Genomic DNA, 230686 nt, shown 5'->3' with positions numbered 1-230686 from the left:
CCTCCCGGTCCCGGAGCGGCGCTGCCGGCAGGCGGGGCGATGGGTGACGAGAAGTGCGAGGCGAAGGGCTGATCAATGGTGCGGACACTTTCAAAAGGTGCAAGGAAGAGGTCTCCTGTACGGTGAAGTTGAAACGACACCACCGAAAGGAGACCTGACCCATGTTACCCCTGCTGCTGCTCTTCCTCGGACTCCCAGCCCACCAGACCCGCTTCTTCGCTCACCTCATTCCCCTCTGGCAAGCCATTCCAGGCCGGGTCAACGCCAGGAACTTCAGCCGCTACAGCGAGTGGGACGAGCGCACCTTCCGCCGATGGATGCACAAGACGCTGCCCTGGGATGAACTCCACTGGGGACTGGTGCGACTCCTGATTCGCTGGGGGGTCCTCGGTTCACGGTTCATCCTGGCCATCGACGCCAGTTTCATCCCCAAGTCAGGCAAGAAGACCGAAGGGCTCGGGGCGTTCTGGAACGGCTCGCAGAGCCGTTCCGACACCGGACTGGAGTTGTCCTGCCTGGCCCTGATCAGCCTCACCGGCCAGCATGCCTTCCCGCTGGACATCCGTCAGACCCGGCCCAAACAGGACCGGGCAGATCGCCTCGAACAGTATCTGGAGCAACTGAAAGACGTCTTCACCCAGCGACGCGCTTGGCTGTCCGGCCATCTGCGCGCGGTCGTGGCTGACGGCCAGTACGCCAAGAAGATGTTCATGGACGCCGTCCATGCCGAGAAGATCGCTTTCGTCACCAAGCTCCAGTCGAATGCCAACCTGCTCTACCCGTTCACTGGCGCGCATCCCACACGCCGGGGTGCCCGGCGGAAGTGGGGTGGCAAGGTCGATTTCAAAGATTGGAGCGGGTGGCAGAGCGTTCCGGGTGACGCTCAGGAGCGGGTGTGGACGCGGGTGGTGTGGGCCCCTCACTTCGGCCGCTTTCTGCGGGTGGTGGTGATCGAGCGTCTTGATCGGAAGGGTCAGGTGAAGGCCCATGTGGTGCTGTGCAGCACGGACACGACCATGCCGGCACAGGAGATCCGGGCGCTGTACAGCGCCCGGTTCCAGCTGGAGTTCGTCTTCCGTGATGCCAAGCAGTTCGCGGGGCTGACGACCTGCCAGCTCCGGTCGACGACGGGGCTGGAGAATCACTGGAACGCCGCGTGTTTTGCGCTTTCGTTGGGTCGTGCGGAGTACCTACTGGAGCGGTCTGCCCGTACGGGCAGACCGGCTGATGTGGTGCCGTTTTCGTACGAGGACGTGAAGCGGCGCGCGTTTAACCGGCTGTTCGCCTCGCGAATTCTGGCCAATCTGGGTCTTTCACGGCGATTCGTTGAATTGGAGGAACATCCGTCCAGGCCGCTGGATCTCGGCGTCAAAGCTGCTTGAACCTGTCCGCACCATTATCATACGGATTCCGTTTGTTTCGCCGACAATCCGGAACTTCACCGGATTGTCGGCTCCACGTCCGGAACCCGTTTTGCTCCCACTCGCTTCGCTCGGATTGAACGGGCTTTGCAGCCCATTCAATCGGAGTCCGTATCAGTTCACCTCCGCTGCCCTGGTGCAGTTCGGTGAAGATCCAGTTCCACTCTTGGAGCGCTTCAAACAAGAGTTTCCACGCCCGCTGGAATCGCGCGCCACACAACGTTGCGATGGCACAGAGGAGGAGAAACGTCGGTCAGCACGGCATTTTCCCTGTTGCGTCCTGGAGGAGATTTTCGGCCGTGATGAGCCTTTCTCAGCCTGAACAGCCCGGATACGAGCATCTGCCGGTCGAAGTACGAAAAGGCGAGAGGCGTCGGATGTCGTGTGGTACGGGGTACAGGGGATCGAGACACGAAGAATGCTGTTCTGACCGATAAAAATCCACATGGGGCTATGCTCGGTAGCGTCCTGGAGGGCATCTCGTGCCGCCTGGAAACTCTTGTCTGAAGGGCCAGTTGCACCCGCCCGTCGCGAAGGCCGTGATGGCGTCCGGGCCGCGGCACCGGCGGTGGTGGGCGCTTCTGCTTCCGGCCGCGACCCTGGTTGGGCGTAGCCGAGGGCGGGCTGCTCACGTCAGCTGTCGGCCGGTTCCCGCCGGGTCTTTCCTGGCCTGGGGTTGCGCTTTCGTGGAGTTGCGCTCGTGGCCTGCTTCGGGGTTGCCGCGCTGACGGCATTCCGCTCGCGTTTCTGCCGGGTCTTCTTTGCCGGTTTCCAGGTGCCCTGTACGATCGTGTCTGCCTGCGCGTCGTCCAGCTCCGCCGGAATGACTTCCGGGGGCAGTGGGACGCTCTGCCCGGCGCGGATCAGGTGCGGTCCGCTGCCTGTGGCGCGCAGTCTCGTACTTTCCAGGTGCGGGAGCGGCAGGCTCGGCGCGTCCCGCGAGGCCCGCCGGATCGTCGGGGCCAGTCCCTCGGTCCAGAAGCGCGTCAGGTACGCCAGGCGCGTCGTTCCCCCGGCGGCCACGTCGTCCAGGCCCGCTTCCATGGTTGCCGTGAAGTCCTTCTGCATGACCTCCGGCACCTGCCGCGCCAGGTACGTCGCCACCAGCAGCCCCACGGCCGTCACGGACAGGTGGCGCCCGGTCACGCGGACGTACTCACGCGTCTGGAGGGTGGCGAGCGTCTGGGCGTACGTGCTCGGCCGCCCGATCCCGGCCTTCTCCATTGCCTGCACCAGCGTGGCCTCGGAGTACCGGGTGGGGGCGGAGGTCTTCTTCCCCTCCGGAGGTCTGGCCTTGAGGGGTAGGCGCTGTCCCGGCTGGAGGGCCGGGAGGCGCTGATCGTCCTTCTCTTCGTCCTCGTCCTGCAGGAGTTGCAGGTAGCCCGCCTCCTTCAGCACCCGTCCCTGGGCGTTCAGGGTGGCTGCGCCGCAGGTCAGGGTCACCACGGTCTTATCGAACACGGCATCGTTCATCTGGGACGCCACGGTGCGCTGGTAGATCAGGGTGTACAGCGCCAGTTCGTTCCCGCCCAGTCCCACGGTGTCCGGGGCGCGCCAGGTCGTCCCGGCCGGGCGGATCGCCTCGTGGGCCTCCTGGGCGTTCCTGTTGCGGGTCGCGTACTGGCGGGGCTGTGCGGGCACGCCCGCCGGGCCGAACAGCCGGGTGGCTTCCCGGCGCGCCTCGGTCAGGGCCTCGTCCGACAGGGCCGGGGAGTCGGTGCGCATGTACGTGATGTACCCGCCCTCGTACAGCCGCTGGGCGGTGTCCATGACCTGTTTCGCGCTGAGGTTCAGCCGCCCGCCTGCCTGCTGCAGGGTGCTCGTGATGAACGGCGGCGCGGGCCGCGAGCGGGTCTCGGTCAGCTCCACCTGCGCCACAGTCGCCTCCTTCCCGTCCAGGTAGGCACTCAGGGCGCGGGCCTGCTCGTCCGTCATCTCCAGCACGCTCACGCCGCCCTTCAGCACGCCGTCCTGGGTGTAGTCGCCTGCCCGCGCGATCGGCAGGCCCTGCGGGTGCTCGTTGCTGCGGACGTGCGTGACGGTCGCCGTGAATTTCGGGCGGGTCAGGACGTCCGCGCGGATCGACCAGAACGTCGCGGGTTTGAAGCGCATGCGGGCCATCTCCCGCTGAGACAGCAGCATCAGCGCCGCGCTCTGCACGCGGCCCGCGCTGAGGTTTCCGCCCACGCTGCCCCACAGCAGCGGGCTGACGCCGTACCCCACCAGCCGGTCGATGACCCGGCGGGCCTCCTGCGCCGCCACGAGGTGCAGGTCCAGTGGCCGGGTGGCCTTCAGCGCGTTCTGAAGGGCCTCCTGGGTGATCTCGGTGAAGACCATGCGGGTGGGCTGCTCGATCTTCAGCAGGTGGCTGAGGTGGTACGAGATCGCCTCGCCCTCGCGGTCCATGTCGGACGCGAACAGCACCCGGTCGGCCTTTGCAGCGAGTTGCTGGAGTTCCCTCACGGTGGCTTTCTTGCTGGCCGGCACGACGTAGATGGGCGCGAAGGTCTCGGGATTCACACCCAGGTTGGCCCAGGGCTCCGCGCGGTACCGTTCTGGAATCTCCGCTTTCGACCCGGGCAGGTCGCGCACATGCCCGAGCGAGGCGCGCACCACGTAGTCGCGCCCGAGGTACCCGGCGATCTTGCGGGCCTTGGCCGGACTTTCGACGATCACGAGGGTGGCCATGCGTACAGGGTAGCGGTCCCGGTGCCGCCGTACCGTGCCGCTACAGGCGAGTGTGAGGAGCGGAGCCGGCCGTCTCGCGCGGGACAGGGGTGCCGTACCCATACCGCCCGCTCCCATTCCGCTTGCCTCCTGGGTGGCCTGTTCGGGTACGCTGCCGGGAATGACTGTTACTGCTGCGCAGCACCGGGACCACACGGCCCTCACTGAGGAGTTCGCGCAGGCACTGGTGGCTCACCTGAACCGCTTGCGGGCCGAATCCCACCCGGACGATCCGCCCGTGGACCCGGCGAACGTGTGGGGGCAGATGCAGCACCTGCCGCCTCACCTGGAACTGGATTTCTGGACGGTGGAGGAGGCCGGGCAGATCGTCGCGCACGCCCGCACACAGTTGTTCAACAGCGGGGAAAACCAGCATCTGGCGGAACTGGAACTGCTGGTCGCTCCTGGTGCGCGGCGGCGCGGCCTGGGCGGTGACCTGCTGCGGCTCGCGGCTCAGAGCATGCAGGCGCGCGGGCGGACGTTGCTGATCGCGCAGACGACGGACCGCGTTCCGGCCGGCGAGGTGTTCGCGCGCCGGTATGGGTTCCAGCCGGGTCTGAGCAATCATGTCAACCGCCTGCTGCTCGCGGACATCCCCGACGGGTTGCTGGAAGCGTGGACGACCCGACCGGACGACGGGTACACGCTGGAGGTCTGGGCGGACGGTGTGCCGGACGCGGATCTGGACGCGTACGCGCAGCTGCTGAACGTGATGAACAGCGCGCCCCGTGACGGGCTGGATGTGGAGGACCAGCGCACCACCCCCGAGGAGGTGCGCTCCATGGAGCGCCTGGCGCGCGCTGGGGGCCGCCAGACCCTGACGGCGGTCATTCGCGCGCCGGACGGAACGCTGGCGGGCCTGACGGACCTGTCGTGGCGGCCAGCGCAGCGGGGCATTGTGGCGCAGGGGAATACCGGGGTGCGGCCGGAACACCGGGGGCACGGGCTGGGCGGATGGTTGAAGGCAGCGAACATCTGCGAGATGCAGCGTCTGAATCCGCACGCCACCGAGATCCGAACGCAGAACGCGGACAGCAACGGCCCGATGCTGAAGATCAACGCGGCGCTGGGCGTCCGGCCGTTCATGGCGTCCACGGTCTGGCGGGCGAATGTGACGCTTGTCCTGGACAGTCCAGAGAGGTCCACCGCCCGGCCGTAACGCCGACCCCGGCGAGGTGGGGGAGAGGCGCTGGCCGATCCGGCCTGTCGGGCCTGACCGGGACTTCCAGTAGTTGACAGAACTGGTCCACTGGTCTAGAGTCGCCTCCGGCTTCACGGAAGCCACCTTTATCCAGAGTGGGCGCGAGGTCACTGGACCGCAGACCGCCACAGCAACCAGCCCTCATTACGGCGGGTGCTTTCCAGCCCTGCGCGCCCCAACGATGATTCCGGGCCGCAGAACGGGTAAAGGAAGGGTGTACCTCACCGCAGGTCAGCGCACGATTGCCGTCCCCTTCCCAAGCGAACAGCCCAGGAAGGGGACGTCTGCCGTTCCTTCCGCCTGCCTCACCGGAGATCACCCGTGCCTGACCCATCCACCCCGGACGTCCTGGACTTCCAGAACGTCTGCAAGACCTATGCGGGCCAGCCCCGTCCCGCCCTGAACGACCTGACCCTGCGCGTCCCGCGCGGCAGCCGCATGGGCGTCATCGGCCGCAGCGGCGCCGGCAAGAGCACCCTGGTGCGCCTGCTCAGCGGCCTGGACACCCCGGACGCCGGGAGGCTGCTCGTGCGGGGCGAGGTGCTCGGCCCCGCCACCCGCGCCGCCCACCAGGCCCGCACCGGACTGGTCTTCCAGCAGTTCAACCTGCTCGCGCAGCGCACGGTGCTGCGCAACGTGACCCTGCCACTGGAACTGCGCGGCGTGCCCCGCGCCCGCCGGGACGCCCTGGCCCGCGAACACCTCGACCTCGTCGGGCTGGGCGAGTACGCCGGACGCTACCCCGCGCAACTCAGCGGCGGCCAGAAGCAGCGCGTCGGGATCGCGCGCGCCCTGGTCACCGCCCCGGACCTGCTGCTGGCCGACGAGGCCACCAGCGCCCTGGACCCGGAAACCAGCGCCGGCATCCTGAGCCTGTTGCTGGACCTGCAACGCGAGCGGGACCTCACCCTGGTGATCGTCACGCACCAGCTGGAAGTCGTGCGGGCCATCACGACCCACGTCGCGGTCCTGGACGGCGGGCAACTGGTCGAGACCGGTGAGACGGCCACCGTGCTGCGCGCCCCCCGGCACGCCGCCACCCGCGCGCTGCTGGACGCGCACCGTCCCCGCGTGCCGCTCGCGCCGGACGAGACGCTGCGCCGCGTGACGCTGCCCGACCTGAACCCGGACACGCTGGCCGCCCTGGCCCGCACCGGCGCCCGCATCGTGCAGGCCGAGCCGCACCCGCAGGGCCTGGACGTCTGGATCGCCGCGCCCGCCGCGTCCCCCGAATGGGCGGTGCCCGCATGACCTGGGACGTGCTGTGGCCGCTGCTGTGGCAGGGCACCCTCGAAACCCTGTGGATGGTCGTCCCGGCGGCGCTGTGCGCGCAACTGCTGGGCACGGCGCTGGGCGTGCTGCTCACCCTCACCCGGCCCGGCGGCCTGCACCCGCAACGCCCGCTGTTCCGCGTGCTGGACGCCGCCGTGAACGTGGGTCGCAGCCTGCCGTTCATCATCCTGCTCGTCCTGCTGATTCCCTTCACGCGCCTGATCACCGGCACCAGCATCGGCTCCACCGCCGCCATCGTGCCCCTGACCGTCGCGGCGATTCCCTTCGTGGCCCGGCTGGTGGACGGCGCGCTGAAAGACGTCCCGCACGGTGTGGTGGACGCCGCGCGCGCCATGGGCGCCACCACCGCCCAGACGGTCTTCAAGGTCCTGCTGCCCGAGGCGCGCCCCGCGCTGATCCACGCGTTCACGGTCATGCTCGTCAGCCTGATCGGCTACAGCGCCATGGCCGGAGCCATCGGCGGCGGCGGCCTGGGCGACCTCGCCATCCGCTACGGCTACCAGCGTTTCGAGACCGGCGTGATGATCGCCACCGTCGCCGCCCTGCTCGTCCTCGTGCAGCTCACGCAGTGGGCCGGGGACCGCGCCGCCGCGCGCAGCGACCACCGCTGACCGCCCGACCCCGCTCCAGTCCCACACGACCCCCAACCACAAGCCCAACCAAAAGATCCCCAAGGAGTCCCTCCATGCGATTCTCTGCCCCCCTGACCGGCCTGCTCGGTACCCTGCTGCTCACCTCCACCGCCGCCGCCGGCACCCTCCGCGTGGGCGCCACCCCCGTTCCCGCCGGGGAACTCCTCACCTTCGTCAAACCCATGCTGGCAAAGCAGGGTGTCACGCTGATCATCCGGGAATTCAGCGACTACGTGCAACCCAACGTCGCCCTGGGAGAGGGCGCGCTGGACGCCAACCTGTTCCAGCACGTCCCGTACCTGAACGCCTTTCAGCAGAACCGCCCGCTGAACATCGTGCCGGTCCGCCGGATCTACCTGCCCCCCCTGGGCCTGTACTCCCGCCGGGTCACGAAGGTCACCGACCTGCGCCAGGGCGCCACCGTCGCCATTCCCAACGACCCCAGCAACGGCGCCCGCGCCCTGCTGCTCCTGGAACGTGCCGGACTGATCCGTCTCAAGGCCGGCGTGGGCGCCCGCGCCGCCGTGACCGACATCACCAGCAACGTCAAACGCCTCAAGTTGCGCGAACTGGACGCCGCGCAACTGCCCCGCAGCCTCGCGGACGTGGACGCCGCCATCGTCAACACCAACTACGCCCTGGAAATCGGCCTGAACCCCGACCGGGACGCCATCTTCCTCGAGGGAAGCAGCAGCCCGTACGTGAACGTGCTGGCCACCACCCGCGACAGGGTGAACAACCCGGACCTCGCGAAACTCGCGGCGGCACTCACCAGCCCCGAGGCGAAAGCGTGGCTGCTGAAGAAGTACGGCGGCAGCATCATCCCCGCCTTCTGACCCGCCTGACCCTCACCCCAAACCTCCCCCTTTTACCCCCACGAGGAGTTCCACCATGCGTACCCTGCTGATCCTGTCCGCCCTGCTCGCCGCCACGACCGCCACCGCCGGCACCCTGCGAGTCGGCGCGAGCCCCGTCCCGCACGCAGACATCCTGAACTTCGTCAAACCCATCCTGGCCAAGCAGGGCGTCACGCTGGTCATCCGCGAATTCAACGACTACGTGCAGCCCAACGTCGCCCTGGCCGACGGCAGCATCGACGTGAACTTCTTCCAGCACACCCCCTACCTCACCGCGTTCCAGAAGGACCGCCCGCTGGGCCTCGTGGCCGGCGCGGCCGTTCACGTCGAACCCATGGGCCTGTACTCCCGGCGCGTGAAGGCCCTGCGTGACCTGAAGACCGGCGCGACCATCGCCATTCCGAACGACCCCAGCAACAGCGGCCGCGCCCTGAAACTCCTGGAACGCGCCGGCCTGATCCGCCTCAAGGCCGGTGCCGGCACGGCGGCCACGACCCTGGACATCACCAGCAACGTCAAACGCCTCAAGTTCCGCGAACTCGACGCGGCCCAACTGCCCCGCGTCCTGGCCGACGTGGACGCCGCCATCATCAACACCAACTACGCCCTGGACGCCGGGCTGAACCCGCTCAGGGACGCCCTGACCCTGGAAGGCTCCAGCAGTCCCTACGCCAACCGCCTGGTCGTTCAGCCCGCCACGCTGAAGAACCCCGACTACCTCAAACTCGTGGCGGCCCTGCGGAGCCCCGCCACCCGCACCTTCATCCTGAACACCTACAAGGGCGCCGTCGTTCCCGCCTTCTGAGGACTGTGCAGGTGGGCGAAGGTGGCCGGTGAACGTACCGGCACCATCCGCCGCCACGCGACTCCCCGGACCGGATGGCTGTCCAGTCTGGGGGTCGCTGTTTGATATGGACAGTCGGCGCGGCTGTCGGATTTTCAGACTGCTGGACATAGATTAGTGTCTCGCAGCTCGAATAGTTGCGCCACAGGGCATGAGTAGAGCGGAGTTCGCACCTCATTACCCGTATCAACAAGGATATCTGCTGAGGTGCCCGAAGGGGAGGATCTTTCGGACATGGGCCTGTATGCTGGACAGTGTGTGATTAGCGGGGGGAGTTAGACAAGTCGCCAGAAGTGCTATTTGACGTCCCAGCGCTAAAATATCTCAGGCAAATCCAAAGAATAGTACCCCAATATACCGATTGTAATCTAGACTATTGTTTCTAAAAACCGCGTCCAGCGCGCTTATGTTTTTAGCTAAAAAGGCAAGTTGCCTTTAATGGGTGGTCATTTCTAGCGTCTTGGACGGCAAATTTAGTGCCGACTTTACAAATGATACCCGCTAATCACAGACAAGTCAAAGATGTCCGGTACTGAAGCTGCTCAGAGATGAGGATAGAAGTGGGCCAGAAGGATACGGTAATATGTACAAAGTCTACTATTGGACGGAGCCGAAAAGAAAATGATGGCAGCTAGATTCTTAATCCCCATATTTATTTTGTCAAGTTGTGCAGGCAGTCCACTACCCACGGCTAAGGAAATTATCGGCTCCTGGAGATATGGAGGCCTCACCTTGATTGTAAAAGAAAATAATGAATACGCATATTCCGGCCCCAATAGTACCTCTGAGGGAAAATATAAATATAACCCTAAAAGTGGCAAGCTGGATCTAATGGACAAAAATGGCATTATTTCAAGTGATTTTCAATTTAAATCTGCATATAGGGATGGTCAGATGACATATGCAATAGAATTTGGGGATAGTTATATGGAAAAAGTAAATAGCGATGGAAAATAAGACTGCTCCACGACAAATTAGACGGCTATGCAATCGCAGCATTAGAGCTTATTTAGAGATTTGGCACCAGTATGCCTCTCTCTGACCGCCTGACAGATTTTATGAGATAAAGTGAAAACTGACGTGCCAGCCATTTTTGAGTGCCTCTAACGAGGACGGCTGGCCACGCTTTCTGGGTTTCGGTGGCTCGGGGTCCGGGCCGCCCCGCAATTTCAGGGTTCTGAAGAACCTCTGACGTCGACTCAGCGCGTAGCTCATCGCTTCATGCCCGATTTTCAGGTCGCTCAGTCCGCGCTGCCAGTGGGGATCGACGCGTCGTCGATCCCCACGTTCCACCACGTCCAGCCCCTCGGAGACTAGTAGCAACGTTGCCACCGAGATCACCATGACCAGCCGTTCCAGGCTGTTCGCATCCCGCAGTTTGGACGCTTCCAGCTCGAACAGGCCGCTCTTCTCATTCAGGAACCCTTCCTCGATCTGGAAGCGCTCGCTGTACTCGCCAAAGGTTTCCACGCTGGTGGGCTCGTTACTCACCCCCTGTCATTGCTCTGGGTCGTCTGATGGACGACCCAGAATGACGTCCACCGGTCCAAATTGTCGTCCGGTCAGACGTACATGGTGGAAGCCCCTCGGTTGGAGCCTCACGTCGCTGATCTTGTTGGGGCGCTGCCCGTCTGGCGTGCTGAGGATCAGGGTGGATTTGACACGGATGCGGCAGGCCCAGCGGCCAAGTGTCCACAGGGCGCTGTTCTGGCCAAAAGGGCGCAGTGCTGGAGCCATGCCATCAGGCGGACCTGACGAATACCCACGAAGTTCAGGAGACCTTCGGCCTCTGCGAGCACCGGGAGCAGTTCGTCCGTATCGACCTGGGCACTGGAATGCTCGATAGGGTTCATGCAGCGCAGTTGGTCACAGATACCTCTGTGTTGGTGCTGTGCATCCGCAAATCACGTCTCAGACGGCCTTTTCCGGGAAGTCTGCAGGAGGCCCAGGAAGGCCATTTGGCAGGCATTCGAGGGCCGTAGAGCCTCGGTTTTTAAATCTAGGTTTTCACACTAATGTCAATTGGTTTGAAAAAGTAGCATTCTGCCCGCTACACTGCCGGACGTGACCCTCCTGCGTACTTCTGGTCGTTTCCCAGCCCGGCGGCCTGCATGACCCTCGTCCAGCTGCGCAACGCCGTGACCATCAGCGGCCTCGACGACCGCGCCCTGCGGGTCCGGGCGGTCGAGGCGGCCAGCACCTACGACGACGACATGCTCACCATGATCACGCACGCGTACATGACGGTCGCCAGTCGCAAGGGTGCGCGCACCAGCCGCCGCACCCTGGAAGCGTACGCCCTGGCCGTCAAGGATTACGTCCGCTGGGCGGAGCGCACGGGCGTGTCCGTCCTGCGGCCGGGCCGGCGTGATGGCGGCCGGTACGTGGCGCACCTGCAGACCCGTCCCAGCCAGGGCCGGGGCCGCAGCGGGCCGCTGTCTGCCGCGACGGCCGCGCAGTACGTGGCCGGGGCGCGCGCCCTGTACCGCGCGCTCAGCTGGGCCGGCGCGACCGACGCCCACCCGTTCCAGGACGCGCACGTCGCGCCGGATCCCACGCCCGGCATCGTGAAGAACCCCCCGTACCTGCATGAGGTCGATCAGGTTCTCCCGCACTGTGACGCGCGCCTCGCGGCCCTGATGCTGCTGTGCGCGCACGCGGGCCTGCGCGTCAGCGAGGCGCTGGCGCTGACGACCGCCGACGTGCACGGCGCGTCCCTGACCGTGCGGGGGAAGGGGGGCCGGGTGCGGCGCGTGCCACTGGGCCGCCGCGTGCGGGAGGCTCTGAACGCCGCGCCGCCGCTGGACGCGGACGGCCGGCTGTTCGACTGGAAGTACGCGCAGGCCACGTACCGGATGCGCAAGGCGTTCCGTGCGGCCGGACTTGGTGAGGCGTGGCGGGGCTTTCACGCGGCCAGGAAACATTCGGGCACGCGGTTGTATCAGGCGACGCGGGATTTCACGCGGGTGGGGTTGTTCCTGGGGCATGCGTCGGTGGACACGACCCGCCGGTATGTGGCCGTGCAGGACAACGATGTGGCCAGTGAGGTCGAGTTCTTCTGAGTGTCGGGGCCTGAAGTGGCCGTTATGGACACCGTTACTTTATTGGAATGTATATGACTGCTTGGGAGAGACATCCAGACTGGTGGAATCGCCTCCCTCCGCGATTGGACGCCTGACATGCCAGGTGTTCGGGCCTGATCGAGTCCAGGGTGGCGGTCAGGCCTCGTGGGGCTGCGCGGGCGAGGCGAATTTGAGAACCACATCCGTGGCCCCGACCGAAAGCTACGGCGTGGGCACACGCTGGCAGGCCCGCAGCGGCGGTGAAGTGATCACCGTCGCCCGGACCAGCCAGACCCCCACCCGCAACAGCAGCGTGATCCTGTACCACCTGAGCAACGGTCAGGAGCTCAAGGCCTTCAAGCTCATGAGCCGCTACGACCAGCTGAAATCCAGCGCGTGATGGTCGGGGTATCTCCCAATCGAACGTCCATCCCGCCTGTCTGTCGTTCTGCCGAGTCACAATCCATCCGCGCAGAACGTCATGGAGCGTCCGTCCGCTGAGGTCGACTGGAACGGGGCCGTCAGCCCTCCGGGTTCGCCTGGGTTTTCTCGGGCGAAGCGAATTTGAGAGCCACGATCGTACCCACCAGGACCGCGAGCAGGCCTAAGCGCAGGGCGCTGGCACTCTCGCCGAACAGCGCGATGCCGGCCAGTGCGGTGCCGAACGCGCCGATGCCCGTCCAGATCGCGTAGGCGGTGCCCAGCGGAATGGATTTGATCGCCTGAGTCAACAGCCCGAAACTCGCGGCGGCGCAGACCACGAACGTCAGTGACGGCAGCAACACGGAGAAGTTCTGAGACAGCTTCAAGCTGATCGTGAATCCGATCTCGAACAGCCCTGCCAGAAATACATAGATCCAGCCCATACCGACCTCCGGAGCCGCTTCGACGAGCGGCGGGTCAAGACACGAATTTCAATCCGACGATGGTCGCGACCAGCAGGGCCAGCAGGCCCAGTCGCAGCGGATTGGCCGACTCGCGGAAGAACAGGATGCCGACGAGTGCGGTGCCCACGGCGCCGATGCCGGTCCAGACGGCGTAGGCGGTCCCCAGGGGGATGACCGTCATGGCGCTGGTCAGCAGCCAGAAGCTCAGTGGTGCCAGTGCGAAGAATGCCAGTGACGGCCACAGTTTCTTGAAGCCCTGCGACAACTTCATTGAGGTCGTGAACCCGACTTCCGCCAGTCCGGCGCCGATCAGAAAGAACCATTCCATAGAGCCTCCTCTCAGGTCACATCCGACGTGAGATCGAGCAGTACCTGCTCGATCTGGATTCGCAGCGCACCCTGTGGAACGGCGGCGCCCATCAGTTCGGCGAAGTACAGGCCTTCCACGGCGAGCCGGGCTACGGTGGCGCGCGCGGGGTCGAGTCCACTCTGCTCCAGTTGCGTCTGCCACCCGTCGGCCGCGTGACGGAAGCGGGTCAACAACTCCGGTTCGTGGGTGACGATGGCCAGGAGTGCGGCGGTCGATGCTTTGACCCGTTCGTCCCGGAGCTCCTCGAGGGTGGCCTGCACGAAGGCGCGGGGGTAGGAGGCGCCGCGTGCCGTGTGCTGCGCGATGCGGTGTTCGAAATCGTCGAGGTAGGCTTGGAGCAGGCCGACGATCAGGTGGTGCTTGCTGGGGTAGTGGTAGAGCAGTCCGCCTTTGCTGACGCCGGCTTCGCGTGCGACGGCGTCAAGGGTGAGGTGGTTGACGCCGTCGCGGTGGATGATCACGGTGGCGGCGGAGAGGAGCAGGGCGCGGGTATCGCCCGCCCGGTTGGTTGGTGGTGGAATCGACTTGGTCATAAGTCAGTGTACCGTCCAGACGGTATAGTAGATGAGAGAGGCATTCACAAAGGCGGAGTGTAAGGGCGCCCTCTCCTCTTCAGTCCATTGCACTACCCAAGAGTGCTGACGGGCACGGGTCAGTATCCGCCCTGCCTGAGCCGGAGCCCCGGCAGGGCGGGGAAGCGGCGTGAAGGTGAGTGTGCGGGAATGGGAACCCCCAGCTCATGCCTGAGCGGAAGCGGACGGTCAGAAAAGGAAGGGTGAGCTGGACAGAGCCTGAAAAACAGAGCCTGAAAAGCCCCGATCATATACAGAGAAATAATCAGAGCTGGCCTCCGCAGGTCACCTTCCCTTCCCCGCCCTTGCGGCAGACTCGGCGCTGATGAACGCACCCTTCCAGGGCGGCCGCCCCTCCCCGGCCCGCCCGCCCAGTCCGGCAACCGATCCGCCCCCCACCCGCCGCGAGCAGTGGCGGGACCTGCGCGCCACTGTTGGACTGGTCTGGCAGGCCAGCCCCCGCCACGCCCTCACGTTCGCCGGGACCAGCCTGCTGGGCAGCGCCCTGCCCGCCGCGAACCTGCTCGTCGGAAAGTACCTGCTGGACGCCGTGGCGCGCGCCGCGCAGGGCGACGTGACGTACGGAACGCTGCTGGGCCTGCTGGCCGCACAGGTGGGACTGGTGATCCTGGGCAGCCTGCTGAGCACCGTGCAGGGCGCCGCGCAGCAACTGCTGGGCGACAGCCTGCAACACACGGTCAGCCGCCGCATCCTGGACAAGGCCACCACCCTGAGCGTCGAGGCGTTCGAGAACGCCGACACGTACGACCGGCTGCAACAGGCATACCGCGAGGTCGGGTCGCGGCCGCTGGGGGTCGCCACGCAACTCGTGTCGCTGGTGGGGGCCGTCATCACGCTGGGGTCGGTGGGGGCGCTCATGGCGCAGCTGGGCGCGTGGGTGCTGCCGCTGGTGATCCTGGCGAGCGTGCCGGGCGTGATCATCAGTAACCGCTTCGGGGTGGAAGGCTACCGGATGCTGCGCCGCCAGACGCACGACGCGCGCGTGCAGAACTACCTGGGCAGCCTGCTGACGTCGGACACGCTGGTCAAGGAGGTGCGGCTGTTCGGGTTCGAGCCGTACCTGCTGCGCCGCTGGCGCGAGTACTACCTGGGGTTCCGCGCGCAGCTGGAGACGCTGGTGCGGCGGCGGTCCGCGTGGAGTTTCGGGGCGTCGCTGCTCTCGGCACTGCTGATCGGACTGGCGAGCGCCCTGATCCTGCGGCGCGCGGCGGCCGGGCAGATCAGCGTGGGGGATTTCAGTGTGTTCGTGCTGGGCATCGCGCAGGTGCAGGCGACCGTGAGCGGGCTGCTCAGCGGCGTGAGCGGCATCTACCAGAACCTGCTGTACATGCGCAACCTGTACGCGTTCCTGGAGTTGCCGGGCCGGGACCTGAACGCGGGGGACATCTGGGAGGGCCGCATCGACACCATCGAGTTCCGGGACGTGTCGTTCCGGTACCCGCTGACGGAGCGGGACGTGCTGCGCGGCGTGAACTTCACGGTGCGGCGCGGCGAGTCGCTGGCGCTCGTCGGGGAGAACGGCGCGGGTAAGACCACGGTCGTGAAACTGATGACGCTGCTGTTCCAGCCGACCGGCGGGCAGATCCTGCTGAACGGCCTGGACGCCGCGCGCTTCAGTCCGCGCAGCGTGCAGCGCGAGATGAGCATCATCTTCCAGGATTTCGGGCAGTACCAGATGACCGCCCGTGACAACGTCGCCCTGGCCGAGAGCGAACGCCTGGGTGACGACGCCGGTGTGCGCCGCGCCCTCGGGAGCGCCGGGGCGGAGTTCGTGGATTCCCTGCCGGCCGGGCTGGACACGCCGCTGGGCCGCCTGTTCCAGGGTGGGCGGCCGCTGTCGGGTGGGCAGTGGCAGCGGCTGGCGCTGGCGCGGCTGTACTTCCGGGACGCGTCGGTGCTGGTGTTCGACGAGCCGACGGCGGCGCTCGACGCGCAGGCGGAATTCGAGACCATCCAGGCGCTGCGGGCCGAGGCGGCGGGGCGGATCACGTTGATCATCTCGCACCGCTTCTCGACGGTGCGGCTGGCGGACACCATCGTGATGCTGGAAGGGGGGCAGATCACTGAGAGCGGCAGTCACGAGGCGCTGCTCGCGCGCGGCGGGCGGTACGCGGAGCTGTACGAGTTGCAGGCGCGTGGCTACGCGGCGGCCGCCCAGACCGGGGACGCCCTTTCCTGACTGGAAGGCCGGTGGCGGCGAGCGGCCCCACAGCACGGTCAGGCGCGGTCAGGTGAGGAGACCGGGCGGGGTGGAGCCACCCGTCCGGGGGCAGTCGGCTTGAGGGGATCTTCACGCTGCGCGGTCATGAAGCGGTTCAGGGCGACCTTTATCACACGGTTCTGTAAGAACTGACAGCGTTGACGCCGTGTCAGCATGAAGGCCGCCGCAGGGCTCACAGGGCGGGGAGGCCACCCCACCCCCCCGGAGCGACGAATAGTTCACATATAGGCCCACCTCAAGTGGGCTTTTTTACATTTCTGGTGTTTAAGACCTTCATGAGATCAGCGGTCGGAAGGGTAAGAGGGGTGAAGTCCCCCCCCCCATAACCTCCATCAAAGAGGACACCCTGGAGCCCGGCGCTCCGTCCCGCCCCCTCACGACCTGGAGGTCACCTCATGAATCACGTTTCCCGCACGCTGCTGCTGTCCACCGCCCTGGCCCTGACCGGAACCGGTCTGGCGGCCGGCACCGCCCCGAACACCGTGATCAACAACAAGGCCGTCCTGACCTACCGCGACGCCCTGAACGCCCCGCGCACCGTCGACTCGAACATCGCGACCGTCACGGTCCGTCAGGTGTTCGCCGTGACCGTCACGCCCGACAGCCCCGAGGCGCCCATCGCCCCGGCCCGCGCGTTCGCCACCTTCGCCGGCGGCACCCGCCAGATTCCCTACACCCTGACCAACCCCGGCAACGGCACCGACACCTACACCCTGAGCGTCACGCAGTCCACCAGTGACGGCTTCGACGCCGGCATCCGCATCCTGCGCGGCGGCGTGGAAGTCACCGGCCCCATCACCCTGACCGCCGACCAGAGTGCCGACCTGATCATCGAGGCGACCGTCCCCGCCGGCACCGCCGACGGACTGGCCTCGCGCTTCGCGCTGGTCGCCACGTCGGGCGGCAACGGAACCGTCGTCGACTCGGACAACTACGCGCAGCTGACCGTCAGCGCCGCCGGCCAGCTGAACCTCGGCCTGAGCGTCTCACCGACCGGCCCCGTCAACCCCGGCAGCACCCTGTCGTACACCTTCAGCGCCACCGTGCCCAGCGGCAACCCGGCGCGCGGCGTGACCGGCGTCGTCACCGTGGACGGCACACCCCGCAGCGGCATCCTGCTGAGCGACCCGCTGAGCGGCCAGACCTTCGCCGCCATGGGCGCCGCCACCTTCACGGTCGGCGCCGGCAACAGCACGCCCGCCCCCACCCTCGTGCGCCTGTACTCCACCGACGGCGGCAGCACCTGGACGGCCACCGCGCCCGCCACCCTGGCGAACGTGAACGCCGTAGCGCTGCTCGTCGAGGGCAGCGGCGACCTGCTCGCCGCCGGCGACAGCGTGAGCCTGACCTTCGACGCCCGCGTGCCGGACGGCGCCCCGGCGAACACCACCATCAGCAACACCGTGAGCGGCGTCTTCGACGGCAACGCCGACGGCGACGGCGCCGACACCGGCGAACGCCCGGTCAGCCCGGCCACCAGCGTGACGGTCGCCACCGTCAGCCGCGCCGCCGTCGGCCCCTTCAGCTTCCCCGAGGCGGGCACGCCCTCCACCGGCACGTACACCTACGGCGGCGTGACCATCGAGCGCAGCGGCGACACGCAGACCACCGTCACGGACGTCGTGGCGGGCAGCACCGTCACCTTCCGCGAGACGCTCAGGAACACCGGGAACGCCACGAACACCTTCACCCTGGCCGTCAGCGGCGCCCCGGCCGGCTGGACCTGCACGGTCCGCAACATCGACAGCAGCGGCACGCTGGGCTCCGTGATCTCCTCGTCCGTGTCGCTGGCGGCCGGCGCCACGCTGGAATTCGCCGTCACCTGCTCGGTGCCGTTCTCGGCCGCCGGCACGACGAACACCGCCCTGACCGTCAGCGCCACCCCCAGCGGCGGCACGGCCGACACGACCACCAGCGTGATCGCCCGCGTCACGGCCGCCGGCCTGCCGGTCCTGGGCAACAGCGACCGCGACAGCGCCACCGCGCCCAGCACCACGCCCGTCACGGTCAGCGCGAACCCCGGTCAGGACGCCGTGTTCCCGCTGGAGCTGCGCAACGGCGGCCCCGTCGAGGAAGCGTTCACCCTGAGCGGCCCCGCCGGCACCCGCTACTACATCGACACGAACAACAACGGCATCCTGGACAGCGGCGACACCGAACTGACCGGCCCGACCGCCCCGGTCGCGCCCGGCGGCACCCTGTTCCTGCTGGCCGTCACGCCCATCCCGGCCGGCGCCGTGGCCGGCGACACCAGCGTCACCGTCACCGCGACCTCCACCACCGACGCGGGCCGCGTGACCAGCGTGACCAACGTGGCGCGCACGAACTCGGTCACCAGCGGCACCTTCGCCCCGAACGGCGCGCAGAGCACCATCAGCGGCGGCAGCGTCGTCTACACGCACACCCTGACGAACACCGGCAACGACAACGCCGACTTCACCGTTCCGGCCGTCACGTCCGCGCAGGGCTTCGCGTACGCCTTCTCGACCAGCGCCTCGGGTCCCTTCACCTCGACCCTGAGCGGCACGGTCGCGCGGGCCGGCACGCAGAACATCTACGTGCAGGTCACGGCGCCCGCCGGACTGCCCGGCAACGCCACGCCCAGCGAGACCGCCACCATCCGCGTCAACCTGACCGCGCAGCGTGACCCGCGCGTCACCGTCGCCCTGAGCGTCGACGACACCACCAGCGTGCAGTCCGTCGTGGCCAGCGTCACCAAGACCGTCGAGCTGTGCAACGACGCCACCTGCACCGCCGTCACGCCCGTCACGGACGGCCGCGTGAACCCCGGCGACTACCTGCGCTACACCCTGGTCGTCCGCAACGACGGCAGCAGCGTCCTGAACAACGCCGTCCTCGAAGACCAGCTGCCGGTCGACGCGAGCAGCAACGTCGTCACCAGCTACGTGAAACTGGGAGCCAGCAGCGCCAGCGTGCTGTTCAGCACGAACGGCGGCACCAACTGGTTCAGCAGCGCTGCCTCGCCCGCCAGCCTGAACGGCACGCGCGGCAGCTTCCTGGCGGCGCTCGACACGAACGGCGACAGCACCATCACCGCTGCGGACGTCCTGAACCCCGGCGCGACCTTCACCGTGACCTTCGTGGTCCGGGTCAACTGAGGCGGACGTGTTCACCCTCTCCTCCACTCCTGTCCGGTCGGCCCTGCTGATCACGCTGACCATGCTCGGCGCTGGAACGGTCCGTGCCGGGGAGATCCGTAACACCGCCGCGCTGCGCGCCACCGTCCCCGGCGGCCCGCAGGTCCTGATTCCGTCGAACACCGTGACGCTGCGGGCGCAGGAGCCCTGCACGCCCAGCGTCACGCCCGACGGGCAGCCCGGCGCGGCGCGGGTGATCAGCAGCGCCGCGCCCGGCACCATCCTCATTCCGTACACGGTCAGCGTGCAGGGCGACCAGGGTGGTCCCGTCACCCTGAACGCCAGCCTGCTCGAGCCCACCGAGGGCGTGCAGGTGCGCGTGCAGGACAGCGCCGCCGCCGACGCCCGCGAACTGACCAGCCTGACCCTGAACCCCGGACAGTCGCGGGAGGTGACGGTCGCCGTGACCGTCACCCGCGCCCTGACCGCCACGCTGAACGTGAACCTCGCCGCGACCTGCGGCGGGCGCAGCGACCGCGTGAACGTCACGCAGGTGCGCCTGCGGCCCGTCGCGGCGCTGCTGCTGAGTCACAGCGTCGCCCCGGTCCTGGCGCAGCCGGGCGACGAACCCACCTTCACCCTGACCCTCCCGGTCAGCGTGCCCGAGGGGGGGTCGGCGTCCCTGACCGTGACGCTGCCCGCCGGCCTGAGCTACGTGCCGAGCAGCGCCCAGCTCGGAGCGAACGGCGCGCCGGTCACGGCGGCCGTCAGTGCCGACGGGCGGCAGGTCACGTTCACGCCCGGCACGGTCAGCGCCGGGCAGACCCTGACCGTCACGTACCGCGCCCGCATCGGCGTGGACGCCGTGGACGGCTCGGGCCGCGAACGGGACCTCAGCGCGACCGGCGTGGCGATCGTCACCGGCCCGGACGGGCAGGTCACGCGCAGCAACGAGGCCAGCGCGACCGTGCGCGTCACGCCCGGCGTGTTCGACCGCCGCGCCACCCTGATCGGCGAGGTCTTCCTGGACGTGAACGGCAACGGCCGCCGCGACCCGCAGGACTCCCCGCTCGCCGGCGCGCGCGTGCTGCTCGCCAGTGGCGTGCAGGCCGTGACCGACGAGATGGGCCGCTACGCCCTGCGCAACCTGACACCCGGCCCCTGGCTGGTCACGCTCGACCGGGACACCGCGCCGTTCGAGCCGGTGCCGGGCTTCGGCCCGCGCGTGGCGGACGTGTTCGCCCTGACCCGCCTGGACTTCGCGCTGCAGCAGCCGAGCGCCGTGACGGGCAGCGGCCTGCCGTCCGGCGCCGGCGCCCCCATGAACACCACCGTCCGTCAGGGACCGCTGCTGATCACGCGCAGCGTCGCCCCCACTGCCGGTGGCGGCAGCGTCGTCACGCTGACCGTCAGCAGCGCCCGCCCGGTGCAGGACGTGACCGTCACGGACCGCGCCACCCCGGACAGCGAGACGCGCACCTTCGTGCTGGGCGTCCTGTACTCCACCATTACACTGCAGTACGTCACCCTCACACCGGCCGGCTCGAACGACCCGGACGTGCTCTGGAGAGAACCATGAAGGTCCCCCTCACGCCTTCTTCCGCCCCTGTCCGCCCCGCCACCTCGTCTTCCCTTCCGCGCCGACTGCCGCGCCTGCTGGCCCTGAGTGCCCTGCTGCTGAGCGGCGCGCAGGCGGCCCCGGTCGCGCTGCGCGCCGTCCTGAACAGCCCGGACGGCGCGGCCGTTCCGGTCAGCGTGGACCTCAGCGGCCCGGCCCTCACGGGCGGGGCGCGCACGGTGCGCATTCCGGTCGGCGGGACGCTGCTGGACCTGCCCGAAGGCCGCTACGACCTGCGCCTGAGCAGCGCCGGCGCCCGCCTGGACCAGACCGAGGTGACGGTCGGAGCCGGCGGCGCCGACGTCACGCTGACCGTGCAGCCGGACGTGACCGTCACGCTGGACGTACCGGCCTCCGCGCCGGTCGGCAGCACCGTCACCGCCCGCGTCACGCTGCGCTCGGCGTACAGCGAGGCGCTGACCCTCACGCCGGACCTGAGCCTGGACGAGGGACTGGTCGCCAGCCCCGTGAACCTCACCCGCACCCTTCCGGCCGGCGGGACCGTCACGGCCGAGGTGCCGGTCCTGATCGGCACGGCCGGCCCGCTGGAACTGCGCCTGACGCTGCCGGGCCTGGACGAGCCGGTCACGGCGCAGGTGCAGGGCACCCAGCCGGGCCGCCTGATCGTGACCGCCACCCGCGATCTGGAAGAGGCGGGCCGCGCGACCCTGACGGTCGAGAATCCGGGCGCGCCGCTGACCGTGCCGGTCACCCTGAGCGGCTTGGGCGTCAGCGGCGCTGGCCTGCGGGACGAGGACGGCCAGCCGGTCACGACCCTCACGCTGGACGAGGGCGAGAGCCGCACCCTGACGCTGGAAGGCACGCCGCAGGGCGCGGACGCCGCCGTGACCGTCACGCTGGGTGCGACCGCGACCCGCGTGCCGTTCGCGGAAGGCCGGCCGGACCTGCGCGCCGCGCTGAGCGTCACGCCGGCCGACCCGCTGCCCGGCGAGACCGTGACCGTCACGCTGGACGCCCGCAACGCGGGCGCGGCCGCGCTGAGCGGCGACCTGACGGTGCAGTGGCCCGCGTGGCTGACCCCGCAGGACACCCCGGCCGGCCCGCTGGTCGTGCCGGCCGGCGGGACCGTGCGGCGCGAGTGGACCGCCCGCGTCGCCTTCGGCGCGCCCGAGAGCGGCGCCGTGCAGGTCAGCGGCGCCGGCGACCTGGCCCCGCTGAACCTGAGCGCCGCGCTGCGCCGCACCCTGCTGGGCCTGCGGGTCCTGCCGGCCGCGCCGCAGGAGGCGGGCTTCGGGGCGGAACTGCCGGTGTTCGTGCAGAACCCCACCGGGCGCCCCGTGACGGTCACGCTGGGCAGCGTCGCCGTGCCGCCCACCGTGGCGGTGCAGGCGCCGCGCGTGCAGATCCGCCCGGAAGCGGACGGCGCGCCCCCCGCCCCGCAGGACGAGACGCTGGCCGAACCGGAGGACACCCGCCCGCAGGTGACGCTCGCGCCGTACGGCAGCGCCGTCGCCCGCCTGCCGTACACGACCGCCGAGGAGGGCGTCACGACCCTGACCGTCACGCCCGAGGTGGACGGCCAGATCGCCGGCGCGCCGCTGAGCGGACCGCTGACCTTCACGGCCCGCCCGCAGGCCACCCGCTCGACCGTGATCACCCTGCCGTTCAGCGTGCGGGGCCTGACCACCGGCTCGCTGCTGGCCGCGCACCTACCGCCCGAGGGCGCGGCGTACCGCTCGGGCAGCAGCGAACTGCGCGTCGGGGACCGCGTCACGGTGCTGCCGGACCCGCGCGTCGGGGAGGGCGGCCGCCTGTACTGGACCCTCCCGGCCGGCACGACCGGCGGGACGCTGGCGTACACGGCCGCGCACGTCGGCGTGATCGGCGCGCCCGAGCCGCTGGGCCTGAGCGCCCGCGTGGGCGAACGCGACCTGATCCTGTCCGGCAGCGTGGACGCCGCCGACGCCGCCCGCGCCACCACCCTGAGCGCCACGGAACGCGACGGCCTGATCCGCTCGCCGCGCGACGGCGTGATCCTCGCCGAGGGCGCCCGCACGAACGTCACGCTGGAAGGCCCGTCGAACGTGCCCGTCACGCTGAAGGTGAACGGGCAGGTCATCCCGGAAGCGCTGCTCGGCGAGGCCGGGCAGGGACAGGGCGTGTCGCGGCTGGTGTACATCGGCCTGCCCCTGAGCGTCGGCGAGAACCTGATCGAGGCGACCTTCGGGCAGCAGAGTGACCGCGTGCGCGTCCGCGTGCCCGGACAGGCCGAGCGGCTGGACCTGGGCCTTGAGGAGGGCGTCACCGCCGACGGCAGCACCCCGGTGGCGCTGCTGGTCCGCACCGTGGACGCCCAGGGGCTGCCCAGCGGCGCCGGGCAGGTCACGCTCTCGACGGACCTCGAACCGCTCGACCCGGACGCCGACCCGCAGACCGCCGGCTACCAGGTCAACCTGACCGGCGGCGTGGCCCGCGTGCGCCTGGAACCCCTCAGCAGCGCCCGCACCGTGAACGTGCAGGCCGCGCTGGGGAACCTGCGCGCGACCCGCGCGCTGTTCGTGGACGTGCCGGACGAGACGGTCGTCACGTACCAGGCGAGCGCCGGGGTGCGGTACTCGCCGGCCAGCGGCCTGAGCTTCGAGGCGCAGGCGCGCGGGTACGCCGAGTTGCCGCTGCTGGGCGGGGCCCTCCAGGCGTCCGCCGACACGGCCGGCCTGCCCGCCCTGACCTCGGCCGCCACCGCCGGGAAACGCTTCGCGCTGACCGGCAGCGGCACCGAGTCCCGCACGAACCTCAGCAGCGACCTGGGCTTCGCGTTCCGCTACGAGCGGCGCGACCTGAGCCTCGGGTACTACGACGGCGCGCTGGCCCTGGCGCCGCTGTCGAGCCTGCCGCGCGCCAGTGCGCTGCGCGGCGAGCTCCGGCGCGGCCCCTGGAGCGTGCGCGCCCTGGCGGCCCGCACGCCCACCGGAAGCGTCACCGAGACCATCCAGCCGGACGGGGGCCGCAGCTACCTGCTGTCCAGCCTGCCGCGCGTGGGCAGCGAACGCGTGACGCTGATCAGCGGCGCGGCCGAGCAGACCCTCCAGGCGGGCCGCGACTACCAGCTCGACGGGCTGACCGGCCGCCTGACCCTGGCGTCCCCGCTGGGCCTGTACGGCCCGGACTTCGAGCCGCAGCGGCTGTCCGTGGCGTACGTGCCGCAGGGCGCCGGCGCCCTGGAACTCACGCTGGGCGCCGGCCTGAGCTACGCGCAGGGTCCCTGGACCCTCGACGGCGGCGTGGCCCGCACCGGGTCCGAATTCCGGTACGGCGCGCAGGTGCAGTACCGCACGCTGCCGCTCACGGTGCTCGCCTCGTACCGGCTGGACCCGGAAGCGCCGCGCGGCCGGTTCGGGATCGACGCGCAGTACCGCGAGGGGCCGGTCACGGCCAGCGCCGCGTACACCGCCGAACCCACCCCGGACGCCGCGACGGTGCGGGGCGTGGGCGAGGTCGCGTACCGGCAGGCGACGTTCGGCGTGAAACTCCAGCACCGCGTGCAGACCGGCGACCAGCGCGTCTCACTGACCGCCGACCGGCCGCTGGACGCCCGCTGGACCGTCGGGGCCGGGGCGGAGGTCGTGTTCCCGACCGCCGAGCACGGCACCGGCCTGAACGGCGTGGTCCTGGCCCGCTACGCCCAGGACCGCACGAGCGCCGAGGTGCAGCACTCGCAGCCGCTGCTGGGCAGCGCCCGGCCGCAGTCGCGCCTGAACGTCAACTACCGCCTGAGTTCCACCGCCAGCCTGCTCGGGCGCCTGCAGCAGACCTGGGGTGAGGAGGGGTCGCTGATCGGCGAGGTGGGCGTGCAGCAGCAGCTGGGCAACGCGAACCTGAACGTGTCGTACCAGCTGCCCGGCGCGAGCGGTCAGAGCAGCCGCGCGCGGTTCGGGGTGGACGTGCCGATCAACGTGACCGAGCGTGTCAAGGCGAACGTCAGCGCGTCGGTCGCGCGGGAACTGTCCACCGGCCTGAACTCCGCGACCGGCGCCCTCGGCGTGCGGTACCTGAGCGAGACCTTCTCGGCGTCGCTGGGCGTGGACGCCGCGCGCGGCACCGACACCCGCCTGACCGTGCGCGGCGGCGCGACCGGCACGCTCGGCCAGCACGTCCTGAGCGTGGACGGCAGCGTGCAGGTGCTGCCCACCACGCAGGCGCAGATGACCCTGAGTCACGCGTGGCGGACCGACCGGGTGGCGCTGCTGCAGTACCACCGCCTGGGCAACACGGATTCCAGCAGTGTCGGCACGGTGCTGGAAGGCGAGGTCGCCCTGGACGCGCAGTTCCCGCTGCGCCGCGTGGCCGACCAGTCCACCCGTGACCAGCCCACCCGTGAACCGGAGCCGAACGAGGCCGGGCCGGACGAACCGGTGGCCGCGCCGGCCGAGGCGACCCCGCCGCAGAACGCCGCCCCGGCGCGCAGCCTGTCGCTGCAACCCAGCTTCGCGTACCGCGTGCCCGTCACCGAACGGGACAAGAGCACCTACCAGGGGGGCCTGAGCGTCACCGTGCCCCTCACCGACCGCCTGAGCGCCGGCCTGAACGGCTACCTGATCTCGCAACCGGGCCTGAACGCCCTGAACCTCACCTACGGCGCGGACCTGCGCTACCGGATCAGCGACGGCCTGCGCCTCGTGGCCGGGTACACCGCAGGCGCGACCGGCACGACCGCCGGCCTGACCACCGGCGCCAACCCCGGCGTGTTCCTCCGCGCCGACCTGTCTGGAGGCCGCTGATGCCCCGAATGAACCGACCGAACCGGGCGCCGCACTGGCTGTCCCGCCTGGCACTGCTGCTGACCCTGCTGATCACCCCCTGGAGCGCCGGCGCGCAGGCCGGGTCCTGCTCGGCCGTCGCGTGCGTCGCGGCCGGACCGCGCCTGCTGAGCGTGGACTCGCAGCGCAGCGTGATCCTGAACGGCCTGTTCCAGGGACTGCTGGGCGGCGGGTCCCTGACCCTGAGCGCCGCCGACTGGAACGCCATCGCGAACGCCGACGTGAACCTGGGCCTGTTTCTGGACGCCCTGACGGCCGAGGCGGGCGTCGGCACGACCGGCGAGGCCCTGAACGCCGACGTGACGCTGCTGCAGGTGCTGGACGTGGCCGCGCAGGCCGCGCAGACCTCCGGGAACACGGCCGCCGTGAACGCCCTGAACCTGCTGCGGCCCGCGCTGTCGGCCCCGAACGGCACCATCCGGCTGGGTGACCTGCTGAAACTGGAGGGGAGCAGCGCCGCGTTCCTGACCTCGCAGGTGAACCTGCTGAACCTGCTGACCGGCAGCGTGCAGCTGTTCAACTACCGCAACGCCGTGACCACCCCCACGCCCGTCACGCTGAATGCCCTGAACGTGAGCCTGTCGGGCCTGGGGCTGGGCGTCAACACGGTCACGCCGACCGTGCGGGTGTACCTGCAGGTCATCGAGCCGCCGGTGTACCGCTGCGGGCCGCAGGGCACGCAGTTCAACACGGCCGCCATCCGCGCCAAGCTGAACGTGGACCTGGGCGGCACGCAACTGAACGTCCTCGGTTTGACCGACGGGAAACTCACGCTGACCACCCTGGACCTGTACCTGGAGGTCGCGAAGGCCAGCGGCACCATCGGCACGGTCGACGCGATCAGCCGCGCGCTGAGCCTGGACGCGCAGCCCGGAGTGGCGCAGCTGGGCCTGGGACAGATCAGCGACAGTGTGTTCTTCAACCGCTCGAACGCCAACCCCTTCGCTTCGCTGACGCAGGCGATCATCGGCACGGTGGACCTGAGCGTGCGGGTCACCCCCCTGCTGGAAGTGCCGATCGTGCTGAACGTCCGCGCCAGGGCCTTCGCGGACGGCACCTACCCGCTGGCGACCGTCACCGCCGCTCCCCCCTACCCGCAGACGTACACGGTCGGCAGCAGCAGCGCCGCCGTCGGCACGCTGGTCGGCACGCTGCTGACCAGCCTGGGCACGCCCGGCAACCTCACCCTGGAACTCCGCGACCCCGCGCCGCTGGTCCCCACGGCGCTCGTGACGAGCACGATCAGCGCGGCGCTGTCCCCGGTCCTGAGCACCCTGGGACTGGTCCTGCGGCCCGTGCTGGAAACCGTGCTGATGGCCACGGTCGATCAGCTGCTGCGCCTGCTGGGCATCGGCATCGGCGAGGCCGTGTTCACGGTCGGCGGCGTCGGGAACGTCTGCACGGTCACCGGCGTGGTGTACCACGACCGCCAACCCGACGGCGCGCGCGACGCCGAGAGCTGGGACGGCCCCACCACCTTCGTGAACGCCGTGACGGGCGGGCGCGTGCAGGCCTCCGCGCAGGTTCCGGCCGGCGCCGGCACCTTCACGCTGGCGCTCGGCGAGGGTACCTACACCCTGCCGGTCGCGCGCACCGCCGCCGCGACCAGCGCCGGGAACCCCAGCGGCTTCGTGTTCGTCAGCCCGCTGAACGGCACGCGCACCGTGACCGTCACGGCCGCGAGCACCTCGGTTCCTGAGCAGGAGTTCGGGCTGTTCCAGGGCGACCGTCTGAGCGGCGTGGTGTTCCGTGACGACGGGCGCGGCGCGAGCGGCGCGGCCCACGACGTGACGCGGCAGGGCGACGAGACGGCCCTGGCCGCCCGCACCCTGACCGTCAGCGGCACCCGGGCGGGCGCAGCCGTGACCCGCAGCGCCGTGACCGCCGCAGACGGCTCGTACACGCTGTACGTGCCGGGCGACTGGACCGGCGTGACCTTCCGGTCCGGCGCGACGGCCACCGAGGTCGTGACCGGCGTGCGCCTGAACGGCGTGGCGGCCCTGACCGGCGACGTGAGCGACCCGGCCCTGCGCGACTACGCGCTGCCCACCCCGAGCGGCGCGGACCAGACCCTGAATGCCGGCCTGACCGGACGGGTCGGCCTGACCCCCGACCGCAGCGGACGGGGCGAGGCGCCGCTGACCGTGCGCTACGCCCACACCTTCACGCCCGGCACGACCGGCACGGTCTCCTTTGCCACCACCGGCGGGTTCAGCGGGCAGGTGTTCCTGGACAGCGACTGCAACGGCGTAGTCAGCGACGCCGAACGGACCGCCGTGAGCAGCGTCACCGTGGACGGCAGCTGGCCGCGCCTGCCGGACGGCCGCCTGCGCAGCTGCGCGCTGGAGGTCGAGGTGACCGTCCCGGCCGGCACGGCGGTCGGCACGACCCGCGCGACCTTCGCGACCGCCAGCCTCGTCTGGGCCGGGCGGCCGGACGTGCAGGACCTCGCCAGCGTGACCGACACGACCACCGTCACGCCCGGCGCGGAACTCGTCAAGACCGTGGAGAACCTCACGCGGGCCGACGGCGTGGTCGCCACCGCCGTGGACGCCCTGCCGAACGAGCGCCTGCGTTACTGCCTGAACGTCCGCAACACCACCCCCGACCTCCTGACGGGCGTGACCGTCTCGGACACGTTGCAGGGCGTCGCGGCGTACGTGCCGGGCAGCCTGACCCTGGAAGGCGCGGCGCTGACCGACGCCGCCGACACCGACGCCGGCGAGATCGTGACCCGGACCGTCACGGTGCGCCTGCCGGATCTGGCCGTCGGGGACACGCGGCGGGTGTGCTTCGAGGTGCTCGTGCCCTGACGCGGCACCCGGCGCCCGGCGGGCAGGGGGAGGAGGGCCGGTGCGGCTCCCTCCCCCTGCCCGCTGCCCACGCGGAAAGAATTTCGTGAGGCGGGGCGCGCCATGCTGCGGGCAGGTAAACCCGGAGGATGATGCGCAGACCGCTCCGCACGCACGTTTCGCCGCGCCGCCCCGCTCCCGCCGGGCGGCTGGCGGCGTGGTGGTCAGGCGGAAGCGGCCGTTCCGGGGACCCGGCCTGGACAGACGCGCCCGAGGTCGTCCGGGTGAAGCTGCGCGGGTACCTGTTCGCGCTGCTGTGCGCCGCGCCGGGTCTGACGCTGCTGCTGCTGGATCTGCTGAGCCGCCGGGCGTGGCTGACGGCCGCGCTGCACCTGGGCGTCATGACCGGGTCGCTGCTGCTGTTCGTCCTGGTGGGCAGACGTCCGGCGCGGCTGCCGCTGGCCGAGCGGGTGTTCGCGGGGCTGCTGACCCTCAGCGGCGCGGGGTTCCTGACGCTGTACGCGCAGCGGCCCGAGCAGGTCCTGAGTTTCGACCTGCTGGGGAACGTGCTGCTGTTCATCGTGACGGGCCTGCTGCTGGTGCTGCCGCCGCGCGCGTCCATTCCGCTGTCGGTGGGGCTGCTGATCGCGTACCGGCTGGAAGTCTCGCTGCTCAGCGGCGTGCCGCCGCAGCAGCTTCGCACGGCGCAGTGGGTGAATACAGGCATGTTCTCGCTGCTGGTGGTGGGCGTGGTGATGCGCAGCACCCTCTCGGAACTGGCGGGGCGCACGCACGCGCTGCGGGAACTGGCGTCACGGGACGCCCTGACCGGCCTGCTCAACCGCCGGGGGTTCGAGGAGCAGACCGGTGACCGGCCGCGCCGGGAGGCCGGGGCGCTGCTGGTCCTGGACGTGGACGCCTTCAAGGCCGTCAACGACCGCCACGGGCACGCGGTGGGAGACGAGGTGCTGGCCGCCGTCGGGCGGGTCCTGGCGGGGCACGTGCCGGGCGGCGCCGTGACGGCCCGCTGGGGCGGCGAGGAGTTCATCGTGTGGGCGCCGCTGGACCTGGGGGGCGCGGCGCGGCTGGCCGAGCGGCTGCGCGCGGCGGTCGAGCGGGCCGTGTGGAACGACCTGCGCGTGACCGTGAGTGTCGGCGTGAGCGACTGGCCGGCCGGGGAGGACCTGCGCGGCGCCTTCCGGCAGGCGGACGACGCCCTGTACGCCGCCAAGCGCGCCGGGCGCAACCGGGTGATGCTGGCCGGCGCGGCCGGGGAGGGCGGGGCCCGCCCAGCGGCGCCCAGCGCGTGATCCCCCGGCGTTCCGCGTCTCCCAGGTCAGGTGGCCGGGAGCCCAGCCTGGGCAGACCCGGCCCTCCTGCTCAGGCCGGCCGGGTCTGGGCAGCGGCCCGATGACCTACCATGCAGGCCATGCCGTCCGATTCCCTTCCGTTTTCTTCAACGGTACCCGGTTCCGCTGCTGGCGCGGCGCGGCGTCCGGCGCTGCTGGAACAGATCCTGCACAGCGACGACCTGACGTACCGCGCGGGGCAGGCGGTGTCGGTGATTCACGCGCACCGGCAACGCGGCCACTGGCTGCGGCTGCTGCTGCTGCCCGGCCCGGCCCCGGAGGTCGCGGCGCTGCTGGGCGAGCGCCTGCAACGGCCGGGAGCCAGCGTGGGGCTGGGGTCGTCGCTGGGGCACGCGCAGCACCTGCTGGGCCGCTGCGGCGCGCCGCTGGGGACCGATCCGGCCCCGCTGCACGCGGTGGTGGCGGCGGGCGGGGTGCTGGAAGTCATTCCCGGCAGCCTGGAGGCGCAGGTGGCGGCCCTCACGCAGACGCTGGCCGGGGCGCTGGACGCGCAGGCACGGGCGACCCAGCCGGTCGCGGCGCGGGGGCTGTTCTCATTCCGGCGGTCACGGGGGCCGGCCCCGGACGTGTCGGTGCAGGCGGAACAGGAGGTGCAGGCGGCGTTGCGGTCGCTGCGCGAGGCGCTGGGGGCGCTGCAGGCCGTGCCGCTGCGGGGAACGGCGCTGGACTGGGACGACGTGCCGCTGCCCTGACCGTCCCGTTCCCCTCCCCGGACGGGCGGTTCTTCCGACCGGGAGGGCGCGCGTCTGGCATGATGGACGCATGAGCCACGGAGCGGAGACTGAACAGCAGAGGCTGGCCGCGCTGGCCCGGTACGCGGTGCTCGACACGCTGCCCGAACGGGCCTTCGACCGGGTCACGCATCTGGCCGCGCGGCTGTTCGGGGCGCCCATCGCGCTGATTTCACTGGTGGATCAGGACCGGCAGTGGTTCAAGGCCTGCCTGGGCCTGGATACCCGGCAGACCGACCGGTCGCTGTCGTTCTGCGCGCACGCGATTCTGGGGGACGGGGTGATGGTCATTCCGGACGCGCGGCAGGACCCGCGCTTCGCCGGGAACGCGCTGGTGACGGGCGAGCCGTTCATCCGCTTCTACGCGGGCGCGCCGCTGGTCACGCCGGACGGGTTCAAGCTGGGCAGCCTGTGCGTGATCGATCCGCAGCCGCGCGCGGCGTTCAGCGCGGAGGATCAGGCGGCCCTGACGGATCTGGCCGGGATGGTCGTCAGCGAACTGGAACTGCGGTTCACGAAACGGGAACTGGAAACCGAGGCGCAGGGGCGCGCGCAGATGGTGAGTTTCCTGCGGGAAACGCAGGCGGTGAACGAGGCGCTGCTGGGGGTCAGCACCCTGACGCAGCTGGACCTGCCGCCGCAGGACACGGCGGCCTTCGCGATCGAGCTGGTCGCGCAGGCCGCGCAGGTGGACTGGGCGGCGCTGGCGGCGGTGGAGGCCGGGGGCAGTTCGGCGCTGAACATGTGGAACGTCACGCCGGCCGGGCAGGCGTTCTCGGATCTGATGCCGCGGGCGCTTCCTCCAGGCGAGGGGATCGTGTGGTCGGTCGCGCAGGGCGTCGAGGCGCGCTACGAGCAGCAGTACGCGGCGCTGCCGGGCGCCTCGGAGGCGGTGGTGCAGGCGGGCGCGCAGGCGATCGCGTGGCTGCCGCTGGGCACGTACGGGGGGCAGGCCTTCGTGATGATCTTCGCGGTCCTGCGCCCGGAGGCGCGCTGGTCGGCGCGGCAGCGGGAGCTGTTCGAGGCGGCGGCGAACGTCATGCGGCAGGCCATGAGCATGCGGGAAATCACGCGGCAGGCCGAAGCCTCGGCGCGCACCGACCTGCTGACGGGGCTGGGGAACCGCCGAGCGTTCCTGGAAGACGCCGAACTGCCGGCCGGGCAGCTGGCCGTGGTGGACGTGGACGGACTGAAAGTCGTGAACGACACGCAGGGCCACGCGGCCGGGGACGAACTGCTGCGGGTGTTCGGTCAGGCTCTGCGGGACGGGTGCCCGCCGGGCGGCGCGGCCTACCGGATCGGCGGGGACGAGTTCGCGCTGCTGCGGCCCGGGACGGATGACGGAACGCTGGGCACCTGGGTGGCGGGTGCGGTCGCGGCCGTGCACCGGGCGGGGTTCCCGGATGCGGGGGCGTCGTTCGGGGTGTCGCAGTGGCCGGGCGGGTCCGAGGACCATGCGGCGGCCCTGCAACAGGCCGATCACCGGCTGTACGAGCAGAAGCGTTCGCGCACCCCCTCCCGCTGAGGCCTATAGCCTCCTTCACGCTGGCCTCCGGGCGGGGCCGGCGGTGATCTTCCATCCGACTCCCGATGTCATCCAGGCTTGACGCCCTGTCAACCCACAGTTAACCTGCGGCATGATTCCCGACCCGCTCCCGACCCTGGAACCACGGGTCCGCGAGCGGCGTCAGGGCCTGGGGGTGGGCGCGTCGGACCTGGCGCGGCAGCTGGGGATCTCCCGGCAGGCGCTGCACAAGATCGAGGTGGGCGACTCGGTGCCCGGTACGCTGCTGGCCTTCCGGCTGGCCGCCGCCCTGCACTGCCGGGTGGACGACCTGTTCACGCTGCGCGGCCCGGCCCGGCCGCCCACGCTGCGGGCGCGCGGAGCTGGATCGCTGACCCCCGGCACCCGCGTCGCGCTGGCCCACCTGCCGGACCCGGCGGGCCGCGAGGACCTGCTGGCCGTGCCACTGCCTGCCGGGGCCTTTCACGTCCCGGCTGACGCGACCGTGATCGTCACCGCGCCGGACGGCACCCTGAGCGCCCAGCCGCTGGCGCCGACCGGTGAGGTCCTGGCGGCGGCCGCGCGCACGGCCGTCCTGACCGGCTGCGACCCGGCGCTGGATCTGCTCGTCACGCACGCCGCCCGCCTGGACCCGTCGGCGCGGGTGATCCTGCGGGCCGCGTCCAGCCTCCCGGCGCTGCGGGCCGTGGCGCAGGGGCAGGCGCACGCGGCGGGCCTGCACCTGTGGGACGCGGCGAGCGGCACCTCGAACCTGCCGTTCACGCGCCGCGCGCTGGGACCCGCCACGCTGTTCACGCTGTGGACCTGGGAGCAGGGCCTGCTGCTGGCCCCCGGCAACCCGCGCGGGATCCGCGGCCCGGCCGACTTGGGCCGCGCGGACGTGCGCCTCGCGACGCGCGAACCCGGTTCCGGCAGTCGCCTGCTGCTGGACGGCTGGCTGCGCGCAGCGGGCCTGCCGCACCCGCCGGCCGTCGCCGTCGCCCGCAGTCCGCTGGAGGCCGCGTCGCTGGTGGCGTCCGGGCAGGCGGACGCCGCGCCGGGACCGCGCTCGGCGGCGCTGGCAGCCGGACTGGCGTTCGTGCCGCTCCAGACCGAACGCTTCGACCTGGCCGTCCCGGACGAGCACGCGCGGCATCCGGGCATCCTGGCGCTGCTGGGCGCGGCCCGCAGCGCCGCGTTCCGCGCGGACCTGCACGCGCTGGGCGGCTACGACGCGGCGCAGGCGGGCGAGGTCTGGCAACGCAGCCTGCCCGATCCCGACCCACCGCTCTCCCTGGAGGTCCACCCGTGAATCACCGCCCGACCCGGCCACTCCCCATCTGGCCACTCCTGACCCGCGCCCCGCGCCCGGCCCGCTCCCGGCCGCTCTCGCTGCTGGCGGGCCTGTTCCTGCCGGCCCTGCTGCTGCTGGGCGGGGGCGCGCAGGCGGCGGCGCTGACCGTGTTCGCCGCGTCGTCCCTGACCGACGCCTTCACCGAGATCGGCCGGGAATTCGACCGGAACACCGGGAACCGCACGACCTTCCAGTTCGCGGGCTCGCAGACCCTGCGCACCCAGCTGGAGAACGGCGCGCGCGCCGACGTGTTCGCCAGCGCCAGCGACACGCAGTTCAGGCCGCTGGTCGGGAAGGTCGTCGCGGCGCGGCAGGTGTTCGCCCGCAACACCCTGACCGTGATCGTGCCGCGCGGCAGCGACCGCGTCAGGACCCTGGCGGACCTGACCCGGCCGGGCCTGCGGATCGTGATCGCCGCGCCGGGCGTGCCGGCCGGCGAGTACACCCGGCAGCTGCTGAGCGCCGTGGACCGCGCCGGCACGTACGGCCGGGACTACGCCGCGCGGTTCATGAAGAACGTGGTCAGCGAGGAACCGAACGTGCGGCAGGTCGCGTTGAAGGTGCAGCTGGGCGAGGCGGACGCCGCCGTCGTGTACAGCAGCGACGTGACGCCCGCCCTGAAGGCCCGCGTGCAGGCCGTGGCGCTGCCCGGCCGGTTCGCGGCGCTGACCCCGTACCCGGTCGGGGTGACGCTGGACTCGCGCAGCGCGCCGCAGGCGCGGGCGTTCGTGGCGTACCTGCTGTCCGCGGACGGGCAGCGCATCCTCCGGAAGTGGGGGTTCCGCTCTGCCCGGTAGGCAACCCGGTCCGTCGGGGCGCCGGCCGCCCGCGCTGCCGCTGCTGCTGGCCGGGCTGATGACCGCGTTCCTGCTGCTGCCGACCCTGACGCTGCTCTCACGCGGCCTGAACGCCTCGTTCCTGCCGACGTTGCTGAGTCCCGCCGTGACCGACACGCTGCGCGTGAGCCTCTGGACGACCGGCCTGAGTGCCCTGCTGACCGTGACGCTGGTCACGCCGGTCGCGTTCCTGCTGGCCCGCTTCGACTTCCGGGGCAAGGCGGTACTGGAGACGCTGCTGGACCTGCCGGTGGTGCTGCCGCCCGTCGTGGCGGGCCTGGGGCTGCTGCTGGTGTTCGGCCGGACCGGGCTGCTGGGCGCGCCGCTAGAACTCGCGGGCGTCAGCCTGGCGTTCACGCCGGCCGCCGTGGTCATGGCGCAGCTGTTCACGTCCGCGCCGTTCTACCTGCGGGCTGCCCGCGCGGGCTTCAGCGCCGTGGACCGCGACGTGGAGCAGGCCGCGCAGATCGACGGGGCCGGGCGCGCGCAGGTGTTCCGTTACGTGACGTGGCCGCTGGCCTTCCCGTTCCTGCTCGAGGGACTGGTGCTCGCCTGGGCGCGCGCGCTGGGCGAGTTCGGCGCGACGATCCTGTTCGCCGGGTCGCTGCAGGGCCGCACGCGCACCGTGACGCTCGCCGTGTACGCCGCGCTGGAAAGCGACCTGGGCCCGGCGCTCGTGCTGTCGGCCGTGATGGTCTGCGTGGCGTTCACGGTGCTGCTGATCGTGCGCAGCCTCGCGGCCCGGCGCGGCTGATACGGACTCCGATTGAAGGGTCTTTGCAGCCCCTTCAATCCGAGCGGATGCGAGTGGGGGTCAAGCGGGTTCCGGACGTGGAGCTGGCAATCCGGTGAAGTTCCGGATTGTTAGCGAAACGAACGGAACCCGCTTGACGCGGCCGGGCGCGACCTCTACCCGCGCGCCGCGAGGTGGCGGGCCAGCAGGGCCAGCGCGTCCTGCACGGCGGCCCGGTCCGGGGCCTGGGGCGGGGCGGTGCTGGCCCGCAGGATCAGTTCCGGGCGGGTCACGACCGGCGTGGGCGGCGGGTCCCCGGAGAGCTGCGTGAGCAGGTGCGTGAACGCCCGCGCGCCCAGCGTGGGGAAGTCCTGCCGGACGGTGCTGAGCGGCGGGATCAGCAACGCGCTCTCCGGGGTGTCGTCGTACCCGATGACCGAGACGTCGGCCGGGACGTTCAGGCCGCGTTCCCACAGGGCGCGCAGCGCGCCGACCGCCATCTGGTCGTTGGCGACGAGCAGCGCCGTGAAGGGCGGCCCGGCCAGCAGGGTCTGCGCGGCGAGGTAGCCGCCGTGCGGGCTCCAGTCGCCGCTGACAGCCGCGACCGGGGTCAGGCCGCGCGCGGCCAGGACATGCCGCCAGCCGTGTTCGCGGGTGTTCTCGACGACCGCCTGTCCGGGCGGCGTGATGAACGCGACGCGGGTGTGGCCCAGGTCCAGCAGGTGCCGGGCGGCGAGGCGGGCGCCGTACTCCTGGTCGAGCAGCGCGGCCGGGACGGGCGTGTCCGGGGTGACGTCCATGAACACGCACGCGAGGTCCGGCAGGCGGCGGCGCAGCGCGGCCGCGTCGGCGGGGGTCATGGAGGCGTTGATGAGCACGCCGTCCACCTGCCGCTCGCGCAGGGCGCGGACGGCGTGCGTGACGGCCGCGAGGCTGTCCTCGGGGACGATGGAGACGATCAGGCTGTACCCGGCGGCGCGGGCGGCGCGTTCGATGCCGGCCGTCAGCTGGGACGGGGCGTGCAGGGACAGGTCGTTCGTGACGAAGCCGACCGTGAAGGTCCGCTGCCGGGCGAGGCTGGTGGCGAGGCGGTTGGGTACGTAGTCGAGCTGCGCGGCCGCCTGCGTGACGCGCGTGCGGGTGCGGGCCGAGACGTTCGGCAGGTTGTTCACGACCCGCGAGACGGTCTGCTGGGACACCCCGGCCAGGGCGGCGACGTCGGCGAGGGTGACGGGAGTACGGGAACGCATATGCCCGGCATGTTAACCCTAACAACCCCTGGGTACCAGCGCGGCAGAGCTCAGGTCAGCCTGCTGTCATGGGGCAGCAACCCGGTCGGCCTCCGCTTCACGAATGCTGGCCTGGAGAGCTCTTATTGGACTTCTCACGACAGGCAGGCTCCCACTCAGGCTCCAACCGTGCCCGAATTACACATGTTAACCTTCACAGTTTCTAGGGTGATCGGTACATCAGAACCCTTTCATGACCACGGGTGCCGCCGGGCACCTGACCACCCTCCGCACGGCCCCTCCCGCCGGTCGGCTGCTGCCCGCACGCCTGCCGTCCGGCGTTCCCGCTGCCGACCCCACGCCCCCTTCCCTCTCTGCCAGCAGGTGACGTATGCGCGACCACACCCATCCCTCCAGCCTCTCCACGCCGCGGCCCGCGCCGCTGACGCTGGGCGTGTGCGACTACCCCGAACACGTGGACCCCGCCACTTGGCCCGGGCACGCCCGGCAGCAACGCCGTCTGGGCCTGAGCTTCGTGCGGCTGGCCGAATTCGCCTGGAGTCGCCTGGAACCCCGCCCCGGCGAGTTCGACTGGGCCTGGCTGGATCAGGCCATCGAGGTCGCAGTCGCAGGAGGGTTGCAGGTGGTGCTGTGCACTCCGACCGCCGCGCCGCCCGCGTGGCTGGTCGAGGCGCACCCGGAGATCCTCCCGGTCGGCCGTGACGGGCGGCGGCGCACGGCCGGATCACGCCGGCACGCGGACCTCAGCAGCCCGGCCTTCCGGGAGGCGTCCGTGCGGGTCACGCAGGCCATGGCCGAGCGGTACGGCACGCACCCGGCCGTGATCGGCTGGCAGACCGACAACGAGTTCGGCTGGGGCGACACCGCCCAGAGCTTCACACCCGCCGCGCAGGCGGCCTTCCAGGCGTGGCTGCACGCCCGTTACGGCACCCTGGACGCCCTGAACGAGGCGTGGGGAAACGTGTTCTGGAGCATGGAGTATGGCGACTGGACGCAGATCCCGCTGCCGGGACAGGCGGTGTCGGCCAGCAACCCGTCGCACCTGCTGGACTTCATGCGCTTCAGCTCCGGGCAGGTCGCGGCGTTCCAGGCCGAGCAGGTCGCACTGCTGCGCCGCTCCTCGCCGGGGCGGTTCGTGACGCACAACTTCATGGGCTTCTTCAGCGCCTTCGACCACTACGAGGTGGCGGCCGGACTGGATTTCGCCGCGTGGGACAACTACCCGACCGGCACGCTGGGCGCCCTGGACGAGTGGAAGCTGCTGGACCCGTCGTTCGCGCTGACGTACGCGCGGACCGGGCACCCGGACGTCACGGCCTTCAACCACGACCTGTACCGGGGCCTGACCGGCGCCGGGCGGGGCCTGTGGATCCTGGAACAGCAGTGCGGGCAGGTGGACTGGGCGCCCAGCAACCCGCTGCCCGCGCCGGGCGCCGTGAACCTGTGGACGGCGCAGGCCTGGGCGCACGGCGCGGACGCCGTGACGTACTTCCGCTGGCAGGCCGCGACGATGGCGCAGGAGATCCTGCACTCGGGCCTGCTGCGCCACGACGGCACGCCCGACCGGGGCGCGGCCGAGGTGGCAGGCATCGACCCGGCCCGCTACCCCTGCGTGCCGGTCCGCAACCGCGTGGCGCTGCTGCACGACTACGAGAGCCTGTGGCTGTACGGCGCGCAGCCGCACGCGCAGGGCCTGAGCTACTGGGCGCAGGTGTTCACGTACTACCGCGAGCTGCGCCGACTGGGCGTGGACGTGGACATCCTGCACCCGGACAGCCCGCTGGACCGTTACGACCTGATCGTCGCGCCGGCCCTGACCCTGATGACCCCGGAACGCGCCCGGCACCTGCGAGCCGCCGCCGGGCACAGCCGCGTGGTGTTCGGGCCGCGCACCGCCTTCCGCACCGCGTCCGGCCGGGCCGCGCAGACCGCGCCGGGCGGCCTCCTGGCGCAGCTGACCGGAACGCGCCTGCTGAACTTCGACTCGCTGCCTGCCGGGATGTCACAGCAGGTCGGGTCGTACCGGGCGGCGCTGTGGGCCGAAAGTTACGCGGCCGAGGACCCCGCGACCGAGATTCTGCACCGGTACGCGGACGGACCCCTGAGCGGCGAGGCGGCCGTCACCCGGCGCGGCCTCGTCACCCTGATCGGCGCGCACAGCCCGGAACTGATCGGCGAGGTGCTGGCCGGGGCGCTGCGGGCCGCGAACATTCCCACCCTGGACCTGCCCGAGGGCGTGCGCCTGTCCCGGCGCGGCGAGGTGACGCTGCTCCAGAACTGGAACGCGCAGCCCGTGGCGTGGTGCGACCTGGAACTCGCGGCCGTCAGCACCACGTTCCTGCGGACCGCCGAGGTGCAGGCCCGCGCCGCGCCGCACCTGCACCCCTCACCCGACACCCCGCCCGCCGCCGCATCTGCCGAGCCCCGCCTCAAGGAGTCCACATGAATTCCAGACTGTTGCCGCTCACCGCCCTGCTGACCCTCGCGCTGCCTGCCTGCTCCGAGGCCACCACCCCCCAGACCGACGCGTTCATGCGCGGCGTGGACGTCTCCGAGGCACGGGACGCCGAGCGCAGCGGCGTGCAGTTCCGCGACCTGGACGGGCAGGTGAAACCGGCGCTGCAGATCATCCGGGATCACCGCTACGACTGGGTGCGGGTGCGCCTGATGATCGACCCGGACGGCCGCTACGGCCTGACCCAGGACCTGCCGTACGTGAAGGCCATGATGCTCGACGCGCAGAAACACAACCTGAAGGTGCTGCTCGACCTGCACTACTCGCACTGGTGGGCCGATCCCGGCGGGCAGTGGCTCCCCGAGCGCTGGAAGGGGCAGGACACGGCCGCACTGAGCGCCTCGGTGTACGACTACACGCGCGGCGTCATGAACGAACTGGCGGCACAGGGCACCCCGCCGGACATGGTGCAGGTCGGAAACGAGATCAACGGCGGCATGCTGTGGGAACCGGGCCGCATCCGTAACGACGACATGACCACCTTCGCGACCCTGGCGAACGCCGGCACACGCGCCGTGCACGACGCCCAGCCCGGCACGCCCGTCATGATCCACATCGCCAAGATCGGTGACGCCGACGACACCGTCGCCTGGTACCGCGCCTTCGCGAAGGCCGGCGGGCAGTTCGACACCATCGGCCTGTCGTACTACCCGATGTGGCACGGCACCTTCGAGGACCTGGGCGACTCCATCCGGAAACTGAAGACGGCGTTCGGGAAACCCGTGATCGTCGCCGAGACGGCGCTGTACTGGGACACCAACGAGAAAGGCTACGACAACGTCCCGTACCCGCAGACCCGTCAGGGACAGCTGGACTACCTGCGGGCCCTCACGCCGGTCGTGCGGCAGGCGGGCGGCAGCGGCCTGTTCTACTGGGGCGCCTTCTGGTCCCAGAGCAGCCGCTGGCTGAAAGCCGACTGGACCGACGACGACGCCTCGCGCCGCTCGCTGTTCGACGACGACGCCCGCGCCACGCCCGCCATCGACGGCCTGAACTGACCGCCCCACCCCGGAGGACTCCATGAAGAAACTGCTTGCCCTGACCGCCCTCGTGCTGACCGCCCAGGCCTCGGCCGCCACCCTGACCGTCTGGAACCACTTCACGGACGCCAGCGAGGTCGCGTGGCTCCAGGCGCAGGTCGCCGCGTACACCAAGGCCAGCGGCCACAAGGTCAGCATCGTGTCCGTGCCGCTCGACCAGATTCCCGACAAGCTGATCCAGGCCGCGCCCAAGGGCCAGGGACCGGACCTGATCGTCACGCTGCCGCAGGACCGCCTGGGGCAACTCGCGGCGGCCGGCGTGGTCGAACCGCTCGACCGCTACCTGACCACCCGCACCGACCTCGATAAGACCGCCCTGAGCGCCATGACCTACGGCGGTAAACTGTTCGGCCTGCCCATGTTCGCCGAGTCGGTCGCGCTGATCTACAACAAGAAACTCGTGCCGAAAGCGCCCACCACCTGGGACGAGTTCATCCGCGCCGCGCAGACGAACACCGCCAACGGCCGCTACGGCTTCCTGATGGACCTCAGCAACGCCTACGCCAACTACGGCGTGTTCAGCGCCTACGGCGGCTACATCTTCAGGAACAACGCCGGCACCCTGAACGTCAAGGACGTCGGCATCGGCAACGCCGGCGCGCAGAAGGCCCTGGGCCTGCTGAACGACCTGCGCTACCGGTACAAACTCGTGCCCGAGGGCGTCAGCGCCGACGCCGCCAAGGGCGCGTTCGTGGACGGCCGCCTCGCCATGTTCATCACGGGCCCGTGGGACATGGGGGACATTCGCAAGGCCGGCATCGACTTCGGCATCACGACGCTGCCCACCCCTCCCGGCGCGACCGGCAAATGGAGCCCGTTCGTGGGCGTGCAGGGCGTGATCCTGAACGCCTACGGCAAGAACAAGGTCGCCTCCAGCGCCCTGGCGCGCAGCCTCGTGAGCCGCGCCTCGCAGACCAGCTTCAATCAGGCGGGCGGCCGCATCCCGGTCAGTCTCGCCGCCCGCACGCAGCTGAAAAGCAATCCGGTCGTGCAGGGCTTCGGGCGGGCCATCTCGGCCGGGACGCCCATGCCGAACGTGCCGCAGATGGGGTCCATCTGGGGACCGTGGGGGAATGCCGTGGCGCAGGCCGTGCAGAAACCCACGCCGGACTACCGGTCCATCCTGGACGCCGCCATGAAGGAGATCAATGGAAGCATAAAATAAGCGCCGATCGCGCAGACCTGGTCGGACGCGCCCCCTGTCACCCGGCAGGGGGCGCGTCCGTGACGCCCCTTCAGCGCTTCAGCGGCGGGGTCGGCCCGCACCCCGCCGGGCAGGCGCGCGGCGCTCCTGGTACGCCTGCACCTGCTCGGCGCTGATCTCGCCGCGCGCGACGGCGCGCTGCACGGCGCAGCCCGGCTCTCCGGTGTGGGTGCATTTGCGGTAGCGGCAGTCGGCGGCGATCTCCTCGATGCGGGCGGGATCGGCGGCCACGCCCTCCGGGTCCCACACGGCGATGTCGCGCAGGCCCGGATTGTCCACCAGCAACCCGCCGCCCGGCACGCGGTACAGGGTGCGGGCGGTGGTGGTGTGGCGGCCCAGGCCCTCGGCCATCAGGCCGCCGGTCTGCGCGGCCTCGCGGCCCAGCAGGGCGTTCGTGAGGGTGCTCTTGCCCACCCCGGACGACCCGATGAGCGCGGCGGTCAGGCCGGGGCTCAGCAGGGCGCGCACGCCGCCCAGGCCATCCCCCGTGCGGGCGTTCACGGCGTGCAGCGGCGCGTCCGGGGCCAGGGCGCCCAGCTCGGTCAGGTACCGCTGCGGGTCGGGGGTCAGGTCGGTCTTGTTCAGGATCAGGGCCGGCTGCGCGCCACTGGCCTGCACGGCCGCCACGTAACGGCCCAGGCGCGGCAGGTCGAAGTCCTGGTCGGGCGCGGTGACGATCAGGACCGTGTCCACGTTCGCGGTGATGACCTGCCGGCCCAGGCCGCCGTTCACGGCCCGCGCGAAGGTGGTGCGGCGCGGCAGCAGCGCCGTGACCCGCCGCTCCGGGGTGTCCGCGAGGGTCTGCGCGATCACCCAGTCGCCCATGACCGGCTGCGTGTCCGGGTCCTGCCGCATCGCGCCGGTCAGCAGGGCGTCGTGTTCGCCGTCGGCGGCCCACAGGCGCAGCGAGGACCGCCCGACGCCCGCCACGCGCGCCGGGTGCAGGCCGGGGCGGTCGTCCGGTGCGGCGGCCTTCAGGGCGGCGTTCAGGGCCTCCTGCAGGTCGTCGGTCCAGCCGAGGGCCAGCAGTTCGGGGGTGGGGGAAGCGGGGGTCAACGGGACCGTCCGGCGGGGCGACGGGGGGCCGGGGCACCCGCGCGGTGGGCGAGGCAGTCGAACTTCATGCCGGCAGGGTAGCGCTGCGGACGGGCAGGACGCTGCGGCCCCGCTCGCCATTCATCATGAACTCCGCAGGTCGGCGCTGTGACAAGCCTGCCAGAGGCCGCGTGGCAGGCTGCGGGTACTCATGCACCCGGACGTGGCAGACACATTGATCGGCGCCTTCTACGTCAACGTGTGTATCCTGACCACCTCGGCGCTGCTGATGGGCCTGACCTTCTCGCGGCGTGGGCGCTGGGTGGCGCCGCTGCGCGCGGCGCTGTACGGCCTGACGAGCGCCGCGCTGCTGCTGTTCACCTTCCCGGCCGGGCCGGAGCTGTTCATCGACCTGCGGCTCGTGCCGCTGGCGCTGGCCGCCTACCGCCTCGGGCCGGGCTGGGCGCTGCTGGCGGCGCTGCCGGTCACGGCGTACCGCGTGTGGGTGGGTGGGCCGGCGCTGGGCGGCACGCTGCTGCACCTGACGCTGGTGCTGCTGCTCGCGTCGCGCCTGCGTCACCGGGGCGCGGCGCCGCACCTGCCGCTGCGCGAGAATGCCCGCCGGTCACTGCTGATCTTCGGCCCGGCGGCCCTGACGGTCTTCCCGACGTTCCTGATGCTGGGGCGGCCCGTGACGGACGCGGCGCTGCCGTACCTGATGGTCGTGACCTTCAGCGTGCTGGGCTTCAGTCTGTGGACCACCGTGGTGGCCACCGTGGCCCGCGCCTTCGAGCGCGCCGCGCCGGACGCCCCCACCACGGACCTGCTGACCGGCCTGCCGGACCGGCGCGCCTTCGAGCTGGCCGCCGCGCAGGCGGGCGGGGACAGGTACCTGCTGCTGCTGGACCTCGACCACTTCCGGGCGCTGAACGAGCAGCACGGGCACGAGGTCGGGGATCAGGTGTTGCAGGCGGCGGCGCAGGTGCTCGAGCGGCAACTGGGCCGCGCCGGGACGGTCTACCGGCTGGGCGGCGAGGAGTTCGCGGCGCTGCTGCGCGCCGAGTCCGTGCAGGACGCCCGGCACCTCGCGGACCGGGCGCGCCGTTCCCTGCCGGCGCAGCTGACCGCGCGGCTGGGCCGGTCCGACCTGCGGGTCACGCTGTCCGGCGGGCTGGTCACGGCCGGCCCGGACGCCCTGCCGCGCGCCGAGCGCCTGCTGTACGCCGCGAAGCAGGCCGGGCGTCACCGCATCCTGGACAGCTGGCAGCGCGCGCCGGAGGGAGCGGCGACCACCCCGCTGAACCGGACCTCGCCGGCCGTGAGTACCCTGCGGACCCTGCTGCAGTTCATCGCCGGGAACGGCAATCCGGGCGACGAGCCGGACCTGCAGGCACTCCTGAACGCCGCCATCGCCTGCGTGCCCGGCGCGGAGGCCGGCAGCATCAGCGTGCGCGGCGCGGAGTGGTCGGAAGTGCGCGTGCAGTCCGGGTACACCGACGACCTGCTCGGCACGCGCCACACGTCCGAGCAGATGCTGTACTGGCACGGACAGCCGGCCGCGTGGCAGGCCGGGCAGCCGCGCGTCCTGACCGGCGAGGAACTGCGCCGCCGCTCGCGGGGCGCGCACGCACCAGACTCGCCGGAACAGCGGACGCTGGAGGAGGCCGGGCGCCAGAACGAGTTGCAGGCGAACATCCTGATCCCCGTGCGGGTGCAGGGCAACGTGTACGCCGAACTGAACCTCGACAGCCTCAGTTCCGAGGACGCCTTCGACGCCGAGTCCCTGAAAGTCGCCGAGGAGTTCGGGCTGTGGGCGGCCGCGATCCTGTCGGCCAGCATCCGCGTGCGGCAGGCGCTCTCGTCGCAGGACGCCGCGCTGCTCACGCTGGGCGTGGCGCTCGAGGCGCGCGACATGGAAACGCAGGGCCACACGCGCCGGGTCGTGGATCTCGCCACCGACCTGGGCCGCGCCCTGAACCTCGGCGCGGGCGAACTGCACATGCTGCGGCAGGGCGCGGCGCTGCACGACCTGGGCAAGCTGCTCATCCCGGACCGCATCCTGCTCAAGGCCGGGCCGCTCACGCCGGACGAGTGGGACACCATGAAGACCCACGCGACCCTCGGCGCGGACCTCGCCGCGCAGCTGACTGACCTGATGCCCGCCGTGCTGGACGTGATCCGCAGCCACCACGAACGCTGGGACGGCAGCGGCTACCCGCAGGGCCTGCGCGGCGACGACATTCCGCTGCTGGCCCGGATCTTCAGCGTCTGCGACGTGTTCGACGCCCTGACCAGCGCCCGCCCGTACAAGGACGCCTGGAGCAGCGAGGCGGCCCTGGCCGAGATCGCCGCGCAGGCCGGGCGGCAGTTCGACCCGCAGGTCGTCCGGGCCTTCCTGACCCTGCAAGGGCGCGAACTCGGCCGCCCGGCCTGAACCGCGCCTCCACAGGAGGTGCGCAGCTGATCCAGCACCCTCACGGAGGTTTATTTTTTCTTAATGAAAAAATCGAATTCGCCACGACTCTTAGCCTGAACACAGACCACTCGCTGCTGCCCGGATGCAACGGCAAGACAGTCAATCGGGATCCATCCGCAGTGAAGCGCTTCGCATGGGCGCGGCGGGCATTGTAAGAGTTGGTTTGTTTCGTTGACAGATCGGAACACCAACGATCTGTCAACTCCACGTCCGGAGGGGCGTTCTGCTCCTACTCGCTCTTGTGCGAAGCTCTGCAAGTCCGCTCGTACCCAGCGGCTTTGCAAGCCATTCAATCGGAGTTCGTATCAGCGTTGAAGCTCCCATTGCGAGATTTCGGGAAAGCGCCACAACCTCTCCATGCCCACTCCAACGCACTGTTTCTACTCCGCGCTCCGCGCGGTTTATCTACAAGATAAACGCAGTGTGCTTAGCGTTTCGCTCGCAGTTACCGGCATGCGCGTCGACCAGAATGACGACTGATACGGATTCCGTTTATGTCGCTAACAAGCCGGAATTTCACCGGATTGCCAGCTCCACGTCCGGAGGGGCGTTTTGCTCCCACTCGCTTCGCTCGGACCCAGCGGGCTTTGCAGCCTATTCAATCGGAGTCCGTGTGATTTCAGATCAGGCATGATACGGATTCCGTTTGTTTCGCTGACAATCCGGAACTTCACCGGATTGCCAGCTCCACGTCCGGAACCCGCCCTGCTCCCACTCGCATCCGCTCGGATTGAATGGTCTTTGCAGTCCATTCAATCGGAGTCCGTATGAGACCTCATATACACTTCTCATACTCTGGCAGTGTCCTCTCCTGTTACGGTGACCTCGGTACCCGCCTCCCATACGGCCTGTCATGCCCAGCCACCTTGAGCTGACATACCGCACCTGTCAATCGCCATGCCGACCTGATCCTCCTGTGAAGTTCCTGGCAAGAAGGGATCGAAGCGCCTCCAGCCGCAGTCGAGCCGCACAGTCACCATGACCGGGTCGACCAGTCTTCTCACAGAGGATCAGGAACGCTGACAGCGGCCTCTCATATTTCAGCCCCGAAGCCGGGTTTGTGCGTCCCTGTCGGATTTTTAACAAGATGAACGGCCGGTCACCCCTAGGCTGACCGTCGATGAAAACCCTCCCCCTGCTCCCCGGCCACTGGCCTTCTGCTCTTCTACTCACCGGCACCCTGCTGGCCTCCTGCGGTTCAACCGGACCCACCGCGTCGGTGTCCCTGACCCCACCCACCTCAGCCCTTGAGGCGGAGGCCGCAGAAGTGGGCGTGGATTCCGGCCTCCAGACCGCCGCTGTCATCGAGCCGGGTGGCCGCGCCGCCACCATCATTAGCGATCCGGCGGCCAGCGGTGGCCGCGCCGCACGGCTCGATGACAGCGGCGCCGCCGTACGCTTCATCCTGCCGGCCGGTACAACCGGCACGAACACCGTGAAGGTGCAGGCGCGCGGCGTGAGCTACCAGGGCGCGCCGGTTGTCGCCCTGCGCGTCAACGGCCGTGAGGTTGCCCGCACCACCCTCAACCGCACCACGTACGGTCCTGTTTCACTCGGCACGTTAACCCTGAATGCCGGCGATACGGTCCGGCTGGTCCTGGTCAACGGCGAGGCGAGTGCCCAGCGTGCCGCGATCATCGACTACCTGACTGTCGACCGCGCCGGTACAGCCGTCCCAACCCCGACCCCTGCGCCAGTCCCCGCGCCGGTCCCGGCCCCCACGCCCACTCCGGTTCCGGCACCTGCCCCGACCCCCACTCCCGGTGTGAAGGCCCCACCGACGGGTAAGGTCAGCTGGGACTGGCAGATCGGCGCGAACAGCGACTCGAATATCATCGTTCCGGCCGGCGTGCAACTGATCGATATCGATGGATTCACCGCGTCGGCCGCAAAAGTCGCGCAGCTCAACCAGCAGGGCCTATACACCGTCTGTTACCTGGACGTCGGCAGCTACGAGCCTGGCCGGCCGGACTCTGCCCAGTACCCCAGCTACCTGAAAATTCAGCAGGACCCCGACTGGCCCTCCGAGTATTTCCTGGACGTGACTGACGTTTTCAAGCCGAACTCCGTACTCGCCAGGATCCTGCAGAACCGTTTCAAGATGTGCCGCGACAAGGGCTTTGCTGCCATCGAACCTGACAACCTCCAGAACGACGAGAATGTCCGCGGCGGCCTGATCACCACGCAGCAGCAGATCGACTTCAACGGCTGGGTTGCCGATCAGGCCCACGCCGTCGGCCTGGCGGTCTTCCAGAAGAACGGCCCAGACAAGATTCTGCTGCGTGACCGCACCGGCCAGATGATGGTCGAGAAGTTCGACGGCATCCTGAACGAGCAGTGTCAGGAGTACAACGAATGCGGCGCCCTCGCCGAGTACACCAAGCGCGGCAAGCTGGCCCTAAACGTCGAGTACAAGCAGGGCCTGAGCCTCAACTGCGCCCAGTTCACCAGCCTGGGTGTCAACTCGTTGAAAAAGGACCTGAATCTCGTGGGCGCCAACATGTCTGGCTACCTACGCCAGACCTGCCCCTGAATCACGCCCGTTACGCCCCGCCCTCCCGCCCCCGGCAACGTTTCTGTAACGGCATCTACCCGCATGAAACGGCTCCGCGCCGCCCCCCTGTGTACTGTCGCGGCTATGTGAGCGGCTTTCAGGCAACCCGTGCCGCCGTGCTCACGCGTGCGGACCGGTCACCGGTTCGGCCCGGGGGGGCGAATGTCCATGAAGATTGCGTTGCTGTGCGAGGGCACCTATCCACACACCCAGGGGGGCGTGAGTGTTTGGTGTGATCAGTTGATCGCTGGTCTGCCAGAACATCAGTTCGAGGTGTACGCCATCAGCGGTCAGCCGCTGCACCGCTCGGATCACGACTTGCCGGTCAACGTCTCCCAGCTGGTCAGCGTGCCCATCTGGGCGGCCGGTCAACCCCGGCGCAGCGCCGGACGTGACCACGACCTGAGAGACGGGTACGCGCAGCTGCTGTACAGCCTGTTCCTACCGGGAGTCGGGCCGGCACAGTTCCTGGCCGCGCTGCGCAAGCTGTTCGAATACGCGCAGCGCTGGGATCTGTCGCGCGCCCTGGATACCGGTGAGCGCGCCACGCAGCTGTACCAAGCGTGGCGCGCCGCTGCCCGCGCGCCGCAGGAACACCAGCCGCGCAGCGGGGACCTGCTGCTGCCACCCACGCTGGCCGACGCGCTGCGGGCGCACTCGTGGCTGGAACATTTCCTGCGGCCCCTGTCGTGCCGGCCGTCACAGGCGCAGGTGTGCCACGCCACCTCGAACGGGCTGAGTCCGCTGCTCGCGTTCGGCTGCAAGTGGACGTACGGCACGCCGGTCATCCTGACCGAGCACGGCATCTACCTGCGCGAACGCTACCTGGAACTGCGGTTCAGTGGGCACAGTCCGGCGTTCAAGTCGTTCCTGCTGCGCTTTTACAGTCAGCTCAGCGCCGCCGCGTACCAGATGGCGGACCTGATCACGCCCGGCTCGCACTACAACGAGCGCTGGGAGCGTCAGCAGGGAGCCGCGCCAGAACGGATTCACGCGGTGTACAACGGCGTGAACCCGGCAGCATTCCCGCAGGCGTTCAGTGAACCGACCGAACCGACGATCAGCTGGGTGGGCCGCATCGATCCTCTCAAAGACCTGGAAACGTTGATCCGGGCGTTCGGCATGGTCCGCGAGCACCTGCCGTCCGCGCGGCTCCGGATGTTCGGCAGCGTCCCGCACGGCAACGAAGGATACGCCCGCTCCTGCCAGGTTCTGATCAATGACCTGAAACTCACGGGGGCGGCTGCCTTCGAGGGTCGCATAGAGAACGTCGTGTCCGGCTACCACGCCGGGCATATGGTCGCGCTGACAAGCATCTCCGAGGGCTTTCCGTACACGTTGATCGAGGCGATGGCGGCCGGGCGCGCCACGGTCGCCACCGACGTGGGCGGCGTGTCCGAGGCCATCGGGGAAACCGGACTGGTCGTGCCGTCCCGCGACCCGGCCGGCGTGGCGCGCGCCAGCCTGCAACTGCTGGGCGACACGCCCCTGCGCACGCGCCTGGGCAACGCGGCGCGCGAACGGGTGCTGAGCGAGTTCACGCTCGACAGTTTCCTGAAGGTGTACCGCCTGATCTACCCGCAGGTGGCGGCGCTGGCACCCGCCAGGAGGTGGAGCGCATGACTCGCGCCGCCGGACCGGAGCAGCGGTCCACCTCACCGCTCGCGCAGCTGTCACGGCAACTGAACAGCGCCTGCACGGCCGCCGTGCAACCACTGGAACTCGCCGCCATCCTGGAAGCCGAGGGGCTGACGGATAGCCTGGCGCAGCAGCGGTACGGAGAGGTCAGCGTGTTCAGCTGCGCCGAACGGCTGTACGGCATGGTGCCGTACCGGGCGCCCGGTATGCCGGTCGTGCGGGCCGCGCCTCGCCCGCTGCCCGTCAGGAGCCTGCTGCGCGGCGGCCTGTACCTGCTGCCAGCCCTCTGGAGTCCGGCGCTGCTGGCCCTGGCGCCGGCTGCGGACGTGTTTCACGGCGCGGGTCTGGGACTGCTGAGTGCCTCTCTGTTCGGTTGGGGCTGGATGCAGGGAGTCGCCTACGTGGGCTTCACGGGACTGGCCTTCGCTCCGGCCGTCGCCGCCCTGCGCCTGCGCCGGGCAGGCATGGCCGCCGCCGCGCTGGGCGGAGGGCTGGCCTTCGCGCTGGCGGCCGCGCTGGGGCAGGATCCCACGCTGGTCACGCTGGCCGCGCTGAGCGTGTCGGTCTACCTGGCCGCTGCGACCGCCCTGCTGGTTCTGGGACAGGAGGTCACGCTTCTGACCGCCAGCCTCCCGGCGCTGCTATGGCTGGGCGTTACGCGGGTCTGGCCAGGAGCGGCAGACCTGTCCTGGGCGGCGCTGCCCCTACCACCCGTGCCGGCAATCACGCTGCTGCTGGCGGTGGGAGGACCGCTCCTGGCCGCCTGGGAGGCCACGCGGCACGCCGGACTGGCCGGCGCTGTCCAGGGATCCTGGCGGCCGGTGCCGTGGACGCAGGCGGGCCTGCACTGCGTGTACGGCTGGCTCTGCGCGGCGGCCATGTCGCTGGTGTTCCTGCTTCCGCTGTCTGGCCTGTCGCCGGACGCCGCGGGCCTGACCGGCCTGTCCTGGAGTCTGGCGCCGCTGGTGCTGACCCTGGGATTCATGGAATTCAGTACCGCGCGGGTGCACCGCAACCTGCGGCTTCAGGCGCAGCGTCCCGATCCGATCGGGAGGATCGTGTGGGGCGCGCTGGGGCAGGTGGGCGCCGGAGCGGGACGGTACCTCGCGCTGCTTGCCGGGACGTACCTCGCGGCCGGCGGCGTGACGGCGGCGCTGAGCATGACGGCCCTGCCGGTCCCGTTACTGGCCGGGCACCTGCTGATGGCACTGTCCCTGCTGCTGAGCAGCCTGCTGAACAACTTTGGCCTGCTGCCCCGCGTGCTGATCGCATGGACAGTGGCAGTGGGGGTGCAGCTGGGCGCGCTGTTCCTGACCGGTCCTGAAACGGCGTACCTGCTGGGCGCGGGGGCGGCCGCCGTCAGCCTGAGCCTGCTGACCGTCCTGGCCGTGCGGGACGTGAGGCACCTCATGTAACGCGGCAGACCTGCCCGGCGCGCAGCGCGCCCAGACCCACCGACCCTCTGGACCGGGGTTCAGCCCGGAAGAACGCGACCTGCGGCGCAGGTCAGGGAGGAGACCGCATGACCCCACTCGTTGCCGTGACCGGTGCAGAAGGTTTCATCGGTTCACATCTGGTCGAGGGTCTGGTGCGCGCCGGGTTCCGGGTGCGGGCCATGGTTCTTTACAACTCGTTCGGATCGCTCGGCTGGCTCGAACGCCTGAACGCCGACGTCAGGGAGCAGGTCGAGGTGACGTTCGGGGATGTCCGCGACCCGCTGTCGGTGCGCGAATGCCTGCGTGACTGCGAGGTCGCGTACCACCTCGCCGCGCTGATTGCCATTCCGTACTCGTACCGGGCACCGCACTCGTACGTTCAGACGAACGTGGTCGGCACCCTGAACGTCCTGGAGGCCGCGCGCGACCTGGGCATCTCCCGCCTGATTCATACGTCCACCAGCGAGGTGTACGGCACGGCCCGCCACGTTCCCATTGCCGAAACGCATCCGTTGCAGGCGCAGTCGCCGTACGCCGCGTCGAAGATCGCGGCGGACAAACTGGTCGAGAGTTACCACCTGAGTTTCGGACTGCCAGTCGTCACCCTGCGGCCCTTCAACACGTACGGCCCGCGTCAGTCGGCGCGCGCGGTCATCCCGACGGTGATCTCGCAGATCGCCGCGCGGCAGGCTGTCATTCGCGTCGGAGCGCTGAAACCCACCCGTGACTTCAACTTCGTGGAGGACACCGTCGCGTCGTTCATCGCGGTCGGAACAGCCCCGGCTGCGGCGGTGGTCGGCCGTACGTTGAACACCGGGACCGGCAGTGAGATCTCAGTCCAGGCTCTCGTGCAGGCCATCGCAGACGTGATGGAACGGCACGTCGAGATCGAGCAGGATCCCCAGCGGCTCCGCCCGGACGCCTCCGAGGTCATGCGGCTGGTCGGAGACAGCTCCGAACTGCGCGCCCTGACCGGCTGGCACCCGCGCCACACCCTGCACGGCGGACTGGCGATCACCAGTCGCTGGTTCCTGGATCCCGCCAACCTCGCCCATTACCGCCCGGACCTGTACGCCGTCTGATACGGACTGCCGTCTGTTTCGCTGACAGATCGGAACACCACCGATCTGCCAGCTCCACGCCCGGAACCCGTTTTTCTCCTACTCGCTTCGCTCGGATTGAACGGTCTTTGCAGTCCATTCAATCGGAGTCCGTATCAGCTTCACTCGGGCCGACCCGTTCGTGGGCGGCCACCCAAGGAGGTCCGTATGCACGCAGTCATTCTGGCAGGCGGTCAAGGCACCCGGCTCCGTCCCTACACCACCTGCGTGCCCAAACCGCTGGTGCCGATCGGGGACCGCTACTCGATCCTGGAAGTAGTGTTCCATCAACTGGCGCACAACGGCTTCACGCGGGTCACGCTGGCCATCGGGCACATGGGGCATCTGATCCGCTCGTTCGTGGGCGACGGCAGCCGCTGGAACCTGAACGTGAATTACCTCGAGGAACACACGCCGCTGGGCACCATCGGTCCGATGCTGGGCGCACTCGATCAGCTACCGGAGCAGTTTCTGGTCATGAATGGCGACGTGTTGACCAACCTGAACTACGCGGCCCTAATGGACACCCACCGCCGGTCGGACGCGCCCGTCACCGTCGCCACCTACGCCCGCGAGGTCCGCAGCGAATTCGGGGTGCTGGACGTGCAGGCCGGCGAGATCATCCGTTTCCGCGAGAAGCCGGTGTTCGATTTCATGGTCAGCATGGGCATCTACGCCTTCCGGCGCGCCACCCTGGAACGCTACGAAGCCGGGCAGCCCTTCGGATTCGACCAGCTGATCCTGGATCTGCTGGCGCGCGGGGAACATCCGGCCAGCTACTCCTTCGGCGGGTACTGGCTGGACATCGGTCGCCCTGACGATTATGACCGCGCCAACCTGGAATTCGAGCAGTACATCGACATCCTGATGCCCGGCCGGGCGGGCGCATCCCCGGTCCTGCCGACCGTCAATCCCGGCACGCTGAACGTGGCGGTCACGCCATGACGCAGGTGCTGCTGCTGGGCGCGGGAGGATTCCTGGGCCGCCCGGTGGCGCGCGCGCTGCAGGACGCGCCGGATTTCACGTTGACGGCCGCGCCGCGCCGGACGGCGCTGGACCTGCTCAGCGCGCACGACGCCGACTGGAACCGCCTGCTGCTCGATCCGGTCCCGGACGTGATCATCAACGCGGCCGGCCGCACCACGGGCACGCTTCAGGAGGTGCATGAGGACAACACGCTGCTCGTACAGACGCTGCTGCGGCACCTGAAACGCCTGCGCCTGAGCCCGTGGCTGGTGCAGTTCGGGTCCGCCGCCGAGTACGGACCGACAGGTGCGGAGCCCGTCACGGAATCCTTTGCAGGCCACCCGGCCAGTTCGTACGCGCAGAGTAAGTTCGACGCGACTGCGCTGCTGCTGCGTCACTTCGGAACCGGCGAGGCGCGCGGAGTCGCGCTGCGGATCTTCAACCCGGTCGGGGCCGGTCAGGGCCCACAGACCCTGCCCGGTCAGGCAGCCCTGAAGTTCCGTCAGGCCCTGCTGGAGGGCACGCAGACAGTCGATTTCGGGCCGCTCGACTCGGCGCGTGATTTCGTGAACCTGCGGGACGTCACAGCTGCCGCTCTGTTCGCCGCGCGGCTGCAGCAGGGACCGCCGGTCCTGAACGTCGGATCTGGTCAGGCGACCCTGTCACGCGATCTGGTCGGCGCATTGGCGCGGCTGGCAGGGTACCGCGGCAAGATCACGGAGCAGGCGCCTCCCTCGGCCCGGTCAGGCGCGGTGCTGTGGCAGCAGGCGGACCTGCAGGCCGCGGCGGCGCTGGGCTGGACGCCCGCATTCACGCTGACCGGCGCGCTTGAAGACCTGTGGCATTCGCTTCCCCGGACCTTCCAGGTCCACAAGGAGACCGCTCATGGCACTGTTCAGCTCTGATCACTTCCGGCGGACCGCACAGCTTAGTTGCCTGCTGCTGGCCGCCTGTTCCTCCGCGCCGCCCTCACAGAATCCGGACGCAGGCGATCACGCCGCTCACGCGCCTGGTTTCGCGCGCCCCGGAGTACCGCTGGCCGCACCGGCCCCGCCGCCCGCCAGCAACCTGAACCCGCTGCCGGACCTGCGCGGACCCACCCGGCCCGCTCCTCTGCGCAGCCTGGGCCTGACCAACCCGGCGGTCGTGGCGCTCAAGGTTCTGATCCTGACCGCCCCGAACGATTATGGCCTGAGCAGCGCCCGCACCATGCTTGATCAGGCGGGCGTGCCGTACGACGTGATTGACCCGACCGTCACGCCCCTCACCACCGATTCGCTGATCGCTCAAGATGGCAGCGGCCGTTACCAAGGTGTCATTCTCACAAGTGGGAATCTCGCCTTCGAGGCCTCCCCTGGCGTTTGGCAAAGCGCGCTGGACTGGGGCGCCTGGAACCTGCTGTGGCAGTACGAGACCACGTACCAGGCGCGGCAGCTGGCGCTGTACACCTATCCTGGCACCTGGCCAGAAGATTACGGCCTGCGGGACGCCGGGGTGGCCAGTCCCAGCGCGGACCTGCGACTCACGGCCGCTGGTCAGTCGGTCTTCCAGGATATCCGGGCGGGCGCGACCCTGCCGGTCCGGTACGCCTACAACTACCCGGCGACGACCGTGGAGGTCAACGGCGTGACGACCACGCCCCTGCTGACCGATCCGGCCGGGCGGGTGCTGGCCGCGCAATCCAACACGGGGGGCCGCGAGCGGCTGGCGCTGACCTTCGCGCAGAACCCCAATCTGCTGCACACCGCGCTGCTGAACGATAGCCTGCTGAGCTGGCTTACTCGCGGCGTGTATATCGGCGAGTACCGCCGTTACAACCAGCTGGACGTGGACGACTGGTTCCTGCCCGGTGACGTGTTCAACGAAACGACCGGTCAGGTACAGCCGGAGGCCTTCCGGCTGCGGCCCAGCGACGCGCTGGCGCTGCCGGCGCAGCAACGGACGCTGCGTACCACCTATCCGGTCACGGCCGGTTTCAAACTGGCCGTCATGTTCAACGGAGGCGGCGCGAACACGGCGGCCCCGGCCAGCTGCAACGCCAGCGTCGTCAGTCCCGACCCGCTGTCCAGCGTCACGCGCTGCCTGACCGGGACGTTCGACTGGGTCAACCATACCCTCGATCACGTGTACATGGATTTCCTGAACCTCACGGATTCAGCGGTGCAGGTGCAGAGCAACCTAAATGTCGGAACGGCCATGGGGCTGTCCATGAGCCGCGCCAGTCTGGTGACCGGGGATATGTCCGGCCTGGGCTACTACAACGCTGCCGGGGACGGACCGAAAACCAATTACGGACTGGGGGCCTCGAACACCGCGTTCCTGCAGGCCGCGCAGAACAGTGGCGTGAAGTACCTCTCGTCGAACCGTTCGGTGGACGGGCAGTGGGACCCGGGCTGCGCCGGCTGCGGCCTGCCTCATCCGCTCAGGCCCTCGGTGTTCCTAGTGCCGCGCTGGCCGACGAACATCTTCTACCACGTCACGACACCCGCACAGGTCGCTGCGGCGTACAACTCCGTCTACGGCCCGGGCGGCACCGCGCCGTTCTGGGACCGCCCGCTGAGCTACCAGGAAATCCTGGATCAGGAAGGGCAGATTGCGCTGACACACGTTCTGAGCGGCGCGGCCTTCCCGCACTACATGCATCAGGGGAACTTGCGGGAGTACACACCTGGACGCAGCCTCGTCTTCGACTGGGAGATGAACCTCGTGGGCCGTTACGCGGCGTACTCGACCATGCCGCTGAAAAACCTGAACTGGGACGCTCTGGGCGCATACGTGAAGAGCCGCACGTCGTTCATGAAAAGCGGCCTGAGCGGCAGCTGGAACCGGCAGACGCGCGTGATTACCGTCCGGTCTGCGAATGGCGGCGCAGGCTACCTGACCGGCGTCACGCTCGGCCGGCCCGAGACGTACGCTGGGCGCATCATCAGCCGCTTCGACCTGACCGCCGGGCAGACGGCGACCGCTCCGGTACCCTGATGAACACCAGTCGGCTGCGTTCCCGCACGCCTAGACCGGCCTCCGGCTGGAGTCAGCCGCTCTGCGCGCCGGAAACCGACCCGCGCGACGATCCGGCTCGTCACCGCGCGCTGGCGGTGTACTACGGTCAGGACGGACTGCGGCAGCTGGCCCGCTACCGGCGGGTGGCGGTGCAGCCGGGGCATTTCCGCGCAACCGAGGTCACCTGGTTGCAACGCCAGGGGGTGAAAGTCCTCGCGTACCTGAGCCTGGGCGAGGACACCGACCCCCAGGCGCCCTGGCGGATGGGCGAGGCGCTGCCCACCTGGCATACCTTTCAGGTGGACCTGCGGCACCCGGCGTGGGCGCAGCGGGTGCGGGCGCAGGTCGAGGCGTCCGCCCGGTTTGACGGTTTTCTGCTCGATACCCTGGAGAGCGCCGGAAACGACGCTCAGCAGAAACGCGCCATGTTGAAACTGATCCGGCAGGTACGCGCCTGGAGCGGCGGCCGTTACCTGATCGCCAATCGCGGCTTCAGTCTGCTGGATCGGTTACGCGGAACCGTGGACGCCGTCCTGATCGAATCGTTCACCACCACGTGGCAGGGCGGGTACCGCGCGTACCGCCAGCACGAACTGGCCTACACCCACGGGCTGCTGACCGCCGCGCGCCGCCTGAACCTGAGCGTCTACGCACTGGATTATGCCGACACGCCCGCACTCAGGAGAACGGCGCTACGACGCGCGGCTGCCCTGGGAGTGCCCACCTTCGTCACCAACCGGACCCTCACGCTGCCCGGTGGGTTCCGCGCCGGGAGCCGCGCGCCACCCCTGACCGACTGATACGGACTCCGATTGAATGGGCTGCAAAGACCGTTCAATCCGAGCGAAGCGAGTAGGAGAAAAACGGGTTCCGGACGTGGAGCTGGCAATCCGGTGAAGTTCCGGATTGTCAGCGAAACAAACGGAATCCGATGATACGGACTGCCGTTTGTTTCGCAGGGGACCCGGATACCGGGTGGCCTACTAAGGGTCCGGAGTTCTCTGCGGTGCGCCCTGATCGGAGGCACCGGCACAGGCGGCCGCACTGGGGCGCCCCCCACCAGTTGGGGGAGGTGATAGGCAGCGAGGCCAGTGGGGCCTATAGTCGGCAGACCTGAGCAGTCGTTCCCGCAGCGTACCCACTGGCCAGCCACCGAGGCTGTCCGTCCTGCCCGGCACCAACTCCGCCTGAACCTGACGGCGCGTGATGAAAGGACGGACCGACGTGTTGACACTTTCGCTGCTTGGCCACCCCTACCTCAGTTCCGACGACCGGTCACTGCGCCTGTCGCAGAAAGCGGTCGCGCTGATCACCCTCCTGGTGCGCGAGGGGCGCCCGCAACACCGCGAACGACTGGCAAACCTGCTGTGGAACACGCCCGGCGCGCTCCGGAATCTGCGGGTGGAACTCAGTCGCTTGAACCAGCGCGGCCTGGACCTGTTTCCCGCGAACCAACCCATGCTGGAACTGAACCTGCCCACCGACCTCGACAGCTGGATCAGCGGCGCGGCCGCCCAACCGAACGACCGCCTGGGCGAGTGGCTCTCAGGTGTCAGCACCCTGCCCCTGAACGGCCTGGATGATCTGGGCAGCCCGGAATTTCAGGAGTGGGTGCAGGCACAGCGGGCCATGGTGGGCGAACAGATCGAGCGAAATCTCTCGCAGGTCTATGACCGTGCGCTGCAGCTGGGCCTGCACGGCGCGGCGCAGACCGTGCGCAGCCAGGTCCGGCAACTGGGCCTGCGAATCGTGCCGTCCACACCGGCTACCGTGCCGGCCGCCGCGCACTTCGAACGACGCGAAACGCGCGCCCGCCTGCAACAGATCCTGTCCAGCGCCGAGCAGCGCCCGCAACTGGTGCTGCTGGGGGGCTCCAGTCACGCGGGCCACCATGACCTGATCGAACGCTGCGCCGAGCAGACAGGCTGGCACGTTCTTCAGCTGGAAGCAGCGGCGCACCCGGACGCGCAGCACGCAGCGCTGCTACACCACGTCCTGCGCATCATGCTGCCCGGTTCGCCGGCCACGCCGCCTGCAGGTGACGTGCGGCCGCCCGAACTGACCGAGGACATGATCCACGTCTGGACGCTGATCGCACAGAGTCGCCAGCGACTGCTGGTCGCCATTCACGACGTCACGCACCTGTCGCCTTCACTGCTCAGCAGCCTGCATTTCGCCATGAATCTGCGCTGCAGCCTCGCGCTGGTCCTCACCGGCACGGCGCTGGGGGGTCCGGTCGCGCTGAGCAGTTCCGAGGGCGCGTTTGACCTGTCACGCGTTCACCAGCTGAACCTGCCGCCACTGAGCGTCAAGGAAATCGCAGAGACCGCCGACCGACTCCGACCGCCAGACACACCGGACGCCAGCCTGCGCCGCGCCGCGCAGATCGCGCAGGAGTCCGAGGGCTGGGACCTGTACGCCCAGACGTTGATCGAGCAGTCCCCAGTCCCGTCGCTGCGCGTGCCGGACGCCGTTCGAGCTGCGCTGGTCAGCAGCATGGACATACCGCCACGGCTGCGGCGCGCCCTGTCCCAGCTGGCCATGGTGCACGGACCGCTAAGCCCGGTCACCGCTGAGCTGGTCGTTGCCCCCCCCTACCCGGACGCCCTTCTTGAAGGCGAGCGGCGCGGTCTGATGGTCACAGCGGCCGCCGAGGAAACCATCTACATGCCCGCCGCCGCCTACCGCCCATCCGATCAGGACAGCGGCCTCACGCTGATCAGTGAGGCGGCGCGCGTCACGCTGGCCGGGTTGCTGACCAGCAGCGAACGCCGGCAGCTGCGCACGGTCCTGGCACAACACCTGCTGCCCACCGACCCGGCCCTGGCGCTGTACTACGCGCGCGGAGCGAAGCTTCCGGACCTCACCCGGCTTGCCCTGGAACGGTTGGGACCAGCCGCAGGAGCGGTTCCCAGCACGCCGCCGTTCACGGTTGTGCCCCCCGCCGAACCGCCCGCCTGCGCCACGAGCAAGTGGCCACGCGTGGAACGCCGTACCGGGAACGCGTACCGCGTGGCGCTGGACGACCAGCAACTGGAAATCATGCGTCGCGGCCAGCACTCCCGCCCTCCGCTGCTCCGCCTGCGCTGGGAACACGTTCCGGCCGGAACGTGGCGGTTGACCGCGCGTCTGGACGTGTTTCAGGCGGCGCCGGAACTGGGTGTTCTGGCCGGGCAGGAGTGTTTTGCACTGGCCGTACGCACGTCCCACTCGCTGGAACTGTACCTGCCGGCGGGCGCGCCGTTCAGTTCACAGGAGCGCCGGCCGGCGCTGCGGCTGCCCATGCACCGCTGGTTTCAGTTGACCGGACACTCGGACGGTGGCCTGTTGGAACTGCAGGTCCGGGCGCTGGATATCGCGCTGATCATCCGGGACCTGAGTTGCGGCGGTTCCCTACTGGACCGTGGCCCGCCCTGGACAGCGGTCCCGGCCTGAACACACCGACGTCTTCAGGGCCGGACACCTCTCCTTATCCTTGGCCGCCCCTCTTGCGCTGACCCCGTGGGGCGTCCGGGGTGCGCTGCTGCGCGGCGCCACGCCAGTCTTCAGAGGTCACGGGGCGGGCCTCCACGCCTCTGACGACTGCCTTCAGAAGTGCAGCGCCTCGCTCTGCGGTTCCGGCAGGGTGCCGTACCGCCCGGCGCGGGTCAGGATGTCGCGTGCCCAGCGGGTGTGGGTGGCGGGTTCGCACATGCGGCCGTTCATGCTGAATACGGCGGGCGCGTCGGGCGCGAGGATCGCCTGGGCCTCCTGCAGGTCGTGGGGGTGGACGGCGTAGCCGCGCAGGACGGTGGGCAGCTGCGCGGGGTGGATGATGGTCTTGCCGCACAGGCCGTATTCGAGGTCCTGCTGCACCTCGCGCGCCAGGGTGGCGGGGTCGCCGTGCACCTCGTAGACGGGGCTGGACAGGGCGAATCCGGCGGGTTTGAAGACGCTGCACAGCAGGCTGATCACGCGTTCCAGCGGGCCTTCGTAGGCGGTGCGGCCGGGGGTGCGGCGCACGCCGAGGGCGTGCATCAGGTCGTTGCCGCCGATGCGCAGGCCGCCCACGCGGGCCTGCACGCCGCTGCCGACGATCTGGTCGCGCAGGGCGGTCATGTGAGTCTCGCTGAGGGCCTCGCGCGTTTCCAGGGTCGGGAAGATCAGCAGGTGCGCGTGCTCAGGTCTGTGCAGTTCGCGCAGGTACTCCGGAAGGTTCCCGGCGTGGATCTTGGGCAGCACGAAGCCGGTCACGGCGCGCAGGTCCATGGTCAGTACCTCGCGCAGCACGTGGGGGCTACGCACGCGGATCAGGCGCAGCGGACCGCGCGGCCCGAGGTGCGGCAGGGCGGCGCGCAGGTTCGAGAGGGCCAGCGGCAGGTCCTCCTCGCGCACGGCGTCCTCGGTGCAGTAGATCAGGCTGGTCAGGTCGGGCCAGCGGCCGTTACCCAGTTCCGCGAGGTCCGGGCGGGTGGCGGGGGCGTACAGGCTCGCGCCGAGGCTCCAGGGGTCGAAGGGCGTGGGGGTGGGGGCGGTCATTCGGCACCTCCGGCGATGGTGGCGACCGCCAGGTAGGGCAGGTCGGCCTGGGTGGTCACGGGGACGCCCGACTGCCGGGCGAGGGTCAGCAGATGCAGCGTATCAGGGTGGTTCTCGCCGCGCAGGATCAGGTGCGCGGGGCGGCGGCGCAGGAACACGCGGGTGGCCTCGCCCACGCCGGGTTTCACGCGGTGCGGGTCATGGAAGCCGTGGGCGGCGGCGGCCTCCAGCGCGGCCCGCACCGGCTCCTGCGGGCGCGGGCCGGGGTGCAGGGGCGTGTCCGGGCCGTGCGGGGCGCTCAGGTCGTCCAGGGCGCTCAGGTAGTGACCGCTGAGGTCGTGGTCGCGCAGGTCATCCTCGGTTCGGGCGGCGTGCCGCTGGCCGGGCGCCGTGACGAAGGTGCGGCTCAGCAGGCCGCAGACGGTGGCGTTCAGCGCGGCGTGCGGCAGCAGCAGGTCGTCGTGCGTGGCGGCGTGCCGGGCGACGCCGGCCGGGTCGCTCAGGACGGCCAGGATGGGCGGCACGTCCGCCGGGAGGCTGGCGCGCAGCGCCGCGTCGATGCTGCCCTTGCCGGTCCAGCCGTCCACGAAGATCAGCTGCGCGCCGGGATGCGCGGCCTGCACCTGCGCCAGCGCGACCCGGTCGATGCCGCCGCCGCGAATGATGGACAGCGTGTGGTGCGGCAGGTCGCGGCCCCAGCGGCGCGCGAGCCGCCGCATGGCGCAGCCGACCGGGGTGCCGGCGCGCGCCAGCGACACCAGCACGGGCCGGGGGTAGCGGCGCAGCAGTTCGGCGCTCAGGGCGGCGAGCAGCTGCCCGGTGCGGGGGCCGTTGCGGGTCAGGGCGCCGTGGTACGCGGCGGTCTGCGCGGGGGCGGGCGGGCGTTCCGGCGTCAGGAGTTCGCCGTACGAGACGCCGCTGCGGATCAGGGCTTCTTTCTCGTCGATGCTGACCAGCCGGGCACGGGCGGCGTCCAGGTGCACGGTGACGTCCCCGGGGGGCAGGGTGTGACGGAGGGTGTCGCTGGGGGTGGGGGTCATGGCGGGCGTCCTCTGGTCGCGGTGGGGGAAGGTGAGGGAATACGGGTGTGGCTGGGCCGCGCCGTCAGGGAAACACGGGAAGGTCAGGGTCGCGTCCCCAGCCGTTCCTGCGCCGGGGGGGGGGTGCGGGGGTCAGCGTTGCGGCAGGGTCAGGGCGGGCGGGGTCAGCGTTGCGGCAGGGTCAGGCCGCGCAGCGTGCGCATCAGCTGGCCGCGCCGGGGCGTGAGCGCGAAATCGCACTCGTCCATGAACGGCAGGTCGCTGACCGAGTCGCCCAGGCCGAGTGTCAGGGCCGCGCCGCTCAGGTGCGTGCCGAGCAGGTAACGCACGGCGGCGGCCTTGCCGAGGTGGCGGGGCAGCAGGCTGACGTTGTTCGCGTTCGCGATCACCCGCAGCGGGTGGTCCGGGCCGTGCGCAGCCTCCAGCCGGTCCTGCAGCTCGGCCAGGACGGCCGGATCGGCGTCCGGGTGTTTCAGGACGGTCATGAACGGCGTGCCGTGTGCGGCGTGCGAGGTCAGGCGCGCCCCGAGCCGCGCGGCGTGCGGGGCGATCGCCTCGGTCCCGGCGCGCAGGGGCTCCTGCAGCGGCGCGAGGTGCGCCCGGACGTGCGCGGCCCATTCCGGGTCGGGCGTGCCGGCGGGCGTCAGGATGGTCAGCCCGTGGTCCAGTACCCGCCAGGACCGCAGCGGCAGGGTCACGCGCGCCATGGCGGCCGCGTCGCGGCCCGTGACGGGCACCAGGGTGACGTGCGGGGCGGCCAGCAGGTCCAGCAGCGCCATCTGCGCGGGCGTGGCGTGAGAGTGCGGCTGCCCGCGCGAGTCCACGGTCATGGGTGTCAGGGTGGCGGGGTCCGCGCCGGGCAGTTTGCGCAGCGTCTGGAACAGCGTGTCGTCCAGGTCCGCGAAGACCACGATGGGGGTGGTGGTGGTGGGCGCGGCGGTCACGAGAGCCTCACGGCCCGCGCGTGCGGCCCGAGCGCCTCCATCAGGGCCGGGTCGGGCTGGCACGCGCCCTCGAAGGTGACGAGGATGCGCGCGTACGCCTCCGGGCGCACGTTGTACAGGTAGTTCGGAATACCGTCCCCGACGTTGTCGGTGAAGGTCAGGGCGCTCCCGATGGCGAGGCCCGGCAGGACCGGGCTGCGGGTCGTGGCGCTCCAGTGGACGTCCAGGCCGCGCGCCTCCAGGGTGCGGGCCAGCGCGAACGCCGGGAACTGGTACTCGCCGGTTCCCAGGACCAGCAGCGGCCCGCCGCGCAGGTCGGCGTCGGAGCCGGGCGTCGTCCAGTCGCTCAGGTCCGGGCCGCCGGGATGCCCCAGCCGGGCGCTGCGGGCGGGCAGCAGGTCGCTGCGGTCGCCGCCGTCGCCGGTCACGGCGGGCAGCGTGGCGGGCGTCCAGGCCGGGTCGGGCGTGAACGTGAACGTGCCGCGCGACAGGCTCACGAACTCCACCGGGACCGGCAGGGCGGCCTGCACGGCGTCGCGGCGCACGCACCAGTCGGTCAGGCTGACCAGCACGACCCGCCGGACGTGCGGGTGCAGCGCCAGCCACTCGCGCGCGAGGTTCTCCAGGGTGGTGCCGGTCGAGAGCTCGTCGTCGATCAGCACGAGTTCCTGCGCGGCGCGGGCCGCCTCGCCCGGATCGTACACGAGGTGCGCCGGTGCGTGAGAGTGCGGCTCGTCGAAGCGCAGCAGCAGCGGCGCCCGCTGGTGGTAGCGGGTGGTGTGCTGGAAGGTGCCGCGCCCGGCGGCGGTCAGCCACGAACCGTCCGCCAGGGTGTCTGCGGCGGGCGTGTGCCGCGCCTGCCACGCGCGGAACACGCCCTCGCCGAGCGCGGTGGCCGTCTCGGCCAGCCCGATGAAGTGCGGGCGGGTCAGCGGCGGGAGGGCCGCCGCGAGCGCCGCGTGCGTACTGGCCGCGACGGACGGGCGCACCGGGATGTGCTTGCCCAGCACGCGGCTGACGAACAGGAAGCCGCGTTTCGGGTTGCGGCGCACCGCGAAGCCCAGCAGGTCGTCCAGCGGCAGCGCCGAGCTTTCCAGGTGCAGGTTCAGTTCCCCGCTGGGCAGCGTCACGCGGCGCCCGGCCGGCTGATCGGCGGCCGGCTGATCGGCGGCCGTCTGATCAGCCGACACGGGTACGGTCGGGGTGCCGGTCACGCAGGCTCCGGGACGGGGCGACTGACGACGCGCACGACCTTGTCCTCGGCCACGTCCAGTCCGGTCTGCACGGGCGGCAGGGCGTCCCAGTCGAGCGCGCCACTCCAGGCGTCGAGCAGCAGGCGCGGGAAGTTCACGCCGGCCGCCATGGAGTACCGCAGGCCGCCGGACGCACGGGCGTTGATCTCCAGCATGTTCGCCACGCGCGTCCCACCGCGCAGGTCGTCTTTCGTCTGGAAGTTGAAGATGCCGCTCAGGCCGTAGTGCCGCGCGATCTGAGCGGCGGCCTGCACGAGGTCCGGGCGGGACTCGATCTGCTGCCCGTCAGGGGACTTGCGGCGCACGACGGCGCGGATCAGGCGGCCCTGCCACGCCACGCAGTCCACGCTGCGCTCGGCTCCTTCCAGGGTGTGCATCAGGAGCATGGTGGGCAGGTCCGGCGCGGCGAACAGCTCGCGTGCGGCCGCGTGACTCATCTGGTACAGCTCGCCCTTCAGGAACGACCCCAGGTCCGGGCGTTCCAGGATCACGCGGAACCCGCTGGCGTAGATGCCACGGGCCGGTTTGACGCACAGGCGGGTGCCGTCCTCGCGCAGGGCGTCCCAGGCGGCGTCGAAGCTGCCGAGCGAATCGAAGGTCGTCCAGCGTGGGATGGGCAGCATGGCCGGGTCCCAGGCGCGCAGGAATTCGTCCTTGCGTTCCAGGTGCCGCTGGGTGTCCTCGGAGGCGGGGGCCAGGACGGCCGTGCCGGACGCCGCGAAGGCCGGGGCGTGCCGCGCCAGCAGCTCACGTTCCTTACCCGGAATCAGGGCGTCGATGCCGCGTTCCTCGCAGGCGCGGCGCAGCCAGTCGGCGTACTCGTCACCGATCAGGCCGCGCGGTTCCAGGAAGGTGTGGGGCGCGGCGGCCAGCATGCCGTGCCCGGCGTCCGTGTGACTGGCCCAGATTTCGTACCCGCTGCCGGTCAGCGCGGTGATCTGCGCGGCCGTGACGCTGAAATTCTTGTTGAACAGAACCTTCTTCATACTTGACCTCGTGGTGCCCGTCCTGCGTGCCGCCGCGGCGGCGGCCTGTCGCGCCCTTCGCACCGGCTCCCTGCGTGGAGCCGCGACGGGCAGCGCCGGTGGCAGGAGCCCCCACTCTGCCGCAAAACCGCCGGGCCTGCCAGTCGGAACGCGGGGCGTGGGGAATTGCAGGTCGGTCGTGTTCCGGATGGGCGGGTTCAGGTCAGTCGCGTTCCTGGCGGGCCAGTGCCTCGCCGTACTCGCGGGCGGCCTGCGCGGCGCGGCGGTCCGCTTCGGGCAGGAAGGTGGCGGTCAGTGCCCGCACCCGCGCGAGCTGCGGGGCGCTCAGGTGGGCGCGCACGCCCCCCTCCGGACCGGGCGGCAGGGTGGGATGCCCGGTCAGGGTCTCGATCAGGCCGCGTACGAACGCCGTCTGGGCAGGCGTTTCGGTGCGGATCAGGCGGGGCGGGTGCGTCTGGAAGTACAGCTGCCGGGCCGCCGCGAACCGCAGGCGGCTGGCCAGCGAGCCCTGGGCGACCAGCACGTCGGCCGGGGTGATCGAGGCGGCCGCCTGCCGCAGCGCGGCCGGGTCCACGCCGTCCAGGGCGGCCCAGCCGTCCACGCGCACCTCGGCCAGTCGGTGCAGGTTCACGGCGTCCAGCAGGCGGCGCATCTCGGGGTCGGTCAGGTCGTCGGCGTCGACCAGGGCGCTCAGGGCGTCGTCCTGCGCGTCGGTGCCCAGCCGGGCGAGCAGCGCGGCCGATTCGCGCCACGAGTCGAGGGCCGCGAGGTCCTGCGTGACGGGCAGGCTGGGGTCCAGGTCGAACAGGGTCAGGTCGTGTTCGCGCAGCAGGGCGCTCAGGCGGCGTCCGGCGTTGCCGCGCTCGCCGCCCACGCCGCCCCGGTACAGGCCCATCAGCTTGCGGGCGCGCGGAAGCAGATCGGGGTCGGTCACGCCGGGCATTCTGCCACGCAGGCATGCAGGAGCGGCGCGCACCTGCCCGTGCGGACTCCGGGCTGTTGCGTGAGCCAACCGGCACGGCAGCGGCTTGCCAACTTCACGCCCGGAGGGCTGCCTCGCTTCAGTCGGAATCCGTCTCATGTCCTCATGCACCCCGGCCCGGCATGAGGCTCTGGAAGCACGCTTACTTTAACGGGCGCTCATTGTATGACGCCGTACGCTGAGGCTTCCGGGCTACTGACTAAGATCACGGTGTCGCGGAAAAATCAATCTCCGCACGCCACAACATTTCAGGGTCACTTCTCTAGTGATTCAAGTCTTTCTCTTTCTCCGGAGGTCCACCATGAAGAACCTGATCCTGACATCTGCCCTGCTTCTGAGCACCACGGCCTTCGCTGGCGGCGGCAGCATGGTTCCCGGCGGCAACACGATCGCCAGCATCGTCGCGAACGACCCGAACTTCAGCACCCTGCTGGCCGCCGTGCAGGCCGCCGGGCTGGTCGACACCCTGAACAGCGCCGGGCCGTTCACGGTGTTCGCTCCCACCAACGCCGCGTTCGCCAAGGTGCCGGAAGCGGACCTGAACGCGCTGCTGAACGATCCCGCCCAGCTCAAGGCGCTGCTGCTGTACCACGTGGTGCCCGGCCGCGTGACCGCCGCGCAGGTCACGAAACTGACCTCCGCCAAGACCGTGAACGGCGCGAACATCCGCATCAGCACCAGCGGCGGGATGGTCATGATCAACGACTCCACCGTCACCAAGGCCGACGTGCGCGCCAGCAACGGCGTCATCCACGTGATCGACACGGTCCTGATGCCCTGATCCACGGTCCGGCAGCGGGGGCGCGGCGCTGGGAGGAATCCCGGCCCCGCGCCCCCGCTGCCGTCGGCCCCCTGTCCCCCCGTCTCCCCCCCTCCGGAGGTCCGCCATCTCTTCCCTGTTCTCCCCTGCTGCCCGACCCCTGATACGGATTCCGTTTGTTTCGCTGACAATCCGGAACTTCACCGGCTTGTCAGCTCCACGTCCGGAACCCGTTTCTCTCCTGCTCGCATCCGCTCGGATTGAACGGTCTTTGCAGCCCATTCAACCGGAGTCCGTATGAGCACGCTGTTCCTGACCCTGCTGTGCGCGCTGCTGGCTGCCCCGGCCGGAGCGCTGAGCCTGCGCTGGAGCGCCCCGGAACCCCGGCTGGTAAGCGGACAGGTGCAGCGGCCCGTCCTTCACCATTCACGGACCCTGACCGTCCCGGACAGCGTGGCCGCGCAGGTGCGCCGCACCGGCCGCCCCACACCGGAACTGCGCCGCGCCCTGGACCTCGCGTACGCCGCCGTGGACGCCCGCACGCCCCGCGACCTGCGCTTCAGCCGCGCGGGGACCGGCTGGACCGCGCAGGCCCGCACCGGCTGGACCGTGGACCGCGCCGCCTCCGACCGCGCCGTGCTGGACGCCCTGACCGACGGACAGAGCAGCGCGCCTCTGCGCGTGAACCTGACCGCGCCCGCCCGAAACGTCGCCTGGGCCGCCACCCGCCGGATCACGCACCTGGGCACCGGCACCTCCAGCTTCAGCGGCAGCCCGGACTTCCGCGTGCAGAACATCCGGGTCGGAGCGTCCCGCGTGCACGGGCAGTGGATCGAGGCGGGCCGCGAACTGAACTTCAACGCCCTGATCGGCCCCGTCACCGCCGCGCGCGGCTTCGTGCCGGGCTACGTGATCACCGGGAACCGCCTGAGTACCGAGGACGGCGGCGGCCTGTGCCAGGTCAGCACCACCGTCTTCCGCGCCGCCTGGACGGCGGGCCTGCCCGTCACGGAACGGCACGCGCACTCCTATCAGGTGGCGTACTACGGCCAGCCGGGTCTGGACGCCGCCGTGTACGCGCCCGCCAAGAACCTCCGCTGGCGTAACGACACGCCCGCGCCGCTGCTGGTGCAGGCCGACTGGGATACCCGCACCAGTCGCCTGAGCGTGCACCTGTTCGGACAGGACGACGGACGCCGCATCTGGACCGCCACCCCGCAGCAGTCGCAGGTGCGGCCCGCTCCCGGCCCGACCTTCGTGAGCGACCCGGCCCTGAACGGCGACGAGGCCCGCCGCATCGACATGCCCGCCCCCGGCGCGCTCGTCAGCGTGGCCCGGCAGGTCCGGCTGCCCGGCGGTCAGGTGCGGCGCGACACGCTCGTCAGCCGCTACCGCCCCTGGGGAGGCGTGTTCGCCGTCGCCCCGGGCGACGACCGCCTGCGCAACTGACCGCTGCGTACCGTTTCACCCTGGTGCCGCACGCACACCCCGGCCACCGCTGTCTCTGCACGCTGTCGCTCTGCATCCTGCTCTGACAGTGGCTCTAGCCGGGCGTACCGGCGCCCCGGGCGGCGTTCAGCGCGTGCGCCCACCAGGACAGGTCGTCCAGCATGGCGTGCACGCTGGAGTCCAGGTACGTGAGGGCACCCAGGGGCTGCTGTCCGGTCACGGCGGCGTAGAAGTCGTTCCCGGCGATGTGCACGGCGTGCCGCACGGGCGCCATCTGCAGTTCGACCAGGATGGTCCGCAGGCCCTCCACGGCCCGTGCGCCGCCGACCCCGCCGTAGCCGACGCAGGCGCCGGGTTTGCGCCTCCACTCCGGGTAGGCGTAGTCCAGCGCGTTTTTCAGGGCAGCGGTGGGGGCGTGGTTGTACTCGGCGACCAGGAAGATGAAGCCGTCGAATCCGGCCAGCGTCTCCTGCCAGCGGCGGCCCTCTGCGTTCTGGGTGGGGGCGTAGGCGTTCGAGGCCCGCTCATCGAAGAACGGCAGGTCGAAGTCACGCAGGTCGAGGGTCTCGAAGCCCAGGTCGCCGCGCCGCTCCAGGAACGGCGTGAGCCACGCCATGACCTGATCCGCGAAGCGGCCCTGGCGGGTACTGCCGATGATGACACCGATGCGCGGCATTCAGCCCTGCGCTTCGCGGGACACGGCTTCCCAGTCCTTCCAGGTCTGCACGCGCTGCGCGGTGATGCCCTGCACGACGTCGTAGGCCTGCGTGCCGAACAGCACGCGCAGGGGCGGGTGTTCGCTGTCCACGACTTTCAGCAGGGCGCGGGCGGCGGCGGCCGGGTCGCCCATCTGGGTGCCGGCGCCGCGCTCCGCCATGGCCTGACGGAAGCCGTCGTAGACGGGGTTGGGCTGCGAGTGGTTGGCGGACGTGCCGGCCCAGTCGGTGCCGTACGCGCCGGGTTCGACCAGCGTGACCCGGATGCCCTGCGCGGCGACTTCCTGCGCGAGCGCCTCGCTCATGCCCTCCAGCGCCCACTTGGACGCGTGGTAGATGCCCAGGCTGGGGAACGCGACCTGCCCGCCCATGCTGGACACCTGAATGATGTGCCCGCCGCCCTGGGCGCGCATGATGGGCAGCGCGGCCTGCGTGATCCACAGGGCGCCGAACACGTTGGTTTCCAGCTGGTCGCGGGCTTCCTGTTCGCTGATCTCCTCGATGAACCCGAAGTGGCCGTACCCGGCGTTGTTCACGACGATGTCGAGCTGCCCGAAGTGCGCGTGGGCCTGCTGCACGGCCGCGAAGTCGGCGGCGCGGTCGGTCACGTCGAGTTCGATGGGCAGGAAGGCGTCCCCGTGGACCTTCAGGTCGTCGAGGGTGCTGAGGGTGCGGGCGGTGGCGGCGACGCGGTCCCCGCGCTCCAGGGCGGCGAGTGTGAATTCCCGGCCGAAGCCGCGTGACGCTCCTGTGATGAACCAGACTCTGGACATGGTGAACCTGCCTTTCCCCGAGATTGGGGTGTGAGAGGGGCGTGGTGCCGTGCGGGACGGAACCTGAGGGGGTCTGTGGGTGAATCAGGTGGGGTGGGTCAGTGTGTGGAGGTCAGAGGGTGGAGGTCAGGCCCTGTCCGGCGCGGTGGAAGGTGCGGCGCAGCAGGTCCTGGAAGACGCTGAACGGCTCGTCGGGTTGCCAGCGGGCGAAGACGACGCCCATGACGGTGAAGGCCAGGGCGCTCAGCAGGGCGGCGTCCTGCGGGTCGCGCCCCTGGGTGTGCAGGCGCGTGCCGAGCCAGTCGGCAAGGAAGGCGCTGAGGCGTTCGCTGACGTCCTGGTTGCCCTGGCGGAGCGCGGCGACCTCAGCCTGCAGCTGCTTTTGCAATCGGAGTTTGGTCTCGTACCCGGCGGTGTAGTCGAGGAAGAAGGCTTCCAGGGTGGTCCAGGGGTGTTCGCCTTTGGGCCGGGCGTCCAGGAAGGCCTGCCAGCGCTGCTGTTCCTCGGGGTCGGGCGCGAAGAGCATGGCTTCCTTGGACGGGAAGTAGTTGAACAGTGTGGCGCGGGAGACGTCGGCGGCCCGCGCGATGTCCTCAAGGCTGACGTTGCTGTAGCCGCGTTCGAGGATCAAGTTCAGGGCGACGTGGCGGATCTTTCGCCAGGTCTCGAGTTTCTTGCGTTCACGGCGTCCGGGTGCTGGGGTGACCTCCACAGGTCAGATCATGCCACAAAACTGGACGGGTGTAAATATAGACCCGTCCAAGATTAAGCTCCCCTGAACACAACAGAGCGGATGACGCTCCGCGGCGCTGTAGGGCGCCTGTCAGAGGGTGTGGTCTTACACTGAAGCGTCGGCGCTTCCCGTTCTCTCTTCTCCTGCCCTGCCAGAGGTCTCCCTGACACCTTCACCCACCCCAGACCGCATCCTGTCCGTGCCGGCGCTGCTGTGCCGCAGCGGTCAGGCGCGTTTTTACCTGCCCTTGACGCAGATCGAGCGGGTGTACCCGATGGTGCATCTGCCGGCCGCGCGTCAGGGTGGGCCGCGCGTGCATCTGCGCGGCGAGACGCTGGACGTGCAGGACACCCGCGGGTGGTGGGGGCAGCCGCCGGCCGAACCGGAGGCCGCGCAGCGCCTGATCGTCGTGACCCGCCCGCGCCGTGAGGCGTGGTGGGTCGATGAGGTCGGCCCGGTCGCGAACGTTCCGGAGGGCGCGGCGCACGCGCTGCTGGACGGTCAGGTGCTGCCGGTGGTGTGGCGCCCATGACGGCCGCCCTTCCGCAACTGCTGGCGGAGGCCGCCGGGCTGCGCTGGACCGAGCAGTTGCACGGACTGGCCCGCCCCCGCCTGGAGGAACTGGCCCGCGCGCATGGCGGCCTGGATGGCCTGCTGCGTGCCGCCGCCACGCGTCCCGAGGTGGCGGCGCAGGTCGCGGCGGCGTTCACGGTCGGGGAGACGTGGTTCCAGCGGATCGGGGCGCAGCTGGAGGCGTTGCCGGAGCTGCTGGCCGGGCGCGCGCACGTGCGCGCCTGGAGTGCCGGTTGCTCGACCGGCGAGGAAGCGTACGCGCTGGCAGCCGCCTTCACGCGGCAGACGGTGGAGGTGCTGGGCACCGACCTGAACCCCGAGTCCGTGCGGCGCGCGCGGGAAGGACGGTACGGCGCGTGGTCGTTCCGGGGCGTGCCGCCCGGTCAGGTCCGGCGGTCGTTCGAGCCGCGCGGCGACCTGTTCGAGGTTCGTGAGGAGCTGCGGCGACGGGTGCGGTTCGCGGTGCATAACCTGATCACGCCCGCACCGCAGCGGGATCTGGATGTGATCGCCTGCCGGAACGTCACGATCTACCTCACGCCGGCCGCCGCCGAGCGGGTGTACACGCACCTGACGCGGGCGCTGGCGCCGGGCGGGGTGCTGCTGCTGGCGCCCAGCGACCCGCGCCCGCCCGCGCAGCTGGGGCTGGTCGTGGAACGCTGCGGGGACACGCAGGTGCTGCGCCGCCCGGCGCGCCCCCCGGCGGCGGTGTCTGTTCCGTCCGGTCGGGTGGCGGGGCGTCCGTTACCGTCTGGCGCGGTCATGGACCGGCCGGTCCCGGCGACCCGCGGGCCGGTGTCCGGTGCGGCGGACGCCGCGCCTGAACCGGAGTTGCCGGAAGCGCGCCGCGCGGCGTACGAGGCACCGCTGGATCCGCAGGCGCAGCTGGCGCTGGCCTGGGCCCTGCGGCGCGCCGGGCAGGACGGGCGGGCCGAACGGCAGGCGCGGCACGCCCTGACGCTGCTGGACGCCCAGGCGGACAGCTGGCTCGCGGCGCGGGTCCGGGCCGGTTGCCTGCACCTGCTGGCCGGGGCGGGTGAGGCGTGATACGGATTCCGTTTGTTTCGCTGACAACCCGGGACAGCACCGGGTTGCCAGCTCCACGTCCGGAACCCGTTTCTCTCCCACTCGCATCCGCTCGGATTGAACGGTCTTTGCAGCCCATTCAATCGGAGTCCGTATGACCCGCCTGGAACGCCGGGCCGCGCGGCTGGCCGCGCCGCTGGACGCGCAACGTCCGCCTGTGAACGCCCTGCTGCTGCGGGTGGCGGGCGAGGAATACGCCGCGCCGCTGGCGCAGCTGCTGGAGATCCTGCCCGCCAACCTGACGGCCCTGCCGCGCACCGCGCCGCACGTGGCGGGCCTGCAGGTCGTGCGCGGCGAACTGCTGGGCGTGCTGCGCGCCGACGTGCTGCTGACCGGCCGGGCGCACCCGCCGCCCCGGCCGGGCAGGGTGCTGGTCACGGCGGCCGGGGCGGGCACCTGCGGCCTGCTCGTAGACGACGCGGCCGATCTGGTGTGGGTGGATGATCAGTTGCAGCCCGCGCCGTTCCACTCGCCGGGCGTGTCGGGCCTGACTGCTGCGGGGCTGGCGGTACTGGACCTTCACCGCCTGCTGCACGCCCTTCCCGCTCCCTGGCGGCCAGCGCCGTGACGCCCGCGCTCTTCCCTCCCGCCGTCCCGCTTCCCCTTCGCCCTGCCGGGCCGGAACACGCTGAACCGGCGTGCCGTCCGGGTGATTTCCAAAGGAACCCCTGATGTCCATTCGTCTGAAATTGCTTGGTGTGCTGCTGCTGCTCGTCGTTCCCCTGGTCGTGACCGGGCTGCTGTCAGTGGCGTCGCTGCGTCATTCCGGCGAGGTGAGTGCCCGGTTGACCGGGGGCCTGCAACAGGCGCGGACCCTGACCAATCTGCGCGGCGCCGTGAACCGCCTCACGCTGGTGGCTTCCGAGGAACTGCTGCTGCGCCCCGGACGGCCGGAACCGGCGAGCCTGGACACCGTGCGGGCCGAGGCGGTCGCGGAGCTGGCGGCCGCGCCGAACAGCCCGGAGCTGAGCGACGTGCGGCGCGACTGGGCGGCGCTGGAAACGCAGCTGGACGCGCTGCTGCGCGTGGCCGAATCGCAGCCGGCGGCGGCCGTGACGTTGTTCGAGGAGCGGCTCCAGCCGGCGCGGGCGCAGCTGGTCCAGAGCATCAACGCCTACCTCGACTCGCGGGAAGCGGCCCTCGCGGCCGAGCAACTGCAGCTCACGGCGGACCTGTCGCGCAGCCAGGGAATCGTGACCTGGACGGCCCTGCTGGGCGGACTGCTGGGCCTGACGTTCGCGTGGCTGGTGCTGGGGCAGATCGTGGGCGCCATGCAGCTCGTGTCACGCGCGTCGCTGCGGCTGGCCGAAGGGTACCTGGACGACCTGCCCGCCGCGCGCAGCCGCGACGAGACCGGGCAGATGCTGGGCGCGCTGGGGCAGCTCGGCGCGCAGCAGCGGCAGCTGGCGCAGGCGCTGGGGCAGCTGAGCCTGGGGTCGTCGCAGGTGGCGTTCCCGGTGCGGCACGGGCAGGACGTGGTCGGGCGCGCCGTGCAGGATCTCACGCGGCACACCGAGGAGGTCGCCGCGTCGGCCCGCGTGGTCGCCAGCGGGGACCTGCGCGCCGAGCTGCCCGTGCGCTCCGGGCAGGACACGCTGGGGCTGGCGCTGCGGGACATGCTCGCGCAGCTGCGGGGCTTCGCGCTGCAGAACCAGCAGTTCAGCGCGCAGCTGGCGCTGTCCAGTCAGAGTCTGGTGACGGCCACGACGCAGCAGGCGACCAGCGTGAACCAGCAGTCGGCCGCGATTGCCGAGACGACCGCCGCCGTCGAGGAGGTCCGCACCAGCAGCCGGCACGCGGTCGAGGTGGCCAGCAGCGTGACCCGGCAGGCCGAGGCCGCCCGCGCGGTCGCCACGCAGGGCGTTCAGGCCGCGCAGGACGCCGAGCAGGGCATGCTGGCGTTGCAGGGCCGCGTGGACGACATCGCGCAGAACATGCTGAACCTGTCGCGGCACTCGCGGCAGATCAGCGAGATCATCGAGACGGTCGCGGACATCGCCGACCAGTCGAACCTGCTGGCCCTGAACGCCGCCATCGAGGCGAACCGCGCCGGCGAGCAGGGCCGGGGCTTCGCGGTCGTCGCGCAGGAGATCCGCACGCTGGCCGAGCAGTCCAAGGGCGCCACGCAGCAGATCCGCCGGATGCTCGAGGACGTGCAGCAGGCCACGAACGCCGCCGTGCTGGCCACCGAGGAGGGCAGCAAGCAGGCGCAGGTCGGCACGGCCCTGATCGGCCGGGCCGGGCAGACCATCCAGGCGCTCGGGGGCGTGAACGACGACGCGGCGCGCATGGCCGGACAGATCTCCGAGTCGGTGCAGCAGCACGCGCTGAGCATGGAGCAGATCGCGATCGCCATGAACGACATCAACGCGGCGACCCTGCAGCACCTGAATGTCACGCAGGACAACCAGCAGGTCGCGCGGCACCTGCAGGAGCTCGTCGAGCAGCTCAACGGCCTGACGGCCCGGTACCACACGTGACCCGGGGTACGCGCCCTTGAACCACCGGGACGCCACGCCCCCTCCTGGCCCCGCTGCGGGTCCCGCCTTCCGCGCCGACCGTGACCTGAGCGGCGCGCTGCGCGGCGAGTGGCTGGCGCTGCGCGCGGACCTGTGCGCCGGGGGGGACGCGGCGGCGCGGGCGCTGCACTCGCTTCGCGCGGCGGCGGCCGTCGAGGACGACCCGGCCCTGGCCGCCGCGACCGACCGGGCCGAGCAGCTGCTGGGCAGCGCCCAGGTCCCGGTCGGCGGGTGGGAGGCGCGGCTGCGGGAGCTGGGACTGCTGGAATCCGCCCGGCCGGAACCCGCCCCTCCGCCTCCCACCACGCTGCCTCCCGTCACTCCGCCTGCCGCCACTCTGCCCTCATCCACGCCGGCCGCGCCTGATCCCGCCGCCTCCGGCTCCCCGGACGACGACGCGCAGTTCGTGCGGATGGACGTGCGCAAGCTGGACGCGCTGCTGGCGCTGGCCGGTGAGCTGACCGGGGCGAGGCTGCAACTGCAGGAGCGGCTCGCGCAGGCCCGCGCCTCGCAGGACGCCGGGGCGTGGCGGTCCGTGCAGGCCTCGCAGCACGCCCTGAAGACCCTGACGGACGACCTGGCGCGCGAGGTGCTCGCCGCGCGGCTGCAACCGGCGCGGCCGTTCCTGCTGGGCTTCGAGCGGGCGCTGCGGGACGCGGCGCGGCAGGCCGGTAAACGCGCCCGGCTGGTGGTGGGGGCCTCGGGGGTGGAACTCGACCGGCACACCATGGACCGCCTGCGCGCGCCGCTGCTGCACCTGATCCGCAACGCCGCCGACCACGGCCTGGAGGACCCGGCGACCCGCGCGGCCGCCGGGAAATCCCCGGTGGGCACCGTGCGCCTGGACGCCTACAACGCGGGCGGGCAGGTCGAGGTGACGGTCACGGACGACGGCAGCGGCGTGAACTTCGCGGCGGTGCGGGACTCGGCGGCGCGGCGGGGCGTGACCCTGCCGGACGGCGCTCCCCTGGACGCGGCCCTGCCGGACAGCGGGCCGGACGGCGGGCTGGACGAGGCCGCCCTGACCGAGCTGCTGTTCACGCCGGGCTTCAGTTCCCGCGAGCAGGTCACGGACCTGTCCGGGCGGGGCGTGGGGCTGGACGTGGTGCGCACGCAGGCGCGGCAGCTGGGCGGCGACGTGACGCTGCGCAGCACGGGGCAGGGCACGACCGTGACGCTGCGGGTGCCGCTGACGCTGGCGACAACGCGCGTGGCGGTGGTGCGCTGCGGCGAGCAGCTGCTGGCCGTGCCGGTCACCTGGGTGGAACGCGCCGGGCGGGCCGGGCCGCTGCGGACCCTGGAGGGCCGGCGGGTCCTGCGGGTCGGGGATCAGACGGTGCCGGCCGCGCCGCTGCTGGCGCTGCTGGACGGGGAGGCGGGCGCGGCGGGCGAGCCGGGAACGTTCCTGCTGGTCCGGCAGGGGCCGCAGCGGCTGGCGCTGCTGGTGGACGCCCTGATGGGCGAGCAGGAGATCGTGATCAAGCCGCTGCGCTGGCCCCTGCAGGGCGCCCCGCACCTGGAGGGGGCCGCGATCCTGCCGTCCGGTCAGGTCGTGCCGGTCCTGAACGTCCTGGCGCTGCACCTGCCGGCCGGCCGGCCACCAGCGGGACGGCCACCGGCGGGCAGCCTGGACGGGACGCCGGTGCCGGCGGCCCCGCCGCGCGTGCTGCTGGCCGAGGACACGGCCGTGACGCGGCAGCTGATCACGCAGATCCTCCAGCAGGGCGGGTTCGAGGTGCTGCCCGTCCCGGACGGCGCGCAGGCGCTCGCGGCCCTGCACGCGCAGCCGCCGGACCTGCTGCTGACCGACGTGGAGATGCCGGAACTCGGGGGGCTGGAGCTGGTGCGCCGGGTCCGGGCCGATCCCCGCACGGCGAACCTGCCGGTGGTGCTGCTCACGTCACTGGACTCGCCGGGTGACCGGGCGGCGGGCGCGGAGGCCGGCGCGGACGCGTACCTCGTGAAGGGTGAATTCAGTCAGGAGGCGCTGCTGCACACCGTCCGGAGGCTGCTGTGACGAACGGGCCGGGGACAAACGGGGCCGGGACGAACGGGCCGGGCCTGACCGTGCTGGTCGCCACCGACCCGCAGCGGCGACTGGAGGGCGCGCGGCTGCTGCCCACGCCCCGGCTGCTGACCGTGTCCGTGATGGGGGCGCTGGCGTACCTGGAACGCGAGGGGCTGCGCGGCGCGACGCTGCTGCTGACGCCGCCGCTACCGGACCTGGATCTCGAGCAGGTGCGCGGGCGGGCGCGGACGCTGGGCGTGCGCCTGATCATGGTGGGCGGCGCGCCGCTGCCGGGCGTGCTGAGCGCCCCGGACCTCGCGGCGGCGGCGGCGCTGTGCCGCGTGCCGGTCCTGATGAGCGCCGCGCCGGTCCCGGCGGCGGTGACTGCTGCGGTGACTGCTGCGACCACCACCGCGCCCGCCCGGACCGGCGCGCGCCTGACGCTGATCGGCGCGAGTACCGGCGGGCCGCGCCTGCTGGCGACGCTGCTGCGGGACCTGAGCCCGGTGGGCGCGGTGGTGGTCGCGCAGCACATCTCGGCGGGGTTCGGGCCGAACCTCACGCAGTGGCTGGGCACCCTGACGGGCGCGCCGGTCGGCACGGCCAGCGACGGCCTGCCACTTCAGGCGGGGCACGTGTACGTCGCGCCGGACGGGCATCACGTCGAGGTCAGTGGCGGGGCGCTGCGCGTCCGGCCGGGCCGTCCCGGTCAGGAGCACCTGCCGTCCATCGACGCGCTGTTCGTGTCGGCCTGCTCACACCGGGGGCCGGTCACGGCGGCGCTGCTGACCGGCATGGGCAGTGACGGCGCGCTGGGGCTGGCGCAGCTGCACCGCGCCGGGGCGACCACGCTGGTGCAGACGCCGCAGAGCGCGACCGTGCCGTCCATGCCGCAGCAGGCACTGGCGCGCGTGCAGCCCAGCGGCGTCCTCGACCCGGACGCCCTGCGCGCCGCGCTGCGGAGGCTGGCGTGACCCTCGACCCACACGACTTCCTGCCGCTGTTCGCGCAGGAGACCGCCTCGCAACTCGGGGCGCTGGAGGCCGCGCTGCACGCCCTGGAGGACCGCCCGGACGACGCCGGGGCGCTGCGCTCAGCGTTCCAGGCGGCGCACTCCATCAAGGGCGGCGCGGCCATGCTGGAACTGCACGCCCTGCACGCCCTGATGGGCGCCTTCGAGGACCTGCTGCACCACCTGCGCGACCAGCCGGGAGGGACCGGGGCGTGGCTGCCGGACGCCTTCACGGCCCGCGACCTGATCCTGGCGCAGCTGGCCGACCTGCGCCCCGGCGCGCCCACCCCGCCGGAGGTCGCGCAGCTGATCCTGAACCTGCGCGGCCACACGCGCCCCGCAGCGGCTCCCACGGCGGACAGCGGGGTCGCCCCCACGGCCGCCCCCACCCCGCTGCCCGGCCCGCTGCCCGGCCCGCTGCCCGGCCCGCTGCCCGCCCCGGCGGCGGAACCCGGCCTCCCGCAGGCGCCGCCCGCAGCGGCCGTGATGGACGTCAGCGTCCTGGCGGCCGACTCGACCGGCGAGCACCTGCGCGCGCTGGGATTCACGGTGCAGGTCGCCACCGGGGTCGTGCCGTTCACCGGGCAGCGGCTGGGCGTGGTGTCGGCGCGGCTGGCGCCGGGGGCGCTGGACGCCGGGTGGCCCGCCGCGCACCTGAGCGTCCTGAGCGAATCGGCCCCCGTACGGGCGGCGTGGGCGGCGCGGGGCCTGCACGTCACGGCGCGTCCGGTCCGCGCGGCGCGTGATACCGTGCCGGACGCCTGGAGGGCCGCCTCCCTTCAGGGGAGGCCGGAATGAACGTACTGATCGTCGACGACAGCGCCCTGATGCGCGCCATGCTCACGCAGGCCCTCGCGCCGACCGGCGCGTCCGTCCGCGCGCCCGGCACGCTGGACGAGGCCCGCGCCGCCCTCGGCATGACCGGCGGCGACCCGGCAGGGGTGGACGTGCTGCTGCTCGACCTGATCATGCCCGGCACGGACGGCCTGACGTTCCTGCGCGAACTGCGCGGCCACCCGCACCTGGAGGACCTGAGCGTGATCATGGTGACGGCCGTGCAGGAAGAGGAGCAGCTGGACGCGGCCTTCCAGGCGGGCGCGACCGATTACGTCACCAAACCGATCCGCCCGGCGGCGCTGTGCGCCCGCACGACCAGCGCCGCCCGCCTGACCCGCGCGCTGCGCTCCCGGCGCGAGCGGGAGGCGGAACTGCTGGTCCTGAACGGCCGCCTGAACGCCCTGAACGATCAGCTGGAACTGCTGTCCCAGACCGACGCCCTGACCGGCATCGCCAACCGCCGCGCCTTCGACGCGCAGTACGGGCACGCGCTGGCGCTGCACGCGCGCAGCCAGCTGCCCGTGACGCTCCTGATGATCGACATCGACCACTTCAAGGGCTTCAACGACGCGCTCGGCCACCCGGCCGGGGACGCCTGCCTGCAACAGGTGGCGCGCACCCTGCGGGCCTGCGCGCCGCGCAGCACGGACCTCGTGGCCCGCTACGGCGGCGAGGAATTCGCGGCGCTGCTGCTCGACACGGACCGCGAGGGCGGCGAGACGGTCGCGGCGCGGATCCAGGAGGCGCTCGCGGCGCTGCGGCTGCCGCACCCGCGTCACCCGCTGGGGTTCGTGACGGTCAGCGTGGGTGTGGCCGAGGCCGCCGACCTGAGCGGCCCCGACATGCAGGCCGGCGTGACCCTCAAGGACGCGGCGGACCGGGCGCTGTACCAAGCCAAGGCGTCCGGCCGGAACCGCGCCGAGACCTGGCCTGCCGGCCGCACGTTGGCCTGACCCGCTGCGCCCCGGCTCAGGCGCCCAGGGTCGCGCCGCCGTCCACGGTGAGGTGCTGCATGGTGATGTGCCGCGCGTCGTCCGAGAGCAGGAACAGCGCGGCGCGGGCAATGTCGTCGGGGTCGGCGATGCGGCCCAGCGGAATGCCGAGCCGGGCCGTGTCGAGGTCACCCCGGATGACGCGCTGCGGGGCGGCGGGGTCGGTCCACAGCTGGCGCTGCATGGCGGTGTCGGTCGAGCCGGGTGACACGACGTTGCAGCGCACGCCGTGCGGCGCGAGTTCCAGCGCGAGGCAGCGCATCAGGTGGGTGGCGGCGGCCTTGCTGGCGGCGTAGGCGCCCATGCCGTGGCGGGGGACGTGCGCGGCGTTCGAGCCGACCGTGACGATCGCGCCGCGCCCGCGCGCCTGCATGGAGCGCGCGGCGGCGCGGGACACCAGGAAGGGGCCGGTGGTGTTCACGGCGAAAGTGCGGTGCCAGTCCTCCAGGCTCAGGTCGCTCAGCAGGCCCGGCCGCAGGATGCCCGCCACGTTCACCAGGAAATCGGTGGGGCCCAGGTCGTGTTCCGTGCGGGCCACGACGCGTTCGACGTCGGCGGGATCGGTCACGTCCAGCGGCGCGGCGTGCACGCCGGGCAGGGCGCGCAGTTCGGGCGGGATAGTCTGGATGTCGGCGGCCATGACCTGCACGCCCCGCGCGGCGAGCAGGCGCGTGACGGCCGCGCCGATGCCCTGCGCGGCTCCGGTGACGAGTGCGACCCGGCCAGTCCAGCCGTCCGGGGGTGTCGGGTCGGCAATCATGCGTGCTCCCGCAGCAGGGGGGGCAGTGGGGCGTCCGGGTCGCGCAGGGCGAGGTCCAGCCCCCGGATCAGCCGGTCGCACAGGCCACCCACCTGCGCGGGGGTGTACAGGTCCGGGTGGCCGTCCACGCTCAGGTGCAGGGTGCCGGCCCAGCCGCTGAAGGTCAGGGCGAGGTCCTCGACCGGCCCGGATGCCAGCGTGCGCGCCGTGACGCGCAGGCCGGGGCCGAGGTCCGGCGGGGCGGCGAAAGGCAGGACGTTGACTTCCGGGCCGAACAGGCGGCGGCCGTTCAGGTCCGCCCACAGGTGCTCGTAGCGGTAGCGGGCGTGCGGTTGCGCCTGGGTGCGGGCCTCGCGGACCTGGGCGGCCAGGACGCGCAGGGAGTCGTTCGGGGTGACGTTCACACGCAGCGGCAGCAGGTTCATGATCATGCAGGGCACGCGGGCGGCGGCGCTGCCCAGGCGCAGCATGACGGGCGCGGCGATCAGCGTGGCGCGCTCGCCGGTGTGGGCGTGCCAGAACGCGGCGCTCAGCGCGAACAGCGCGTCCGGCCAGCCCACGCCCAGCCGGTCGGCCCCGGCGCGCAGGTCGCGGACCAGCGTGGGGGGCAGGTCGTGTCCGGCGCGGTGGCCGCGTTTCAGGCCGCGCGTGAGCAGCGGCGCGGGCTCGAAGGGCAGGTCGGAGTACACGGCGTTCAGGGCGGCGCGGTCGCGGGCGCGGTCCGGGGACGCCTGGTACGCGCCGTCCTCCAGAATGGCGGCGTCCAGCGGGTCGAAGGGCGCGCAGGCCTCCTGCCGGTACCCGGCGGCCAGTCGCTCCAGCAGCAGGTGCATCCCGTAGCCGTCCAGGGCGATGTGGTGCGTGACGAACACCCAGCGCAGGTGGTCCGGCCCGAGGCGCAGCAGCGCGTGACGGTACAGTTCGCCGCCCGGCAGGTCCAGCGGCGCGTCCAGCAGCGCGCCCGTGATGGCCTGCGCCCGGGCGTCCGGGTCGGGGTGGCCGCTCAGGTCGTGTTCCTGCGGCGCGCGGGGCGTGACCGGCCCGAGCAGTTGCCGGACCCGCTGCCCGTCGTCCCGGAAACGGACGTGCAGCGCCGGCACCTCGCGCAGCGTGTCACTCAGCGCCGCGCGCAGCCGCACCGGGTCCAGGGGGCCGCACAGGTCGAGCGTCTCGGCCACGTGGTTCAGGGTGCCGCCGGGCTGCTCGCGTTCCTCGGCCCACAGGCCCAGTTGCGCCTGCGTGAGCGGCAGCGCGCGCGGAACGGGCGGCGCGGGGGGGGCGGTCAGGGTCACACGGACTCCGGGACGGGCGTGGGCTCGGGCATGGGCGCAGCGGCGTTCAGGGCGTCCATGATCGCGTTCAGGGTGGGCCGGGCCGCCACGTCCGCGTACGACACGCGCCGGCCGTCGCGCTGCCAGTCCTCGGTCAGCAGCATCAGGCGCACCGAGTCCAGGCCCAGCATCAGCAGGTCGTCGTCACCGTGCAGGTCCTGCGGATCCACGCCCAGCAGGGCCGCGATCTGCCCGCGCACACGCCCCTCTATCCAGGCCTGGCCGCCCAGGGCGCGCAGGGCGTCGTCCGTGCCGGTCACCTGCGCGCAGCGGTTCGCCGCGTAGGTCAGGGCCTGTCGGTGTTCGGCCTCGCTGAAGTCGGCCACGGCGTCCCCGATCAGGAAGGGCTGCACGTCCAGCATGAACGCCTCGGCCGCCGTGAGCAGGCACCCGATGTGCGCGTACACGCCGCACACCAGCAGTTGATCGCGGCCCCAGGCGCGCAATTGACCCTCCAGCGGCGTGCGCTTGAAGGCGCTGTACCGCCACTTGGTCAGCACCGTGTCGCCGGGTTGCGGCGCGACCTGCGGGTGCACGCGGGTCTGCGCGGGGTCGTCCCGCAGACCCGTGCCCCAGAAGTCGGTCAGGAGGGCGCGGTCCTCGGGGCGCTGATCGCCGGGCTGCGCGGTGTACACGACCGGGATGCCCAGCTCGCGGCAGCGGGCGATCAGGCGCGACACGTTGCGCAGCAACTCCGGCACGGGCGGCAGCGCCGGGTCGTAGAAGTCCAGGAAGTACACCTGGAGGTCGTGGACCAGCAGCGCGGCCCGCGAGGCGTCCGGCGTCCAGGCGACGCGGGTGGCGGGGAAGGAGACGGGGTCGGGCATGGGGTAGCTGGGCAGTCTGGGAATCATGGGCGGCTCCTGTGGGTGGGGGTGGAGGGCGTGGACTGGGCGGCCAGGGCGCGCAGGGCCGGCTTGTCGGTCTTGCCGAGCGGCGTGCGCGGCAGCGCGGGCAGCGGCTCGATGCGGTCCGGGATCTTGAAGGCGGCCAGCCCCAGGTCCCGCAGGTGGCGCCTGAGGGTCAGGGCGAGGTCGGGGGCGCCGGGGGCGGTCTGCATGGGCGCGACCTGCACGAAGGCGACGCTGCGTTCCCCCAGCCACGGGTCGGGCGTGCCGACCACGGCGGCGGCCTGCACGAGCGGGTGGCGCAGCAGGGCGTGCTCGATCTCCTCGGCGGCGATCTTCTCGCCCGCGCGGTTGATCTGGTCCTTGTGGCGGCCCGTGACGACCAGCGCCCCGCCGGGCGTGCGGGTCACGAGGTCGCCCGTGCGGTAGAAGCCGTCCGGGGTGAAGGCGCGGGTGTTGTGGTCCGGCGCGCGGAAGTACCCGCGGATGGTGTACGGGCCGCGCGTGAGCAGGTGGCCGGGCGTGCCGTCCGGGACGGGCCGGTCGTGGTCGTCCACGATGCGGACCTCGTCGTGCGGGCTGATCGGGCGGCCCTGCGTGCCGAGGGCCTCGTCGTCGGGCGCGCCGGGCCGCACGTAGTTCACGAGGCCCTCGGCCATGCCGAACACCTGTTGCAGCGCCGCGCCCAGCCGGGGCCGCACCTGCCGGGCCACGTCGGGGCTCAGGGGTGCGCCGCCCACCTGCACGCAACGCAGAGACGGGAACGGGGGGTGCGGGCGGCCCTCCAGGGCGCGCAGCCACACCTGCAGCAGCGCCGGCACGAGCGCGGTGTGCGTCACGCTGTGCGCGGCGATCAGCGGGAACGCGGTGCCGGGCGCGGCGTCCGGCGCGACCACGACCCGCCCGCCGGCGTGCAGCGCGCCCAGCGTGCCGGGCGACGTGAGCGGGAAGTTGTGCGCCAGCGGCAGCGCCGCGAGGTACACGGTGTCCGCGCCGAGTTCGCACAGGTCGGCGCTGGCGCGGATGGAGTACAGGTAGTCGTCGTGGGTGCGCCCAATCAGTTTCGGCGTGCCGGTGCTGCCGCCGGACAGCTGGTACAGCGCGACCCCCCCGGCGTCCACGGGGGGTGGCGTGAAGTCCGGCGTGGGCGCGGTGGCGGCGCATGGCAGGAAGGACACCGCCTCTCCCTCCCAGGTTCCGGGGCACTCGCCCAGTGCGATGACCGGCAGCGGGCGGTCCAGGCTGGCCTGCACGCGGGCGGCCAGTGCCAGCCGCTCCGGGTCGGCGGCCGTGACGAGCGCGGCGGCCCCGGCGTGCGCGCAGAAGTACCCGAGTTCATGCTCGCGGTGCGCGGGCAGCGCCAGGATGGGCCGCACGCCCAGGCGCAGCAGGCCCAGCAGCACCTCGAAGAACGCCGGGGTGTTTGGCAGGTGCAGCGTCACGCGGTCACCGCTGCGCAGGCCCCGAGCGGCCAGGGCGGCGGCCTGCACGGTCGCGCGGCGGTCCAGTTCGCGGTACGTGACCGGCCCGTCCGGGGTCAGGAGGGCCGGGCGGTCCGCGTAACGCCGCGCGAGGCCACTCAGCCACGCGCCGAACGGTTCGCCCTGCCAGTACCCGGCCTCGCGGTACGTGCGCGCCAGGGCCTCGGGCCAGGGCGTGAACTCGTCCGGTCCGTCGTGCGGGCCGTGGTGTGGGGGCAGGGAGGTGGTCACAGGGCCTCCAGCAGCGCGGCGGGCAGGTCGGTCAGCGTGAAGCCCAGCGCGGCGAGGACCGTGCCGAACTTCGCGGCCGTCTCCTGCCGCTCGCCGGTCGGGTCGGAGTCCGCGACCAGTCCCGCCCCGGCGAACAGGCGCGCGTGCGTTCCGCGCAGCTCGGCGCAGCGGATCGTGACGGCCCACTCGCCGTCGCCGTGTTCATCGGCCCAGCCGACCGCCCCGCCGAACCAGCCCCGGTCGAAGGGTTCGGCCGCTTCCAGGTAGGCCTGGGCCGCGCCGGTCGGGACGCCGCACACCGCCGGGGTCGGATGCACCAGCGGCACGAGGTCCAGCGCGCCGGGCGAGTCGTCACGCAGCTGCGCGTGGATGGGCGTCGCGAGGTGCCAGAGCGTGGCGGTGGACGCCAGTTCCGGCGTGCGCGGCACGCTCAGGGTGCGGCACAGCGGCGCGAGCCGGTCGGCGATGGCCTGCACCATCAGCGCGTGCTCGGCGCGGTCCTTGGCGGAGTGCAGCAGCGCGTGGGCGCGCGCGGCGTCGTCGGCCGGGTCGGCGGCGGGATCGGCGGGGCGGGGGCGGGTCCCGGCCATCGGGCGCAGGTGCACGTCCCGTCCGGCGCGGCGCAGCAGCAGTTCCGGACTGGCCCCGATCAGGGTGGTGGCGTCCGGCAGCGGCAGCGAGAACGCGTACGCGGCGGGGTGCGCGGCGCGCAGGCGGGCCAGCACGGCGTCCGGGTCGGGCGCGGCGTGCAGGTGCAGGTCGAGCAGGCGCCCCAGCACGACCTTGTCGATCTGCCCGGCGCGCAGGGTCTGCACGGCGGCCGCCACCAGCGCCTCGAAACCCGCCGCGTCCGGCACGCTCACGGCGCGCGTCAGTGTGGGAAGCGGCCGCGTGGCGACGGGCAGCGTGGGAACGGGCCGCGCGGGAGTGGACAGCGCGGCCACCGGAGCAGCGAGGTCCACCGGCCGCAGGTGCGGGGCCGCGCCGGGGCGGAAGGGAACGGCTCCGACCACGCCGGGCCGCGCCGCTCCGGCCTGCCCCGCGTGGCGCAGCAGCGTCCGGCCCAGGGCGGGCAGGTCGGCGGAATCCAGGCCCGGCGGGGTGTGTGGTAGCGGCTGGGCGGTGAACGACCCGGTCGGGGCGTGCCACTCGAAGGGCCGCGTGCGCTGAGTGGGGGATGCGGTCAGGGTTGTCATGGGACCTCCGGGGCGGGAGAACGGGGCAAGTAGGTCAGAGAGGCTGGCAGGTCAGGGCGCTGACGTGCGCGCCGTGGCGGATCCAGTGGACCGGGAGGGGCGCGAACCCCGTCAGGTAGACGTGGGCCGGCTGGCCGGGGCGGGGGTCAGGGGCAGACTGAAAGTCGGGTGGGTGGTAGGGCTGGCCGCGTGCGGGGAAGGTCGCCTTGAAGGCGCACTCGCGCAGGACGTGCCTCAGGAGGTCGCGTGCCGTCAGGCCGCTGGCGTGCAGGTCGGGCGTGAGGGCCTCGGTGTCGATGCCCAGCTGATAGCCCTGTGGTCCGGCGACGGCCAGGACCAGTCCGGCGGCGTGCGTGACGCTGCCGGTGAATCCGGCGGGCCAGAGGGGCGCGCGGTGCGGGCCGGGCAGGAGGGGGGCGGGGCCGGTGTGTCCGGCGAGGGCCAGGGCCTGGGCGGCGCAGGTGCGGCCGGCGCGGTACTCGGCGTGGCGGCGCGGCGGGGCATGGGCGGGAACGGGGTGCCGTGGCGTGTGGGGCAGCGGGGGCAGCCGGGTGCCGACGCCGTCCCAGACGGGCGGGTGGGGGTCGTGCGGGTCGTGGGGTCGCAGGGTGCCGGTGAGGGTCACGCCGGGGGGCAGGGACCGGCCCAGGTCGCGCAGCGTGGCGAGGAGGACGGCGTGCAGGGGACTGGGGAGGGTGTGGGGCAGGACGCCCCGCCGCGTCTGGGTGGGCGTGGGTGGGGTCATGGGCGGGGTGGACCGAACGGTGAATGGGTCGGTCCGGCACAATCTTACAAATCCGACCGGAATAGTCAAGTTTGATCTGGGATCTTCCTGGAGACCGGAGGCCGGGTGGTCACAATACTTGACTAAACCAGTCGGATTAATGCACTATCTCCCCGTCGGCCTCCCGCCGCCCCCAGACCTCCGCCCACCTTCTGGCCGTCCAGCACGCGCCAGACGCCCACTCCTCATCCCTTTCGCCGGAGACCCCATGTGTCACTCCTTCAGCCTCCTGAGCAGCGACGGCGAGCAGCGCCGGATCCTGCGCTGCACCTGCGGCAGCCTGCACGTCCTGTGGCACGCCCTGAGCCTGTCGCTGAACCACCAGGAATTCGCGCAGCTCTCGGCCCTGCTCGCCAGCAGCGACCCGCACGGCGACGCCCCCACCGGCCGCTGGCAGCGCGGCGACTGGGAACTGCGCCGCACCGACCACGCCGCCCAGCTGTGGTGCGGCCCGGCCGGCCTGACCTTCACGCACAGCGACTTCCAGGCCTTCCGTGCCCTGATCCACGGCGTCACCCTGCCCCCCACTCCCGCCGCGCCCGGCACGGCCATGCACCTCAACTGAGCCAGGAGGCCCCATGACCACCACCTACCCGGATCTGAGCGCCGAGGAAGCCGCCGCGATCATCGACCACGTCAACGAGGACCACCCGGCCGAACTGCTCCTCCTGGCCCGCGCCTTCACACCCGCCCCGACCCCAGACGCCGCCGCCGTGACCGCTCTCTACCCGGACGGGCTGGACCTGCAGGTCACGCACGCCGCCGGGCAGGACACCTACCGCGTGCCCTTCACGACCACCGACGTGCCGCCCAAGGGGCGACTGCGGGCCACCGTCGCCGCCGCCCGCGAGCAGCTGAACGAACAGCCCCGCACCCGCGAGGTCCGCTGGACCGTGCAGGCCGTCACGTCGCCCGGCGCGGACCTGCGCCGCCTGACCCTGCACGCCGACCCCGCCCCGCTGAGCGGCTGGCGACCCGGTTACGCCGCCCGCTTCCGCACGCCCGCCGGGGAACGCACCTACACCCTGCGCCGCGTTCACCCGCAGGCCGCGCTCGTCGAGGTGGACGTGTACCTGCACGGCGACACGCCCGGCTCGGTGTGGGCGGCGGGACTGCAACCCGGCGACCCGGTGGAGGCCATCCTGGGCCGCCACGAGACCCTGCCGGACCTGCACGGCGGCGCGGCCCTGCTGCTGGGCGACGAGACGGCCCTGCCCACCCTGGCCGCGCTGCTCGAACACTGGCCCGACGCTCCCGGCCCGCGCGTCCTGATCGAGGTCGCCGACCCCGGCGGCGCGCGCTACCTGGACGACGTGCGCCTGCCGCCCGGCACGCACCTGAGCTGGGTGCCGCGCGCCGGACCGCCCGGACAGGCACTCACACGCGCCGCCGCCGCACTCGATACCCCCGTCCGCGCCGCCTGGGGCGCGCTGGGCAGCCACGCGGCCCGCGAGATCCGCACGCTGCTGCGCGCCGCGCACGGCCTCGACCCGGCCCGCTGCCGCGTCGTCGGGTACTGGCAGTCCTGACCTACCCCGTCCACCCTGTCCTCCGACTTCCCACCCCATCCGAGGTTTCCCATGAACGCACGCATCCGCACCTTCCACCTGCGCACCGCCGCCACCCTCCTGCTCCTGAGCGCCGCCCCCGCCCTGTCGTCCGCGAGCGCCGCCACCGTGCGCGGCGCGGACGGCGTGAGCGTCACCGTCACCGCCCCGAAACGCGTCGTGGCGCTGAACGCCACCACCGTCGAACTGATCTACCGCCTCGGCAAGCAGGGCACCATCGTCGGCACCGACGTGACCGGCACGTACCCACCGAACAAGATTCCCAGCGTCGGCCACTGGGCGCAGCTGCCCGCCGAGGGCATCATCGCCCTGAAACCGGACCTGGTGATCGGCACCGCCGACAACTTCGCGACCGGCACGAACCCCGGCGTGGTCGCCAAACTGCGCGGCGCGGGCGTGAAGGTGCTCGTGCTGCCCGCCACCGACACCGGCGGCCTGAACGGCGTGCGCACCCGCCTGGACCTGCTGGGACAGGTGTACGGCGTGCCCGGTGCGGCCGCCGCCCTGAACCGCTCGTTCGACACCACCCTGGCCGCCGTGAAGGCCAACCAGCCCGCCCGCCCACCCCGCGTGATCTTCCTGTACGCCCACGGCCCCAACGACGCGAGCATCTACGGCACCAGCGGCGGCGCCAACGACCTGATCGAACTGGCCGGCGGCGTGAACGCCGCGCCGTTCGCGGACACCCGCACCCTGACCGCCGAGGCGCTCGTCACCATCAACCCCGACGCGATCATCCTGCTCGACCGCGGCCTGGAAGCCGTGGGCGGCGTGGACGGCACCCTGAAACTGCCGGGCGTGGCGCAGACGAACGCCGGCCGCAACCGCCGCATCTACTCGGTAGACAACTCCATCCGCTGGATCGGGCCGCGCCTGCCGGAATTCGCCCTGAAGCTCTCCCGCCAGTGGAAGGCCGACTTCAAGAAGTGACGGTCCTGAGCACCCAGGTGGCCGCACCCAGCCGGCAACGCCGCCGCGCGGCCCTCACGCTCGGCGTCCTGCCGCTCGCGCTGCTGGGCGCGGTCGTGCTGGCCGTCGGGAGCGGCGCGGTCGCTATCTCGCCCGCGCAGGTCCTGAGCATCCTGTACTCGCCGCTGGGCCTGCCGCCCCTGGAAGCCTTCGACCCGCAGCAGGCGGCCGTCCTGAGCGGCATCCGCCTGCCGCGCGTGGTGCTGGGCGCGCTGGTCGGCGCGGGCCTCGCGGTGGCGGGCGCGGCCATGCAGGGCCTGTTCCGGAACCCGCTGGCCGATCCGGGCCTGCTGGGCCTGTCGAGCGGCGCGGGCCTCGCGGCGGCCGCGAGTGTGGTGCTGGGCTTCACGGCCCTCGGCCCGTACTCGCTGCCGGTCGCGGCGTTCACCGGCAGCCTGCTGTGCACCGTGCTGATCAGCGTCCTGGCGCAGAGCCGGGGCCGGGTGGAGGTCAGCACCATGCTGCTGGCCGGCATCGCCGTGAACGCCCTGTGCGGCGCCGGGACCGGCCTGATGACCTTCCTCGCCACCGACGAGCAACTGCGGACCATCACCTTCTGGAGTCTGGGCACGCTGGGCGGCGCCACCTGGCCCGGCGTGCTGAGCGCCGCGCCGCTGATCCTGATGGGCGCGCTGCTGCTGCCGCTGCTGGGCCGCGCCCTGAACGCCCTGACGCTGGGCGAGCACGGCGCGGCCAGCCTCGGCGTGCCGGTCACGGCCGTCAAGTGGGTGACCATCACCCTGATCGCCCTGAGTGTCGGGGCGGGCGTCGCAGTGTCCGGCACCATCGGCTTCGTCGGGCTGGTCGTGCCGCACCTGCTGCGCCTCCTGACCGGCCCGGACCACCGGACGCTGCTGCCCGCCTCGGCGCTGGCGGGCGCCACGCTGCTGGTCCTGGCGGACCTGCTGGCCCGCACGGTCGTCACGCCGGCCGAACTGCCCATCGGGATCATCACGGCCCTGATCGGCGCGCCTTTCTTCCTGCACCTGCTGCGCGCCCGGCGCGGCCAGGAGCGCCCGTGACCGCCCCCATCCCACCGGTCCTGTCCCTGGACGACCTGACCGTCAGTGTGGCCGGACGCACCCTGCTCGGCAGCGTCACCACCAGCCTCACACGCGGCGAGGTGCTGGCCGTGCTGGGCCGCAACGGCGCCGGCAAGAGCACGCTGCTGCGCGCCGTGACCGGCGAACTGCGCGCCGCCGGGGTCACGCTGTTCGGGCAGCCGCTCGCCGCGCACCGCCCCGGCCCGCTTGCCCGCCGCCGGGCCGCCGTCGCCCAGCACACGCCCCTGAACTTCGCGCACGAGGTGCTGGACATCGTGCTGCTGGGCCGCATCCCGCACGGCCGCCACGAGACCGAACGGGACCGCGAGATCGCGCGGGGCGCCCTGCGCCGCGTGGGCCTGGGCGGTTTCGAGACCCGCGACATCCTCACCCTGTCCGGCGGCGAACAGCAACGCGTGCACCTCGCCCGCGCCCTGGCGCAGCTGCATACGGACGACCCCGCCCCCGACCGCGCCCTGCTGCTGGACGAACCCACCGCCAGCCTCGACCTCGCGCAGCAGCACGCTGTCCTGCGCCTCGCCCGCGACCTCGCCGCGCAGGGCGTGGGCGTGCTGGCCGTGCTGCACGACCTGAACCTCGCCGCGCAGTACGCCGACCGCGTCCTGATCCTCGCGGACGGACAGGTGCTGGCCGACGGGCCGCCCGAGCAGGCCCTCACGCCCGCCACCATCCGCGCCGCGTACGGCCACGACGTCCTCGTGACCCGCCACCCCTGCCTCGCCTGCCCGCTGATCGTCAGCGCCAGCTGAGCGCAGGGCTGCCCACCCGGCCTCCGCTCCGACTGTCCGGCAGGACCGTCAGCGCGGGGGCCTGATCAGCTCAGGGCGTTCAGGATGGCGTTCAGGTCGCGGTGCAGCTCCCCGGTCCGTTCGAAGTGACGGTACGGCGTGGGGAAGGTCGCCTGCAGCCACGCGGGACCGCGTTCGGCCAGCGGCGCCCGCAGGTGCGGCACGCCGAGGTCCGTGAACAGCCGCGTCAGGGCCGCCGCGTACGCATCGGGCGTGCGCGGGCCGGGCGGGGTGGTGAACACCTTTTTCGGGGGCGTGCCGGCTCGGGACACGCGGCGGTACACGTCCAGGGCGTGACGGGCAGCGCGCAGCTGCGCGGGGTCGAGGCGGCCGGGCGGCTGGTGAACGGCGCGGCTCACGGCGCGGCGGTACTGGACCGGCACGAGGCTGGACAGCCCGCGCCCCCAGCCTTCCTGCAACGCGGCCCGGTCGGCGGCGAGCGGATCGGCGGCCAGCGGGTCGGGCGCCCCGGTCCCTGTGGCGGCTGCCTTCGCGGGGCTGCTGACGGCCGTCCTGCTGGCCTTCTCCCCCGTGGCCTGTGACGCAGTGGTCTTCTGCACAGCAGTCTTCTGCGTAGTGGTCTTCTGCACAGTGGCCTTCTGCACCGTGGCCTGTGGCGCGGCGGGCTGTGACGCAGCCGCTTTCGGCGCACCGGCTTTCTGCACGGAACTTTTCTGTGCGGCGGCTTTCTGTGCGGGGGCCTTCAGTGAGGCCGCGCCTGCCCGGCCCGGCGCCTTCGCGGGGGCGGGCGCGTCGCGGCGGGTGCCGTTCAGGGCGCGGCCCACCAGTTCGGATTCCTGGATGGGTTTGCCGTCGCGGTACCGCTGCCACAGGCCGTCCAGGACGATCAGACTGGTCGCCTGCCGCCGCATGTGCAGCAGCTCGCGGGCGCGTTCCACCCGTTTCTCGCGGCCCAGCAGCAGCGCCGTGTACGTCAGGAACTGCCGCGCGGTGCGGGGCACGCCCGGTTCGCCCTGGTCCGGCAGGGCCAGCAGCGTCTGGCGCAGCGCGGCGTAGTCGTCGGCACGCAGCGCGCCGGTGTTGATGCCGGCCTCCACGCGCCGCCACTGCGCGGGGCTGAACACGGCCTTCAGGCCCCACAGCCACGCCCGCGCGCCCTGCACGTGCGGGTCGTCCCGGACGTCCAGCAGTTCCAGGCCGCTGCCGGGTTCGATCACGCGTTCCACGCGCGGCGCACGCACGGTGGGCCGCAGCCGTTCCGGCGGCCCGAGTTCCCGCAGCCGCTCCAGCACCCCGGCGTCCCGCGAGAGGCGTTGCAGCAGGGTCAGGTCCTCCAGGCGGAAGGGCCGGCGACCCCGGATGGTCTCCAGCAGGAAGTCGCGGGTGTCCTCGGGCAGGTCCAGGTGCTCCTGCACGGCAGTCCAGTGGCCCACGAGGTTCGTGAGGCGGCTGGCGCGCAGGTACTCCTCCCATTCGAGGTGATCCATGCGGTTGCCCGCCCCGGCGCGGGGCCGCAGGGTCCGCCGGGGCCGCGCCGCCTGCGCCGCCGGGGGCTGGAAGGCGGCCGGGGCGGGCGCGAAGGCGCTGGGGGCCGGTTCCTCGTTCCGGGCACGGGTCAGGACCCGCAGTTCGCTCAGGACGGCCAGCGGCAGGGGTTTCTCGGTGTCCTGAAGGCGCTGGAGTTTCTCGCGCAGGTCGGCGCTCAGGCCGCCGCCACCCGCCATGGCGGTCAGGACCCAGTCGAGGCCCTGGGCACGCAGGTACTCACGCCAGTTCCCGGCGTTCTCCAGCAGGTCCGCCTGCGACTGGGTCTGCGTGCGGCGCACGTGCGCGCCCACCTGATCGGCGAGGTGCGCGCCGACCTGCCGCCCGCGTTCCTCGCCCAGCACCCGCGCGAACACGCAGGAACTCCCGATCGGGCCGATCTGCTCGCCGGTCAGGGTGGTCACGCGGAACTCGTAGCGCAGGTGGTGGCCGGAGCCCGGCGGGCACAGCAGGCATTTCAGGTGCGCCTGCCGCGCGCCGTGATCCACGACGTGCAGGCCCGTGAACAGGTCGAAGGCGGCCGCGTCCTCCCGTCCGGGGACGAGCAGCGTGGCGTGCGTGAGGCCCTGACTGGTCAGGTGCTGGTGAACGTGCTCCAGAACGGCACGCGTGGCGGGAACATGAGCGAGAAGGTACATGCAGGGAGTAGGGGTCCTGGGATGGGGGGGCGCGCCCACGCGCGTCGGCGCGGGCGGCAGGCGAAGACCGGGGTTGAAGATCGGTGCAGGCTGCAGATCCGGTCAGGGGGCCGCTCGGGGTGAAGCCGCCGGGGCCTCACGGAGGCCGCGCACCGGCACGGCCGACAAGGCAGAATAACACCAGCGCCGCCGCTCCCGCCGCGTGGCGGGCCGGGCGAGGTCCGAAGGCGGCGGTCAGGGGGATGCGCTCAGGGACCGGCGACGATCCGGTTGCGGCCCTGCGCCTTGGCGCGGTAGAGGCGTTCGTCGGCCTGCGCGGCGGCGTCCGGGCCGACGGGCACCAGACCGCCGGACACCGTGAAGGTCTCGGAGGGCAGGCCCACCCGCCGCGCCAGCAGGGCGTGAACCTGCGCGCGGACCCGTTCGGCCACGCCCGCCGCGCCGTCCGGACTGCCGAGCAGCACGGCGAATTCCTCGCCGCCCAGCCGGTACAGGTGGTCGCCGCTACGCACATGTTCCTGCACGAGCGCGCAGAAGGTCTGCAGGACCCGGTCGCCGGTCTCGTGCCCGTAGGTGTCGTTGATGCGCTTGAAGTGATCGAGGTCCAGCAGCAGCAGGTGCGTGTCGTCCGGCGCGACCGGCAGATCCAGTTCGAACTGACGGCGGTTCAGGGCGCCGGTCAGGGCGTCCGTGAACGCCAGCGTCCGGTAGTGCCGCTGGCGGGCCAGGGACTGCATGCGGGTGTGCCCGGCCACCTGCCCCAGCAGCAGCCCGGCGGCGCTCAGCGCGACCAGCGCCGCGTAGGCCGCCACCGCCTGGGTCCAGGGTCGCCCACCCAACGCGAACGCCGCGAACAGTGGCAGGTTCGCCAGCGCGAACAGGCGCAGCGCCACCCAGGGCGTGCGCAGCAGGGCGTCGCCCGGTACGGCGCTCAGGTTCAGCCACGAGCCGTTCGGCGCGGCCAGCCACGCCACGAGCAGCAGTTGCGCCAGCGACGGCCCGGCCCCCACGCCGCCCAGCAGGAACCGGAATACTCCGACCGGCAGCGCGACCGCCAGTCCGGCCAGCCGCCCGTGCCGCCGGGCGACCAGCGCGACCGGCACCATCCGGAAGTCGAACAGGATGCCCGGCGCCAGCGGCACCGCGTTGACCAGCGCCAGGAACGACGTGCCGACCAGCGAGAGGTACCGCGCGGTCAGCGCCGCCGGGCGGTCCGGGCGGCCCACCTCGAAAAACGTCAGGCTGACCAGAAAGACCCCGGCGATCAACACGGCGAGATTCAGTACCACGCCGTTCAGCAGGGCCAGGACTTCCACGCGTCCCAGTGTAAGCGCCACTGTGCGCGCTGCGTCAGTTCAGGTTCAGCCCGTCCGGCTCCGGGAAATCGGGGTCAGGCCGCTCCGGGGACGCTCCGTCCGGCCCGGCGGCCCGGGCGGCTGGCAGGCGGGCCAGCAGGGGGGCCAGGGTGCCCAGCAGTTCCGGGTCGAGCGTCTGTCCTGCCTGGGCGGCCATGGCCGTCAGCGCCTGCGCGGGTGTCCGGGCCGGCCTGGGGGACAGGGTGGGCGGGCGGGTCAGCGTGTCGAAGGTGTCGAGAATGGTCAGGACGCGCGCCAGCAGCGGAATCTGGTGACCGCGCAGCCCGTCGGGGCCGCCGTGTCCGTCCCAGCGTTCGTGGTGGTGGCGGATGACGCGCAGGGCCGCGTCGGTCACGCCGGGCAGGTCGCGGGCCAGGGTCTCGCCGGCCAGGACGTGTGCGGTCTGCGGCTCGCCGGCCGGCAGGCCCAGCAGGCCCAGGTCGTGCAGGGCGGCCCCGTCGAGCAGCGCGGCGCGGTCCTGCGGCGTGAGGTTCAGGAGGTCGGCGGCCTGCTGCGCCTGCTGTTGCAGGCGGCGGGCGTGTCCGGGTGTTTCCAGGCCGCGCGTTTCGAGCAGCGTGGCCAGCGAGAGCAGCGCGCGGGTGCGGGACTGCTGCAACTCCGCGAGTTGCGCGGCGCGTTCCAGGGCCGTCACGATGTGCGCGCCGAGCGCGCGGATCAGGCTGACGTCCTCCTCTCCGAAGGTCTCGTCGCGGGTGACGCACAGCGCTCCGAACAGCGTCCCGGCCGTCTGGAGCGGCGCGGCCAGCATCGCGCCGGAGGTCAGGAAGTCGGGGCGGTGCAGGCGCGCGGCGTCCTGCACGCTGGTCACGCGCAGTACCTCGCGCCGTTCGATGGCGGCCCAGGCGATCCCGTACCCGCGCGGCAGTTCCGCGTGCCCGTCGCGTTCCGGGACGCCCTGCATGACCAGCGACACCAGCCGGTCGCGCTCCGGCTCGAAGCGCAGGAAGACCGCCTCGCGCGCCCCGAGGATCGCCATGGACGCGCCCGTGACGGCCTGCGCGACCTGGGCGGTGGTGTGCGCGCCGCGCAGGTCCTCGGTGATGCGGGCCAGCGCCTCCAGTTCCCGCTGCCGGGCGGCGGCGAGCAGGCGGGCGGCGCGGGCGCGCAGCAGCGCGGCGACCTGCTCGGCGAAGGACCGCGCGACCCGGCGGGCGTCCGGGCCGAGGCGCTGGCCGGGGTGCAGCACGTCGAGGTTCAGGAAGGCCAGCACCAGGCCGTCCACGCTGACCGGCACGCCCAGCGTCTCGCGCACCGCGCTGACGTTCAGCATGCTGCCGAACTGGCGCTGGCTGGTCAGCTGCGTTTCGAGATCGGCGGCCGCCACGGCGTTGTGCCGGATGGCGTCGCCACGCAGCACGCGCGGCTCGCCCCCCTGCCACGCGGCGACCGGGTCGGCGTACCAGCGCAGCAGGCTGGCGGGCGAGCGGCGGTGGCCGAGCAGGTCGTCGGTGAAGCCGCGCTGCGCGGTCAGCAGGAAGTCGCCCCGGTCCAGCACGAACAGCGTGCCGGCCTGCACGCCGGGCACGCTGCTGACCGCCGCCCCGAGCAGCGCGCACCAGTCGGCGGCCGTGGGGTCGCGGTCGGCGGCCAGCAGGGCCAGGGTGCGCTGCGCGGCCTGCGCGCCGCTGTCCTGCCCGGCCACGTCCATGACCAGCCGGTCGCGTCCGGCGCTCTTGGCGCGGTACAGCGCGGCGTCCGCGCGGGCCAGGGCGCGCTCGGGCGGCTCGCCGGGCTGCACCTGACTCCAGCCGGCCGAGAGGGTCACGGTCTGCCCGCCGGCCGAGAGGGTCCGCACGCCGTCCAGGCAGCGCTGCGTGACGGCGCGGCCCTGCGTGGCGTCCAGCCCGGTGAGGATCAGCGCGAATTCCTCGCCGCCCACGCGGTACACGTGGTCCTGGGCGCGCAGGCTGTGCGCGAGGGTCCGCGCCACCTCGCGCAGCACCCGGTCGCCCTCGGCGTGCCCGAGTCGGTCGTTCACCTGCTTGAAGTAGTCGATGTCCAGCATGACCAGTTGCGCGCCCGCCTCCAGCCGCGCGAGGTCCAGGTCGAACTGCCGGCGGTTGCTGACGCCGGTCAGGGCGTCCAGGTACGCCTCGCGGCGCAGGGCGCTCGTCTGCGCCAGGTGCCGGGCGCGCATGCCCACCACCACCTGCGCGGCCCACAGGCCCAGGCAGTGCACGATCAGGACCGGCAGGTACACCCGCTGCACCAGCGCGTGCCCGCCGGGAAACAGCAGCAGGCCCAGGCTGTTCAGGCTGAAGATCAGCGGCGCGGCCCACCACCAGCGCCACGACAGGAACACGCCGTGGCCCGCCGTGCGCCACACCACCCCGGCGATCAGGAGGATCGACGCGCCGGCGATCAGGGCGGCCGGCACGCCCACCCCCCCGATCCCGACGCGCCACAGGGCCGGCAGGGCCAGGGCCAGTGCGCCCCAGCCGGGTCCGAACAGCAGGGTCATCAGGGCGCCGGGCACGTACCGGATGTCCACGAACACGCCGGGCGCGACGTTCAGCGGGAACAGCATCAGCGCCACGCCCCACACGCCGGCCAGCAGGGACCGCGCCGCCAGCCAGTGTGGCCCGGCCCTCAGGGGCCAGTGGCGCAGGTCCAGCGCCAGCAGGATCACGCCCACGAGCAGCAGACCCAGGCCGCCGAGCAGGACGTTCAGGTCCGTCCAGAGCATCAGCTGACCCGCCCGCCCGCGCCTGTCCGGTGTCCGCGCATCCCACCCACTGTACCTGCCGGGCCGGGCCGGCGGCCTTCATGCTGGGGTGGGGCCTGCGGGGCGGGGCGCACGGCCCTCCGGAAGGTGGTGTAATGCGGCCTTCCGGTCGCGTTCGGCGCCGGAGATCCGTCCGTGCCGTCCGGCCCGCCGTGACCGCCCGCCTCCTGTTCCGCCCCCTGTTCCGCCCTCTGCGCCGCCCCCGCGCGGCCCTCCCCGGAGGTCAGCATGACCCACACCCAACCTTCCACTCCGCCCGGTCCCGGACCGGCGGGCGCCCTGGACCGCTTCTTCGGTCTGAGTGCGGCGCGCAGTTCGGTGCCGCAGGAACTGCGCGCCGGCCTGACGACCTTCCTGACCATGAGTTACATCCTGTTCGTGAACCCGCAGGTGCTCGGCACGGCCATCGACGTTCCGAACGCGTTCGTGCAGCTGCTCATGACGACCGCCATCGCCGCTGCCTTCGGGTCGCTCGCCATGGGCCTGATCGCCCGCTACCCGTTCGCGCAGGCGCCGGGCATGGGCCTGAACGCCTTTTTCGCGTTCACGGTCGTGCAGGGCATGGGCGTGCCGTGGCAGACGGCGCTGGGCGCGGTGTTCATCTCGGGCGCCCTGTTCGTGATTCTCAGCGCGGTGGGGGCGCGGCAGGCGATCGTGCAGGCCATCCCGCTGAGCCTGAAGTTCGCGATCACCGCCGGGATCGGCGCGTTCCTGGCGTTCCTGGGCCTGCGGAGTGCCGGGCTGGTCGTCAGTAACCCGGCCACGCTGCTGGGCCTGGGGGACGTCACGGCGCCCGGCGCGTGGCTGGCGGCGATCGGGCTGGTCATCACGGCGGCGCTGACGGTGCGGCGCGTGACGGGCGCGATCCTGTACGGCATCCTGATCACCACCTTCGCCGCGATCGTGCTGCGCCTGCCGGTGTATCCGGGCGGCCCGGACGGCGCCATGCAGGCGTTCGGGGGGTTCACGGGCCGCCTGGGCATCCTGGACACCCCGGTCTGGCCGTCGGCGCTGGTGGGTCAACTGGACATCGCCGGGGCGTTCGGGCTGGGCCTGCTGAGCGTGGTGTTCACGTTCTTCTTCGTGGATTTCTTCGACGCGACCGGCACCCTGACCGGTCTGGCGCAGAAGGCCGGGGTGCTCGACGAGCGCGGGGACATGCCGCGCGCGCGGCGCACCTTCGCCATGGACGGCCTGGCCGCCATGTTCGGTGCGTTCATGGGGACGAGCACCACGACCGCGTACGTGGAGAGCGCCAGCGGGATCGGCGCGGGCGGCCGCACCGGCCTGAGCGCCGTCACGGTGGGCGTGCTGTTCCTGCTGAGCATGTTCCTGTGGCCGCTGGCCGCCGCGATTCCCGGCGCGGCCACCGCGCCCGCCCTGATCCTGGTCGGCGCGCTGATGATGGAAGGTGTGAAATTCGTCGACTGGGACGACCTGAGCGAGAGCCTCCCGGCGTTCCTGACGATCATCGCCATGCCGCTGACCTTCTCGATCGCCAACGGCGTGAGCTTCGGGGTGCTGTCCTACTGCGCCCTGAAACTCCTGACGGGCCGCGCCCGCAGCGTCAGCCCGATCCTGTACGGCGTGGCCGCGCTGCTGCTGGCCCGGTACCTGTTCCTGTCCGAAGGCTGACCCACGCCCCCTGCCCCGGAAGCGGCCGCACTCCATTCGCGGGGTGCGGCCGCCCTCATGCGTGACGGCTGGCAGCGGGCGGTCATTGAACAGGTTTGGGGAAACTGAGGTAGAAGGTCGCGCCCTCGCCCGGATGACTCTCGGCCCAGACCTGCCCGCCGTGCCGGGTGACGATGCGTTTCACGTTCGCCAGCCCCATGCCCACGCCCGAGAATTCCTGATCGGAATGTAGCCGCTGGAACGCCCCGAACAGCCGCTCGGTGTAGCGTGGGTCGAAGCCCACGCCGTCGTCCTGCACGAACACCACCCAGTGATCCCCGACGTCGCGGGCGCCCACCTCGATCTTGGCGCGTTCCCGGCCGCTGGTGTACTTCACGGCGTTGCTCAGCAGGTTCTCGAAGGCCAGCGTCAGCAGTTGCGGGTCGCCGCGCACGACGGGCAGGTCGCCGGCCACCCACTCGATCTCGCGGCCCTCGGTTTCCGGCGCGATGTTCACCCAGGCCCGCAGGACGACCTGCGCGAGGTTCAGTTCGCGGATCTGCAGGGCCGTCTGGGTGACGCGGGCCAGTTTCAGCAGTTCGTCGATCATGGAGTTCAGGCGCTGGGTCGCGCCGTCGATGACGGTCAGCAGGCGGCGGTCCTCGTCGCCGAGCCTGGGATCGAGGCGGCGGCGCAGCAGCGTCAGGAACCCCTGGATGTGCCGGACCGGGGCGCGCAGGTCGTGCGAGACCGCGCCGATGAACGAGTCGAGTTCGTTCACCTCGTTGCGCAGCGTGACGGTCCGCAGCGCGACCTCCTGACGGACCTCGGCGTCCAGGTCGGCCTCGCGGATCTCGGCGTGGCGACGTTCCGTGACGTTCTCGTGCGCGACCAGCAGGAAGCGGCGCGGGCCGTCGTCGAAGGGCGTGACGCTCAACCGGAACCAGCGTTCCTCGGTGGGACTGTGGCAGGGGTACTCGATGCTGAAGGTGTCGCGCCTGCCGTGCAGGACCGCGCGCAGGCCCTGCGCCACCTCCTGCCCCTCGTCGGCACACAGGCCGGTGGCGGCCTCGCAGACGCTCAGGTAATTCACGCCGGGGCCGCAGGTGGCAGGGTCGCCGCCGTTGTCACGCATGAAGTCCATCCACGCGCGGTTACACAGCAGGATCGTTCCGTCACCATCAAGGACCGCCGTCTGGTACGGCAGCACGTCCAGCGCCGCCCGCACCGCCGTCGCGGGCAGGGAGGTCACAGCGGTCCGTGTGTCGTCACCTGAAGCCATACCCACAGGGTAGCCCCGTCTTCACCGGGCCAGGATGCGGGTCCGTTCAAGAAGTGCCGGGTGCTTCTTAACCTGTCGGTGGTCCCATCCCCCGGACGGACGCCAGGGTGCGTCATATCCGGCAGCGCCCCGCCGCCCGCCGTGTCACGCTACCTGCATGAACGACCGTCACGAGGCCGCCAATCTGGAGCAGATCCGCCTGCTGCTGGAAGGACTCCAGCCGGCCCCGACATCAGCTGCCGGGTCCGTACCGCAGGAGGCGGCGCCGGAAGCGGCGGCCGCTCCCGCACCGGACACCGGGCCGGACACCACGCCGGGCGACCGCCCTGACCTGCACGCCGACTGATACGAACTCCGATTGAATGGGCGGCAAAGACCATTCAATCCGAGCGGATGCGACTCGTAGAGCTGCCCCGCAGGGTGGGAGAGAAACGCCCCTCCGGACGTGGAGCTGGCAATCCGGTGAAGTTCCGGATTGTCAGCGAAACAAACGGAATCCGTATGACCCCGGCGGGACGCGCGCCGGAAGACTGGGCACGCACGAAACTCCACCTGAAGGAACGGCTCTGAAAGAAGTTCGTGAGGGGGGCTTTCCTATCCTGAAGAGGTCTGGCGCTGGCGGCGCACACGGAGTGCGCCGCAGCGCTCCTGATCCGGCGTCCGCCGGATTCGCGTGCAGACGGACGCAACGTCCGCGACGTCCACTCCGAGGAGGTTTTCATCATGATCCGTTCCCCCCATCTGCTGCTTGCTGCCCTGCTGGGCCTGGCCGTTCCTGCGCAGGCCGTCACGTTTCAGGCGCGGCTGTCGCTGACCGTACGCCCGACCTGTGAGGTCGCACAACTGGGCGTGCAGTCGCTGACGCTGCGCTGCACGCGCGACTACCGCCCGGTCAACCTGCATGCCCTGCCGGAACTCGCGGGGCGCCTGCCAGCCGCCGATCTGCTCCTGATGGTTTCGACTGCCGGGGCGGACGGCGCCACGCTGAACGACTACACGTTCCGCACAGCGGCGCAGGGCTGGAACGGCAGCGTGGATTTCTACTGATACTGGCCGGCACCACGGGACCGCGTGGAATGGTGACTGGGGACGATCACCCCGCTGCGCCGGTCGGGAGTCCGTATCAATTCAATCAGAGCGGAGGCGAGTCAGGGCGGGTTCCCTAGCCTGTCAGCGGCAGGTGACCGTCTCGTCGGAAGGCCGGATCTGGACGGCGCAGCGCCGCTGACGGTCTTCACTGAGCAGTTCGCCGGACAGGTCCACTCCCGCCGGAGTCAGGCCGAAACCCTCGTCGTCCAGCAGGATGCGCTCGGTGCCCAGTTGGACGCTACTGTACCCCGCAGGTTCGGTGGGCGACCAGCGGTACTGCACCCAGCGGTACACCTGAAAGTTTTCGCGCCAGTCGAGGGTGGTCAGTCCGGCGGTGGGCGGCAGCAGTGTCCGGCGGTCTGTTCCGACCGTCACGCCGAACGGGGTGTTGTTCAGGTCCACACGGATCTCGCTCGTCTGACCGGCGGTCAGGTTCGTCAGGACCAGATCGCCGGCGCTGTTCGTCTGCCCGGCAAAAGCCCCGTTCACGAGAATGGGCAGGTTCGGTACGCCGGTGCGGAGCAGGACCGCCCGGCGTTCCAGTGCCGGCTGGAGGGTCAGTCGGCCGTTCACGGTACTGACGGCACCCGTCACCGTGAGGTCAGCTGCCTTCAGGCCCACGCCGATCTGCGCGAGCGCCGCCCCGACGTGGGTGTAGTCGGCGCGCACGTCGTCACGGCGGACTGTCAGGCCCACACGGTTACCCGGATTGATCTGGTAGGCGGCGCTGAATGATCCGCTGCCACTGGCGTTCGCAGGTGCGTTCCGGCTGGCCTGCATCTGCGCTCCCAGGGTCCAGCGCGGCGCAGGAGCGTATCCGCCGCCCAGGCCCACGCGCCAGCCCGAGGGCGTGACGGCGGCGTTCAGGGTCACGGCGCCGGCGGCACCAAAGGTCCGGGCGGCCGTGCCGGACAGTACCCAGGTGTCGGCGCGGAAGCCAGTACTGCCCTGCACCGAGAAACTCCAGGGGGCTAGGTCACGGCTGATCTTCACCCCGACGGTCGAGTCCTGCCAGAACCCGACGGGAACCACGCTGAACACGCTCAGGTTGGTGCCCTGAATGGTCCGGTCGGCCTGGAGACCCAGCGTGGTACGGGTGTCTGGTCCAGTGGCGGTGGGGGTGACGCTGAATTCCACGCTGCCCTGTACGGCGTAGCCAGGACCGGCGTTCACGGCGCGCACGTTGATCTGGGTGGCGCCGCTCTGGTCACTGCTGAGGCGACCAGCGACCCGCCAGCGGCGCGGCAGGCCCATCTCGCCCTGCAGGTGTGTGATCCACTGGCCCTGCTGGACGCCGATCTGCGCGGCCGCCAGGTACGCGCCGGGTGGCAGGGCGCCGTCCAGGGCGGGGTACGTCCAGTCGAGGGTCTGTAGGCCCGTTTCGTCTGTAATGTCAACAGACAGCTCCGTCAGGTTTTCGCTGGTCAGGGGAATGTTCAGCAGCCGCAGTGTGCCGGCGTTCACGCGTGCCGAGGCGACCGAAATGCGGTTGAGGTAGACAACCACGTCGGACTCCAGGGGCAGGTCCACAGTCTGCTCGGGGTGAACGCCCCCAAAACCGCCCTGAAGCGTCACGCCCACCCCACTGAATTCGCTGCTGCTGAATCCGGGACTGCCGCTCAGTGGTGAGGCGTTCAGGGACGCGCCGACACTGACCTGATCACTGAGGCTGTATTCCAGCGTGGCGCGCGGCCGGTATGTGAATGCGCCGCTGTCCTGGCGACCGGCAATCACGCCAAATGTACCGCTGAGCTGATCGGCGGCGCCGCCCACGTCGAGGTACGCGGCGCCGTTCAGCGCCGCAGGTGTGGTCACACCGGGTGTGTCGTAGGCAGCGTTCAGGGAGAGGCCGTAATCGACTCCCCAGCTGGGTTGAGTGGCCATGGAGGGCCTGGGAGCGGCGCCGCTCAGGTCCAGGGTATTCCCGGTCAGCCGCGACAGTACGGGCCGCAATACCAGGCGCTGCCGGACGGCGTCAAAGCTCACGGTCACCTGCCCGGACAGGTAAGTGAACTGCTGGCCGTCGCATTCGACGGTACCGGCCGCGTACCCGGCCTCGCTGGGCCGCAGCGCCTCCGGCGGAATAAGTGCGGCGGTGGGTGGCCCGGGTTGCAGGCGTACCAGCAGCGCGCCGCGGCTGGCGCCCGCCACCATGATCTCCAGTAGCTGTTCGTCGGCGCGGCACAGGTCCTGCGGAGACAGGGGAGATCCGTCCGGCGCAGCGGTCTGGGCCGCAGCGGGCAACAGTGTGGCGGGCAGCGTCATACCGGCTGTCAGGGCCGCGCACAGCGCCACGCCGCGCCAGCCGGCACGCTCAGGGAAGTGGAAGCGTGACACGGCTCGCTTTACCTTCAGCATTCATGAACAGGAGGGTCAGGGGACCGCTGGCTTTCTCCAGCCCCTCCAGGCGTACGGACTGGCGGGCACCACCCAACATCGCGAACGACGGAACATTCACGCTGAGGTCGCCGCGCCGCGCGGTCAGGGCGTTGAATGTCTCGTGGCGGGTGCCGGCGTTTTCCAGGCGCAGGGTCAGGGCGCCGGAGGCGGCCTGCACGTCGTAGGTCATGCGGGGGGCCGTGCCGGGCGGCGCGATGTACACCGGCAGAGAGTAATTCGTGGGCATGTCGAGCTTGATGTCGATCCCGTCGGCGTTCACGACGCTCTGGGGAACGCTCTGTCCGTACGGCTGCTGCTGCACGATCAGGCGGAAGGTGAGTTCCTGCGCGCCGGGCTTCTTGCGCAGGCCGACCCGCACGACCTGTGAGCCGCCGCCGGGCAGCACGAACTCGGTGGGGTTCACCACCAGGTCGCGGGTGTCTTGCAGGACCATCTCGCCGTTCACGACTTTCCAGGCGCGGGCCTCCACCCGGAATTTCGCGGCGGTGCGGCTGGTGTTCAGCATGGTCGTCTGCGTGCTGAGCGTCCGGGTCGGGTCGAGGTTCAGGACGGTCGGCGTGAACCCGAACCCCTGCGCGGCGGCCGGGCCGGCCAGCAACAGCAGCGCGCAGCAAACGTTTCGCAGGGTCCAGCGGTCTGTCTTCTGCACGGTCATCACCTGAATCCTTCGGGTTGGCGGGGGCTGGGGGCTATCACAGAGGCGCGAGAGGTCCGTTCGTCCTGCGTTACGGCCTGCAACTCCAGAACCAACGGCGCGGCGTACGTGCCGGCACGCATCCATTCCTGGGCAGCTGCCGTCAGTATGAAGGCGAACGAGCGGTTGCCGCTCCAGGTCTGCTCGGCCAGTGAAGCGGCGTTCAGGATGCGAATGTTCAGGGCGTGGCCGTCCGGATCAGTCAGGGGAAGTTGCAGGTGCGGCCCGTCGGCGCTCAGGAGGCCGGTACCGGTTACCAGTCGCAGGTCGTAAGCCTCGTCCGGTCGGTCGCAGCGCACCGTGAACCGCAGGGTGCCGCGCCAGGACGAGGCGGCCGTGAAGTCCGGCAGGTCTGCCGCGGCGGCCTGCACGGCGCAGAGGGCGCCCGCCTGCACGTTCAGCAGCAGTGCGGTCAGTACCGGTAGGGCGGTGCGGTTCATGCGGGGTCCTCCTGCGCGTGGGCGCGGGGCCTGTGGCAGGAAATGGCCGGGGTCGCACCACGGCGACCCGGCCATTTCACGGCAGGCTCAGTTGTACGAGATGGTCATGGCGAGTGTGCCGGAGTACGTGCCGGCCGGAACGCCCCACTGGCCGTCGGGCGCGGTAAACTTGACCTTGCCCTTGTACTTGTCGGGTGAGGTGAGAGCACCGCTGGAGGCATTCGGGTTGATGGTGACCCTGTACTTGGCTTTCAACAGGTTCGAACCGGTGCCATTCAGGAAGATGTCACCGCTATAGGTGGTAGTCACAGAGTTGGAGAACGTCATGGCCGCCTGACTGTCGGAGCCGGCACCCGAGGCAGCGATCGCCATGCTCAGGGACGTGCCCGCCGTGCACCAGAATTGGACGAACGGAGTTTCGACGCCTCCGCCGTCACCGTCCAAGGCGTTGTAATCCATGGTGGGGTACCCGGGAATGACCTCGTTGATACCGTTCAGGTCCACCGTGCCGTTCATGGTGGCGCAGACATTCGTTACCGTAGCGGTCGGCGAGAGCGTGACGGAGGCGGACTGACCGGCCGCCAGAGCACTAGAGGCGCCAAGATTAAGAGCGGCCATCATCAACAGGAACTTTTTCATGGTTTCCTTCCTTCTGTCCTGACCGACGCAGCGGGATCAACGGGAACGCCCAACCTCCCCTGGGAAGCTGTTCCGAAAACGTTCTGCGACGCGGCGATCTGAACTGACTGCACTGTAGGACCGGTGAGGCGCGTGGTCAATTTTTACCCACCAGCACAACATAAATCCGGACGTTAACAGGATGTGAAATTCACGTCATCCCGTGCCAGGATGTCTGAATGTCCGTATGAACGCCGCATGAACCGGGATTCATGAACGCCCTGATTAACCGCCCAGAACGTGAAAAAGTTACGATGAACGGGTCGGAGCACATAAATTACGCTCATCCCACTGCTAGCTGCGGAGGTGAGGCACACTGAGGCTCAATCTGCTGGGCACCGTCAACGTCGAACTCGCCGGCCGCACCCTGCACGCCTCCCGCAAGGGGCTGCGGCTGATCGCCTTCCTGGTCCTGAGTGGCCGCCCGCAGCACCGCGAAACCTGCGCCCCCCTGCTGTGGCCGCAGGAGATGGCGTTACAGAACCTGCGCGTGGAACTCTCGAACCTGCGCCGGATGGGGGTGGATCTGGGTCCCAGCCGCGCGCCACTGCTGAGTGCGCAGGCCACCACCGACCTCGACGCCTGGGAACAGCAACTCGATCAGGATCTCTCCACCTGGCTGGGGTCGCTTGGCGAACGTGTCCTCGACGGCCTGGACGAGCCAGGCAACGCCGGCCTGACCCTCTGGCTGGGGCAGCAACGTCAGGAAATCGCCGACCGGATCGAAGCGGCCCTGCAGCGCCGCTTCGACATCGAGTCGGGCCGCGCGCCCAGCAACGCCGCCCTGATCCAGACGCGGGCTGCGCAGCTGGGCCTGAATGTGACCGGCCGGGCCGGAACGGAACGGGCCCTGCCGTGGACAGCGGCAGCCGTGGCCGCTCCGATTCAGATGGCCCTGTCGCTCGCGCAGCGGCAACCGCACCTGCTGATCTACACCGGACGCCACGCCAGCGGACGGCAGGACACAGTCTCGGCGGTGCTGACCGACGCCGGCTGGCGACACCTGGCTGTCACGGCCAGCCGCAGCCCCCGCCACCTGCTGGCCTCGTTACTGCTGCAACTGCGGCTGCAGCTTCCGCCAGACCTGCAGGAGCAGACCGACGCGCTGCTCGGCAGTCTCGGCAACGACGAGTACGATCAGCTGAAACTCTGCCAGCTGCTGATGCGCTGGCGGAATCCGGTCGCGCTGATCCTGACTGGGGCGGAGGCCCTGAACGCCGAGACGGCCCCCATGCTGGAATTCATGCTGAACTGGCCGCTGCAGCTACTGATCGTCGCAGTCGCCCGTCCTTCCGCGGAGGGCAGCATCCGGCAGCTGTTCGGGCAACATGTCGGGATCGGCCGGGTCAGCAGCGTCCCGGCGGCCGAATTGTCCAGTGACGCCGTCGCCTCCATGTGCAGCGCCCCTGACGCCAATCACCTGGAGATCCTGCGGCAATCTGAGGGCTGGTTGCCGGCCATCCCGTTTCTTGCGGCCGAGGCGAGCGGCGTGAGCCGCCGGGTCCGGTTCAGTCCGCCCTTGCTGCACCTGTTGCTCAGTGACGTGCACGCCGCCACCGGGCACGAACCCCGCCATTACGCCCGACTGGCCGGGCTGAGCAGACCATTCACGGAACCGCAGGCGGTGCAGATCCTCGCGGAAGACGGCGTGACCGCCGCCGAGATCCGCACGCTGCTACGCATCGGCCTGAGATCCGGCATTCTGGAAAGGGTCCCTGCCCAGCTGACCGTGGCAGCTAGCGGCGTGATCGTGCGGGCACTCGACGGAGAGCAACCACTGGATTTCAGCAGTGAACAGCAGCGCGCCGCCCTGGCCGGTCTCCTGGACGGTGAGGTGCGCCGACGCCTGCGGACCGCGTTCGGCATACCCATCCGCTACGCTCCGGGCGGACAGCTGTGGCCTGTCCGGATCAGCAGCGGCCCCTGCGCGACGCCCACCGGAGCATGCATCCAGGAGTCCGGCGCTGCGCCGGATAGCCTGCTCGAACCGGAAAGCGCGCACCTGCTCGGCTGCGGATTCCGGCTGCTGCAGCGCGGTCCGCTACTGACCCTCATGCGCCTGGGGCTATCAGACCGCGCCGCGCCCACCGTGGCCCTGACCTTCCCGGCACCCTCCGGACCCCCTGACGGACCGGAGCACTCGATCCCGGATGCCGTGTGGCGCTGGTCACTGGACTTCCGGATCAGTGTCCCCCGTGAACTGGGCAGTGAGGTACCGGTCGCCGTGCGCGTTCATCTGCCGGGACAGTCCGGCCCGGACCTGTTGCGTCCGGGCCTGCTCAGCGACGATCAGAGCCGCGCCGCGCCGCCTCCACCGCTTCAGGCAGGACAGTGGTACCGGATGGAAGGTCCGGGCAGCGGCTCCAGTCTGGAATTCATCTGCACCGCTCCGGACCTGCTGGTGCAGGTGACGGACGTACAGTTGACCTGTTGAGCGCGGCGCTCAGGAGATGATGTCGATCTCGGACATGGACGTGGAGGCGGATTCGATGCGCTGCTGGCGCAGGGTGCCCATCTCGCGTTCGTTCAGGGCGTTCTGGGCCATCACGATGGTCTGGCACAGTAGCAGCAGGGACGCGCTGACGCTGCCGGTCAGGGCGCGGGTGCCGGCGGCGCTGATGACGACGCCGCGCTGTCCGTCTGTCAGGATCAGGACGGTCGGGCCGACGAGCAGCCCGGCCGGGTCGGGTGAGTTCCAGGCGCGGGCGCGGCCGGCCATCAGTTCGGCCCGCCACGCGTCGGTGGTGGGCGCGGCGGAGCCGGCGCTGGGGGCGGCCGCCGTGGCGGTGACCTCAGGAAGAGCCAGGAGGTCCGTGATCGCCTGACGGACCACGTGGCCCTCGTCGCGGGGCAGTGACGTGAAGCGCGTCACGACTTCTTCCTGGGTGAGTTGCGTGGCCTGCCAGGCCTGCACGGCGCTGATCAGGCTGGGTTCGTTCTGGTCGCTCACGCGGGTTCACCTCTGCGCCCACTATAGCCCAGCCGCGCAGACGCAAAAACCGGCACCCACAGGGGAGTGCCGGCCGGGTGGGCGGGGAGGGGTCAGGCGGGCAGGTCGCGTTTGTTCGCGCGGAGGCTGGCAATCACGGCCACCACGATGAAGCCCGCGCCGATCAGGCCCGTGATGACTTCGGGGATGTGCACGTTGCGGTTCATGCTGATCAGCATGATGATCGCCAGCGCGCCGATGCCGTAGTGCGCGCCGTGTTCCAGGAACCGGTAGGCTTCCAGGGTGCCTTTCTTGACCATCATGATGGTCAGCGAACGCACGAAAATCGCGCCGATGGTCAGACCGGCGGCGATCAGCACGATGTCGGTCGTCAGGGCGAACGCGCCGATCACGCCGTCGAGGCTGAAACTGGCGTCCAGGATTTCCAGGTACATGAAGGCGCTGAAGCCCGCCGCGCCGGCCTTGGCGGTCACGTTGTCCGCCTCGAACAGGTTGCCGATGGCGTCCATGACGAGATAGACCAGCAGGCCGATGAACCCGGCGCTCAGGGCCTGGAGTTTCTCCTCGGGGGCCACGAAGTACTGCGTGATGACCAGCAGCAGCGTGCCGACGATCACGGCCTGCACGGTGTCCAGTTTCCCGATGCGGGCCAGGGCACCCTCGGTCCGCTTGAGCCAGTGCTCTTCCTTGTCGGGGTCCATGAAGTACTTCAGGAACACCATCATCAGGAACGCGCCGCCGAAGGCGCTGATGGACACGTGCGCTTTCTCCAGCTGCTGGGCGTAGAATTCGGGCTCACCGAAGGCGGCGCGGACGACCTCGATCATGCCCAGACCCGAGGTCGCGGCCACGATCACGATCGGGAAGATGAAGCGCATGCCGAACACGGCGATCAGGATGCCCCAGGTCAGGAAGCGGCGCTGCCACTTCTCGCTCATGGTGCGCAGGACGCTGGCGTTCACGACGGCGTTGTCGAACGACAGGCTGACTTCAAGGACGCCCAGCAGCACGGCGATGATCAGGGCGTTGGCGAGGGCCGTCCAGGTACTGCCCCCGCGGACGTATCCGTCCCACGCCGCGACCACGAGGCACACGACGGTGACGAGAATGGAGAAACCGAAGAACTCACGAATGGTTTTCATGACCTGTTGAACTCCTGTCGGGGCGCGCACCACGCGGGTGCGGCCCCCGAAAGCGGGCGGAAAGGGCGGATCAGACGATTCCGGCCGGGGTCGTGAGCATTCACGGCCGGCCGGAGGTCAGGTCAGCATACTGCGTGACCGTCAGCGGCAGGGTTCCGGTCTCGTAAGGTTCCGGTGTGTTGCGCGGCAGAGCGGGTGGCGGACGTGGACCGCGTCCGGGTTCAGACGTTCACGCCGTAGTTGCGGGCCATCGGGCCCAGGCCGCCGGCGAAGCCCTGACCGACCGCGCGGAATTTCCATTCGCCGCCGTGGCGGTAGATCTCGCCGAAGATGACGGCGGTCTCGGTGCTGAAGTCCTCGCCGAGGTCGTAGCGGGTGAGTTCCTGGCCGTTGTCCTCGTTCAGGATGCGGATGAACGCGCCGCCCACCTGCCCGAAGTTCTGGCGGCGCGCGTCGGCCTGGTCGATGGTGACGGCCACGGCGATCTTCTCGATCTCGGCCGGGACTTTGGTGAGGTCCACGCGGACGCTCTCGTCGTCACCGTCGCCGACGCCCGTGCGGTTGTCGCCGGTGTGCTCGACGCTGCCCTCGGCGCTGCGCAGCTGGTTGTAGAAGATGAAGTCGTGGTCGCCGCGCACGCGCCCGCCGGCGGTCAGCAGGAAGGCGCTGGCATCCAGGTCGAAGGCCTGTCCGTCGGTGTTGCGCGGGTCCCAGCCGAGGCCCACGAGAATGCGTTGCAGGTTGGCGTCCTGCTTGCTCAGGGAGATGTTGCCGCCTTTCTGAAGGGAAAGAGCCATGAGGGTACCGTCCTTTGCGTGATCTGGGGTCCGTGTGGTACGTGACCGACCCGGACCCCCGTGTGGCTTCTGCGGTGGCGCGACGCGATGCAACTCGCGGCGCCCGGCCAGAAGGAAGCAGGGGTTACAGGTGGGGGCGGATGTCGGGCAGGTTGTCGGTGTACGTGCGCCCGCGCGAGGGGGTGCCGATGGCGGTCATGGTCCAGTCGTTGCCGTTGCGCTTGAGGCTGGCGAGGATCATGGCGGTGTGGTCGCCCTGCACGCTGAGGTTGAAGCGCGCGATTTCCTGGTCGCCCTGGGTGTTCACGAGGCGGCAGTAGGCGTTGTCGACCTGACTGAAGTTCTGGCCAGTGTAGTTGTTGACGCTGAACACCACGGTCTGCACGCTGGCAGGCACGCGGGTCAGATCCACGGTGATGGTCTCGTCGTCGCCGTCACCAGCGCCGGTGCGGTTGTCGCCGCTGTGGCGGACGCTGCCGTCCTTGCTCTGCAACTGGCGGAACCACACGGCGTCGACCAGCTGGCCGGACCCGTCGAACATCAGGGCGTTCGCGTCGAGGTCCACGTCGACGCTGCCGCCGCCGAAGCCCAGGAAGCCCTTCTTCTTGATGGCGTCCCAGCCCAGACCCATGCGGACGGTCTGGAGGCTGGGTCCGGCTTCCTTGGCGAGGCTGATCTGCTGGCCTTTTTGCAGTGAGATGGGCATGTCGGTACTCCTTGATAGGGGGGAATGTGGGAGAGGGGGCGGTCAGGGTGAATCTACCGGATGCGCCGCGTGTCCTGGCGGGCAGGTGCGCCCGGTCCGCACAGGCCCGGTCAGGGCCGGCCGGGTCAGCGCAGGATGCCGGCGGTGCGGGCGGCCCGCTGCCAGCTGTCGAGTTCATTCACCAGCAGGTCGAACAGCTGAGGGTCGGGGGTGGTGATGGGCGCCGGGACGCTGAAGAAGTCGGCGTTGTCGACCGTACGGCCGCGCAGGTCGTCGAGTTTCTCCAGGAAGTCGAAGTTCACGCCGCCCTGGTCGATCCCCATGAACTTCCAGAAGATCGGTTCGCGGGACGAGTCGGTCATCTGGCGGATCACGGCGTCGCGGTTGCTGCTGCCGCCGTCCGTGATGAACAGCACCAGCGTGGGCAGGTCGTGCCCGGCGGCGCGGGCGTCCTCGCGGACGAACTGCATGACCGGACTGTAGTGCGTGCCGGCCTCCAGTTTCACGTTCAGGCGGTCCACGAAGCCGCGCGCGTTGTCCAGTGAGAGGCTCCCGGCGCGGTGGGCCTTGATGCCGAACAGGTACACGTCCACCTGCCCGTCGTCGTCGAGGCGGGCGGCGAGGGCCAGGGCGCGTTCGGCGAGGTCCTGCACGGCCCCGCTGCGGTACTCGCGGCTCATGCTGCCGCTGATGTCCAGCACGAGGTTCACGCGGTACAGCGCCTCGCCCAGCCCGCGTTTTTCCAGGCTGACGTTCGCGGTCTTGATCAGGTTGACCAGGTGCGGCTGCGTGACCGCCGCTTTTTCCAGCAGCACCCGCTGACGCTCCTTGCGGAGATTCACGGGCGCGGCGGGTGCGGGCGGGATCGGGGCGGGGCTGTCGGCGGCCACCTCGCCACCGAAATGCCGGACCAGGGCGTCCAGGCCACCGTCGAAGCCCTGCGCGACCGTCGCCAGCCTCCACGCGCCGCCGTGCCGGTACAGGCGCACCAGCATGACGGCCTTCTCGGCGCGCAGGTGCGGTTTCACGTCGAAGGTCGCGCCACCGGCTCCCGCACCACCCACCGTGACGGCCAGCGTGCCCGCCTGCGCCACCGGTTGAGTGTCGTGTGTGGCGGCCAGCACGACCTCGGTGACACTGGCGGGCAGGGAGTTCAGGTTCAGCGTGAAGGCGGTACGTTCCCCCTGCCCGGTCAGGCGCAGCGCACCCTCGGGGCTGGCGGGCTGGTTGTAGAAGACCATGTAACGGTCGTCGGCCAGTCGCCCGTCCTGAAGGCCGAAGGCGGTCACGTCGGTGCCGGTCAGCGTGCAGTGAACCTGCACGTCCAGCGCCGCCGGGTCCAGGTTCAGGTCTGCCAGGGGCACGCGCTGCCCTGCCTGTAGGGCCGTCATTTGCTGCCCGCCGACCACTGGAAACCGAAGCCGTAGTGCTCATCGCAGTCCTTGTGTCCGGTGAAGTAGCGTTCTTCCTTGGTGATCTGGATTTCGCCTCCGTGATTCTCGATCTGCGCGATGGCGCAGAAGGTGCGGCGGATGTCCGGGTTGCTGAGGTTCACGCTGATCTCGTTCCCGCGCGGGTCTTTCATGGTCAGCCGGCCGCCCACGCGGGTGAAGTCGCTGGTGCCCTCGTAGATGAACGCGAAGATCAGGACCGTGTGAATCAGGTCCGGGCGGTGGATGGTGAGGTTCTCGCCGTCGCTGGCCGCGCCCGTCCGGTCGTCCTTGTCCAGCAGGATGAACGGCTCGAGCCGCTCGGAGCCGAAGCGGTTCCCGAGCGCCTGGATGACCCCGCGCTCGCCGTTGTTCAGCACGTACATGCAGCCCAGGTCCAGGTCGGTGCTGGCCCGCAGGAACCCGCCGCCCCTGTTCCAGTTGAGGTTCACGCGGATGGGGTCGCTGCCGCCGCCCTTGCGCAGGGACAGGCGGGTGCTCTGGCCGGGTTTATCCAGCGTGATCTTCTGCAGGCTGACCGGCGCGGCCGGCGGCGGGGCGGGGGGCGCGGGTTCGGCGCGGGGCCGCTCGCGGTTGAAGTTCAGGCCACCCGGCGCCGGAGTCGGCGCGGCGGCCGGCGTGGGAGCGGGAGCAGGCGTGGGAGCCTGGGCCGGAGCTGGCGTGGGTGGGCGCGCGGCGGGCGTGTCGGCCACCTCGCCGCCGTAGTGCCGGACCAGGGCGTCCAGGCCGCCGTTGAAGCCCTGCCCGACCGCCCAGACGCGCCAGACGTCCTTGTGGTACACGTCGAGCAGCATCACGGCCCGCTGCGCCTGGAAGTCCCGGCCGGTCACGCGGTACGTGGCGACCGGCGCGCCGCCCAGGTGCAGCGTCACCTCGGCGTGGTCGATCTGCGCGAAGGTCGCGCCGCCGTCCACCGTGGCGGCCAGACTCAGGCGGCGGACGCTGGCGGGCAGCGCGCCCAGGTCGGCCGTGAAGGTCTTCTCGCCGCGCGCGCCGCTCTGCACGCTCAGCGCGCCCTCGGGCGAGCGGGGCTGGTTGTAGAAGATCATGTACCGGTCGTCGCTCAGGCGGTCCTGGGCGTCCAGGCCGAACAGGATCAGGTCGTATTCCGGGGCGGGGCCGGTCACGCGGGCCGTGACGCTCAGCGTGGTCGCGGTGCCCAGGTCGGCGAGGCGGGCTTTCTGGCCCGTCTGGAAGGTCAGCATCGGCGGGTCTCCGGGGGCAAGGAAAGGAGGGCGGGCCAGCGGGTGCGGCCCTCCCTCCGGGGGTGGTGTGGATGGACGGCGCGGGCCGGTGCCTGAACGGGCCGGGGCGTGCCTGCTTGCCAGGGTGCGCCCCGCCCGGCGTTCAGGTGGGCTTCAGACGTTCACGCCGAAGTTGCGTGCCAGCGGCGCGAGGCCCCCGGCGTAGCCCTGACCGACCGCGCGGAACTTCCAGTCGGCGCCGTTGCGGTAGACCTCGCCGAAGATCATGGCGGTGTCGGTGCTGGCGTCCTCGGACAGGTCGTAGCGGGCGATCTCGGCGCCGCCGGCCTTGTTCATGATGCGGATGTACGCCTTGCTGACCTGACCGAAGTTCTGGCCGCGCGTCTCGGCCTCGTGGATGGTGACGCACACGGCGATCTTATCCACGTCGGCGGGCACGCCCGCGAGGTTCACTTCGACGGTCTCGTCGTCGCCGTCGCCCTGGCCGGTGGTGTTGTCACCGGCGTGCGTGACGCTGCCGTCGCTGCTGGTCTTGTTGTTGTAGAAGATGAAGTCGCTGTCGCTGCGGACCTTGCCGCTGGCGTTCAGCAGGAACACCGTGCCGTCGAGGTCGAAGGCCTGACCATCGGTGGCGCGGGGATCCCAGCCCAGGCCGATGGTGATGGCGGTGAGGCCCGGAGCTTCCTTGGAAAGTGAAACGTTACCGCCTTTGGAAAGTGATACGGCCATGCTGTCCTCCTGGGTGCGGCCCGCGTCGGCGGGCGCGTGAATGGGAATGGGGTGTTCGCGGACTGTTGCCTGGGGAGCGGGATGCCTCCCGAGTGTACAGGGCCGCGCTCCGGATGAAGCGGGCAGGCGCGGCACATGTCCGGCCGGACCGTGCGGTGCCTCTTCGTGCTGGCACCACCGATCCTTACGGGATTCTGATGCCCGGAGTTCCCGACTGTTGGGCGACAGGCCAGAACCTGAATTTCCGCTCAAGGTCAGGTGTGAAAGACCTGAGAATCAGCGTGGACCGTCAGTTCCGCTCAGGCGTACAGGGTTTCCAGACGCGTGGCAACGTTCTTTAGGTGGTCGCCCAGCCGCTCGGCGCTGCGCCACCACGCGGCCGCAGCCAGCGCGCCGGGACCGCCGGGCCGGGCGATCAGGTCGGCGGTCGCCGCCTCGAAGCGGGCGTCCACGCGGGCGTCGAGTTCCCGCACCTGCGCGGCCAGCGCGGCGTCGCCGGGCAGGCTGGCCGCGCGCAGCGTGGCGGCCATCAGGGTCAGGTCGCCCAGGACGAGGCGGCCCTCGGTGCCGGTCACGTCCGGGGTGCGTGACAGGTGCCGGGCGTAGTCGCCGGCGCGTTCCAGGTCCGGGGTGCTCTGGAGGATCAGCACGGTCAGGCGCAGGTCCCGCGCGACCGGCGCCTGCAGGGCCAGCAGCCGCAGGACGCCCTGCACGGCGGCGCGTTCGGCCTCGTCGATCTGACGGTCCAGGGCCTGCACGTCCTGGATCAGCTGCGCGGGGTCCCGGCCGGGGTCGCCCAGTCGCCGCAACTGGGCGACGAGGTGGTCCTGCATGCTCAGGAAGTGGCCGCGCACGGCTCCCAGTTGCTCGTCGAGGCGGACGGTCACGGCGCTCAGCCGAAGCGGCCGGTGACGTACGCCTCGGTGCGTTCGTCGCGCGGGCTGGTGAAGATCTGGTCGGTCACGCCGTGCTCGACGAGGTCGCCGTTCAGGAAGAAGCTGGTGGTGTCGCTCACGCGGGCCGCCTGGTGCATGTTGTGCGTGACGATCACGATGGTCGTGACCTTCTTCAGGTCGCTCATCAGGTCCTCGATCTTGGCGGTGCTGGCGGGGTCCAGGGCGCTGGTGGGTTCGTCCATCAGCAGGATTTCCGGTTCGACGGCCAGCGCGCGGGCGATGCACAGGCGCTGCTGTTGCCCGCCGGACAGGCCGGTCGCGGGGGTCTTGAGGCGGTCCTTGACTTCCTCCCAGAGGGCCGCGCCGCGCAGGGAGCGTTCGGCGATTTCCATCAGGCGTTTCTGGTCGCGGATGCCGGCGAGTTTCAGGCCGGACACGACGTTGTCGAACACGCTCATGGTGGGGAAGGGGTTGGGTTTCTGGAAGACCATCCCGACGCGGCGGCGCATGTTCACGGGGTCCACACCGCTGCCGTACACGTCCTGCCCGTCGAGCAGGATGGTGCCCTCGACGCGCGCGCCGGGCGTGAGGTCATGCATGCGGTTGATGGCGCGCAGGAAGGTGGTCTTGCCGCAGCCGCTGGGGCCGATCAGGGCGTTGACGGTGCCGCGCTGCACGTCGAGATCGACGGCCCGGACGGCCTGCTTGTCGCCGTAGTAGATGTTGACGTTCTTGGCACTGAGGATGGGGGTCATGGACAGGGCTCCTTGGGTTGTCGGGCTGGGGAGGTTACTTGCGGCGGCTGGCGCGGCGGGCCAGCAGGCTGGTCAGGAAGATCAGGGTGATCAGCAGCAGCGCGCCGGCCTTGGCGAGGCGCTGGTTCTCGTCGTAGGCGCTGGTGGCGCCGCGGTAGATCTCGAGCGGCAGGGCGCTCATGGGTTTGCTGGGGTCGAGGTTGATCGCGCTGTTCCCGAAGGCCGTGAACAGCAGCGGCGCGGCTTCACCGGCCACGCGGGCCAGGGCCAGCATCACGCCGGTCACGATGCCCCCGGCGGCGGCCGGCAGGACGATGCGCAGCGTGACCAGCCACTTGGGCAGGCCCAGCGCCAGTCCGGCCTCGCGGACGGTCAGCGGCACGAGTTTCAGGACTTCCTCGGTGGTGCGGACCACGATGGGCATCATCAGGAAGCCCAGGGCCAGCGATCCGGCCAGGCCCGAGAAGCCGAACTGCAGCACGATCAGGCTGTACACGACCAGACCCATCACGATGGCGGGAATCCCGGCCAGCACGTCGCTGATCATGCGCACGGTCGGCATCAGCGGGTGGCGGGGGTACTCGGAGAGGAAGATCCCGCCGGACACGCCGACGAGCACGCCGATCACGCTGGCCATGGCGAGCATCTGGACGCTGCCCAGGATGGCGTTGGCGAGGCCGCCGCCCGTCTCCCCTTCCGGGGCGGGCACCTTGGTGAAGAAGTCCACGTTGATGGCGCCCAGACCCTCGCGGATCAGGTAGAAGAAGATCAGGATCAGGGGTGCGACGACCAGCAGGGTCGCGAGCAGGATCAGGCCGCCCATCACCATGTTCTGGATGCGCCGGGCGGGGCTCAGGGTGCGTCCGGCCGGGACGGCCGCGCGGGTGGGGGCCGAGGTCACTGGATCCCCTTGGGCGTCAGGCGGCCGATGATCAGGCGCGCGACGTAGTTCACGATGACACTCAGGAAGAACAGCGTCAGGCCCAGCGTGACGACCGAGGAGCGGTGCAGGGCTTCCTGCGCGTCACCGAACTGGTTGGCAATCACGGAGGCCATGGTGCTGGCCCCGCCGAAGAGGCTCTTGAGGACGTCCTGGCTGTCCCCGATGACCATGGCGACGGCCAGCGTCTCGCCGAGCGCGCGGCCGAGCGCGAGGATCACGCCGCCCATGATGCCGGCGCGGGCGTACGGCAGGATGGCGCGCGAGATGACTTCCCACTTGGTGGCGCCCAGCGCGTACATGGCCTCGCGCTGCTCCTGCGGGACGAGGCGGATCACGTCACGCGCGACCGACGCGGTGTACGGCAGGATCATGACGGTCAGGATGATGATTGCCAGCGCCAGCCCGCGCCCGTCGAAGGTGCTGGGCACGAAGAAGCACTGCAGGGTCGTCGAGCCGCTGTCCCAGAGGTTCTTGCAGGAGGTGTACAGCGCCAGCCGGGCCGGGTCCTGGAAGAAGCCCTGTTCCCAGCGGCTCAGGATCGGGGCGATCACGAACAGCGCCCACAGGCCGTACACGACGCTAGGCACGGCGGCCAGCAGTTCGATCAGGTACCCGACCGGGTTGGCCAGCCATTTCGGGGCGTACTCGGCAACGAACAGGGCGCTAGCAATGGCGAGCGGCACGCTGATGGCGAGCGCCACGAGGCTGGTGACCAGGGTGCCGGTGATCATGGCGACCGCGCCGAACACACCCTCGACGGGGTTCCAGGTGCGCTGCGTGAAGAACTCCAGTCCGAAGCGTTGCAGGGCGGGCCAGGATTCGCTGCCCAGCAGGTAGATGCTGAGCACGAACACGAGCACGATGACCGAGGCGAGCGCCAGGATCAGGATCTCGAACTGCCGGTCACTGCGACTGGACAGTGAGGCCGGCGTGGGCGGTCGGGTGGGGCGGGACTGGGTTGGTTCGCTCATGGTTTCGTGACCCCTCCGGGGCGTTTGCCGATCAGTTCACACGGCGTTCGTCAGCCCCGCGTCAGGCGTGTCGGCTGGGCCAGCCGCCTGGTGGGCCTGATGGCCTGGGGGCGCGACAGCACGCGGCGGCCTCCCCCGGTCAGGGAGGGCCGCCGCGTGCAGGGTTCAGGTGCGGTCCGGCCGGGGCCGGACAGGCACCCCCCGGATCAGAATTTCTTGCCGTCGAAGGTCATGCTGGCGATGATGGTCTTCGCCTTGCTGGCCGCGTTGCTGGGCAGCTGCGAGTAGTCCAGCGGCTCGTTGTACTTCTGGCCGGTCGTGACCATCCACGTCAGCAGTTTCTTCAGGGCCTGAGCCTGCGCCAGGGTGCGGTTCCCGTACTTCTGCTCCTGGTAGAAGATCACGTACGTGAAGCTGGCAATCGGGTACGAATCAGGGTTCGCGCTGTTCGTGATGCTCACGCGGGTGTCGGCAGGCATGACCACGCCCTTGGCGGCCAGCGCGGCGGGGCCGTTGTCGGCCGTCACGAACTTCCCGGCGCGGTTCTGCACGCTGCCGAAGGGCAGTTTGTTCTGCTTGGCGTACACCAGTTCCACGTACCCGATCGCGCCGGGCGTGCTCTTGACCACGCCGGCCACGCCGTCGTTGCCGCGCGCCCCGGTCCCGACCGGCCAGTTCAGGCTGTTGCCGGTGCCGACCTTGCTCTTCCACTCGGTGCTGACCTTGCTCAGGTAGTCGCTGAACACGAAGGTCGTGCCGGACCCGTCGCTGCGGCGCGCGACCGTGATGGGCAGCGGGGGAATGCTGACGCCGGGGTTCAGGGCGGCGATGGCCTTGTCGTTCCAGGTCTTGATCTTGCCGAGGTAGATGTCGGCCAGGACCTTACCGGTGAACTTCAGGGGCGTGGTGACGCCGGGGAGGTTGTAGGAAGGGACGACGGCGCCGATGGCGGTGGGGATGTGCAGGAGTTTGGCGGGGGCGGCCTTCATGGACTCGTCGCTCATGGGGTTGTCGCTGCCGGCGAAGTCGACGGTGCGTTCGGTGATCTGTTTCTGGCCGGCGCCGCTGCCGACGCTCTGGTAGTTGACGGTGACGCCGGTGTCGCCCTTGTACTCGGCGAACATCTTGCTGTACAGCGGGAAGGGGAAGCTCGCGCCGGCACCCGTCACGCTGCCCTGGGCGGAGGCGGAGGTCATGGCAAGAGCGGCTGCGATGGTCAGAAGCTTCTTCATGTCGCCGAGTCTGCCAGCGGTTTGTCAGCGCCCCGTCACGTCCCTGCCGTGGGTGCGCCGCGTCACCGCAGCGCGGCGAACAGCCCGATCAGGCGGCCGGTCGCGGACGGCAGCAGTGCGGCGGGCGGCGTGACCAGGACGTGCAGGACCGTCACAGAGGGGGCTTCCAGGCCCAGCGAGCGCACGTGGCCGTCCTGAACGTCGCGCGCCATGAACGAGGCGGGCAGGACGGCCACGCCGTCGCCGCGCCGCACGCCCTCCAGCGCCGCCCAGAGGCTCCCGACTTCCAGACCGTGGGCGGGCACGACGCCCTGCAGGATGCGTTCAGTCTGCAATCGGACGCCGGAGCCGCGCGCGGGCCACAGCAGCGTCTCGCCGCGCAGGGCGTGCGGGGCGACGTAACCCTGCCGGGCGAGCGGGTGGCCGGGGGCCACGGCCAGCCGCAGCTGATCCTCGCCGACACGGTGCAAGTCGAGGTCCGGCAGGGTGCGCTGCGGCGAGGTCACGAGCAGCGCGGCGGCCAGGGTGCCGTCCCGGACGCCCTGGGCGAGGTCGGCGGCGGGGCGGGTGTCGGCCTGCAGGTGCAGTCCGAGGTCCAGGGCGCGGCGCGCGGCGGCGCTGGCCAGTCCGGTCAGGGCGAATGAGAAGCCCACGCGCAGGGGGGTCAAGGGGCGGCGGCGCAGGTCCGTGATCTGCTCGCCCACTTCGTGCAGGGTTCGGGCGATGGCCTGCGCGTGCGGCAGCAGCCGTTCGCCGTCCTCGGTGAGGGTCACGCCCCGGCCCCGGCGGACGTACAGGGGGCGGCCGATCTGATCCTGAAGGGCGCGCAGCTGACCGCTGACAGCCGGCTGACTGAGGTTCAGGGCCTGCGCGGCGCGGCTCACGCTGCCCAGTTGTGCCACGACGCTGAAGGTGACGAGCTGTTCCGGGTTCACGCGCATGTGGGGTGGCCTCCTGCCTGACCATGGGAATGGCCGCAGACATGATATCGGCTGGGCTGATAACGCACCCCGGATACCGCGATAAGAGCTGATAGAATCCTTGAAATATACCCTACGGGGGTATACCTTCAGGTCAGTTTCAGCCCAAGGAGGGTCCCCCATGTTCTTCGAACGCTTCTACAACACCGACCTCGCGCAGGCGTCCTACATGATCGGCTGCCAGAAAACCGGCGAATGCCTCGTGATCGACCCCATCCGCGACGTCCAGCCGTACCTCGACCGCGCCGCCCGCGAGAAACTGCGCGTCACGCACGTCACCGAAACCCACATCCACGCCGATTACCTCTCGGGCAGCCGCGAACTCGCCGCCCGCACCGGCGCCCGACTGCTGCTCTCCGCCGAGGGTGGCCCCGACTGGACCTACGGCTTCCAGGCCGAGCCGCTCCGGCACGGCGACACCTTCATGGTCGGCAACCTGCGACTCGAGGTCCGGCACACGCCCGGCCACACCCCGGAAAGCCTCTCGTTCCTCGTGACCGACACCCCGCGCGGCGACACGCCCGTCATGTACTTCACGGGTGACTTCACGTTCGTGGGCGACATCGGCCGCCCCGACCTGCTCGACGAGGCCGCTGGCGGCGAGGACACCCGCTTTACCGGCGCGCGCCAGATGTTCGCCAGCCTGCGCGACCAGTTCCTGACCCTGCCCGACGGCGTGCAGGTCTGGCCCGGCCACGGCGCCGGCAGCGCCTGCGGCAAGGCGCTGGGGGCCGTGCCCACCACCACCGTCGGCTACGAGCGCGCCATGGCCTGGTGGGCGCCCCACGTGGCGGCCGGCGACGAGCAGGGCTTCACGGCCGAGCTGCTCAGCGGCCAGCCCGACGCGCCGCTGTACTACGGCCGCATGAAAACCCAGAACCGGGCCGGCCCAGCCCTGCTGGGCGAGGTCACACCGCTGGCGCCTCTCGGCCCGGACGAACTGCGCGCCCTCGTGACGGCCGGCGCCGTCCTGATCGACACCCGCTCCAGGGAGGAGCATCAGGCCGCCGCGCCGCAGGGCAGCGTGAACATCCCGGACGGCAACACCTTCGAGACCTGGGCCGGCTGGCTGCTGCGCCCCGAACACACCCCCTACGTCCTGCTGGCCCGCGACGCCGCGCACGCCGACACACTGCGCCGCCGCCTGTGGATGGTCGGCCTGGACGACGTGACCGGCTACGTGACCAGCCCCGACGGTCTGGACACCACGCCCGCCCGGCCCTTCCCAGCCGCCGAACTGCCCCGCCACGCCGGCGCCCTGATCCTCGACGTGCGCAACAGGACCGAACATCAGGCCGGCGCCATTCCCGGCGCGCAGCAGCTGCACGCCGGACGGCTTGCCTGGAACCTGGGCACCCTGCCGCGCGACCGCGAGATCATCGTGCACTGCCAGGGCGGAGCGCGCAGCGCCGCCGCCGCCAGCCTCCTGCGCGCCCAGGGCTTCCGGGTCAGCGAACTGGCCGGCGGCTACGAGGCCTACGCCCGCGAGCAGCAGGCGCCGCCCGTCTCCCCGGTCTGATACGGATTCCGTTTGTTTCGCCGACAATCCGGAACTTCACCGGATTGCCAGCTCCACGTCCGGAACCCGTATTGCTCCCACTCGCTCCGCTCGGATTGAACGGGCTTTGCAGCCCATTCAATCGGAGTCCGTATGAACCGGATTCCGCCTGAACCCTCCGCTCTCGCAGCCGTCCGGGTTGAACGGGTGCCCGCCCGTTCGACCGGCGTCGGCACGGCCCCTTTCTCCGGGCCGTGCGCCGACACCCCCGCCTCACCCCCCAAGGAACCAACTGATGACCTACACCGACCTCTTCCCGAACGAGCTGGACAGCCGCCGCCGCGCGGGCGCCGCCCTGATCGACGTGCGCGAAGCCGACGAGTACCGCGCCGGGCACATTCCGGGCGCCGTGAATCTTCCTCTCTCCGAGCTGCCGGGCCGTGAGGCCGAGGTGCCTGGCGGCGCGGTCCTGATCTGCGCCAGCGGCAACCGCTCCTCGCAGGCGGCCGGGTACCTGAGCGCGCTGGGCCACCCCGGCCTGATGAACCTGATGGGCGGCACCGCCGGCTGGCAGCGTGAGGGCCGGACCCTGACGACCGGCGACCGCCCGTGATTCTCGCGTGGATCGGCGCGGCCCTGATCGGCCTGAGCCTGGGGCTGCTCGGCTCGGGCGGCAGCATCCTGACCGTGCCGGTCCTGGTGTATCTGGTGGGCGAACCCGAGAAGCTCGCCATTGCCGAGAGCCTCGCCATCGTGGGCGGCATCAGCCTGTTCGGGGCCATTCCCTACGCCCTGAAACGCCAGATCGACTGGCGCAGCGTGGGGTACTTCGGGGTGCCCGGCGTGACCGGCACGTACCTGGGCGCGGCCCTGAGCGTGCACCTGAGCGGCGTCGTGCAGCTGCTGCTGTTCGCGGGCGTGATGCTGCTGGCGTCGGTCATGATGTTCCGCCCGGCCAGGGCCAGTGAAGGGCCGGCGCACGCCCGCTCACCACTGAAGATCGCCGCCGAGGGCCTGGGCGTGGGCGTCCTGACCGGACTGGTCGGCGTGGGCGGCGGGTTCCTGATCATCCCGGCGCTGGTGCTGCTGGGCGGCCTGCCCATGAGCCTCGCGGTGGGTACCAGCCTGCTGATCATCGCCGCCAAGAGTTTCGCCGGGTTCTACAAGTACGTGCAGGTGCTGCAGGAACAGAACCTCGCGGTGCACTGGAACCTGATCCTGATCTTCACCGTCATCGGCGTCGCCGGGAGTTTCCTGGGCGCCCGCCTGGGCAAGAGCGTCTCGAACGACGCCCTGAAACGCGGCTTCGCGTCCTTCCTGGTCGTGATGGGCCTGTACGTCCTGGCCACGAACGTTCCCAGGGTCCTGAATCCCCCCGCGCCCGTGGAAAGCCGCGCGCACTGATTTCCGCCCGTCGGCCCCTCTGTCCCGCCCCTCTCCCCCGCCCGGCCAGACTCCCCCGTGGTCTCGCCGGGCACCCTTCCGAGGTTGCCCCCATGACTGAACTGCTCGACCTGTTCCGCTCTCCCTGGCCCTGGTGGGTCGGTGGCCCCCTGATCGGTCTGACCGTGCCGCTGCTGCTGCTCATCGGCAACCGCGCCTTCGGGATCTCCTCGAACCTGCGCCACGCCTGCGCGATCCTGCTGCCCGACGCGGCCAAACCCGGCTTCTTCCGCTACGACTGGCGGGCCGAACGCTGGAACCTGCTGTTCGCCGCCGGATTGATCCTGGGCGGCGTCCTGGCCGGAATGATTCTCGCCAACCCGGAACCCACCCGCCTGAGCGCGGCCGGCGCGGCGTCCGTGCAGGAACTCGGCGTGCAGGTCCGCCCCGGACTGGTCCCGGCCGAACTGACCGACCTGAGTAATCCCGGCGTGTGGCTGCTGCTGGGCGTCTCGGGCCTGCTGGTGGGGTTCGGCACCCGCTACGGCGGCGGCTGCACCAGCGGTCACGCCATCACGGGCCTGAGTACCCTGCAACTCCCCAGCCTGATCGCCACCGTGTCCTTCTTCGCGGGCGGGATCCTGAGCGCCAACCTGCTGCTCCCGCTGTTCATGGCGGTGATCCGGTGAGCGCCGGCACCCGCATTCCCGGCGTGCACGGGCACTCCGCCGCCCGCACAGCGGCCCTCCCGGCATACCTGCTGATGGGCGTGTACTTCGGCGTGATCCTCGTGAAGTCCGAGGCGGCCAGCTGGTACCGCATCCAGGAGATGTTCCGCTTCGAGGCTTTCCACATGTACGGCCTGATCGGCTCTGCCGTCCTGACCGGCATGCTGACCACGTGGCTGCTGCGCCGCAGCGGCGCGCGCAGCCTGGACGGGCAGACCATCACGGTCGCACCCAAGGAACGCGGCTGGACCCGCTACGTGCTGGGCGGCGCGACCTTCGGCGTCGGCTGGGGACTGGCGGGCGTCTGCCCGGGGCCGGTGTTCACGCTGCTGGGCGCGGGCGTGTGGCCCATGCTGGTCGTGCTGGGCTTCGCGCTGATCGGGACGTGGCTGTACGGGGCGGTCCGCGAGCACCTGCCGCACTAATACGAACTGCCGTTTGTTTCGCTGACTCCGGAACTTCACCGGATTGCCAACTCCACGTCCGGAACCCGCCCCGCTCCCACTCTGCGGGGCAGCTCTACGAGTCGCATCCGCTCCGATTGAATGGCTTGTAAAGCCGTTCAATCGGAGTCCGTATCACAGGGTCTGCGCGGCCCGTTGATGCGCGGCCGGCAGCGTGGGAGGCATGAAAGCCCTTCTGGGCCTCACGGTCCTGCTGAGCCCCACCCGGTCGGAGGCAGGCAGATTCCGTCCACTCCGCTCAGGCATCGTCGGGCTCGTAGCCCCACTCGAGGAGTTCCTGCCCGGTGGGCGCGCGTTCCTCCGAGTGCTGCACGCGCCCGTTCAGGATCCGGACGTGCACGTACAGTTCGTTGCCCGGCTCGATGCCGCGCAGCTCGAACCCGAGTGCCGGCCAGGCCGTGGCGACCGCCTGAAGCCACGCCAGCGGCGGCCCCCACGGGGTCAGAAACTCAAGCGTGAGCCGCTCCGGGAGGGAGGTCAGAGTCACGTGGGCGGCGTCACCTGAGCAGCCCCAGTGCAGGATCCGCCACGACACGCTGTCCAGCGGGAGGTCGGGGGTCGGGTCGGCGTGGCCGGTCAGCAGCAGGCCGAGTCGCTGCGTTTCGTCGGACGAGCGCCTCGCCCGGTGCGGGCCGGGTGCGTCCGGGGGCGCAGGCAGCTGCGCGTGGAAACTCAGAGCCTGACTCCGGCCCCCGACCTGCCCGGGTGAGGCACCCTGCTGGGCCGCACGCCAGGCGCCGAGCAGGGGTGTGGGGCCGCTGACTTCAAGTCGGTTCTGGCACCAGTTGGTCATGGGGGATCCTCCAGACCGACCTTACTGCGTGCCGGGGGGCCCGGATACCCCCGAGGTGAGAACCCCGGTTCGGCCTCCTGAGGACACTGCATTTATCCTGTCGGTAAACCGCGCGGGGCGCGGGGCAGGAAAGGTACGTCGGGGCGGGAATGAAGAGGTTCCGGCGTGTTCCCGGAGTCTCGCACTGGTGGCTTCAACGTCCTTAGCGTTCGCCTGCGCCTCGACGGGGCCGAGCCGGGCGGCTCCGGGGGGCGCAAAGGCCAGCGCCCCAGCTGCTGAGCCTGGGGCGCTGATCTGTGGTGGAGATGGGCGGAGTCGAACCGCCGTCCGAAGACCCATTGCGTTGGTCTCTACGAGCGTAGTCCATGATTTAGATCTCAGGTATCAGTCGCGCAGGGACACGCTGCTTTCTACCCCAGCTTCTTAAATTTCGCCCGCGCTTAGAAGCGTCGGCTCAGGCTAGCCATCTTTTGGAAGTTCGCAGGACGCCAATGGCCGGGCTTCCTGGTCACTGCTTCGCTTAAGCAGCGAAGGCGTAGGTGGTGCTGTTGTTGTTGCCAGTTAAAGGCTTTGACCGATGATTAACGAGGCCCACGATCATCCTCGGCTCGCAACGTCCCGCTCAGCGATCCCCGTCGAAACCGGGTCATCCCCAAATGGGACGTTCAGTCTACCACGGACGCGCAGAAACGTCCACGGGCGCGGCGTGTATTCACCCGCGCCCTCCGGTCTGAACCTCGGGTGCCGCTGTGCCGCTCAGTGTGCGGCGGCCTTGCGGCCCGGCAGCAGGTGCAGCAGCGCCACGATCAGGCCGCCCACGACCAGTCCCACGACGGCCGAGCCGAGCGTCTCGACCAGCCACTCGATCAGGCTGTGCAGGGCGGGCAGGGCGTTCCCGGCCGCCACCGCCCAGTCGTGCAGCAGGTGCGCGGGGCCGCCCACGCCCAGTTTGTCCAGGCCGTCGATCAGGATGTGGCCGCCGACCCACAGCATCGCGGCCGTTCCCACGACCGAGAGCGCGCCCATCACGACCGGCATGCCCTTCACGAGGCCCCGGCCGAAGGTGCGCGCCGCGCCGGACCCGCTGCGGGCCAGTCGCAGTCCCAGGTCGTCCATCTTCACGATGATGCCCACCACGCCGTACACCAGCGCCGTGATGACCAGCGCAACGACCACCAGGATCAGGGCGCGCGACACGAACGGTTCGTTCGCCACCTCGGCCAGCGAGATCGCCATGATCTCGGCCGACAGGATGAAATCCGTGCGGATCGCGCCGGACACCATCTTCTGCTCGTGTTCGGCGCCACTCAGGACCGCTTCCTCGGCCGCCGCTCCGTGATCGTGGTGGGTGAGGGCCTCGTAGACCTTCTCGGCCCCCTCGAAGCACAGGTACGCGCCGCCGACCATCAGAATCGGCGTCAGGGACCACGGCAGGAACTGACTGAGCAGCAGCGCCGCCGGCAGGATGAACACGACCTTGTTGCGCAGCGAGCCGCGCGCGATCCGCCAGATGATCGGCAACTCGCGGTCCGGCGTGAAACCGGTAACGTACCGGGGCGTGACGGCCGCGTCGTCCACGACCACCCCGATGGCCTTCACGCCGGCCCGGCTGGCGGCCGCGCCGATGTCGTCGATGGACGCCGCCGCGAGGCGCGCGATGGCGGCCACGTCGTCGAGCAGGGCAACCAGACCGCCGCTCATGCGGACGTCCGGCGGGGAGAGTGATGGTCAGGGCAGGCAGGGTAACGGGCAGGCATCTGTCACGCAGGGTATCAACCGCGCCGGTTCCCCGTCACCGGGGGATCCATGGGTTTTCTTGAGACCTGCCGCCCGGCGCCCGCACAGCAGCCCAAAAGTCTGCATGAACCTGTTGAAGCCCGCAGCCGGCAGCGTATGGTACGGGCGAACGCCCTGCCGGCGCGGGCCTGCCCGTCCCGGCTTCAATCTCACTGCCGGCCTGACTTTCCTTTCCGGCCTGACCTTCACTGGAGGACCCCATGAACGCACTCGAACAGCTCAAGCAGATGACCGTCGTCGTCGCCGATACCGGCGACCTGGAAGCCATCCGTCAGTACCAGCCGCAGGACTGCACCACCAACCCCTCGCTGATCCTGAAGGCGGCGGGCCTGAGCGGCTACGCGCACCTGCTCGACGAGGCCCGCGCGCTGGGCGACGTGGAAGCCGCCATCGACCAGCTGACCGTGCGGATCGGCACGGAGCTGACCCGGCTGGTACCCGGTTACGTCAGCACCGAGGTGGACGCCCGCCTGTCCTTCGACGCGGACGCCATGGTCGAGAAGGCCCGGCACCTGATCGCGCTGTACGCCGAGCAGGGCGTGGGCCGCGAGCGCATCCTGATCAAACTGGCGACCACCTGGGAGGGCGTGGAAGCCGCGCGCACCCTGGAAGCCGAGGGCATCCGCTGCAACCTGACGCTGGTGTTCTCGCAGGAGCAGGCCGTGGCCGCCGCGCAGGCCGGCGCGTACCTGATCTCGCCGTTCGTGGGCCGCATCACCGACTGGTACAAGAAGCACACCGGCACCGCCGAGTACACCCCCGAGCAGGACCCCGGCGTGCAGAGCGTGCGCGGCATCTACCGTCACTTCAAGACGCACGGCTACCCCACCGTGGTGATGGGCGCGTCGTTCCGCAGCGCCGCGCAGGTCCGCGCGCTGGCCGGCTGCGACCGCCTGACCGTCAGCCCCGCCCTGCTGGGCGAACTGGCCGCCGACACTGACCCGCTGGAGCAGGCCCTGACGCCCGTTCCCGCCACCGCCACCGAGCCCACCCTGACCGAGGCCGACTTCCGCTGGGCGCTGGCTGCCAACCCCATGGCGAACGAGAAGCTCGCCGAGGGCATCCGGGGCTTCCACGAGGACACCGAGAAACTGCGCGCCCTGCTGCGTACCCAGGCCTGAGGGCCCAGCACGGCGGCCCAGACGTGACGGCCCGGCACGGAAGGCCCAGCAGGCGCTGAGGCTGGTAGCTCAGGGGTCACTCTCATCTCTCGACGTGAGTGGCCCCTGCCCGCCTTGAGGTTCGGCGTCACAGAAGTCCCCACCCGTGACAGACCGCTGCCGCTGGACACGCAGAACCTCTTGTGGCCCTCTCTGGGAAGACCCGCCCAGAGAGGGAAAGGGGCCTGTGCTACCTGCTCAGCAGCGTGGCGGCCTGCTCCAGGGCGCTGTCGCGGCCAGTTCGGGCGAGTCCGGCGAGGTCCACGCTGGCTCCCACCTGCGGCGTGATACGGGCTCCCAGCGGTTGCTCTGCGGCGTCCAGCATCCGGGCGAAGGTCAGTTGCAACCCCGAGCCATCGGTCAGGGGAATGAAGCGGGTCGCGGTGTCGCCCACGCCGGCGGTGGCCTCCCCGATCACCTGGGTGGAGGGGCGGCCCAGCAGGGTCCGGGTGAGGAACTCGGCGGAACTGGCCGTGCCCTCGTCTACCAGCACCGCCAGCGGCCCCGTGTACCGGACCGGCGTCTTGATGCTGGGCTGTTCCTGCGCCTTGTCGTTCACCAGGTAGCGGCCCGCGCCGTACCCGATCTTCGCCGTATCCACGCGGGTCTTCAGGAACAGCGGCGCGGGGTCGGTGAACGCCCCGGCACTCAGCATGAACTCGTCGACGCGTCCGCCACTGTTCCAGCGCAGGTCCAGGATGACACCCTTCATTCCCGCCGCCTGCACTTTCCGCAGGGCGTCGTGGACCTGCTGCCCCACGCCCGGCGAGTTGAAGTGTCGCAGACGCAGCACCGCCAGACCATCGGCGCGCAGGCTCAGGCTGACCGGCGTCACCTGAAGGGGAGCCGCCGTGAGCGTCGTCTTCACCGTTGTTCCCTGCCGCGTTCCCTCGAAGCGGGCGGGTGTCCCCCGGGCCGACGCCCGGCCCAGGGCGGCCTGTCCGGCCTGACCGTCCAGCACCACGCCATTCACCCGCCGCAGCACGTCCCCGGCCTTCCACCCGGCCCGCTCGGCGGCCGAGCCGGGCAGCACCTCCAGCACCACGCGCCCACCCGTGCCTATAGCCTCGGTGACGGCCCCGAAGGTCCGGCGCTGTCCCTGTTCACCCAGCAGGAGCCTGCCGACCTCCTCCAACTGGGACGGCGTGTAGAGGTTGGTGTGCGCGTCCTTCAGGTCGCCCAGCAACCGCCCCAGCAGGGGGTACGCCTGCGCCGCCGCACAGTCGGGCTGGCCGCCGCAGAGCTTCTGCACCTCCGGCAGGTATTTGCGGCGCAGGTCGCTGGCCCGCACATCGGACGGCCCGTTGTAGAAGGAGGCGAGCTGGTAGATCACCTCGTCGAACAGGTCCTGGGCGGTGACGGTGGGCGCCGGAGCGGCCTGCACGCTGGTGGTCAGCGCGAGGGCCAGGACCAGGGCCGCTCTCTTCACTCCGGGACCTTGAAGGTGTCCGCGGGCAGCGTCACGTTGAGCTTGGTCTCCAGGTCCTTGGCAACGAAAAGCAGGACACCGTTTGGCGCGAAGCCCAGCGTCGTCCCTGGCACCTGCACGCCGCCGATGGTCCGGAAGTCGCCGTAGACCGAGATGACCTCACCCAGCCCCGCGACCGGATACCGCTCGGCCACGATCAATCCCTGCGAGTTCAGCAGGTAAGTTGCCTTCACGCCCCTGGTCACGACTTCCAGCACGGTGCCCTTGATCTCGCGGCCTTCCACTTGAAGCCAGGTCTGTTCGCCCAGGTTCTTCACCGAATCGCGGCCCTCGCCTCCCAGTCGCAGGCCGGGCGCGCCGTAGAAGAAGGCGTCGGTGAGGCTCCGGGCCTCCTGGCGGGGCAGCGGCACCGTGCCCGACTGGGGGGTGGACGCGAACGCTCCCTCGGGCGTGAGGAACTGCTCGTTGACGACCTGCTCTCCCTGAAGGGTGGTGGCCCGCATCCAGCCGTTGGCGTAATCCACGCTGACCAGTACCAGCACCGGCTGGCCCTGCGCGTCCACGAAGGTCATCTCGGAGCGCTGCTGCATGGTGCGCAGCCCCCGGAGAGAGTCGCCGCCATTGGCCTTCAGCGCCCTGTCCAGCAGAGCGCGGCCAGCCTGGGCCTGACTCTGGGCAGGTTGTACAGCGGGGACAGCGGGGCGGGCCACGGGCGGCGCACCGGCTCCCCCGGCCTGCACGGCGCCGGAAAGCAGCAGGGCGGAGAGGGTAGCGACGGACAGCCATTGACGGGGGACAATCTTCATCCCCTGACGCTACCGGGCCATGCACGCCCCGCCTATGCACCAACGGCCTATATCGAAAGACATAGGCCGTATGCAGGTGCAGTGGAAATGAGCCGACCTCAGGGGCGGTAGAGGTACGTCACGCTCAGGCCGGTGGTCGTGCGGCCCCCGGTGACATTCAGGGTTGTGCGGGCCTGGAGGCTGTTCTGCTCGTCGATCTTGTACGCCCCGCCCAGTCCCAGGGTGGTCGAGGGAACAGTCAGGGTGCCGAAGGTCAGACTCTGAACGGCGTCGGTCCGTAGCGTCACGGCCTCGTTCACCACGAAGCTCACACCCGCACCGGCGCTGACGGACGCGGCGCCTTCCGGGCGCCAGGTCGCGGCCAGCGTGCCGTCCAGAATGACCGGGTCGCGCAGCACAGAGGCAGAGGCGCTGCCCGTCACAGCCCAGCCGCCGCCCGCCACTGGGAGAGACACGTCCAGTCCCAGCGCCGGAGCGTAACGCCCCTCGAAGGTGTACTGCGCGCCCACGTCCAGGCCATTCCAGTTCAGGCGGGAAGCCGCGTCCACGGTGTCACCGTTCAGGGTCTCGGTTCTTGCCCCGCCGATGCCGGTGGAGGCCGTCACCACGAAGCGTTCCGTCACGTTGTAGCTGGCGCTGAGTCCCAGCCCGCCCGAGACGTTGGAAGTCAGGCCCTCCGGTGTCTGCCGGAGGTCAGGGGCGTATCCGGCACTGACGCTGAAACTGGCGCTGCCCGCGCCCGTCCGGGGCCGCTGGAGGGGGTCAATGGGTTGCAGGTTCTGAGCGCCCGCTCCACTGAAACTGACGAGCGAGGCCAGTAGCCCCGCCCGCCATCGGTTGTTCTTGAACATGGTCAGGCTCCTGTCTTGAGGCGTTCGAGGCGTTCTCTGTACTTACTGAGTTGCAGTGCCACCTGGGTCCGGGCCTGAGTGACTTCGGATTCCGAGGGTTCTGGAATCAGGACGACGCCGTTCCAGGCGTTCAGGAAGTTGCGGATGGGTTGCGACCGCACGCCCCAACTGGGGTCGGCCAGCAGCACGTTCTGGTCGTCCACCGCCAGCACGAGGTAGTAGTGCCCCTTCGGATAGACGACGTTTGCTACCACCGGCAGCCCTTGCGCCAGCACGACGCGCAGTTGCTCCAGCGTGAGCTTGTAGCCCGCTGAGGAAATGGATTCCGACCCCAGGGCGTTTCGTAGTGAGAGCAGGGTGATGCCTTCCACCACTTCTTTTCCGCGTGCCTGCATATCGGCCACCGAACGCTCTGTGAGGGTCTGCTCGGCCACGGGTCGCCCGTAGTAGTGGGTCAGCAGGGTAGCGAGGGCCGCCGGGCCGCAGGTAAAGTCGGAGGTCTGGCCAACGACGGAAGCGTAGCGGAGGGTGCGGTAGTCGGCGGAAGCAGAGGAGAAAAGGATCATCAGCGCGACCACAAAACGCTTACGGAGCAAGCTTATCCCTCCCGATGAAGGCGACTAGGGCTGCGAACATGGAAGGCATCACGCCATAGCTCAGTACGCTGCGAATGACTTCGGAAGCGCTGAGCGCCGTTGGGAGGACCAAGATCAAGGTAATGAAGGCGGCCAGAGCGAGCTTTCGGGCACGTGTATGGGCCCGCAGATGATAGGGAGCCTGCTGGGGGTGGATACGGTGCGCGAACAACTGATAGCTGAGTGCCATAGAAGTCGTGAGAATGAGCGCCTGAGCAATGTTCTCCATGTATTCACCGGGAGAAACTCGCTGCGCCAAAAGAAAGATCACAGGAAGGAAGATAACTCTGCCAATGGCGACAGGAAGAAAGCGACGAGGGTTCACATAGTAGACATTGTTGTATGACTCCCAAAGAATGAGCATAGGGGTCACAAACAGAGATACGATGATAAAGACGAGCAACTCCACAAGATCCTCCGAGGGCAGCGGACACTATCGTGCAGACGCCGGAGTACAGCACATGGCGGTATGGCTGTATTCCGGCTTCAGAACTCACCTCCGAGATATATCAGCACTTCCATATTATAAAGTATTCACTTTATGATAATGTTCGGCGGCAGATAACGCAGTCGCTGCCGACCTTATAGAGACGATAAGGCCTGCTAATTCTATTTACTCTTCCTTTAAATCTCGACCTATAGAAATACTATCTTCCCTCATAAGTCCCTCTATGAGATAGCCAACAATGTAATCAATGTTAGTAAATAGTTTTACGTCCTGATTGTTAATGAGTTTTTCCAATCTATGTTCTATTATATCCCATTCCGGCAATTCTCTATATTTCTCGTAAGGCGTCATTTGTTTTTGTTCTTTGGGCCGCCAGGCCAGATTTGATTGCCATTAAAATCTACCTCTTTCACCTTCTCTCCCTTACGATCAGAATATCCCAGTGATCTTTGTGAAGCTGGTCCTTCTTCCATGTCAAGCCAGTATCATTTTCCTTATAACCCTGTCCTCCACGAAGTTTTGTGAAGTCGCTGGGATCGCTATTGGGAGTGGGCTGAGGAGCAGGCTTAGGCGCTTCAGAATCCGATTTTAATACATTGCCCAACCAGCTTCCCACCGCTGCCCCTGCTGCCACAGCCGCTGCACCCGCAGCCACTGCCCCTGCTGAAATAGGTCCCGCCGCCGCCGGAGCAGCAGGGAGAAGCACCACAAATTCTCCCTTCACCTCATCCAGTTCCTCATCGCTAAGCGCCTGGGGCAGGTTGGACTTGACGAAGATGGCAGGCGTGGTGCTCAGCGCCGCGTTGCCATAGCTCACGCGGAGGTCCTGGGCAGGAGCCGCCAGAGCCTTATTGGTCTGCCCCCGGAACTCCTGTGCGGGAGCGGACTGGACAGCGGCAGCGCCAGCAGAGGGAGCGAGGATCAGGGCCGACAGGAGCAGGGCTTTCGTTTTCATACGTGAGCAATCTACTCATCTTCTCCCCATCTGCCATCTCCCAGAAGATATAGTCAGCCTATATCTTTCGACATACGCCCCTGGCAGAGGCGCGGCCTCATCCTGCCCCCCTACACTGTCCTTCATGCTGTCTCTTCACCTCTCTGAAACACCATGACGGCGCGTGCGTATCTGAACCGACCAGAGGTCCGGGCGTTTCTCTATCGGCCCCGCGTGACACCCATCGTGCTGTTCGCGGGGCTGGGCGTCCTGACCACCTTCCTGCGCAGTCTGGTCATCAGTCCAGTGGACACCAGCACGCTGCCCCTGCTGGACGCCGGACATGTGCTGCTACGCCTGCTGGTCGCCGGACTGGGATTCGTGGCGGTCCTGTGGGCCATCCGGCCCGGTCAGCGGGGACGACCCGAGATCGTCCTGCTGCTCCTGGCGACCCTGGTGTTCTCCGTCCTCGTGGTCTGGGCCGACCGTCCGGCGGCGGTCCTGATGGTCACGCCCATCGTGGCGCGTTACTGGCTGACCCTGCGGCAGACCCTCGGTCTGTTCGCGGCGCTGTTCGTGGGCAGTCTGCTGACCTACATCCTGATTCCCCCGCTGCCCACCTTCACCAGTCCGGACGAATGGTCTGGGCTGCTGGGATTGGTGGTCGTCACCCTGACCCAGGGCGGCTTCACCTACGCGGCCTTCGAGTTCATGCTCCAGAACGAGGAGAAGCAGGAGGCCCTGCGCCGGGCCTACCGCGAGTTGCACGCCTACCAGGCGCTGGAGTTGCAGCACGCGGCCCTGGAAGAACGTGCCCACCTCTCACGCGAACTGCACGACACGCTGGGTCATCAACTGACGGCCCTGCGGCTCGAAGCCCAGCGTGTCCGCAAGCTGCAGCAGAGGGCAGGCGGCACCGACCCCCGGATCACGGTGTCCCTCGACAACGTGATGGCACGCAGCGGCGAGGCCCTGGAGCAGCTTCAGGAGGTGGTGTCTACCCTGAAAGCACCGCAACTTGACGGGACGCTGTACCAGGCCCTGCGTGACCTGGGCCAGACCTGGCCTGACCCGGTGACGCTGACCCTGGAAGGTGAGGAACCCGCCCTGCCGTCCTCGCACAAACTCGCCCTGTACCGGGGGTTGCAGGAAGCCCTGACGAATGCCCACAAGCACGCGCCCGCTCAGCCTGTGGCTGCCCGGCTGTCCCACGACAGGCGAGACCTCCGCCTTTCGGTCCGCAATCCGCGCTGCCCCGCCCACGCCGGCTGGACGGCGTACCCACGTGGGGGCGCGGGGCTGGCCGGGTTGCGTTCGCGCCTGGAGGCGCTCGGCGGTTCGCTCCAAGTGACTCAAGACGAGGAGGTCTTCGAGCTATGTCTGACCCTACCCCTTCCCACCCGACCGTGACGCCGCTGCGGGTCCTGATCGTGGACGACCAGCCCCTCGTGCGGCAGGGTCTGGCCTCGCTGCTCGACCTGGAAGACGACGTTCGGGTACTGGCCCAGGCCGAGAACGGACGGCAGGCGCTGGACCTCGCGGACGAGTTGCGTCCCGACGTGGTGCTGATGGACGTGCGCATGCCGGTGATGGATGGCATTCAGGCCACAGCGGAATTCCGCCGGAGGAATGGTCCCCCGGTGGTGCTGCTGACCACCTTCGAGGAGGTGGAGGACATGACGGGCGGTCTGAACGCCGGGGCGGCGGGTTACCTGTTCAAGAGCGCGGAGATTGACGAGATTCTGGATGCACTGTGGCGCGTCCACCGGGGCGAGAAGGTCATTCACGCCAGGGTCGCGCAGGCACTCGCGCAGCAGTTGCGGCTGCCGGCCCACCTGGAACCCAGCGGCGCCCTGACCGGGCGCGAGGTGCAGGTGATCCGGGCCCTGGCCGCCGGGCAGCCCAACAAACGCATCGGGCAGCAGATGGGCATCAGCGAGGGAACCGTGAAGGTCCACGTGAGCAACATCCTGGCGAAGCTGGGCGCAGGCAACCGCACCGAGGCGGTGCGGCGAGCGATCGATCTGGGGCTGCTGGGTGAGGACACTGGAGGCTGAAGCAACAGGTGGGCCGTTGCTCGTCCGCACGAGGAGAGCGGCGGGTGGTGCGGATGAGACCTCGATGGTTCCGTCAGCGAACCGGACGCCCCTACCCATCCTGTGGCGGATACAATCAAGTCCCGTTCCGATCTGCAGGGCGGAGCAAGAGGGTCGCGCCACCGCCACATCCATGCCGTGCCGGTCACGGAACTCACGCGCTGGGGACGGGCGATCATACCGGGAGATTGCCCGGGAATTGAGTCTGAGCCACAACACCGTCATGGACATCGTGAACCGCACTTCACTCCCTCCAGATCAGGTCAGGGCTGCGTAGCTTCCCGTGTACGCGCCTTTAAGTACACTGCGTTGATCTTGTAGATCAACCGCGCGGAGCGCATAGCAGGAAAAGTACGTTGGAGCGGGAATGGGGAGGTTCCGGCGCTTTCCCGGAAACTCGTCATGTTGGCTTCAACGTGCTCAGGACTGTCGGCAGCGTCTTCATGAAGTCGGGATACAGCCCCTCGCTGCGCCGCTTAACGTCAGGTATGAATTCCCTGAATTACCTGGCCCTGGGGTCAATCGACATGTATCAGCGCTGGCTCTCCCCCCTCAAAGGATTCCGTTGTGCGCACGCCGCGCTGTTCGGAGGCGAGTCGTGTTCAGCCGCCGTTCGGCGGCTGGTGAGTGAGCAGGGACTGCTGGGAGGCCGTGGGGAAATAGCCGCGCGGTTCCAGACATGCCGGCAGGCGTACGGTCACCTGGCTGCTGCCAGGACGGCAGGGGGAGGCGTGCAGGGCGTGTGCTGCTGCGGTCCTGTGCCCATTCCGTTCCGCTGCGGCTAACGCGAGTTGAATCCGCTGCGCTTCAGCAGGGCAGTCCGAAGTCTGGCCACCAGATGGTCGCAACGTGGTATCAGGATGCGCTTGAGTCTGTGCCCGACCCTCTCTCATACGGACTCCGATTGAATGGGTTGCAAAACCCGTTCAATCCGAGCGGAGCGAGTAGGAGCAAAACGGGTTCCGGGCGTGGAGCTGGCAACCCGGCGATGTTCCGGGTTGTCGGCGAAACAAACGGAATCCGTATCAGTCGGCGCTGGCCAGTCCTGCGAGGGCGCGGGCGTGCAGGCGGGCCAGGTCAGCCCGGTCCGTCCAGCCCAGCGTCTGCAGGCCCAGGAACGTCGCGTACTCCAGTTCCGCCAGTTCCCTGGCGTGCGCGTGGCCCAGCCGGACGTGCACCTGCCGCAGGTGCTCGGTTCGCCGGGCGTCCACGCGGTTCAGGGCGGCCCGCACCTGCCTGTCACGCACGGCCCAGGCGCGCATGGCCAGTTCCAGCGGGTGATCCAGTGGGCCGATCGCCGCCCGGAGTGCGTGCAGGGGATCGGCGGCTCCCTCGCTCTGCTGGATGGGCGCGTTGGTCTGGGTCTCCTCCCAGCAACTCAGGAGGGCCGCGCGGTAGGCCTCGACATGCTGGAAGTGATGGTAGAACGACCCCTTGCTCAGGCCGACGGCGCGGCACAGGCGTTCGATGGTCAGGGTGTGTTCGCCCTCGTCGCGCAGCAGGGTCAGGCCGGCGGTGAGCCAGTCGGTGCGGGTCCGGCGCATGGTCAGGCAGTGTAGAGCATCACGCGGGCTGCCCGGTCAACGGAGGCTCAGGAGGACGGCGGTGCCCAGCAGCAGGCACAGCGGGGAGTACAGGCGGGCGTTCAGGCGGACGAACGGCGTGCCCTGCATGGAGGGGACGAGGGTCGGCAGGGCGTACCCGGCTGATCCTCGCAGCAGCAGCACACCGGCAACCGTCTGTGCTCCGGTGCGGATCAGGGAACTGCCGGGAGTCGCGGGAGCGGTGAGGACCAGCGCCGAGGCGGTCAGGAGCGCGGCGGCCACGACCAGACAGGCGGTGGGGGGCGGCAGGTCGCGGGCACCGTGGCCGCCGATGACCTGGGCGCTGAGTTGAGCGGCGTTGCGGGCCGGCCAGGGGTTCCCGGTGGCCCACAGGGCGTGCAGGGCCGCCAGTCCGCTCAGGGTGAGGGCGGCACCGATGGACCAGCCGTTCAGGTTTTCCATACCAGACAGTATGGTATGTTTTATGCAGCTGGTCTACTCCCCCAACCACCGGACCGTGTGAAGGAGACGGTGACGCATCAGCCGCGCCGGCCGGAACGGCCTTCTCTCTCCGCCGTGCCGGACTGTGGCCAGGATGCAGTCGATTTCCAGGGACGCGTCAGACTGTCTGTCATGCCCGCCTCCCCGTTCCAGTTCGACAACTCCTACGCGCGGGACCTGCCCGGCTTCTCCGTCCCCTGGCAGCCCGCCACCGTCCCCGCGCCGGACCTGCTGTACTTCAACCGCGCCCTGGCCCTCGAACTGGGCCTGGACCCTGACATGCTGGATGGCCCTGACGGCGCCGCGATCTTCGCCGGCAACCGGGTCCCCGAGGGCGCCGAGCCGCTCGCGCAGGCGTACGCCGGCCACCAGTTCGGGGGCTTCTCCCCACAACTCGGCGACGGCCGCGCCCTGCTGCTCGGCGAGGTCATCAATCAGTGCGGTCAGCGCCGCGACCTGATGCTCAAAGGGTCCGGCCGCACGCCCTTCTCCAGACGGGGCGACGGTAAGGCCGCCGTCGGACCCATGCTGCGCGAAGTCCTGATCGGTGAGGCCATGCACGCCCTCGGCCTCCCCACCACCCGCGCCCTCGCCGTGACCGCCACCGGCGAGACCGTCTACCGGGAGCGTCCCCTGCCCGGCGCAGTCCTGACCCGCGTGGCCGCCAGTCACCTGCGGGTCGGCACCTTCGAGTTCTTCAGCGCCCGCCGCGAGCCCGACCGCGTGCGGCAACTCGCCGATTACGCCATCGCCCGGCATGACCCCGACCTCGTCGGCACGGACGACCGCTACCTCGGTCTGCTGCGCCGGGTCGCGCAGCGGCAGGCGACGCTGGTGGCGGGATGGATGAACGTCGGGTTCATCCACGGCGTGATGAACACCGACAACGTCGCCATTTCCGGAGAGACGATCGACTATGGCCCGTGCGCGTTCCTGGAGGCGTACGACCCGGATGCGGTGTTCAGCTCCATCGACCACGGTGGCCGCTACGCCTACCGCAACCAGCCGTCCGTGACGCGCTGGAACCTGGCCCGGCTGGCCGAAACGCTGCTGCCGCTCATCGCCGGACAGGACAGCAAGGAGGCCATGTCGGAAGCCATCGGGCAGGCGACCGGGGTGATCGACGCGTTCCCGGAGTGGTACGAGGGGGCGCTGCTGACCGGCCAGCGGGCGAAACTGGGCCTGCACGGCGGGGACGACGCGACCGACCGCGCGCTCGCCGGGGACTGGCTGACCCTGCTGCACGACCACCGGGTGGATTTCACGCTCGGGTGGCGCCGGCTGGCCGAAGCGGCGGACGGGGACGAGGGGCCGCTGCGGGCGCTGTTCACCGACGCGCAGGCACCGGATGCCTGGCTGGCCCGCTGGCGGGCACGGGCGGGAAGTGAGGGCAATGCCACCGCAGACTGGAGCGAACGGGCCAACCTCATGCGCCGGGTGAACCCGGCCGTCATTCCGCGCAACCACCGCGTGGAGGAGGCCCTGGCGGCGGCGTCGGACCACGGGGATCTCGGGCCGTTCAGGCGGCTGCTGGCAGCCGTTCAGCGCCCCTACGACGAGACGCCGGAACAGGCGGAGTATCTCGAACCAGCCCGCGCGGAGGTGACGGCCTGTTACCGCACCTTCTGCGGCACCTGACCGGGGCTGTTCGCTCCCTCGTCCTGACAGCGGGAACCACACCATGGACCGCGATGGTGGTGGCGACATGAGCGGGCCAGAGAGGTGGGCACCGCGGCCCCATCGGGCGGCCGCGGCGCCGATGCGTTCACTGCCCGAGGACGGCTGCAGTGGCGTCCAGGCCACATTTCTCGTCGATCATCCCGCTGGGGGCGCCGCCGACGCCGACGGCACCGACCACGGCGCCGTTCACGCGGATGGGCGCTCCGCCCGCCAGGATGAGGTAGCCGGGAATGTCCGCCAGGCCGGGGTTGCCGGGCAGGTTCCTGGCGATCTCACTCGTCAGGTTGCGGGCGCTGGCACTGGTGAACGCCTTGCCGAGGCTGGCGCCGAGGGTGTGCGGCCCCGCGCTCTCCGAGCGGGCCACAGCCAGGGTCACGCCGCTGCGGTCGACCACGGTGACGCTCACGTGGTACCCGAGTTGCGCGCAGTTATTCACGGCCAGCGTGGCGATGCGGGTGGCGGCACTGAGGCTCAGGCTGGCCGGTGAGACGGTCGGGGTGGTGGCCAGGGTGACCGGCGCGGGAGTCGCCGGTGCAGCGGTCGCGGGGGCAGGGGTCGTCTGAGCTGGTGTCGTCTGAGTTGGTGTCGTCTGAGTTGGTGTCGTCTGGGCGGCGGCGAGCGAGAGGGCAGAGACGGTCAGCAGGGCAGTGAGACGTTTCATGCCCCCATGGTGCGCCGGCCGCGCCAGCCGTGGTATCCGGGCAGTACGCACGCGACCTCCGTAGTTTCACGGAGGCCCGGCGCGGGTCGCCGGGCGGGTCAGACGGACTCCGGTTGAAAGGATTGCAAAAGCTTTCAGCCGAAGCGGGCTCGTAGAGCCGCGCCGCGGAGCGAGCAGGAGAGGCACGCTCCTCCGGGCGTGGAGTTGGCAACTCGGCTCGTTGGTGGGTTGTCGACGGGACAGACGGCAGTCCGGATCAGCCGTCTTCCCCCGCCAGCGCGATGCGGATCACGCCGGCGAGCGAGTCGGCTTCCAGTTTCGTGAAGAGGCTGGCCCGGTGGGTTTCCACCGTCCGTGCCGAGATGCCGAGCGTGCGGGCGGCCTGCTTGCTCGTCTGCCCGTCGAGCAGGCTGCGCAGCACGTCGTGCTCCCGGGCAGTGAGGCGGCCGAGCCGCTCGCGCGCCTGCTGGCTGGCGGCGTGACGCGCCCGGCCGCGCAGGTGCTGCCGCACGGCCCGCTGGACCGCTTCGAGGAGTTCAGTCTCGTCGACGGGTTTACTGAGGAAATCGGCGGCGCCCTGCCGGAACGCGCGGCGGCACAGGTCCACGTCGGCGTGGCCGGTGAGCAGGATGACGGGAAGGTCCACCCCGCGGGCCTGCAGGCGAGCCTGGAGGTGCAGGCCGCTGATGTGAGGCATGCGGATGTCGAGCAGCAGACAGCCGACGTCCGGCGGGCCCTCGGCGTCCAGGGCACGTTCCAGGGCGAGTCCGTCAGGGAAGGTTCGGACGGTCAGGCCGACGGTGCTCAGCAGGAACGCCAGGGCGTCACGGACCGCGTCGTCGTCGTCCACGAGGTACACGGCGGGTTCAAGGTTCGGTGTGGGCACGCCCGTCATGGGTGGCCTCCAGGGTGGGCGGCACCAGCGCCGGCGGGTTGCGGTTCAGCCCGGGGGATCCTCAACTGGAAGGCCGCGCCCGTCGTGGTGTTCGCGCCGTGCAGGTCGCCGCCCATTCCCTGCGCGAGCGTCTGGGACAGGCTCAGGCCCAGACCAAGACCGCCGTCCTTGCTGGTCGTGAACGGCGTGAACAGGCGCCCGAGCACCTCGGGGGCGACGCCGGGGCCGTTGTCGCGCACGGTGAGCGTCCACTCGCCGCCCTCGGGCTCGACGACGAGGGTGACCTGTGCGTCCGGGGTCCGTTCGAGCGCGTCGATGGCGTTGCGCAGCAGGTTGAGGATGATCTGTTCGAGGTGAACCGGGTCCGCCTGCACGGATGCGACCGGCGGGACGTGGGTGACGACCCGGATGTCCAGTCGCCGGAGGTCGGCGTGGCAGAGTGTCAGGACATTCTGCGCGGCCTGCACGAGGTCGGTGGCGCGCACCTGGCTGGGCGCACGCCGCACCCACTCGCGCAGCCGCGTGATGATCTGCGCCGCGCGGCCCGCCTGGTGGACCGAGGCGTTCACGGCGTGCCGGACCCGGCCGAGGTCCGGTTCAGGCTCGTCGAGGAGTCGCGCGGCCGCCTGGCTGTAACTGACGATGGCAGTGAGCGGCTGGTTGAGTTCGTGGGCGAGGCCCGCGCCCATCTCGCTCAGGGTGGAGAGGCGGGAGACGTGAGCGAGGGTTTCCTGGTGTTCCCGGACGCGGCGTTCGCCCGCCTCGAGCTGCTCGAGCATCCGGCGGTGCAGGGCCCCGACTTCCCGCAGGATCAGGACCCGGCCGCGCGGTTCGCCCCGGGCGCCGCGCAGGGGCGCGAGTGACCCTTCGACCGGCGTGGCCTGCGCGCCCTGCACGAGTGTCAGGCCGTCCGGGAGGGGCGTGGGGTCACCGTTCGCCCAGAACGCGTCCGCGTCAAACGGCGCGGGTGAGAGGGTCGCGCGGAAGGTCGTCACGGCCCGCAGGTCGGTGCCGGGCGTCAGCGGATGCGCGAGCGCCACGCGGGCCGCCGGGTTCGCGAGGGTCACGCGGTGCTGGTCGTCCACGGCCACGATGGCTTCCGTGGCGGCCTGCACGACTCCCGCCGCGAGGGCCCGCTCGTCGAGCAGGGCGCGCTGCGCGGCCCGGCGGCTGCGCAGCAGGCCGGTGATCAGCGCGGTCAGGCCGCCGGTCAGCACGGTCCAGACGGCGGCGCCCAGCCAGGGCCACGCGCGCCACGGCGCGGCACGGGTCACCTCCAGCGGAAAGGCTTGCAGGTCGGTCCCCAGGAGCTTCTGCACGCGGAACGTCCGCAGCGCCGCGCCCGGCGGAGTCGCCCGCGAGACGAGCACCGCCCCGGTGTCCGGGCGGATGACGGTAAAGGCCAGGGGCGCGGATCCCTCGACGAGCCGGTCGGTGAGGCGCCGGGCGTCCACCCAGACGCGGACGGACCCACGCGACAGCGCGTAGAGGGGCCCGCCTCCGGCCGGCCAGCGGACCGCGGCCTGGGGCGCGGTCACGGCGGGCAGGTCGGGCAGCGGCACGTCCGCCGGGCCCAGCGTGCGGCAGCCGCCGGAGGAGCAGCGCTGCGCCGCCACCACCTGCGGGTACTGCCGGCGCAGGGTGGTCAGGGCAGTCGTCAGGGCGGCCTCATCCACCCCCTGTGAGGCGAGGGCGTGGGCGGCGTTCAGTACCGCTTCCTGCTGCTCCATCCGCTGCGAGAGCACCCGGTGCAGGATCCGCGCGTCCGTGCCGAACGCCTCGTTAAGGCGCGCACTGGCCGAGGCGAACAGTGCCGTGACGCCCGCACCGGCCAGCAACAGCCAGAGCAGTGCGGCGGACAGGGAGGGGGTCATGCCGTCATTGTGGCGGGTTTACAGATAAAACGCCCGTCAGCGGACGCCACTGGGCCGGCGCCGGGGAGCACGCTTCATACGGACTCCGATTGAATGGCTTACAAAGCCGCTGGGTCCGAGCGGATGCAACTCGTAGAGCTGCCCCGCGGAGTGGAAGAGAAACGCCCCTCCGGGCGTGGAGTTGGCAACCCAGTGCGGTTCCGGGGTGTCAGCGAAACAGACGGAATCCGTCAGACGGGCCAGTGGGTGGCCGCGCGCGGCGAGACGGCGCCATGTTCCGCACCGTGCCCTGGCGCTGCCCATCGACACGTGACCGGCACGGCTGTCCAGTCGCGCGTCAGAGTCAACATCTGCGCCCCGACGCGGCGGACGCCCCGTGGCTTCCTCAGCTCGACTTCGGCTATTGAGGATGCGCCCACGGGGGTCAGCCGGACACGGGGCCCGCGGTGCCCTCCGGCCGTGCCAGGCAGGTCCGGTTCCGCCCCTGCTGCTTGGCGCGGTACAGCGCCTGATCGGCGCGTTCCAGGGCGCCCGGGTCGTTCACGCCGTTCAGCAGGGCCGCGCCGATACTGACCGTGACGGTCACGCCGGGACCCGGCACCGGCCCGGCCACCACCGCCTGCCGGATGCGTTCGCTGACCTCCAGCAGGAAAGGCTCGCCCACACCGCGCAGCAGCACCGTGAATTCCTCGCCCCCGTAGCGGTAGGCGCGGTCGCTGCGGCGCAGCACACCCCGGACCCGGGCGGCCACGACCTGCAATGTCACGTCGCCTGCCGCGTGCCCGAAGGTGTCGTTCACTCGCTTGAAGTGGTCGATGTCGATCAGCAGCACGGCGTCACCGGGCTCCAGCTGCGCGCGGTGCTGCTCGAACTGCCGGCGGTTGCCCAGTCCGGTCAGGTCGTCGGTGCTGCTGAGTTTCTCCAGTTCCCCGCGCAGCACCTGCAGTTCACGCAGGTGTTCGCGCAGGTGCTGCGCCGCCCGCTGCGCCTCGCGGGTCTGCTGCACGGCCAGTTCCGTGCGGTGCAGCACTTCCAGCTGTTTGACCTGCGTGTCGCGTTCGGCGGCGTGCCGGGCCTCCGTGACGGCCAGCAGTTGCCGCGCCGTGCGGTACGCGGCGGCGTGGTCCCCGCCCGCCGCCTCGATCCGGGCGCGCAGATCCAGGAATTCCGGCACCAGTTCGGGCCGGACGTTCGGCCAGTCCTCCAGCCCGGCCAGCCATTCCAGCGCCCGCTGCGGGTCGCCCGCCTCGAATTCCAGGTGCGCGGCCGCGGCGTACAGCAGCTGCGCCGGCTCGGTGAGCGGCGGGCCGCGCGGGTCAAGCCGCTCGCCCAGCCGGGCGAAGGCGTCCCGGATGAGCTGCCGGGCGTCGTCCAGGTGGCCCTGGCGGCTCAGGAGTTTCACGCGCAGGGTCACGTAGCCCGGCCAGAACGTCCAGGCGCGCGCCTGCTCCAGCAGTTCGCCGCCGCGTCCGGTCATGGCCTCGCCCTCCGCGTCGCGGCCGCGCAACAGGTGGATTTCCGCGATGTTCAGCGCCGCGATCCCGTGAATGCCCGGATGTGGCGACGCGCCGCCGGACAGCGCCCGCTCTTCCAGCAGGTCGAAGGCCCGCTGGTAGTAGGTCAGGGCGCGTTCCGGGTCGTCCCAGCCGATCTGCACGCCAAAATCGTTGTACGCCGAGGCCTGCATCTCCACGTCCCCGAGGCGGCGCACCAGTTCCAGCTGCTCCTGCAGCAGGCGCAGCGCCCGTTCCGCCTGCCCGCTCTCGCCGGCCAGCACAGCCAGCATGCTCAGGGCGCGGGCCAGCCAGCGCTCGTCTCCGCGTTCCCGCAGCGTGACCTCGGCCTGCATGACCTGATCGAGCGCGCCCACCAGTTCACCGGCCCGCCAGCGCAGGAAGCCCAGCACGACCTGCGCGCAGGGCCGCAGGGTCGGGTCCGGCAGCGACGCCTGCACCCACGCGTCCGCACCGGCCGGGTCCGTGAACCGGGCCGCCCAGGCCTGCTCGGCCTGCCGGTCAGAGTCGGTCCGCCTGTCAGAGAACGTCATACGGACTCCGATTGAATGGGCTCCAAAGCCCATTCAATCCGAGCGGATGCGAGTAGGAGAAAAACGGGTTCCGGGCGTGGAGTTGGCAACCCGGCGACGTTCCGGGTTGTCAGCGAAACAGACGGAATCCATATCACACCTGCAGTATGGTCAGCGGGTCATACAGTCGCCTCACAGCGCGCGAGGTTCAGAAAAGGGCCGCAGCCGTCAGGCGGCGCGGCGGGCATTGTGCGCCCGGCATGATTTGACGGGAGCGGGCGGCCGTAGCCTTCCGGGCATCGCCGGAATCGTCCCTCCCCCCACCCCCCAGCCAGGAGTTCCCCATGACCACTGTTCACGCCTACGCCGCCCCCGACGCCACCTCGCCCCTGCAGCCGCACACCATCGAGCGGCGGGAACTGCGCCCCACCGACGTCATGATCGAGATCCTGTACAGCGGCGTGTGCCACTCCGACCTGCATCAGGCGCGCAGCGAGTGGGGACCCAGCCTCTACCCGCTGGTGCCGGGCCACGAGATCGTCGGGCGGGTCACGGCGGTCGGTGAGCAGGTCACGCGCCTGCGCGTCGGGGACCTCGCCGGGGTGGGCTGCATGGTGGACTCCTGCCAGCACTGCGAGTCCTGCGCCGAGGGCCTGGAGCAGTACTGCGAGAACGGCGCGACCTGGACGTACAACTCCCGTGAACGCGACACGCAGGCTCCCACGCACGGCGGGTACTCCACCGCCATCGTCGTGACCGAGGGCTTCGTCGTGCGCGTCCCCGAGAGCCTCGACCTGCGGGGGGTGGCGCCGCTGCTGTGCGCCGGGATCACCATGTTCTCGCCGCTGAACCACTGGAAGATCGGCCGGGGTCACCGGGTCGCCATTGTCGGCCTGGGCGGGCTGGGCCACATGGGCATCAAGCTGGCGGTCGCCATGGGCGCGGACGTGACGCTGTTCACGACCTCGCAGGGCAAGGCCGACGACGCCCTGCGTCTCGGCGCGCACCACGTGATCCTCAGCGGCGACCGCGCCGCCATGAAGGCCGCGCGCAGCAGTTTCGACTTCATCATCAGCACCGTTCCCAGTGGGCATGACCTGAACCCGTACCTCGCCACCCTGAAACGCGACGGTCAGCTGGTCATCGTGGGCGCCCTGGAACCCGTGGGCCTCAGCGGCGTGCCGCTGGTCGTGCAGCGCCGCAGCGTGGCCGGCAGCAACATCGGCGGGATCGCCGAGACCCAGCAGATGCTGGACTTCTGCGCCGAGCACGGCATCACCGCCGACGTCGAGATGATCCGCATGCAGGACATCAACAGCGCCTACGAGCGCATGCTGAAGAACGACGTGAAGTACCGCTTCGTGATCGACATGGCCGCCTTCCGCGCCGAGCAGGAACAGGCCGCCGACTGATCCAGGGGCCCGTGACGAGGCAGACAGAGCGGAAGCTCAGGTAGGCCTACCAACGGGCTTCCGCCGCACCAGTCTGCTGTGACGGACCTCGTCACGATCATCTGCGTCCACGTCAATGACCTCAAGGCCCCTACTCGCAGCGGCCTGTTCACGTTGCCTGACGAACCCGACCAGAAGGCCAGTGACGCCGGGCTCATGACCACTGCACTCGTCGGTGAACTCCTCCACCAGCCCTCGGCACAGCAATGGTTCATTGACCGCCACAGCGCGCTCTTACGATGAACCCCCGACCCGGCGACTGAACGCCGCCCTTGTATGGCCGGTGGGCAGGCCACCTCTGTGGTCGCCCTGACGCGCTTGATGGGGGTTCTGGAAACGGTGGAGAGTCGCTGGGCACGACACCGTGGGGCCAGGCATCCGGCTGGCCCCGGTGACCGTGCTGGTCAGGGTTGTTGCGCCCAGGCCTGGACGGAGACCCCGCCGAAGACGGCGCGTTGCAGGCCGGGCGAGAAGAAGTCGGGGCCGGGCGAACTGACCCGGTTCAGCGTGTCCAGGTGCTCTGGCGTGAGCTGCACCTCCAGCGAGGCGAGGTTCGCCGCGAGCTGCCCGGGTGTGCTGGCCCCGATCAGGGTGGACGTCACGCCCGGTTGCGCCGCCGCCCAGGCGAGGGCCACCTGCGCGGGCGTGTGGCCGGTCTGCGCGGCGACTTCCCGCAAGGTGTCCAGGATGACCCAGTTGCGGTCCGTGAATTTCGTGAACGGACCCTGGAACGGGTTGCTGCCGCTCAGGCGGCCCTGGCCGGCCGTATCGGCGCGGGTGTACTTGCCGGTCAGGAACCCGCCGGCCAGCGGACTCCAGGGCACGAGCCCCATGCCGCTGTCGGCGGCGGCGGGGCGGTGCTCGGCTTCCAGTTGCCGGGCCACCAGCGAGTACTCCAGCTGACTGGCGACCGGCCCCGGCACGTGGTGCGCCTGCGCCAGCGTGGCCATCTTCGTGGCGTACCAGGCGGGGATGTCCGACAGCCCGAAATACCGGATCTGCCCCGAGCGCACCAGATCACCCATGGTCTGCAGGACTTCCTCTGCGGGCGTGACCATGTCGTACACGTGCAGCCAGTACAGGTCGACGTAGTCGGTTCCCAGGCGCCGCAGGGACGCATTCAGGGCGGCGTGAATGTGCTTGCGGCCGTTCCCGCCGGCGTGCGGGTTGCCCGGCTGGACGTTGAAGCCGAACTTGGTCGCCAGGACCACCTGATCGCGGACGCCGCGCTCGGCGATGAACCGGCCCACGAGTTCCTCGCTGCGCCCGCCGGAGTACACGTCGGCCGTGTCGATGAAGTTCCCGCCGCCCTGCAGGTAGGTGTCGAACACCTGCCCGGATACGTCGTCCGGGGAGCCCCAGGCGGCGTTCCCGAAGGTCATGGTGCCCAGCGCCAGTGGGCTGACGATCAGGCCGGAGCGGCCCAGCGTGCGGCCGTAACGCAGCTTCACGCGCGCCGCCTGCGAACCGTGGTGAAGGCGCGCATCAGAAGCGCAGCCGGGTGTGGCTGATGCCGCCGTCCACGTCCAGAACGCTGCCGTGGATGAAGGCCGCCTCGTCCGTGAGCAGGAAGCGCACGGCGTGGGCGACATCGACCGGGCGCACGGGCCGGCCGGCGACCGTGGCGGCTGTCATGGCGTCCAGGACCGCGCCGTGCGCGGCGTTGCCGGGGGTCAGGGTGACGCCGGGCGCGACCGTGTTCACGCGCACGCCGCGCGGCCCGTACTCGGCGGCCCAGTTGCGCCCGAGCTGTTCGGCAGCGGCTTTAGAGGCGGTGTACAGCGCGCCGCTGGCCGTGCCGGTCCGGGCCATCCACGACCCGATGTTGACGATGTGACCACTGCCGCGCGCGGCCATGCCCGGCGCGATGGCCGCCACCAGCACGTGCGGAGCGCGGATATTGACGTTCAGGATCGCTTCGAGGTCGTCGTCGGTCAGGTCCTCGGTGGCGGTGACAGGGTACACACCGGCGTTGTTGACCAGGATGTCCACCTGCCCGCCGAGGGCGTCGGTGGCGTGGCGCGCGAAGGTGCGCACGTCGTCGGGCGTGCCGGACAGGTCGGCGGTGACGGCGGTCGCCTGCCCGCCAGCCTGCACGATCCGGGCGGCGACGTGCCGGGCGCGGGCAGCGTCCCGGCCGCTGACGATCACGTGCGCGCCCGAGGCGGCCAGGACGCGCGCGGTGGCCTCGCCGATGCCACCCGTGGACCCGGTGACGATGGCGGTGCGCCCGGCGAGGCGGGTGTCGGTGGGAAGGCTGGAGAGCAGGTCGTCGTTGGTGGGTAGGGTCTGCATGGGGGCGCCTCCTGAGGCAGTTGCCAGAGCGGTTGTATTGTGCAACTGGTTGCACGCTACCCTAACTGGTGCGATCATGCAAGCAGTGAAACCGGCTGCCCCCCCACCCCCCACCGGAACGCCCCGGTCAGGCTGCCCCGTCAGCCTCGGCCTGGACATCTTCGGAGACCGTTGGACCCTGCTGATCGTGCGCGACCTGATGTTCAGCGGCAAACGCCACTACCGCGAGATGCTCGCCTCCGACGAGCACATCTCCTCGAACATCCTCGCCGACCGCCTCAAGACCCTGCTCGGCGAGGGCATCATCACCAAAACCGCCGACCCCACCCACCAGCAGAAAGTCATCTACAGCCTCACGGAAAAGGGCGTCGCACTGCTGCCGGTCCTGATGGCCATCAGCGACTGGAGCCACGCCCACCGCCCCGTCAGCGACGCGTACCTTCCCGCGCCCGCCCCGGCCGCCCTGCCCCCCACCTGGCAGCAGGAACTGGAAAAAGTCCGGCGCGCACATCAGCTCACCGGCCGCCCCTGATCAGGAAATGTCCTGCCTGGGCACCGCGCTGCGCGGGCAGTTGAGGCGGCGGTCAGGCCTGGCATCCGTCAAAACTGGTCAGCTGGTGCGTATGCGCCCGGCACCTTCCTGCCAGCGCCAGTTCCTGACTTCGGGCAGGTCGTCCCCGGTGGCGCGCACGTGGGCGTGGTGGGCGGCGAGCCTTTCCAGCAGGAAGCGCGTGGCGGCCGCGCCCGCCTCGGCCAGCCGGGGTAGGCGCGCGATCACGTCCAGCGCCAGATGGAAACGGTCGATCTCGTTGAGGACCGTCATGTCGAAGGGCGTGGTGGTCGTGCCCTGCTCCTTGAAGCCGCGCACGTGCAGGTGGGCGTGCCCGGCGCGGCGGTACGTGAGGCGGTGAATCAGCCACGGGTAGCCGTGGTACGCGAAGATGATGGGCGTGTCGGCCGTGAAGATCCCGTCGAAGGCGGCGTCCGTCAGGCCGTGCGGGTGCTCGCTCGGGGGTTGCAGGGTCATCAGGTCGACGACGTTCACCACCCGGATCTTCAGGTCGGGGAAGAAGCCGTGCAGCAGACTCACGGCCGCCAGGGTCTCCAGGGTGGGCACGTCGCCCGCGCAGGCCATGACGACGTCCGGCGTCTCGCCGTGATCGCTGCCCGCCCACGCCCAGATGCCCAGGCCGGCCGCGCAGTGCGCCGCAGCCTCCGGCATGGTCAGCCACTGCGCCTCCGGCTGCTTGCCGGCCACGATCACGTTCACGTAGTCGCGGCTGCGCAGGCAGTGGTCGGCGACCGACAGCAGCGTGTTCGCGTCGGGCGGCAGGTACACGCGCACCACGGCGGGGGCCTTGTTCACCATCAGGTCGATGAACCCCGGATCCTGGTGGGACGAGCCGTTGTGATCCTGCCGCCACACGTGCGACGTGAGCAGGATGTTCAGCGACGACACGGAGCGGCGCCACGGAATCTCCCGGCACGTCGCGAGCCACTTGGCGTGCTGCCCGACCATGGAATCCACGACGTGCATGAACGCCTCGTAGCACGAGAACAGGCCGTGGCGGCCGCTCAGGGTGTAACCCTCCAGCCAGCCCTCGCACAGGTGCTCGCTCAGCACCTCCATGACCCGGCCGTCCGGGGACAGGTGCTCGTCGGTGGGCCGCTGCGGCTCCAGCCAGGTCTTGCCGGTCGCGGCGTACACGGCGTCCAGCCGGTTCGAGGCCGTCTCGTCCGGGCCGAACAGGCGGAAGGTGTTCGTGTTGCGGGCCAGCACGTCCCGCAGGAAGGTGCCCAGCACGCGGGTGGCCTCGCCGTCCACCGCGCCGGGCCGGGGCACGTCCAGGGCGTACGCGCGGAAGTCCGGCAGGTCGAGGTCGCGGCGCAGCAGGCCGCCGTTGGCCACCGGGTTCATGCCCATGCGCCGGTTCCCGGTGGGGGCGAGCGCGGCCAGTTCCGGGCGCAGCACGCCGGCCGCGTCGAACAGTTCCTCGGGTCGGTAGCTCCGCAGCCACTCCTCCAGCTGGTGCAGGTGCTGCGGGTGGTCGGCCAGTCCGGCCAGCGGCACCTGATGGGCGCGCCACGTGCCCTCGACCGGGAGGCCGTCCACGACCTTCGGGCCCGTCCAGCCCTTGGGGCTGCGCAGGACGATCATCGGCCACGCGGGGCGCTCCACCACACCCTCCGCCCGGGCGCGGCGCTGGATGGCGGCGATGTCGGCGTGAACCTGCTCCAGCGTGCCGGCCATCCGCTCGTGCATAACTTGCGGGTCGTCGCCCTCAACGTAGTACGGCGTGTGGCCGTAGCCGCGCAGCAGGGCGTCCAGTTCCGCATGATCCAGGCGGGCCAGCACGGTCGGGCTGGCGATCTTGTAGCCGTTGAGGTGCAGGATCGGCAGCACCGCGCCGTCCGTGCAGGCGTTCAGGAACTTGTTGCCGTGCCAGCTCGCGGCCAGCGGCCCGGTCTCGGCCTCGCCGTCGCCGATCACGCAGGCGACCAGCAGCTCCGGGTGATCGAAGGCCGCGCCGTACGCGTGCGCGAGGCTGTAACCCAGCTCGCCGCCCTCGTGGACCGAACCCGGCGTCTGCGGCGCGGCGTGACTGGGAATTCCGCCGGGAAACGAGAACTGCCGCATCAGTTTTCGCAGGCCGTCCTCGCCGGGCCCGATATCCGGGTACAGCTCGGAGTAGCTGCCCTCCAGGTACGTGTTCGCCACCAGCCCCGGGCCGCCGTGACCGGGCCCGGCGACGTACAGCACGCTCAGGTCGTGCTCTCGGATCAGGCGGTTCAGGTGCACGTAGACGAAGTTCAGACCCGGCGTGGTGCCCCAGTGGCCCAGCAGGCGCGGTTTGACGTGCGCCAGCGTCAGCGGCTCCCGCAGCAGAGGATTGGCGAGCAGGTAGATCTGCCCGGCCGACAGGTAGTTGGCGGCGCGCCAGTAGGCGTCCAGCAGCCCGAGTTCAGTCGGCTTGAGTGTGGCGGGGGCGGTGGTGGGTGCTGTCATGGGGAACCTCCAGGGATGGGGCAGGATGCGCGTCGGAGTCATGCGGATTCCGTCTGTTTCGTTAACAACCCGGAACTGCGCCGGGTTGCCAACTCCACGCCCGGAATCCGCTCTGCTCTCACTCGCTCCGCTCGGATTGAATGGTTTTTGCAAACCATTCAATCGGAGTTCGTATCAGGTAGGCCGGGAACGCCCGATCACGCGCCGGGTGCAGGTTCCTGAGTGATCGGGGGGCGGGGCCACGCGCGGCCGGCGGCCTTGAAGCCCTCGATCCAGCCGACGCCGAGCAGCGCGGCCAGGGCGCACCAGCCCAGCGAGGCGGCAGGCACGGGCGCGAAGCCGAAGAGCCGCTGGGCGGGGCCGAAGAAGAGCGTGGTCAGCAGCAGCGCGAGCGTCAGTCCCAGCAGGAGCCACAGCACCCGGTTGGGCGTCCGCAGCGTCCGCACCGCCGAGAGGGTGAACGAGCGGCTCACCAGCACGAGCAGGATGTTGCTCAGAACCAGGGTCGTGAAGACCAGGGTGCGCACCACGGGCGCGTCCTGCCCCTGGGTCATGGCGGCGAGGTAGATCCCCAGGACGGCCAGCGTGATGCCCAGGCCCTGCGCCACGCTGCGGCCCAGCTCGCGTCCGGCGAGGAAACTGGCGTTCAGCCGGCGCGGCGGGCGGCGCATCTGCCCGGGCTCGGCGGGTTCGTTCTCGAAGGCGACCGAGCAGGTCGGCCCCATCACCAGTTCCAGCACGATGATATGGATGGGACTCAGCAGGTTCTCCAGCCGCCAGCCCAGCAGGAGTGGCGCGGCCACCGTCAGGATGATCGGAATGTGAATGGCGACGATGTACGCGACGGCCTTCTGCAGGTTCGAGTAGATGCGGCGGCCCTGCGCCACGGCGTCCACCATGCCGCCCAGGTCGTCGCGCACCAGCACCAGGGACGCGGCCTGCCGGGCGACCTCACTGCCGCGCTGTCCCATCGCCACGCCGATATGGGCCGCCTTGAGGGCCGGGGCGTCGTTCACGCCGTCGCCGGTCATGGCGACCACCTCGCCCGCAGCCTTCAGGGCCTCCACGACGCGCAGTTTCGCTTCCGGGAACATCCGGGCGAACACGGCGGTGGCGCCCGCCTGCCCCCGCAGGGTGTCCGGCTTCATGGCCATGACCTGCTCGCCGGTCAGGACGGTGCCGGCCGCCGGAATCCCGACCTGCCGGGCGATGGCCTGCGCCGTCTCGGGCGAGTCGCCGGTGATCAGTTTGACCACGATCCCGGCCTCCCCGAACGCGCGGATCACGGCGCCGGCATTGGCCTTGGGCGGGTTCTCCAGCGCGATCAGGCCGGACAGCGTCCACGCGAAGTCGTCCTGCCGCTCCGGGAAGCCGCCCGGCGTGGGCGTGGCCTGCGCGACGCCCAGCACGCGGTACCCCTGCGCCGAGAGTTCCCGGGCCACCTCACGGACGCGCGCCGACGTGGCGGTGTCCGCGCGGCACACCCCCAGGATGCGCTCGACCGCGCCCTTGGCCGTCACGGTCATGGCCTGACCGGCCGCCTGCCGGACGTGGGTCATCATCGGGGGCACGCCGCCCAGCGGGTACTCATGGATCATGGGCGCCAGCGTCTGCGCGCCGGCCGGACCGGCGGCCACGTACGCCACGGCGATGGCCCGCTCCATCGGGTCGAACGGCGCGGTCTCGCTCGCCAGTCGCGCCGAGACGAGCACCGCACTCGCGGCGCCCGCACCGGGTACGGGTAGCAGGGTCTGCGTGGCCGCGTCGTAGACCTGCCGCAGGGTCATGCCCTCCTGGGTCAGGGTGCCGGTCTTGTCCGTGCAGATCACGGTGGCCGAGCCGAGGCTCTCGACCGTCTGCGGCTGCCGGGTCAGCACGCCCAGCCGGCCGAGGCGGGCGGCGCCCAGCGCCATGAAGGAACTGAACGCCACCGGGATCTCCTCGGGCAGCACAGCCATGGCCAGGGTCAGCCCGAACAGCAGGGCGCTCACCCAGTCCCCGGAGCGGGCGTAATTGACCCCGCAGACCAGCACGAAGGCCCCCACCCCGATCCACGCCATGCGCAGCACGAAGGTGTTGATCTGCACCTGCAGGGGCGTCTTCACGGTCTGGATGGTCTCCAGGCTGCGCCCGATCCGGCCCAGTTCGGTCTGCGCGCCCACGGCCGTCACGGTCATCCACGCGCGGCCGGTCGCGGCGCCCGTCCCGGCGAACACCGCGTCGCCGGCCGCCTTGCTGACCGTTACCGATTCGCCGGTCAGGACTGCCTCGTCCACCGTGAAGTCGTTGGGGTCGTGCACGGTGCCGTCGGCCGGCAGGCGGCTCCCCTCGGTGACCAGCAGCACGTCCCCCACCACCAGATCGGCGATGGCGAGGGTCACGGGCGCGCCGTCCCGCCACACCTGCGCGGTGGGCTGCGTCAGGTCTCGCAGCGCTCCCAGGGCCCGGTCGCTGCGACGCTGCTGGTACACCGAGATCCCGCCCACCGCCACCAGCGCCGCCCCCAGCGTCGCCCCCTCCGTCGTCTGGCCCAGCCCGAGGTACACCGCGCAGGTCAGCAGCAGCAGCAGAAACATCGGTTCCGTGAACACCTGCCGCAGCGTCACCAGCACGCCAGTTCGGTGACCGGCACTGAACACGTTGCGCCCGTGCGCGGTCCGCGACTCCGTGGCCGCCGCTGTGGTGAGGCCGCGCATGGTCCCGGCCGTGCCGTCCTGCGGCGGGTTCATTCGGCCGCGCCCGGCCTGAAACTGTGGCAGGTCAACCGCGCCGTGCGGGAATGGAGGGCCGTGCCCCCTCATGCCCGTAGCCTCCGCCTGATGGACTCAAATTCCTCGGCGGTGATCTCGCCCCGCGCGAAACGTTCCGCAGCGACGCTCAGCGCGCTCCGCTGTGAGTTCTGACCGACGTCGTGGTCTACGCTGTTCGAGAACCAGCGGGAGAACACCACCACGCCCACGCTCAGAAGGATCAGAAACAGCACGGTCAGGACAGGCCAGAACCAGCTTTGATACGTGTTCCACATCATGGGGACCTCCAGTCGGGTCGTGCCTGCGGGGCGGGTCGCGGCGTGCTCGGGGAAACCCTTGTCTGGGATAAGACCGGACTTCATGGGATTGCCAGGGTGACCGGACGCTGCCTGCCCCGCATCAGGAACAGGCCGTAGAACGCGAAAGCCACGGTGAGGCCGATACCGGCGGCGGCGTCCCACGCGGGCGCGGCCCCGTCGCGTCCAGCGAAACTGGCGAAGTCGATCAGGGCGTGCACGGGCACCAGCGGCCAGATCACTGCGGTCCGGACGGCGACGGCGGCGAAGCAGAAGCCCACGGCCAGCGCGTAGGCGACCTGAACCAGGATCTGTGAGCCACTCTGTCCCGAGAGCAGGTTCAGCACGTGCGACCCCCCGAACAGCACGGAGGTGACGATTACCGCCGTCCACACTCCCCGGCCCCGCAGGGCGGTGAGCATCAGGCCCCGGAAGATGGTTTCCTCCGTGAAACCGATCAGCAGGGCCGAAACCAGCAGTCCCGCCGTGCTGGTCAGGCCCCGGAACTCCGTGCCTGCCGCGACGCTGAAGGCGACGGGCAGCAGCAGGGGCAGGAACCACAGCAGGTCACGTGACCGGACCGGGCGCGTGTATCCGGCCGCGCCCCACCAGCCCAGTCGGCCCAGCAACCCGGCCGCCAGCAGTCCCAGGACCACGTTGGCAGTGACGCTCACGAACCCTTCCGGCAGACTGGCGATCTGCGCGGCGGCGCCGGTCAGTCCGTACACCACCGTCACGGCGAGTTGCAGTAGCGCCACGAACCATAGCGGGTGCCGCTCGGCGAACGGGCGCCGTTTCATGGGGACTTCCCCCGTGGAATGCCGGGAGTCCGGGGCAAGGCAAGGGCCGCCCGCACGTCCGGCCGGAAGGCCAGCACCACGATCAGCACGCCGAGCGAACCGTATCCCACCTGCAGCCCGTCCACGCCGCGCACCATCACGACCTGCGTGACGATCCACACGAGCTGTCCCAGACCAAGCGCGACCGCGGCGCTCCAGGACCAGTGCTCACCTGTGAAGCGCGTGAGGCGTGTGCCCGCCGGCCAGACCGGACGCTGCCGCAGCGCCAGCACCGCGCCGAGCGAGCCGAGCCCGAAGACCGATCCGAGGAGCGCGCCGGGAATCAGGAAGTCACGGAACGGCGAGTATTGCAGCACTGACAGCGGGATGTGCAGCCACGCGCCCGACGGACGGCCGACCAGCCCGACCCCACCGATCAGTGCGCTGACGCCCAGGAAGAGCAGGCAGCCGAGAAGCCAGCGCAGGCTACGGGGTTGGGGAAGCTGTGTCTCTCCGGCTCGCTCTGCTGGGCCCTTCTCCGAGTCCGCCCGGGTTGAATGCTCCTGCAGACGGTTCAACCGGAGTCCGCCTGACAGCTCCAGCACCGATCCCACGAGCGTTCCGGCCGCGGCGCCACACAGCAACCCGAACACGAGGTCGCCGAGCAAGATCCCGGCTGTCATGCCCACGCCCGCGCCGAGGCCGATCAGGGTTCCCAGCGACAGGAAGCGCTGGGCCCGAACCGGCTGTGACGGCGGGCCAGACTGGGCAGGGGAACGCTGGCCTGAGGCCTGATCCCGGCCATTCATCCGGGCTCCTGAAGGCCGCACGTGGAAGCCTGTACCCGGTGTGGAAGAGCCGGCACCGCCGCGCGGGGCGCCCGGAAGGCGATCACGCGACCTGCGGCGCGCCGACCCGCGGAACGCCCGGCCGCCGGGGAGGGCCACTCAGCGTCAGCCAGAACGCCCCCAGGCTCAGAAGCAGGGCGCCCAGAGTCAGGAGCGCGCCCAGCACCGGAATCTGAAGCAGCAGGGCGACCAGGACCGCGCCGATGAGCGTGGCGGGGACCGGCGTCGCGGCCGCCTGGGGCCGCAGGGCATGCATGAGCCACGTGCCCATCAGGTACGCCGCGAACCCCTGCGCGCCCAGCAGTGAAGCCCAGGCGATCAGGGCGGCGCCGCCCAGCACCACGGGTGTCCCGAACAGCGCCAGCGGCACGCCCAGGCCACCCAGGCGCAGCAGGGTCAACGCGCCGGCCACCAACCCGAGGACCAGCAGGGCCAGGAAAGCCCCGACCGGCAGGCCGATCACGCCCAGCGTCCCGAACCCGAGGCTCGCCCCGGGAGCAGCGCGCAACCGGTCCCACACGACCTGCAGCCGGGGCCGGGCCAGCCAGAGCAGCAGCAGTCCAGCAAGCACAACGCCGGCAAGGGTGCTCAGGAACCCGGCGAACACGCCCGGGCGGGCCTGAACGGTCACGCCTTGCACCGGGGCGTACACGACCTGCCCGCCCACCACCCCGGCAGGCAGGGCCTCTGCGTTCGCCCCGGCACGCTGGAGGGTCAGGTCACCCGCGATCTTCCCGGCCCCCGTGAAACGCAGGCCGGGACTGCCGGACGCCATCCACCGGCCTGGATTGACGACCGTGTTCCCGACGGCCATCCTCGCGTTGCCGCCGATCACGCCTCCGACCTCGATTCCGTTCGCCCCGACGTACGCGTTGCGGGTCACGCGGCCGTCCAGCCGGGCCTGCGAGGCGCCCACGGCCACGTCCCGTCCGATCACGGCCCCCGGAGCCGTCACGACCTCGGAGCCGGCAGCGAGCAGGTCCCGCCCGATCCTGGCGCCCTCCCGAATACGGACGGTCGAACCCGCGAAGCGCGCCGACTGCGACACCCTGCCCGACAGGCTCAGCGTCTCGCCGGCACCAGACACGTTGCCGCGCACCTCGCCGGTGATGGTGACGGTGCGGCCACTGACGAACAGGTCGCCGTTGACGGTGCCGTCGATCCGCACGTCGTTCCCGGCCACGTACAGGTCGTCCTGAATGGTCTCGGACCGGGCCACAGTGACGGTGTCGCCGCTCCGCCCCTCGACAGCCGACGCGCCGCCGCCGAGGGTCAGAGCGATCAGACCGGTCGCGGCACTTCTGAACAGATCACTGGTTTGCATGGTGGACCTCCCGGTGGTTCTGGTGCGGCGCCGTCCGGTGAATGGTTCGCAGAATCCATTCAATCCGGACGGCGCGAGTGGAAGACGGGCGGGTTCAGAGCGTGGAGTTGACCACCCGGCGTTCTTGCGGGTGGTGAACGAAACAGACGGCAGTGCATATTGGCCGTGAACTCTGGACGCAGCCGTCAGCGCTCGGGCCGCGTGACGGTGACCGGCCCGACGCCACCCTGGACCCGCAGATCAATGCGGCTCCGGCCCTCCGCGTAACCGGGCGACGTGTAGGTGTCGCCGCTGCGCCGGAAATCGCCCAGTACCGTCACGGCCCCCACGCCAGGCGTGACCTGCACGTGGGCTTCCGTTCCGGCGGGCACCGTGACGCTCAACGGGCCCACGCCGCTGCGCAGGGTCGCTGAGAAGATCCCCCGCCCCGGGAGACTGATAGCGGCGCGTCCAACCCCACCCGCAAACGTGAAGTCAGTGACCTTCAGGCTGGAGAGGTCAAGTGTGGTGTCTCCAACGCCGCCCGTGACCCTCAGCACCAGTGGCACGTCCGGTGCGAGCGTCAGAAGCCAGCGCGCGGTGTCCTGGCCGAGACGACCGAAGAAGACAACATTCGCCCCGGCCCGGCGGACACCCAGGCGCACCATCTGTGCGTCACCGCTGACCGTGACGCTGCGCTCCAGCCGCTCGCCACGGTTGAGTTCCAGCGTGCCGGCGATCAGGGTGCCAGGCTGGCCGGCGCCCACATCCAGGCGCCCCACGGAAGGAGACAGATCGATCTCGGCCAGAGTCGCCGTGACCGGCAGATCGAGGGTTTCGGTCACCGCGACGCCGCCGACTGCCGGGCGAACGACGTACCAGGCCCCCGCCACCAGCAGCGTCGCACCGACCAGCCCGAGGGCCAGTTGCCTGCCCCAGGGGTAAGGGCGCGTGATGAGGGCCACGCCGATCACGATCATCACCAGCGGCGTGCCCCAGCTGTCAAGGCCGAGCACGTCGAACAGGGACAGCGTGCCGATGACGAGCAGGACGTAAGCCCAGCGACTGACGTTCGGTGGCTTGCCCACCCCGGCCAGTGGAGCCGTGATTCCCGGTGGAGGCGGTCCGGCGGCGCTCACTGGACTTCCCTGGAGCAGGCTCGTCCGCTGGAACGGGGCGTTCGTGGGTTGTTCCTGTCTGTTCTCGCGCCTGAATCCAGCAGGGCGCCCAGGAACACGATGAGGAGGGCGGAAACGAGCGCTGTGTCCATGGGGGGCCTTCAGTGCCGGGAACGTGTGCCTGACGGGGTCGTGCGGAGCGCCGCTTCAGAGGACGGCCCTTGCGCGGAAGATCGGACCGCTCCCCTTTCCGGAACGTCTGGTGAGGTCACTCCGGCCCCCACGTCTACATGCCCCCGTGTTCGCCTGCGGGTAGCTTCGCCAGACGCCCGGATGCCAGATGCCCGGCTGCCAGACACCCGGATCGCAACTGCGACGGCGACCGCCAGGATAAAAATGACCGCGACGCTCACGGGCTCTTTCTCTGTTCGTTGAAATCAGCGGGGCAGGTGGGACTGGCCGTCACGCCGAAACGGGCCAGCACCCAGCGGTCCAGACCCCACCAGAATGATTTGCAAAAACCGTTCAATCCGAGCGGACTCGCAGAGCTTCGCAGAAGAGCGAGTAGGAGCAGAGCGGATGCCGGGCGTGGAGTGGGCAACCCGGTGGTGTTCCGGGTTGTTAACGAAACAGACGGCATTCCGTATTAGCCCGGCGCAGAGGTCTGAAGGGGCCGCGCGGCAGGGGCAACTCACGTCGGGATTTCAGATTCCAAATGACAACATGGAGCCAAGAAGGCAAGAGAAATCTCCGCGATTTCTGGATGTTGCTGCCTGTCTCCCGATCGATCTGCCTTACGTTTGAGAAATCCTGCTCTCATTTTTGGGCGACGTGAGTTGCCCCTGGGCCGCGCGTTCACGCGCTGACCTCTGACAGGACGGCTTTCTGTGATGTGACGTGCCGCTCTGCCGGGGAGGTTGCGGGTCTCGGTGCGCGTACCAGCAGCACCGGCACCCCGACCCGGCGCATGACACCCTCGGCCACGCTGCCCAGGAAAAAATGATCCAGGCCGCTGCGGCCGTGGGTGCCCATGACGACCAGCGAGCTCCTTTGCTGCTCAGCCACATCGGCGATTGCCTGCGCGATGCGCGGATCGCCGCCCTCCACGCACAGCAGGCGGATGTTGGGAGAGCCCAGCGACCTGCGGGCATCCTCCAGCAGGCCCTGACCCTCGGCTTTTGCGCTGCTGCGGGCAGCGGCCGGGTCGAAGGTGACGGCCGGTTCGCCGTAGATCACGGGGACGGGAGGCACGACGTACAGCACGGTCAGGGTGCCGTGGTGGCAGCGGGCCATCTCGGCGGCGACCGGCAGAGCGAGCGCGCTGAGGGGGCTGCCATCAATGGGAACGAGAATCTGATCGAACATGGGGATCTCCTGATGGCTCCGGTTGAATGGTTCGCAACAACCGTTCAAGCTGCCCGGCCGGCGACTGGTTGAACCCCGTCACACTAGGCGCCTGGCGCTTGAAATCGTCATCGTGAACCGGCATGTTCTCGCCGGGGCGTGCGCCCCGCATGTGCAGAGTCGCGGTTGCCTGCCAGCCTGGCACCGTGCCCTCATACGGACTGCCGTCTGTATCGTTGACAGATCGGAACATCGCCGGGTTGCCAGCTCCACGTCCGGAACCCGCCCTACTCCCACTCTGCGGGGCTGCTCTACGAGTCGCATCCGCTCGGACCCATCGGCTTTACAAACCATTCAATCGGAGTCCGTATCAATGGCCCGGCACAGGCGCGGGGCGTCTGCCGGTCGGGGCAGCGCATGAAGACCGGCTCTGGTCACCAACGCCGGGCTTGGCGACAGCGGCCAGGGCTGGTGAAGCCGGCCAATACGGACTGCCGTCTGTTTCGTCGACAACCTGGAACGGCACCGGCTTGCCCACTCCACGCCCGGCATCCGCTTTGCTCCCACTCGCGCTGCGGCGCAGGTCTACGAGGCCACTCGGCTTGAGCGAAGTTTGCAAACTATTCAACCGGAGTCATCGCGGACATCCACTGCCCCGGGAGCGGCGCCGGAAGGTGGGATGCGCCGGCTCAGTTTCCGTCCTCGCGGAAGCGGTAGCCGACGCCCCGCACCGTCTCGATGAAGCGGGGCGTGTCCAGCGTGTCGCGCAACTTGCGGCGCAGACTGGTGATGTGCACGTCCACGACCCGCTCGGTGCCGGGAAAGTCGCTGCCCCACACGCGCTCCAGCAGGCGCTCGCGGGACCAGGCCATGCCTGCGTGCTGCGCCATGGTGGTCAGCAGGTCGAACTCCAGTTTCGACAGTTCCACCCGCGCGCCGGCCAGCCGCACCTCGCGGGCCCGGAGGTCCACGTGCAGCTCTCCGACCCGGAAGGCGGTCTGCACCCCGGCCCGGCGCAGCAGCGCACGGACGCGGGCCGTGACCTCACGCGGGCTGAAGGGCTTGACCACGTAATCGTCCACGCCGCCGTCCAGGCCGCGCAGTTTGTCTTCCTCCTCGCCGCGCCCCGTGAGCATCAGCAGCGGCACGGTCAGACCGGCGCGGCGGGCGTCGCGGGCGAGCTGCACACCGGACAGGCCGGGCAGCATCCAGTCGATGACCGCCACGTCCGCGCGGGCCAGCAGGTCGCGGGCGTCCGGTCCGGTCCGCGCCTCCAGGACCGTGTGGCCCTCAGCACTCAGGTAGGTGCGCAGGATTTCCAGGATGGCAGGGTCGTCGTCGACGATCAGGACCGTGGGCATGGAGTCACTCCGGGCCGGGGTGGAGCGGGCCGCGCCTGGACTCTACCGTGCGGGCGGGCGTTCATGGCGCCGGCTTACAGGCCCCGTTTGCTGAGCCAGGTGCGGTAGTCGAGCATCTCGGCGGCCTGCGCGGTGATGATGGCCTTCGAGAGACTCAGGATGCGGGTGTCCTGTCCGCGTTGCAGGGCGAGGTTGGCCATGTCGATGGCGGACGCGTGGTGCGGCAGCATGCCCTGCACGAACGCCACGTCCGGGTTCCGGGCCTTGCGGACCAGATCACCCATGCCGCCCATGCTGCGTTTCATGGTGGCGGCCATGTCGGTGTCCGTGCCGCCCAGTCCCTTCAGGAGCGTGTTCATCTGGTTGATCTCACGCTGCTGGTCGCGGATCACGGCGTTCGCCCAGGCTTTCACGGTCGCGTCGCGGCTGACAGGCAGCGCGGCGCGGGCCATCTCGACGGCCGCCTGGTGGTGCGGGATCATCATGCTCAGGTACGCGCGGTCGAAGGCGCGGCCCCGCAGGGCGCCCAGTTCGCTCAGGCCGGTCATGGCGTGACCCGCGTGGGCCGCGCCGGACTGGGCCGCGCCAGACTGGGAGGGCATCGTGTGACCCGCGTGACCCGGCATGGACTGCGAGGAAGCGGGGCCGGACAGCGACAGGGCCACGAGGGTCAGCGGAATCAGGGAGGTGCGGAGCGTCACGTTCATGCTCCTACCCTAGAGAGCGCGTGTTCAGCTTGTGTAAAGCTGCGCGCCACCTGCCAAGCCCTCCCCTGTTCGCCCCTCTCCCGTTCGACAGGGCCGGGCCGCTGGAGTAGCGTGGCGGCATGCGCCTGTTTCCCCGTCTGCTGCTCAGTCACCTCGCGGTGATCACCGCCATGGGGGCCGTGCTGGTCCTGACGGCAGAACTGGCGGCCCACCCGTTCATTCAGCGGCACGTGGACGAGATGGTCCGGCAGATGGGCGGGGCCGGCGCGGGCATGCGTGACGACCTGAGCCACGGCATGCGCGAGACCCTGACGCGGGCGCTGCTGACCGCGCTGCCGCTGGCGCTGCTGGTCGCGACGGCCACCGCCTGGATCGCCGCGCGCCGCGTGACCGACTCGGTCAGGACCTTGCAGGCGGGCAGCGCCGCGCTGGCCAGCGGCGATTACGGGCGGCAACTGCCGGAAGGCGGACAGGACGAACTGGCGGAACTGGCGCACAGTTTCAACGTCATGGCCGGCACGCTGGCGCAGGTCGAGCAGGGCCGCGTGGAACTGATCGGGAACGTCGCCCACGAGCTGCGCGCGCCCGTATCCGCCGTGCGCGGCTACGTGGAAGCCGCGCAGGACGGCCTGATGGACAGCCAGGATGCTATGGGTGCCGTCCACCGGGAGCTGGGCAGCCTGGAACGCCTGGCGCGCGACCTGAGTCTGGTCAGCCGCGTGGAGGCCGGGCAGGTGGACCTGCGGCCACAGGTAACGGACGCGCGGACCCTGCTGGAGCACGCGCAGCAGCGCTTCGCCCTGCCCTTCGAGGAGCGGGGCGTGACGCTGCGGGTCGGGCCGCTCTCCTCCCCCATCCCAGTCTGGACGGACCCGGAACGCGCCGCGCAGATCCTCGGCAACCTGCTGGGCAACGCCCTGCGGCACACGCCGCAGGGCGGCCGAGTGCAGGTCACCGCGCACGCCCACGCGGGCCGGGTACAGATCACGGTGCAGGACACGGGGTCCGGGATCGCCCCGGATCACCTGGAGCGCGTGTTCGAGCGGTTCTTCCGGGCCGACGCGGCCCGCACGCGCGGCGAGGGCAGCGGCGTGGGCCTGACCGTGGCGCGCGGACTGGCCCGCGCCCTGGGCGGCGACCTGACCGTGCAGTCCACCGTGGGCGAAGGCAGCACGTTCAGCTGGACCCTGCCCGCGCTCCCGCCGGGCGAACGCGATCCCGGCTGAACGGTTCTCCCGGCGTCATACGGACTGCCGTTTGTTTCGCCGACAATCCGGGACTTCACCGGCTTGTCAGCTTCACGTCCGGAACCCGTGTTGCTCCCACTCGCATCGCTCGGACCCAGCGGGCTTTGCAGCCCATTCAATCGGAGTCCGTATCAGGCCGGGTCGGGACCGAGCAGGCCAGGGTCGTCGAGGAGGGTCTGCACCCGGCCGAAGTACTCGGCGACGTGGCGGCCGTCCATCAGGGCGTGGTGCACCTGCACGGACAGCGGCATGGTCAGCCGCCCGTTCTGCGGCGTGAAGCGCCCGGTCGTGAGGCGCGGAATGGAGTCCGGCGGCGTCAGGGACTGCGCGTGGGTGATGCCGGTGAAGGCCAGCCAGGGCAGGCTGGACAGGTACAGCAGTTCGTCCTGGCCGGGCGTGACGCTGACGTGCGGCTGTTCGCGGCTGGCGCGCAGGGCGTCGGCCGCGCCGCTCAGGAAGGTGGGGGCGTGCGGGCTGTACGGCAGGGCGCAGAAGCGGAACAGGTCGTCGTGTTCCTCGGCGGCGGTGACGGAGGGATGCACGACGTCGTGCTCGACCACCTGCTCGCCACGGATGCGCCAGCGGAACGGCTGGAACTCGTTCGCGGCGCGCGCCAGGACGTAGGTGGTGGCGACCATGAAAGGCGCGCCGCGCTCCCGGACGTGGGCGTGGAAGGCCGTCACGTCGACCGGGGCGGTCACGTTGAAGTCCGGCTGGGTGTAGGTCCTGAACAGGTTGAAGTGATGACGGCGGGGCCAGGTATCCAGTTCCAGAATGCGCACGGGGCGTAGCGTAGCGCGCCTGCGGGCGTGCGGGCCCGGTTGAGCAGGTGTGTACACATGTGTACACTTCAGGCATGACGTCGAAACGGGTGGGTGTGCGGTCCCTGCGGGAGGAACTGCCGGAGGTGCTGCGTGAGGTCAGCGAGACGGGTCAGCCGGTCACCGTGACCCGGCATGGGCAGCCGATGGCGACCATCGTGCCGGGCGTCCCGGCGCAGCTGTCGGCGCGGCCGCGCATCATCGCGCTGACCTCGCTCAAGGGCGGGGTGGGCAAGACGACGCTGACCATGCACCTCGCGGCGGCCATCGCGCAGACCGGCGAGTCGGTGGTCGTGCTGGACGCCGACGAGGAGGTCAGTGCGCTGCGCTGGCAGCAGCACGCACAGGCCGAGGGGGTCACGCTGCCGTTCCGGGTGCAGGCCGCCGACCGCAACAGCCTGATGCGGCAGGCGCGGCAGCTGGCGCAGGCGGGGCAGACGGTGGTGATCGACACGCCCCCGAACAACCGCGAGGTGCTCAAGAGTGCGGCGACGGTCGCGGACGTGGTGCTCGTGCCGGTCCTGCCGACCGGGATGGACATCGACCGGCTGGCGACCACGCTGGAACTGCTGGCCGACCTGGAGGCCGCGCTCCCGCGCTTCAACTACGCGATCGTCCTGAACCGCTTCGACGCCCGCAAGGGCATGGCGCACGAGGCGAACGCCGCCCTGAACAGCCACCCGCGCCTGGACACGGTCGTCCGGTCCCTCAGCGCCTACGAGAAGGTGTTCGGCGGATCACCCACCGAGCTGGCGCAGTTCCGGGAGATCTGGGACGAGATCCTGGGCGCCATGGGCGGTCCGGCGTGAACGCCTTCGGGCGCAAGGGCCCGCGCCTCACGAACCTGCTGGAGCGCGCGCAGTCGTTCACAGCGCAGGACGGGGCCGGCGCCGCCCCGGCAGCCCCGCAGACGCTACCGCTGGACCTGATCGTGCCCAACCCGCGCCAGCCGCGCCGGCACTTCGATCCGCAGCAGCTTCAGGATCTGGCGGTCAGCATCGCCGAGCGGGGCGTGCTGCAGCCGATCATGGTGCGGCCCTCCGGGGAGCGGTTCGAGATCGTGTTCGGCGAGCGGCGTTACCGTGCGTCCCGGCTGGCCGGGCGGCGCGAGATCCCGGTGATCGTGCAGGCCGTCTCGGACGAGGAGTTCGAGGTGATCGCCACGCTGGAGAACCTGCAACGCGCCGACCTCAACCGCTTCGAGGAGGTGACGGGCAAGCTGACGCTGCTGGCCCGCACGCTGAGCTTGGACGTGCAGGACGTGCCCGCGCACCTCAAGCAGATGCGCGCCAACCCGCAGGCCCACCCAGAGGACGTGCAGGTCGCCGAGCAGCTGTTCGCGCAGCTGGGGGGCGAGCAGTGGGTGTCGTTCGTGGTGAACGGCCTGCCGGTCCTGTCCCTGAAAGAACCGATGCGCGCGGCCGTCGAGCGCGGCGAACTGGCGTATTCCAAGGCGCTGCTGATCGCCCGCGCGCCCGCCGCCCTGCACGCGGAACTCGTGGCGGAGGCGATCGCGCAGGGCTGGACCCAGGCGGAGGTCCGGGCGCAGATCCGCGCGCGGCAGAGCTCCAGCCCAGCGGCTTCCGGCCCGGCCACTTCCGGCGATACCCTGCGGGAGCTGCGGCGTCAGCTGTCGCCGGCCCGGCTCGCGGCCCTGCCGGAGAAGCAGCGCGCGCGGGCCGAGCGCCTGATGGCCGAACTCGGTCAGCTGCTGTCCTGAATATCGATATTCAGGGAGGCGGGCCGGGCGGGCGGTTCTGTCATGCCGGCAACACACCCGCCCGGCCCGCTGCGGCATCCTGACGGCACCCATGCCGACTGAACCGGGCGTAACCCGCGCCGCCGCCTCCCCGCCAGCTGGCCCCGTGACGCTGCGCGCCGCGCCGCAGGGCCAGCTGGCCGCGCTGCGCTACGCCCTGCGCGGCCAGGGGCTGCTGTGGTGGGAACTGAACCGGCTGGCGCGGTTGCCGCCGGACCTGTCGCCCACGCGCCGTTACGGCGTCCAGCGGGCGTTCAGCGCGCGGATCCTGCGGCACCTGCGGGTCCGGGCGGAGGTGCGCGGGCCGGTTCCGGCAGGCGGGCCGTTCCTGATCGTCGCGCTGCACGAGAGCGTCACCGATCCGCTGTGTCTGGTGCGGGCGCTGCCGCTCCCGCTGCGCTTCGTGGCGCGCGACGAGATCTTCGGCTGGCCGGGCGTCGGACCGGCCGTGACACGCCTGGGGCACGTCGCCATTCACCCGGAAGCGCAGCTGGGTGGGTACCGGACCCTGCTGCGGGCCGCGCGGGACATCCTGGCGGGCGGCGAGAGCCTCGTGGTGTTCGCGCAGGGCACCGTGGCCGGTATCGAGAGCGACTTTCAACGCGGCGCCTTCGAACTGGCGCGGCGGCTGGCCGTGCCGGTCCTGCCGGTCGCGCTGAGCGGCACGCACCGCATCTGGGAGCATCCCTTCACGCCGGCGCTACGGTACGGGCAGCGGGTCACGGTGCAGCTCCTGCCGGTGGTGGGCGTCCCGGAGATCCTGTCCACCGACCCGGACGTGCTGCGCGTGCGGGTGAGGCGCGCCCTGAAAGCCGCCGCGACCCGCCCGGACGCCGCCCCGCCCCGCCATTACCGCCCGGAGCGGGACGGCTACTGGGACGGGTACCGGCTGGACATCGATCCCGACTACCCTGAACTCGCACGGCACATGGCCGATCACCGCGCGGCGCGCGCCGCACAGCCCCCCTCTTCTTCCCCCCTTCCGGAGTGACCATGACCCGAATTCGCCCGACCACCTCTTCCTCTACGATCATGGCGCCGCTGCTCACGGCGCTGCTGTTCACGGCGACCCCACAGGCGGCGGCCCAGGCAGCCGCCCCGGCGAAACCGTCGGCGGCGTGGACGGCCACCGAGCGGGCCGCGCGCGGGCAGACCGTGAACTTCTACATGTGGGGCGGGTCGGACAACATCAACCGCTACGTGGACACGGTCGTGGCGCCCGCCGCGAGGAAGCTGGGCGTGACGGTGCGGCGCGTGCCGGTCACGGACACCGCGCAGGCCGTGAACAAGGTGCTGGGCGAGAAACGGGCCGGGAAGGTCCGGGGCGGCAGCGTGGACCTGATCTGGATCAACGGCGAGAACTTCCGCACGGCGCAGCAGGCGGGCCTCCTGAAGACCGGCTGGGCCGAGTCGCTCCCGAACGCGCGGTACGTGAACTGGAAGAGTCCGGCAATCCGCACGGACTTCGGGTTTCCCGTGAACGGCAGCGAGTCCCCGTGGGGCAGCGCGCAGTGGCAGTACGTGTACGACAGCGCCCGCGTGAGCCCCTCGGAGTTGCCGCGCTCGTTCGCGGCGCTCGCCGCGTGGGCGCAGCGCCACCCGGGCCGCTTCACGTTCCCGGCCCCGCCGAACTTCTACGGTAACCGCTTCCTGCGGCAGGCGATGTTCGAACTCGGCGGCGGGCCGCAGGCGTTCGCCGGGCCGTTCCGCGAGGCGACGTGGCAGCGGGCCTCCCCGAAACTCTGGTCGTACCTGGACGGCCTGCGCCCGAACCTGTGGCGCGGCGGGCGGACCTTCCCGGCGGACCTGCCGCAGCTGTACACGCTGTTCGCCAACGGCGAGGTGGATTTCGCGTTCGTGCAGAACATCGGCGGCGTCGCGGCCGAGGTGCAGCGCGGCCTGCTGCCGAAGACGGCGCGGGTGTACCTGTTCGACGCGGGCACCGTCTCGGATACGCATTTCGTGGCGATTCCCTTCAACGCGGCGCACGCGGCGGGCGCGCAGGTCCTCGCGAACCTGCTGCTGCGCCCGGACCTGCAACTCGCCAAGCTGTCCGGCGACACCTGGGGCGACGGCCTGGGCATCGATCCGGGCCGGGTGGGTCCGGCGTTCAGCGCGCAGGTGAAGGCCGCCCTGAAGGTCGGGCCATACACGCTGGACCCGGCGCTGCTGGCCCGCCGGTCCTTCAGCGACGTGGACGCCACGTACGACCGCCGCGTGCAGGACGGCTTCCGCGCGTGGCTGAAGTAGACCGGAGCGGCGGGACGGGGCGCCGGGCGTTGATGGTCGCCCCGGCGCTGCTCGTCACGGCCGGGCTGTTCGGGGGCGGCCTGATCCTGACCGTCCTTCAGAGCGTGGGCGTGGACCCCGTGCTGGGCGGGCAGGAGGTGAATTTCGCGGCGTACCGGACGCTCATGGCGGACCCGGCGGTGCGGGCCTCGCTGCTGCTGACGCTGGGCGTGGCGACCCTGAGCACTGGCCTGTCGGCGGCGCTGGGCACGGCGCTGGCCCTGCTGCTGAGGCGCGCGGGCCGGGCGCGGCTGCGCTTCCTGGCGGGCCTGACCCTGCCGGTCCCGCACGTGCTGGCCGCCACGCTGGTCCTGCTGACCCTCTCGCAGAGCGGCCTGCTGTCACGCGTGACGGCCGCGCTGGGCCTGACGCGCGGCCCGCAGGACTTCCCGGCGCTGCTGTTCGACCCGCTCGGCGTGGGCGTCGTGCTGGAACTCGTGTGGAAGGAGACGCCGTTCGTGGCGCTGCTGGTCCTCGCGGCCCTGACCCGCCTGGACGGGCGGCTGCACGACGTGGCCCGCAGCCTCGGGGCCGGGCGGGCCGCGCGGTTCCGGCAGGTGACGTGGCCCGCGATCCGCCCGGCCCTGCTGACGGCCTGCGTGCTGGTGTTCGCGTTCGCGCTCGGGACCGTCGAGGTGCCGCTGCTGCTGGGCGCGACCAGTCCGACTACCCTGAGCGTCCTGGCATACCAGGCGTTCACGGACACCGACCTGGGCCGCCGCCCGCTCGCCATGGCCCTGAGCACCGTCCTGGCGGCGCTGGGCGCGCTGCTGCTGTGGTCGTACGTGCGGACAGGGCCGTCCCGGTGAGCGGTCTGAGCCGCCCCGTGCCGCGCCGCTGGACGCCGGGCAGCGTCCTGCTGGGCGCGCTGCTGCTGGCCGGGGCGGTGGGACCACTGCTGCTGCTGGGCGTGTGGTCCCTCGCGGGCGCGTGGTTCTACCCGGCGCTGCTGCCCGGCGAGTGGAGCCTGCGGGCCTGGGCCTCGGCGCTGTCCCCCGACACGCCGCTGTGGGCGTCGCTGTGGGGCAGCGTGTGGGTGGGAACCGTGACCGCCGTGACCGCCACCGCCCTGGCCCTGCCGGCCGCCCGCGCGCTGAACGGCTGGCCGGGCCGGTCGCGGGCGTGGGTGCACTCAGCGCTGCTCGCGCCGCTGATCCTGCCGGCCTTCGCGGGCGTCATGGGCATTCAGGTCGTGTTCATCCGCCTGGGACTGGCCGACACGCCGGCCGGCGTGGTCGCCGCGCACCTGATCGTCGCGGTGCCGTACGCGGTGGCCGTGCTGAGCGCCACCTTCGCCGGGTACGACGCCCGCCTGGAGGACGCGGCCCGCACGCTCGGCGCGTCCCGCGCGGCGGTGTGGTGGCAGGTGACGCTGCCCGCCGTGCGCTCCGGCGTGCTCGTGGCGCTGCTGATGGCGTTCCTGGTGTCCTGGAGCGAGTACCTGCTGACCCTGATCGTGGGCGGCGCGCAGGTCCGGACACTGCCGCTGCTGCTGTTCAGCGCCGTGCAGGGCGGTGACTACGCCCTGAGCGGCGCGCTGGGACTGGTGTACCTGCTGCCGCCGCTGCTGGGCTTCGCGCTGCTCGCGCCGCGCCTGAGGAGCGCCGCGTGACCCGCCTGGAACTCGACGGGATCAGCGCCGCGCACGGCGGCCACCCGGTCCTGCGCGGCGTGTCCCTGAGCGTCGGCAGCGGCGAACGCTTCGCGCTGCTCGGCGCGTCCGGCAGCGGCAAGAGCACCCTGCTGCGCGTCGTGGCGGGCCTGCACCCACCCACGCAGGGCGACGTGCGCCTCGGGGGCCGCAGCGTCCTGAGCGTGCCGCCCGAGGCGCGGGACGTGGGACTGGTGTTTCAGGACCCGCTGCTGTTCCCGCACCTGAGCGTGGCCGGGAACCTCGCCTTCGGCCTGCGGCAGCGCCGGGTACCGCGCGCCGAGACCGACGCGCGCGTCGCGGACATGCTGACCCGCACCGGCCTCCAGGACCTCGGGCCGCGCCGCGCGGGGGCGCTGTCCGGCGGGCAGGCCGGCCGCGCCGCGCTGGGGCGGGCGCTGATCACCCGCCCTCCCCTGCTCCTGCTGGACGAACCCCTCAGCGCCCTCGACGCCCCGCTGCGCCGTGACCTGCGCGAGTGGCTGGTGCGCGAGGCGCAGGAACGCGGCACGACGCTGCTGCTCGTCACGCACGACCAGGAGGAGGCGCTGGCGACCGCGCAGCGCATCGGGTTCCTGGACGGCGGGCGGCTGGCGCAGGTGGGCGAACCCGCCGAACTGTACGCGCGGCCCGCCACGCTGAACGCCGCACGGTTCTTCGGCATCCGGAACTTCCTGCCGGGCGTGCAGGACAGCGCGGACGTCATGACGGCGCTGGGGCGGCTGCGGGTCGCCCGGCCCGGCCACGGCCCGGTGACGGTCACCGTGCGGCCCGAGGCGATCCGGCCCGGACCGGCCGCCGTGAACACCCTGCGCGCCCAGGTGCGGCAGGTGTCGTTCGCGGGAGCGTTCTGGCGCTGCGAGCTGACCGTGCCGGCGCCGGACATGGAGGGACCGGGCATGGGTGGACTGGGGGGCCAGGAAACAGGGCTGGTCTGGCACGCCCCGCCGGACGCCCCGCCCCGCGCCGGGGAGACCGTCACGCTGCACCTGCCGCCCGCCGCCTGCTGGACCGTCCCGGAACACCCTGAGGACCGCCCCGGCGCGTGACGTTCAGCGTGGGTCGGCTCTACCGTCCGGCCGGAAAGTCGGTGGGGTCACGGCGCAGGAACCGGCGCAGGGCCACCGTCACGGCCCGCGCGTCCGGACCGGCGGCGCGGACCGTACCGGACGCAATGGTCCGCGCGCCGGGCAGGCCCACGAAGTACAGGCCTGGCACGCCCAGGCTGACGCCCAGCCGCTGCCGGGGTTCCCCCGCCCGGTCGAGGGCCGACTCCGGCAGGAACGGCGCCCCGAAGCGGTAGCCGGTCGCGAGAATTACGGTGTCCACCTGCTCCTCCTGACCGCCGGGCCAGCGCACGCCGCGCGGCGTGAACGCCGTGAACACCTGCCTGACGGGCACGCCCCGCAGCGCGGCGCGCAGGCCCGGCACGGCGATCACGGGCTGCGCGTCCGGCACGCGCCCCAGTGCGCCCAGCGGCAGGCGTTCCAACCCCGACCACGCCAGCCAGTCGGTCAGGTCATGGCCCAGCGGGCGCTGCGGGATCAGGTGCGGCACCCGGCGTACTGCGAGCGTCACGTCCGCCACGCGCGCGAGGTCCGCCGCGATCTGCACGGCGGAGTTTCCCGCGCCGACCACCACGACCCGCTGCCCCGCGAACGGTTCCGGGTGCCGGTACGTGGCGGCGTGCCGGATCTCCACCGCCGTGCCCGCCTGACCGGGAAAGTAGGGCGTGACCGGCGTGCGGAAGGTGCCGGTCGCCACGACCACCGTCCGCGCCGCCCAGGTGCGGCCGTCGCGCGCCGTGACCTCGAAGCCGCCCGGCTGGCCCCTACCCAGCTCGTCCGGTCGCGGCGTGACGCGCGTGACGTCCGCGCCCGTCTCGACCGGCAGGGCGTGCGCGTGGGCGTAGGCGCGCAGGTACGCGGCCATCCCGTCACGGGTGGGCGCGCGGTCCGACTCGCCCGGAAAGAGCAGGCCGGGCAGCGCCGAGTGCCGCGCCGGCGTGAACAGCGTCAGGCTGGCGTAGTACGCGGGCCAGGACCCCTGCGGCGCTGGCCCGGCCTCCAGCACCCGGAAGCTCAGGCCGGCGCGGGCCAGCCAGTACCCGGTGGCCAGTCCGGCCTGCCCGGCCCCGATCACCAGCGTGTCCAGCAGGGTCGGGGCGGGTGTCACCCGGCGTCCGGTCGGGCCGGGCGGGACCGGCCGAAATGCTCGCCCTGCGTGAACAGCCCCAGGTAAGTCTGCCGGACGGCCTCCGCGAAGGTGGGGTACGGCGCGGGCAGCAGCGCCGTCCGCAGCGGGTGGATGCCCAGCCGGGGCGTGACGCTCAGCAGCTGGATCAGTTCCCCGGCGCGGCGTCCGACGACCTGCGCGCCCACGACCTGCAGGCCCAGCGGCGAGCCGAGCCGGTCACGGACCGCCACCAGTTTCACGAACCCCTCCCCGGCGTTCTCGGTGGCGGCGCGGTCCAGGTGCGAGAAGTCGTACTCGACGACCACGGCGCGCCCCCCGTGGGTCTGCGCGGCCTGCGCCTCGGTCAGACCCCACTGCGCGGCCTCCGGGTCGGTGAACGTGACGTGCGGAATGCGCTCGGCGCGTCCGGCGGGGGCGCGAAGCCGCGCCGCGACCCGCCCCAGCGGTCCCAGGCTGCCCAGCCCGGCGAGCGTGCCGCGTTCGGTGGCACCATGCGTGAACATCGGGCCGCCAACCACGTCCCCGGCGCCCCACAGGTACGCGCAGCCGACCGACTGCATGCTGGGCCGGACGGTCAGGCCGTCCTCGGTGAAGGGCGCGCCGATCACCTCCAGGCCCAGGCCCTGCACGCGGGGCCGTTTGCCGGTGGCGAGCAACAGGTGGGTGCCGAGCACCGCTTGGCCCGGCAGTTCGACCTGCACGCCGTCCGCCTGCCCCAGAACCCGCCGCGTCTGGACCTGCCGCGCGTGCGCGTTCAGGTGCACGGTCACGCCGTCCGCCCGCAGCGCCTCCAGCACCGCCGCCGACGCTTCGGGCTCGTCGCGCGGCAGCAGGCGGGCGCCGGTGTGCAGCAGCGTGACCCGGCTGCCCAGCCGCGCGAACGCCTGCGACAGCTCACACCCGACCGCGCCGCCACCCATCACGATCAGGTGCTCGGGGCGTTCAGGCAGCTCGAAGACCGTCTCGTGCGTCAGGAACGGCACGCCCCGCAGGCCCGGCACGTCCGGCACGCGCACCTGCGAACCGGTCGCCAGGATGAACTCGGCGGCCGTCACGGTCCGCTGCCCGCGCGCGTGCGTGACCTCCAGTACGTGCGGCGACACGAACACCGCCTCGCCCGCGATCACATGCACGCCCGTCGCCGCCAGGGCGGCCGGGGCGTCCACCCGCTCGAAGGAGTCGATCACGCGCCGCACCTCGGCCCGCACCGCCGCCCAGTCCGGCTGGCCCGTCACGCTCAGGCCCAGTGCCTGCGCCCCGCGCGCCGCGTGTACCCGGCCCGCCAGGGACAGCAGCGTCTTGGACGGCACGCATCCCGTGAACAGGCACTCGCCGCCCGTCCGGTCCCGCTCGACCATCACGACCCGCCGCCCCTGCGAGGCCGCCACACCCACCGCCGTCAGGCCCGCCGATCCGCCGCCGATCACGACCACGTCCGCCGTCAGGGGGGTCAGGTCCAGATCCGTGGGTCTTGCCCAGTCGTGCCCGCCCGCGCTGCGTTCCGTCATGCTGCCCTCCCGTGGCGCCCCCACCTGCGGGCCGCGTAGACCGGCAGTGTAGGGGCAGCGGGGGCCTTTGGGGTGTCGTTCAGCACACGGACTGTGGATCAGTGGATCAGGTGTGGGCGCGGCGCCGGGCCCACCACGAGCCGGCCATGAGCAGCGCGGCCGCGCCGAGCAGTCCGGCTGATGCCAGCACGGTCACGAGGCGCACGGTCTTCTCCTGCAGTGGGTGCAGTCAACGCATGGTGGAACCTCCGGATGAATGAGGGCGTCGGGAGGCGGGGCAGGGAAGAGGGCGGGACTCTGAATATCGATATTCACAGGAATGTCCGGACAGGCGTTGCGGCGGGGTGTCCTCGGTCCGTGCAGATCCTGGTGTCGTCTGAATATCGATCAAGAGTTTCCATTTCACTGCCGATGACGTGTCACGCGGCCTCAGGCAGGGGTCCATCCTGCTCAAGGCCGGTCAGGACGTACTTTTCTGCATTCAGAGCCGCCTGCTGTTGTGCGGCCCTCCACGTCACTCCTGGTACTTCCCGACGCACCCGTAACACCGCGTGAAAGGCCTCCACCACGCACCACACCCAGTTCTCCTGCGCCTGGATCGTCCGGCAATGACAACGTCCCAGCCCCAGGTTCTGCTTGAAGAACCGGTGAATCACCTCGATTCCCCAGCGGGCCTTCCAGGCCCGCAGCAGCGAGCGAACCGTGACGTCACCACCAAACGTGCTGAACAGGAAAAAGCGCGTCCACTCACCGTGCACTTTGCGCCACACGATCAGGACATCGAACCCACCGACCTCACGGGCGACCGGCAAGCGGCGGACACGCCATCCGAACTCCGCGTACAGGTGGCAGCGGTCCGGAGGGAATTGTTTGCTCAGCGCATTGAGGGTGAGGGACTCACCCTCGAACTGCACCGTCATATTGGCTTTGGCACGGATCAGGACCGGAATCTGATGCTGGCGACTGAAGGTCATGGCTGCATCCCTCCCGAACTCTCCATCCAACAGAAGACCCGCCATGGGGATGCCGGCCGTGAGGCAATCCTGGACGACGTGGATCATTTCCTGAGTCGCTGTACGGTACGGATAGCGCTCTGTATGCAGGGCCTGTGACACTTTGAATCGCTCCAGGAGTGGAACTGGATCTTCACCGAACCTGACCAGAGCAGCGGAGGTGAACTGATGACCGAGACGGGTCTGGGCCTGACCACTGTAGTGGTAGTTGACGCCTTCCATCGTCCGTCCAGCGTGGGGCACCATGACGAAATCAATGGCCAGGAACGCGCCGTCCGGCGCGTTCCTGGCGCGGCGCTGGAGGTCTTCTGTCGATTCGAAGGAGTTCCGCGCCATCTCCTGGGAGATGGCGCTTTTGCGCAAGGTGCTGTAGGGAACGAGACCGCTGAGGCTGGTGACTCGGTTCAGCTGAGCGGTGATGATGCTTTGCGGTAGGCTGGGTGTGCGAGGCATAGTCACTTCGCATAAAGGCCCATGAGACCGGGGAATTTCAAGCCCCTGCCTCCTGGGCCTTCGTGCTGGTCGCTATTCCCTCGCCTGTGGAAACTCTTGATCGATATTCAGCCCTGGCAGGGGAAGCGATAGGCAGGGTGATCAGGTTGAGCGGGCGGCCTGAATATTGATATTCAGAACCCTTCCGGTACTGGAACGGTCGATCGGGCTCAGGGAAGCTGCTGGCGCTGCAGCTGCTGCTGCACGGCGTCCGATTCTTCGAGGAAGGTCAGTTGCTGCAGGGCTGGCAGACGCTCGACCAGCAGGGTCTGCACCTGACGGTCCACGCCGAACACCATGCCCACGGCGAACACCACGAGCACCGCGCCGAATACCTGTTGCAGCTGCCCCAGGCGGCCCAGCAGCGCCGGGCGGTGCAGCAGCCGGCGGCCACCCAGCATGACGCCCAGCATGGGTACGGCCACGCCCAGCGCGTAGGCCAGGGTCGCGGCGAAGGCGAAGCCCGTCACCTGACCGCTCAGGGCCAGGGTGGTCACGCTCGCCAGGATCGGGCCGACGCAGGGCGTCCAGACGACCCCCAGGGTCACGCCGACCAGCACGCCCCCCAGGAACCCGTCACGGTCGCCGGGACGGCGCTGCGGCAGCGAGCGGCTCATGGCCAGCTCGAAGCGGTGCTGCAGCGCCGGGACGGCCAGGGTCAGACCGAAGCCCAGCAGCAGAAAGGTGGCCACCCAGCGGATCAGGTCGGGGCTGAGGTTCAGGGCACTGACCACGCTCGCCAGGAACAGCGTGAGCAGCACGAACGACCCGATGAATCCGGCGATGATCCCCAGCGGCCGCCCGCGCCCGCCGACCGTACCGGACAGCAGGACCGGCAGGACCGGCAGGACGCAGGGCGACAGGACCGTCAGGACGCCCCCCAGGAAGGCCACGAGCAGCAGCAGCACGCCTTACTTCCGGGTGTTCGTGAGAATCTGGTCGAGTTTGCCGCCGGCCCACTTCTTCAGGGCCTTGCCGTCCTTATCGACCAGGACGAAGGTGTGCTGGTACGTGATGCCGTACTGCTTCTTCAGGGCGCCTTCCTTGTCGTAGTCGGTCTTGAAGATGGTCACGCCGGCCGGCACACGCGCGATGTTCTTGACGATGTCCGCGTCGGCGGCGCGGCAGTTCGGGCACCACGAGGCCGCGAAGAACAGCACGCGCTGCGTTCCCCGGGCGGCGTCGAAGGCGGCCTTGGTGTACGGCTGGTACCGGGTCGCTTCCGGGGTCGCCTTGGCGGTAGCGGCGGCGGCAGGAGCGGTCAGGGTGGCGAACAGGGCGGCGCTGAGCAGGGTAACAATACGGTTCATGTTGGACCTCCACTGCTGATACGGACGGCAGGCTCCGGAGGTTCAATGGGCGTGACGCGGCTTTGTGAACGGCCCGGAGGATGGGGGACGCCAGCCGGCCGGAGTCCGTCAGGGACGCGCCGGAAGAAGCTGACCCTGCTGCCCGAGATGCACGGTGGTATGCAGGTCGGAGTCCAGGACGCGCAGGCCCCGGCTGCCCTCGGCCACGGCGAAGGCGCCGCCGGGCAGGGCCAGGACGTCCATCGGGTGGTCCAGGGTCATCTGCGTGACGGCCCCGCCCCCCAGCGGCACGCGCGTGACGGTCCCGGCGCGGTCGCTCAGGAGGGCCGTCCCGCCGCTCACGCTGAACTTGTCCGGGTGGCCCAGCACCTCCCAGCGTTGCAGGATCTCGCCGGCCGTGCTGACGCGCAGCAGGCGGCCCGTCACGTCCAGGACCAGCAGGTCGCCCTCGTAGGGGGCCAGGGCGACCGGCATGCCGCCCAGCAGCAGGCGGCGCTGCACGGCCAGGGTGTCCGGGTCGAGCGCGCACACCTCGCCGGACAGGTGATGCGTGACGAACAGCTGCCCGCCGAACAGCAGGACGCCGTCCATCACGTCCGCCAGGGGCTGCCCGGTCTCCTCGGCCAGCGTGACCTGCGGGCCGCCCAGCACGCCCACCTCGCCGCGCACGCCCTTGAAGTACACGCGCGCGCCGTCCAGTCCGCTGACGGCACTCAGGCCGGCCACGCCGTCCGGAACCCGGTACTGGCGCAGCACCTGTAACGGCCAGGCGCGGACCTCCAGCACGCGGTCGTTCGCGGCGTCGGCCAGGAAGACCCGGTCGCCCAGGCGCACGCCCTCGGTGAACCACGGCGTCTGGCGGCCGCCGACGGTCAGGCTGGCCCGCACGCGGTCGCCGCGCAGCACGGTCAGCGTGCCGCTGCGGTCGTTGCTGGCGACCAGCATCTCCGCGCCGGTACTGACGACCACTGCCGGGTCCGGCAGGACGCTCGCCACGCCGCCCGACTGGTTCAGGAAGGCCGTGAAGGTCAGCGCGCCCGTGAGCATCGCGGCGGCACTCAGCGCGGCCGGCCACCAGCGGCGACGCGGGGCGGTTCCGGCAGGCCGAGCCGGGGCGGCGCGGGCCGCTGCCAGCACCGCTCCGCGCAGTTCCGGTGGGGGCGCAGCGGCGGGGACGTCTTCCAGCAGCGCGAGTTGCAGGTCACGCAGCAGCTGCAGGTCCGCGCGGCAGGACTCGCAGCCGCGCAGGTGTGCCTGCTCGTCGGCGGTGAGCGGAACGCCCTGCTCGACGTGCGTTTCGAGGCGCGCGGCCAGGGGTGTGCAGTCGGTCAGTCCAGCCATGCGCCGCCCTCCTGTCCCAGGTGAATTTTCAGGTGTTTCAGGGCGTAACTCAGGCGGCTCTTGACGGTTCCGACCGGCACGCCCATCGCCTGCGCGATCTCCTCGCGGGACTGCCCGCGCAGGTAGGCGCGCTCCACCGTCTCCCGGTGCGTGTCCGACAGGCCCGCCAGGGCCGCGCGCAGGCGGTCGCGGCGCGCGCCGTCCTCGCTGAGCTGCGCCGGGCCGGGCCGCCCGTCCGGGAGGGGCAGGTCCACGCCGTCCTCGCTGTGCAGCGGCACGGTCGTCCGGGCCGCCCGCAGCCGGTCCAGCGCCCGCGAGCGAGCCATGACCAGCAGGTAGGCGCGCAGTCCGGCCCGCGCCGGATCGAAGGCCGCCGGCCGCTCCCAGAGCCGCAGGAACACGTCCTGCAGAACCTCCTGCGCGGTCGCGTGATCCAGCAGCCGCGACAGCAGTCCGAACACCGCGCCCGCGTGGGTGTCGTACGCCTCGGCCAGGGCCACCTCGTCCCGCCGGACCAGCCGCGCCGCCAGCGCCGCGTCGGACGGCGGCGCAGACAACGACTCCTCCTCCGCAGGGGAGGTGGAACGCAGGGAGAGGAGGGGGAGTCGGGCCATGACCGTGGTCATACCTACCATACGCGGCGCGGGGCGCGGCGGTTCAATGCGGGGCGGGTAGGTGGCGCCGGTCACCAGTTGTGCAGCGACTCCCGGAAGATCCGACCCAAATCCTCGCGGCTGGGCGCGCGCGGCGCGACCGCCAGCAGACGCTGCTGTTGCAGCGCGCCGTCGGTCAGGGCCGGGATGTCAGCCTCGCCGTACCCCAGCGCCGCCACGCCGCTGGGCGCCCCCACGTCCCGCATCAGGTCCAGCAGCGCCTGCGGGAGCGCCTCCCGGTCGTCCGGGGCGTAGGTGCGGCCGGTCAGGAGACTGGCGGCCTGCACGTGCCGCTGCGGCGCGGCGTCGAAGGTGAAGCGGAACGCGGCGGCCGAGGTGACGATCACGGAGAACCCGTGCGGCACGAAGGGCTTCTCGCCGGGGTAACCGGGATCGCGGTAGGTGTGCCGCAACCCCGCGATGGGGTACGCGCAGGCGTGCGGGATGTGTACACCGGCCGACCCGAAGCCCACACCGGCCATGGTGGCGCTCAGCATCATGAACCCGCGCGCCTCGGTGTCGCCCTGCACGGCGCGGCGCAGGAACTCCCCGCCGTACCGCAGCGCCTGCGCCGACCAGAGGTCCGCCACCGGGTTGCTGCCCTGGTAGGGAGGCCGCTCGTCGGGTGTGGCGGGGCGCGGGCGGCTGGTGTACGGGCGGCTCAGGAAACTCTCGGCCGCGTGACACACGACGTCCAGTCCGGCGGCGGCGATCACGGCGGGTGGCGCGCTGCGGCTCAGTTCCGGGTCCACGAGCGCCTGCGACGGCCGCAGCAGGCGGTGGCTGATGCCGGTCTTGATGTGCCGTTCCGGCAGATCCAGGATCGCGACGGTCGTCGCCTCGGACCCGCTGCCGGCCGTGGTCGGCACCGCCAGGAACGGCCGCAGCGGTGACGGTGGCCGCCGGCCCGCGCCGACCGGGGGGTTCACGTAGTCCATGATCTGACCGCCGTGCGTGCACAGCAGGTTGGCGACCTTGGCGGTATCGATGGCGCTGCCGCCCCCGATGGCGGCGAAACTGTCGGCCCCGGCCGCCCGGGCGGCCTGCACGGCCCGCTCGACCGCCGCGATGGACGGCTCGGTCTCCACGTCACTGAACAGCGTCACCTGCAACCCGGCGGCGTCCAGGGACGCCAGGGACGGTCCCGCCACGCCCAGCGCCAGCACAGCCGGGTCCACGACCACGAACACGTGCCGCGCCCCCAGCCGTTTCAGTTCCCAGCCGGCGTCCAGCGCCGCGCCGGGGCCGAACTTCACGGGGGTGGCCTCGATGGTGAACAGGCGTTCGTGCGCCTCAGGCACGTCACCGGGAGCGGCGGGCAGGGAAGGGTGCGTCATGGAACCTCCGGGAAAGGGCCGTGGGGGGCCGGGCAGGGGCGGGCAACGGTTCTGGGTGTCCGTACCGTAGCGCACTAGGCGGGGCGGGCGCGAGCGGGGCGTGCCGGAACCCGCCGCGCAGTAAGATCAGCGTCCGTGGGGGCCGTGACGGCCCCGGACGAGTTCCTGCCTGTCCCCTTCACCCTTTTTCCGCCGGAGGTCTTCATGCGTTCGATTCCCCTTGGTAACAGCACCCTTCAGGTTCCCGTGGTCGCGGTGGGCTGCATGCGTCTGAACTCGCTGGACGCCGCCCAGGCGCAGCGCTTCGTCCAGGGCGCCCTGGACCTGGGCGCCAACTTCTTCGACCACGCCGACATCTACGGCGGCGGCGAGTGCGAGTCCGTCTTCGCGGACGCCGTGGGCATGAGTTCCAGCGTGCGCGAACGCCTGATCCTGCAGAGCAAGTGCGGCATCCGGCCCGGCATGTTCGACTTCAGCCGCGAGCACATCCTGGCGTCCGTGGACGCCATCCTGGGCCGCCTGCGCACCGAGTACCTGGACGTGCTGCTGCTGCACCGCCCGGACGCGCTGGTGGAACCCGACGAGGTCGCCGCCGCCTTCGACCAGCTGGAACGCGAGGGCAAGGTCCGGCACTTCGGGGTGTCCAACCAGAACCCCCGACAGATCGAACTGCTGAAAAAGAGCGTCCGGCAGCCGCTCGTCGCCAACCAGTTGCAGCTGAGCATCACGAACGCCACCATGATCACCGCCGGATTCAACGTGAACATGGAAAACGACGCGGCCGTGAACCGCGACGGGGGCGTCCTCGACTACTGCCGCCTGCACGACATCACCGTGCAGCCCTGGTCGCCGTTCCAGTTCGGATTCTTCGAGGGCGTGTTCCTGGACCACCCGAAATTCCCGGAACTGAACGCGACCCTCGCCGGAATCGCCGAGCGGTACGGCGTGAATACCACGACGGTCGCCATGGCGTGGCTGCTGCGCCACCCGGCCCACATGCAGCCCGTGACCGGCACCACCAACCTGGAACGACTGGGCGACTGCGTGCGGGCCGCCGACGTGCACCTGACCCGCGAGGACTGGTACGCCATCCTGCTGGCCGCCGGCAACACCCTGCCCTGAACAGGGACGCGCCGCCCGGCGCGGCGACCACACCCGGGCGTCCGTGGATGCGTTCGCCTGGGGGATCGGCGACACTGGAGGGGTATGGTCCGGTTACGCACTCCCGACGGACGGTCCCTGCCCGGCCCGGCATCCACGCTGCGCGTGCAGGCACCGGAGACGTTCGCGCCGGACCCGCCGGGCGGACTGTGCGCGCACCCGGCGCTGCTGCGCGGCGCGCTGGGCACCCTCACGGCGCGGCTGGACGCCATGATGGACCGTGCCGAGCAGGACGAGTCGCTCAGCGTGGACGCGCAGGCCGACCTGATCCGGGCCGTGGCGCTGGGGCAGGCGCTCGTGACGGGCCTGGAAGGGTACGCGGCCGCGCCGGACCGGACGCTGCTCGAACGCCTGAGCGACCTGGCGCAGACGCTGACGCTGGTATGCCCGGACGAGGCGCGCTGGGCCGACCGGATCGCCGCCATCGCCGGCCCGGCCGGGTACGCGTGGCTGGAGGGCGTGCCGCTGCTGGCCGACGAGGACGCCGCCATGATCACCCTGACGCTGGACGCCGCGCTCGCCGCCGGCGTGACGGTCGGCGAGCGCGGCGAGGCCCGCCTGACCTGGGCGGGCGTGCGCCGCCCGGCGCCGCTGCGCGACCCGCTGACGCCGCTGCGCGCGGCGCTGACTCCGCCCGCCACCCTGGTCCCCAGTCGCCACGGGACGGGGCAGGCACTGCAACAGCTGGCGCTGGGTGAACGTGAAGGTGAACGTAACGCCGCGCTGCTGATGCTGTTCGTGTGCGGCCGCGACCGGCTCGAGGACCTGCCGCTGATCCCAGCACTCGACCGGGCGCTGGTGCTGCTGCGCGCCCTGCACGCGCAGGAACCCACGCCCGCCACCGCGCACCTGCTGGAACTGCACGCCGCGCTGCACGCGGAACTGGGCCGCCCGGACCTGCTGCTCGCGCAGCGGGAACGTCGGCAGGCGAGCGGCGACCTGAGCGGTCAGGTGCTCGCGGCGCGGCGCACGCTGCGCGCCCTGCGTTTCGGTCGCCTGCGGCCGGTCACGCCCGGCGCTCAGGAGCACCTGAACGCCCTGTGGGACGCCCTGAACGACCTGGACGATGACCTGTCGCGCGGCGTGACGCCCGACCGGGACCCGGACCTGCGCGCCCGGCTGCTGCTGCTGAGCCTGCAGGGCCTGACGAGTACCGCGCGCGCGCCGGGCCTGCGCCTCCCGCCGATGGTGCAGCTGGCCGCGCAGGTGTCGGGCGTGGACCCGCTGTGGGGCTGGGAACGCACGCAGCCGGAACGGTTCACGTCCGTGCCGCTGCACGGGCACCTGGGACGCGCCGCCCTGCCGCTGGAGTTGCTGGCGCTGCGCGGCACGCCCTTCTGGGACACCTGGGGGCCCGAGGTCCGTCGCCTGATCGCGCTGGCCGGCGGGAACCTGCTCGCCAGCGTGCGCCGCGCGGGCCTGCGCCTGCCGGATCAGGCGTTCCTGGAAGGCTACCTGGGTGAGTTCGGGCCGCTGCGCGCCCTGCCGATGGACCCGGCCGCCCTGAACGCCTTTCACGGGGCGCTGCTGCGGCTCCTGCCGGACGCCCGCGCGCAGGCGCAGGCCCTGGCCGCGCCACCGGCGCCGAAGACGGCAGACCTGGAGGAAGGGGTGGCAGACCTCCCGGCGGCCAGACCAGCCTCTGTCTCCAGTTCCGGCGCCGCGACCGCTCCCCCGGACGGACCGGACTGGCCCGCGCACGTCCTGAGCGTCCGGGAGCACCTGCGCGGACGGCGGGTGGTGCTGCTGGGCGGGGTTCCCAGCGCACCGCACCGCGCCGCCCTGTGCGCCGCCTTCGAGCTGAGCGACCTGGACTGGATCGGCAGCGCCGAGTACGCGCACGGCACGCACGCGCAGGCGCACGTGACGCCGGACACCGCCGTCGTGATCCTGGCGATCCGCTGGATGGCGCACGCCCACAACACCCTGCGGGACGTGGCCCGCGCGCGCGGCGTGCCGTACGTGATGCACCCCGGCGGCCTGTCGCCCAGCAGCGTGGCGTGGCAGATCGGGCAGCAGGTCAGTCAGCAGCTCGGGCGGCCGTCCGACCGGGCACTACCGGACAACACAGGCGATTGACCGGCCCGCTCGGGCGCCTCAGCGGCCTGCTACGGTGGGCGGCATGCGCGCCCTGATGTACGAAGAATTCGGAGTGCTTCCCACCATCCAGACGGTTCCCGACCCGGAACCCACGCCCGACGGGGTGGTCGTCCAGGTCGGCGCGAGCGGCGTGTGCCGCAGCGACTGGCACGGCTGGATGGGCCACGATCCGGACATCCGCCTGCCGCACGTCCCGGGCCACGAACTGGCCGGCACGGTCGTCGCGGTGGGGCGGAACGTTACGGCCTTCCGGGTGGGGGAGAGGGTCACGGTGCCGTTCGTGGCCGGCTGCGGCCGCTGCGGCCCCTGCCGCGCCGGGGATCAGCAGGTATGCCACGCGCAGTTCCAGCCGGGCTTCACGCACTGGGGATCGTTCGCGCCGCTGGTGGCTCTGGGGTACGCCGACCAGAACCTCGTGCGCCTGCCGGACCGCCTGGATTTCGTCACGGCCGCCAGCCTCGGATGCCGGTACTCCACGGCCTTCCGCGCCGTGTCGCAACAGGGCCGCGTGCGCGGCGGGGAATGGGTGGCCGTGCACGGCTGCGGCGGCGTGGGTCTGTCCGCCGTGCAGATCGCGCTCAGCCTGGGCGCACGCGTGATCGCCATCGACATCGACGATTCGAAACTGGCCCTGGCTGCCCGCCTCGGCGCCGAACACACCCTGAACGCCACGCGCACCCCGGACGTGCCGGTCGCAGTGGCGGACCTGACCGGCGGCGGCGCGCACCTTTCCCTGGACGCCCTGGGGCACCCGCAGACGCTGGTCAACTCGGTGCTGTGCCTGCGGACGCGCGGCCGGCACGTGCAGGTGGGCCTGCTGCTGGCCGGTCAGTCCCGGCCCGCCGTCCCGATGGACCGCGTGATCGCGCGGGAACTGGAACTGCTCGGCAGCCACGGCATGGCCGCCCACACCTACCCGCAGATGCTGGGCCTGATCGAGCGGGGTCAGCTGAACCCGGCGGCGCTGATCGGGGCGCGCATCGACCTCGCCGGGGCCGCGCAGGCACTGGCGGGCATGGACACCTTCACGGGCGTCGGCGTGACCGTCATCGACCGCTTCTGACGGCGGAGATCACAGCGGTTGGCAGATGATCGCTCTACGTCTGAATGCTGCCGTCAAACCTGGGCGCGCAGTTCGCCCAGCAGGAGCAGCAGGTCGGCCGTGTAGGCGTCCAGGGTGCCGTCCACCTTGGCTTTCGAGGCGGCGCGGGTCGCCTCGAGCGGGTCGGGACGGCCCACGATCAGGCCCATGCGCAGCAGGGCGTACTCGCTGACGCTCAGGCGTTCGCGCAGCAGGAACTGCAGGGTCTTCAGGGCCGAATCCACCTGCGCCTCCAAGGGCTGCGGTCCGTCCACGGCCTCGGCCAGGGTGGGCATGTACGAGGCGCGCCCGGCGCCTTTCGCGTCGCCCACAGGGGCGTTCGCGGCCGGGGTGGTGACCGCGCCGCCCGGGTACGGACCGTCGGGGTACTTGCCTTCCTGATCGCGGATGACGTCTACCAGCAGCGCCGAGCGGCTGCGCACGCGGTACCCGGCGCTGACCAGCCGCTGGAACTTCTCCAGACGCGCCTGCACGTGCGCCTCCCCGAACTCCTCGATCAGGCGCTGCGCGACCGCCAGCGACACCCGGTGGCGCCGCAGTTCCTCGGTGAGGGCCAGCGCGGCTGCCGGCTGGTCCGGCTGGGCTTCACCCGTTCCTGCGAACCGGTACGTGAGTTTCTGGGTGCGGCCCCGGCCCTCGTACTCCACGCCGCTCAGGTACCGCCGTTCCATCAGTTCCTCGTGGGCTCCCTGCAGGGTCGCGCGGATCTTGTTGCTGCGCTGATCGACGATCTTGCAGGCCTCGGCCCAGTCCATCAGGTTCACCGTGAAGCTCGGCAGTGGCACGGTGGGGTCCTCCGGCGGGTACCGGCGGGCGTCCAGCAGGCGGTACAGCGCGCGGGTCAGGGGCCGGTCGAGGCTGGTCAGGAATTCCAGGTCGAGGGGCTTGGTGTACTGCGAGCGGATGGACCGCACGATGGGTTCGGCCAGCCGGATCTTGAGGGTGCTGCTGCGGCTCAGGCCCAGGTCCTCGTCTCCGCTGGTGAATTCCAGACCCTCGAGGTAGTTGAAGGTGACGGTCGTCCAGTTCCCGCGCCGGTGGTCCCGCCACGCTTCCGAGGCGGTGTAGGTGGCGGTTCGCAGCCGGAACAGCGTCTGGCGCAGGTTCTGGTAGTAGCGGCCCGAGTCGTCCAGGCCGGCGCGTTTGAGAATCTGGTAGGCGCTGGTGTTCAGCAGGCCGTCGGCGGGGCAGCCGGTCTCGACGTACAGGTCGATCAGGGCGGTGGCGATGTCGCCGTCCAGCCCGTGCGGGACGCCGCCGTACTTGGGCATGGCGTCGCAGGTGAGCCGGGCGGGACGTCCGTCCACCTTGAAATCCACCGTCCAGGAGGAGAAGGAGTCCGGCACCCGTTCCTGAATGCTGATCAGGCCCAGGCGACTGACGTTCGCTTCCTCGATCCGGCTGACATCGGGCAGGGGAGTGGGGGCTGGTTTCTCCGGGCGCTTTTTTCGCGTCAACCCTCGGTCCTCCTGTGGGTAATACCCTTCATCATACGCCCACAGCTGTCCTGGACGCTATACCGGACAACTCAGGCGATTCGGGACAAGCACTACCGGACAACTCAGGCGATTGAATCGGCTCCAGAAGCGTTTGGCGACGTCCCGGACGAGGAATATCACCCCTTGCAGAATGTCGCGGCAGACTACCGGACATCTCAGGCGATTGGGGCAGAAAGTACCGGACAACTCAGGCGATTTGAAGAGGAGACTACCGGACAACTCAGGCGATTCGGCTATCTCGACTACCGGACAACTCAGGCGATTCGGGCAGAAAGTACCGGACAACTCAGGCGATTTGACCGTTCCAACTACCGGACAACTCAGGCGATTTGCACCCCGAACTACCGGACAACTCAGGCGATTCGGGCAGAAAGTACCGGACAACTCAGGCGATTTGCACTCCAAACTACCGGACAACTCAGGCGAAAAAACCCAAAAACGCCGTGTTTGTCGCTCCTGGCCGCCCGCCCTTGATGATGATCATCAAATATCTTTTAAAATCTTTTCTCAAAGAAAAAGATCATCATCAGCGTCCGCAGTCCGCAGATGAACGGCGAAGTCATCCACCTGGCCTGTCCATCCGATCAGAATGCCCCCGGACGCACCCTTCGGGCCCTTATGGTGAAGACACTGCGAGGTCGATATCCTTTCCGGGCTCCCTAAGGGGTCTACAAGGCCCCACGGTGTCTTTTCTCGACTCCCACTCCGGAGAACGGTCCAGAGGCCCTTTCTGGAACCTCTCAGGCCAAAGTTGGGGAGTCGGATTTTCTGCGCCTTTTGTCTAGACAGATGTGTGATTCGGGATGGTGTCCCAGATGCCTCACCCTCCTGTGGGTCTCCCTGGCATCATGGAGTCCGCAAGAGGGAGGGCCACCGATGCATCAACTCATCTCAGGGGAACGCCTGGATATCCGCCGACAGTTCGGACCCACCGGACTGGAATCCCTGAACCTGCACCTGGGACGCGCGCCCAGTGGCACGCACCTGTGGATCATGGCCGCTGGCCCTTCCGGCTCCCGGCCGGCTCCTACCCAACTGGCCCGCACCGGCCCTGGCACCGCCGAGATCCGGCTCGGCCACGCCCCGGTGGCCGACGTGACCCGCCTGGTGGTCGGCTGCTCGTGGCGTGGCCGAGCCGGCTGGACCGGCACGCTGACCCTCGCCAGCCTGAACGCGTCCCCGGCCGCAGCTGACCTGACTGTTCCGGCCGCCAGCGGTCCCGCCGACCGGGAGCGCACCCTGCTGCTGTGCGAGCTGTACCTGCACGACCGCCGCTGGCGGATGCGCGTGCAGGGCGAGGAAACCCGCGGCGGCCCGGAGGGCGCGGCCACCCTGCTCGGTGTTCCTGCCGCGTCCCTGCGCCCCCCGCCCGTCCCGGTATCACCGCCCGCCGTATCCCCCGACCAGTCGCGACCCGGCCCGGCCGCAGGGGCAGTGCCCCCGGTCGCTGCGGGAACGAACCCTGCACCTCCGCCCGCTGCACAGCCAGCCGCACCGCCCCCGCCTCCCACTTCCGTCACGCGGCCGACGGGGGCCGCCACCCCGCCCGGCAGCCCACCGCCCGCCGCACCCTCCCCGACCGCAGAAGCGACGCAGGATTCCGTCCTGACACGCTTCCAGCGGGCGTGGCAGGCGCTGCTGGGACCAGCCGAGCCCGCGCCACCGACGATCCGCGCCACGCCAGACACTCCGGCCAGTCCGGCGCAACCGGGCGCGGTGACGGCACGCATGCTTCAGGACCTGCGTCGCCGCCTCGACCTGATCGCCCAGGACCTGCGCCCCGCCGCGCCACTGGATGTGACGGCCACGCGCCTGCGCGTCCGGCACGGCCAGCTGCTCGAGACGCACGCCCGCATCCTGAAGGAGGCCCGGGATCTGGAAGAGCAGCGCGGCCGCCTGAGTGCCCTGAATCTGCTGGCCGCGCAGGAACCGTCCCTGCGGGCCGTCGAGAACGAGATCGAGCGGGCCGTACGGGCGCTGCAGGAAGCCGTGGACGCACTGGCGACCGAACTCGTGACCGGACGCCTGGAAGACAGCCGTGCCCGCCTGGGGGCCGAGGACCGTTACCTGCGCAGCCTGCGTCCCGGTGGGGACCGCTCGCTGACGGACCGGTCCCCCGCGCCCGCCACACCGCCCGCCGTGCCGGGGGCCACGCCGCTGCAACCTCCCGCCGCCCGGAAGGCCCCCGCCCCGGACCGGCCGGACCCGGCGGACGACGGGCTGGTCATTCCCTGGTTGAACCGCGACAGCTGAACCGCGCCAGCCGGGTCGGGCCAGCCGGGGCGCGGGTCACGCGGGTTCAGATGGTCACGGTGAGCGTTTCTGCCTTTCCGGCGGCGGTGCTCATGTACCGTGCGTCGGGCTGCATGCCCACGCGCGTCAGTTCCAGGCGGTCGGCGTCCCAGCACGCGCCGATGGTGGGGTCTCGGCTGACCTCACCCAGCTCGTGGCGTTCGCAGGTGCGCGCCAGCAGGTCCACCTGCGCGTCCGAGAGGGGCAGGCGGCCGCGCCACGCCCGGACGAGGGCCGCCGCGCGCGCTCCGTGACCGAGGTCGTAGGACTCGTCGAGGCGCTCGGCGTCATGGAACCAGGCAAAATAACGCGCCACCGTCACGTCCCCGCCGGACGCCAGTGCCAGCCGCTCCGCGTGCGCCTGCACCCGCGCCCAGTGCGCGGGGCCGTGCAGGGAATGCTTCCCCAGTCGGAAGTGGCGGATCAGGTCGGTGCGCAGCGGGGCGTCAGGCATCCGGCCCAGCATAGAGGCCACGGGCGGCGCCGGAGGCCGCAGGTGCCGCCCTGGCAGGCGCCGGACCGCGTGGTCAGGCCGGGCGGGGCGAGCCGCGCAGTGTCAACCCCACGCCGTCCACCATGAAACGCATGCCCTGCGGGGTGCTGCGGAAGCCCAGGAACGCCCCGGCCGGGAATTCCAGCGCCATCACCCCGTAGCGGTCGAACAGGTCGCCGGTCGCGCGGGCGAACTGCGCGGCGTCCTCCTGGTCGCGCCGGCCGGCGGTCGCCTGGAAGGCGGAGGCGTCCACCCGGTACGCCTCGGCGGCCGCGCGGTGGTCCGCCCCACCCATGAACGCGAAGGCGAGGTCCTGGGTCGTGAACACGTCCTGTTCGGTCAGGCCCAGCAGGGCCGTCTGACCGGCCGGGAGGTCCGGACGGGCGGCCACGGACGTCACTCCGCGCTGCGCCATCAGGCGCGTCAGGTCGTCCGTGAACGCCGGCAGGGGAAAGTCGGACAGGGGGTCGGCAGGGGAACGGGTCATGCGTTCAGGGTAGAGCAGTCGGCAGCCTGCCGCCCCGGCTGGCAGTCCCGTCGGTCAGTCCTCCCTGACCGTCACCTCGAACTCGACGGTCGTGTCGCCGGTCGGGGGGAGCGCGCCGCGGAACGCCACGGTATCCGTCTGACGCTCGAACTGATCCCCGGCTGGTCCGCTCACGTTGAGGAGGGTCAGGTAACCCGTCCGCTCGGTCACCTCGAACTCGACCGGTCGCCGGCCGGCGTTGCGCAGCCGGTACGTCACCCGGTACTCCTGTACGGTGCGCGTGACCGCTTTGCCGTGGCGGTCCACGTCCTGCGTGAGCGCGCTGCTCAGGAGCGTCACGGTCCGGTGGTAGGTCACGTTCGGGTCCTGGCCCAGCGTGAATTCCACCTCCTGTCCGGCCGCCGTTTCCCCGACCCGCCGCTGCCCGACCAGGTACCCCTGGTCCCGGACCGTGACCCTGGCCTCCAGCAGCGGCCGTTCCGGCACCAGGCTGTAGCGCCGCTGGAAGACGCCCCGCTGCTCGCTGGCGAACGACATGCCGAGCGACGCGACGTTCGTCAGGCGGGTGCGGCGCAGCGGCACATCCTCGAACGGCACCGTGACGTCCGACCCGCCGGCCAGCCGGGGCGGGTTCAGCAGTTGATACCGGTACAGACCCGCGATCTCCGGGGCGTCCTCCGGATCCTCCCAGGTGGGTGAGGCGTGCTGGGCGAAGTGCATGACTCCGTCACCCAGGGACCTGAATCCGCGCGTGGACCGGTGGCGGCGCACCTCTCCGGCCACGAGCGTCAGGACTTCCGGTTCCAGCGGCAGGTCCCCGCGGTTGTGCAGGGTCGCGTCGGCGCGCAGGACGCCGCCCCCCTGTCCGTCGATGTCCAGCTGGTACTGCGCGGACCAGGTCAGGGACCGGGTCAGGTAGGTCAGGACGCCCTCGCCCGGCCCGCGCAGGGCGAAACTCAGGCTCACCACGCCCCGCTGCCCCTGCGGTGGCGGCGCCTCGGGCAGGAGCAGGTCCTGCTGCGACGCGTGAAAGTACGCGCCGTTCGCGTTCTGCACGACCAGATCGTCGGCGCGGATCAGCGTGACCTCCTCGGTGCCGTGCGGGGTGCGCAGCCCGACGCGCCGCCCCTCGAAGGCGGTCAGCCAGCTCTCGCGGGCCACCACGGTCTTGCTGGCGTACGGCAGGCCGATCAGGGTGATGGACTCGGTATCCACCGACGCCCAGGTGGTCGCCGGGAACGTCAGTTCCAGCCGGTCGGCCTCACTCTGGACGAGGGTGCGGACCTCACTGAAGTCCGGGTAGATGCGTAGTTCGACGGCAGGCGGGCGGGACTCGGTCATGAACGGACTCCGGTGGGGCGCGCAGGAAGAGGCCGGGACTGGCCGGGCCGGGCGGCGCGGCGGCAGTCACGGCAGGAAAGGGCCCCACGGACAGCGTGGCAGAAACGCCGCCGCCGTGGGATGGCAGGTGACGTTACGGCGCCTGCCGGTCGGGCAGCTGCCAGACCCGCCCGTCCTGCGTGCCCAGGAAGGCGCCCCGCGCCGAGGCCAGGACTGCCGAGGACGGAGCGGCCGGGAGCGTCAGCCCGTCCGGCCCGAGGGTGCGCGTCTGCTCCTGCGTGCCGAGCCACACGCCTCCCTGCCAGACGCCCCCGGTGACCAGACGCTCGCCCAGCCGGTGGTTGCTGACCAGGGGCGCCCCGGCCACGGGCGTGGCCGTCAGGCGCGTGCCGGTCAGCGCGTAGCGGTGCAGCGCGCCGCCCAGGTGGGGGGTATGCACGGCGTACAGGTCGGCGCCGTCCGTCAGGGGGGCCAGCCAGCGGCCACCGCGTCCGAAATCCGGCCCGGCCGCCAGTACCCGCAGCGTCCCGCCCTGAAGGCCGACGACTGTCAGCGCCCCGCCTCCCTGCGGGGAGGCGCGCACCACCGCCAGCACGTCCCGCCCCGCCACGCGCAGTGGGCGCGCCTCCCAGTCCTCGAACACCAGCGGGGCGGGCAGGGTCAGGGTGGCCCGCACGGCCAGCGAGACGGGATCCAGCGCGACGAGTCCGGCCGCTTCCACGGCGTCACCCAGCACCCCGTGCGCGTAGCGGGTGGTCGGACGGGTCAGCAGTACCACCCAGGGCCGACCGTCGCCGTTCAGGTCCGCCAGGTGAGGGCGGGCGTCCGGCAGGCCCGCGACCGGTACGCGCCGCGACACGGTTCCGGCGCGGCTGATCAGCAGGGCCTCGCCCGCGCGGCTGATCGCCAGCAACTCGCCTGACGGCGTGCAGAGCGTCCCGGCGCTGACACTCAGGTTCCCGGCGGCCCGGCGCTGGCCCCACCACAGCTGCCCGCCACGCAGCGTGGCAGCCACCTGCCCCGCGCAGCTGGTCAGGGGCGCGTCGGTGGACAGCCCGGCCGCGAGGCGGACCGGTGTGCCCGCCAGATTCCACAGCTCGCCCGCGCGGGTCAGGGCGTGAAGGTCGCCGGTCATGGTCAGCGAGACCGCCGGGTCCGGCAGATGCGCCACCACGCGCTGCGCCCCGGCCAGACCCGCCCCGGCCCACAGGATCACGCACAGCAGCAGGGGACGCAGGAACAGAAAGCGTGAGGAGTGTCGGACCATCCACCCAGTCTGCACGGAACGGAAGCGGCAGGTCTGTCGCGCGGCTCAGCTTGCTAGGCTGGGCGGGGGCCACTGCACACGGAAGCTGGCCCCAACCGGAGGTCTGTGTGATTCTCGTTGCCGGCAGTGCCAACCTGGACTTCATCACCCGCGTCTCCCACCTGCCCCGCCCCGGCGAGACGGTCCTCGGCCCGGCCTTCACCACCGCCCCCGGCGGGAAGGGCGCCAATCAGGCGGTCGCCTGCGGCCGCAGCGGCCATCCCACCCGCTTCTTCGGCGCCCTCGGTGACGATCCCTACGCCGCGCCGCTCCGGGAGTCCCTGCGTGCCAGCGGCGTGCAGGACACCTCCCTGACCCTGGACGCCCCCACCGGTGCGGCGTTCATCACGGTCGCTGACAGCGGCGAGAACGTGATCGCCGTGGCGTCCGGCGCGAACGCCCTCCTGACCCCGCAGCGGGGGCCGGATTTCACGGACGTCACGCACCTGATCCTGCAACTGGAACTGCCGCTGGCGACCGTGCAGGCGTACGCGCGCTCGGCGCGGGAACGGGGGGTGACGGTCGTCCTCAACGCCGCGCCCGCCCCGCAGGAACCCCTTCCGGCGGACCTGCTGGCGAACGTGAACGTGCTGGTGGTGAACGAGGGTGAATTGACGGGGCTGGTGGGACCGGGTGAGCGGATGGAACAGCTGCGGGCGGCGCAGGCACTGGGGCCGGGGACGGTGATCGTGACGCTGGGCGGGGCGGGGAGTGTGGCGGTCAGTGGCGATCAGCGGATCGAGGTGGCGGCGCATCCGGTCACGGTGCGGGACACGACGGGAGCGGGGGATACCTTCGTGGGGGTGCTGACGGGGGGACTGGGGGCGGGGCAATCGCTGGAACGGGCCATGCGCCGCGCGGCTCTGGCGGCCTCGCTGGCGTGCACGCGGGACGGCGCGCAGCCCAGCATGCCCACCCGCCACGAACTCGACCGCGCCCTCGCGCAGGCCGGGCGCGTGGACTGATACGGACTCCGATTGAATGGGCTGCAAAGACCCTTCAATCCGAGCGGATGCGACTCGTAGAGCTGCCCCGCAGAGTAGGAGCGAAGCGGGTTCCGGACGTGGAGTTGGCAGATCGGTGGGGTTCCGATCTGTCAACGAAACAAACGGAAGCCGCATGACGCCGCACTGAACGGCTTCGGCAGGCCGGTATCCTGCGGGCATGCGTTTGCTTTTCTACCGTGATCTGGATGTCAGCCGGGTCCGCCGGCAGCTCGGGAAGGTTCAGGAGGCCATCGAGCGGGACGACTTCCGGACGCCGGACGTCAAGAAGCTCTCTCAGGGACCGTACTACCGCGCGAAACTGGACGACACCAACCGCCTGCTGCTGACCTTCGTGCGCAGCGGGCAGGAAACGGTGTGTCTGGCGCTGGAAGTCATTCACCAGCATGCCTACGAGAAGTCCCGGTTCCTGCGGGGCGCGGTGATCGACGAGGCGAAACTGCCGGATTTCTCGGTCGCCGGAGCGGCGCAGGAGGCGGCGCCCGTGCGGTACCTGCACCCGACGCGCCGTGAATTTCACCTGCTGGATAAGGTCATCTCGTTCGACGACACGCAGGACGTGGTGTACCGCACGCCCGCCCCGGTGATTCTGGTCGGGTCGGCCGGAAGCGGGAAGACGGCGCTGACGCTGCAGAAACTGCGGGACGTGCCGGGGCGGGTGCTGTACGTGACGCTCTCGGCGTACCTGGCGCAGGGGGCGCGCGAACTGTACGGCGCGCACGGCTTCGAGAACGAGGCGCAGGAGGTGGATTTCCTGTCGTTCGCGGATTTCCTGCGGACCATGCGCGTCCCGTCCGGGCGGGAAGTCTCGTTCGGGGACGTCCGGGACTGGGCGGCGCGCCAGCCGGGCCTGAAGTTCACGGACGCGCACCAGCTGTTCGAGGAGTTCCGGGGGGTGCTGAGCAGCGCTCCGGGTGGCCCGCTGTCCCGCGAGGCGTACCTGCAACTGGGCGTGCGTCAGAGCATCTACGCCGCCGAGCAGCGGCCCGCCGTGTACGACCTGTTCAGCAAGTACCTGACCTGGATGGAAGGCGCGGGGCTGTTCGACGCGTCGCTGCTCGCCTCGGCGTACCTGCCGGACGCGGCGCCGACCTACGATTTTGTGGTGGTCGACGAGGTGCAGGACCTGACGGCGGCGCAACTGGCGCTGATCCTGCGAACCCTGCGGACGCCGGGGCAGTTTCTGCTGTGCGGCGACTCGAACCAGATTGTCCACCCGAACTTCTTCTCCTGGGCGGCGGTCAAGACGCTGCTGTACCGCGATCCGGAACTGGCGGAACGCCAGAAGATCAGCGTGCTGCAGGCGAACTTCCGGAATTCCGGTCAGGTGACGCGGGTCGCCAACGACCTGCTGAAGATCAAGCACGCCCGGTTCGGCAGCGTCGACCGGGAAAGCAACTTCCTGGTGCGGGCGGTGGCGCAGGAGCCCGGCAGCGTGACGTTCCTGCCGGACGACCCGCGCGTGAAACGGCACCTCGACGATCAGATTCGCGGGAGTACCGAGTACGCCGTGCTGGTGCTGCGCGACGAAGACAAGGCGGCGGCCCGTAAGGCGTTCGGGACGCCCCTGATCTTCAGTGTGCATGAGGCCAAGGGGCTGGAGTACCCGAACATCATCCTGCACAACTTCATCAGCGGCGCGCGGCAGACCTTCCGGGAGATCACGGAGGGCGTCACGCCGGTCGACCTGGACCGGGACGAGTTGAACTACGCGCGCGCGCGGGACAAGACCGACAAGTCGCTGGAAATCTACAAGTTCTACGTGAACGCCCTGTACGTGGCGGTCACGCGCGCGGTGAACCGCGTCACCCTGATCGAGTCGGATACCGGCCACCCGCTGCTGTCCCTGCTGGGCGTCGGGGTGGGCGACGAGGCCGAGCAGTTACGGGCCAGCCGCGCCAGCCGGGACGACTGGGAGCGCGAGGCCCGCAAGCTGGAATTGCAGGGCAAGAAGGAGCAGGCCAGCGACATCCGCCGCCGGATCCTGCAGCGGAAACCGGTGCCGTGGGAGGTCTGGACCCCGCCGGTGCTGGCGCGGATGCAGGCGGAGGTCCATCAGCATCCCGGTGACGCCAAAAAGGCGCGTGACCTCACGGATTACGCGCTGCTGAACCTGGACGCGGAACTGCTGGGCGAGCTGCGGGACCTGAAGATCAAGCCGGCCCAGTCGTACCTGCGCAATGCCGTCAAGGACCGCCGGTTGCAGCGTCAGGCCGTGCTGGACAAGTACCGGCGGCCCTACCAGACGGGTCAGCTGAAAGCGGTGCTGGCCGACACGGAACGTTACGGCGTCGATCACCGCACGCAGGAGAACCTGACGCCGCTGGCACTGGCCACCCTGCACGGGCAACTGCCGCTGGTGGATGCCCTGCTGGAGCGCGGCGCGGACCTGAACCAGACGGACCTGTTCGGGCGCACGCCGCACATGCTGGCGCTGGAGCAGGCCATGCAGGACCCGGAGTACGCCCGGACGCAGCTGGGACCGCTGTGGGAACGGGTGCGTCCCTCGCATCTGGACGTACTGGTCGGTGACCGCCTGACGCGGCTGCCGTCCGGCGGCGCGGAATTCTACTTCCTGAGCGTCATGCTGGCGCAGTGGCCGCACTACACCTCGCCGCTGGTGCATCCGGATCTCGGGCCGCGTGAGTTGCGTCAGCGGCAGACGGGTTTTTTCGTGGACACCCTGCAACTGAACCTGGCGTTCTTTCCGTTCAACGTGTGGCGCGAGGCCCGCCGCAAGCGCACGTACTTCAATCATGTGCTGGCGCGCGCCGAGGTGAACAGCAGTTACGTCCCGGCCCGCCGGCTCTGGCAGCGTGCCGCCCACGGACTGTACGAACTGAACCCCGAGCTGCGCGTGAAACTGCTGCTCGCGCCGGGCGCCGAGGGCGAGTGGGTGGATCCTGCTCGGCTGCGGGCTCCCCTGGAGCGCGGCCGGGTGGTCTAGGATGGCGGCGTGATCTCCACTGCCACACCGACTGTACTTGATCAGCTCAAGGCCCTGGCCCAGGACACCCGCTTCGAGTTGTTACGGCACCTGGCGGCCGGTGAGCGCTGCGTGTGCGACCTCGAGGACCTGCTGCAACTGCCGCAGTCGAAGGTGTCGTATCACCTCGGCGTGCTGCGCGAGGCGGGACTGGTGGAGTCCGAGCAGCGCGGGAAGAACACCTACTACGCCCTGAACCGCGAGCCGCTGTTCCGGCTGGGCGGCGACCTGCTGGTCAGTCTGATGCCGGATCACACAGCCCTGACAGATCAATCCAAATCGGTATGTTAACGTGACCGTGTGACCCGTGTCCTGATCCTGTGTACCCACAACTCCGCCCGCTCGCAGATGGCCGAGGCCCTGACCCGCGACGCCGCCCGCCGCCTCGGCGTGAACCTGGAGGTCCACTCGGCCGGGACCGAGGCCACCCGCGTCAAGGACGACGCGATCACCGTGATGAACGAACTGGGCCTGGACCTGAGCACCCACACCAGCAAGACCCTCTGGGACGTGCCGGACGCGCAGAACTTCGATTACGTGGTGACCGTGTGCGACAGCGCCGCCGAGGCCTGCCCCGTGTACCCCGGTCAGACCACCCGCCGCCACTACCCCTTCGTGGACCCGTCGGGCGGCAGCCTGGACCGCTGGCGGGCCGTGCGCGATCAGCTGCGGGTCCAGTTCGAGGCGTTCGTGCAGGCCCTGAAAGACGGCCGGGACGCGCCGCCCACCTACGAGGACAGCCCCGCCGTCACGGTGGCCTGACGTGAGCGTTCCCCTCGTGCGCGCCGTCACGGCAGAAGGACTGGGCACCTTCGCCCTGGTGTTCTTCGGGCCCGGCGCCGCCGTCGTGCAGGCTCAGACAGGTGCCCTGGGCCACCTCGGGGTCGCGGCCGTGTTCGGTCTGACCGTCACGGCCGTGATCGCGGCGCTGGCCCCGATCAGCGGCGCACACATCAACCCGGCCGCGACCTTCGCCCTGACGCTCGCCCGGCAGTTCCCGAGAGAGCGGGTGCTGCCGTACGTCGCGGCGCAGCTGACCGGGGCGGCGCTGGCCGCATACGCACTGCTGGCCCTGTTCGGCCTGAAAGGCAACCTGGGCGTGACGCTCCCGGCCGGCAGCCTTCCCCAGGCGTTCATCCTCGAACTGATCCTGACCTTCTTCCTGCTTCTGGTCGCGCTGCGCTCCGGGCTGCCCTGGGTGGTGGGCGGCGTGGTCGCGCTGGAAGCCGCGATGGGCGGACCGATCACCGGGGCGAGCATGAACCCCGCCCGCTCCTTCGGCCCGGCGCTGGCCAGCGGGATCTGGACGGCCCACTGGCTGTACTGGGTCGCCCCGCTGCTCGGCGCGGCCCTCGCCGTCGCCGTCAACCACCTTCTCGCGCCCGCCACGCCCGTCGAACCCCAACCGCAGCAGGCCCAGAAATTCGTGCCTGAAGGAGACCCCGTATGACCGACACGTCCCGCCTGCCCCGCGTGCTGTTCCTGTGCACCGGCAACACTGCCCGTTCCCAGCTGGCCCAGGTGCTGCTTGAACACCACGGCGGCGGCCGTTACGCGGTCACGTCGGCCGGGCTGGAGCCGGGCAGCGTCAACCCGTTGACCGTGCAGGTGTTGCAGGAGTCCGGTCTGCCCACCGGGCACCTGCAGGCCAAGGGCGTCAGACCCCTGATCGCGGAGCACTTCACGTACGTCATCACGGTGTGTGACCGCGCGGAGGCGAACTGCCCGATCTTCCCGAACGCCACGTACCGGCTGCACTGGCCTTTCGAGGATCCGGCCGCCGCCACCGGCAGCGACGAGGAACGCCTCGCGGTGTTCCGGCGCGTGCGGGACGAGATCGAAGCCCGCATTCAGGCCTGGGTGGCGCCGCGCGCATGAGGGTCGCGGTCTTCGGGGACGTGCACGGCAACCGCTTCGCGCTGGAGGCGGTGGCCAGGGATATCGAAACCCACCGGCCGGACGCCTGGGTCAACCTGGGTGACGGCCTGTTCGGCGGCGCGGACCCGGCCGGCGCGTGGGCGCTGCAGCGGTCACTGCGCGAGGAGTTCGGGGTGCTGGAGGTGCGCGGCAACACCGACGAGCGCCTGGGTGAGCCGCTGACGGACACCACCGAGAAACGCGGGATGCTGGCGTGGCTGCATGAGCAGCTGCCCGCAGGCGCAGGAGCGGAGGTCGCGGCCCTGCCCACCTCGGTCACGCTGGCCGGTGGCGAGATCCTGGCGGCGCACGGCAAACCGGACTCCGCCTGGACGTACCTGCTGCGCGACGGGGGGGCCTGGGCCGGTGACGACCTCGTGCAGGAACGCCTGGGGGACGTCGGGAATGCCCGCGTGGTCATCGTGGGCCACTCCCACCTGGAGCACGTGCGCCAGATCGGTCCCGTGACTGTCGTGAACGCCGGAGCAGTCTCCAGACAGAAAGACGGCTCTCCGCTGGCGCGCTGGGTGCTGCTCGAGGGCGGGGACGGGATCTGGAACGTCACGTTCCGGCGGGTGCCCTACAACATCGAGGCGGCGGCCCGGTGGGCGGAGGCGCACGCGTACCACGGTGTCAAGGAGGCGGCGCAGCTGCGCACAGGGCGCGGGTAGGCCCGGCGGTGGGGGAGGGGTGGCCGGACACACTGCCCCCTTCCCCTGAACGCATTGACATTCTTCGATGAATCGGCGACCATACATCCATGGATTTCGATGGAACGGCCGCCGTGTTCCGGGCGCTGGGTGACGTGCACCGCCTGCGGGCCCTGCACTTCCTGGCGACCGCCGACGCCACCTGCTGCTCGACCGGGCAGGGCGTGTGCACCTGCGACGTCCAGGCCATGCTGGGCCTCAGCCAGCCCACCACCAGCCACCACATGAAACTGCTGGTCGAGGCCGGACTGGTCACCGCGCAGAAACGCGGCCGCTGGACCTACTACGCCCTCAGCGCCCACGGACTGCACCTGGCCCGCACCGCCATCGGCGCGCTGCTGGCCGCCGCGCCACACCAGGACGCCGCCTGAACCCCCAGCCGCCCCCACCCCCCAGGAGAACGCCATGACCCAGACCACCCAGCCCCAGCCCACCGACCAGTCGATCCCTGGCCTGACCGGAACGACCACCGCCGCCCTGATCGGCGACCTGCGCGCCCAGCCCCAGCGCCCACTGGAATTCTGGCTGAACGGCGAGGTGCTCGTGCCCGCCGGGTACCACGTCACCGAGGTCAAGGCCGTCACCATCGAGGCGATGGACTGCGGCGGACAGGCCAACCTCTGGCGGGAAACCGTCATCCAGCTGATGGACGGCACCGCGGCCGAGGCGCAGGCCGGATTCATGACCAACCGCAAGTTCCTGGCCATCTACGACCGCGTGGTCCGGCACATCCCCGTGCGCGACGGGGCCGAGCTGCGCTTCGAGTACGGCAACGACCGCGCGCCCGCCCTGCAGTACCACGTCAGTCACCTCGAAAGCCGACCGGAACGGCTGATCATGCACCTGCGCACCCCCGGCGTGCAGTGCAAGGCCGGTGAACTCTGCGGCCTGCCCGCCCCGGACAGCACCGACAGCACCGACAGCACCGACGCTTGCGAGCCCGGCAGCGGCTGCTGCGGCCCGCAGGCCCCCATCTCGCTCGGCTGAAGCCCGAACTGAACGCCGCAACAAAACAGTGACCGCCGGGACGGGTTGAGTTCCCGGCGGTCACTGCCCGGCCTCTGCTGCCCGGGCACACGGACTCTGATTGATACCGACTCCGATTGAAGGGTCGTTGCAGCCCCTTCAATCGGAGTCCGTATCACTCATCCCGCCAGGCGATCACCACCCGGCGGGCCGTGCACAACAGACCCGGAATCCGCGTCAGTCGCGGCGGGTTTGCAGGAGTCCGGCCAGTGCGAGTGGAATGGCGGCGTCCCAGCCCTGCGGGTGGCACGCGGCGGGGTACGGGACGGGCGGGGTGCCGTCCTCGCGGGGGAAGCCGGCGAACAGTTCGCTCAGGCGGCCGTCCGGGGCGGCGCGGGCCGCGTCGAACAGCGCGCGGGTCACCTGCGCCGCCTCGGCGTGCAGGCCCAGGCGGGCCATGCCCAGCGCGGCCAGGGCGGTGTCGTGAGGCCAGACGCTGCCGTTGTGGTACGACACCGGATTGAACCGTGGTTCCCCCGTGCCCAGCGTGCGGATGCCCCAGCCGCTCCAGAGTTCCGCGCCCAGTGCGGTGCGGGCGACCTGCGCGGCGAATTCGGGGGCGATGATGCCGGTACACAGGGTGTGCGCGGCGTTGCTGACCAGCACCCGCAGGGGCCGCTTGTCGCCGTTCAGGCCGTGCACGTAGTACCCGCGTTCCGGCCACCAGAAGGCCCGCTGGAAAGCCCGCTGAAGCTGCGCGGCGCGGTCCTCCCACTCGGGGGCGCGCTCCGCTTCGCCCAGCGTGCGGTACAGGCGGGCGGCGGCGCGGTAGGCGGCGTACGCGTAGCCCTGCACCTCGATGACGGCCACGTGCCCACTGACGTCCTGGCCGTCCTCGGTGAAGGTGCTGTCGCCGCTGTCCTTCCACACGGCGTTCGTGATGCCGCCGGGGTCCGGGGTGTACTCGATGAAACCGTCCCCGTCCGGGTCGCCGTCGGTCAGCAGCCAGTTCAGGGCCGCCTCCCAGTGGGGCCTCAGTTCCCGCGCGAGGTCCGGGTGCGCCTCCGCAAGTTCCCCGACCAGCCACACGAACAGCGGCGTGGCGTCGGCGGTCGCGTAGTACGGCCGGTGCGGCGTGCGGCCCAGCCGCGTCAGTTCCCCGACGCGCATCTCGTGCAGGATCTTGCCCGGCTGCTCCAGCGTGACCGGGTCGTGCCGCTGCCCCTGGTGCGCCGCGAGAAAGCGCGCGACGGTCAGCGCCAGCTGCGGCAGGTGCCGGTGGACCATCAGGGCGATCAGCATGGAGTCCCGCCCGAACGGCGCGACGAACCACGGCAGGCCCGCCGCCGGGAACGCCCCGAAAGCGGTCTCGAAGCTCAGGCTGCGCAGGTCCGCGACGCTGCGCTCCAGGATCCGCTGGTCCTGCGGGTCCGGCAGGGTGAGGTCCGCGCGGACCTGGGCGGTCAGGCGGGCGTACTCGGCGTGCAGGGCGTCCGGGTCGCCGGGGGTGGGCGTCTCGTCACCCTGCAGGGGGTACACGCTGACGCGCACGTCCGTCTGCGCGTCCGTGAGGGTCCAGACGAGCGCCCCGTCCTCCCAGCGGGCGGGCGGGCTGGTCTGAACGCGGGTGCGGCTGTGCAGGCCGTCCAGGGCGGTATGCTCGAAGTCCACGCCATCCGGGCCGGGGCGTACCTGCACGTCCCGCGCGCCCAGTTCGCCGGGCCAGCCGCGCACCTCGAACATGTCCAGGTAGTCGGCGTTCAGGTGCAGCCGCAGTTCGTGCGGGCCGTCTCCCAGGTAGCGGGTGACGCGCAGCGTGTCGCGCAGTTCGGTGGCGGTCAGTTGCAGGTCGCGGCGCAGGCCGACGCGCATGGTGTAGCCCACGTTCGCGTTCGCGCTCTGCTGGTGCAGCCAGTACGGGCCGTGTTCGTGCTGCGCGAGCGTCTGGGGCGTCTCGCCGTCCAGTCGCCACTCGTAGCGGGACAGGACGCGGGTGTCGCGGCGGTACAGGCCGCTCTCGCCGTCCGCGACGCGGTAGTGGGCGTCCCCGACGAGGTACAGGTCATTTTCTTTCAGGACGGTGCGGGTGTTCAGCATGGTGGGAATCCTTCGGTGAAGAGTCGGAGCGGGGAGGAACAGGTGCAGGAGGAATGGGGGAGTGGTGGGCCGGTCAGCCCTTGACGGCGCTGTCGGCCCCGGTGTCCACGAAGTACCGCTGGAACACCACGAACAGCACGATCACCGGAATGGCGCTCAGGACCGCGCCGGCCAGGATCAGGCCGTAATCGCCCTGCCCGCCGTACAGTTCCCGGAAGTTCGACAGGCCCACCGTCAGCGTGAAGCTGGCGTTGTCCCGCAGGATCACCAGCGGCCAGAAAAAATCGTTCCAGGCGCCCTGAAACTGCGTGATGGACAGCGCGATCAGGGCCGGCCCGGCCTGCGGCAGCATCACCCGGAAGAAGGTCGTGAGCGGCCCCGCGCCGTCGATGGCGGCGGATTCCTCCAGTTCGCGCGGCATGCCCTCGAAGAACTGCTTCATCAGGAACACGCCGCCCGCCGCGACCAGCCCGTTGAGCCACAGCCCCCACAGGTTCAGCAGGCCCAGGTCCTTGAGCAGCACGTAATTGCTGACCAGGTTCACCTGACTGGGCACCATCTGCACGAACAGCACGGCCACCAGGAAGATCAGGTTGCGGCCCGGGAAGGTCATGCGGGCCAGGGCGTACCCGGCCAGCGAGCAGAACACCACGGCCGCCGCGACCCGCAGGAACGCGTACAGGAACGAGTTCAGCACCCACGAGAAGAACAGGCTGCGGCCCGAGGCGGGGTCCGCCGTCTCCCGGAACGCCCGGCGGTAGTTGTTGAAGGTGTACCCCAGCACGCCCGGCGTGACGTTCCGGAACGCGAAGGACCGCCCGAAGTCCTGCCGGTCGCTGGGTGGCAGGGTGCTGCCCACGATGCTCTGGCCGCGCTGCACGTCCACCTGCAGCGGCGTGCGCTCGAACACCGGGCCGCGCAGGGTGTACCCGGCGGGGCCGCGCGTGAGTTCCACGGTCTGCCCGGCGTTCAGTTCGTACTGCCGTTCCTGCGCCTGCGGGGTGTCCAGGCGCACGGGAACGGTCTGCCCGTTGCCCAGGCGGGCGCGCAGGTCCGTGTCGGGTTCGGTCAGGGTGGCGCGGACGGTCTCGCCGGTCTGGCGGGTCAGCAGCGGGCTGCGGACGGTCACGCGGTACGTGCGGGTGTCGCCGCGGCGGGCCACCTCGCGGGTGTCCAGGGTGGCGTAGTCGCGCGCCTGCGCCTGCCGGGCCACGGCGACCAGACTGACCGGCTGGTACGGGAACAGCGTGACGGCGGGGGGGGCCTGCGGCGCGCCGGGCGGGGACTGCACCTGCACCTCGAAGGTGACGGTCCGGCCCGGGTGCAGGCCGCCCTGCCAGCCGTCGCCGCTGCCCTGCACGCCCTGCGCCCAGGCGCGCCCGATCACGGCGGGCGTCAGCTGCGGGATGTTCAGGGTGGGCGGGTACTCGTTGGGGTTGTCCTTGAGGCTGCTGAGCAGGCCGGTCACGAACGGCCCCAGGAAGAAGAAGCTCATGACCAGCATGAACGCGTACAGCCACGCGGCGCGCGCCCAGCGGCGGCGGGCCAGCCAGCGTTCCCGCACGGCGGGCGTGACGGGAGGCGGGGGAGCGGCGGTCATGGGGCCTCCGACGGGAAGAAGCGGCGCTGCGCGGCCACCATCACCAGGATGATCAGCGCCAGGATGATCGCCCCGGCCGACGCCATGTTCACGGGCGCGGCCCCGGCCTTGAAGGTGTTCGAGTACACGTAGTACGCCAGGGTGATCAGCGTGTCGCCCGGCGCGGCGCTGCCGATCACGGCCACCTGATCGAACATCTGCATGGTCCCGATCAGTCCGACCGTGATCACGTAGAACGTCACGGGCCGCAGCATCGGCACCGTCACCCGCGTCAGTTTCTGCCAGGGGGTCGCGCCGTCGATGTCGGCCGCCTCGTACAGCGCGCCGGGAATGTTCTGCAACCCCGCCAGGAAGAACAGCATCAGGGTGGGAATGGTCGTGAAGGTGTTCTGGATGATCACGACCAGCATCGGCACGCTCAGCACGCGCACGCCGCCCACGCTGATCCAGCGATCCGCGAAGTACTGGTAGTCGAAGGGCGGCACCTCACGCGCCGTGACCACGCCCGTCCAGGCGAGCGCGGCCGTCACGGCCACCGCCAGCAGCGCACTCGTGGCGGCCAGCGCCGGGTCCAGCCAGCCGGCCGGCAGTCGCCGCGAACGTTCCCACAGCACCTGCGCGACCTGCGCGGCGGCCAGCACGCCCAGAAAGGTCAGGATCAGCGGCTGGAACGCCTGCCACTGCGTGATCAGGTAGTTCGCCACGCCGCGCCGCTGGAACAGCCACAGGAAGATCAGCGTGATCACCACGCTGCTCGTGATGGACGGCATGTACCACGCCGAACGGAAAAAGCCCATGCCGCGGATGCGGGTGTTCAGCGCCACGGCCATCAGCAGCGCGCCCACGGTCTGCAGGGTCGTGGTGATGACCGCGAACACCAGACTGTTCGCCAGCGCCCGCCGGAACGACGGGTCGCCCAGCACGTCCGCGTACGGTTTCACGCCGATCAGGCGCGGATCGTTGAACAGGTTGAAGTCCGTGAACGAGTAGTAGATGGCCCGCCCGAACGCGTAGAAGAAGAAGACGGCGGTGGTGATCAGGAACGGCGCGAGAAACAGCAGCGCGGCGGGCGTCTGGCCTCGTCGGAGCATGGCAGGCCCTCCAGGGGGGGACCGGCACCCGGCAGAGAAAGGCCGGGACCGGACAGGAAGAAGAACGGGCGGGGCGCGGCAAGCAGGGCGCGGCGGGCAGGGGAGAGCCCTCCCGCCGCGCCGGATCATTGCCCCGGAGGTCAGCGTTTCTGGAAGGTGTTCATGTCCGCCTGCGCCTTCTTCAGGGCGTCGGACGCACTCTTCTGGCCGCTCAGGACGGCGGCGAGCGCCTCGTTGATGGGTTTGCTCCAGTCGGCACCCTGCGGGCCGAACGTGAAGGCGCGGACGTTGCCGTCGTCGGCTCCGTCGAACACGAGGCGGCTGTTCTGCGCGCCGGGGTCGGTCTTCCTGAAGTACGCGTTGCTGGTCAGCGCGGTGCGGCTGGGAATGGCGAGGCCCTGCTCCAGGACGTACTGCTGCACCTGCGGGCTGGTCAGGATGTTCAGGACTTTCAGGGACGCCGCGCGGTTCTTCGTGCCGCTGTTGATGGCCCAGCCGACGGTGTACAGGAAGTTGCCGCGCTGGCCGGTCTTCGTGTTCTTCGGCATCAGGGCCGTGCCGAACTTCAGGTTGGGGGCGTTGTCGCGCAGGAAGTTCACGACCCAGTTGCCCTCGATCCCCACGGCGACCTTCCCGGTCTTCAGGCAGCCGCCGGTCCAGCCTTCGCTGACCTCGCTGGGCTGGATGCCGACCTTGTTGCGCGCCAGTCCGGTGTAGAAATTGAACGCTTCCGCGAAGCGCGGGTCGGCGAGGTTGGTCCGGCCCTTGCTGTCGAACTGCGTCCAGCCGGTCGCGAACGCGAAGGCCCCGAAGCGGTCCCAGTTGGGTTGCAGGCAGATCCCGGCGTAGTCCGGCCCGAGTTTCTGCTTCAGGGTGGTCAGTTTGGTCTGCAGGGTCGCCCACGTGTCGGTGCCGTCGGGGTACTTCACGCCGGCCTCGTCGAACAGCGAGCGGTTGTACACCAGGGTCAGGGTGTTGAAGTCCTTGGCGACGCCGTACAGGCGTCCGCCGCGCGTGAAGGCCGCGTTCAGGCTCTTGATGAACGGACTGGTGTTCACGAGGCCGTTCAGCGGCAGGACCTTGCCGGTGGCGACGAACCCGTCGAGCGTCTCGGCCGGCAGGTAGAACACGTCCCCGGCGTTCCCGGCGGCCAGCAGGGTGGTCAGGGACTTGTTGTAGTCGCCCTGCAGGGGTTCGTACACGACCGTGATGCGGTCCTTGGCGAGGGCGGGTTTCACGAAGCGGTTGATCAGGTCGCCGACCACGGCGGGGTCGGTGCCGCCGTACCCGTTGATCTTGATGGTCGTCTGCGCGTGGGCGCTGCCCAGGGCGGCGCAGGCGGCGAGGGTCAGGCCGAGCAGGGTGAGTCGGGGTGCGTTCATGGGGTGCCTCCGGGGGGCGGCGCGACGGTCGCGCCGGGAAGAAGCTGCACGGGAATGAATTCGCCCCTGGCGGGCTGGCCGCTGATGGCGTCCTGCACGAGGGCCAGGGCGGTGGCGGCGATGCGGGGGATGTCCTGCGCGACGGTGGTGAGCGTCTGGCGGATCGGCAGTTCCGGCAGGCCGTCGAAGCCCACCACGCTGACCTGACCGGGGACGTTCACGCCCAGGTCTTCGAGGGCGGCCACGGCTCCGGCGGCGCTCTCGTCGCTCTGGGCGAACAGGCCGGTGAAGCGCGTGCCGGTCTCCCAGGCGCGGCGGACGGCGCGGTACCCGCCGAGAACCGTGAAGTCGCTGGCGATGGCCTGCACGTCCAGTCCGGCGGCGCGGGCGCTGTCGCGGCAGCCGCGCTCGCGGTCCTGGGCGACCTGACTGTCGCCGCGGCCCAGGAAGGCCAGCTGGTGGTGTCCGGCGCGGATCAGGTGTTCGGTGGCGAGGCGGGCGCCGCCCACGTCCTCCGGCGCGACCCAGAACTCGCCGGGCTGATGCCCGATCAGGACGCAGGGCACGCCGCGTGAACGCAGGTACGCGGGTCGGGGGTCGCCCTCGACGGCGTGCATGACCAGGACGGCGCTGGGCAGCCGGGCCATGCGGGTCAGGTCGGCGCGCAGGTCCACGAGCTGCACGCCCTGCGGGGCGGTCTGGCTTTCCAGGGCGCGGCGCAGCAGGACGTGGTAGGGGTGCAGGATGGGGTCGTCGCGGTCGAGGGACAGGCCGAGGGTCTGGCCGGTGCGCCAGCTGAGGTGGCGGGCAGCGGGGTCGGGGGCGTAGTCCAGGCGGGCCATGACGGCCTGCACGCGGGCGCGGGTGCGGTCGGCGACGGTCGGGTGACCGTTCAGGACGCGGCTGACCGTGCCCTTGCTGACGCCGGCTTCGCGGGCGATGTCGTCGATGGTGGTGCGGGTGCCTGGATTCATGAAGTGATTGTGCCGACCTTTGCCGCCTGGCGGGGAGGGGAGTGTGGATGGGTGGACTCGATTCTTTTGTAACCGGTTACAAAGACAGTGCGAACAACATCGCCTTCCGGAACCCGGTGCACCAGATCGGAAGGACATCCGGGCCCGGCGGCCCGAAGAATGTAAGCGGTTACAAAACCACTGTGGCACCCACCCCGCCCTGTGTCAATCCCCACTCACAGCCAGCCGGTTCGAGTCAGACGAACGCTGTTCCAGGCATGGATTTCAGTAACAAGCAGGGGAGAGGTTGAGGCCTCATTGGCAAGAGGGATGAGATGGTCGCAGCCGACACACGTGAATTCATATCCACCCTCAGTTCACCAGAGCGGCGCTGTAAGGCCCGTTAAAGCCCCTGCAAATCCCCATCCCGACAACCCTGTCGAACCTGGGCCCCGGAAGACCCTCCAGTGGCCTGACAGCGCCGCACAGACCCTAACAGGGCCAGCGTACGCTCAGGAATCCGCGACTATCCGTTCCCAGGCTCGTGCGTTTCGCGGAGCCGCTGGGCGAATTCCGGCAGGCGCAGTTCACTGGCCGCGCGGATCACTTCCCGCTGCACCTCCAGCGGGTCGGCCTCACCGGACAGCATGGCGGCCATCAGGCCCCGCAGGTGATGTTCGCGCAGCTCACGGCCCACGAACATCCGCACCTGCGTCAGGGCGCGCGCCGCCTGCTCGTCGCGCGGCAGGGCACTGAACTCTGAATTCATCCGCTCGGTCAACTCGTCGAGTTCCGTGGACTGCGCACCTGCCGCCTTCCTCGTCCGACTGGCCCGCTCTCCCACCGGCGTCTGCGTTTCCAGTTTCCCGGTCAGGGCAGGCAGACCCTGCACCACCGCCGTGTACTTGCCGTCCTCATCCTTGATCACGTCGACCAGCAGCGCCGAGCGTTTCTTGGGGGAGTACCCGCTACTCAGCAGCGACTGGAAGGCCTCCAGGCGGGTCGTGACGTGCAGTTCGCCGTACTGGTGCACCAGCTTGCGCGCCACGGGTAACACCACACCCTCGCGGCACAGCGCCTCGACCAGCGGCGAGTCCGCGATCACCTGCAGGCTCGGTTCGGGGGCCGGCGGATTGACCTGCACGTCACCGAATTCGTACACGATGGCGGTGCTCAGTCGCGTGCCCTCGTACGTGACGCTGCGCAGGTACCCCCGGTCGATCAGTTCCTGATGCGCGCCGTCCAGGTTGCGTTTGATGCGGGCAGGCATGGTCTCCAGCAGCTTGCACTCCCGCGCCCACTGCTGAAGCGGAATGTGCAGGACTGTCACCGGTTCGCTCAGGTGCACCGGATCGTACCGGCGGGCGTCCAGGATGCGGTACAGGCTACGAGTCAGGGACCGGTTGAGGCTCTGCACGAAGGTCATGTCCAGCGGCTTGACGTACTGCGCCCGCAGGCTCTGCACCACCGGCCGCGCCAGCCGGATGCGCAGCAGCGTGCCCGACCCGAACGTCAGACCGCCCGCCGTGTCCGCGTCGATCTGTTCGATGATGTTGAACTTGACGGTCGTCCAGCGGTCGTAGCGTTTGTCGCGCCAGGATTCACTGGCGGCGTACGTGGCGCCCTTGAGACGGTCCAGAGATTCCTGAAGTGCCTGGTAGTACTGGCCGCTGTCCGGGAAACCGGACTTGCTGAGCAGCTGGTACGCAGTGGTGTTCACTTCGCCGGAATCCGGTGAGCCCTGCTCGAGGTACATCAGATTCAGGGTAGTCGCGAAATCGCCGTCCAGACCGTGCGGAACGCCCCCGTACTCGCTGGGCGAGATGCAGGTCAGGCGGGCGGTGCGGTCCTCGACCGTCCACTCGTGGTCCCAGCGGGTGTAATCGCTGGGAATGCGTTCCTGCACGCAGATCAGACCCAGGCGCGCGGAGTTCGCCTCGTCGAAGCGCGTGATCTCAGCGGGACGCTGGGGCGGGACCGTCACTTTCTTGCGGGGGCGTGGCATATCGGGAAGTCCTCAGTCCGCACTCTACCAGCCAGTCACACCCGATTCAGGAACCCAGGTCGCGCCGGCAAGAAGCAACAGATCAGGGCGGTTTCGAGTCCCCTTGTTGTTGGTTGTTTTTGTTTGTTTTTAAAAGATTAAAAAAATGTTGTTAACAACAACAACAAGGGAGCGGGGGCAACCTGCGTGCCAGACGACGTTCTTCAATCGAACCTGCCGAGTAAATCGGGCTTTTTCTGTGGATAACTCTACCGAACCTGCCGAGTAAATCGGTAGTTCTGCCGAGTAAATCGGGCTTTTGGCAGACGAACCTGCCGAGTAAATCGGGCTCTGACCCGGTTCACCAACCACTGAACCTGCCGAGTAAATCGGGCTTTGCCTGTGGATAACCTGCCCAAAAAGCCGAGTAAATCGGGGGTCTCGCACGCCTTCCAAATGCCAACCTGCCGAGTAAATCGGGCTTTGCCTGTGGATAACCTGCCCAAAAAGCCGAGTAAATCGGGCCTGCTACTGCCACGACTACCGATTTACTCGGCAGGTTCAAAAAAGGCGAAAATGTCCCTCTAGAGCGGTATTTGCGCTCGATTCGCCCCGAACAGTCAAAAACAAACTACCGAGTAAATCGGTAGTGTTCCTTTCAGTCTTTTACCTGCTCTGCTCCGCCAAAGCTGCCGAGTAAATCGGGCGAGCCCGGCCGGTCGCCGCGCAGATGTATGGATAGAGTGGCTCCCGTCAAACACGATAGGCGGACCTGTGAATGGGTCCGCCTATCGTGTTTGACAGTTCTGTGGAGGCCAGACTCAGTGGCTGGGCAGGTTCTCCATGGCCGAGGCTTCCTCGTACGGTTGCACGACCACGAACCCGTCTCCCTGGAAGGCCATCTGGAGGGTTTCGCCGCCGCCCCGTCCGAACATGGAGCGCAGATCCTGGTTGACGCGCAGGTCCGGGCGCAGATGTTCACTCCAGGCGATGGTGGCGTTCGGGTCCGTGAAGATCGGTTCGTTCGGCGTGACACGCAGGGTCAGGGGCTTGCCGTGGCTCAGGATGGCGACCAGACCGTGCCCGCGTACCTGCACGCTGAACATCCCGCCGGCCACCATGCCCGCCACCGAGCGCTGCATGGTGATCTCGTGCGTGATGGTGTCCTCGAAGGCCAGCAGGTCCTTGCCGTTCACGTTCAGGGCGTCGCCCTGCAGGCGGATGATCGAGATCTCCTTGCCCTGATCGGCGAGGTAACACACGCCCTGCCCCTCGATGCTGACCAGGGGGCCCATCTCGCCGCTGCCCATGCGCATGGCCGCGCCCAGCAGCGCGCCCATCCCGCCGCCCGACCGCAGGCCCCCCACGAGGTCACGCAGGGTGCTCGACCGTTTGAATTCCAGGCGGCCCCGGTACGCAACCATCGCGCCGATCTTGCTCCAGACGCGGCCGTTGACCTTGACTTCCAGCATCTTGCTGCTTTCCAGTTCGAACACGTCGCCCGGCCGGTCCTGCTCGGCGCTGCGGCGCAGGAAGTCCGCGACGCTGCTGCCCTGCCCGGTGTCTGCCGGGGGCGCAGGCGGGGTGGGCGGCACCGGGGCCGGAGCAGGTGTGGGGGCCGGCGCGGGCGTGGGGGCCGGAGCAGGCGTCGGGACGAAAGGCGCCGCCGGTGGTGGAACGACGGGCGGGCTGGCCGGTGCGGGCGCCGGCTCGCCGGCCACCTGCCCGCCGAAGTACCCCAGCAGCGAGTCCAGTCCGCCCTGGAAGCCCTGCGCGACGCTGCCCAGTCGCCACCCGCTGGTGTGCCGGTACAGTTCCGCGATCATCACGGCCCGCTCCGCCGTGAACTGGGCGCCGCCGAGAACCACGGTGGCCCGCTCCGCGCCCTGCGGGTCCTGCACGCTCAGGCGCAGCTGCCCCAGGCGGCTCATGGGGGCGCTGTCGTGCGAGATCACGAACACCAGCCGCTCTATCCCGGGCGGCAGGGCGGCGAGGTCCAGGTCGAAGGTGGCGCGGCCCCCGTCCAGGTGCAGGGTCACCTCGCGGCCGGGGCTGACGAGCTGGTTGTAGAACACGAAGTACCGGTCGTCACGCAGCTGACGGTCGCCGTCCAGGCCGAACACACTCACGTCGGCCTGCGGCAGGTCGTGCGTGACCTGCACCCGCAGGCGCATACCGGAAATGAAGTCGGACAGGGGGCGTTTCTCGCCGGGCTGAAGTTGCGTCATAAATCACCTCGCAGGAGGAAACAGAGGAAGGAACCGGGGGCAGTCGCGTACGAAGACGTTTCCCAGTGTACGTGGCTCCGGCGCGCCCAACCCTGGCCGGGCGCGCCGTCAGGGCGACGGCTGGAAGGCGAGGTACAGCCGCGCGACGAAGGCCGGGTCAATCAACTGTCCGCCCAGCAGCTCCTCGGCGCGGCGCAGGCGGTACCGCAGGGTGTTCACGTGCACGTTCAGGTTCCGGGCAAGGTCGCCCAGTGACCCCTGGTGCGTCAGGTAGGCGCGCAGGGTATCGGCCAGTTTCCCGTCCGGATCCCCGGCGCGCAGGCGGGCCTGCCAGTCGGCGGCGTGCGCGGCGCGTTCCGGGCTGTCCAGCAGGGGCCGCAGCGGGTCCGGCTGCGTGAACGTGGCGGCCCCGCGCGGCCCGGCGTGCGCGAGGGCCTGCGCCGCCTCGCGCAGCGCGTCCGGTGCGCTCGCCGCCCCCACGTGCGCCCGGCTGACGCCCAGCCGGAAGGAGGCGGTGGTGGCGTTCACCAGCGCCTCGTGTAGACCGGCCGCCCCGGCAGGATCGGCCGTGGGCCACAGCCACACGGCCACGTCACTGTCCCCCTGGGCGCGCACGGCGGTCAGGCAGGTCAGGCCCCTCCGGTAGAAGAAGCCCTCGCCGACGCTGCACAGCACGTCCAGCTGCGCCGTGCGGGCCTCCCGCGTGCGTGCGGAACGGGGTGGCGGGCCGTCCAGGCGCAGCGCGGCGACCGTGAAGCCCTCGCCGGGCGGTAATGGTGAGGCGTCCCCCGCGAGGAGCGCCTCGAACTGCCGCTCACCGACTCGCCGCCGCGCTGCGCCCGCCGCCGCCGCCTGAAGCCGCGCGAGGCGCAGCAACTCCGCGATCAGGGCCGCCAGATCCGCCCAGCCGGGCGCGGCCCGCAACTGCAGCGTCCCGACCGGGCGCCGCTCGAATGCGAGGGGCACCTCGGTCAGTTCCGCGCCGTCCGGGACGTGACCGGCGTGCGCGACGACATCCCCCCAGCTGGCGCGGACCGTGACCTCGCCGCCCGTCACGCCCGCCAGCCAGCGGGCCAGGGTCACCTCCGGTTGCGGGTGGGTCAGGGCGCGCTGCGCGTCGTCCAGCAGGGCGCGCAGGCCCGGCAGGTGTGGCCTGAGCGAGTCCGCCTGGAGGCGCGCGAACGCGGCGCGGACGTCCACTGCGGGAACGTCAGGCAGCGCCCGCACGGCGGCCTCTGCGTCCGGTAGCAGTTCATCGCCTGCGGTGGAGGAGAGGTTCAGCGCCCCGCGCAGCGCCGCCAGGGTCACGCGCATCCGTCCACCATGCGATTGATCATTGTCGGATCATACAAAAGCCCTTGTGATTTCTGTGCATCACGCCGTTGAGTCGCCTCCCCGCGCGGGCCTACGCTGCGGGGAAGCTCAATTCACGACAGTTCCATTCACGACTGGGGCGCATTCCGACGCGCCCTCCCGGAGGGTTCATGACCACCATTCCGTCCCTGTCCCCACAAGGCGCCCTGCACGACCGTCTGCGCGAGCCGCTGCTCCACTTCATCGGCGGCGAATGGGTAGCCGCACAGTCCGGCGAGACCTTCGACTTTCACGCGCCCACGGACAACCGCCTGCTGGGCCGCGCGGCCAGCGGCGACGCCCGTGACATCGACCGCGCCGCGCAGGCCGCGCACGCCGCCTTCCCCGCCTGGAAAGCCCTGAGCGGCAAGAAACGCCGCGCGCTGCTCTACCGCGTGGCCGACCTGATCGAGGCCCGCACGCACGACATCGCCGTGGCCGAGAGCACCGACACCGGGCAGCCCATCCGCTTCATGAAGTCGGCCGCCGTGCGCGCCGCCGAGAACTTCCGCTTCTTCGCCGATCGCGCCGAGGGCGCCCAGGACGGCCTGAGTCTCCCCACCGACGGCTTCCTGAACTACACCGTCCGGCAGCCCATCGGGCCGGTCGGCGTGATCACCCCCTGGAACACGCCGTTCATGCTGAGTTCCTGGAAGATCGCGCCCGCCCTGGCCGCCGGGTGCACGGTCGTGCACAAGCCCGCCGAGTGGAGCCCCGTGACCGCCACAATCCTCGCGGAGATCCTGCATGAGGCGGGCATTCCCGCCGGGGTGGTGAACCTCGTGCACGGCTTCGGCGAGACCGCCGGGAAGGCCCTGACCGAGCACCCGCTGATTAAAGCCATCGCGTTCATCGGCGAGAGCCGCACCGGGAGCCTGATCCAGAAGCAGGGCGCGGACACCCTCAAGCGCGTGCACCTCGAACTGGGCGGGAAGAACCCGGTCGTGGTGTTCGACGACGCTGACCTGAGCCGCGCGCTGGACGCCGCGATCTTCATGATCTACTCGCTGAACGGTCAGCGCTGCACGAGTTCCAGCCGCCTGCTCGTGCAGCGCGGCGTGCATGACCAGTTTGTCGAGGGGCTGGCCGCGCGCGTGGCGAACATCCGCGTCGGCGATCCCCTCGACCCTGCCACCGAGGTCGGCCCACTGATCCACCCCGCGCAGCTGGAGAAGGTCTGCTCGTACTTCGACGCGGCCCGCGCGGACGGCGCGACCATCAAAGTCGGCGGCGAGCGGATCGGGGAGACCGGGAACTACGTGCGCCCCACCCTCTTCACGGACGCCCGCAACGACATGCGCATCAGCCAGGAGGAGATCTTCGGCCCCGTGCTGACTGTTATCCCCTTCGATACGGACGGGGACGCCCTGCGCCTCGCCAACGATGTCCCGTACGGCCTCGCGGCGTACCTGTGGACGAACGACCTGACCCGCGCGCACACCTTCGCGCACGGCCTGGACAGCGGCATGGTCTGGGTGAACAGCGAGAACGTCCGCCACCTGCCCACCCCCTTCGGCGGCATGAAGGCCAGCGGCATCGGCCGCGACGGCGGCGACTACTCCTTCGACTTCTACATGGAAACGAAGAACGTCGCCATCAACCTCAGTGGGCACCGCGCCCAGCAGCTCGGGATGCCGGGACCGGGGGAGCCGTGAGCGAGATCGCGCGCGCCTGGGAGCGCATCGAGGCGTGGTACGCCGCGCAGGACGCCGCCGACCGGCTGCTTCCCGGGGCCACTCCGGAACAGATCACCGCGCTCGAAGGGTTCCTGGGATTTGCGCTGCCCGCCGAACTGAGCGAGTCCCTGCTGCGCCACGACGGTAGCGAAGACACGGAGTGGCCGACCGGCACGCTGCTCGGCACGGCCGGTATCCAGTCCGAGGCGGGCATGTGGCGCGACCTGCTGGGCAGAGGTGCGTTTGCCGAGAACGCCGACCACGACGCCTCGGAGGGCCGGGACGAGATCCGGCGCGGCTGGTGGGCGCACGGCTGGATTCCCCTGGACGCCGACGGCGCGGGCAACGGCGCGGTGATCGACACCACCCCGGGTCCCGCCGGACGGGCCGGGCAGGTCATCGACATGGACCACGAGGCCGGCCCCAGCGGCCCGCAGCACCCCACCCTGGCCGCGTACCTGCACGCCCTCGCCGACCGGCTGGACGCCGGTGAATTCGTCATGGACGCGGGCGACCTGACCGAAGCCCCCGGCACCTGAACGCACACCCCACGCACCCCAAGGAGCACCGACATGGCCCGTACCGGACAGCAGTTCCTCGACCGCCTGCGCCTGAACCCGCCCAACCTGTACATCGACGGGCAGCGGGTGGAGGACGCCACCACGCACCCCGCCACGCGCAACATCGCCCGTTCGCTGGCCGGGCTGTACGACCTGCAACATGACCCGCGCTACCGTGACGTTCTGACCTTCGAGGAGGGGGGCGAGCGGCACGCGACCGCGTTCATGGTGCCCCGCACCAGGGACGACCTGCGCCGGATCGGCGAGGCGCACCGCCTCCGCGCGAACTACTCGCTGGGCACGCTGGGCCGCGCGCCGGACTACATGAACACGAACGTCATGGCCGCCGGGATGGCGAGCGCTTACTTCGACCAGTGCGAGTCCAGCGGCGAGCCGGGATCGGGCCGGAACTTCAGCGAGAACATGCGCCGCTACTTCGAGTACGTGCGCGACCACGACCTGTGCCTCACGCACGCCCTGACGAACCCGCAGGTGAACCGCAGCAAGCAGGCGTCCGAACTGCCCGATCCGTACATCGCCATGGGCATCGTCGAGGAGACCGACGCCGGTGTGATCGTGCGCGGCGCGCGCATGCTCGCCACCCTCCCGATTGCCGACGAGATCCTGATCTTCCCGTCCACCGTCATCAAGGAAAACGGCGACCGCAGCCGCTACGCCATCGGCTTCGGGCTGCCCACGAACACCCCGGGCCTGTACTTCCAGTGCCGCGAGCCCTTCGACCTGGGTCGCGACGTCGAAGACCACCCGCTGTCCAGTCGCTTCGACGAGCAGGACGCCTTCGTGATCTTCGACGATGTGCTGGTGCCGTGGGAGCGCGTGTTCCTGATGTACGACATGACCCTCGCCAACCAGGCCTACGCGAAGACCGACGCCGTGCTGCACATGGCGTACCAGGTCGTGAACCAGAAGGTCAGCAAGACCGAGGCGTTCCTGGGCCTCGCGCAGAGCATCGTGGACACCGTCGGCAGCGGGCAGTTCCAGCACGTGCAGAGCAAGGTCAGCGAGATCATCGTGACGCTGGAGATCATGAAGGCGCTGCAGGTGGCGGCCGTGGAAGGCGCTCAGCTCAACGCGTACGGGGTCATGACGCCCGCGCGCGGCCCGCTGGACGCCGCGCGGAACTACTACCCGGCGATCTACCCGCGCCTGAACGAGATCATCCAGCTCCTCGGCGCATCCGGGATCATCATGATGCCCGGCAAGGCCGACCGCGAGGGGCCGCTGGGGCACTTCATCGAGAAGCACCTGCAGGCCACGAACGCCAGCGCCGAGGAGCGGTTGAAACTCTTCCGTCTCGCGTGGGATCTGACCCTGAGCAGCTTCGGCGCGCGGCAGAACCTGTACGAGAAGCACTTCTTCGGCGACCCGGTCCGCATGCACAGCGCCCTGTACGAGGTGTACGACAAGGGGCCGTACGTGCAGCGTATCCGTGACTTCATCCACCAGCCTCAGCTGGTCGGGGCGGACTGACATGCCGACCCCGAACACCATCCGCATCGCGCACGGCATCTTCTATGTCACGGACCTCGCCGCCTCCCGCCACTTCTACGTGGACCTGCTCGGCCTGAACGTCCTGCACGAGACCGACGGCGCGCTGTACCTGCGCGCCAACGAGGACCGCGAGTGGACCCTGAAACTCGAACTCGCGCCCGAGGCGGGCGTGAAGCACCTCGCCTATCGCGTCGGCACGGACGCCGATCTGGACGCCCTGGCCGCCTTCCTCGACACGCAGGGCATCCCCTGGCGCTGGGAGACCGAACTGGACCGCCCGCGCCTGCTGCGCTTCCAGGACCCGTACGGCGTGCCCGTCGCGTTCTACGCGCAGTCCGTCAGGTACCCCTGGCTGCTGCAGGATTATCACCTGCACCGCGGCGCGGGCCTGCAGCGCATCGACCACATCAACGTCATGACGCCCGACGTGGAGGGCGTGATGCGCTGGTACATGGACCACCTGGGCTTCCGCCTCAGCGAATACACAGAGGACGACCACGGACGCATCTGGGCCGCGTGGATCCAGCGCCGGGGCAGCGTCCACGACCTCGCCCTGACGAACGGCATGGGCCCCAGGCTGCATCACTTCGCGTACTGGATGCCGGACATGGGGAGCATCATCCGCACCTGCGACATCCTCGCGGGCGCCCGCATGCCCGAACACATCGAACGCGGCCCAGGGCGCCACGGCGTCAGCAACGCGTTCTTCCTGTACATCCGCGACCCCGACGGGCACCGCATCGAGCTGTACACCTGCGACTACCTGACCGTCGACCCGGACTTCGAACCGATCCGCTGGTCGCTGAACGACCCCCGCCGCCAGACCCTCTGGGGCGCCAAAACCCCGAAAAGCTGGTTCGAGGAGGGCTCCCTGCTCGAAGCCTTCGACGGCGGCTGGGTGCAGCCCCGCGAGAGCGACCTGAAAGGCCTGCCCGTCCACGTGATTTAAGTTGAGTGGGAAGAACCCCTCCGCCCCCTGAAGGGGGCACCTCTGCTCCGCAGCTCTACGAGTCCCCTTAAAGGGGAGGCTTCAAGAATGTCCGTGCGCCGTTCAGGCTCCCCTCTGAGGGGAGCTGGCCGCGCAGCGGACTGAGGGGTCCGCCCGCGACTCCGTTCCCAACCGAGGTTTCCAATGAAAACTGCGAATTTTATGGCCCGAGGCCGTCAGCACCGTGGCGTGCTGCGAGATGGAATGCTGATCGATGCGGCGGGTGAGGCGCACCACCCGGACGGGGTGCAGTTCCTGCTGCCGGTCAATCCCGGCAAGGTGATCGCGCTGGCGCTGAACTACGCGGATCACAACGCGGAACTGGGTTTCAAGACGCCGGAGGAGCCGGTGATGTTCCTCAAGCCGAACACCAGTCTGTTGCCGCACGGTGGGACGGTGGAGTACCCGCGTGGGGCGCAGTTCATGCATTACGAGGTGGAGCTGGGCATCGTGATCGGGCGGGATGCGCGGCGCGTGAAGGCGAAGGACGCGGAAGCGTACATCGGCGGGTACACCATTGCGAACGATCTGGTGGTGCGCGATTACGTCAGCAACTACTACCGCCCGCCCATGCGCGCCAAGGGCTGGGATACCTTTGGGCCGCTGGGGCCGTACCTCGTGTCGGCGGACGAGGTGCCTGACCCGTACAACCTGGGCCTGCGGGCGTTCGTGAACGGGGAGCTGCGCCAGGAGGGCAACACGCGCGACATGATCCTGCGCGGGCCGGAGCTGATCGAGTTCATGAGCCGCTTCATGACGTTGCAGGCGGGCGACGTGATCCTGACCGGCACACCGAAGGGCGTGTCGCACGTGAAGCCGGGCGACGTGATGCGCCTGGAAATCGACGGGCTGGGCGCGCTGGAGAACCCGGTGGCCTGGGAGTCGGAGGACGCCGAGCCGCTGATCGCGCAGGAAGGGCAGCGGATCTGATGCCGCACCTGACCGTGGAGTACACCGACAACCTGACCGCGCCGCGCGTGCCGGAGCTGCTGCGCGCCCTGAACGGGGTACTGCTGGCCCGTCCGGACGTGTACCCGCCGGGCGGCATCCGCGCGCGGGCGCACCGCCTGACGGAGTACGTGGTGGCCGAGGGCGCGCATGACGACGCGTTCGTGCATGTGACCCTGAAGATCGCCGCCGGGCGCAGCGAGGCCGTGAAGGCCGAGACGGGCGCGGCGCTGTTCGAGGTGCTGAAAGCTCATTTTGCCAGCGACTTCGAATCCCGCTTTCTGGCGCTGTCGCTGGAGATCGCGGAGTTCAGCGAGGCGGGCACCTTCAAGCACAACAACATCCACGCCCGCTACCGGCCGGTGACCTCGTGAGCGGTCTCAGTGACGCGCAGGTCCAGGACGCCGCACGCCGCCTGCACGCCGCCGAGCAGACCCGCACGCCCATGCGCCAGCTGTCCGGCCAGTACCCCGGCCTGACCATCGCCGACGCTTACCGCGTGCAGGACGCCTGGGTGAGCCACAAGCTCGCGCAGGGCCGCCGCGTGATCGGGCACAAGATCGGCCTGACGTCGCGCGCCATGCAGCAGGCCGTGAACATCGACGAACCCGACTACGGCACCCTGCTCGACGACATGGTGTTCAGCGAGCTGCAACCCATCCCGTCCGGGCGTTTCATCGTGCCGCGCGTGGAGGTGGAACTGGCGTTCATCCTCGGCAGGGACCTACGCGGGCCGAACGTGACGGTCATGGACGTGCTGGACGCCACGCGCTGGGTGGTGCCCGCGGCCGAGATCATCGACGCGCGCATCGAACGCGTGGACCGCGAGACCGGCGCGACCCGCCGGGTCACGGACACCATCAGCGACAACGCCGCGAACGCGGGGATCGTGCTGGGTGGGCGTCCCGTGCGGCCTACCGACGTGGACCTGCGCTGGGTGGGCGCGCTGCTGTTCCGCAACGGCGTGATCGAGGAGACCGGCGTGGCGGCCGGCGTGCTGAACCACCCGGCCGAGGGCGTGGCGTGGCTGGCCAACCGTCTCTCTCCGCACGGCGTGACCCTGCGGGCGGGGGAGACGGTGCTGGCCGGGTCGTTCGTGCGCCCCGTGGACGCCTCGCCCGGCGACATCTTCCACGCGGATTACGGCCCGCTGGGCAGCGTGACCCTGAGGTTCGCGCGGTGAGCGGCCCGGACCTGCACAACCCCTTCAAGGCCGCCCTGGCGCGCGGGGAGTTCCAGCTGGGCCTGTGGCTGGCGCTGGCCGACTCCTACAGCGCCGAGATCATCGCCGGGGCGGGCTTCGACTGGCTGCTGATCGACGGGGAGCACGCCCCGAACGACGTGCGCAGCACCCTGTCCGTGCTGCAGGCGCTCGCGGCGTACCCGGTGACCCCCATCGTGCGGCCACCCGTCGGGCAGACTCACCTGATCAAGCAGTACCTCGACCTGGGCGTGCAGACCCTGCTGATTCCCATGGTGGAAAGCGGCGCGCAGGCCCGCGACCTCGTCGCCGCGACCCGCTACCCGCCGCGCGGCGTGCGGGGCGTGGGCAGCGCGATTGCCCGTGCGTCTCGCTGGAATGCCGTGCCCGACTACCTGCACCGCGCCGACGATCAGGTGTGCCTGCTCGTGCAGGTCGAGAGTGCCGCCGGACTGGACGCGCTGGACGACATCCTGGCCGTTGAGGGCGTGGACGGCGTGTTCATCGGCCCCGCTGACCTGAGCGCCAGCCTGGGCCACCTCGGGAATCCCGCGCATCCGGACGTGCAGGCCGCGATCCTGGACGCGGTCAGGCGCACCCGCGCGGCCGGGAAGGCAGCGGGCATCCTCTGCACCGAGGCTCAGGTGCCGCACTACCGCGCGGCGGGCTGCACGTTCATCGCGGCGGGCGTGGATACCACCCTGCTCGCCCGCGCCGCGCGTGACCTCGCCGGGCGATTCCAGCCGGACGCCGGCCAGGACGTGTACTGACCGCGACCCGTGGCTGAAGGGAGGGGAGGAGTGCCGATTCAGGTCACTCCTCCCCTCCCTCATTCTTCGTGCGCCGTGTTCAGAGTTCGGGTTTGCTGCGGCGGACGTTGTAGCTCTGGCTGGCGGCGCGTTTGCGGGCCAGGATCTCGTCGGTGGCGAAGTCCTGGTCGAGGCTCAGGAGTTCGTCCACGTCGCTCTGCAACCCGTGGATGTGCAGGGCACTCAGGCGCCGGCTCTCGCGGGTCAGGGCGGCGCGGGACATGCGGATGTCCCCGGCGGCGGCGTACGCGACGGCCTGTTCGCGCACGCGGGCGGCGCGCAGGCGTTCGGCGGCCAGGGTGACGCGGGGATCGTCGGGCAGCGCGGCGTACGAATCGGCGTCCAGGACCGGGAGGGTCAGCTGCGCGCGGAGGGTCTGCCGGACGCCCTGCCGGTCGTTCCAGGCGAGGCGCACGCGGGTCACGCCGGTGGCGGGGGCGGCGCCCTGCGCGGGGACGTGCAGGGTCAGGACCACGTCGAGCGGCTGCCCGGCTTTCAGGTTCGGGAGTTGCCAGCGGCCGTACGAATTGCGCGGCAGGTCGTTCAGCACGTCGCAGCGCAGGCTGCCGAGCGCCGGGTTGGGTTCTACGCCCAGGCTGACGGTCTGCCCGGTGGTGCGGGTCAGGCCCTGCAACTCGGCGCTGAAGAACGCGGGAAGGCCTTCCTCGTTCTCGATGTGTTCGTAGTTGCCGTCCCCGGCGTCCGCCATGGCCTGCAGCAGCGTCTCGTCGTAGTCGCGGCCCAGGCCGACGGTGCTGGTGCTGACGCCGCGCGCGGTGAGGCCCCGGACGTGCTGCGCGATCACGTCGGCGCGGGTCTCGCCGGCGTTGGCCTGCCCGTCGCTGAGGATCAGGACGCGGTTGAGGGCCTGCGGGTCGAGGTGCTGCGCAGTCAGCATGGCGCCTTCCAGCCAGCCGCCGTAGAGGTTGGTGCTGCCCCGGTCCGTGACGCCTTCCACGGCGCGGCACAGGGCTTCGGGGTCCGTGACGTGCTGCGGGGCGATCACGGTGTCGATGGAGTTGTCGAACGCGACGACGCTGACGCGGTCGTGGGGTTGCATCTGCCGGATGGCGGCCTGGGTGGCGCGGCGGGCCATCACGATCGGCTGGCCGCTCATGGAGCCGCTGCGGTCGATGACGAACGACAGGTTCAGCGGGGGCCGCGCGCCGCTGCCGCTGGGGGCCGGGGCGGGGTGGACGCGCAGCAGGACGGTCAGTTCGCTGTCCTGCCCGGCGGGGAGGGCGGCGCGCAGGGGCAGCAGTTCGAGGGTCGGCGTCTGGGAGGAATAGGTCATGGCGGGCTCCTGTGGGGCGCAGAGGGGTGGACCGGCCGGTCAGGGTCGGGTGGCGGGTCGGACTGGGTGGAACTGATACGGACTCCGATTGAATGGGCTGCAAAGCCCATTCAATCCGAGCGAAGCGAGTGGGAGCAAAACGGGTTCCGGACGTGGAGCTGGCAATTCGGTGAAGTTCCGGATTGTCGGCGAAACAAACGGAATCCGTATGAATCCAGTTTGACTCTGACAACCGTAATTGTCAACAGTCTGGACTGATTACGTTCCGATTCCTGTTCCTGACCTCAGTGTCACCCGCCTACGCGTCATCCCCTGACGCGCCGCGCTGCCGCTCCTGCACGTCACGCAGTGACTCACGCACCTCGTCCAGCAACTCCTCCCACGCCGCCTCATCACGCGGCCAGCGGAACTGCTCTCCCACCAGCACCTCCAGCCCACGGCGCACCAGCACCTGCGAGCGCATCTGCACCGACCGCGCCGCCCGCCGGTCCGGGACCGCCCGCGCCGTCAACGCCGGTGATGACAGGCCCATGCCCTCACCCGTCACGCCGGCCCGCAACCTCCTGAGGTAATCCATCGCCGACCCTCCCTGAACAGAGCCGGACGCATGACTCCCCACCACCACGGCCTCGTGCTGCGCCGCCTCCGCGCCCCACTGCGCCAGCTGCTCCAGGTCCGCCTCCGACCGCCCCGAGAGCGTCCCGAACAGCACCTTCCCACTCAGACCGTCCGCCATCAGCCGCCGCAACGCCAGCAGGTGCAGCAGGTGCAGGCGGTCATACCGCGCCTCACGGCCCTCCCGGCGCGGCGCCGGAATCAGGCCCGACGTGGTGTAATGCCGCACCAGCCGCGCATTCACCTCATCCTTCGGACGCCCCGCCCGGTCCTCCGGCAGCAGGCGGGCCAGCCATCCGTTCGCCTCTGCGACGAACTCATCGATCCCGCCCACCCAGTCCTGCGCAATCGCCAGCATCCCCCCACACTACCAGCGGCCACACATCACTGACAACGCAGGGTGACAACGTCGCCAGCCCTTCGGGCAGAAGGCTGCGCCGATGAGGCGAAAGGGGCACCCCCCGACCTTAGCCTCATTTCTGGTATCGCAGTGGTGGGCCTGCCTGACCCTGGCCCGACTGAAGGTCGCTGAGAAGTTTCTCCCGTTTTCAGTCTAGTAGAATGGACTACTTCACAGAAAATCGGCCGGAATAGATATCTTCTCACCTATTTCCACAAATGAGGCAACGCGCCTGCGTTTTCCAGTCCATACTCCGCGTCATGTGGGCACACACTTCTAATTTTCTCTGTCTGGTCGGGAGGCTGCCGTGAAGCTGGTGCAGGCTGCCGTTCTGTCGGCGGCGTTACTGACCGGCGCGTCGGCCCAGGGGTCCGGGAAGGCGGAACTGGACCGCAACAGCGTCACCCCAGGCGCCGAACGTCTGTTGCAACAGGTTCAGGAGGCCGTCACGACCGCGGGTGGCGACCTGGAACGCTCCCAGGTGAACTGGGTGATCGCCTTCAGCACCGGACACTACAAGGCCGATCCGCTGGGCGCACAGGCGGCGCGGGAACTCGCCACGCAGTTCGTGCAGCGCGTCGCTGTACAGGGCGATCAGGTCACCGCCCGCGCCTGGGAAATGGACATCTGGGAGTACCGCAATCCCAGTGGTCTGACCCAGGTCATCGGGAACGACGCCCAGGCTGACCTGGAACGTACCGCCAAGCTGTGGCCCACCACGCCGTCCGTGGGCAGCGTGGGGGGACACGATACCGAACGCGTGGCCGCAACCCTGACCCGCGAGTTCGCGGGCACGCCGGGAACCGTGCTGATTCTGCTGACCAATACGGCAGCCAGTGTCGGCGCCGCCGGTATCCGTGTGATGGGCACCAACGCCCCGGAATACCAGGAAGTACTGACGGGCTGGACCCGCGTGGCCGGCACACAGGACGGCGCGAGCCTGAATCTGCCGTACGTGATCAGTACGCCCTCCCGCCAGATCCAGGGGCAGATGCAGGCCGTGGTGTTCGTGCCCAAGACGTTCACCGGAGCCCCCCTGACGGCCGGGACCCGCACGGAGCAACGCGCTGGTGCTCAGGCCCCCGCACAATCCTCTGGCGACGGCGGAGCCAACCCGGCGGGACTGCTGGTGGCCCTGCTGGTTCTGGGCGGCGCGGGATTTGCGGCCTGGAAGCTGATAGGGAAGGGTGGCGGCGCGGGGCGCGGCTCGGTGCGGATCGGAGACACCAGTTTCAGCGTGCGGGACATGCCTGCTGGTCGTCCCTTCTGCGTGATTGCCGGGGCCGGGTACGCCGAGGACGGCACGCCGGTCGTGCCAGTCGCCGGACTGCCACCCCTGCCAGTCGCGCAGATCACCCGGGTCGGCAAGGACTACCGCGTGCGCGGCGTGCATGACGAGATCCGCCTGAGCAGCGTTTCCGGGCGGGTCGTGGCGGGAGACAGCGCCACCGTCACGCTGCGCCCGGAAACACCGGACGCCCCGCTGGAATTCACGGGCGAGGTCCGAGGTCCCGGCGGCGTCCCCAAGGAAATTACCCGCAGCGTCGTCATGTCGCTGGATGGAGACAACTGATGAACCTAGCAACTATCTTCGGGCCGGTCGTTCCGCTCTTCACGCAGGTGAACTTCTGGATCACGGTCGCCGTGACCATGCTGCTGTGGTACGGCGTGGCTGTGGGACTGGCCCACATTCTGTTCGGCGCGGGGGGCCGCACGCCCGTCGATTCGGCCAGGCAGGGCATGGGGTTCTCGCTCCTGCTGCTGTTCGCGGGTCTGGCCTGCGCCGTGTACTTCCTGTTCAAACCGGCGGACCTGATGTACATGATCGCCGTCAGCGTGACGTTCCTGCTGCTCACGCTGCTCGTCTCGGCCGTCTTTACCCGCATGGGAGTGGAACGCTAAATGGCAGACAACATGAGAGTCTTCAAGACCCTGGTCATCGGACTGGGCAGCACCGGCACGGAAATCCTCGAGGCCCTGGCCGACCGCATCGACTGGGAAGTCGGCGGTCTGGGCCGCGCCCCCTGGGTGGAATTCCTGGCGGTCGAAACCGACGTGGCCAAACCCAACCGCTTCAACGGCACCGACGACTTCAAGACGCTGGGCGTTCCGGCCACCTCGTGGCGGGACATGCTCGAGCGTCCGGAACTGTACGACAGCAGCATCGCCCTGCGGACCTGGGCGGACCTGGAAACCCTCAAGCAGCTGCCGGCGCAGAGCATCGACTCCGGCGCGGGGCACATCCGCATGGTGGGCCGACTGGCGCTGCTGTACCCGCCGAACTACAACGAGATGAAAAACGCTATCTCGCAGCGGGTCGCGCGCCTGCGCAGCCTGACCGAGGCGCAGGCCAAATCCGCGCTGAACGCCAACAATGCCGGGCTGGAATCGAACGTGCAGTTCGCCGTGAACGCCGCGAGCGGACAGACCGGCGTGCGCGTGATCGTGGTCGGCACCCTGTGCGGCGGCACCTGCAGCGGCACCGCCAGTGACATGGGCATCCTGCTGCGCACCATCCTCGACGACGAGGAAAAGACGCTGGGCATGTTCACGCTGCCGCACCCGGACCTGGGCATCGCGCAGAAACCCGACGCGGAAATCTGGAAGACCAACGCCTACCACGCGCTGGCCGAACTGAACCAGTACCACCTGCACACCGATACCGAGCGCTACAGGAGCATCAAGTTCCCGGACAAGCCTGAGGGCACCCAGGTCGTGCCGAACGACGCCATGCCGTACGACCTCGTGTACCTGCTGCGTCCCAGCAGCACGGAAGGTAACGACCTGGGCCGCCTGTCGAACGCCATCGCGGACCGCATGTTCCTGAACGTGTTCGTTCCGGAAACCGATCCCATGGCGTACATGGTGAACGCTGGGCCGGTCACGGTGCAGCAGGGCCGTGCCTTTGCGTTCTCGACGTTTGGCCTGTCGACCATTGAGTACCCCATGCGCCGCATCCTGGAGGCTCTGAAGTACCGCACGCTGGTGCACGCCGTGGACCGCTGGAAGGACCGCAAGTACGAGGGGAACGTCAGTGACGACCTCGACGCGCTGGGCCTGACCATCCCGGCGCTGACCGAGACGCTGCTGCTGGACGAATCCGGGGCCAGCATCCGTGCCAGCCTGGACGCCAAGAAGAACGAGATCATGCGTGCCGTGCGTACCGGCAAGCCCGAAGCGGCCCGCCGCGCCCTGGACGAACTGCGTTCCGCCTTCGGGAAGGACCGCGGTGACGGCCTGCGCGGACTGGTCCACGAGACCGTGAACGACAACCGCCGCCGCGCTGCCGACAGCATCATGGGGAACGTGCGCGGCATGGTCGGCTCACGCCTGCTGGACTATGACAGCGGCCCGAACGTGCTGCTGGAAATCATGCAGGCCGCGCAACCCCGCCTGGGCGAACTGCGCGGCTGGGAACCCGGCGAGGGCAAGACCGGCGCCGCCAACGGCGTCCTCGACCAGCTGGACGCCATCCGCACGAATACCCTGCTGGGCATGTTCTTCCTGAAGGGCAAGGCCAGCAAGCAGTTGCTGCCCGCCCTGAGCCGCGCGCTGGACGACGAACTGAAATCCCGCGTGAACCAGAAGGTCCGTGAAGCCCTGCAGGACCGTGGCAGCGGTCAGAGGGCCGAAGCCGGCACGCTCACGCTGATCGACGAGGAGACGCAGAAGATCGCCCGCCGCCTGATGAGCCTGCGCAAACGCCTGACCAACCAGGCGGACCGCTGGCGCGAGGCGCGCGCGAAACTGGAGAACGACACGCCCAACGTGAACGGCCTGTCGCTGTTCGAGCCGTCCCCGCACGGCACGGTCGACAAGGAAGAGGAACTCGCCACCGACGAGCGGGGCAAGGAAACGCACGCCTCGCGCCTGATCCAGTCGTGGCAGGCCCTGACACGCGGCGTCATGCCCGGCGTGAACGACCCGGACTGGCTGCTGGGCCCCTGGGCCATCGGACAGGACAATTTCGAACGGGCTCAGCTGAACGCGCTCGAGCAGATGGCGCTCGAACCCTTCGAGGCCTCGCTGCGCAGCGGCGGCAAGGACGTCGTGAAACGCCTGTACGATCAGCGCAGCCCCAGCTTCGACCCGAACAGTCAGGCCATGCACGCCGCCACGCAGGCGCAACTGTTCCTGCAGCTGAACCAGCCGCTCGGACAGGTCGATCCCATGAGCCCGCTGCCCCGGCGCAAGCTGCTGGTCGGGATGAACATGACCGACGAGTTCCGCCGTTCCGTGCAGCCCTGGGTGAACAAGGCGCCAGCTGCCAAGGAAGTCACGGGGGTCGATCCGTACCGCGTGGTCATGCTCGAGGAGTGGTACCGCTTCGCGCTGCGCGGCGCGGACGACGTGCGCACCCTGTCGTTCAGCCAGCCCAAGCGCTTCAGCAACTACTTCACCCGCAAGCGCAGCGACATCGACTGGACGCCCATCAACGACCGCGAGATCAAGCAACTCGAGGACGCCGAGCAACTGGTCTTCCTGTCGGCGCTGCACGGCGTGACCCGCCTGGAAGCCGGGCACCTCGTCATGGACTGGCCGATGCAGCCCGGTGAGGCCGACGAACCCGAACGCCGGGTGCGCCGCCTGCCCGGCAAGTTCGGGAAGGCCGCCCGCAAGCTCGCGTTCGAGTCGAAGGACAGCTCCAGGCCGCCCCTGAGTCTCACGAACGCTTCCTCGCTGATGCACAGCGAGATCACGGCGCGCATGAAACATATCGTCGGTACGGCCGACTCGCAGGCCGAGGGCCGCAAGGCCTACGTGAAGTGGCTGCACCAGCAGCTCAAGCAGGGGCAGGCACGCGCGGTCGACGACTGGAACGACGCGACGGCCCGGGCCGCGCTGATGCGGCACCTGACCGCCGACGACGGTCTGCGTCAGGCGCTGCTGGAAACCTTCCCTCCCGACAACAACATGATCAACGGTCTGTACATGAACAAGGGCGAGGCGCTGCCGCGTGGGCTCAGCGCGCCGGACGACGGGTTCTACTGTCAGGTGTGCGGCGGCCCCGTCGGTGCCACGCGCGAGGAAGTCATCCAGAACGGCCTGCTGTGCAGTTACCACCCGGAAGGCGAGAATCACCCCTTCGGCCGGCCGTACAGCCCGCTGGGAGTCTGAACCGTGGAACTGATTGCCGTTCTGTTCAAGTTACGCCCGGAAGGGTGGATCACCCTGCTGGTGTTCATGCTGCCCATGCTGGCTTACTTTGTCCTTGCGCTGAACCGCGCCGCCACCACCCGCCGGGCCGAACTGATCCGCCTGAATCTGGTGCGGCAGAAGATCAGCGGGGCGCTGGACAACGAGGATCCCCCGGAGTCCGACGAGGTCGCCGAGGACGCCCTGGCGGCCGTGAAGGACTTCCCGGCGGGCAGCGCGGTGCGGCAGGCGGTCGTGGCGGTGACCCGCGCGCGCGGGCTGGCCACGCCGGACGTGCAGGCCGCGTCGGCAGCGGTCGTGACGGTCAGTCAGGCGGACCTCGCCGCCGCCCGGAACATTCCCAACCTGCTGATGCTGGCCGGGTTGCTGGGCACGGTGTTCGGGCTGGCCGGATCGATCAGCAGCCTGAGTGGCCCGATCCGCAACGCGGCGCGGGCCACCGAGCCGGGTGAACTGGCGAACGCGCTGGGGAACACCATGAGTGTCATGCAGGGCGCGTTCGGCGCGAGCCTGTGGGGCATCCTGCTGAGCCTGGGCACCGGGATCGTGTACACCCTGGCGTCCCGCACACAGGAAGCCTTCCAGGATCAACTGACCGCGTTCGTGCACGCCGAACTGGTCCCCGCCACCTTCCCGAAGGCGATCACCTCGCAGATGGAACGCATGGGCCGCTACCTGCGGGATGCCGGGAACAGCTTCCAGGACATCCACAAACGCCTTCAGGACGTGGCCGGCCAACTGGAAACCGTGCTGGGGCAGGCCGGCGACACGCTGGGTCAGAGCCTGACGCAACTGGCGCAGACCAGCACGCAGATCGAGACGGTGTTCGGCAGCATGGACGAGTCCGTGCGGCAGCTCACGGCCGGACTGAATCAGGGCGTCAGTGATCTGGTGCAGGCGCAGGAGAGCGCGGCCACGTCGCTGCGCAGCAGCAGCCATGAGATCACGGGACAGCTCAGCGCCCAGGCGACCAGCATCACGCGCCTTCAGGAGACCGTCACCACCGAGACCACCCGCCTGCTGGAACGGGTCAGTACCGTCGGGGACGCCCTGAGCCGTGCGAGTGGGAAGTTCGAGAAGGCCGGAGAGGTCTTCCAGACCGAGCAGAGCAACTACGCCGCCCGCCTGGACAGCAATTTCGAGCAGTTGACGCGCACGCTGGGCCGCGCGCCCGTCAGTGGGGACTGACTGTGACCTCCCGATTACAGGCCGACACCAACCCGTACATCGCGTTCAGTGACCTGACCCTGAATCTGGTGTTCGTGCTTATCTTCTTCCTGGGCGGCATCCTGGCCGTCGGGCAGGCCGGGTGGGAACAGGTGCGTTACCGCAATGCCCAGGAGAAGGTCGTGCAGGCTGTTCGCGCCGCTCCGCTGAAGGTGCGCCCGCTGCTCCTGTCGCCCGCGCAGCGCAACGACCCGCCGGGCGCGCAGCGCTGGGTGTTCCGATCGCAGGGCATGTTCCAGGGCGACACCGCGAAGCTCAGTCTGGCCGGACAGACGGCGCTGGTGGCGTTCGCGCGGGTCCTGCGGGCCGAGCAGGTCAGCTGGAAACGCGTGCGGATCGAGGGGCACACCCAGACCTCCAGGCCCAACACACCGGAACGCTGGGACCTGTCGGCCGTCCGGGCCAGCGCCGTCGCCGAGGCCTTCTACCTGCGCGGCGGCATCAGCCCCAACCGGCTGGCCATCGCCGCGCGTGGCGGGCAGACCTCCTACGCCGGCGTGAAATTCGACCCGCGTAACGAACGCGTCGAGATCGTCGTCGAGTACGCGCAGCAGAGTGCGCCCTGACCATGTCGACCCAGACCCTTCTGGAGGAGGCGGCGCTCCCGACGACCAGCCCGCAGCGGCTGAGCCTGCTGGCCTCCGACAGCGATCCGAGTGTGCGCGCCCAGGCGCGCCTACACCCACAGTGCCCGCCCCAGGTTCTGAGCCTGCTGGAACTGGCCGAGTCGAGCCCCGAACTGTTGACGCCCGGCCACCTAGAGGTGCTGGCCACCCTGGGACCGTCCGCGCAGGAACTGGCGGCGCGGCATCCGCACACACCGGACCAGACGCTGGTGGCGCTGGGCATGCGGGGGCTGATGCCCGTCATTCTGAACACGCAGGTGAGCCGCGCCGAGCAGTGGTTCATGCAGCGTGCGCAGCAGGACTTCACGCTGGCGCAGTACCTCGCACAGAACCGGTCGGTGCCGTGGAATCTGCGGCGATCGGCGCGCCGCACGTACCGGGTCGCCGCAGCCACGCCCCTGAAAGCCGTCGCTCCGGCAGACGGTTTCACTCCGGCCGGGGCGGTCGTCTCGGCGGACTCGGTACGCGAGAAACTCAGGCGCCGCCGGGAACCCATCGAGTTGACGCTGGAGGAATCGCTGCTGATCGAGAACGACGTGCGCCTGCAGCGGCTCGCGGCGCGGCATCCGCTCCTTCCGGTTGAACTGCTGGTGTGGCTCGATCAGCGTTTTCCTCACGGGCAGGCCCGCGAGACGCTGCTGACCCGCCTGGCGACCCACGCCCTGCCGGCGAAGACGCTGCTGCAGTTCTCGCGGGAAGGGGACTGGGAGGAGCGGGCGGCCGTGGCGCGCAATCCGGCGCTCCCCGAACCGGGCCGCGAGCGTCTGCGGGACGACGCGGACTGGTGGGTCCGGGCCGCCGTGACCGAGAATCCCCACGCGACTCCCCAGGATCTGCAGCGGCTGGCGCAGGACACCGAACATGTCACGATTCGCGAGGGCGTCGCCGGGCATCCGAACACGCCGGGTGAAATCCTGACCCGGCTGGCCACCGACGGTGAACGCGCCGTGCGCCTCCAGGTGGCGCGCAATCCCAGCGCGCCACCTGAAGCGCTGGAGTACCTGGCCGGCGACGGGGGATTCATGGTCCGCGAGGCAGTCGCCGCGCACGCCCTGTGTCCTCCGGCCATCCTGGCCATCCTGGCGGCCGACCCGAACGAGCGGGTCCGGTTCGTGGCCCGCCTCCGCACCGGACCGATCTCCGAGAACGCGGCCACAGCGGCGCTGGCGACCCGGCGCCGGCAGGTGAAACTGGCTCTCAGCGCCACACCCGGAACGCCGCGCCCGGCGGTGGAGCAGCTGGCGCGTGACCGTAACCCGCAGGTGCGGGCGCAGGTCGCGCTGCATCCGCAGTTGCCGGACGGTACGCGGCGGTACCTGATCAGCGATCCGGCTCCGGCGGTCAGTCTGATCGCGCGGGCGCTGGACGACGAGACGCCGCCGGACCAGCTGGCGTTCCTGCCCCGTCACGACGCACGGGTCCGGCAGGCCCTGAGCCGGAACCCGCAGGCGCCGGAACCTGTGCTGGACGACCTGAGCGAGGACCCACTGCTGGACGTGCGCCTGAACGTGATCCTGAATCCGGCGGCCCCCGGAACGGCCCTGAAACGCCGGCTGGTGGATCAGCCGCTGCGGCCTGACATTCGCCGCCACCCGCGTTACCAGGGTGAGGTGCAAGATCACCTGCATCAGCTGGAATACGACGAGGCTGGGCAGTCCGACGCCACGCCAGACGCGCTGCGTCTGCTGGCCCAGAGTGACGCCGGGAAGGTGCGCCGCCGGGTGGCCCGCCACGCGAACACCCCCGACGATACGCTGCTGCTGCTCGCTCAGGACAGCGATACCGATATCCGCCGGGCGATCCTGAAGCGAAGTCAGGAATTGCCCTACAGCCTGCAACGCCTGCTGGCCGACGATGCCTTGCCGGACATCCGCTCGCAGCTGATCCTGCGCCCGGGACTGCTCCCGTCTGTCATGCTGCAACTGGCCGCCCGCGCTGACGAGGACGAGGGGCAACTGGTGGCGGTCGCCCAGCATGCAAACGTGACCCCCGAGGTCCTGACGGCCCTGGCCCGCCACGCCCAGAGCGGAGCGCGCCGCGCCGCCGCCGAGCATCCCCTGACCCCTGCGCCTCTGCTGGTGCAGCTCGTGAACGACCCGCAGGATCATGTGCAGCGCGGCGTGCTGCGCAATCCCGTCTGCCCGCCGGAAGCATTGATGGCCCTGATCCGTCACCCCCGACTGCACCTCGACATCGCGCAGCATCCGCTGGCCGACGGCCGCGTTCTCGAATCCCTCGTCTATGACGGGTCGTACGACCGGTACATTCGCGTGGAGCGGTGGGTGAAAACCACGCCACTGTGGAAGACAGCCCCGGTGGAACGCTGGCGACGTTGGATGACCAGCCGGGCGTCCCAGCGGGCTTTCGCACAGCGGAACGTCTTCATGGCCGTCATTGAACACGAACGGGTCACCCTCCGGGCGCTGCGGTTCATCGGTCGGCTGAATCACCCGGACATCAGCCCGGCCATTTACAGGCGCCGCCAGCAACTGTCGGGCGGGCCTTCCAGCGAGGTTTCATCATGATCGATCCACCCACTGCCGGGGACCGTGTGGCCGGGCAGTACTCGGTGCAGTTCCTGCTACGCGAATCGCCGCACGAGCGGCTGTACCGCGCCGTGACCGACTGGGACGAGTCGGTCCTGTTGACCGTGTTCGACCCGCCGCACGCCGACTCCCCGACGGGAGCGCGGGTGCGGCAGGCATTCATGCGGCACGCGCGGCTGATGGCGCAGGTGCAGCACCCGGCGGCGCCGCGCGTGATGGACCTGCAGGACACACCGGAACGGCAGGTCGTGGTGGTCAGCGACCGTCTGCACCGCACGCTGCGTTCCCTGATGCAGCCCCGGCCGCTTCAGCCGGGCACGGTCAGGGAGCTGGCGGTCACGCTATTCCAGGCGCTGGCGGCCGCGCACACGCAGGCGCTGCTGCATGCCCGGCTCTCGCCCGACAGTGTCTGGTTCGACGCTCAGGGACAGGTGCTGCTGGGGGATTTCGCGCTGGCTGCCCGCGCCCTGCAGGAATTGCAGCAGGAGGCCGGGCCCGACCCGCGCTACGCCGCGCCGGAACTGCTGGCGGGCGCGGCCTTCAGTCCGCAGTCGGATGTGTACGCCCTGGCAGCCACGCTTCATGAGGCCCTGAGCGGCGTGGCCTGCCCGCCCGCTTCGGCGCGGGCGCAGGGCGTTCCTCTGCCACCCCTGCCAGCCAGCACGCCGGCTGAGCTGCGGGCCGCGCTGGTCGAGGCGCTGCAACTGGACGCCTCACAGCGCTGCGTGAGTGCCAGCGAGGTGCTGGAAATCCTGGGCCGGCCCGCCCCTGCGCAGGCGGAGCCCGTCCCGTCCGAACCCCTGCCGGCTGTGCAGGCCGGTCCGCCAGCGGCACCTGTTGCCCGGAGGGATTCACCGGACGGACCCCAGAGGACGGCCTCTCACTCCGCAGGGGTTGGCCGGAGCTCCGTGCACCGCAACCGCACGCCCATGATCGCTGGGCTGGTTGTGACTGCGTTGCTGCTGGGTGCGGCACTGAGACTCGTCCTGCCGTCCGCTGGGCAGTCGGTCACGACTCCAGAGGGTGGCAGCGCCGCTGTCCCTCAATCGACAGCCTCGTCCGCATCGGGAGCGGAAGCGGGCGCACTTACCGGGGCCGTACAGGCCGTCTCTGCCGGGGCGGGGACCTCGGCCATGGACCGCGAGGTGGCCGCGCCCGTACCGGAACAGAACGTCAACGTGGTCAATACGACCGTTCTGAACGTCCGGGCCTCGGCGGACAGCACCGGGCAGATCATCACGAAGCTCTCGCGGGGAGACGCTGTGGCAGTGCTGGAAGATCAGGGCGAGTGGCTGCGCATTCTCGAGGTTCAGAGCGGGCAGAGTGGCTGGGTGAAAGCTTCCCTGACGTTGCCGCTGCGGAGTGAGGACGAAACCCGCGCTCTCGTGGCGGCCCTGGAAGCGGGTGGGGAGGTTGTGCTGCCTGCCGGCGCGTACCGACTGGAGCGTCCAGTCACGATT

Annotated in this window: 194 protein-coding genes and 1 other RNA gene (1 of these 195 cut by a window edge); 101 read left to right on the top strand and 94 right to left on the bottom strand. The window is 70.4% G+C overall.

What is annotated here, in order from left to right:
• Positions 1–161: 161 nt before the first annotated feature.
• Positions 162–1382 carry a transposase gene (locus tag BXU09_RS17100; RefSeq protein ID WP_144011945.1) on the top strand — a complete coding sequence of 407 codons (1221 nt, stop codon included), beginning with the start codon at positions 162–164 and terminating at the stop codon, positions 1380–1382.
• Positions 1383–2054: 672 nt separating this feature from the next.
• On the opposite strand, the gene topA is transcribed toward BXU09_RS17100, so the two are convergent.
• Positions 2055–4109, bottom strand: coding sequence for a type I DNA topoisomerase (gene topA, locus BXU09_RS17095; RefSeq protein ID WP_078305544.1), 2055 nt, complete (start codon positions 4107–4109; stop codon positions 2055–2057).
• A 160-nt stretch (positions 4110–4269) separates the two neighbouring features.
• On the opposite strand from topA, the gene BXU09_RS17090 reads away from it, so the two are divergent.
• The 6 genes from BXU09_RS17090 (at position 4270) to BXU09_RS20430 (ending at position 9932) form a co-directional block, all read left to right on the top strand.
• Positions 4270–5307, top strand: coding sequence for a GNAT family N-acetyltransferase (locus BXU09_RS17090; protein WP_078305543.1), 1038 nt, complete (start codon positions 4270–4272; stop codon positions 5305–5307).
• Positions 5308–5670: 363 nt separating this feature from the next.
• Positions 5671–6600 carry an ATP-binding cassette domain-containing protein gene (locus BXU09_RS17085; RefSeq protein WP_078305542.1) on the top strand — a complete coding sequence of 310 codons (930 nt, stop codon included), beginning with the start codon at positions 5671–5673 and terminating at the stop codon, positions 6598–6600.
• A complete protein-coding gene (locus tag BXU09_RS17080) occupies positions 6597–7253 on the top strand; it encodes a methionine ABC transporter permease (RefSeq protein WP_078305577.1) in 657 nt (218 codons plus the stop codon). Before BXU09_RS17085 ends, BXU09_RS17080 begins: the two co-directional genes overlap by 4 nt.
• A gap of 74 nt (positions 7254–7327) precedes the next feature.
• Positions 7328–8110 (top strand): MetQ/NlpA family ABC transporter substrate-binding protein, encoded by a 783-nt coding sequence (locus BXU09_RS17075; RefSeq protein WP_078305541.1) that lies wholly within the window; start codon positions 7328–7330, stop codon positions 8108–8110.
• Positions 8111–8165: 55 nt separating this feature from the next.
• Positions 8166–8936: a MetQ/NlpA family ABC transporter substrate-binding protein gene (locus tag BXU09_RS17070; protein WP_078305540.1), complete on the top strand. Its 771-nt coding sequence runs from the start codon at positions 8166–8168 to the stop codon at positions 8934–8936.
• 639 nt (positions 8937–9575) lie between these two features.
• Positions 9576–9932: a hypothetical protein gene (locus tag BXU09_RS20430; RefSeq protein WP_144012321.1), complete on the top strand. Its 357-nt coding sequence runs from the start codon at positions 9576–9578 to the stop codon at positions 9930–9932.
• A gap of 99 nt (positions 9933–10031) precedes the next feature.
• Here the strand turns inward: BXU09_RS20430 and BXU09_RS20425 are convergent, their stop codons facing one another.
• A complete protein-coding gene (locus tag BXU09_RS20425) occupies positions 10032–10466 on the bottom strand; it encodes a hypothetical protein (RefSeq protein ID WP_144012320.1) in 435 nt (144 codons plus the stop codon).
• Positions 10467–11086: 620 nt separating this feature from the next.
• On the opposite strand from BXU09_RS20425, the gene BXU09_RS17060 reads away from it, so the two are divergent.
• Together BXU09_RS17060 and BXU09_RS17055 are read left to right on the top strand one after the other, a co-directional pair.
• The gene (locus BXU09_RS17060) at positions 11087–12037 is read left to right on the top strand and encodes a tyrosine-type recombinase/integrase (RefSeq protein ID WP_078305539.1); all 951 of its coding nucleotides are present in this window, start codon (positions 11087–11089) and stop codon (positions 12035–12037) included.
• 205 nt (positions 12038–12242) lie between these two features.
• Complete coding sequence (locus BXU09_RS17055; protein ID WP_078305538.1) at positions 12243–12437, top strand: hypothetical protein; 195 nt, start codon at positions 12243–12245, stop codon at positions 12435–12437.
• A 121-nt stretch (positions 12438–12558) separates the two neighbouring features.
• Here the strand turns inward: BXU09_RS17055 and BXU09_RS17050 are convergent, their stop codons facing one another.
• The 3 genes from BXU09_RS17050 to BXU09_RS17040 are packed head-to-tail and all read right to left on the bottom strand — an operon-like array spanning position 12559 to position 13827.
• A complete protein-coding gene (locus tag BXU09_RS17050; protein ID WP_078305537.1) occupies positions 12559–12903 on the bottom strand; it encodes a multidrug efflux SMR transporter in 345 nt (114 codons plus the stop codon).
• Positions 12904–12937: 34 nt separating this feature from the next.
• On the bottom strand, positions 12938–13252 hold the full coding sequence (locus BXU09_RS17045) for a multidrug efflux SMR transporter (RefSeq protein ID WP_078305536.1): 315 nt from the start codon (positions 13250–13252) through the stop codon (positions 12938–12940).
• Between the two features lie 11 nt (positions 13253–13263).
• A complete protein-coding gene (locus BXU09_RS17040) occupies positions 13264–13827 on the bottom strand; it encodes a TetR family transcriptional regulator (RefSeq protein ID WP_078305535.1) in 564 nt (187 codons plus the stop codon).
• A 364-nt stretch (positions 13828–14191) separates the two neighbouring features.
• Here BXU09_RS17040 and BXU09_RS17035 point away from each other — a divergent pair, with 364 nt between their 5' ends.
• The 11 genes from BXU09_RS17035 (at position 14192) to BXU09_RS16985 (ending at position 34943) form a co-directional block, all read left to right on the top strand.
• Positions 14192–16066, top strand: a complete 1875-nt coding sequence (locus tag BXU09_RS17035) for an ABC transporter ATP-binding protein (protein WP_078305534.1) — start codon at positions 14192–14194, stop codon at positions 16064–16066.
• 437 nt (positions 16067–16503) lie between these two features.
• Entirely contained in the window at positions 16504–19227 is a 2724-nt protein-coding gene (locus BXU09_RS17030; protein WP_078305533.1) for a DUF11 domain-containing protein, read from the top strand.
• 7 nt (positions 19228–19234) lie between these two features.
• Positions 19235–20785, top strand: a complete 1551-nt coding sequence (locus BXU09_RS17025) for a hypothetical protein (RefSeq protein ID WP_078305532.1) — start codon at positions 19235–19237, stop codon at positions 20783–20785.
• Complete coding sequence (locus tag BXU09_RS17020; protein WP_078305531.1) at positions 20782–25563, top strand: hypothetical protein; 4782 nt, start codon at positions 20782–20784, stop codon at positions 25561–25563. Before BXU09_RS17025 ends, BXU09_RS17020 begins: the two co-directional genes overlap by 4 nt.
• Before the next feature lie 8 nt (positions 25564–25571).
• Positions 25572–28415, top strand: coding sequence for a hypothetical protein (locus tag BXU09_RS17015; RefSeq protein ID WP_078305530.1), 2844 nt, complete (start codon positions 25572–25574; stop codon positions 28413–28415).
• Between the two features lie 131 nt (positions 28416–28546).
• Positions 28547–29704, top strand: a complete 1158-nt coding sequence (locus BXU09_RS17010; protein ID WP_168174655.1) for a GGDEF domain-containing protein — start codon at positions 28547–28549, stop codon at positions 29702–29704.
• Positions 29705–29823: 119 nt separating this feature from the next.
• Positions 29824–30456: a hypothetical protein gene (locus BXU09_RS17005; RefSeq protein WP_144012317.1), complete on the top strand. Its 633-nt coding sequence runs from the start codon at positions 29824–29826 to the stop codon at positions 30454–30456.
• Positions 30457–30526: 70 nt separating this feature from the next.
• Positions 30527–32020 (top strand): sensor domain-containing diguanylate cyclase, encoded by a 1494-nt coding sequence (locus BXU09_RS22000; protein WP_078305527.1) that lies wholly within the window; start codon positions 30527–30529, stop codon positions 32018–32020.
• A gap of 112 nt (positions 32021–32132) precedes the next feature.
• Entirely contained in the window at positions 32133–33311 is a 1179-nt protein-coding gene (locus BXU09_RS16995; protein WP_078305526.1) for a substrate-binding domain-containing protein, read from the top strand.
• Entirely contained in the window at positions 33308–34150 is an 843-nt protein-coding gene (gene modA / locus BXU09_RS16990) for a molybdate ABC transporter substrate-binding protein (RefSeq protein WP_346417596.1), read from the top strand. The genes BXU09_RS16995 and modA overlap by 4 nt, the downstream gene beginning before the upstream one ends.
• 58 nt (positions 34151–34208) lie before the next feature.
• Positions 34209–34943, top strand: a complete 735-nt coding sequence (locus tag BXU09_RS16985; protein WP_078305525.1) for an ABC transporter permease — start codon at positions 34209–34211, stop codon at positions 34941–34943.
• A 155-nt stretch (positions 34944–35098) separates the two neighbouring features.
• Here BXU09_RS16985 and BXU09_RS16980 read toward each other — a convergent pair whose 3' ends face one another.
• Positions 35099–36172, bottom strand: a complete 1074-nt coding sequence (locus tag BXU09_RS16980) for a LacI family DNA-binding transcriptional regulator (RefSeq protein ID WP_078305524.1) — start codon at positions 36170–36172, stop codon at positions 35099–35101.
• A gap of 370 nt (positions 36173–36542) precedes the next feature.
• On the opposite strand from BXU09_RS16980, the gene BXU09_RS16975 reads away from it, so the two are divergent.
• Genes BXU09_RS16975 through BXU09_RS16965 form a run of 3 tightly spaced genes read left to right on the top strand, consistent with a single transcriptional unit; the run spans position 36543 to position 40892 of the window.
• The gene (locus BXU09_RS16975) at positions 36543–38618 is read left to right on the top strand and encodes a beta-galactosidase (RefSeq protein WP_078305523.1); all 2076 of its coding nucleotides are present in this window, start codon (positions 36543–36545) and stop codon (positions 38616–38618) included.
• The gene (locus BXU09_RS16970; protein ID WP_078305522.1) at positions 38615–39685 is read left to right on the top strand and encodes a glycosyl hydrolase 53 family protein; all 1071 of its coding nucleotides are present in this window, start codon (positions 38615–38617) and stop codon (positions 39683–39685) included. The genes BXU09_RS16975 and BXU09_RS16970 overlap by 4 nt, the downstream gene beginning before the upstream one ends.
• A gap of 22 nt (positions 39686–39707) precedes the next feature.
• The gene (locus tag BXU09_RS16965) at positions 39708–40892 is read left to right on the top strand and encodes a maltose ABC transporter substrate-binding protein (RefSeq protein ID WP_078305521.1); all 1185 of its coding nucleotides are present in this window, start codon (positions 39708–39710) and stop codon (positions 40890–40892) included.
• A 78-nt stretch (positions 40893–40970) separates the two neighbouring features.
• On the opposite strand, the gene rsgA is transcribed toward BXU09_RS16965, so the two are convergent.
• Positions 40971–41987 carry a ribosome small subunit-dependent GTPase A gene (gene rsgA, locus BXU09_RS16960; RefSeq protein ID WP_168174654.1) on the bottom strand — a complete coding sequence of 339 codons (1017 nt, stop codon included), beginning with the start codon at positions 41985–41987 and terminating at the stop codon, positions 40971–40973.
• 202 nt (positions 41988–42189) lie between these two features.
• Here rsgA and BXU09_RS16955 point away from each other — a divergent pair, with 202 nt between their 5' ends.
• The 10 genes from BXU09_RS16955 (at position 42190) to BXU09_RS16910 (ending at position 58571) form a co-directional block, all read left to right on the top strand.
• The gene (locus BXU09_RS16955; RefSeq protein WP_168174653.1) at positions 42190–44400 is read left to right on the top strand and encodes an HD domain-containing phosphohydrolase; all 2211 of its coding nucleotides are present in this window, start codon (positions 42190–42192) and stop codon (positions 44398–44400) included.
• A gap of 1162 nt (positions 44401–45562) precedes the next feature.
• Entirely contained in the window at positions 45563–46975 is a 1413-nt protein-coding gene (locus BXU09_RS16950) for an endo alpha-1,4 polygalactosaminidase (protein WP_078305518.1), read from the top strand.
• A 189-nt stretch (positions 46976–47164) separates the two neighbouring features.
• Positions 47165–48619, top strand: coding sequence for a GT4 family glycosyltransferase PelF (pelF, locus tag BXU09_RS16945; RefSeq protein ID WP_240501460.1), 1455 nt, complete (start codon positions 47165–47167; stop codon positions 48617–48619).
• On the top strand, positions 48616–50049 hold the full coding sequence (locus tag BXU09_RS16940) for a hypothetical protein (RefSeq protein WP_078305516.1): 1434 nt from the start codon (positions 48616–48618) through the stop codon (positions 50047–50049). Before pelF ends, BXU09_RS16940 begins: the two co-directional genes overlap by 4 nt.
• 107 nt (positions 50050–50156) lie before the next feature.
• Positions 50157–51152: a GDP-mannose 4,6-dehydratase gene (locus BXU09_RS16935; RefSeq protein ID WP_078305515.1), complete on the top strand. Its 996-nt coding sequence runs from the start codon at positions 50157–50159 to the stop codon at positions 51150–51152.
• A 186-nt stretch (positions 51153–51338) separates the two neighbouring features.
• Positions 51339–52115 carry a sugar phosphate nucleotidyltransferase gene (locus tag BXU09_RS16930; RefSeq protein ID WP_078305514.1) on the top strand — a complete coding sequence of 259 codons (777 nt, stop codon included), beginning with the start codon at positions 51339–51341 and terminating at the stop codon, positions 52113–52115.
• A complete protein-coding gene (locus BXU09_RS16925; protein WP_078305513.1) occupies positions 52112–53041 on the top strand; it encodes an NAD(P)-dependent oxidoreductase in 930 nt (309 codons plus the stop codon). Before BXU09_RS16930 ends, BXU09_RS16925 begins: the two co-directional genes overlap by 4 nt.
• Positions 53022–55115 (top strand): hypothetical protein, encoded by a 2094-nt coding sequence (locus BXU09_RS16920; RefSeq protein WP_078305512.1) that lies wholly within the window; start codon positions 53022–53024, stop codon positions 55113–55115. The genes BXU09_RS16925 and BXU09_RS16920 overlap by 20 nt, the downstream gene beginning before the upstream one ends.
• A complete protein-coding gene (locus BXU09_RS16915; protein WP_078305511.1) occupies positions 55115–55936 on the top strand; it encodes an endo alpha-1,4 polygalactosaminidase in 822 nt (273 codons plus the stop codon). The genes BXU09_RS16920 and BXU09_RS16915 overlap by 1 nt, the downstream gene beginning before the upstream one ends.
• Before the next feature lie 406 nt (positions 55937–56342).
• Complete coding sequence (locus BXU09_RS16910) at positions 56343–58571, top strand: hypothetical protein (protein WP_078305510.1); 2229 nt, start codon at positions 56343–56345, stop codon at positions 58569–58571.
• A gap of 153 nt (positions 58572–58724) precedes the next feature.
• On the opposite strand, the gene BXU09_RS16905 is transcribed toward BXU09_RS16910, so the two are convergent.
• The 6 genes from BXU09_RS16905 to BXU09_RS16880 all read right to left on the bottom strand — a co-directional run bounded on the left by BXU09_RS16905 (position 58725) and on the right by BXU09_RS16880 (position 64811).
• Complete coding sequence (locus BXU09_RS16905; RefSeq protein WP_078305509.1) at positions 58725–59654, bottom strand: HpcH/HpaI aldolase/citrate lyase family protein; 930 nt, start codon at positions 59652–59654, stop codon at positions 58725–58727.
• Positions 59651–60694, bottom strand: coding sequence for a cysteine protease StiP domain-containing protein (locus BXU09_RS16900; protein WP_078305508.1), 1044 nt, complete (start codon positions 60692–60694; stop codon positions 59651–59653). Before BXU09_RS16900 ends, BXU09_RS16905 begins: the two co-directional genes overlap by 4 nt.
• Before the next feature lie 164 nt (positions 60695–60858).
• Positions 60859–61638, bottom strand: coding sequence for an HAD family hydrolase (locus tag BXU09_RS16895; RefSeq protein ID WP_078305507.1), 780 nt, complete (start codon positions 61636–61638; stop codon positions 60859–60861).
• Complete coding sequence (locus BXU09_RS16890; RefSeq protein ID WP_240501457.1) at positions 61635–62852, bottom strand: phosphoribosyltransferase domain-containing protein; 1218 nt, start codon at positions 62850–62852, stop codon at positions 61635–61637. Before BXU09_RS16890 ends, BXU09_RS16895 begins: the two co-directional genes overlap by 4 nt.
• Positions 62849–63877 (bottom strand): ATP-grasp domain-containing protein, encoded by a 1029-nt coding sequence (locus BXU09_RS16885; protein WP_078305506.1) that lies wholly within the window; start codon positions 63875–63877, stop codon positions 62849–62851. The genes BXU09_RS16890 and BXU09_RS16885 overlap by 4 nt, the downstream gene beginning before the upstream one ends.
• A 202-nt stretch (positions 63878–64079) precedes the next feature.
• A complete protein-coding gene (locus BXU09_RS16880; RefSeq protein ID WP_240501455.1) occupies positions 64080–64811 on the bottom strand; it encodes a hypothetical protein in 732 nt (243 codons plus the stop codon).
• 349 nt (positions 64812–65160) lie between these two features.
• Here BXU09_RS16880 and BXU09_RS16875 point away from each other — a divergent pair, with 349 nt between their 5' ends.
• Positions 65161–65640 (top strand): fasciclin domain-containing protein, encoded by a 480-nt coding sequence (locus BXU09_RS16875; protein WP_078305504.1) that lies wholly within the window; start codon positions 65161–65163, stop codon positions 65638–65640.
• A gap of 276 nt (positions 65641–65916) precedes the next feature.
• Complete coding sequence (locus tag BXU09_RS16870) at positions 65917–67068, top strand: VanW family protein (RefSeq protein ID WP_078305503.1); 1152 nt, start codon at positions 65917–65919, stop codon at positions 67066–67068.
• 94 nt (positions 67069–67162) lie between these two features.
• Here BXU09_RS16870 and BXU09_RS16865 read toward each other — a convergent pair whose 3' ends face one another.
• The 3 genes from BXU09_RS16865 to BXU09_RS16855 form a co-directional block, all read right to left on the bottom strand.
• The gene (locus BXU09_RS16865; RefSeq protein ID WP_078305502.1) at positions 67163–67744 is read right to left on the bottom strand and encodes an NADPH-dependent FMN reductase; all 582 of its coding nucleotides are present in this window, start codon (positions 67742–67744) and stop codon (positions 67163–67165) included.
• Positions 67745–68557 carry an SDR family oxidoreductase gene (locus BXU09_RS16860; protein WP_078305501.1) on the bottom strand — a complete coding sequence of 271 codons (813 nt, stop codon included), beginning with the start codon at positions 68555–68557 and terminating at the stop codon, positions 67745–67747.
• Between the two features lie 112 nt (positions 68558–68669).
• Positions 68670–69269: a TetR/AcrR family transcriptional regulator gene (locus tag BXU09_RS16855; RefSeq protein ID WP_078305500.1), complete on the bottom strand. Its 600-nt coding sequence runs from the start codon at positions 69267–69269 to the stop codon at positions 68670–68672.
• Between the two features lie 220 nt (positions 69270–69489).
• Between BXU09_RS16855 and BXU09_RS16850 the strand changes: the two genes are divergently transcribed.
• The 8 genes from BXU09_RS16850 to BXU09_RS16815 all read left to right on the top strand — a co-directional run bounded on the left by BXU09_RS16850 (position 69490) and on the right by BXU09_RS16815 (position 78278).
• On the top strand, positions 69490–69822 hold the full coding sequence (locus BXU09_RS16850; RefSeq protein WP_168174652.1) for a chemotaxis protein CheW: 333 nt from the start codon (positions 69490–69492) through the stop codon (positions 69820–69822).
• Positions 69819–70910: a CheR family methyltransferase gene (locus BXU09_RS16845; protein ID WP_144012315.1), complete on the top strand. Its 1092-nt coding sequence runs from the start codon at positions 69819–69821 to the stop codon at positions 70908–70910. The genes BXU09_RS16850 and BXU09_RS16845 overlap by 4 nt, the downstream gene beginning before the upstream one ends.
• A gap of 133 nt (positions 70911–71043) precedes the next feature.
• Complete coding sequence (locus BXU09_RS16840; RefSeq protein WP_078305497.1) at positions 71044–71517, top strand: CheW domain-containing protein; 474 nt, start codon at positions 71044–71046, stop codon at positions 71515–71517.
• Positions 71518–71620: 103 nt separating this feature from the next.
• Positions 71621–73429: a methyl-accepting chemotaxis protein gene (locus BXU09_RS21995; RefSeq protein WP_144012314.1), complete on the top strand. Its 1809-nt coding sequence runs from the start codon at positions 71621–71623 to the stop codon at positions 73427–73429.
• A gap of 16 nt (positions 73430–73445) precedes the next feature.
• Entirely contained in the window at positions 73446–75485 is a 2040-nt protein-coding gene (locus BXU09_RS16830; RefSeq protein WP_078305495.1) for a response regulator, read from the top strand.
• The gene (locus BXU09_RS16825) at positions 75482–76450 is read left to right on the top strand and encodes a chemotaxis protein CheB (protein WP_078305494.1); all 969 of its coding nucleotides are present in this window, start codon (positions 75482–75484) and stop codon (positions 76448–76450) included. The genes BXU09_RS16830 and BXU09_RS16825 overlap by 4 nt, the downstream gene beginning before the upstream one ends.
• The gene (locus tag BXU09_RS16820) at positions 76447–77286 is read left to right on the top strand and encodes an Hpt domain-containing protein (RefSeq protein ID WP_078305493.1); all 840 of its coding nucleotides are present in this window, start codon (positions 76447–76449) and stop codon (positions 77284–77286) included. Before BXU09_RS16825 ends, BXU09_RS16820 begins: the two co-directional genes overlap by 4 nt.
• Entirely contained in the window at positions 77283–78278 is a 996-nt protein-coding gene (locus BXU09_RS16815; RefSeq protein ID WP_078305492.1) for a diguanylate cyclase, read from the top strand. The genes BXU09_RS16820 and BXU09_RS16815 overlap by 4 nt, the downstream gene beginning before the upstream one ends.
• A gap of 16 nt (positions 78279–78294) precedes the next feature.
• Here BXU09_RS16815 and dhbA read toward each other — a convergent pair whose 3' ends face one another.
• Genes dhbA through BXU09_RS21990 form a run of 6 tightly spaced genes read right to left on the bottom strand, consistent with a single transcriptional unit; the run spans position 78295 to position 84909 of the window.
• On the bottom strand, positions 78295–79077 hold the full coding sequence (gene dhbA / locus BXU09_RS16810; protein WP_078305491.1) for a 2,3-dihydro-2,3-dihydroxybenzoate dehydrogenase: 783 nt from the start codon (positions 79075–79077) through the stop codon (positions 78295–78297).
• Complete coding sequence (locus BXU09_RS16805) at positions 79074–80369, bottom strand: condensation domain-containing protein (RefSeq protein ID WP_078305490.1); 1296 nt, start codon at positions 80367–80369, stop codon at positions 79074–79076. The genes dhbA and BXU09_RS16805 overlap by 4 nt, the downstream gene beginning before the upstream one ends.
• On the bottom strand, positions 80366–81262 hold the full coding sequence (locus BXU09_RS16800; RefSeq protein ID WP_078305489.1) for an isochorismatase family protein: 897 nt from the start codon (positions 81260–81262) through the stop codon (positions 80366–80368). Before BXU09_RS16800 ends, BXU09_RS16805 begins: the two co-directional genes overlap by 4 nt.
• The gene (locus tag BXU09_RS16795; RefSeq protein ID WP_240501454.1) at positions 81259–82968 is read right to left on the bottom strand and encodes an AMP-binding protein; all 1710 of its coding nucleotides are present in this window, start codon (positions 82966–82968) and stop codon (positions 81259–81261) included. Before BXU09_RS16795 ends, BXU09_RS16800 begins: the two co-directional genes overlap by 4 nt.
• Positions 82965–84164 carry an isochorismate synthase gene (locus tag BXU09_RS16790; RefSeq protein WP_078305488.1) on the bottom strand — a complete coding sequence of 400 codons (1200 nt, stop codon included), beginning with the start codon at positions 84162–84164 and terminating at the stop codon, positions 82965–82967. Before BXU09_RS16790 ends, BXU09_RS16795 begins: the two co-directional genes overlap by 4 nt.
• Positions 84165–84198: 34 nt before the next feature.
• Entirely contained in the window at positions 84199–84909 is a 711-nt protein-coding gene (locus BXU09_RS21990; RefSeq protein ID WP_078305487.1) for a hypothetical protein, read from the bottom strand.
• Positions 84910–85156: 247 nt separating this feature from the next.
• Here BXU09_RS21990 and BXU09_RS16780 point away from each other — a divergent pair, with 247 nt between their 5' ends.
• Genes BXU09_RS16780 through BXU09_RS16760 form a run of 5 tightly spaced genes read left to right on the top strand, consistent with a single transcriptional unit; the run spans position 85157 to position 89298 of the window.
• The gene (locus BXU09_RS16780; RefSeq protein ID WP_078305486.1) at positions 85157–85513 is read left to right on the top strand and encodes a hypothetical protein; all 357 of its coding nucleotides are present in this window, start codon (positions 85157–85159) and stop codon (positions 85511–85513) included.
• Positions 85514–85526: 13 nt separating this feature from the next.
• Positions 85527–86477, top strand: a complete 951-nt coding sequence (locus BXU09_RS16775) for an SIP domain-containing protein (protein WP_078305485.1) — start codon at positions 85527–85529, stop codon at positions 86475–86477.
• A gap of 51 nt (positions 86478–86528) precedes the next feature.
• Entirely contained in the window at positions 86529–87446 is a 918-nt protein-coding gene (locus tag BXU09_RS21215; RefSeq protein ID WP_078305484.1) for an ABC transporter substrate-binding protein, read from the top strand.
• Entirely contained in the window at positions 87443–88507 is a 1065-nt protein-coding gene (locus BXU09_RS21210) for an iron ABC transporter permease (protein WP_078305483.1), read from the top strand. The genes BXU09_RS21215 and BXU09_RS21210 overlap by 4 nt, the downstream gene beginning before the upstream one ends.
• Positions 88504–89298 (top strand): heme ABC transporter ATP-binding protein, encoded by a 795-nt coding sequence (locus BXU09_RS16760; RefSeq protein WP_078305482.1) that lies wholly within the window; start codon positions 88504–88506, stop codon positions 89296–89298. The genes BXU09_RS21210 and BXU09_RS16760 overlap by 4 nt, the downstream gene beginning before the upstream one ends.
• Positions 89299–89363: 65 nt before the next feature.
• On the opposite strand, the gene BXU09_RS16755 is transcribed toward BXU09_RS16760, so the two are convergent.
• The 3 genes from BXU09_RS16755 to BXU09_RS16745 form a co-directional block, all read right to left on the bottom strand.
• Positions 89364–91481, bottom strand: a complete 2118-nt coding sequence (locus BXU09_RS16755; protein WP_078305481.1) for a hypothetical protein — start codon at positions 91479–91481, stop codon at positions 89364–89366.
• Between the two features lie 248 nt (positions 91482–91729).
• On the bottom strand, positions 91730–92797 hold the full coding sequence (locus BXU09_RS16750) for a diguanylate cyclase (RefSeq protein WP_240501452.1): 1068 nt from the start codon (positions 92795–92797) through the stop codon (positions 91730–91732).
• Positions 92798–92831: 34 nt separating this feature from the next.
• A complete protein-coding gene (locus BXU09_RS16745) occupies positions 92832–95543 on the bottom strand; it encodes a diguanylate cyclase (RefSeq protein ID WP_078305480.1) in 2712 nt (903 codons plus the stop codon).
• A 267-nt stretch (positions 95544–95810) separates the two neighbouring features.
• Between BXU09_RS16745 and BXU09_RS16740 the strand changes: the two genes are divergently transcribed.
• Positions 95811–97217, top strand: coding sequence for an NCS2 family permease (locus tag BXU09_RS16740; RefSeq protein WP_078305479.1), 1407 nt, complete (start codon positions 95811–95813; stop codon positions 97215–97217).
• 82 nt (positions 97218–97299) lie between these two features.
• On the opposite strand, the gene BXU09_RS16735 is transcribed toward BXU09_RS16740, so the two are convergent.
• Positions 97300–98448, bottom strand: a complete 1149-nt coding sequence (locus BXU09_RS16735) for an ATP-binding protein (protein WP_168174651.1) — start codon at positions 98446–98448, stop codon at positions 97300–97302.
• 187 nt (positions 98449–98635) lie between these two features.
• On the opposite strand from BXU09_RS16735, the gene BXU09_RS16730 reads away from it, so the two are divergent.
• Positions 98636–98824 (top strand): hypothetical protein, encoded by a 189-nt coding sequence (locus BXU09_RS16730; RefSeq protein WP_078305477.1) that lies wholly within the window; start codon positions 98636–98638, stop codon positions 98822–98824.
• A 377-nt stretch (positions 98825–99201) separates the two neighbouring features.
• Positions 99202–99525, top strand: a complete 324-nt coding sequence (locus BXU09_RS16725; RefSeq protein WP_078305476.1) for a hypothetical protein — start codon at positions 99202–99204, stop codon at positions 99523–99525.
• Positions 99526–99648: 123 nt separating this feature from the next.
• Here BXU09_RS16725 and BXU09_RS16720 read toward each other — a convergent pair whose 3' ends face one another.
• The 4 genes from BXU09_RS16720 to BXU09_RS16705 form a co-directional block, all read right to left on the bottom strand.
• Positions 99649–101904, bottom strand: a complete 2256-nt coding sequence (locus BXU09_RS16720; protein WP_144012312.1) for a hypothetical protein — start codon at positions 101902–101904, stop codon at positions 99649–99651.
• Positions 101882–102616, bottom strand: a complete 735-nt coding sequence (locus BXU09_RS16715; RefSeq protein WP_168174650.1) for a fimbria/pilus periplasmic chaperone — start codon at positions 102614–102616, stop codon at positions 101882–101884. The genes BXU09_RS16720 and BXU09_RS16715 overlap by 23 nt, the downstream gene beginning before the upstream one ends.
• 5 nt (positions 102617–102621) lie before the next feature.
• Positions 102622–103101, bottom strand: coding sequence for a hypothetical protein (locus BXU09_RS21030; RefSeq protein ID WP_078305473.1), 480 nt, complete (start codon positions 103099–103101; stop codon positions 102622–102624).
• 87 nt (positions 103102–103188) lie between these two features.
• On the bottom strand, positions 103189–103740 hold the full coding sequence (locus BXU09_RS16705; RefSeq protein ID WP_078305472.1) for a hypothetical protein: 552 nt from the start codon (positions 103738–103740) through the stop codon (positions 103189–103191).
• A 508-nt stretch (positions 103741–104248) separates the two neighbouring features.
• Here BXU09_RS16705 and BXU09_RS16700 point away from each other — a divergent pair.
• Positions 104249–106213 (top strand): hypothetical protein, encoded by a 1965-nt coding sequence (locus tag BXU09_RS16700; RefSeq protein ID WP_078305471.1) that lies wholly within the window; start codon positions 104249–104251, stop codon positions 106211–106213.
• 9 nt (positions 106214–106222) lie between these two features.
• Here the strand turns inward: BXU09_RS16700 and BXU09_RS16695 are convergent, their stop codons facing one another.
• The 13 genes from BXU09_RS16695 to BXU09_RS16635 form a co-directional block, all read right to left on the bottom strand.
• Positions 106223–106729, bottom strand: coding sequence for a hypothetical protein (locus tag BXU09_RS16695; RefSeq protein ID WP_078305470.1), 507 nt, complete (start codon positions 106727–106729; stop codon positions 106223–106225).
• A gap of 92 nt (positions 106730–106821) precedes the next feature.
• A complete protein-coding gene (locus BXU09_RS16690; protein WP_078305469.1) occupies positions 106822–107871 on the bottom strand; it encodes a DUF475 domain-containing protein in 1050 nt (349 codons plus the stop codon).
• 221 nt (positions 107872–108092) lie between these two features.
• Positions 108093–108668 carry a TerD family protein gene (locus BXU09_RS16685; protein ID WP_078305468.1) on the bottom strand — a complete coding sequence of 192 codons (576 nt, stop codon included), beginning with the start codon at positions 108666–108668 and terminating at the stop codon, positions 108093–108095.
• A 124-nt stretch (positions 108669–108792) separates the two neighbouring features.
• On the bottom strand, positions 108793–109374 hold the full coding sequence (locus BXU09_RS16680; RefSeq protein WP_078305467.1) for a TerD family protein: 582 nt from the start codon (positions 109372–109374) through the stop codon (positions 108793–108795).
• A 125-nt stretch (positions 109375–109499) separates the two neighbouring features.
• Positions 109500–110765 (bottom strand): VWA domain-containing protein, encoded by a 1266-nt coding sequence (locus tag BXU09_RS16675; protein WP_078305572.1) that lies wholly within the window; start codon positions 110763–110765, stop codon positions 109500–109502.
• Positions 110762–112030, bottom strand: a complete 1269-nt coding sequence (locus tag BXU09_RS16670; protein ID WP_078305466.1) for a TerD family protein — start codon at positions 112028–112030, stop codon at positions 110762–110764. Before BXU09_RS16670 ends, BXU09_RS16675 begins: the two co-directional genes overlap by 4 nt.
• Before the next feature lie 153 nt (positions 112031–112183).
• On the bottom strand, positions 112184–112759 hold the full coding sequence (locus tag BXU09_RS16665; protein WP_078305465.1) for a TerD family protein: 576 nt from the start codon (positions 112757–112759) through the stop codon (positions 112184–112186).
• A gap of 299 nt (positions 112760–113058) precedes the next feature.
• Entirely contained in the window at positions 113059–113646 is a 588-nt protein-coding gene (locus BXU09_RS16660) for a PhoU domain-containing protein (protein WP_230284942.1), read from the bottom strand.
• 5 nt (positions 113647–113651) lie between these two features.
• The gene (gene pstB / locus BXU09_RS16655) at positions 113652–114410 is read right to left on the bottom strand and encodes a phosphate ABC transporter ATP-binding protein PstB (protein ID WP_088249445.1); all 759 of its coding nucleotides are present in this window, start codon (positions 114408–114410) and stop codon (positions 113652–113654) included.
• Positions 114411–114444: 34 nt separating this feature from the next.
• Positions 114445–115239, bottom strand: coding sequence for a phosphate ABC transporter permease PstA (pstA, locus tag BXU09_RS16650; RefSeq protein ID WP_078305570.1), 795 nt, complete (start codon positions 115237–115239; stop codon positions 114445–114447).
• Positions 115240–115307: 68 nt separating this feature from the next.
• Complete coding sequence (pstC, locus tag BXU09_RS16645) at positions 115308–116324, bottom strand: phosphate ABC transporter permease subunit PstC (protein ID WP_055363658.1); 1017 nt, start codon at positions 116322–116324, stop codon at positions 115308–115310.
• A 206-nt stretch (positions 116325–116530) separates the two neighbouring features.
• Complete coding sequence (gene pstS / locus BXU09_RS16640) at positions 116531–117556, bottom strand: phosphate ABC transporter substrate-binding protein PstS (protein ID WP_078305464.1); 1026 nt, start codon at positions 117554–117556, stop codon at positions 116531–116533.
• A 62-nt stretch (positions 117557–117618) separates the two neighbouring features.
• The gene (locus BXU09_RS16635) at positions 117619–118497 is read right to left on the bottom strand and encodes a LysR family transcriptional regulator (protein WP_168174649.1); all 879 of its coding nucleotides are present in this window, start codon (positions 118495–118497) and stop codon (positions 117619–117621) included.
• Positions 118498–118657: 160 nt separating this feature from the next.
• On the opposite strand from BXU09_RS16635, the gene BXU09_RS16630 reads away from it, so the two are divergent.
• The 5 genes from BXU09_RS16630 (at position 118658) to BXU09_RS16610 (ending at position 122570) form a co-directional block, all read left to right on the top strand.
• Positions 118658–120055 (top strand): MBL fold metallo-hydrolase, encoded by a 1398-nt coding sequence (locus BXU09_RS16630; protein ID WP_078305462.1) that lies wholly within the window; start codon positions 118658–118660, stop codon positions 120053–120055.
• Between the two features lie 274 nt (positions 120056–120329).
• A complete protein-coding gene (locus BXU09_RS16625) occupies positions 120330–120647 on the top strand; it encodes a rhodanese-like domain-containing protein (RefSeq protein ID WP_078305461.1) in 318 nt (105 codons plus the stop codon).
• Positions 120644–121438: a sulfite exporter TauE/SafE family protein gene (locus BXU09_RS16620; protein WP_078305460.1), complete on the top strand. Its 795-nt coding sequence runs from the start codon at positions 120644–120646 to the stop codon at positions 121436–121438. The genes BXU09_RS16625 and BXU09_RS16620 overlap by 4 nt, the downstream gene beginning before the upstream one ends.
• A gap of 92 nt (positions 121439–121530) precedes the next feature.
• The gene (locus BXU09_RS16615; RefSeq protein ID WP_078305459.1) at positions 121531–122106 is read left to right on the top strand and encodes a YeeE/YedE thiosulfate transporter family protein; all 576 of its coding nucleotides are present in this window, start codon (positions 121531–121533) and stop codon (positions 122104–122106) included.
• A gap of 14 nt (positions 122107–122120) precedes the next feature.
• Complete coding sequence (locus BXU09_RS16610; protein ID WP_240501473.1) at positions 122121–122570, top strand: DUF6691 family protein; 450 nt, start codon at positions 122121–122123, stop codon at positions 122568–122570.
• A 277-nt stretch (positions 122571–122847) separates the two neighbouring features.
• Here the strand turns inward: BXU09_RS16610 and BXU09_RS16605 are convergent, their stop codons facing one another.
• From BXU09_RS16605 to BXU09_RS16595, 3 genes are all read right to left on the bottom strand, one after another.
• Positions 122848–123402, bottom strand: coding sequence for a hypothetical protein (locus BXU09_RS16605; protein ID WP_078305458.1), 555 nt, complete (start codon positions 123400–123402; stop codon positions 122848–122850).
• A gap of 297 nt (positions 123403–123699) precedes the next feature.
• Positions 123700–124056, bottom strand: a transfer-messenger RNA (tmRNA) gene (gene ssrA, locus BXU09_RS16600).
• 102 nt (positions 124057–124158) lie between these two features.
• Positions 124159–125103: a DUF808 domain-containing protein gene (locus tag BXU09_RS16595; RefSeq protein ID WP_078305457.1), complete on the bottom strand. Its 945-nt coding sequence runs from the start codon at positions 125101–125103 to the stop codon at positions 124159–124161.
• 296 nt (positions 125104–125399) lie between these two features.
• Between BXU09_RS16595 and tal the strand changes: the two genes are divergently transcribed.
• A complete protein-coding gene (tal, locus tag BXU09_RS16590; RefSeq protein WP_078305456.1) occupies positions 125400–126320 on the top strand; it encodes a transaldolase in 921 nt (306 codons plus the stop codon).
• A 229-nt stretch (positions 126321–126549) separates the two neighbouring features.
• Here tal and BXU09_RS16585 read toward each other — a convergent pair whose 3' ends face one another.
• The 6 genes from BXU09_RS16585 to BXU09_RS20415 form a co-directional block, all read right to left on the bottom strand.
• Positions 126550–127788 (bottom strand): S41 family peptidase, encoded by a 1239-nt coding sequence (locus BXU09_RS16585; protein ID WP_078305455.1) that lies wholly within the window; start codon positions 127786–127788, stop codon positions 126550–126552.
• Positions 127785–128594, bottom strand: a complete 810-nt coding sequence (locus BXU09_RS16580) for a hypothetical protein (RefSeq protein WP_144012310.1) — start codon at positions 128592–128594, stop codon at positions 127785–127787. The genes BXU09_RS16585 and BXU09_RS16580 overlap by 4 nt, the downstream gene beginning before the upstream one ends.
• A 98-nt stretch (positions 128595–128692) precedes the next feature.
• A complete protein-coding gene (locus BXU09_RS16575) occupies positions 128693–129445 on the bottom strand; it encodes a hypothetical protein (protein ID WP_078305453.1) in 753 nt (250 codons plus the stop codon).
• Between the two features lie 2 nt (positions 129446–129447).
• Positions 129448–130041: a cysteine peptidase family C39 domain-containing protein gene (locus BXU09_RS16570; RefSeq protein ID WP_144012309.1), complete on the bottom strand. Its 594-nt coding sequence runs from the start codon at positions 130039–130041 to the stop codon at positions 129448–129450.
• Positions 130031–130489: a hypothetical protein gene (locus BXU09_RS16565; protein WP_078305451.1), complete on the bottom strand. Its 459-nt coding sequence runs from the start codon at positions 130487–130489 to the stop codon at positions 130031–130033. Before BXU09_RS16565 ends, BXU09_RS16570 begins: the two co-directional genes overlap by 11 nt.
• A 448-nt stretch (positions 130490–130937) precedes the next feature.
• Positions 130938–131483: a hypothetical protein gene (locus BXU09_RS20415; RefSeq protein WP_144012307.1), complete on the bottom strand. Its 546-nt coding sequence runs from the start codon at positions 131481–131483 to the stop codon at positions 130938–130940.
• A 213-nt stretch (positions 131484–131696) separates the two neighbouring features.
• On the opposite strand from BXU09_RS20415, the gene BXU09_RS16560 reads away from it, so the two are divergent.
• The 3 genes from BXU09_RS16560 to yidD all read left to right on the top strand — a co-directional run bounded on the left by BXU09_RS16560 (position 131697) and on the right by yidD (position 134343).
• Positions 131697–132872 (top strand): histidine kinase, encoded by a 1176-nt coding sequence (locus BXU09_RS16560; protein WP_144012306.1) that lies wholly within the window; start codon positions 131697–131699, stop codon positions 132870–132872.
• The gene (locus BXU09_RS16555) at positions 132839–133519 is read left to right on the top strand and encodes a response regulator transcription factor (protein WP_078305449.1); all 681 of its coding nucleotides are present in this window, start codon (positions 132839–132841) and stop codon (positions 133517–133519) included. Before BXU09_RS16560 ends, BXU09_RS16555 begins: the two co-directional genes overlap by 34 nt.
• Positions 133520–134001: 482 nt before the next feature.
• A complete protein-coding gene (gene yidD / locus BXU09_RS16550; protein ID WP_346417598.1) occupies positions 134002–134343 on the top strand; it encodes a membrane protein insertion efficiency factor YidD in 342 nt (113 codons plus the stop codon).
• Between the two features lie 240 nt (positions 134344–134583).
• On the opposite strand, the gene BXU09_RS16545 is transcribed toward yidD, so the two are convergent.
• Complete coding sequence (locus BXU09_RS16545) at positions 134584–135102, bottom strand: TetR/AcrR family transcriptional regulator (protein ID WP_078305448.1); 519 nt, start codon at positions 135100–135102, stop codon at positions 134584–134586.
• Between the two features lie 36 nt (positions 135103–135138).
• Positions 135139–135564, bottom strand: coding sequence for a DUF3995 domain-containing protein (locus BXU09_RS16540; RefSeq protein ID WP_078305447.1), 426 nt, complete (start codon positions 135562–135564; stop codon positions 135139–135141).
• Between the two features lie 171 nt (positions 135565–135735).
• Between BXU09_RS16540 and BXU09_RS16535 the strand changes: the two genes are divergently transcribed.
• Positions 135736–137241: a protein adenylyltransferase SelO gene (locus BXU09_RS16535; protein WP_078305446.1), complete on the top strand. Its 1506-nt coding sequence runs from the start codon at positions 135736–135738 to the stop codon at positions 137239–137241.
• A 127-nt stretch (positions 137242–137368) separates the two neighbouring features.
• Here BXU09_RS16535 and BXU09_RS16530 read toward each other — a convergent pair whose 3' ends face one another.
• The 4 genes from BXU09_RS16530 to BXU09_RS16515 form a co-directional block, all read right to left on the bottom strand.
• Positions 137369–137944, bottom strand: coding sequence for a heme-binding protein (locus tag BXU09_RS16530; protein ID WP_078305445.1), 576 nt, complete (start codon positions 137942–137944; stop codon positions 137369–137371).
• Positions 137945–138200: 256 nt separating this feature from the next.
• A complete protein-coding gene (locus tag BXU09_RS16525) occupies positions 138201–138839 on the bottom strand; it encodes a response regulator (protein ID WP_078305444.1) in 639 nt (212 codons plus the stop codon).
• Positions 138836–140713 (bottom strand): ATP-binding protein, encoded by a 1878-nt coding sequence (locus BXU09_RS16520; RefSeq protein ID WP_078305443.1) that lies wholly within the window; start codon positions 140711–140713, stop codon positions 138836–138838. The genes BXU09_RS16525 and BXU09_RS16520 overlap by 4 nt, the downstream gene beginning before the upstream one ends.
• 424 nt (positions 140714–141137) lie before the next feature.
• Positions 141138–142760, bottom strand: a complete 1623-nt coding sequence (locus tag BXU09_RS16515) for a GGDEF domain-containing protein (RefSeq protein WP_078305442.1) — start codon at positions 142758–142760, stop codon at positions 141138–141140.
• A 323-nt stretch (positions 142761–143083) separates the two neighbouring features.
• On the opposite strand from BXU09_RS16515, the gene BXU09_RS16510 reads away from it, so the two are divergent.
• Together BXU09_RS16510 and BXU09_RS16505 are read left to right on the top strand one after the other, a co-directional pair.
• Positions 143084–144151: an NAD(P)-dependent alcohol dehydrogenase gene (locus tag BXU09_RS16510; RefSeq protein ID WP_078305441.1), complete on the top strand. Its 1068-nt coding sequence runs from the start codon at positions 143084–143086 to the stop codon at positions 144149–144151.
• A 78-nt stretch (positions 144152–144229) separates the two neighbouring features.
• On the top strand, positions 144230–144433 hold the full coding sequence (locus BXU09_RS16505; RefSeq protein ID WP_078305440.1) for a hypothetical protein: 204 nt from the start codon (positions 144230–144232) through the stop codon (positions 144431–144433).
• 161 nt (positions 144434–144594) lie between these two features.
• On the opposite strand, the gene BXU09_RS16500 is transcribed toward BXU09_RS16505, so the two are convergent.
• The gene (locus BXU09_RS16500; protein ID WP_240501449.1) at positions 144595–145641 is read right to left on the bottom strand and encodes an aldo/keto reductase; all 1047 of its coding nucleotides are present in this window, start codon (positions 145639–145641) and stop codon (positions 144595–144597) included.
• A gap of 34 nt (positions 145642–145675) precedes the next feature.
• Entirely contained in the window at positions 145676–146485 is an 810-nt protein-coding gene (locus BXU09_RS16495; RefSeq protein WP_078305438.1) for an SDR family oxidoreductase, read from the bottom strand.
• Positions 146486–146561: 76 nt separating this feature from the next.
• Here BXU09_RS16495 and BXU09_RS16490 point away from each other — a divergent pair, with 76 nt between their 5' ends.
• Complete coding sequence (locus BXU09_RS16490; protein ID WP_078305437.1) at positions 146562–147017, top strand: helix-turn-helix domain-containing protein; 456 nt, start codon at positions 146562–146564, stop codon at positions 147015–147017.
• A 78-nt stretch (positions 147018–147095) separates the two neighbouring features.
• Here the strand turns inward: BXU09_RS16490 and BXU09_RS16485 are convergent, their stop codons facing one another.
• From BXU09_RS16485 to BXU09_RS16440, 10 genes are all read right to left on the bottom strand, one after another.
• Positions 147096–149492: a phosphoketolase family protein gene (locus BXU09_RS16485; RefSeq protein ID WP_078305436.1), complete on the bottom strand. Its 2397-nt coding sequence runs from the start codon at positions 149490–149492 to the stop codon at positions 147096–147098.
• Positions 149493–149689: 197 nt separating this feature from the next.
• The gene (locus BXU09_RS16480) at positions 149690–152221 is read right to left on the bottom strand and encodes a cation-translocating P-type ATPase (RefSeq protein ID WP_205684177.1); all 2532 of its coding nucleotides are present in this window, start codon (positions 152219–152221) and stop codon (positions 149690–149692) included.
• A 68-nt stretch (positions 152222–152289) separates the two neighbouring features.
• Complete coding sequence (locus BXU09_RS16475; protein WP_078305435.1) at positions 152290–152604, bottom strand: SHOCT domain-containing protein; 315 nt, start codon at positions 152602–152604, stop codon at positions 152290–152292.
• Entirely contained in the window at positions 152601–153338 is a 738-nt protein-coding gene (locus BXU09_RS16470; protein WP_078305434.1) for a CPBP family intramembrane glutamic endopeptidase, read from the bottom strand. Before BXU09_RS16470 ends, BXU09_RS16475 begins: the two co-directional genes overlap by 4 nt.
• Positions 153335–154126: a hypothetical protein gene (locus tag BXU09_RS16465; protein ID WP_078305433.1), complete on the bottom strand. Its 792-nt coding sequence runs from the start codon at positions 154124–154126 to the stop codon at positions 153335–153337. The genes BXU09_RS16470 and BXU09_RS16465 overlap by 4 nt, the downstream gene beginning before the upstream one ends.
• A gap of 82 nt (positions 154127–154208) precedes the next feature.
• Entirely contained in the window at positions 154209–155489 is a 1281-nt protein-coding gene (locus BXU09_RS16460) for a polymer-forming cytoskeletal protein (RefSeq protein ID WP_078305432.1), read from the bottom strand.
• 185 nt (positions 155490–155674) lie between these two features.
• Positions 155675–156556: a hypothetical protein gene (locus BXU09_RS16455; protein ID WP_078305431.1), complete on the bottom strand. Its 882-nt coding sequence runs from the start codon at positions 156554–156556 to the stop codon at positions 155675–155677.
• 885 nt (positions 156557–157441) lie between these two features.
• Positions 157442–157951 carry a universal stress protein gene (locus BXU09_RS16450; protein ID WP_078305430.1) on the bottom strand — a complete coding sequence of 170 codons (510 nt, stop codon included), beginning with the start codon at positions 157949–157951 and terminating at the stop codon, positions 157442–157444.
• Positions 157952–158619: 668 nt separating this feature from the next.
• Entirely contained in the window at positions 158620–159291 is a 672-nt protein-coding gene (locus BXU09_RS16445) for a response regulator transcription factor (RefSeq protein WP_078305429.1), read from the bottom strand.
• Between the two features lie 74 nt (positions 159292–159365).
• Positions 159366–159998: a DUF305 domain-containing protein gene (locus BXU09_RS16440; RefSeq protein WP_078305428.1), complete on the bottom strand. Its 633-nt coding sequence runs from the start codon at positions 159996–159998 to the stop codon at positions 159366–159368.
• Between the two features lie 119 nt (positions 159999–160117).
• On the opposite strand from BXU09_RS16440, the gene BXU09_RS16435 reads away from it, so the two are divergent.
• Entirely contained in the window at positions 160118–161224 is a 1107-nt protein-coding gene (locus BXU09_RS16435) for a HAMP domain-containing sensor histidine kinase (RefSeq protein WP_078305427.1), read from the top strand.
• Between the two features lie 152 nt (positions 161225–161376).
• Here BXU09_RS16435 and BXU09_RS16430 read toward each other — a convergent pair whose 3' ends face one another.
• Positions 161377–162027: a chloramphenicol acetyltransferase gene (locus BXU09_RS16430; protein WP_055363068.1), complete on the bottom strand. Its 651-nt coding sequence runs from the start codon at positions 162025–162027 to the stop codon at positions 161377–161379.
• Positions 162028–162101: 74 nt separating this feature from the next.
• Here BXU09_RS16430 and BXU09_RS16425 point away from each other — a divergent pair, with 74 nt between their 5' ends.
• From BXU09_RS16425 to BXU09_RS16395, 7 genes are all read left to right on the top strand, one after another.
• Positions 162102–162875 carry a type II toxin-antitoxin system prevent-host-death family antitoxin gene (locus tag BXU09_RS16425; protein WP_078305425.1) on the top strand — a complete coding sequence of 258 codons (774 nt, stop codon included), beginning with the start codon at positions 162102–162104 and terminating at the stop codon, positions 162873–162875.
• The gene (locus tag BXU09_RS16420; protein WP_168174648.1) at positions 162872–163786 is read left to right on the top strand and encodes a ParB/RepB/Spo0J family partition protein; all 915 of its coding nucleotides are present in this window, start codon (positions 162872–162874) and stop codon (positions 163784–163786) included. Before BXU09_RS16425 ends, BXU09_RS16420 begins: the two co-directional genes overlap by 4 nt.
• Positions 163787–163877: 91 nt before the next feature.
• Entirely contained in the window at positions 163878–164816 is a 939-nt protein-coding gene (locus BXU09_RS16415; RefSeq protein WP_078305423.1) for a lysophospholipid acyltransferase family protein, read from the top strand.
• 2 nt (positions 164817–164818) lie between these two features.
• On the top strand, positions 164819–166075 hold the full coding sequence (locus BXU09_RS16410) for an ABC transporter substrate-binding protein (protein ID WP_078305422.1): 1257 nt from the start codon (positions 164819–164821) through the stop codon (positions 166073–166075).
• Positions 166063–166923 carry an ABC transporter permease subunit gene (locus BXU09_RS16405; RefSeq protein ID WP_144012304.1) on the top strand — a complete coding sequence of 287 codons (861 nt, stop codon included), beginning with the start codon at positions 166063–166065 and terminating at the stop codon, positions 166921–166923. Before BXU09_RS16410 ends, BXU09_RS16405 begins: the two co-directional genes overlap by 13 nt.
• Positions 166920–167726 (top strand): ABC transporter permease subunit, encoded by an 807-nt coding sequence (locus tag BXU09_RS16400; RefSeq protein ID WP_168174647.1) that lies wholly within the window; start codon positions 166920–166922, stop codon positions 167724–167726. Before BXU09_RS16405 ends, BXU09_RS16400 begins: the two co-directional genes overlap by 4 nt.
• Complete coding sequence (locus BXU09_RS16395) at positions 167723–168814, top strand: ABC transporter ATP-binding protein (protein WP_078305419.1); 1092 nt, start codon at positions 167723–167725, stop codon at positions 168812–168814. The genes BXU09_RS16400 and BXU09_RS16395 overlap by 4 nt, the downstream gene beginning before the upstream one ends.
• Positions 168815–168833: 19 nt before the next feature.
• On the opposite strand, the gene BXU09_RS16390 is transcribed toward BXU09_RS16395, so the two are convergent.
• The 8 genes from BXU09_RS16390 to BXU09_RS16355 form a co-directional block, all read right to left on the bottom strand.
• Positions 168834–169940 (bottom strand): NAD(P)/FAD-dependent oxidoreductase, encoded by a 1107-nt coding sequence (locus tag BXU09_RS16390; protein ID WP_205684176.1) that lies wholly within the window; start codon positions 169938–169940, stop codon positions 168834–168836.
• The gene (locus tag BXU09_RS16385) at positions 169937–171469 is read right to left on the bottom strand and encodes an NAD(P)/FAD-dependent oxidoreductase (RefSeq protein WP_078305418.1); all 1533 of its coding nucleotides are present in this window, start codon (positions 171467–171469) and stop codon (positions 169937–169939) included. The genes BXU09_RS16390 and BXU09_RS16385 overlap by 4 nt, the downstream gene beginning before the upstream one ends.
• Before the next feature lie 419 nt (positions 171470–171888).
• Positions 171889–172935 (bottom strand): transposase, encoded by a 1047-nt coding sequence (locus BXU09_RS16380; protein ID WP_144012034.1) that lies wholly within the window; start codon positions 172933–172935, stop codon positions 171889–171891.
• A 209-nt stretch (positions 172936–173144) separates the two neighbouring features.
• A complete protein-coding gene (locus BXU09_RS16375) occupies positions 173145–173882 on the bottom strand; it encodes a cytochrome c biogenesis CcdA family protein (protein ID WP_078305417.1) in 738 nt (245 codons plus the stop codon).
• Positions 173883–173885: 3 nt separating this feature from the next.
• On the bottom strand, positions 173886–174284 hold the full coding sequence (locus tag BXU09_RS16370) for a thioredoxin family protein (protein WP_078305416.1): 399 nt from the start codon (positions 174282–174284) through the stop codon (positions 173886–173888).
• Between the two features lie 108 nt (positions 174285–174392).
• Entirely contained in the window at positions 174393–175625 is a 1233-nt protein-coding gene (locus BXU09_RS16365) for a hypothetical protein (protein WP_078305415.1), read from the bottom strand.
• The gene (locus BXU09_RS16360; protein WP_168174646.1) at positions 175613–176239 is read right to left on the bottom strand and encodes a sigma-70 family RNA polymerase sigma factor; all 627 of its coding nucleotides are present in this window, start codon (positions 176237–176239) and stop codon (positions 175613–175615) included. The genes BXU09_RS16365 and BXU09_RS16360 overlap by 13 nt, the downstream gene beginning before the upstream one ends.
• Positions 176240–176310: 71 nt before the next feature.
• Complete coding sequence (locus BXU09_RS16355) at positions 176311–177615, bottom strand: hydroxyacid-oxoacid transhydrogenase (RefSeq protein WP_078305413.1); 1305 nt, start codon at positions 177613–177615, stop codon at positions 176311–176313.
• A gap of 204 nt (positions 177616–177819) precedes the next feature.
• On the opposite strand from BXU09_RS16355, the gene BXU09_RS16350 reads away from it, so the two are divergent.
• The 3 genes from BXU09_RS16350 to BXU09_RS16340 all read left to right on the top strand — a co-directional run bounded on the left by BXU09_RS16350 (position 177820) and on the right by BXU09_RS16340 (position 181939).
• Positions 177820–178737, top strand: coding sequence for an aldo/keto reductase (locus BXU09_RS16350; RefSeq protein ID WP_078305565.1), 918 nt, complete (start codon positions 177820–177822; stop codon positions 178735–178737).
• Between the two features lie 84 nt (positions 178738–178821).
• The gene (locus BXU09_RS16345) at positions 178822–180855 is read left to right on the top strand and encodes a hypothetical protein (RefSeq protein WP_144012302.1); all 2034 of its coding nucleotides are present in this window, start codon (positions 178822–178824) and stop codon (positions 180853–180855) included.
• Positions 180856–180898: 43 nt separating this feature from the next.
• Positions 180899–181939, top strand: a complete 1041-nt coding sequence (locus BXU09_RS16340) for a zinc-dependent alcohol dehydrogenase family protein (protein ID WP_078305564.1) — start codon at positions 180899–180901, stop codon at positions 181937–181939.
• Positions 181940–181992: 53 nt separating this feature from the next.
• Here the strand turns inward: BXU09_RS16340 and BXU09_RS16335 are convergent, their stop codons facing one another.
• A complete protein-coding gene (locus tag BXU09_RS16335; RefSeq protein ID WP_168174645.1) occupies positions 181993–183435 on the bottom strand; it encodes a replication initiator protein A in 1443 nt (480 codons plus the stop codon).
• Positions 183436–184353: 918 nt separating this feature from the next.
• On the opposite strand from BXU09_RS16335, the gene BXU09_RS20405 reads away from it, so the two are divergent.
• Positions 184354–185730 carry a hypothetical protein gene (locus tag BXU09_RS20405; protein WP_144012301.1) on the top strand — a complete coding sequence of 459 codons (1377 nt, stop codon included), beginning with the start codon at positions 184354–184356 and terminating at the stop codon, positions 185728–185730.
• Positions 185731–185776: 46 nt separating this feature from the next.
• Here the strand turns inward: BXU09_RS20405 and BXU09_RS16320 are convergent, their stop codons facing one another.
• The 4 genes from BXU09_RS16320 to BXU09_RS16305 all read right to left on the bottom strand — a co-directional run bounded on the left by BXU09_RS16320 (position 185777) and on the right by BXU09_RS16305 (position 189357).
• Positions 185777–186223 (bottom strand): hypothetical protein, encoded by a 447-nt coding sequence (locus BXU09_RS16320; RefSeq protein ID WP_144012300.1) that lies wholly within the window; start codon positions 186221–186223, stop codon positions 185777–185779.
• A gap of 73 nt (positions 186224–186296) precedes the next feature.
• Positions 186297–186749, bottom strand: coding sequence for a hypothetical protein (locus BXU09_RS16315; RefSeq protein ID WP_078305408.1), 453 nt, complete (start codon positions 186747–186749; stop codon positions 186297–186299).
• 54 nt (positions 186750–186803) lie between these two features.
• On the bottom strand, positions 186804–188090 hold the full coding sequence (locus tag BXU09_RS16310) for a hypothetical protein (protein WP_078305407.1): 1287 nt from the start codon (positions 188088–188090) through the stop codon (positions 186804–186806).
• Positions 188091–188223: 133 nt separating this feature from the next.
• Positions 188224–189357 carry a hypothetical protein gene (locus BXU09_RS16305; protein ID WP_078305406.1) on the bottom strand — a complete coding sequence of 378 codons (1134 nt, stop codon included), beginning with the start codon at positions 189355–189357 and terminating at the stop codon, positions 188224–188226.
• A gap of 107 nt (positions 189358–189464) precedes the next feature.
• On the opposite strand from BXU09_RS16305, the gene BXU09_RS16300 reads away from it, so the two are divergent.
• From BXU09_RS16300 to BXU09_RS16260, 9 genes are all read left to right on the top strand, one after another.
• On the top strand, positions 189465–190361 hold the full coding sequence (locus BXU09_RS16300; protein WP_078305405.1) for a ribokinase: 897 nt from the start codon (positions 189465–189467) through the stop codon (positions 190359–190361).
• 199 nt (positions 190362–190560) lie between these two features.
• Positions 190561–193347: an AAA family ATPase gene (locus BXU09_RS16295; RefSeq protein ID WP_078305404.1), complete on the top strand. Its 2787-nt coding sequence runs from the start codon at positions 190561–190563 to the stop codon at positions 193345–193347.
• Between the two features lie 9 nt (positions 193348–193356).
• Positions 193357–193677 carry a metalloregulator ArsR/SmtB family transcription factor gene (locus BXU09_RS16290; RefSeq protein WP_055364057.1) on the top strand — a complete coding sequence of 107 codons (321 nt, stop codon included), beginning with the start codon at positions 193357–193359 and terminating at the stop codon, positions 193675–193677.
• A gap of 9 nt (positions 193678–193686) precedes the next feature.
• A complete protein-coding gene (locus BXU09_RS16285; protein ID WP_078305403.1) occupies positions 193687–194148 on the top strand; it encodes an arsenate reductase ArsC in 462 nt (153 codons plus the stop codon).
• Between the two features lies 1 nt (position 194149).
• Entirely contained in the window at positions 194150–194836 is a 687-nt protein-coding gene (locus tag BXU09_RS16280) for an aquaporin (RefSeq protein WP_078305402.1), read from the top strand.
• On the top strand, positions 194833–195264 hold the full coding sequence (locus BXU09_RS16275; protein ID WP_078305401.1) for an arsenate reductase ArsC: 432 nt from the start codon (positions 194833–194835) through the stop codon (positions 195262–195264). The genes BXU09_RS16280 and BXU09_RS16275 overlap by 4 nt, the downstream gene beginning before the upstream one ends.
• Positions 195261–195974: a metallophosphoesterase family protein gene (locus BXU09_RS16270; RefSeq protein WP_078305400.1), complete on the top strand. Its 714-nt coding sequence runs from the start codon at positions 195261–195263 to the stop codon at positions 195972–195974. The genes BXU09_RS16275 and BXU09_RS16270 overlap by 4 nt, the downstream gene beginning before the upstream one ends.
• Before the next feature lie 89 nt (positions 195975–196063).
• The gene (locus tag BXU09_RS16265; RefSeq protein WP_078305399.1) at positions 196064–196384 is read left to right on the top strand and encodes a metalloregulator ArsR/SmtB family transcription factor; all 321 of its coding nucleotides are present in this window, start codon (positions 196064–196066) and stop codon (positions 196382–196384) included.
• A gap of 34 nt (positions 196385–196418) precedes the next feature.
• Positions 196419–197000, top strand: a complete 582-nt coding sequence (locus tag BXU09_RS16260; RefSeq protein WP_078305398.1) for a DUF6428 family protein — start codon at positions 196419–196421, stop codon at positions 196998–197000.
• A 216-nt stretch (positions 197001–197216) separates the two neighbouring features.
• Here BXU09_RS16260 and BXU09_RS16255 read toward each other — a convergent pair whose 3' ends face one another.
• The 8 genes from BXU09_RS16255 to BXU09_RS16220 all read right to left on the bottom strand — a co-directional run bounded on the left by BXU09_RS16255 (position 197217) and on the right by BXU09_RS16220 (position 209628).
• Positions 197217–199076 carry a glycogen debranching N-terminal domain-containing protein gene (locus BXU09_RS16255; protein ID WP_078305397.1) on the bottom strand — a complete coding sequence of 620 codons (1860 nt, stop codon included), beginning with the start codon at positions 199074–199076 and terminating at the stop codon, positions 197217–197219.
• Positions 199077–199149: 73 nt separating this feature from the next.
• Complete coding sequence (locus BXU09_RS16250) at positions 199150–200676, bottom strand: carbohydrate ABC transporter permease (protein ID WP_078305396.1); 1527 nt, start codon at positions 200674–200676, stop codon at positions 199150–199152.
• A complete protein-coding gene (locus BXU09_RS16245) occupies positions 200673–201767 on the bottom strand; it encodes a sugar ABC transporter permease (protein WP_078305395.1) in 1095 nt (364 codons plus the stop codon). The genes BXU09_RS16250 and BXU09_RS16245 overlap by 4 nt, the downstream gene beginning before the upstream one ends.
• Before the next feature lie 140 nt (positions 201768–201907).
• A complete protein-coding gene (locus BXU09_RS16240) occupies positions 201908–203149 on the bottom strand; it encodes an extracellular solute-binding protein (RefSeq protein WP_078305394.1) in 1242 nt (413 codons plus the stop codon).
• Positions 203146–204123, bottom strand: a complete 978-nt coding sequence (locus tag BXU09_RS16235) for a LacI family DNA-binding transcriptional regulator (protein ID WP_078305393.1) — start codon at positions 204121–204123, stop codon at positions 203146–203148. The genes BXU09_RS16240 and BXU09_RS16235 overlap by 4 nt, the downstream gene beginning before the upstream one ends.
• 505 nt (positions 204124–204628) lie before the next feature.
• The gene (locus BXU09_RS16230; protein WP_078305392.1) at positions 204629–206107 is read right to left on the bottom strand and encodes a replication initiator protein A; all 1479 of its coding nucleotides are present in this window, start codon (positions 206105–206107) and stop codon (positions 204629–204631) included.
• Between the two features lie 800 nt (positions 206108–206907).
• Positions 206908–208314, bottom strand: a complete 1407-nt coding sequence (locus tag BXU09_RS22130; protein WP_078305391.1) for an AIM24 family protein — start codon at positions 208312–208314, stop codon at positions 206908–206910.
• Between the two features lie 108 nt (positions 208315–208422).
• On the bottom strand, positions 208423–209628 hold the full coding sequence (locus BXU09_RS16220; RefSeq protein WP_078305390.1) for a helix-turn-helix domain-containing protein: 1206 nt from the start codon (positions 209626–209628) through the stop codon (positions 208423–208425).
• Between the two features lie 170 nt (positions 209629–209798).
• Between BXU09_RS16220 and hpaE the strand changes: the two genes are divergently transcribed.
• The 8 genes from hpaE (at position 209799) to hpaI (ending at position 217322) form a co-directional block, all read left to right on the top strand.
• Entirely contained in the window at positions 209799–211322 is a 1524-nt protein-coding gene (hpaE, locus tag BXU09_RS16215; protein WP_078305389.1) for a 5-carboxymethyl-2-hydroxymuconate semialdehyde dehydrogenase, read from the top strand.
• Positions 211319–211882: an SMI1/KNR4 family protein gene (locus BXU09_RS16210; RefSeq protein ID WP_078305388.1), complete on the top strand. Its 564-nt coding sequence runs from the start codon at positions 211319–211321 to the stop codon at positions 211880–211882. Before hpaE ends, BXU09_RS16210 begins: the two co-directional genes overlap by 4 nt.
• A 33-nt stretch (positions 211883–211915) precedes the next feature.
• Positions 211916–213394 carry a 4-hydroxyphenylacetate 3-monooxygenase, oxygenase component gene (hpaB, locus tag BXU09_RS16205; RefSeq protein WP_078305387.1) on the top strand — a complete coding sequence of 493 codons (1479 nt, stop codon included), beginning with the start codon at positions 211916–211918 and terminating at the stop codon, positions 213392–213394.
• 1 nt (position 213395) lies between these two features.
• A complete protein-coding gene (gene hpaD / locus BXU09_RS16200) occupies positions 213396–214364 on the top strand; it encodes a 3,4-dihydroxyphenylacetate 2,3-dioxygenase (protein WP_078305386.1) in 969 nt (322 codons plus the stop codon).
• 183 nt (positions 214365–214547) lie between these two features.
• Positions 214548–215333: a fumarylacetoacetate hydrolase family protein gene (locus BXU09_RS16195; RefSeq protein ID WP_078305385.1), complete on the top strand. Its 786-nt coding sequence runs from the start codon at positions 214548–214550 to the stop codon at positions 215331–215333.
• Complete coding sequence (locus BXU09_RS16190; RefSeq protein ID WP_078305384.1) at positions 215333–215725, top strand: 5-carboxymethyl-2-hydroxymuconate Delta-isomerase; 393 nt, start codon at positions 215333–215335, stop codon at positions 215723–215725. Before BXU09_RS16195 ends, BXU09_RS16190 begins: the two co-directional genes overlap by 1 nt.
• A 41-nt stretch (positions 215726–215766) precedes the next feature.
• Entirely contained in the window at positions 215767–216534 is a 768-nt protein-coding gene (gene hpaH / locus BXU09_RS16185; RefSeq protein WP_230289010.1) for a 2-oxo-hept-4-ene-1,7-dioate hydratase, read from the top strand.
• Positions 216531–217322: a 4-hydroxy-2-oxoheptanedioate aldolase gene (gene hpaI / locus BXU09_RS16180; RefSeq protein WP_078305382.1), complete on the top strand. Its 792-nt coding sequence runs from the start codon at positions 216531–216533 to the stop codon at positions 217320–217322. The genes hpaH and hpaI overlap by 4 nt, the downstream gene beginning before the upstream one ends.
• 79 nt (positions 217323–217401) lie before the next feature.
• Here hpaI and BXU09_RS16175 read toward each other — a convergent pair whose 3' ends face one another.
• Complete coding sequence (locus tag BXU09_RS16175; RefSeq protein WP_078305381.1) at positions 217402–218655, bottom strand: VWA domain-containing protein; 1254 nt, start codon at positions 218653–218655, stop codon at positions 217402–217404.
• Positions 218656–218953: 298 nt separating this feature from the next.
• Positions 218954–219628, bottom strand: a complete 675-nt coding sequence (locus BXU09_RS16170) for a MerR family transcriptional regulator (protein ID WP_078305380.1) — start codon at positions 219626–219628, stop codon at positions 218954–218956.
• Positions 219629–219977: 349 nt separating this feature from the next.
• Between BXU09_RS16170 and BXU09_RS16165 the strand changes: the two genes are divergently transcribed.
• The 7 genes in view from BXU09_RS16165 to BXU09_RS16135 are tightly spaced (at most 12 nt apart) and all read left to right on the top strand, a layout consistent with a single transcriptional unit that may run on beyond the window.
• On the top strand, positions 219978–221243 hold the full coding sequence (locus BXU09_RS16165; RefSeq protein WP_078305379.1) for a hypothetical protein: 1266 nt from the start codon (positions 219978–219980) through the stop codon (positions 221241–221243).
• Positions 221243–221572, top strand: coding sequence for a hypothetical protein (locus BXU09_RS16160; protein ID WP_078305378.1), 330 nt, complete (start codon positions 221243–221245; stop codon positions 221570–221572). Before BXU09_RS16165 ends, BXU09_RS16160 begins: the two co-directional genes overlap by 1 nt.
• Before the next feature lie 12 nt (positions 221573–221584).
• The gene (locus BXU09_RS16155; protein ID WP_240501447.1) at positions 221585–224788 is read left to right on the top strand and encodes a tubulin-like doman-containing protein; all 3204 of its coding nucleotides are present in this window, start codon (positions 221585–221587) and stop codon (positions 224786–224788) included.
• A gap of 3 nt (positions 224789–224791) precedes the next feature.
• The gene (locus BXU09_RS16150; protein WP_078305376.1) at positions 224792–226015 is read left to right on the top strand and encodes a hypothetical protein; all 1224 of its coding nucleotides are present in this window, start codon (positions 224792–224794) and stop codon (positions 226013–226015) included.
• Between the two features lie 2 nt (positions 226016–226017).
• Entirely contained in the window at positions 226018–226620 is a 603-nt protein-coding gene (locus BXU09_RS16145; RefSeq protein ID WP_078305375.1) for an OmpA family protein, read from the top strand.
• A gap of 2 nt (positions 226621–226622) precedes the next feature.
• On the top strand, positions 226623–229205 hold the full coding sequence (locus BXU09_RS16140) for a hypothetical protein (RefSeq protein ID WP_078305374.1): 2583 nt from the start codon (positions 226623–226625) through the stop codon (positions 229203–229205).
• A protein-coding gene (locus BXU09_RS16135; RefSeq protein WP_078305373.1) for a right-handed parallel beta-helix repeat-containing protein crosses the window boundary here: on the top strand, positions 229202–230686 show its 5' portion. 1200 nt of this gene lie beyond the right edge of the window; 1485 of the gene's 2685 nt are visible here — the first part of the coding sequence; it begins with the start codon at positions 229202–229204; its stop codon lies beyond the right edge, outside the window. Before BXU09_RS16140 ends, BXU09_RS16135 begins: the two co-directional genes overlap by 4 nt.

Origin of the sequence: Deinococcus sp. LM3 (genome assembly GCF_002017875.1) — a bacterium.
Taxonomy (GTDB): domain Bacteria; phylum Deinococcota; class Deinococci; order Deinococcales; family Deinococcaceae; genus Deinococcus.
The sequence above is the reverse complement of the archived record's forward strand: the minus strand, read 5'-3'. Positions and strand labels throughout refer to the sequence as shown.

What these genes read in the sequence shown, in the direction of transcription:
- BXU09_RS16245 (WP_078305395.1), bottom strand. Translation starts at nt 201,767, where the DNA reads ATGCTCCGACGAGGCCAGACGCCCGCCGCGCTGCTGTTTCTCGCGCCG.
- BXU09_RS16865 (WP_078305502.1), bottom strand. Translation starts at nt 67,744, where the DNA reads ATGCCGCGCATCGGTGTCATCATCGGCAGTACCCGCCAGGGCCGCTTC.
- BXU09_RS16940 (WP_078305516.1), top strand. Translation starts at nt 48,616, where the DNA reads ATGACTCGCGCCGCCGGACCGGAGCAGCGGTCCACCTCACCGCTCGCG.
- BXU09_RS16475 (WP_078305435.1), bottom strand. Translation starts at nt 152,604, where the DNA reads ATGAAGTCCGGTCTTATCCCAGACAAGGGTTTCCCCGAGCACGCCGCG.
- BXU09_RS16985 (WP_078305525.1), top strand. Translation starts at nt 34,209, where the DNA reads ATGACCGCGTTCCTGCTGCTGCCGACCCTGACGCTGCTCTCACGCGGC.
- BXU09_RS17030 (WP_078305533.1), top strand. Translation starts at nt 16,504, where the DNA reads ATGAATCACGTTTCCCGCACGCTGCTGCTGTCCACCGCCCTGGCCCTG.
- BXU09_RS16975 (WP_078305523.1), top strand. Translation starts at nt 36,543, where the DNA reads ATGCGCGACCACACCCATCCCTCCAGCCTCTCCACGCCGCGGCCCGCG.
- BXU09_RS16780 (WP_078305486.1), top strand. Translation starts at nt 85,157, where the DNA reads ATGTGTCACTCCTTCAGCCTCCTGAGCAGCGACGGCGAGCAGCGCCGG.
- BXU09_RS16175 (WP_078305381.1), bottom strand. Translation starts at nt 218,655, where the DNA reads ATGACCTATTCCTCCCAGACGCCGACCCTCGAACTGCTGCCCCTGCGC.
- BXU09_RS16220 (WP_078305390.1), bottom strand. Translation starts at nt 209,628, where the DNA reads ATGCGCGTGACCCTGGCGGCGCTGCGCGGGGCGCTGAACCTCTCCTCC.
- BXU09_RS16460 (WP_078305432.1), bottom strand. Translation starts at nt 155,489, where the DNA reads ATGCAAACCAGTGATCTGTTCAGAAGTGCCGCGACCGGTCTGATCGCT.
- BXU09_RS16910 (WP_078305510.1), top strand. Translation starts at nt 56,343, where the DNA reads ATGAAAGGACGGACCGACGTGTTGACACTTTCGCTGCTTGGCCACCCC.
- BXU09_RS16315 (WP_078305408.1), bottom strand. Translation starts at nt 186,749, where the DNA reads ATGACCCGTTCCCCTGCCGACCCCCTGTCCGACTTTCCCCTGCCGGCG.
- BXU09_RS16385 (WP_078305418.1), bottom strand. Translation starts at nt 171,469, where the DNA reads ATGACGGAACGCAGCGCGGGCGGGCACGACTGGGCAAGACCCACGGAT.
- BXU09_RS16730 (WP_078305477.1), top strand. Translation starts at nt 98,636, where the DNA reads ATGAACGACCGTCACGAGGCCGCCAATCTGGAGCAGATCCGCCTGCTG.
- BXU09_RS16615 (WP_078305459.1), top strand. Translation starts at nt 121,531, where the DNA reads ATGACTGAACTGCTCGACCTGTTCCGCTCTCCCTGGCCCTGGTGGGTC.
- BXU09_RS16160 (WP_078305378.1), top strand. Translation starts at nt 221,243, where the DNA reads ATGAACCTAGCAACTATCTTCGGGCCGGTCGTTCCGCTCTTCACGCAG.
- BXU09_RS16435 (WP_078305427.1), top strand. Translation starts at nt 160,118, where the DNA reads ATGCGCCTGTTTCCCCGTCTGCTGCTCAGTCACCTCGCGGTGATCACC.
- BXU09_RS17080 (WP_078305577.1), top strand. Translation starts at nt 6,597, where the DNA reads ATGACCTGGGACGTGCTGTGGCCGCTGCTGTGGCAGGGCACCCTCGAA.
- BXU09_RS16465 (WP_078305433.1), bottom strand. Translation starts at nt 154,126, where the DNA reads ATGAATGGCCGGGATCAGGCCTCAGGCCAGCGTTCCCCTGCCCAGTCT.
- BXU09_RS16450 (WP_078305430.1), bottom strand. Translation starts at nt 157,951, where the DNA reads ATGTTCGATCAGATTCTCGTTCCCATTGATGGCAGCCCCCTCAGCGCG.
- BXU09_RS17045 (WP_078305536.1), bottom strand. Translation starts at nt 13,252, where the DNA reads ATGGAATGGTTCTTTCTGATCGGCGCCGGACTGGCGGAAGTCGGGTTC.
- BXU09_RS16965 (WP_078305521.1), top strand. Translation starts at nt 39,708, where the DNA reads ATGAAGAAACTGCTTGCCCTGACCGCCCTCGTGCTGACCGCCCAGGCC.
- BXU09_RS16510 (WP_078305441.1), top strand. Translation starts at nt 143,084, where the DNA reads ATGACCACTGTTCACGCCTACGCCGCCCCCGACGCCACCTCGCCCCTG.
- BXU09_RS16155 (WP_240501447.1), top strand. Translation starts at nt 221,585, where the DNA reads ATGAGAGTCTTCAAGACCCTGGTCATCGGACTGGGCAGCACCGGCACG.
- BXU09_RS16915 (WP_078305511.1), top strand. Translation starts at nt 55,115, where the DNA reads ATGAACACCAGTCGGCTGCGTTCCCGCACGCCTAGACCGGCCTCCGGC.
- BXU09_RS16935 (WP_078305515.1), top strand. Translation starts at nt 50,157, where the DNA reads ATGACCCCACTCGTTGCCGTGACCGGTGCAGAAGGTTTCATCGGTTCA.
- BXU09_RS16950 (WP_078305518.1), top strand. Translation starts at nt 45,563, where the DNA reads ATGAAAACCCTCCCCCTGCTCCCCGGCCACTGGCCTTCTGCTCTTCTA.
- BXU09_RS17035 (WP_078305534.1), top strand. Translation starts at nt 14,192, where the DNA reads ATGAACGCACCCTTCCAGGGCGGCCGCCCCTCCCCGGCCCGCCCGCCC.
- BXU09_RS16170 (WP_078305380.1), bottom strand. Translation starts at nt 219,628, where the DNA reads ATGCTGGCGATTGCGCAGGACTGGGTGGGCGGGATCGATGAGTTCGTC.
- BXU09_RS16295 (WP_078305404.1), top strand. Translation starts at nt 190,561, where the DNA reads ATGCGTTTGCTTTTCTACCGTGATCTGGATGTCAGCCGGGTCCGCCGG.
- BXU09_RS16665 (WP_078305465.1), bottom strand. Translation starts at nt 112,759, where the DNA reads ATGGCCGTATCACTTTCCAAAGGCGGTAACGTTTCACTTTCCAAGGAA.
- BXU09_RS16885 (WP_078305506.1), bottom strand. Translation starts at nt 63,877, where the DNA reads ATGAAGAAGGTTCTGTTCAACAAGAATTTCAGCGTCACGGCCGCGCAG.
- BXU09_RS20415 (WP_144012307.1), bottom strand. Translation starts at nt 131,483, where the DNA reads ATGAAAACGAAAGCCCTGCTCCTGTCGGCCCTGATCCTCGCTCCCTCT.
- BXU09_RS20405 (WP_144012301.1), top strand. Translation starts at nt 184,354, where the DNA reads ATGCATCAACTCATCTCAGGGGAACGCCTGGATATCCGCCGACAGTTC.
- BXU09_RS17010 (WP_168174655.1), top strand. Translation starts at nt 28,547, where the DNA reads ATGCGCAGACCGCTCCGCACGCACGTTTCGCCGCGCCGCCCCGCTCCC.
- BXU09_RS16255 (WP_078305397.1), bottom strand. Translation starts at nt 199,076, where the DNA reads ATGCTGAACACCCGCACCGTCCTGAAAGAAAATGACCTGTACCTCGTC.
- BXU09_RS16540 (WP_078305447.1), bottom strand. Translation starts at nt 135,564, where the DNA reads ATGGAAAACCTGAACGGCTGGTCCATCGGTGCCGCCCTCACCCTGAGC.
- BXU09_RS16775 (WP_078305485.1), top strand. Translation starts at nt 85,527, where the DNA reads ATGACCACCACCTACCCGGATCTGAGCGCCGAGGAAGCCGCCGCGATC.
- BXU09_RS16350 (WP_078305565.1), top strand. Translation starts at nt 177,820, where the DNA reads ATGCGTTCGATTCCCCTTGGTAACAGCACCCTTCAGGTTCCCGTGGTC.
- BXU09_RS17050 (WP_078305537.1), bottom strand. Translation starts at nt 12,903, where the DNA reads ATGGGCTGGATCTATGTATTTCTGGCAGGGCTGTTCGAGATCGGATTC.
- BXU09_RS16310 (WP_078305407.1), bottom strand. Translation starts at nt 188,090, where the DNA reads ATGACCGAGTCCCGCCCGCCTGCCGTCGAACTACGCATCTACCCGGAC.
- BXU09_RS16410 (WP_078305422.1), top strand. Translation starts at nt 164,819, where the DNA reads ATGACCCGAATTCGCCCGACCACCTCTTCCTCTACGATCATGGCGCCG.
- BXU09_RS17060 (WP_078305539.1), top strand. Translation starts at nt 11,087, where the DNA reads ATGACCCTCGTCCAGCTGCGCAACGCCGTGACCATCAGCGGCCTCGAC.
- BXU09_RS16485 (WP_078305436.1), bottom strand. Translation starts at nt 149,492, where the DNA reads ATGACAGCACCCACCACCGCCCCCGCCACACTCAAGCCGACTGAACTC.
- BXU09_RS16875 (WP_078305504.1), top strand. Translation starts at nt 65,161, where the DNA reads ATGAAGAACCTGATCCTGACATCTGCCCTGCTTCTGAGCACCACGGCC.
- pstB (WP_088249445.1), bottom strand. Translation starts at nt 114,410, where the DNA reads ATGACCCCCATCCTCAGTGCCAAGAACGTCAACATCTACTACGGCGAC.
- yidD (WP_346417598.1), top strand. Translation starts at nt 134,002, where the DNA reads ATGAAGTCGGGATACAGCCCCTCGCTGCGCCGCTTAACGTCAGGTATG.
- BXU09_RS16675 (WP_078305572.1), bottom strand. Translation starts at nt 110,765, where the DNA reads ATGACGGCCCTACAGGCAGGGCAGCGCGTGCCCCTGGCAGACCTGAAC.
- BXU09_RS16670 (WP_078305466.1), bottom strand. Translation starts at nt 112,030, where the DNA reads ATGCTGACCTTCCAGACGGGCCAGAAAGCCCGCCTCGCCGACCTGGGC.
- BXU09_RS16685 (WP_078305468.1), bottom strand. Translation starts at nt 108,668, where the DNA reads ATGGCTCTTTCCCTTCAGAAAGGCGGCAACATCTCCCTGAGCAAGCAG.
- BXU09_RS16970 (WP_078305522.1), top strand. Translation starts at nt 38,615, where the DNA reads ATGAATTCCAGACTGTTGCCGCTCACCGCCCTGCTGACCCTCGCGCTG.
- BXU09_RS16490 (WP_078305437.1), top strand. Translation starts at nt 146,562, where the DNA reads ATGCAAGCAGTGAAACCGGCTGCCCCCCCACCCCCCACCGGAACGCCC.
- BXU09_RS16870 (WP_078305503.1), top strand. Translation starts at nt 65,917, where the DNA reads ATGAGCACGCTGTTCCTGACCCTGCTGTGCGCGCTGCTGGCTGCCCCG.
- BXU09_RS16140 (WP_078305374.1), top strand. Translation starts at nt 226,623, where the DNA reads ATGTCGACCCAGACCCTTCTGGAGGAGGCGGCGCTCCCGACGACCAGC.
- BXU09_RS16740 (WP_078305479.1), top strand. Translation starts at nt 95,811, where the DNA reads ATGACCCACACCCAACCTTCCACTCCGCCCGGTCCCGGACCGGCGGGC.
- BXU09_RS17020 (WP_078305531.1), top strand. Translation starts at nt 20,782, where the DNA reads ATGAAGGTCCCCCTCACGCCTTCTTCCGCCCCTGTCCGCCCCGCCACC.
- BXU09_RS21030 (WP_078305473.1), bottom strand. Translation starts at nt 103,101, where the DNA reads ATGAACCGCACCGCCCTACCGGTACTGACCGCACTGCTGCTGAACGTG.
- BXU09_RS16495 (WP_078305438.1), bottom strand. Translation starts at nt 146,485, where the DNA reads ATGCAGACCCTACCCACCAACGACGACCTGCTCTCCAGCCTTCCCACC.
- BXU09_RS16260 (WP_078305398.1), top strand. Translation starts at nt 196,419, where the DNA reads ATGACCCAGACCACCCAGCCCCAGCCCACCGACCAGTCGATCCCTGGC.
- BXU09_RS16745 (WP_078305480.1), bottom strand. Translation starts at nt 95,543, where the DNA reads ATGCTCTGGACGGACCTGAACGTCCTGCTCGGCGGCCTGGGTCTGCTG.
- BXU09_RS16790 (WP_078305488.1), bottom strand. Translation starts at nt 84,164, where the DNA reads ATGACAACCCTGACCGCATCCCCCACTCAGCGCACGCGGCCCTTCGAG.
- BXU09_RS16690 (WP_078305469.1), bottom strand. Translation starts at nt 107,871, where the DNA reads ATGAAAACCATTCGTGAGTTCTTCGGTTTCTCCATTCTCGTCACCGTC.
- BXU09_RS16340 (WP_078305564.1), top strand. Translation starts at nt 180,899, where the DNA reads ATGCGCGCCCTGATGTACGAAGAATTCGGAGTGCTTCCCACCATCCAG.
- BXU09_RS16530 (WP_078305445.1), bottom strand. Translation starts at nt 137,944, where the DNA reads ATGAAACGTCTCACTGCCCTGCTGACCGTCTCTGCCCTCTCGCTCGCC.
- BXU09_RS16845 (WP_144012315.1), top strand. Translation starts at nt 69,819, where the DNA reads ATGACGGCCGCCCTTCCGCAACTGCTGGCGGAGGCCGCCGGGCTGCGC.
- topA (WP_078305544.1), bottom strand. Translation starts at nt 4,109, where the DNA reads ATGGCCACCCTCGTGATCGTCGAAAGTCCGGCCAAGGCCCGCAAGATC.
- BXU09_RS16445 (WP_078305429.1), bottom strand. Translation starts at nt 159,291, where the DNA reads ATGCCCACGGTCCTGATCGTCGACGACGACCCTGCCATCCTGGAAATC.
- BXU09_RS16925 (WP_078305513.1), top strand. Translation starts at nt 52,112, where the DNA reads ATGACGCAGGTGCTGCTGCTGGGCGCGGGAGGATTCCTGGGCCGCCCG.
- BXU09_RS16525 (WP_078305444.1), bottom strand. Translation starts at nt 138,839, where the DNA reads ATGACGGGCGTGCCCACACCGAACCTTGAACCCGCCGTGTACCTCGTG.
- BXU09_RS16580 (WP_144012310.1), bottom strand. Translation starts at nt 128,594, where the DNA reads ATGAAGATTGTCCCCCGTCAATGGCTGTCCGTCGCTACCCTCTCCGCC.
- BXU09_RS22130 (WP_078305391.1), bottom strand. Translation starts at nt 208,314, where the DNA reads ATGACGCAACTTCAGCCCGGCGAGAAACGCCCCCTGTCCGACTTCATT.
- BXU09_RS16555 (WP_078305449.1), top strand. Translation starts at nt 132,839, where the DNA reads ATGTCTGACCCTACCCCTTCCCACCCGACCGTGACGCCGCTGCGGGTC.
- hpaB (WP_078305387.1), top strand. Translation starts at nt 211,916, where the DNA reads ATGGCCCGTACCGGACAGCAGTTCCTCGACCGCCTGCGCCTGAACCCG.
- BXU09_RS16980 (WP_078305524.1), bottom strand. Translation starts at nt 36,172, where the DNA reads ATGCGTTCCCGTACTCCCGTCACCCTCGCCGACGTCGCCGCCCTGGCC.
- BXU09_RS16725 (WP_078305476.1), top strand. Translation starts at nt 99,202, where the DNA reads ATGATCCGTTCCCCCCATCTGCTGCTTGCTGCCCTGCTGGGCCTGGCC.
- BXU09_RS17100 (WP_144011945.1), top strand. Translation starts at nt 162, where the DNA reads ATGTTACCCCTGCTGCTGCTCTTCCTCGGACTCCCAGCCCACCAGACC.
- BXU09_RS16305 (WP_078305406.1), bottom strand. Translation starts at nt 189,357, where the DNA reads ATGGTCCGACACTCCTCACGCTTTCTGTTCCTGCGTCCCCTGCTGCTG.
- BXU09_RS16605 (WP_078305458.1), bottom strand. Translation starts at nt 123,402, where the DNA reads ATGACCAACTGGTGCCAGAACCGACTTGAAGTCAGCGGCCCCACACCC.
- BXU09_RS16680 (WP_078305467.1), bottom strand. Translation starts at nt 109,374, where the DNA reads ATGCCCATCTCACTGCAAAAAGGCCAGCAGATCAGCCTCGCCAAGGAA.
- BXU09_RS16515 (WP_078305442.1), bottom strand. Translation starts at nt 142,760, where the DNA reads ATGACGTTCTCTGACAGGCGGACCGACTCTGACCGGCAGGCCGAGCAG.
- BXU09_RS17075 (WP_078305541.1), top strand. Translation starts at nt 7,328, where the DNA reads ATGCGATTCTCTGCCCCCCTGACCGGCCTGCTCGGTACCCTGCTGCTC.
- BXU09_RS16700 (WP_078305471.1), top strand. Translation starts at nt 104,249, where the DNA reads ATGGCGTTACAGAACCTGCGCGTGGAACTCTCGAACCTGCGCCGGATG.
- BXU09_RS16240 (WP_078305394.1), bottom strand. Translation starts at nt 203,149, where the DNA reads ATGAACGCACCCCGACTCACCCTGCTCGGCCTGACCCTCGCCGCCTGC.
- BXU09_RS17070 (WP_078305540.1), top strand. Translation starts at nt 8,166, where the DNA reads ATGCGTACCCTGCTGATCCTGTCCGCCCTGCTCGCCGCCACGACCGCC.
- BXU09_RS16635 (WP_168174649.1), bottom strand. Translation starts at nt 118,497, where the DNA reads ATGCGCGTGAACCCGGAACAGCTCGTCACCTTCAGCGTCGTGGCACAA.
- BXU09_RS16545 (WP_078305448.1), bottom strand. Translation starts at nt 135,102, where the DNA reads ATGCGCCGGACCCGCACCGACTGGCTCACCGCCGGCCTGACCCTGCTG.
- BXU09_RS16440 (WP_078305428.1), bottom strand. Translation starts at nt 159,998, where the DNA reads ATGAACGTGACGCTCCGCACCTCCCTGATTCCGCTGACCCTCGTGGCC.
- BXU09_RS16575 (WP_078305453.1), bottom strand. Translation starts at nt 129,445, where the DNA reads ATGTTCAAGAACAACCGATGGCGGGCGGGGCTACTGGCCTCGCTCGTC.
- BXU09_RS16520 (WP_078305443.1), bottom strand. Translation starts at nt 140,713, where the DNA reads ATGACCCCCTCCCTGTCCGCCGCACTGCTCTGGCTGTTGCTGGCCGGT.
- BXU09_RS16840 (WP_078305497.1), top strand. Translation starts at nt 71,044, where the DNA reads ATGACCCGCCTGGAACGCCGGGCCGCGCGGCTGGCCGCGCCGCTGGAC.
- BXU09_RS16190 (WP_078305384.1), top strand. Translation starts at nt 215,333, where the DNA reads ATGCCGCACCTGACCGTGGAGTACACCGACAACCTGACCGCGCCGCGC.
- BXU09_RS16900 (WP_078305508.1), bottom strand. Translation starts at nt 60,694, where the DNA reads ATGACCCCCACCCCCAGCGACACCCTCCGTCACACCCTGCCCCCCGGG.
- pelF (WP_240501460.1), top strand. Translation starts at nt 47,165, where the DNA reads ATGAAGATTGCGTTGCTGTGCGAGGGCACCTATCCACACACCCAGGGG.
- BXU09_RS16860 (WP_078305501.1), bottom strand. Translation starts at nt 68,557, where the DNA reads ATGTCCAGAGTCTGGTTCATCACAGGAGCGTCACGCGGCTTCGGCCGG.
- pstS (WP_078305464.1), bottom strand. Translation starts at nt 117,556, where the DNA reads ATGAAGAAGCTTCTGACCATCGCAGCCGCTCTTGCCATGACCTCCGCC.
- BXU09_RS22000 (WP_078305527.1), top strand. Translation starts at nt 30,527, where the DNA reads ATGAGCCACGGAGCGGAGACTGAACAGCAGAGGCTGGCCGCGCTGGCC.
- BXU09_RS16815 (WP_078305492.1), top strand. Translation starts at nt 77,283, where the DNA reads ATGAACGTACTGATCGTCGACGACAGCGCCCTGATGCGCGCCATGCTC.
- BXU09_RS17015 (WP_078305530.1), top strand. Translation starts at nt 25,572, where the DNA reads ATGAACCGACCGAACCGGGCGCCGCACTGGCTGTCCCGCCTGGCACTG.
- BXU09_RS16930 (WP_078305514.1), top strand. Translation starts at nt 51,339, where the DNA reads ATGCACGCAGTCATTCTGGCAGGCGGTCAAGGCACCCGGCTCCGTCCC.
- BXU09_RS16470 (WP_078305434.1), bottom strand. Translation starts at nt 153,338, where the DNA reads ATGAAACGGCGCCCGTTCGCCGAGCGGCACCCGCTATGGTTCGTGGCG.
- BXU09_RS16905 (WP_078305509.1), bottom strand. Translation starts at nt 59,654, where the DNA reads ATGACCGCCCCCACCCCCACGCCCTTCGACCCCTGGAGCCTCGGCGCG.
- BXU09_RS16630 (WP_078305462.1), top strand. Translation starts at nt 118,658, where the DNA reads ATGTTCTTCGAACGCTTCTACAACACCGACCTCGCGCAGGCGTCCTAC.
- BXU09_RS17090 (WP_078305543.1), top strand. Translation starts at nt 4,270, where the DNA reads ATGACTGTTACTGCTGCGCAGCACCGGGACCACACGGCCCTCACTGAG.
- hpaD (WP_078305386.1), top strand. Translation starts at nt 213,396, where the DNA reads ATGCCGACCCCGAACACCATCCGCATCGCGCACGGCATCTTCTATGTC.
- pstA (WP_078305570.1), bottom strand. Translation starts at nt 115,239, where the DNA reads ATGGTGATGGGCGGCCTGATCCTGCTCGCGACCCTGCTGGTCGTCGCA.
- BXU09_RS16995 (WP_078305526.1), top strand. Translation starts at nt 32,133, where the DNA reads ATGATTCCCGACCCGCTCCCGACCCTGGAACCACGGGTCCGCGAGCGG.
- BXU09_RS16195 (WP_078305385.1), top strand. Translation starts at nt 214,548, where the DNA reads ATGAAAACTGCGAATTTTATGGCCCGAGGCCGTCAGCACCGTGGCGTG.
- BXU09_RS16320 (WP_144012300.1), bottom strand. Translation starts at nt 186,223, where the DNA reads ATGCCTGACGCCCCGCTGCGCACCGACCTGATCCGCCACTTCCGACTG.
- BXU09_RS16920 (WP_078305512.1), top strand. Translation starts at nt 53,022, where the DNA reads ATGGCACTGTTCAGCTCTGATCACTTCCGGCGGACCGCACAGCTTAGT.
- BXU09_RS16250 (WP_078305396.1), bottom strand. Translation starts at nt 200,676, where the DNA reads ATGACCGCCGCTCCCCCGCCTCCCGTCACGCCCGCCGTGCGGGAACGC.
- dhbA (WP_078305491.1), bottom strand. Translation starts at nt 79,077, where the DNA reads ATGATTGCCGACCCGACACCCCCGGACGGCTGGACTGGCCGGGTCGCA.
- BXU09_RS16275 (WP_078305401.1), top strand. Translation starts at nt 194,833, where the DNA reads ATGACCGACACGTCCCGCCTGCCCCGCGTGCTGTTCCTGTGCACCGGC.
- BXU09_RS16415 (WP_078305423.1), top strand. Translation starts at nt 163,878, where the DNA reads ATGCCGACTGAACCGGGCGTAACCCGCGCCGCCGCCTCCCCGCCAGCT.
- BXU09_RS16265 (WP_078305399.1), top strand. Translation starts at nt 196,064, where the DNA reads ATGGATTTCGATGGAACGGCCGCCGTGTTCCGGGCGCTGGGTGACGTG.
- BXU09_RS16345 (WP_144012302.1), top strand. Translation starts at nt 178,822, where the DNA reads ATGGTCCGGTTACGCACTCCCGACGGACGGTCCCTGCCCGGCCCGGCA.
- BXU09_RS16380 (WP_144012034.1), bottom strand. Translation starts at nt 172,935, where the DNA reads ATGCCTCGCACACCCAGCCTACCGCAAAGCATCATCACCGCTCAGCTG.
- BXU09_RS16355 (WP_078305413.1), bottom strand. Translation starts at nt 177,615, where the DNA reads ATGACGCACCCTTCCCTGCCCGCCGCTCCCGGTGACGTGCCTGAGGCG.
- BXU09_RS16370 (WP_078305416.1), bottom strand. Translation starts at nt 174,284, where the DNA reads ATGAACCGTATTGTTACCCTGCTCAGCGCCGCCCTGTTCGCCACCCTG.
- BXU09_RS17005 (WP_144012317.1), top strand. Translation starts at nt 29,824, where the DNA reads ATGCCGTCCGATTCCCTTCCGTTTTCTTCAACGGTACCCGGTTCCGCT.
- BXU09_RS21215 (WP_078305484.1), top strand. Translation starts at nt 86,529, where the DNA reads ATGAACGCACGCATCCGCACCTTCCACCTGCGCACCGCCGCCACCCTC.
- BXU09_RS16535 (WP_078305446.1), top strand. Translation starts at nt 135,736, where the DNA reads ATGCCCGCCTCCCCGTTCCAGTTCGACAACTCCTACGCGCGGGACCTG.
- BXU09_RS16595 (WP_078305457.1), bottom strand. Translation starts at nt 125,103, where the DNA reads ATGAGCGGCGGTCTGGTTGCCCTGCTCGACGACGTGGCCGCCATCGCG.
- BXU09_RS21995 (WP_144012314.1), top strand. Translation starts at nt 71,621, where the DNA reads ATGTCCATTCGTCTGAAATTGCTTGGTGTGCTGCTGCTGCTCGTCGTT.
- BXU09_RS21990 (WP_078305487.1), bottom strand. Translation starts at nt 84,909, where the DNA reads ATGACCCCACCCACGCCCACCCAGACGCGGCGGGGCGTCCTGCCCCAC.
- BXU09_RS16360 (WP_168174646.1), bottom strand. Translation starts at nt 176,239, where the DNA reads ATGGCCCGACTCCCCCTCCTCTCCCTGCGTTCCACCTCCCCTGCGGAG.
- BXU09_RS16230 (WP_078305392.1), bottom strand. Translation starts at nt 206,107, where the DNA reads ATGCCACGCCCCCGCAAGAAAGTGACGGTCCCGCCCCAGCGTCCCGCT.
- BXU09_RS16800 (WP_078305489.1), bottom strand. Translation starts at nt 81,262, where the DNA reads ATGATTCCCAGACTGCCCAGCTACCCCATGCCCGACCCCGTCTCCTTC.
- tal (WP_078305456.1), top strand. Translation starts at nt 125,400, where the DNA reads ATGAACGCACTCGAACAGCTCAAGCAGATGACCGTCGTCGTCGCCGAT.
- BXU09_RS17040 (WP_078305535.1), bottom strand. Translation starts at nt 13,827, where the DNA reads ATGACCAAGTCGATTCCACCACCAACCAACCGGGCGGGCGATACCCGC.
- BXU09_RS16705 (WP_078305472.1), bottom strand. Translation starts at nt 103,740, where the DNA reads ATGAAAAAGTTCCTGTTGATGATGGCCGCTCTTAATCTTGGCGCCTCT.
- pstC (WP_055363658.1), bottom strand. Translation starts at nt 116,324, where the DNA reads ATGAGCGAACCAACCCAGTCCCGCCCCACCCGACCGCCCACGCCGGCC.
- BXU09_RS16235 (WP_078305393.1), bottom strand. Translation starts at nt 204,123, where the DNA reads ATGAATCCAGGCACCCGCACCACCATCGACGACATCGCCCGCGAAGCC.
- BXU09_RS16365 (WP_078305415.1), bottom strand. Translation starts at nt 175,625, where the DNA reads ATGGCTGGACTGACCGACTGCACACCCCTGGCCGCGCGCCTCGAAACG.
- hpaE (WP_078305389.1), top strand. Translation starts at nt 209,799, where the DNA reads ATGACCACCATTCCGTCCCTGTCCCCACAAGGCGCCCTGCACGACCGT.
- BXU09_RS16425 (WP_078305425.1), top strand. Translation starts at nt 162,102, where the DNA reads ATGACGTCGAAACGGGTGGGTGTGCGGTCCCTGCGGGAGGAACTGCCG.
- BXU09_RS16625 (WP_078305461.1), top strand. Translation starts at nt 120,330, where the DNA reads ATGACCTACACCGACCTCTTCCCGAACGAGCTGGACAGCCGCCGCCGC.
- BXU09_RS16755 (WP_078305481.1), bottom strand. Translation starts at nt 91,481, where the DNA reads ATGTACCTTCTCGCTCATGTTCCCGCCACGCGTGCCGTTCTGGAGCAC.
- BXU09_RS16480 (WP_205684177.1), bottom strand. Translation starts at nt 152,221, where the DNA reads ATGAACCCGCCGCAGGACGGCACGGCCGGGACCATGCGCGGCCTCACC.
- BXU09_RS16270 (WP_078305400.1), top strand. Translation starts at nt 195,261, where the DNA reads ATGAGGGTCGCGGTCTTCGGGGACGTGCACGGCAACCGCTTCGCGCTG.